At 40.9% G+C, this 230686-nt stretch carries 183 protein-coding genes, 3 tRNA genes and 1 pseudogene (1 of these 187 cut by a window edge); 140 read left to right on the top strand and 47 right to left on the bottom strand.

Annotation, left to right across the window (positions count from 1 at the left end; translation table 11 throughout):
• The 18 genes and pseudogenes from EHW67_RS00935 to EHW67_RS00850 form a co-directional block, all read left to right on the top strand.
• On the top strand, positions 1-1355 hold the end of the coding sequence (locus EHW67_RS00935; RefSeq protein WP_126160466.1) for a SusC/RagA family TonB-linked outer membrane protein. Its footprint begins 1843 nt before the window's first position; the window shows 1355 of its 3198 coding nt (coding positions 1844-3198); its start codon lies off the left edge, out of view; the stop codon is at positions 1353-1355.
• A gap of 11 nt (positions 1356-1366) precedes the next feature.
• Complete coding sequence (locus tag EHW67_RS00930) at positions 1367-2860, top strand: SusD/RagB family nutrient-binding outer membrane lipoprotein (protein WP_126160465.1); 1494 nt, start codon at positions 1367-1369, stop codon at positions 2858-2860.
• A gap of 21 nt (positions 2861-2881) precedes the next feature.
• Entirely contained in the window at positions 2882-4615 is a 1734-nt protein-coding gene (locus EHW67_RS00925) for a LamG domain-containing protein (RefSeq protein WP_126160464.1), read from the top strand.
• A 79-nt stretch (positions 4616-4694) separates the two neighbouring features.
• A complete protein-coding gene (locus tag EHW67_RS00920; RefSeq protein WP_126160463.1) occupies positions 4695-6362 on the top strand; it encodes an alkaline phosphatase family protein in 1668 nt (555 codons plus the stop codon).
• A 90-nt stretch (positions 6363-6452) separates the two neighbouring features.
• On the top strand, positions 6453-7670 hold the full coding sequence (gene phnA, locus EHW67_RS00915; protein WP_126160462.1) for a phosphonoacetate hydrolase: 1218 nt from the start codon (positions 6453-6455) through the stop codon (positions 7668-7670).
• Between the two features lie 20 nt (positions 7671-7690).
• Entirely contained in the window at positions 7691-9118 is a 1428-nt protein-coding gene (locus tag EHW67_RS00910; protein WP_126160461.1) for an aldehyde dehydrogenase family protein, read from the top strand.
• A 34-nt stretch (positions 9119-9152) separates the two neighbouring features.
• On the top strand, positions 9153-10265 hold the full coding sequence (locus tag EHW67_RS00905; protein ID WP_126160460.1) for a 2-aminoethylphosphonate aminotransferase: 1113 nt from the start codon (positions 9153-9155) through the stop codon (positions 10263-10265).
• 197 nt (positions 10266-10462) lie between these two features.
• A complete protein-coding gene (locus EHW67_RS00900) occupies positions 10463-11725 on the top strand; it encodes an MFS transporter (protein WP_126160459.1) in 1263 nt (420 codons plus the stop codon).
• Positions 11726-11985: 260 nt separating this feature from the next.
• The gene (locus tag EHW67_RS00895; RefSeq protein WP_126160458.1) at positions 11986-13230 is read left to right on the top strand and encodes an MFS transporter; all 1245 of its coding nucleotides are present in this window, start codon (positions 11986-11988) and stop codon (positions 13228-13230) included.
• A gap of 68 nt (positions 13231-13298) precedes the next feature.
• A complete protein-coding gene (locus EHW67_RS00890; protein ID WP_126160457.1) occupies positions 13299-14234 on the top strand; it encodes an alkaline phosphatase family protein in 936 nt (311 codons plus the stop codon).
• 85 nt (positions 14235-14319) lie between these two features.
• Positions 14320-15555: an NAD(P)/FAD-dependent oxidoreductase gene (locus tag EHW67_RS00885; protein ID WP_126160456.1), complete on the top strand. Its 1236-nt coding sequence runs from the start codon at positions 14320-14322 to the stop codon at positions 15553-15555.
• Between the two features lie 14 nt (positions 15556-15569).
• Positions 15570-16577, top strand: a complete 1008-nt coding sequence (locus EHW67_RS00880) for a metallophosphoesterase family protein (protein WP_126160455.1) — start codon at positions 15570-15572, stop codon at positions 16575-16577.
• Between the two features lie 29 nt (positions 16578-16606).
• Positions 16607-18301, top strand: coding sequence for an endonuclease/exonuclease/phosphatase family protein (locus EHW67_RS00875; protein ID WP_126160454.1), 1695 nt, complete (start codon positions 16607-16609; stop codon positions 18299-18301).
• 13 nt (positions 18302-18314) lie between these two features.
• On the top strand, positions 18315-19361 hold the full coding sequence (locus tag EHW67_RS00870; protein WP_126160453.1) for an alkaline phosphatase family protein: 1047 nt from the start codon (positions 18315-18317) through the stop codon (positions 19359-19361).
• 135 nt (positions 19362-19496) lie between these two features.
• Complete coding sequence (locus tag EHW67_RS00865) at positions 19497-20057, top strand: helix-turn-helix domain-containing protein (protein WP_126160452.1); 561 nt, start codon at positions 19497-19499, stop codon at positions 20055-20057.
• A 382-nt stretch (positions 20058-20439) separates the two neighbouring features.
• Positions 20440-21246: a pyrroline-5-carboxylate reductase gene (gene proC, locus EHW67_RS00860; protein WP_126160451.1), complete on the top strand. Its 807-nt coding sequence runs from the start codon at positions 20440-20442 to the stop codon at positions 21244-21246.
• Between the two features lie 3 nt (positions 21247-21249).
• Positions 21250-22020, top strand: a complete 771-nt coding sequence (gene proB / locus EHW67_RS00855) for a glutamate 5-kinase (protein ID WP_126160450.1) — start codon at positions 21250-21252, stop codon at positions 22018-22020.
• Positions 22021-22035: 15 nt separating this feature from the next.
• Positions 22036-23244: pseudogene (locus tag EHW67_RS00850) on the top strand (glutamate-5-semialdehyde dehydrogenase); the annotation flags it as partial.
• 209 nt (positions 23245-23453) lie between these two features.
• Here EHW67_RS00850 and EHW67_RS00845 read toward each other — a convergent pair.
• Positions 23454-25736 carry a GH92 family glycosyl hydrolase gene (locus tag EHW67_RS00845; protein ID WP_126160448.1) on the bottom strand — a complete coding sequence of 761 codons (2283 nt, stop codon included), beginning with the start codon at positions 25734-25736 and terminating at the stop codon, positions 23454-23456.
• A 291-nt stretch (positions 25737-26027) separates the two neighbouring features.
• Here EHW67_RS00845 and EHW67_RS00840 point away from each other — a divergent pair, with 291 nt between their 5' ends.
• The 4 genes from EHW67_RS00840 to EHW67_RS00825 all read left to right on the top strand — a co-directional run bounded on the left by EHW67_RS00840 (position 26028) and on the right by EHW67_RS00825 (position 30926).
• Positions 26028-26612 (top strand): precorrin-2 dehydrogenase/sirohydrochlorin ferrochelatase family protein, encoded by a 585-nt coding sequence (locus EHW67_RS00840; protein ID WP_126160447.1) that lies wholly within the window; start codon positions 26028-26030, stop codon positions 26610-26612.
• A 295-nt stretch (positions 26613-26907) separates the two neighbouring features.
• Positions 26908-28386, top strand: coding sequence for a xylulokinase (locus EHW67_RS00835; protein WP_126160446.1), 1479 nt, complete (start codon positions 26908-26910; stop codon positions 28384-28386).
• A gap of 13 nt (positions 28387-28399) precedes the next feature.
• Complete coding sequence (xylA, locus tag EHW67_RS00830; protein WP_126160445.1) at positions 28400-29725, top strand: xylose isomerase; 1326 nt, start codon at positions 28400-28402, stop codon at positions 29723-29725.
• 184 nt (positions 29726-29909) lie between these two features.
• The gene (locus tag EHW67_RS00825) at positions 29910-30926 is read left to right on the top strand and encodes a LacI family DNA-binding transcriptional regulator (protein ID WP_126160444.1); all 1017 of its coding nucleotides are present in this window, start codon (positions 29910-29912) and stop codon (positions 30924-30926) included.
• Positions 30927-30942: 16 nt separating this feature from the next.
• On the opposite strand, the gene EHW67_RS00820 is transcribed toward EHW67_RS00825, so the two are convergent.
• Positions 30943-32016: a phosphotransferase enzyme family protein gene (locus EHW67_RS00820; protein ID WP_126160443.1), complete on the bottom strand. Its 1074-nt coding sequence runs from the start codon at positions 32014-32016 to the stop codon at positions 30943-30945.
• Positions 32017-32028: 12 nt separating this feature from the next.
• Complete coding sequence (locus EHW67_RS00815) at positions 32029-32919, bottom strand: nucleotidyltransferase family protein (RefSeq protein ID WP_238389809.1); 891 nt, start codon at positions 32917-32919, stop codon at positions 32029-32031.
• 263 nt (positions 32920-33182) lie between these two features.
• Here EHW67_RS00815 and hemN point away from each other — a divergent pair, with 263 nt between their 5' ends.
• From hemN to EHW67_RS00800, 3 genes are all read left to right on the top strand, one after another.
• Positions 33183-34544: an oxygen-independent coproporphyrinogen III oxidase gene (gene hemN, locus EHW67_RS00810; RefSeq protein WP_126160442.1), complete on the top strand. Its 1362-nt coding sequence runs from the start codon at positions 33183-33185 to the stop codon at positions 34542-34544.
• Between the two features lie 99 nt (positions 34545-34643).
• A complete protein-coding gene (locus EHW67_RS00805) occupies positions 34644-35465 on the top strand; it encodes a universal stress protein (RefSeq protein ID WP_126160441.1) in 822 nt (273 codons plus the stop codon).
• A 102-nt stretch (positions 35466-35567) separates the two neighbouring features.
• A complete protein-coding gene (locus EHW67_RS00800) occupies positions 35568-36635 on the top strand; it encodes an amidohydrolase family protein (RefSeq protein WP_126160440.1) in 1068 nt (355 codons plus the stop codon).
• A gap of 28 nt (positions 36636-36663) precedes the next feature.
• Here EHW67_RS00800 and EHW67_RS00795 read toward each other — a convergent pair whose 3' ends face one another.
• The 8 genes from EHW67_RS00795 to ccoS all read right to left on the bottom strand — a co-directional run bounded on the left by EHW67_RS00795 (position 36664) and on the right by ccoS (position 43907).
• Positions 36664-37530 carry a PIG-L deacetylase family protein gene (locus tag EHW67_RS00795; protein ID WP_126160439.1) on the bottom strand — a complete coding sequence of 289 codons (867 nt, stop codon included), beginning with the start codon at positions 37528-37530 and terminating at the stop codon, positions 36664-36666.
• A 139-nt stretch (positions 37531-37669) separates the two neighbouring features.
• Positions 37670-38371, bottom strand: coding sequence for a sulfite exporter TauE/SafE family protein (locus EHW67_RS00790; protein ID WP_126160438.1), 702 nt, complete (start codon positions 38369-38371; stop codon positions 37670-37672).
• A 36-nt stretch (positions 38372-38407) separates the two neighbouring features.
• Positions 38408-38863: a FixH family protein gene (locus tag EHW67_RS00785; RefSeq protein WP_126160437.1), complete on the bottom strand. Its 456-nt coding sequence runs from the start codon at positions 38861-38863 to the stop codon at positions 38408-38410.
• Positions 38864-38947: 84 nt separating this feature from the next.
• Positions 38948-40366, bottom strand: a complete 1419-nt coding sequence (gene ccoG / locus EHW67_RS00780; protein WP_126160436.1) for a cytochrome c oxidase accessory protein CcoG — start codon at positions 40364-40366, stop codon at positions 38948-38950.
• Between the two features lie 47 nt (positions 40367-40413).
• A complete protein-coding gene (locus EHW67_RS00775) occupies positions 40414-41301 on the bottom strand; it encodes a cbb3-type cytochrome c oxidase N-terminal domain-containing protein (RefSeq protein ID WP_126160435.1) in 888 nt (295 codons plus the stop codon).
• Positions 41298-41492, bottom strand: a complete 195-nt coding sequence (locus EHW67_RS00770; RefSeq protein ID WP_126160434.1) for a CcoQ/FixQ family Cbb3-type cytochrome c oxidase assembly chaperone — start codon at positions 41490-41492, stop codon at positions 41298-41300. Before EHW67_RS00770 ends, EHW67_RS00775 begins: the two co-directional genes overlap by 4 nt.
• 3 nt (positions 41493-41495) lie before the next feature.
• Positions 41496-43697, bottom strand: a complete 2202-nt coding sequence (ccoN, locus tag EHW67_RS00765) for a cytochrome-c oxidase, cbb3-type subunit I (protein WP_126160433.1) — start codon at positions 43695-43697, stop codon at positions 41496-41498.
• 30 nt (positions 43698-43727) lie between these two features.
• Entirely contained in the window at positions 43728-43907 is a 180-nt protein-coding gene (gene ccoS / locus EHW67_RS00760) for a cbb3-type cytochrome oxidase assembly protein CcoS (RefSeq protein WP_126160432.1), read from the bottom strand.
• A 371-nt stretch (positions 43908-44278) separates the two neighbouring features.
• On the opposite strand from ccoS, the gene EHW67_RS00755 reads away from it, so the two are divergent.
• The gene (locus EHW67_RS00755; protein WP_202911886.1) at positions 44279-46927 is read left to right on the top strand and encodes a DUF7133 domain-containing protein; all 2649 of its coding nucleotides are present in this window, start codon (positions 44279-44281) and stop codon (positions 46925-46927) included.
• A gap of 125 nt (positions 46928-47052) precedes the next feature.
• Here EHW67_RS00755 and EHW67_RS00750 read toward each other — a convergent pair whose 3' ends face one another.
• The gene (locus tag EHW67_RS00750; RefSeq protein ID WP_126160431.1) at positions 47053-49434 is read right to left on the bottom strand and encodes a heavy metal translocating P-type ATPase; all 2382 of its coding nucleotides are present in this window, start codon (positions 49432-49434) and stop codon (positions 47053-47055) included.
• A 172-nt stretch (positions 49435-49606) separates the two neighbouring features.
• Here EHW67_RS00750 and EHW67_RS00745 point away from each other — a divergent pair, with 172 nt between their 5' ends.
• Together EHW67_RS00745 and EHW67_RS00740 are read left to right on the top strand one after the other, a co-directional pair.
• Complete coding sequence (locus tag EHW67_RS00745; protein ID WP_126160430.1) at positions 49607-50242, top strand: Crp/Fnr family transcriptional regulator; 636 nt, start codon at positions 49607-49609, stop codon at positions 50240-50242.
• 211 nt (positions 50243-50453) lie between these two features.
• The gene (locus tag EHW67_RS00740; RefSeq protein WP_126160429.1) at positions 50454-51356 is read left to right on the top strand and encodes a universal stress protein; all 903 of its coding nucleotides are present in this window, start codon (positions 50454-50456) and stop codon (positions 51354-51356) included.
• Here EHW67_RS00740 and EHW67_RS00735 read toward each other — a convergent pair.
• Complete coding sequence (locus tag EHW67_RS00735) at positions 51353-51580, bottom strand: hypothetical protein (protein ID WP_126160428.1); 228 nt, start codon at positions 51578-51580, stop codon at positions 51353-51355. The two genes, EHW67_RS00740 and EHW67_RS00735, sit on opposite strands and share 4 nt — an antisense overlap.
• A gap of 226 nt (positions 51581-51806) precedes the next feature.
• Between EHW67_RS00735 and EHW67_RS00730 the strand changes: the two genes are divergently transcribed.
• Positions 51807-52511 carry an NUDIX hydrolase gene (locus EHW67_RS00730; RefSeq protein ID WP_394343573.1) on the top strand — a complete coding sequence of 235 codons (705 nt, stop codon included), beginning with the start codon at positions 51807-51809 and terminating at the stop codon, positions 52509-52511.
• 371 nt (positions 52512-52882) lie between these two features.
• On the top strand, positions 52883-54043 hold the full coding sequence (locus EHW67_RS00725) for a homogentisate 1,2-dioxygenase (protein WP_126160426.1): 1161 nt from the start codon (positions 52883-52885) through the stop codon (positions 54041-54043).
• Between the two features lie 22 nt (positions 54044-54065).
• On the opposite strand, the gene hutG is transcribed toward EHW67_RS00725, so the two are convergent.
• The 7 genes from hutG to hutH form a co-directional block, all read right to left on the bottom strand.
• On the bottom strand, positions 54066-55037 hold the full coding sequence (gene hutG / locus EHW67_RS00720) for a formimidoylglutamase (RefSeq protein WP_126160425.1): 972 nt from the start codon (positions 55035-55037) through the stop codon (positions 54066-54068).
• Positions 55038-55128: 91 nt separating this feature from the next.
• Entirely contained in the window at positions 55129-56094 is a 966-nt protein-coding gene (locus EHW67_RS00715; protein ID WP_126160424.1) for a glycosyltransferase family 2 protein, read from the bottom strand.
• Between the two features lie 24 nt (positions 56095-56118).
• Entirely contained in the window at positions 56119-58524 is a 2406-nt protein-coding gene (locus EHW67_RS00710) for a tetratricopeptide repeat protein (RefSeq protein ID WP_126160423.1), read from the bottom strand.
• A 279-nt stretch (positions 58525-58803) separates the two neighbouring features.
• Complete coding sequence (locus EHW67_RS00705; protein WP_126160422.1) at positions 58804-59664, bottom strand: methyltransferase domain-containing protein; 861 nt, start codon at positions 59662-59664, stop codon at positions 58804-58806.
• A gap of 231 nt (positions 59665-59895) precedes the next feature.
• Complete coding sequence (locus tag EHW67_RS00700) at positions 59896-61914, bottom strand: urocanate hydratase (RefSeq protein WP_126160421.1); 2019 nt, start codon at positions 61912-61914, stop codon at positions 59896-59898.
• Positions 61915-61926: 12 nt separating this feature from the next.
• Positions 61927-63180 carry an imidazolonepropionase gene (gene hutI, locus EHW67_RS00695; protein WP_126160420.1) on the bottom strand — a complete coding sequence of 418 codons (1254 nt, stop codon included), beginning with the start codon at positions 63178-63180 and terminating at the stop codon, positions 61927-61929.
• 34 nt (positions 63181-63214) lie between these two features.
• Positions 63215-64795, bottom strand: a complete 1581-nt coding sequence (hutH, locus tag EHW67_RS00690) for a histidine ammonia-lyase (RefSeq protein ID WP_126160419.1) — start codon at positions 64793-64795, stop codon at positions 63215-63217.
• A gap of 78 nt (positions 64796-64873) precedes the next feature.
• On the opposite strand from hutH, the gene EHW67_RS00685 reads away from it, so the two are divergent.
• Both EHW67_RS00685 and EHW67_RS00680 read left to right on the top strand, forming a co-directional pair.
• Positions 64874-65776: a LysR family transcriptional regulator gene (locus tag EHW67_RS00685; protein ID WP_126160418.1), complete on the top strand. Its 903-nt coding sequence runs from the start codon at positions 64874-64876 to the stop codon at positions 65774-65776.
• Positions 65777-65812: 36 nt separating this feature from the next.
• Entirely contained in the window at positions 65813-66364 is a 552-nt protein-coding gene (locus EHW67_RS00680) for a nitroreductase family protein (RefSeq protein WP_126160417.1), read from the top strand.
• Positions 66365-66373: 9 nt separating this feature from the next.
• On the opposite strand, the gene EHW67_RS00675 is transcribed toward EHW67_RS00680, so the two are convergent.
• The gene (locus EHW67_RS00675) at positions 66374-66889 is read right to left on the bottom strand and encodes a DUF456 domain-containing protein (protein WP_126160416.1); all 516 of its coding nucleotides are present in this window, start codon (positions 66887-66889) and stop codon (positions 66374-66376) included.
• A 325-nt stretch (positions 66890-67214) separates the two neighbouring features.
• Here EHW67_RS00675 and EHW67_RS00670 point away from each other — a divergent pair, with 325 nt between their 5' ends.
• The 16 genes from EHW67_RS00670 to EHW67_RS00595 all read left to right on the top strand — a co-directional run bounded on the left by EHW67_RS00670 (position 67215) and on the right by EHW67_RS00595 (position 80209).
• Positions 67215-67577 carry a BlaI/MecI/CopY family transcriptional regulator gene (locus EHW67_RS00670; RefSeq protein WP_126160415.1) on the top strand — a complete coding sequence of 121 codons (363 nt, stop codon included), beginning with the start codon at positions 67215-67217 and terminating at the stop codon, positions 67575-67577.
• The gene (locus EHW67_RS00665; protein ID WP_126160414.1) at positions 67574-68965 is read left to right on the top strand and encodes a M56 family metallopeptidase; all 1392 of its coding nucleotides are present in this window, start codon (positions 67574-67576) and stop codon (positions 68963-68965) included. The genes EHW67_RS00670 and EHW67_RS00665 overlap by 4 nt, the downstream gene beginning before the upstream one ends.
• Positions 68966-69258: 293 nt before the next feature.
• A complete protein-coding gene (locus EHW67_RS00660) occupies positions 69259-69897 on the top strand; it encodes an energy transducer TonB (protein WP_238389808.1) in 639 nt (212 codons plus the stop codon).
• A gap of 12 nt (positions 69898-69909) precedes the next feature.
• Positions 69910-70596, top strand: a complete 687-nt coding sequence (locus EHW67_RS00655) for an energy transducer TonB (RefSeq protein WP_262707155.1) — start codon at positions 69910-69912, stop codon at positions 70594-70596.
• Positions 70597-70600: 4 nt separating this feature from the next.
• Positions 70601-71035: a tetratricopeptide repeat protein gene (locus EHW67_RS00650; RefSeq protein WP_126160413.1), complete on the top strand. Its 435-nt coding sequence runs from the start codon at positions 70601-70603 to the stop codon at positions 71033-71035.
• Positions 71036-71197: 162 nt separating this feature from the next.
• Positions 71198-71674, top strand: coding sequence for a hypothetical protein (locus EHW67_RS00645; RefSeq protein WP_126160412.1), 477 nt, complete (start codon positions 71198-71200; stop codon positions 71672-71674).
• 31 nt (positions 71675-71705) lie between these two features.
• Positions 71706-72260, top strand: a complete 555-nt coding sequence (gene ruvC, locus EHW67_RS00640; protein ID WP_126160411.1) for a crossover junction endodeoxyribonuclease RuvC — start codon at positions 71706-71708, stop codon at positions 72258-72260.
• Between the two features lie 138 nt (positions 72261-72398).
• Positions 72399-72764: a four helix bundle protein gene (locus EHW67_RS00635; RefSeq protein WP_126160410.1), complete on the top strand. Its 366-nt coding sequence runs from the start codon at positions 72399-72401 to the stop codon at positions 72762-72764.
• A 68-nt stretch (positions 72765-72832) separates the two neighbouring features.
• Positions 72833-73966, top strand: a complete 1134-nt coding sequence (gene hemW, locus EHW67_RS00630) for a radical SAM family heme chaperone HemW (RefSeq protein WP_126160409.1) — start codon at positions 72833-72835, stop codon at positions 73964-73966.
• A gap of 512 nt (positions 73967-74478) precedes the next feature.
• Positions 74479-75228, top strand: coding sequence for a cyclase family protein (locus EHW67_RS00625; protein ID WP_126160408.1), 750 nt, complete (start codon positions 74479-74481; stop codon positions 75226-75228).
• 13 nt (positions 75229-75241) lie between these two features.
• Positions 75242-75601, top strand: coding sequence for a DUF4260 domain-containing protein (locus EHW67_RS00620; protein WP_126160407.1), 360 nt, complete (start codon positions 75242-75244; stop codon positions 75599-75601).
• Positions 75594-76217, top strand: a complete 624-nt coding sequence (locus EHW67_RS00615) for a DUF4230 domain-containing protein (protein WP_126160406.1) — start codon at positions 75594-75596, stop codon at positions 76215-76217. The genes EHW67_RS00620 and EHW67_RS00615 overlap by 8 nt, the downstream gene beginning before the upstream one ends.
• A gap of 109 nt (positions 76218-76326) precedes the next feature.
• Entirely contained in the window at positions 76327-76722 is a 396-nt protein-coding gene (locus tag EHW67_RS00610) for a Dabb family protein (RefSeq protein WP_126160405.1), read from the top strand.
• Positions 76723-76956: 234 nt separating this feature from the next.
• Complete coding sequence (locus EHW67_RS00605; RefSeq protein WP_126160404.1) at positions 76957-77316, top strand: MmcQ/YjbR family DNA-binding protein; 360 nt, start codon at positions 76957-76959, stop codon at positions 77314-77316.
• A gap of 35 nt (positions 77317-77351) precedes the next feature.
• Positions 77352-79124: a MutS-related protein gene (locus EHW67_RS00600; RefSeq protein ID WP_126160403.1), complete on the top strand. Its 1773-nt coding sequence runs from the start codon at positions 77352-77354 to the stop codon at positions 79122-79124.
• Between the two features lie 83 nt (positions 79125-79207).
• Positions 79208-80209, top strand: coding sequence for a metal-dependent hydrolase (locus EHW67_RS00595; RefSeq protein WP_126160402.1), 1002 nt, complete (start codon positions 79208-79210; stop codon positions 80207-80209).
• A 945-nt stretch (positions 80210-81154) separates the two neighbouring features.
• Here EHW67_RS00595 and EHW67_RS00590 read toward each other — a convergent pair.
• Complete coding sequence (locus EHW67_RS00590; protein ID WP_126160401.1) at positions 81155-82543, bottom strand: dipeptidase; 1389 nt, start codon at positions 82541-82543, stop codon at positions 81155-81157.
• Between the two features lie 111 nt (positions 82544-82654).
• Here EHW67_RS00590 and EHW67_RS00585 point away from each other — a divergent pair.
• A tRNA-Leu gene (locus EHW67_RS00585) sits at positions 82655-82736 on the top strand.
• 106 nt (positions 82737-82842) lie between these two features.
• Here the strand turns inward: EHW67_RS00585 and EHW67_RS00580 are convergent.
• Positions 82843-83016, bottom strand: a complete 174-nt coding sequence (locus EHW67_RS00580) for a transposase (RefSeq protein WP_238389806.1) — start codon at positions 83014-83016, stop codon at positions 82843-82845.
• A gap of 945 nt (positions 83017-83961) precedes the next feature.
• Between EHW67_RS00580 and EHW67_RS00575 the strand changes: the two genes are divergently transcribed.
• The 28 genes from EHW67_RS00575 (at position 83962) to EHW67_RS00440 (ending at position 126764) form a co-directional block, all read left to right on the top strand.
• Entirely contained in the window at positions 83962-85065 is a 1104-nt protein-coding gene (locus EHW67_RS00575) for a DegT/DnrJ/EryC1/StrS family aminotransferase (RefSeq protein WP_126160400.1), read from the top strand.
• Entirely contained in the window at positions 85062-86510 is a 1449-nt protein-coding gene (locus EHW67_RS00570; RefSeq protein WP_126160399.1) for a lipopolysaccharide biosynthesis protein, read from the top strand. Before EHW67_RS00575 ends, EHW67_RS00570 begins: the two co-directional genes overlap by 4 nt.
• Before the next feature lie 2 nt (positions 86511-86512).
• Positions 86513-87244 (top strand): WbqC family protein, encoded by a 732-nt coding sequence (locus EHW67_RS00565; RefSeq protein ID WP_126160398.1) that lies wholly within the window; start codon positions 86513-86515, stop codon positions 87242-87244.
• Positions 87244-88458, top strand: coding sequence for a hypothetical protein (locus EHW67_RS00560; protein ID WP_126160397.1), 1215 nt, complete (start codon positions 87244-87246; stop codon positions 88456-88458). Before EHW67_RS00565 ends, EHW67_RS00560 begins: the two co-directional genes overlap by 1 nt.
• Before the next feature lie 5 nt (positions 88459-88463).
• On the top strand, positions 88464-89345 hold the full coding sequence (locus tag EHW67_RS00555; protein WP_126160396.1) for a phytanoyl-CoA dioxygenase family protein: 882 nt from the start codon (positions 88464-88466) through the stop codon (positions 89343-89345).
• Position 89346: 1 nt separating this feature from the next.
• Positions 89347-90351: a glycosyltransferase family A protein gene (locus EHW67_RS00550; RefSeq protein ID WP_126160395.1), complete on the top strand. Its 1005-nt coding sequence runs from the start codon at positions 89347-89349 to the stop codon at positions 90349-90351.
• A gap of 4 nt (positions 90352-90355) precedes the next feature.
• Positions 90356-91177, top strand: a complete 822-nt coding sequence (locus EHW67_RS00545; RefSeq protein ID WP_126160394.1) for a TauD/TfdA family dioxygenase — start codon at positions 90356-90358, stop codon at positions 91175-91177.
• 283 nt (positions 91178-91460) lie between these two features.
• Complete coding sequence (locus EHW67_RS00540) at positions 91461-92078, top strand: RNA polymerase sigma factor (RefSeq protein WP_158285046.1); 618 nt, start codon at positions 91461-91463, stop codon at positions 92076-92078.
• A 193-nt stretch (positions 92079-92271) separates the two neighbouring features.
• Positions 92272-93471, top strand: coding sequence for a FecR family protein (locus tag EHW67_RS00535; RefSeq protein ID WP_126160392.1), 1200 nt, complete (start codon positions 92272-92274; stop codon positions 93469-93471).
• Positions 93472-93634: 163 nt separating this feature from the next.
• Entirely contained in the window at positions 93635-97090 is a 3456-nt protein-coding gene (locus EHW67_RS00530) for a TonB-dependent receptor (protein ID WP_126160391.1), read from the top strand.
• A 60-nt stretch (positions 97091-97150) separates the two neighbouring features.
• The gene (locus EHW67_RS00525; RefSeq protein ID WP_126160390.1) at positions 97151-98842 is read left to right on the top strand and encodes a RagB/SusD family nutrient uptake outer membrane protein; all 1692 of its coding nucleotides are present in this window, start codon (positions 97151-97153) and stop codon (positions 98840-98842) included.
• 213 nt (positions 98843-99055) lie between these two features.
• Positions 99056-100582: a sulfatase-like hydrolase/transferase gene (locus EHW67_RS00520; protein WP_126160389.1), complete on the top strand. Its 1527-nt coding sequence runs from the start codon at positions 99056-99058 to the stop codon at positions 100580-100582.
• A gap of 4 nt (positions 100583-100586) precedes the next feature.
• Positions 100587-102215 carry an alpha-L-fucosidase gene (locus EHW67_RS00515; protein ID WP_126160388.1) on the top strand — a complete coding sequence of 543 codons (1629 nt, stop codon included), beginning with the start codon at positions 100587-100589 and terminating at the stop codon, positions 102213-102215.
• Between the two features lie 11 nt (positions 102216-102226).
• A complete protein-coding gene (locus EHW67_RS00510) occupies positions 102227-103816 on the top strand; it encodes a sulfatase family protein (RefSeq protein ID WP_126160387.1) in 1590 nt (529 codons plus the stop codon).
• Positions 103817-103830: 14 nt separating this feature from the next.
• Entirely contained in the window at positions 103831-105159 is a 1329-nt protein-coding gene (locus EHW67_RS00505; protein WP_126160386.1) for a sulfatase, read from the top strand.
• A gap of 17 nt (positions 105160-105176) precedes the next feature.
• A complete protein-coding gene (locus EHW67_RS00500) occupies positions 105177-107492 on the top strand; it encodes a glycoside hydrolase family 95 protein (protein ID WP_202911885.1) in 2316 nt (771 codons plus the stop codon).
• Positions 107493-107501: 9 nt separating this feature from the next.
• Positions 107502-108878 carry a sulfatase family protein gene (locus EHW67_RS00495; protein ID WP_126160385.1) on the top strand — a complete coding sequence of 459 codons (1377 nt, stop codon included), beginning with the start codon at positions 107502-107504 and terminating at the stop codon, positions 108876-108878.
• 146 nt (positions 108879-109024) lie between these two features.
• On the top strand, positions 109025-109807 hold the full coding sequence (locus EHW67_RS00490) for an SGNH/GDSL hydrolase family protein (RefSeq protein WP_126160384.1): 783 nt from the start codon (positions 109025-109027) through the stop codon (positions 109805-109807).
• A gap of 4 nt (positions 109808-109811) precedes the next feature.
• A complete protein-coding gene (locus EHW67_RS00485) occupies positions 109812-111668 on the top strand; it encodes a beta-N-acetylhexosaminidase (RefSeq protein ID WP_126160383.1) in 1857 nt (618 codons plus the stop codon).
• Positions 111669-111672: 4 nt separating this feature from the next.
• A complete protein-coding gene (locus tag EHW67_RS00480) occupies positions 111673-113139 on the top strand; it encodes a sulfatase family protein (protein WP_126160382.1) in 1467 nt (488 codons plus the stop codon).
• Positions 113140-113178: 39 nt separating this feature from the next.
• The gene (locus EHW67_RS00475) at positions 113179-115515 is read left to right on the top strand and encodes a GH92 family glycosyl hydrolase (RefSeq protein ID WP_126160381.1); all 2337 of its coding nucleotides are present in this window, start codon (positions 113179-113181) and stop codon (positions 115513-115515) included.
• Positions 115516-115549: 34 nt separating this feature from the next.
• Positions 115550-116866 carry an alpha-L-fucosidase gene (locus tag EHW67_RS00470; protein WP_202911884.1) on the top strand — a complete coding sequence of 439 codons (1317 nt, stop codon included), beginning with the start codon at positions 115550-115552 and terminating at the stop codon, positions 116864-116866.
• 69 nt (positions 116867-116935) lie between these two features.
• Positions 116936-119236: a family 20 glycosylhydrolase gene (locus EHW67_RS00465; protein ID WP_126160380.1), complete on the top strand. Its 2301-nt coding sequence runs from the start codon at positions 116936-116938 to the stop codon at positions 119234-119236.
• A gap of 403 nt (positions 119237-119639) precedes the next feature.
• Complete coding sequence (gene kduI, locus EHW67_RS00460; protein ID WP_126160379.1) at positions 119640-120479, top strand: 5-dehydro-4-deoxy-D-glucuronate isomerase; 840 nt, start codon at positions 119640-119642, stop codon at positions 120477-120479.
• Position 120480: 1 nt separating this feature from the next.
• Positions 120481-121275, top strand: a complete 795-nt coding sequence (locus EHW67_RS00455) for a gluconate 5-dehydrogenase (RefSeq protein WP_126160378.1) — start codon at positions 120481-120483, stop codon at positions 121273-121275.
• Positions 121276-121831: 556 nt separating this feature from the next.
• Entirely contained in the window at positions 121832-122116 is a 285-nt protein-coding gene (locus EHW67_RS00450; RefSeq protein ID WP_126160377.1) for a hypothetical protein, read from the top strand.
• 344 nt (positions 122117-122460) lie between these two features.
• Positions 122461-125304 (top strand): DUF1549 domain-containing protein, encoded by a 2844-nt coding sequence (locus tag EHW67_RS00445; protein WP_126160376.1) that lies wholly within the window; start codon positions 122461-122463, stop codon positions 125302-125304.
• A gap of 5 nt (positions 125305-125309) precedes the next feature.
• Positions 125310-126764 carry a DUF1501 domain-containing protein gene (locus tag EHW67_RS00440; RefSeq protein ID WP_126160375.1) on the top strand — a complete coding sequence of 485 codons (1455 nt, stop codon included), beginning with the start codon at positions 125310-125312 and terminating at the stop codon, positions 126762-126764.
• A 393-nt stretch (positions 126765-127157) separates the two neighbouring features.
• Here EHW67_RS00440 and EHW67_RS00435 read toward each other — a convergent pair whose 3' ends face one another.
• From EHW67_RS00435 to EHW67_RS00425, 3 genes are all read right to left on the bottom strand, one after another.
• Positions 127158-128492, bottom strand: coding sequence for a sugar porter family MFS transporter (locus EHW67_RS00435; protein ID WP_126160374.1), 1335 nt, complete (start codon positions 128490-128492; stop codon positions 127158-127160).
• Between the two features lie 136 nt (positions 128493-128628).
• On the bottom strand, positions 128629-128886 hold the full coding sequence (locus tag EHW67_RS00430) for a hypothetical protein (RefSeq protein ID WP_126160373.1): 258 nt from the start codon (positions 128884-128886) through the stop codon (positions 128629-128631).
• Positions 128887-128903: 17 nt separating this feature from the next.
• Positions 128904-130139, bottom strand: coding sequence for a 3-deoxy-D-manno-octulosonic acid transferase (locus EHW67_RS00425; RefSeq protein WP_126160372.1), 1236 nt, complete (start codon positions 130137-130139; stop codon positions 128904-128906).
• Positions 130140-130254: 115 nt separating this feature from the next.
• Between EHW67_RS00425 and EHW67_RS00420 the strand changes: the two genes are divergently transcribed.
• From EHW67_RS00420 to EHW67_RS00405, 4 genes are all read left to right on the top strand, one after another.
• Positions 130255-131421, top strand: coding sequence for a DegT/DnrJ/EryC1/StrS family aminotransferase (locus EHW67_RS00420; RefSeq protein ID WP_126160371.1), 1167 nt, complete (start codon positions 130255-130257; stop codon positions 131419-131421).
• Between the two features lie 67 nt (positions 131422-131488).
• Entirely contained in the window at positions 131489-132505 is a 1017-nt protein-coding gene (galE, locus tag EHW67_RS00415; RefSeq protein WP_126160370.1) for a UDP-glucose 4-epimerase GalE, read from the top strand.
• 180 nt (positions 132506-132685) lie between these two features.
• Positions 132686-133114 (top strand): hypothetical protein, encoded by a 429-nt coding sequence (locus EHW67_RS00410; protein ID WP_126160369.1) that lies wholly within the window; start codon positions 132686-132688, stop codon positions 133112-133114.
• Between the two features lie 145 nt (positions 133115-133259).
• Positions 133260-133616, top strand: a complete 357-nt coding sequence (locus EHW67_RS00405; RefSeq protein WP_126160368.1) for a hypothetical protein — start codon at positions 133260-133262, stop codon at positions 133614-133616.
• 1 nt (position 133617) lies between these two features.
• On the opposite strand, the gene EHW67_RS00400 is transcribed toward EHW67_RS00405, so the two are convergent.
• The gene (locus tag EHW67_RS00400) at positions 133618-134148 is read right to left on the bottom strand and encodes an alpha-ketoglutarate decarboxylase (protein ID WP_238389805.1); all 531 of its coding nucleotides are present in this window, start codon (positions 134146-134148) and stop codon (positions 133618-133620) included.
• Positions 134149-134252: 104 nt separating this feature from the next.
• On the opposite strand from EHW67_RS00400, the gene EHW67_RS00395 reads away from it, so the two are divergent.
• Both EHW67_RS00395 and odhB read left to right on the top strand, forming a co-directional pair.
• On the top strand, positions 134253-137087 hold the full coding sequence (locus EHW67_RS00395) for a 2-oxoglutarate dehydrogenase E1 component (protein ID WP_126160367.1): 2835 nt from the start codon (positions 134253-134255) through the stop codon (positions 137085-137087).
• 83 nt (positions 137088-137170) lie between these two features.
• Complete coding sequence (gene odhB, locus EHW67_RS00390) at positions 137171-138391, top strand: 2-oxoglutarate dehydrogenase complex dihydrolipoyllysine-residue succinyltransferase (protein ID WP_126160366.1); 1221 nt, start codon at positions 137171-137173, stop codon at positions 138389-138391.
• Between the two features lie 60 nt (positions 138392-138451).
• Here the strand turns inward: odhB and EHW67_RS00385 are convergent, their stop codons facing one another.
• A complete protein-coding gene (locus EHW67_RS00385; protein ID WP_126160365.1) occupies positions 138452-138892 on the bottom strand; it encodes a retropepsin-like aspartic protease family protein in 441 nt (146 codons plus the stop codon).
• Positions 138893-138931: 39 nt separating this feature from the next.
• Between EHW67_RS00385 and EHW67_RS00380 the strand changes: the two genes are divergently transcribed.
• From EHW67_RS00380 to EHW67_RS00345, 8 genes are all read left to right on the top strand, one after another.
• The gene (locus EHW67_RS00380) at positions 138932-139699 is read left to right on the top strand and encodes a TatD family hydrolase (protein WP_126160364.1); all 768 of its coding nucleotides are present in this window, start codon (positions 138932-138934) and stop codon (positions 139697-139699) included.
• A 66-nt stretch (positions 139700-139765) separates the two neighbouring features.
• A complete protein-coding gene (locus EHW67_RS00375; RefSeq protein WP_262707154.1) occupies positions 139766-140791 on the top strand; it encodes an asparaginase in 1026 nt (341 codons plus the stop codon).
• A gap of 67 nt (positions 140792-140858) precedes the next feature.
• A tRNA-Ser gene (locus EHW67_RS00370) sits at positions 140859-140946 on the top strand.
• Between the two features lie 72 nt (positions 140947-141018).
• Positions 141019-141768 (top strand): MotA/TolQ/ExbB proton channel family protein, encoded by a 750-nt coding sequence (locus EHW67_RS00365; protein ID WP_126160874.1) that lies wholly within the window; start codon positions 141019-141021, stop codon positions 141766-141768.
• A gap of 26 nt (positions 141769-141794) precedes the next feature.
• Positions 141795-142238, top strand: coding sequence for a hypothetical protein (locus EHW67_RS00360; RefSeq protein WP_126160363.1), 444 nt, complete (start codon positions 141795-141797; stop codon positions 142236-142238).
• 14 nt (positions 142239-142252) lie between these two features.
• A complete protein-coding gene (locus EHW67_RS00355; RefSeq protein ID WP_126160362.1) occupies positions 142253-142873 on the top strand; it encodes an ExbD/TolR family protein in 621 nt (206 codons plus the stop codon).
• A 24-nt stretch (positions 142874-142897) separates the two neighbouring features.
• Entirely contained in the window at positions 142898-143380 is a 483-nt protein-coding gene (locus EHW67_RS00350) for an ExbD/TolR family protein (protein WP_126160361.1), read from the top strand.
• An 89-nt stretch (positions 143381-143469) separates the two neighbouring features.
• Positions 143470-144162, top strand: a complete 693-nt coding sequence (locus EHW67_RS00345; RefSeq protein ID WP_126160360.1) for a porin family protein — start codon at positions 143470-143472, stop codon at positions 144160-144162.
• Here EHW67_RS00345 and EHW67_RS00340 read toward each other — a convergent pair.
• The 6 genes from EHW67_RS00340 to pyrH all read right to left on the bottom strand — a co-directional run bounded on the left by EHW67_RS00340 (position 144157) and on the right by pyrH (position 151733).
• The gene (locus tag EHW67_RS00340) at positions 144157-144762 is read right to left on the bottom strand and encodes a hypothetical protein (RefSeq protein ID WP_126160359.1); all 606 of its coding nucleotides are present in this window, start codon (positions 144760-144762) and stop codon (positions 144157-144159) included. The two genes, EHW67_RS00345 and EHW67_RS00340, sit on opposite strands and share 6 nt — an antisense overlap.
• Complete coding sequence (rpoN, locus tag EHW67_RS00335) at positions 144762-146219, bottom strand: RNA polymerase factor sigma-54 (RefSeq protein ID WP_126160358.1); 1458 nt, start codon at positions 146217-146219, stop codon at positions 144762-144764. The genes EHW67_RS00340 and rpoN overlap by 1 nt, the downstream gene beginning before the upstream one ends.
• Positions 146220-146259: 40 nt before the next feature.
• Positions 146260-147693 (bottom strand): asparagine--tRNA ligase, encoded by a 1434-nt coding sequence (gene asnS / locus EHW67_RS00330; protein WP_126160357.1) that lies wholly within the window; start codon positions 147691-147693, stop codon positions 146260-146262.
• Positions 147694-147794: 101 nt separating this feature from the next.
• Positions 147795-150197, bottom strand: coding sequence for an efflux RND transporter permease subunit (locus EHW67_RS00325; RefSeq protein ID WP_126160356.1), 2403 nt, complete (start codon positions 150195-150197; stop codon positions 147795-147797).
• Between the two features lie 232 nt (positions 150198-150429).
• Entirely contained in the window at positions 150430-150984 is a 555-nt protein-coding gene (gene frr, locus EHW67_RS00320; RefSeq protein WP_126160355.1) for a ribosome recycling factor, read from the bottom strand.
• Between the two features lie 41 nt (positions 150985-151025).
• A complete protein-coding gene (gene pyrH / locus EHW67_RS00315; RefSeq protein ID WP_126160354.1) occupies positions 151026-151733 on the bottom strand; it encodes a UMP kinase in 708 nt (235 codons plus the stop codon).
• Positions 151734-151977: 244 nt separating this feature from the next.
• On the opposite strand from pyrH, the gene EHW67_RS00310 reads away from it, so the two are divergent.
• Positions 151978-153870 (top strand): M61 family metallopeptidase, encoded by a 1893-nt coding sequence (locus tag EHW67_RS00310; RefSeq protein WP_126160353.1) that lies wholly within the window; start codon positions 151978-151980, stop codon positions 153868-153870.
• A gap of 246 nt (positions 153871-154116) precedes the next feature.
• Here EHW67_RS00310 and tsf read toward each other — a convergent pair whose 3' ends face one another.
• The 4 genes from tsf to rplM all read right to left on the bottom strand — a co-directional run bounded on the left by tsf (position 154117) and on the right by rplM (position 157205).
• Positions 154117-154941 carry a translation elongation factor Ts gene (gene tsf / locus EHW67_RS00305; RefSeq protein WP_126160352.1) on the bottom strand — a complete coding sequence of 275 codons (825 nt, stop codon included), beginning with the start codon at positions 154939-154941 and terminating at the stop codon, positions 154117-154119.
• A gap of 93 nt (positions 154942-155034) precedes the next feature.
• Positions 155035-156087 carry a 30S ribosomal protein S2 gene (gene rpsB / locus EHW67_RS00300; protein ID WP_126160351.1) on the bottom strand — a complete coding sequence of 351 codons (1053 nt, stop codon included), beginning with the start codon at positions 156085-156087 and terminating at the stop codon, positions 155035-155037.
• Between the two features lie 276 nt (positions 156088-156363).
• Positions 156364-156750, bottom strand: coding sequence for a 30S ribosomal protein S9 (rpsI, locus tag EHW67_RS00295; protein WP_126160350.1), 387 nt, complete (start codon positions 156748-156750; stop codon positions 156364-156366).
• Complete coding sequence (rplM, locus tag EHW67_RS00290) at positions 156750-157205, bottom strand: 50S ribosomal protein L13 (protein ID WP_126160349.1); 456 nt, start codon at positions 157203-157205, stop codon at positions 156750-156752. The genes rpsI and rplM overlap by 1 nt, the downstream gene beginning before the upstream one ends.
• 324 nt (positions 157206-157529) lie before the next feature.
• On the opposite strand from rplM, the gene EHW67_RS00285 reads away from it, so the two are divergent.
• On the top strand, positions 157530-158024 hold the full coding sequence (locus tag EHW67_RS00285) for a hypothetical protein (RefSeq protein WP_126160348.1): 495 nt from the start codon (positions 157530-157532) through the stop codon (positions 158022-158024).
• Between the two features lie 76 nt (positions 158025-158100).
• On the opposite strand, the gene polA is transcribed toward EHW67_RS00285, so the two are convergent.
• Together polA and EHW67_RS00275 are read right to left on the bottom strand one after the other, a co-directional pair.
• Positions 158101-160941: a DNA polymerase I gene (gene polA / locus EHW67_RS00280; RefSeq protein ID WP_126160347.1), complete on the bottom strand. Its 2841-nt coding sequence runs from the start codon at positions 160939-160941 to the stop codon at positions 158101-158103.
• Between the two features lie 42 nt (positions 160942-160983).
• Positions 160984-161979, bottom strand: coding sequence for an isoaspartyl peptidase/L-asparaginase family protein (locus tag EHW67_RS00275; RefSeq protein WP_126160346.1), 996 nt, complete (start codon positions 161977-161979; stop codon positions 160984-160986).
• Positions 161980-162021: 42 nt separating this feature from the next.
• Between EHW67_RS00275 and EHW67_RS00270 the strand changes: the two genes are divergently transcribed.
• The 3 genes from EHW67_RS00270 to EHW67_RS00260 all read left to right on the top strand — a co-directional run bounded on the left by EHW67_RS00270 (position 162022) and on the right by EHW67_RS00260 (position 164419).
• Positions 162022-162750 carry a copper homeostasis protein CutC gene (locus EHW67_RS00270; protein ID WP_126160345.1) on the top strand — a complete coding sequence of 243 codons (729 nt, stop codon included), beginning with the start codon at positions 162022-162024 and terminating at the stop codon, positions 162748-162750.
• A gap of 52 nt (positions 162751-162802) precedes the next feature.
• Positions 162803-164032, top strand: a complete 1230-nt coding sequence (locus tag EHW67_RS00265) for a metallophosphoesterase (RefSeq protein ID WP_126160344.1) — start codon at positions 162803-162805, stop codon at positions 164030-164032.
• Positions 164033-164122: 90 nt separating this feature from the next.
• The gene (locus EHW67_RS00260) at positions 164123-164419 is read left to right on the top strand and encodes a thioredoxin family protein (protein ID WP_031442381.1); all 297 of its coding nucleotides are present in this window, start codon (positions 164123-164125) and stop codon (positions 164417-164419) included.
• A gap of 54 nt (positions 164420-164473) precedes the next feature.
• Here the strand turns inward: EHW67_RS00260 and EHW67_RS00255 are convergent, their stop codons facing one another.
• Complete coding sequence (locus EHW67_RS00255) at positions 164474-167806, bottom strand: glycosyltransferase family 117 protein (protein WP_126160343.1); 3333 nt, start codon at positions 167804-167806, stop codon at positions 164474-164476.
• Positions 167807-168091: 285 nt separating this feature from the next.
• On the opposite strand from EHW67_RS00255, the gene EHW67_RS00250 reads away from it, so the two are divergent.
• From EHW67_RS00250 to infB, 5 genes are all read left to right on the top strand, one after another.
• A tRNA-Gln gene (locus EHW67_RS00250) sits at positions 168092-168166 on the top strand.
• A 522-nt stretch (positions 168167-168688) separates the two neighbouring features.
• Positions 168689-169951, top strand: a complete 1263-nt coding sequence (locus tag EHW67_RS00245; RefSeq protein ID WP_126160342.1) for a sialidase family protein — start codon at positions 168689-168691, stop codon at positions 169949-169951.
• A gap of 484 nt (positions 169952-170435) precedes the next feature.
• Positions 170436-170897, top strand: a complete 462-nt coding sequence (rimP, locus tag EHW67_RS00240; protein ID WP_126160341.1) for a ribosome assembly cofactor RimP — start codon at positions 170436-170438, stop codon at positions 170895-170897.
• Positions 170898-170910: 13 nt separating this feature from the next.
• Positions 170911-172143 (top strand): transcription termination factor NusA, encoded by a 1233-nt coding sequence (gene nusA / locus EHW67_RS00235; RefSeq protein WP_126160340.1) that lies wholly within the window; start codon positions 170911-170913, stop codon positions 172141-172143.
• Between the two features lie 44 nt (positions 172144-172187).
• Positions 172188-175016: a translation initiation factor IF-2 gene (gene infB / locus EHW67_RS00230; protein WP_126160339.1), complete on the top strand. Its 2829-nt coding sequence runs from the start codon at positions 172188-172190 to the stop codon at positions 175014-175016.
• A 43-nt stretch (positions 175017-175059) separates the two neighbouring features.
• Here the strand turns inward: infB and EHW67_RS00225 are convergent, their stop codons facing one another.
• A complete protein-coding gene (locus EHW67_RS00225) occupies positions 175060-175431 on the bottom strand; it encodes an SPOR domain-containing protein (protein ID WP_126160338.1) in 372 nt (123 codons plus the stop codon).
• A 229-nt stretch (positions 175432-175660) separates the two neighbouring features.
• Between EHW67_RS00225 and EHW67_RS00220 the strand changes: the two genes are divergently transcribed.
• The 9 genes from EHW67_RS00220 to EHW67_RS00180 all read left to right on the top strand — a co-directional run bounded on the left by EHW67_RS00220 (position 175661) and on the right by EHW67_RS00180 (position 188280).
• Positions 175661-176986, top strand: coding sequence for a c-type cytochrome (locus EHW67_RS00220; RefSeq protein WP_126160337.1), 1326 nt, complete (start codon positions 175661-175663; stop codon positions 176984-176986).
• Positions 176987-177021: 35 nt separating this feature from the next.
• Positions 177022-180132 carry a TAT-variant-translocated molybdopterin oxidoreductase gene (locus EHW67_RS00215; RefSeq protein WP_126160336.1) on the top strand — a complete coding sequence of 1037 codons (3111 nt, stop codon included), beginning with the start codon at positions 177022-177024 and terminating at the stop codon, positions 180130-180132.
• Positions 180133-180166: 34 nt separating this feature from the next.
• Entirely contained in the window at positions 180167-181915 is a 1749-nt protein-coding gene (nrfD, locus tag EHW67_RS00210) for an NrfD/PsrC family molybdoenzyme membrane anchor subunit (RefSeq protein WP_126160335.1), read from the top strand.
• A 2-nt stretch (positions 181916-181917) separates the two neighbouring features.
• Positions 181918-182439, top strand: coding sequence for a DUF3341 domain-containing protein (locus EHW67_RS00205; RefSeq protein ID WP_126160334.1), 522 nt, complete (start codon positions 181918-181920; stop codon positions 182437-182439).
• A gap of 11 nt (positions 182440-182450) precedes the next feature.
• Positions 182451-183011 (top strand): c-type cytochrome, encoded by a 561-nt coding sequence (locus EHW67_RS00200; protein WP_126160333.1) that lies wholly within the window; start codon positions 182451-182453, stop codon positions 183009-183011.
• An 18-nt stretch (positions 183012-183029) separates the two neighbouring features.
• Positions 183030-184343, top strand: coding sequence for a quinol:cytochrome C oxidoreductase (locus EHW67_RS00195; protein ID WP_126160332.1), 1314 nt, complete (start codon positions 183030-183032; stop codon positions 184341-184343).
• 34 nt (positions 184344-184377) lie between these two features.
• Positions 184378-185436, top strand: coding sequence for a cytochrome c oxidase subunit II (locus EHW67_RS00190; protein WP_126160331.1), 1059 nt, complete (start codon positions 184378-184380; stop codon positions 185434-185436).
• Between the two features lie 45 nt (positions 185437-185481).
• Positions 185482-187302, top strand: a complete 1821-nt coding sequence (locus EHW67_RS00185) for a cytochrome c oxidase subunit I (RefSeq protein WP_126160330.1) — start codon at positions 185482-185484, stop codon at positions 187300-187302.
• A gap of 153 nt (positions 187303-187455) precedes the next feature.
• Positions 187456-188280, top strand: a complete 825-nt coding sequence (locus tag EHW67_RS00180; protein WP_158285045.1) for a GIN domain-containing protein — start codon at positions 187456-187458, stop codon at positions 188278-188280.
• Here EHW67_RS00180 and EHW67_RS00175 read toward each other — a convergent pair.
• A complete protein-coding gene (locus tag EHW67_RS00175; protein ID WP_126160328.1) occupies positions 188277-190541 on the bottom strand; it encodes an acyl-CoA dehydrogenase family protein in 2265 nt (754 codons plus the stop codon). The two genes, EHW67_RS00180 and EHW67_RS00175, sit on opposite strands and share 4 nt — an antisense overlap.
• A 128-nt stretch (positions 190542-190669) precedes the next feature.
• Here EHW67_RS00175 and ruvB point away from each other — a divergent pair, with 128 nt between their 5' ends.
• The 24 genes from ruvB (at position 190670) to tsaB (ending at position 220392) form a co-directional block, all read left to right on the top strand.
• On the top strand, positions 190670-191692 hold the full coding sequence (gene ruvB, locus EHW67_RS00170; protein WP_126160327.1) for a Holliday junction branch migration DNA helicase RuvB: 1023 nt from the start codon (positions 190670-190672) through the stop codon (positions 191690-191692).
• A 55-nt stretch (positions 191693-191747) separates the two neighbouring features.
• Entirely contained in the window at positions 191748-193079 is a 1332-nt protein-coding gene (locus EHW67_RS00165) for a cytochrome P450 (RefSeq protein ID WP_126160326.1), read from the top strand.
• A gap of 6 nt (positions 193080-193085) precedes the next feature.
• Entirely contained in the window at positions 193086-194006 is a 921-nt protein-coding gene (gene queG / locus EHW67_RS00160; protein WP_394343572.1) for a tRNA epoxyqueuosine(34) reductase QueG, read from the top strand.
• Positions 194007-194223: 217 nt separating this feature from the next.
• Positions 194224-195942, top strand: coding sequence for a sodium:solute symporter (locus EHW67_RS00155; protein ID WP_126160324.1), 1719 nt, complete (start codon positions 194224-194226; stop codon positions 195940-195942).
• 130 nt (positions 195943-196072) lie between these two features.
• Complete coding sequence (locus EHW67_RS00150; protein WP_126160323.1) at positions 196073-198367, top strand: NADP-dependent malic enzyme; 2295 nt, start codon at positions 196073-196075, stop codon at positions 198365-198367.
• 65 nt (positions 198368-198432) lie between these two features.
• On the top strand, positions 198433-199014 hold the full coding sequence (ruvA, locus tag EHW67_RS00145; protein WP_126160322.1) for a Holliday junction branch migration protein RuvA: 582 nt from the start codon (positions 198433-198435) through the stop codon (positions 199012-199014).
• Between the two features lie 5 nt (positions 199015-199019).
• Positions 199020-206201, top strand: coding sequence for a T9SS outer membrane translocon Sov/SprA (sov, locus tag EHW67_RS00140; protein ID WP_126160321.1), 7182 nt, complete (start codon positions 199020-199022; stop codon positions 206199-206201).
• A gap of 125 nt (positions 206202-206326) precedes the next feature.
• On the top strand, positions 206327-206707 hold the full coding sequence (gcvH, locus tag EHW67_RS00135) for a glycine cleavage system protein GcvH (protein ID WP_126160320.1): 381 nt from the start codon (positions 206327-206329) through the stop codon (positions 206705-206707).
• Positions 206708-206744: 37 nt separating this feature from the next.
• A complete protein-coding gene (locus tag EHW67_RS00130) occupies positions 206745-207101 on the top strand; it encodes a VanZ family protein (protein WP_158285044.1) in 357 nt (118 codons plus the stop codon).
• A 245-nt stretch (positions 207102-207346) separates the two neighbouring features.
• Complete coding sequence (locus EHW67_RS00125) at positions 207347-208057, top strand: energy transducer TonB (protein WP_126160318.1); 711 nt, start codon at positions 207347-207349, stop codon at positions 208055-208057.
• Positions 208058-208310: 253 nt separating this feature from the next.
• Positions 208311-209210: a heme o synthase gene (cyoE, locus tag EHW67_RS00120; protein WP_126160317.1), complete on the top strand. Its 900-nt coding sequence runs from the start codon at positions 208311-208313 to the stop codon at positions 209208-209210.
• A 5-nt stretch (positions 209211-209215) separates the two neighbouring features.
• Positions 209216-209797 (top strand): cytochrome c oxidase subunit 3, encoded by a 582-nt coding sequence (locus EHW67_RS00115; RefSeq protein WP_126160316.1) that lies wholly within the window; start codon positions 209216-209218, stop codon positions 209795-209797.
• 147 nt (positions 209798-209944) lie between these two features.
• Positions 209945-210916, top strand: a complete 972-nt coding sequence (locus tag EHW67_RS00110; RefSeq protein WP_126160315.1) for a cytochrome c oxidase subunit 3 — start codon at positions 209945-209947, stop codon at positions 210914-210916.
• A gap of 58 nt (positions 210917-210974) precedes the next feature.
• Entirely contained in the window at positions 210975-211358 is a 384-nt protein-coding gene (locus tag EHW67_RS00105) for a cytochrome C oxidase subunit IV family protein (RefSeq protein WP_126160314.1), read from the top strand.
• Between the two features lie 134 nt (positions 211359-211492).
• The gene (locus EHW67_RS00100) at positions 211493-212125 is read left to right on the top strand and encodes a hypothetical protein (protein WP_126160313.1); all 633 of its coding nucleotides are present in this window, start codon (positions 211493-211495) and stop codon (positions 212123-212125) included.
• Positions 212125-212853, top strand: coding sequence for an SCO family protein (locus EHW67_RS00095; protein WP_126160312.1), 729 nt, complete (start codon positions 212125-212127; stop codon positions 212851-212853). The genes EHW67_RS00100 and EHW67_RS00095 overlap by 1 nt, the downstream gene beginning before the upstream one ends.
• Positions 212853-213386, top strand: a complete 534-nt coding sequence (locus EHW67_RS00090) for a DUF420 domain-containing protein (protein WP_126160311.1) — start codon at positions 212853-212855, stop codon at positions 213384-213386. Before EHW67_RS00095 ends, EHW67_RS00090 begins: the two co-directional genes overlap by 1 nt.
• Positions 213387-213438: 52 nt before the next feature.
• Complete coding sequence (locus EHW67_RS00085; RefSeq protein ID WP_126160873.1) at positions 213439-213636, top strand: hypothetical protein; 198 nt, start codon at positions 213439-213441, stop codon at positions 213634-213636.
• A 316-nt stretch (positions 213637-213952) separates the two neighbouring features.
• Positions 213953-214654 (top strand): ABC transporter ATP-binding protein, encoded by a 702-nt coding sequence (locus tag EHW67_RS00080; protein ID WP_126160310.1) that lies wholly within the window; start codon positions 213953-213955, stop codon positions 214652-214654.
• Positions 214647-215876: an ABC transporter permease gene (locus tag EHW67_RS00075; RefSeq protein ID WP_126160309.1), complete on the top strand. Its 1230-nt coding sequence runs from the start codon at positions 214647-214649 to the stop codon at positions 215874-215876. The genes EHW67_RS00080 and EHW67_RS00075 overlap by 8 nt, the downstream gene beginning before the upstream one ends.
• Position 215877: 1 nt before the next feature.
• A complete protein-coding gene (locus EHW67_RS00070) occupies positions 215878-217140 on the top strand; it encodes an ABC transporter permease (RefSeq protein ID WP_126160308.1) in 1263 nt (420 codons plus the stop codon).
• A gap of 40 nt (positions 217141-217180) precedes the next feature.
• The gene (locus EHW67_RS00065) at positions 217181-218329 is read left to right on the top strand and encodes an efflux RND transporter periplasmic adaptor subunit (protein ID WP_126160307.1); all 1149 of its coding nucleotides are present in this window, start codon (positions 217181-217183) and stop codon (positions 218327-218329) included.
• 31 nt (positions 218330-218360) lie between these two features.
• Complete coding sequence (locus EHW67_RS00060) at positions 218361-219701, top strand: TolC family protein (protein WP_126160306.1); 1341 nt, start codon at positions 218361-218363, stop codon at positions 219699-219701.
• Positions 219702-219720: 19 nt separating this feature from the next.
• Positions 219721-220392, top strand: coding sequence for a tRNA (adenosine(37)-N6)-threonylcarbamoyltransferase complex dimerization subunit type 1 TsaB (gene tsaB, locus EHW67_RS00055; protein ID WP_126160305.1), 672 nt, complete (start codon positions 219721-219723; stop codon positions 220390-220392).
• Here tsaB and EHW67_RS00050 read toward each other — a convergent pair.
• The 3 genes from EHW67_RS00050 to EHW67_RS00040 all read right to left on the bottom strand — a co-directional run bounded on the left by EHW67_RS00050 (position 220389) and on the right by EHW67_RS00040 (position 222576).
• Positions 220389-221225, bottom strand: a complete 837-nt coding sequence (locus EHW67_RS00050; protein ID WP_126160304.1) for a mechanosensitive ion channel family protein — start codon at positions 221223-221225, stop codon at positions 220389-220391. The genes tsaB and EHW67_RS00050 overlap by 4 nt on opposite strands.
• Positions 221226-221402: 177 nt before the next feature.
• On the bottom strand, positions 221403-221603 hold the full coding sequence (locus EHW67_RS00045) for a dodecin family protein (protein WP_126160303.1): 201 nt from the start codon (positions 221601-221603) through the stop codon (positions 221403-221405).
• Between the two features lie 70 nt (positions 221604-221673).
• Complete coding sequence (locus EHW67_RS00040; RefSeq protein WP_126160302.1) at positions 221674-222576, bottom strand: NifU family protein; 903 nt, start codon at positions 222574-222576, stop codon at positions 221674-221676.
• A 117-nt stretch (positions 222577-222693) separates the two neighbouring features.
• Between EHW67_RS00040 and EHW67_RS00035 the strand changes: the two genes are divergently transcribed.
• Complete coding sequence (locus tag EHW67_RS00035; protein ID WP_126160301.1) at positions 222694-223686, top strand: PorP/SprF family type IX secretion system membrane protein; 993 nt, start codon at positions 222694-222696, stop codon at positions 223684-223686.
• Positions 223687-224184: 498 nt separating this feature from the next.
• Here the strand turns inward: EHW67_RS00035 and EHW67_RS00030 are convergent, their stop codons facing one another.
• The gene (locus EHW67_RS00030; RefSeq protein ID WP_126160300.1) at positions 224185-225363 is read right to left on the bottom strand and encodes a vWA domain-containing protein; all 1179 of its coding nucleotides are present in this window, start codon (positions 225361-225363) and stop codon (positions 224185-224187) included.
• Positions 225364-225612: 249 nt separating this feature from the next.
• On the opposite strand from EHW67_RS00030, the gene EHW67_RS00025 reads away from it, so the two are divergent.
• From EHW67_RS00025 to EHW67_RS00005, 5 genes are all read left to right on the top strand, one after another.
• Entirely contained in the window at positions 225613-227529 is a 1917-nt protein-coding gene (locus EHW67_RS00025) for a tetratricopeptide repeat-containing sensor histidine kinase (protein ID WP_126160299.1), read from the top strand.
• Positions 227530-227558: 29 nt separating this feature from the next.
• Positions 227559-228290, top strand: coding sequence for a LytR/AlgR family response regulator transcription factor (locus EHW67_RS00020; protein WP_126160298.1), 732 nt, complete (start codon positions 227559-227561; stop codon positions 228288-228290).
• A gap of 111 nt (positions 228291-228401) precedes the next feature.
• Entirely contained in the window at positions 228402-228911 is a 510-nt protein-coding gene (locus tag EHW67_RS00015; RefSeq protein ID WP_126160297.1) for a gamma carbonic anhydrase family protein, read from the top strand.
• Positions 228912-229184: 273 nt separating this feature from the next.
• Complete coding sequence (gene fabD, locus EHW67_RS00010; protein WP_126160296.1) at positions 229185-230069, top strand: ACP S-malonyltransferase; 885 nt, start codon at positions 229185-229187, stop codon at positions 230067-230069.
• Positions 230070-230390: 321 nt separating this feature from the next.
• Positions 230391-230686 (top strand): hypothetical protein (locus EHW67_RS00005; protein WP_158285043.1); only part of this gene is annotated, 296 nt, incomplete at its 3' end.

Below are 230686 nucleotides of genomic sequence, written 5' to 3'. Positions count from 1 at the left end.
ATACCTCCTTGGATTTTTCCTATAACAACCAGTTGTTTTTTGGGATGACAGGCAGGGTTGACAAATCCTCTACGCTACCAGAGGCCAACGATACCTTTTTCTATCCCTCGGTTTATGTAAGTGCCGTATTAAGTGATATGATAGATTTTCCAGAACCCATTAGTTACCTTAAAATTAGGTCGGCCTATGCTCAGGTTGGGGGAGACTTAGGTATCTATGATGCCACTAATTCCTATAGTACTGGTAGGTATAGGGACTTACCAACTGCCAGTTTTCCAGGAACTTTAGAAAACCCAAATCTTAAGCCGTCCTTTACCAATTCCTTTGAATACGGCTTTGAAACAAAGTTGTTCGGAAGTCGCTTTGGGATAGATTTTTCCTATTATGAAAATGAGTTTGGACCACAAATTTTTACACAGCCTTTCTCCTCGGCTTCAGGTTATGATGGAATTAGGTTAAACGGGAGGACCACGGAGCGTAGGGGAATGGATTTCAGTATCAATGCCATTCCCTTTAGGACAGATAATTTTAATTGGTCCATGATTGTCAATTTTGATAAATCCAAAGAATACCTAACCTCTTTGCCTCCATTGCCAGACGGGACGCCACAGGAGAATGAGGGGAGAACTAAAGTAGGAGCCCTTATTGGGGATTATTGGTATTCTGAATGGGAAAGGGCACCGGATGGGCAATTAATAATTCAATCTAGCGGACTGCCAAAGGTAACCGACTTCCCGGTGAACCAAGGTAATACCCAACCCGATTTTACGGCAAGTGTGAACAATTCTCTTACCTATAAAAACTTATCCTTGAATTTTTTAATAGACGGACGTTTTGGTGGTGTCACCTATGACCGATATGAGAGGGACCTATGGAGGGCTGGTGGTCACCCAGATGCCATACACCCGGAAAGGGAGTTGTCCAATATAGCTTATGTAAACGGTACAGATGCGAGAACCATGCAGATTCCAGGTCTTGCCCTTGTATCAGGGGAAGCCACCTATGATCCAGATGGCAATATATTGACCGATACCAGGGTTTTTGAGCCCAGTACCTACAAGGTGGATTATCAAACTTGGGCAGGTGGTTATAAGGCAGCATGGCAAAACGTGTTAATTGAAAAGACCTTTGCAAAATTAAGGGAGGTGTCCTTGACCTATGTATTGCCGTCCAGCCTATTGGATAAAACATTTATGAATTCGGCATCCATATCCCTAATTGGTAGAAACCTATTGTATTGGACCAAAGATGACACTTTTGGAGATCTGGATACCTATACCGTGAGTACTGGTGATACTAATTTGCAATTGCCTTCTCAAAGATCCTATGGATTTAACATCAACTTTCAATTCTAAAACTACCAAAGATGAAAAATATATTCTTGAAAACTATACTGTTGCTGTGGGTGACTTCTATCGCAATAAGCTGTTTAAAGTATGATGATTTGCGGGAAAACCCCAATCAACCAAATTCGGTTCCTCCTAGCCTTATATTTACACAGTTGACACCAGGGGTTGAATCTTCCTTTAGGGATACCTATGTAAGAATGCAATATCACTTGTGGATTGCAACCGATAATGTTAACTCTCCAAATTTTAATAGTGGTTTTGGAGGTTCTTTTTCCTATGGGGATTTGAGGAACATTGATAAAATGATTGAGGAAGCTGTTGCTGTTGGGGCAGGGGAATATGCCATACTGGGGAAATTCTTAAGGGCCTTTACTTTTGTTGAAATGACTAGAAGAATGGGGGATATTCCTTTTAGTGAAGCAGTGCAAGGGGCGGAAAACCCGACACCAAAGTATGATTCCCAGAAATCTATTTATATACAATGCCTCAATTGGTTGGATGAAGCCAATGAGGAATTGGGAGATTTTATTGTAAGTAATCCGGGTGTGATTTTAGAGGGAGACCTCTTTTACAATGGCGATTTAAAGCAATGGCAGAAATTGATCAATGCGTATACCATTAGAATTTTGATTTCATTGAGCAAGAAGGAGAACGATACGGATGTTGACCTAAAAGGCCGTTTTGCCAACATTGTAAACAATCCGGACAAATATCCGTTGCTTACCGGTCTAGCTGATAATGCCCAAATGGAATACTCCAATGCCGACGGTTTTAGACAGACTTATAATCCAGACCAAGCTGTGTACAGGGATGCTGTTGTATATGCCAGTACCTATATAGATATACTAAAGGAATTTGAAGATCCAAGATTGATGCAGGTGGCGGACCCTACAAAGGATGCACTGGATGCCAATCCCGATGAGGCAGTAGTTAGGGCCGACTTTAATTCATATGCCGGCGCAGATATTTCTGCCAACGGTACTGAGAATTCATCCAAAAAATTGGATGGGGATTTCTCCTTTCCGCATTTCAATAAATATTGGAACTATGTTGGGCAACCAGGAATTTTTATAAGCTATTGGGAGCAGGAGCTGCACCTGGCGGAAGCAGCAAATAGAGGCTGGACCAATGCCAATGCAGAGGTACATTATGAAAATGGGGTTGCGGCATCCATGGAATTTTACGGGGTTGATCCTGCTGATATTTCTGAATATTTAACAACAAAGCAGCCCTACATCACCGGGGAAGCAGGGCTGACCAGAATCCTGGAGCAAAAATACTTGGCTTTTGCCGAAAACTCCAATCAGGAGTCATTTTTTACAACGAGAAGGACTGGAGTGCCCACCTATATTTTTTCGGAAGAAAATAGTATAACCAAGTACCCTGTACGATGGACCTATCCTTCTTCGGAAGATTCGGATAATAAGGAAAACTACAGGGCGGCCCTAAGGGCACAATTTGGTGCCGAAGTAGATGATAGGGATCAACTAATATGGTTGCTTAAGGACTAAAAACGGTAAAAATTTACAAGGATGAAAAAAATATATAGATCAAGCAGTTTAAGAATTATTGTCCTTTGTTTTCTAGGGACAGTCCTCACATTTTTGCAAGGATGTACGGTAGACCGAGGCGATGGTTGGGCGGATGAGAGATATTTGGAGGATTTTGAATTTTATGTATACCACCTAAATCCTTTAACAGGGGAAGAATACACCCAAGAGGAATTGGCAGAGCTAACGTACAACCCACTACTAAAGGAGTCCTATTCCGAGGGGCAGTCTATAGATTTGTCCGTAGTGACTTCCAAAATGCCTTCTGAAATAAAAGTGCTTTCCGGTAAAGACTTATCCGTATTGGGAACCCTTACAACATTTGAGCCCTACGGCGAAAAATTTAAGTCCACTAGTTTTGTGACTGGCCTACAAGAGCTGGGTCTAGTGGAAATAGGCGATAAGATGACCTTGAAGTTTGATATTTTATATGGGGACGGCGCCATAGGGGCCGTTAATTTTGAAGTGAAAAAAGTGAAGTTTTTCGACCCCAATGCGGTAGTGGATACCTTTGTTTATTTAAGGAAAAGTACTGGGGAGACTACTCCTTTGGTTATTGATGAAAAGGTTTCTTCACGTATTACTGATCCGGCATATGGTGCTGTAGTTGAGTTTGATGGTGTTGACGATCAAGTAGAGATATTGGATGTTCCCGAACTAGGGTTTAGACATAACAGTGATTATTCCATAGGTTTTTGGGTAAATACAACCTCTACCGATAGTGATCCAGTAATGATTGGAGATCAAGATTGGGGTAGTTCTTCCAATCCTGGACTGACCATTGCCTTTAGGGGTAACAATTGGAGGGTAGCCACCTCCGACGGAATCACCAAGGCAGATACAAATTATGATGGGGGCTTTAATGACGGAGAGTGGCATTATATAGTGACTACATTTGATCGGGATGGCAACATGACACTGTATCAGGATGGAGCCTCGGTGGCATCCGTGAGCATGGCCGGAATTGGCGAAACAGACAGTGGTAACCCACTTCGTATAGGTCAGGATGGAACTGGAGCTTATGGGCAGTTTTTTCAAGGAAAAATTGGAGAAATTTCTATCTATGACTATGTCTTGTCCCCGCAACAGGTATCAGCTGTTTCTGCCGTAAAAACAGGGGCGCAATTGTTAAAACAGGATGGAAATACACTTAACATTGCGGTTGCCGGTACTGGTGGTGTCAATGCCAGGAGTGAGGATGGGAGGTATGCTTTTGATTTTGATGGAGTTGATGATTACGCCACCCTTGAGGACAGTGAGCTTGCTTTTAGACATACCGGGGATTTTTCAATTGCTACTTGGGTAAAAACTTTGGCCAGCAATAGCGATCCCTCCATTATTGGAGATAAGGACTGGGGGAGCGGCGGTAACAAGGGGTTTATTTTTGCTTATTTAGGCGGTTCCTGGAAGTTAAATGCCGGAGATGGAAATGGCAATAGAATTGACGTTAACGGGGGATCCATTGGTGACGGCGAATGGCATTTGCTTACTGTGACCTTTGATCGGAATGGCCATGCCACAGTCTATCAGGATGGGGAAGAAGTAGGCAATGCCAATATGTCGGCCTTAGGGGATATGAATAGTAACCTGCCCATTAGACTTGCCCAAGACGGTACCGGCAATTACGGTAATTGGTTTCAGGGGATAGTGGCCAATTCTATGATCTTTGATTATGCCCTCACCGCGGAAGAGGTTGAAACACTTTATACGGAATAAAAGTTGAGTTTTTTTGAGTTAGTTTTTTTCAACGAAGCCCGGTTCTTGAGAGTTGGACCGGGCTTATTAATTTAATTTTATGTTTACAATTTATACATATTGTCGTCCCAAGATTATAGTATTTTTAGCTATAAGTTTTGCTATATCTTTAGTTGGGGCTTGTGCTTCAGAGGAAAAGGAAAAAGAAGCAGGAAAGGTAGGGAGTGGAAAAAAGCCCAAGTTGCTTATTATAGGCATTGACGGCTGTAGGCCAGATGGTATTACCACCGCCAATACCCCAAGTTTGGACGCCTTAATGGCCAATGGAACGTACTCTCTGGACGCAAGAAATACGGGGATAACCATAAGTGGTCCAAGCTGGTCCTCCATGCTTACCGGGGTATGGGAAGATAAACATGGGGTTGTTGATAATTCATTTTCTGGTTCTAACTATACCGAATATCCCCATTTTTTTAAGCGGATAGAAGCGTTTAGTACCAATTATAAAACGGTTTCTGTGAGCCAATGGCATCCAATAAACGATCAAATGGGTCAGCGCCTCTACAAGACAGTAAATACTGAGGATTCTAGTGAGAATACCAAGCTTAAGGCTATTGATGAGCTGAAGGAGGAAGGGTTAACAGCCTTGTTTGTCCACTTTGATGATGTTGATCATGCAGGGCATAGATCGGGTTTTGGTCCTGATAATCCTGCGTATTTACAAGCTATTGAGACTGTTGATAAGGCCATTGGAGAGGTAGTCCAGGCAATGAAGTCGCGATCCAATTATGAAAATGAGGATTGGGTTATTTTGGTAAGTACGGATCATGGGGGGATTGGGACCAGTCATGGAGGAGATACCGATGAGGAGCGAACCATATTTGTAATCGTAAGTGGGGATACCGTACCCAAAAAGGAAATAGCCAAAACTACGGTGGAGGTTGTTAGGCAACCGGTAAGCAATTGCCTTGGAAGTAGTGATGAACTGTTTTTTGATGCCAATGCCTCCATTGAGGTGCCTAACAATCCGGCGTTCAACTTTGGTGCCTCCAATGACTTTTCAATTGAGTGTAGAGTACGTTCTCTCCATCCGGGTGATGTGGCCATCCTGGCGAAAAAGAATTGGGACAACGGACTTATGCCTGGTTACGTTTTTTCTTTTAATCCCAGAAATAAGAAATTTAAGGTAAATGTGGGTGATGGAAGTAAAAGGGTGGATGTTGAGGCCAGTACTTTGGATGATAATGAATGGCATACCCTAAGTGCTACTTTTGATCGTGATGGCCTGCTAAAGGTATATATGGACGGAGAGTTGGAAAATAGTGCAGATATCTCTAAAATAGAAAATATAGACAACGACTTTCCATTTACTATTGGGGGCGATGGGAATTTGAAGTACAATTTACATGGGTATATAGCAGAGGTCCGAGTATTTAATACCTTGTTGGACGATGAGGAAATAGATTTATGGCAATGTAAGGTGCTGGATGCTTCACACCCTAAGTATGCTTTTGTAAAAGGACATTGGAAAATTACGGAAGGTCAAGGTCAGGATATAAAGGATTTGGGGCCGGTCAGGGCCAATGGAAGATTAAAAGACGGAATTTGGCAGGACGCAACCGTGGCTTCAATGGAAGTGGAACATAATTTTGACAACACACCCCGAACTGTAGACCTTGCGGTAACCGCCTTAAACCATTTATGTGTGCCTATAGATCCCAATTGGGGACTTGAAGGGAATTCACTACTGGAATTTAGCTGTGATTAGCGATAAATTTAACCACAACAATTTTCATATATGTAAAAGTTTTGTACTTTAGTGCAAAATTGATTAACAACCTTTTTTATATTCTAAAACATGAACATCAACAATAGAAATTATCCAAAACAAAAACAGACCATCATAGGAGTTTGTATGGATGGAACCTCTTATCCATATTATGAAGCGGCCAAGGACGTAATGCCCAATTTACAGCGGTTTATAAAGGAAGGATCTGTAGGAATGGTTAAAAGTGTAATCCCATCCTTTACTAATCCCAATAACATGGCCATTGTTACGGGGGTAACACCTAAGGTAAATGGAATTTGTGGGAATTTCTATTGGGATACCGAGTTGCAGGAAGAGGTAATGATGAATGATCCTAAATATCTGAAGGTGCCTACCATATTGTCCGAACTAAGTAAAAACAATAGAAAAGTAGCGGTTGTTACTGCCAAGGACAAATTGCGTAAAATGTTGGCCCATAATCTGGATGGTATTTGCTTTTCGGCAGAATTTGCCAACCAAGCTACCTTGGAGGAGAATGGGATAGCGGATGTGGAGCAAGGCTTAATGGGTAAGGAAAGACCTGGAATTTATGATCCCTATATTTCTGTTTATTGTATTGAAGCCGGTGCCAAATTATTAAAGCGCCAGCATTTTGATGTCATGTATTTAACCACAACAGACTTTGTGCAGCATAAATATGCTCCAGGAAGTCCGGATGCCAATGATTTCTTGTCGAAAATAGATTTTTGGTTGGGAGAGCTAGATAAATTGGGGGCCATTATTGGGGTAACGGCCGATCATGGCATGCAGGCCAAGACCAATCCGGACGGTAGTCCCAAAGTACAGTTTATAGAGCAGCTTTTGGATGCCCAGGATATTAAGACCAGGGTAATCTTGCCCATTACAGATCCCTACGTGGTGCATCATGGTGCATTGGGTGGATATGGTACCTTGTATTTGGAAGATAAATCACAATTGGGGGCGGCCAAGGATTATCTGTTAAGCTTGGACGGAATTGAAAAAGTGCTTACCAATGCCGAGGCTGTGGAAGAATACGAATTGCCAGCGGATAGGATAGGAGATTTGGTGGTATTGGCCGATTCTTCTACCACCATAGGCAGAACACCGGACTGGCACGAGTTGGATAAGGTTAAGGAAGGGCTGCGATCACATGGCGGGGAACACTGCCAAGAGGTACCCATGATATTCAACAAGAAATTAAACGCTGAATTCAGTGAGAAATTGGCTTCAGGGAACAGTAGGAACTTTGATTTGTTCCATTTTTTAAGTAACGGATTTTCTAACTAACCCCCCTTTAAATTAATACTATGATCGAATTTGGAAGTATAATTAATGGAAAACAGGTAAAGAGCGGGGAATGGATCAATATATACAATCCTTATACCAAGAAACAGGTAGGCAGGGTATCATCTATTGATACCAATAGTTTGGACAAGGTTTTGGTAGATACCAAGAAGACTAAAATTAACCTCACTAGGTACGAGCGCTATGAAATACTGAACAAAATAGCCAGTGCATTGGAGGAAAGGGTAGATGAGGTGAGTAATATGATCACCGATGAGACCGGACTTTGTTTAAAGGATAGTAGGTATGAAGCAAGTCGGGTTTCGGATGTGCTGCGATTCTCGGCCATGAAGGCCTTGGATGACGATTCCCAGGTGTTCCCGTGTGACGTGTCCAAAAATGGCAAACCAAGAAGAATCTATACTACAAGGGTGCCCTTGGGACTAATTAGTTGTATAACACCTTTTAATCACCCTATGAATCAAGTGGTTCACAAGATAGCACCGGCAATAGCAACCAACAATACGGTAGTTTTAAAGCCATCGGAAAAAACACCCTTGTCTGCCTACTATTTTGCACAGTTGGCCTTGGACTGTGGTCTGCCACCGAATATGTTGAACGTAGTCAATGGTGCCGATATAGAAGCCACGGCAGAAATGATGACCGTACATCCAGAAATTACTATGGTGTCCTTTACAGGGGGAAGTAAAATAGGAAAGATCATCGCCTCAAAGGCGGGCTATAAAAAACTTGTTCTGGAACTTGGGGGTAGCTCTGCCTTATTAATTTTGGATGATGCCGATATAGATGAGGCCGTAGAAGTAACCATGGCAGGTACTTTTAAAAATTCAGCCCAGCGCTGTACCGCCATACGGCGAATATTGGTTCATGAAAGCATTGCGGACACCTATGCCGCTAAACTTGCCGATAGGGTAAAAGCCTTGAAATGCGGTGATCCTTATAATCCAGATAATGATATGGGAACCGTTATTAGCGAAGATTCGGCCAAGGAAATGGAATCCAGGGTGCAGGACGCAATAGACAATGGTGCAGTGCTCTTGGCCGGTCATAAAAGAGATGGTGCGCTCTACGCCCCAACGGTTTTGGACCATGTGCAAAATGCCCACGAAGTGGTAGCAAAAGAGACTTTTGGTCCCGTAGCCCCTATTATTAGGTTTAAGAGCTTGGACGAGGCCATTGATATCGCCAATGACACGCCATATGGATTGTCAGGAGGGGTGGTGAGCAACCACTGGCCCTCCATACAAAGAGTCATTACCGAACTGGATACCGGTACGGTAAACGTAAATGAAGCGCCTAGCTACCGCTTGGAATGGACGCCCTTTGGTGGGGTAAAAGACTCCGGATTGGGCTATAAGGAAGGGGTAATAGAAACCATGAAGGGCTATACCTATGTAAAGACCTATTCCCTGCCTTGGGATATTGCCTAGTTGAAAAGAATTCAAGAATAGAAAAAAATAACAAATGCAAATAAAAAGAAATGTGTTGTTGAATCCAGGTCCGGCAACCACAACAGATTCCGTCAAATTGGCACAGGTAGTCACCGATATTTGTCCAAGGGAAAAAGAGTTTGGCGACCTAATGGAATTCTGCGCTACCGAAATAACCAAATTTGTTGGAGACCTAAAAGAATATACTACCGTAATGTTCGGGGGTTCGGGTACGGCAACAGTGGAGGCAATTCTAAGTTCGGTGGTGCCGGAGAACGGCCGTATCCTGATAATTGATAACGGCGCCTATGGAAAACGTATGTGCCAAATCACTGCAATCTATAAACTGGATACCGTGGTATTTGAATCTTCCTCCATAGCCCCAATAGACCTGAATGCCTTGGAAGAGGTAATAAAGGCCGAAAAGGGGCTTACCCATTTGGCCATGATACACCATGAAACAACTACTGGATTATTGAACGATATTACAGCCGTGGGCAAGTTGTGTGATACCTATGGAATTAGCTTTATAGTAGACTCCATGAGTGGTTTTGCCGCTATTCCCGTAAATATGAAAGATATGAATATCCACTATTTGGCGGCCAGTTCCAATAAGAATATTCAAGGAATGGCCGGAATAGGTTTTGCCATTTGTAACAAAAAAGCGTTGCTTTCAACAGCGTCCATTCCTATGCGCAATCTCTATTTAAACCTCTATGCGCAGTATGCCTATTTTGAAAAAACACATCAAACCAGATTTACCCCTCCCGTACAGACTTTCTATGCGCTTAAACAGGCTATCATTGAGACCAAGGAAGAAACCGTGGAAAAGCGCTATTCCCGCTATGGAAAATCATGGGAAACACTGCTTAAAGGTCTGGAAGAATTGGGATTGGAATATCTGATAGACAAGGAATACCACTCCAAAATCATTACCTCTATTATTGAACCCAAAACCGAAAAATACAATTTTGAGGAAATGCACGATTATTTCTTTGAAAGAGGATTTACCATCTATCCTGGCAAGGTTAATGACTACGATACCTTTAGGATCTCCAATATTGGACAGATAGACTATACCGATATGGAGAATTTCTTGAAAATTTTAAAAGAATACCTGGTTAAAATTGGTTACGCTAAAGCATAAATTAAAGGGGCTTGTCTATTCAGACAGCTCCTTTTTTAGTCTAGATGTTTATGCTTCCATTAAGGTATAATGATGATTTTTGACTTGTATGGTAAATTGCACTGGATTTGTTGTACTAGGCTATACCTATTGCTATTTTACTGTGGTTAGGGCCACTACTTCTTAAGATTTAATAGAATTATGTAATAATACCGCTCATGGGATTAACAGCAGAACAGAAATATTGGAGAAAAAGAATATTTGTGCTCACCTGGTTGGCGTATGCTGGTTTTTACTTCGGCAGAAAGAACCTCTCGGTTACCTGGAGTTCCATGGAGTCCGATTTGGGACTAAATAATACTGATTATGCTTCTATAATTTTTGTGTACAGTCTTGTATATACCATTGGGCAATTTGTTAATGGCTACCTCTCAGATACTTTTGGGCCTAGAAAAGTAGTTACTTTTGGTTTGTTACTGGCTGCCATAGGAAATTTATTTTTGGGCTTGACTTTCTCTACAGGGGTAATCGTGTTTTTAATAGCTGCCAATGGTTATGGTCAATCTACCGGCTGGAGTGGTCTCATTAAAAATATGACGCCTTGGTTTAGACGAACAGAACGTGGAGTGGTGATGTCCTGGTGGTCCAGTTGCTATGTTACTGGCGGTTTTTTGGCCACTATTTTTGCTACCTATGCGGCCTTTGACATGGAATTCCTTTCAGGATTGGGGTGGAAAAGGGGGTTTATTTTTCCTTCATTGATACTGTTTATAATCGCTATGCTCTATTTGTTGTTTACCAGGAATGACCCCCAAGAGGTTGGCCTGCCCAAACTAGTGGAGAGTAAGTATCAGTTTGCCGGTGGCGCAAAAGTAGAAAAGCTTAAGATATTGGGAGCCTTGCTTAGAAATAGTTCCCTATGGATCTATTCCAGTTGTTATATGATCCTAAAAATGACCCGCTATGCCTTCCTTTTTTGGCTACCTATCTATTTGGAGAAGGCGCTTCATTATGGTGTGAGCGATGCAGGATATATGTCCTCGGTTTATGAGCTTATAGGGTTTTTTGGAGTGATCATTGCGGGCTATAGTTCGGATAAAATTTTTGCATCCAATCGCTTTAGCACTGTATCCATTATGATGATAGGCCTTGGGCTGGCCTGTTTGGCCCACCCCTATATGGTTCCTTATGGAAAAATAGCGACGGTCATAAGTATTGCAATTATAGGGATAGCAACCTATGGCCCTGATTCCCTAATTTGTACAGCCGGATCAATGGATGTTGGGGGCACCAAGGGGGCTGCGATGGCAGCTGGGATTATAAACGGAATGGGGTCTATTGGACAAATGTTTTCGGGTTTTATTGTGGTTGCCATAAATGAATATTACGGTTGGAACAGTCTTTTTTACTTTTTCGTAATAATGTCCTTCGTAGGAGGGGGACTGGCGGCCTTAAAATGGAATCAGCAGAGTTCGGAATAGAATATAGCATATGGTGTTGGTTTATAATTTGGGAATCATAGACAACAGGTACTAATGCCGTTTGCAAAAGGTTGCTTGATTTGTTTTCAACTATTATGAGCTCAATTTGCGCTTCCAAAGTTTTTAATAACGCTTGGGTATTTAATAACCATATCCTTCGGTGTCAAATCTTTATATATAACGTTAAATGTTAAACATTTTAAGTTCGAATTTCAAGTTTTTCAGGGAAAGGTTATGCCTCTTTAAAACCGCTATTATAAATGATTATTAACAGTAATACTAATCAGGATTTCAGAAAGTATCAGTGGAGGACTCTCCTTGCGGTAATGTTCTGTTATCTATTTTTCTATACGGGACGACAGAATTTTGGTTGGGCTATTCAAGGAATTTCATTGGAGTTCAATGTAGCCAAACAGTACATCGGATGGGCTGGGGCGGCTATGCTTTGGGCTTATGGTATAGGTCAATTTTTTAATGGCAATTTAGCCGACAAATTTGGATCCCGTCGCATGATAGTCTTGGGGGCTATGTTGTCTGTTCTTATGAATTGGGCTACAAGTTATGCTACGACATATTGGATGGTAGTGGTTTTTTGGGCATTAAATGGTTTCGGTCAATCGTTGGGATGGGCTCCAGGTAGCCGTTTATTGGCTAATTGGTGGGGAGCTAGAGAAAGGGGCAAAGCCTTTGGGTTTTATGTTTTTGCAGCAGGATGTTCCTCCATTCTTATTTATCTGTTGTCTATCATTCTCTTGGATGTTTACGGACTGGATTGGAGATGGCTTTTTAGGCTGCCTGTACTATTATTATTTTTGGGCTGCACCATTTTCTATTTTGTGGTTCGTGACAAACCTGAAGATATGGGTTTCACGCCAATCAAAGAAGATTCAAAAATCATGGTCCCCAAAGATGGAGAAACTTCACTGGAACGATATAAAAATGTACTAAAAAATAAAAGATTCATTTTGGCATGTATCTCAATGGGATTCCAGAATATGGCACGGTATGGTCTCTTGGTATGGGTGCCGCTTTATTACTTGGGGACCGAGTTAAATGGAGCTGCCAATTTATATATTGCATTGGCACTTCCCGGAGGGATGGCTCTAGGAGCAATTTTCTTTGGACAACTATCCGATAGGGTATTCAATTCAAATCGATCCAAACCTATTGCCATATCCATGTTGATGGCTGGCTTTGTGGTTTTATTAATTTATCTGGTTCCCCAAAGAAATTTGATAGAGGGATCATTATTGATGTTTGCTGCCGGCTTTTTAGTTTATGGTCCACGATCCTGTTTTTGGCCATTGAGTCCGGATTTATTGGGGGTAGAGAGATCTGGGACAGGAGCTGGGGTGATGAACGCCTTTGCTTCTACTTTTGCTGGTGCGGGAGAGCCATTTATTGGTTATATGGTAGATGTGACCAAAGAGCAGAATATTGTTTTTGTGATTGCTGCGGTTATGTGTGTTTTCAGTGCAGTGACTATCTTATTTGTTAGACGTTAGTAAAATTGCTTGGCCAATAGATGCCAAAGAATTGTGAAATTAATATGAATTGATTAAAATCAACCAAAATGAAGAAGTATTATTTATTGTTTTCATCCATTTTTATTGGTCTCATCTTCGGCTGTAAAAATATCCAAGAAGTCCCTAAAGATGAAAAATTAACGAAAAGGGTTGTTGCCATTGGTTTGGATGGTATTAGTGTTGATGGTTATATGAAGGCAAAACATCCCAATCTGGACGCCTTAATGGCAGATGGGATATTGTCCTTGACCACTAGGAATGTTATGCCATCCGTGACTTTACCTAATTGGACTTCCCATCTTACCGGAAGTGGGCCAGAACAACATGGAGTATTAAGTAATGGCTGGGAATTGGATAAAATAGTGCTTCCTGCAATAGATACGGATAAGCAGGGGTACTATCCTTCAATCTTTAAAGTTTTAAAAGAGAGTCTGCCAAATGTAAAAACGGCCTTTTATTACAATTGGGCCCAACTCATTAATTCATTCAACAAAAACTATTTTGATGAAGTTGGTTTTGAAGGGAATGATCAATATCAAAAGAATTATTCAAAAGCCTTTGATTTTATACTAAAGAACAAGTTGGATCCAACCATGGTTTTTCTTTATTCTGTACATACCGATCATGCTGGCCATAATTTTGGCTGGATGTCCCCGGAATATATAACATCTATAGAGGAAGTTGATGAATACATTGGTAGGTTTATACAAAAATTAAAGGGTGAAGGTCTTTATAAGGATACTCATTTTATGTTCTTTACGGACCATGGAGGTCTGCCGGAAAAAGGGCATGGGGGTATAACACCTCAGGAATTGGAAGTGCCTTGGGCCATAACAGGACCAGGGATAAGAAGGGGGCAAATTTTAAAAGAACCTAATAATTCGGTCAATACAGCCATGACCATTGCTTACCTTTTTGGCTGTAAGAATGTTCCGCTTTCATGGACCGGGGAAGTGCCGATGTCCATATTTGATACCCAGTAACTATAAGATACCCTTAATGAACATAGAAATATTTTAATGGTACATTTGAGATAAGGCATAGATTAATTTGGAAAATAGAAGCTAAATGAAGATTAATTTGATAAAAAAGACTGATCTGGTCATAATCGGAGGGGGCATATTTGGTTGTGCCATAGCTTATTATTACAGCAAAAACAACCCAGATAAGCAAGTAGTACTTTTGGAGCGTAATGAGCTAAACAACGCAGCTACAAGTAGGGCGGCGGCCCTTATGACTATGGTAAGGTCCAAGCGCTCCTACATCCCGCTAACTATGGAAACTTTTAAGGTGGCCAAGGAAATGGAGAAGGAACTGGGGGAAACCTTGGATTTTAAGGTGGTGGGCATGATGCATGTAGCGGCAAGTGAAGCCAAGGTTAAGGACTTGGAAAAGCTAATGGAAATCGCCAAGGAATACCAACAGGAAGCCTATTATATCAGCAAGGAGGAGGCAAAAAAGAAAGCTCCATGGTTAGAATTGAAAGAGGCCATTAAAATTGGGTATGTTCCCAATGAAGCCTTTTGCGACCCCTATATGTTGGGGACGTTTTTTGCCAGATGCGCCAGGAAGCATGGAGCTGAAATAAATCAAGGTGTTGAGGTGCTTGGCTTATTGAATAAGGCCGGTACAGTGATAGGGGTGAAGACGAGCGAGGGAGAAATACATGCCAGCAAGGTAGTGGATGCAGCGGGTATATGGGCCCCTATACTGGCACGGGAAATAGGTGCGGGAGTCCCCATGGCCCCTGTGCGAAGTCAATATTGGATTACCGAACGCGACGAGAATTTTCCAACAGACTCGCCAATGGTGTTGTTGCCGGATGCCCAAGCATATGCCCGTCCAGAAGGCGGAAGTTTACTTTTCGGGATACGGGAAGGGAAATCATTGGTAGCCTCACCAAAGGATGTTCCAAAAGATATTTCGGATTTCGTTTTTAGTGCGGATGAGGGAATGAACGACCTATTGGAAAATGGGGAGCGTCTGGCGCGTTTTTTTCCGGGATTCTATGATATCGGCATCAAATATTATGTGGCCGGGTTTTCGGGCTACACGCCAGACTCCCAATTGGTGGTAGGAGAGGTGCCGGGAACCAAAGGCTTCCTTGTGGCATCAGGCTGCTGTGGGGCTGGAATTTCGGTGGCAGGTGGAGTAGGGCTTGGAATAGCAGAAATGGCTGCAGATAGGGTGAATCCCTTCGATTTTTCGGAATTCCATATCTCTAGATTTGGCAAAATTGACCCTTTTGAAGAGGAATGGCTCAACAAATGTGCTGCAGCCAGATCCAATAAAGTAAGTGGATAATCAACTATATCATAATGAAACAAGAAAAGAACAACGCTCGCCGTAAATTTATTGCCAACCTTGGCAAGGGGGCTATGGCGATGGGACTAGGAACCAGTAGTTCCTTTGCCTTTACGCCCAAGGACAAGCTATCTACAAAGAAAGAAGTTAAAATTGGATTTATTACCGATGTGCACCACGGATATTGCTCCGATGCCCTAGATCGTTTAGACGTCTTTATAAAAGAAGCTTCATCCCGTAAACTGGATTTTATTATTCAGGGTGGGGATTTCTGCTACGCCACCAAAGAAGCCCAAGAATGTATGGACCTTTGGAATTCTTACAAAGGGGAAAAATATCATGTGTTGGGAAACCATGATATGGATAAGGTGAGCAAAAAAGAAGCCATGGAGTTCTTCGGTATGGAAAAGAACTATTACTCTTTTGATAAGGGCGATTTTCATTTTGTGGTAATGGACGGGAATTATATTCTGAAAGATGGAGAGTATAAGGATTATGGACATGCCAATTTCTATATTGATCAACAAAACAGAAGCTTGGTCAACCCTGAACAAATAGAATGGTTAAAACAGGATTTGGAAAAAACCGACAAGCAGACTATTATTATTTCCCACCAGGCTTTTGATGAGATTTGGGATGGCTGGTCCTCACCAAGTAGGTTTGCGGTTAGAAAAGTAATCAATGATGCCAATAATAGAACCGATTATCAAAAGGTAATTGCTTGTTTCTGTGGTCATCATCATGTAGATGACCATAGTTATATAAATAATGTACATTACTTTCAAATGAACAGTGCTTCCTATTTCTATGTTGGGGACGGTTACGGCTCGGATGGTAGTAAGGCCATGTACAAAGATTCTGTTTTTGCCTTTCTGTCAATTGATCCCTCTGGCCAAATTTCCATAGAAGGGAGGCAAAGTCAGTTTGTAAAACCTACACCAATGGAAAAAGGCCACCCTGATGCCCCAAGGCTCTCGGCATCCATAAGTGACAGGAGTGTTGGTTTTAAGAGTAAAGTTTAAATCTAATAGTAAAAAATTAACCCTAAAAAATGAAACAATTTTTTTATAAGTTGGCCCATGGTACTAAAAGGGCATTGAATAAGTCTACATTAATGCCCTTGTTAAACGGTTCCTTTGAGGTGTTTGGTAAATCTTCAACGTTCATTCCCATTCTAATTGCTTTTTTGGTATCCCATTTGGCCATGTGCCAGCAAGTGGTCTTTCAGATGAATTTTGACGAGCATGATTTTGAGGAAAAAATAATTTCCAGGGATGATGCAATGTATATGGTAGACCTTCAACAATCCCAATTTGTTGAAGGTCTGTCTGGCAAGGCATTGGACCTATCGGCAAATGCTTCTTTAAGAAGACCTTTGAAGCTAGATAAAAGTGGTTTTCCCACCCTTTCGGAGAAAGCCTCCTTTGGGGTTCAGATATGGGTAAAAACCCTGCCCAATGCCAAAATGGGGACGGTGATAATGGGAAACAAAAAAGCTGGAGATCTATCTGCAAAAGGTTGGCAGATATATTCCCAGGAAAATGGAGCTTGGGCACTGAATGTGAGTGACGGGAAGAGTAGCTATGATTACAGGCCAACAGCGGAAAGACAGGGGATCAATGATGGCGACTGGCATCAGATAGCCTTTGGAATCGATCGGGAAAAAAAAGAACTTTGGATATATTTTGATGGTAAGAACGTAGCCATTTATAATATCCCGGGACTTAAGGAGCTGGAATCTGAAATGGCAACAGTCATAGGTGGTACCGATGAAAAATGGGAATACGGGTCCTATGGGCAATGGAATGCCTTCAATGGTTTTTTGGATGATATAAAAGTATGGGAGACAGAACTAGACCCACAAGAGGTAAAGGATCAATATGCCCAGTATTTTCCCAATAAGGTTCAGGAAGATATAAGCTTTAACCCTAAACACCTCAAGGTATTGACCTGGAACATATGGCATGGGGGACATCGATATGGAAAAGAGGTAGGGGTACAGCGTGTTGTGGAGACCATAAAATCTACCAATGCCGATATCATAGGACTCGTGGAAACCTATGGATCCGGTGAAATTATAGCAGATTCACTGGGTTACTATTTTTACCTGATAAGTTCTAACCTGTCCATCATGAGCCGATATCCCATTACCGAGACCATAACCGCCTTTAGACCTTTTAATTTTGGGGGGGCAAAACTTGGGATAGGACCCGGTAAAGAACTTGTTTTTTTTGATACCTGGTTGCATTATTTGCCCGATTATGGCAAGAACATCGTAGAAAATAAAATGAACCCCAAAGCATTGATAAGGGATGAAGCCGATACCCGTCACGGAGAAATAAAGGACATTTTAAGCGAGATATCGTCCTACCTAAGAAAATCGGACGATTCCCCCATAATAATGGTAGGGGATTTTAATATTGGTTCACATCTGGATTGGACCAAGGAAACCAAGGATATTCATTATGGAAAAGTGGTAGAATGGCCCGTGAGTAAGGAAATGGAAGAAGCTGGTTTTGCAGACAGCTATAGACAGCTGCACCTAAACCCACTATTGGACCCAGGCTTTACCTGGACCCCTAGGGCAGCGACCTCATCGGATAAATATGGGTTGCGAGACCGTATAGATTATATTTATTACAAAGGTCGGGATTTGAATCCCATAGAATCCAAGGTAATCAATTATCACCCTATTATGTTTCCTTCAGATCATGCTGGGGTGCTAACAGTCTTTCAGTTAAATTAAATACACTTAAAACATGACTAATTATAAAATTCTACTTCCCATTTTATTGTTTTCCATTAATATTTTTGCCCAAAGGGAAAAGGCACAGAACCTTATATTAATATCTGTAGATGGCTTGCGGTGGCAAGAGGTGTTTCAAGGGGCAGATTCCCTACTGATGAAAGACAAGAAGTATTGGGCATCCACAGAGCAGGAAAGACGTAAAAAATTAATGCCGTTTTTATGGAGTGCCATAGAACAAGAAGGACAGCTTTATGGAAACCGACAGTATGGAAATAAGGTAAGCCTTAGAAATGAATATTGGTTTTCCTATCCGGGTAGAAGCGAGACCTTATGTGGTTATTACGACCCTAAGATAAACTCCAATTCCTATCCCAACAATCCAAATATAAATGTATTGGAGTTTATTAATGCTCAGAAAGGATATGAAGGAAAGGTGGCAACCTTTGCTTCCTGGGATGCCTTGGGCAGAATTTTAAACCGGGATCGCAATGGGATGTTGGTAAATTTGCCGGGTGAGGATGTAAAAGGAAAAAAATTGACCAAAGCCCAAGTGCTGGCCAATGAAATTCAACACTATGTACCCGAATATTTTGGGGAATGTAGACCGGATGCCTTAACTTTTGCCATGACCAAGGCCTATATGCAGGCTAGTCGACCCAAGGTAGTACATATAGACTTTGCAGATCCGGATAACTACGGACATTCCGGGGATTATAATAAATACCTTGATGCGGCCCATTTTATAGATGCTATGATAAGTAGTCTATGGCAAATGATCCAAACAGATCCATTTTACAAAGATAAAACTGCCATATTGGTCTACCCGGACCATGGTAGGGGTATTGGTGATAAGTGGACTTCCCACGGTACTTCAGCTCCCCATTGTGATGAGACCTGGTTAACGGCCCTAGGACCGGGGATAGCCCCTCTAGGTGAGGTGAAGTCTCAGGGGCAAATCTATCAGGATCAAATAGCACAAACAGCAGCAAAATTATTGGGTCTTAATTTTAAGGCAGACCATCCCATAGGGAAACATATAGGTACTATAGCGAAGTAGTTGTACATGATTTGTATAATGTTTTGGCCACAACTTCCTTTTTGATATTGGTTTAACACAGGAATATTTGTTTATTTTTGCTTTTATAGCATCAACAAATGTATTTGTGGTGCGCAATGGACCAATTTCAACAACATGGACGACATACTTATTAATATTGGTAGACAATTAAAATTGGCGCGCCAAAAAAGGGACCTGACATTACAACAAGTGGCAAAAAGAACTGGGGTAAGTGCCGGATTGATTTCTAAAATTGAAAATCTTAGGACCACACCATCCCTGCCCGTGCTATTAAAAATAATGCAGACTTTAAGCATAGATCTGTCAGAGCTGGATTTGTCATCCAATGTTACTGGCGATTATATTGTTGTTAAAAATGGTACAGGAACCAAAGAAGAAAGGGAAGATTCCGTTAATCTGGAATATACCCACTTGTTGTCCAGTCCTTCTTCCGATAGCAGCAGTATTAGGGTGTATATAGTTAGTGTGGCCCCGGCTACCTATCGCAAACCAATTTCTACCAATGCCAATGAATTGATCTATGTTTTAAATGGTAAAGTGAATTACTTGTTGAAAAAGGATCAGGTGACATTGGAAAAGGGTGATTTGCTTTATTTTGATGGCTCTATCCCCCATGGGGTGTCCAATGAGTTTAACGAGGACGCAGTCATGTTAAAAATTTACTTTTTACATTAAGGAAAGATACCGCTTTGGAGCTATAATCCAGCATCTATTAGGTTTGTTCCTGTAGATAGGCGGAACACGACTAAAATTCTTTATGGTCTATGGGAACCCCTTCCCAATTATGGCAGTCTGTCTGCCAGAAAGGGATCTTAAAGGTTGATAATTAATTATTTGTCAGTGTGGTATTGGTCTGGGCTTCTCTAGGGCGTATTTCCTATTTATGTTTAACCTGTTGCATTTTTTCGTATCTTAGGTATACCGGTGCTTTTAGGGGCTGTATAGGTTTTGCCTATGTTAAAGCAATAGTAACAGTTAAACTCTATAGTTAAATCTTGCATTTTGCATCATTTTTGAGCATTATGGAGCGTAAATTAAGTTTAACTAAAAATTTTACATGAAAGTATTAGTAATTGGGGCGGGTAACATGGGATTAACCTATGCGGAGTCTATGTCAAAATCAAAACTTCTTAAAAAAAGAAATTTAATGATTCTGGATAGTTCCCATGAAAAAACAACGTCTTTAAAAAAGATTTCACATTTTGAGGTACATGAAAATTTAGAAGATTGCCTGCCAAAGGCAGATTTAGTTTTTATTGCTGTAAAGCCTTATCACAGCGAGGAACTATTTAAAAAGATGAGGAGCCTTGTCAACGATGGTCAAATTATTATTTCCATCATGGCGGGGGTAACTATAAAAACCATGCAAGATGGCCTAGGAATCCCAAAAGTGGTAAGGGCCATGCCAAACTTGCCAGCGCAAATAGGCAAGGGGGTTACTTCCTACACGGCCTCCGATGAGGTGTCTAGGATAGAATTATTGACTATAGAGAATTTATTGGATACAACAGGAAGGTCTATTTTGGTAAGCTCCGAAAAGTTTATCGATGCCTCTACAGGGATTTCGGGCAGTGGACCGGCCTATGTATTCTATTTTATGCAAAGTATGATGGAAGCAGCTCTAAAAATGGGCTTCTCTTCCAATGACAGTAAGGTTTTGGTAAGCAAAACCTTTGAAGGGGCGGTAGACCTATTTAACCAATCCGATCTTTCGCCAAATTCCTGGATGGACAGAGTGGCTTCCAAAGGAGGGACCACTAGGGCCGCTTTGGATTCCATGGAGGATAATAATGTAAAGGAGCTGATAAAAGAAGCAGCCTACTCCGCATTTAACAGAGCTGTTGAATTAGGTAAAGAAAAATAGGACATGTATAAACAAAGAGTAGTTATAAAAGTAGGTACTAATGTGATGACCAACAAGGACAACAGGATAGTAAAACCTGTACTTGATCATTTGGTACAACAAATAGCCGAATTGTACGAACGAAACATCATGTCAGTTCTTGTCTCCTCCGGATCGGTGATTGCCGGGATGGAAGTGATGGGAGAGTGTCATATTGAAGATAAGGCCACAAGAAGACAAGTGTTTTCAGCTATTGGTCAGCCCAGGATGATGCGCCACTACTATAATATATTTCAGGATTACGGAATGAAATGTGCACAGGTATTGGCCACTAAGCGCGACTTTAACCCGGGTAGTCATCGTGATAATATGGTAAACTGTTATGAAGGACTTTTGGCCGAGGGCGTAGTACCTATTGCCAACGAAGATGATGCCGTTTCCCTGACCCAGTCCATGTTCTCTGATAATGATGAGTTGGCCAGTCTGGTTGCAGAACTGACCCAGGCCGATAAATTGATTATCTTGACCGATACGGACGGACTCTATACCGGGCATCCAGAAGATAAGGATACCGAAGTGATAAAGAACGTAAGCGTAGACCAGAATGTGGAAAAGTATATTAAGACCATAGACAAAGGGGAAGCCGAAGGTAGAGGTGGAATGGGCTCTAAATTAAATATTGCCAAACAAACTGCTTCCAAAAATATCCCCACCTTTATTGCCAACGGAAAAAGAAAACGGGTTATATTGGACATTGTGGAAGGTAAGAGCGTAGGTACCATGATTACGGTGTAAAGCGCAGAACAAAAAAAGAAACGAATGAAGTTATTAAATACAGAAACAAAAAATAAAGTACTGCAATCCATGATGAGTATATTGGATAGCAGAAAAGCTGAGATTATAGCAGCCAATAAAAAAGATCTCGACCTTTTTGATAAGGAGGATCGTGCCATGTATGATCGACTCATAGTAGATGAGAAAAAGGTAGACGGGATGATAGCCTCTATTCAAGAGGTTATGGTGCAAGAAGACCCTGTGGGCAAGATAAAGTCTAACAAGGCTTTGGAAAACGGGCTTAAAATTGAAAATAAGACAGCCCCATTTGGTACCATAATGATCATTTATGAATCTAGACCGGATGTAACCATAGAAGCAGCCGTTTTGGCCTTCAAGGCCAATAACAAGATATTGTTAAAAGGAGGAAAGGAAGCCATACACAGTAACCTTGTCCTGGAATCTTGCTGGCATCAGGCCCTTGAGGAAAACAATCTGGATAACAGTTGGATAAGGCTTATGCATATGAATAGGCAGGAAACACAGGAGTTTTTGAGAAATCCAACAGAAAAATTAGACCTGATCGTTCCGCGAGGAGGGGAACGCCTCATCGCTTTTGTTAAGGAACATGCCAAATGTGCCGTTTTGGTCAGTGGTCGTGGGAATAATTTCCTATATGTTGCCAAAGATGCGGATTGGGCACAGAGCCTAGAAGTTATTCTTAATGCCAAGACCGATAAAATTTCGGCTTGTAACGCATTGGATAAAATTTTGGTTGATGTTAATATAGACGACTATCCGGCCAAGTTAAAGGAACTGCAAAGTATCCTTGAGGATAAGGGAGTCTCTGTTTTGGTAGACAACAAGGTTGCCAAAGTATTGACCAATTGCCCAGTCATTGAAGACGATGCCATTTGGTACGAAGAGTTTCTTGCCATGAAGTGCGTTGTAGGTGCTGCAGAGGACCTAAATGATGCCGTGCAAAAGATAAATACCTATTCCGGAGGGCATTCGGCCACCATCATGACGCGGAACAATGAGTTGGCATTGGAATTTATGGACCAGGTAGACAGTGCCGCTGTATACCATAATGCCTCCACCCGTTTTACAGACGGAGGACAAATGGGGGTTGGAGCCGAGCTGGCCATTAGTACAGACAAATTGCACCATAGAGGACCATTGGGCTTGGAACAATTGGTGACCAATAAATACTACGTTTTTGGCGAAGGACAGGTGAGGGTGTAAAAGTTCTTTTGCCTTCCTAGGCCAAGGCTTGGATTATAAAACGGCAGTACCATGCATCATATGATGTTGCGGTACTGCCGTTTTTGCATTGGAATAGATGCCATATATGGTAGATAGGGGTTAGTTTAAGGTAAATAATGTCTATTCTCACCAGCCGACAAGGCTAGGTAAAATAGACATTATTTAAAATTGATTAAATAAGGTGTTCCTTATTCCGTAGATAGCGAATAGGGGAAATCTGCCGTATTGGTACCCCTATTTTTATTGGGAGTTTGTGTCATCTCAAAATGTAAAACCGCACCTTTCATCAACTCCTGATGGCTTAACCAATTCTTGGAATACGGTTTGCCGTTTACCTTTAGCTCCTGTACATATTTATTGCTGTCACTGTTATTGGGAGCGCTAATGACAATTTCCTTGCCATTTTCCAGACTTAGGGTGGTTTTTTGAAATAGGGGCGTACCTAGTACATATTGGTCCGTTCCTGGGCAAACAGGATAGAACCCCAAGGCCGAGAATACATACCATGCAGAAGTCTGTCCGTTATCCTCATCCCCGCAATAGCCGTCCGGGGCAGGAGTATACATGCGATTCATGGTTTCCCTCACCCAATATTGTGTTTTCCAAGGTTGTCCGGCATAATTGTAGAGGTAGGGCATGTGTTGTATGGGTTGGTTGCCATGGGCGTATTGCCCCATATTGGCTACTTGCATTTCACGTATTTCGTGGATTATAAAGCCGTAATAACTCTCGTCAAAAATTGGGGGAAGGGAAAAGACCTCGTCCAATTTGGCGGCAAAGGCCTCATGGCCACCCATAAGATTGGCAAGTCCCTCTATATCGTGAAAAACAGACCATGTATAGTGCCAGCTATTTCCTTCTGTAAAGGCATCTCCCCATTTAAAGGGGTTAAAAGGTTCCATAAATTCCCCATTTTCATTTTTTCCGCGCATTAATTTGGTTTCCGGGTCAAATAGATTTTTGTAATTGAGACTTCTTTTTTTATATAATTTGATGTCCTTTTTTGGTTTGTTCAAGGCCTTAGCAAGTTGATAAATAGTAAAATCATCATAGGCATATTCCAAGGTTCTAGCGGCATTTTCATTGATGCCCACATCATAGGGCACATATCCCAATTTGTTGTAGTAATTGGCACCGGCCCTACCTACAGCGGTCAGGGGTCCTGCATTGTTGGCACCATGGATAAGTGCCTTATATAAGGTCTCTATGTCATATTCATGGCTTTTGCCACTTTTTAGATAGGCGTCTGCCACCACCGAGGCAGAATTGTTGCCCACCATAACATTTCGCAATCCCGGACTTCCCCATTCGGGCAGCCATCCACCTTCTTTATAAGCATTGGCCAGTCCTTCCTGAATTTGAGCATTGAGTTCAGGATACATTAGGTTAAGGAAGGGAAACAAGGCCCTAAAAGTATCCCAAAAACCCGTATCGGTAAACATATAACCTGGCAGTACCTCCCCATTATAGGGGCTATAGTGCAGTACATTTCCATTTAGATCGTACTCAAAGAACTTTCGGGGAAACAAAAGGGAGCGGTAAAGGCAAGAGTAAAAGGTCCTAAATTGATCTATGGTTCCTCCCTCAATTTTAATTCTACCCAGTTCACGGTTCCATGCATCGCGCCCCTTTTCTTTTACGGTGTCAAAACTATCAGTGCCCAGTTCTTTCAAATTTAGTTCCGCCTGTGCTATGCTGATAAAGGAAGAAGCTACTTTGGCCGTGACCACCTCACCTTTTTTTGTGCTAAAACTTACAATGGCCCCGGTATGATCAGATTTTATCTCCTGTTTATGGATAAGTTGTTTCCCGTCGAAGGCATTGGAAGCATCAAATTCTTTGTCGAAAATCACAACAAAATAATTTTTGAAATTATCGGGTACTCCACCACTGTTCTTGGTGGTGTAGCCTATGATCTTTCGCTCTTCCGGAATTATTTTTATGTAAGAACCCTTGTCCAAGGCATCTAGTACCACATGGGTGCTATCACTTTCAGGAAAAGTAAATCGGAACATAGCTGCTCGCTCGGTAGGGGTAATTTCGGTGGTAATGTCGTGATCTGCCAGGTAAACACTGTAATAATAGGGTTTTGCTACCTCGGATTTGTGGCTGAACCAACTGGCTCTCTCGTCTTCATTGAAGCGCAATTTGCCAGTGATGGGCATTATGGCAAATTGTCCATAATCGTTCATCCATGGTGAGGGTTGGTGGGTCTGCTTAAACCCCCTTAGTTTATCGGCTGCATAGGTATAGGCCCAACCATCTCCCATTTTTCCCGTTTGTGGAGTCCAGAAATTCATGCCCCAGGGCATGGCTATAGCTGGATAGGTATTGCCATTGCTCATACTGGGTTTGGAATCCGTTCCCATTAAGGGGCTTACATAGTCTACAGGTTCCTGACTGCTTATTACCCAAGTAATAAGAAGAAATAACGATAAAATTTGATTTCGTTTGCTGATAGTTTTAATCATGTTGAGTTAATTGTGATCAATTTGACGCAGAAATACGCCTCATTTTTCGTGTTCTATTAGTTTGAGTTTTGAGGAGCAAAATTAACGCATTTGACCTAAGTGCTAAAATTATGGATGGAAATTCATTTCAATGCGAAAAACAGGGGCCATGGTGACGAATTTGGTCCTAATTGAAGTATGGCTACAATTTTGTACCTTATCTTTGAAGGGTATTGGTGCAGTAACAGGCAAGCTATTGGCATGGATGGAGCACCTAAATTAAGGATGGAATAAAAAAAGAATAAGGCACATATGGAAAGGAATGAATTATATCCTGTTTTTTTAAAGGTTTCACAGCTAAATATTCTCATCGTGGGAGGGGGTAACGTTGGTTTGGAAAAGCTCACCTTTATGTTAAAATCCAGTCCCCATGCACAGGTAGAGATGGTTGCGCCACAATTTTTGGAGGAGACCTTGGCCTTGGCCAAAAAACACAATGTAAAAATTACCAAGGACAGCTATAATAAGTCCTACCTGCAAGGGCGTCATATGGTAATTGCCACCACGGACCAGGTCAGCGTTAATGAGCAGGTTTATCAGGACTGTCGTGAGCAACAAATTCTGGTCAACGTAGCCGACAATCCTCCCTTTTGTGATTTTTATATGGGCGGCATAGTTACCAAGGGTAATGTTAAAGTGGCCATTTCTACCAATGGAAAATCGCCCACCACCGCTAAACGTCTGAGGCAATTTTTTGAGGACGTAATTCCAGAGAATATAGATGATCTGGTACAGAACTTAAACGAATTCCGAAAGACCATAAAAGGTGACTTTGAGGAGAAAGTGGAAACGCTGAACGAGTTTACCAAGGGATTGGTAGGCAAGAAAAAGGAATAACTTATTGTTACAACAGCTGTTTCTAGACACTGATTTTCAACCATGGTGCAGACTAACCCCACAATATTTTACGAAAACCTTTTCGAACACCGCCTTACCATTATTTTTTAATACGTAAACAATTGGTTATTAGGTAATTGTGTGGTTTTTGCTGTTGCTTCTTATTAGGGGGGTATGCTATTCCTTTTATTGTTACGGAACTTATATTACGGTCTGTCATAGGTATTTTAATATATTTGATTGGATCTTCCAGGATTTTTATATTGGAAATATATCCTCTAAAAAATTGTGATATATGTATTATTTGGGATTGGATATTGGCAGCTCCTCAATAAAAGTTGCCTTGGTAGAAGTGGCTACCGGAAAAAGTGTAGGGGTTGTGCAAGAGCCGGAAACGGAAATGGAAATGCTGGCCGTAAAAAATGGTTGGGCAGAACAGGACCCCAAGGATTGGTGGAAACATGTCTGCAACGGAATAAAAAAGATTAAAGAAAAATTTGATATAGACCAAAACCAAATTGTGGGTATAGGCATTGCCTATCAGATGCATGGCCTGGTCTTATTGGATAAGGAAGGAGAACCCGTAAGGAAGTCCATTATCTGGTGCGATAGTAGGGCTGTGGAAATAGGAAACGAGGCTTATTACGCCATTGGTGAGGAGGAGTGCAAGTCACATTTACTAAATTCACCTGCCAATTTTACCGCCTCAAAATTAAAATGGGTCAAGGAGAACGAACCAGAGGTATATAACAAGGCAAAGACTATGATGTTACCGGGAGATTATGTGGCCTATCGTTTTTCACAGCTTATGAATACCACTATATCGGGTTTGTCAGAGGGTATACTTTGGGATTTTAAACAGGATTCGGTTGCAGATTTACTCTTGGATCATTACGGTATTTCCAAGTCTTTTATTCCTGAACTGGTGGAAACCTTTGGCTTACAGTCCAAGGTTGATGTCCAGGGAGCAGAAGAAAGTGGCTTGGCCGTTGGTACCCCTATATTTTATAGGGCTGGGGATCAGCCCAACAATGCACTGGCGCTTAATGTTTTTAATCCGGGGGAAGTGGCTGCTACTGGAGGTACCTCCGGTGTGGTCTATGCGGTAACCAAAACCTTATCGGGCAAGGAGAGTACAAGGGTGAATAATTTTGCACATGTCAACTACACCAAACAGACCCCAAGAATTGGAAAATTGTTGAATATAAATGGGGCGGGAATCCAGTATAGGTGGCTATTGAACAATTTGGACGTTGGCTCCTATGAGGAAATGAACAATTTGGCTTCGGAAATTTCCGTTGGCTCGGATGGGGTTTGCCTTATTCCTTTTGGTAATGGAGCGGAACGCATGTTGAACAATAAGGATATTGGGACTAGATTGGTAAATGTAAACCTTAACAACCATAACAAGACCCATATTTGTAGGGCTGCCTTGGAAGGGATCGCTTTTTCCTTTGTATATGGGATGGAAATATTAAAATCCGATGGTATTGGTATTGATGTTATGCGTGCTGGAAATGACAACCTGTTTAGGTCCGATATTTTTGCCAATACCATTGCAACACTTATGTCCCAGGACATTGAAATTTACAATACTACAGGGGCTATTGGTGCGGCTCGCGCCGCAGGGATATATGAGGGCGGTTTTGAAAAATTTGGAGCATATATAACGAACAATGATCATGTAAAGACCTTTAAACCCTTAGGGGATAAGGAAAGCTATCTAAGGGCATATGAAAATTGGAAAAAAGAATTGGAACTAACTATAAATTAAACATAATAAACAAATGGCTTTAATAGGAGACAAAGAATACTTCAAGGGTATTGGAGAAATTAAATTTGAGGGAAAGGAATCGGATAACCCGCTAGCCTTTAAATACTATAATCCAGATCAGGTGGTGGCAGGTAAAACAATGCGGGAGCATTTTAAGTTTGCCATTGCCTACTGGCATACTTTCTGTGGACAGGGATCAGATCCTTTTGGGCCCGGTACCCAAAATTTTGAGTGGGACCAAGCTTCGGACCCAATTCAGGCGGCCAAGGATAAGGCCGATGCGGCTTTTGAGTTCATCAGCAAAATGGGCTTTGATTATTTTTGTTTTCACGATTTTGATCTTGTACAGGAAGCAGGTTCTTTTGCCGAGTCGGAAAAGCGCCTTGCCACTATAACCGACTACATTAAGGAAAAGAAGGCCGAATCTGGTATTAAATTGCTTTGGGGAACGGCCAATTGCTTCTCCAATCCCCGATATATGAATGGTGCGGCTACCAATCCTGATTTTAATGTGTTGGCCCGTGCAGGCGGTCAAATTAAATTGGCTTTGGATGCCACTATGGCCCTAGATGGGGAGAATTACGTGTTCTGGGGAGGACGTGAAGGCTATATGTCCCTGTTGAATACCGATATGGGGAGAGAATTGGATCATATGGCTCAATTTTTGGCCACGGCCAGGGATTACGCCAGAGGACAAGGGTTTAAAGGGACATTCTTTATAGAGCCCAAGCCTATGGAGCCTACTAAACACCAGTATGATTTTGATACGGCAACAGCCATTGGGTTTTTGCGTGAATACGGTCTGGAAAAAGATTTTAAAATTAATATAGAAGTAAATCACGCTACCTTGGCACAGCACACTTTTCAACATGAATTGGCCGTAGCGGCCAAAGCCGGTATGCTAGGTAGTATTGATGCCAATAGGGGGGATTATCAAAATGGATGGGATACAGACCAGTTTCCAAATAACATCCAAGAGACCACTGAAGCCATGTTGGTATTCCTAAAAGCTGGCGGACTCCAAGGAGGAGGTGTGAATTTTGACGCCAAAATTAGAAGAAACTCTACCGATATGGACGATGTTTTCCATGCCCATATTGGAGGAGCCGATACCTTTGCCAGAGCCTTGCTAACGGCCGACAAGATTATATCGTCCTCTGCTTATGAAAAAATGGTACAGGAGAGATATAGTTCTTTTGACTCCGGTAGGGGGAAAGACTTTGAGAACGGAAAACTCAATTTGGAGGATCTGTATAAAATAGCACAGGAAAACGGGGAGTTGAAACTTCAGAGTGGGAAACAGGAGCTATTCGAGAATATCATCAACCAATATATTTAGTGCTTATAAAATGACCGTGATGGTATCATAGCACAAAAAATATTTTTAACTTACGGACTTCTATTGTTAGAGGGCCAAAGGATTTTGCCAGCAGGCCATATCCCTGTCCGAATAGGAACAGGAATGTGGCCTGCTTTGTTCTATCCGATACGATGTTGCCTCTAATTGGGTAAAATAGATACCTATGAAGAAAATAACTTTAAAAGAAATTGCCCAGCACTTTAGTGTTTCCGTATCCACCGTATCCAAGGCTATCAATGATAGCCATGAAATAAGTGAGGAGCTAAAGATCAAAATTCAGAAGTTCGCCAAAGACAATAAGTATAGGCCCAATAAAGTTGCCCTAAGCCTGTTGCAAAGGAAGACCAAAACCATTGGGGTAGTAGTTCCCAACATCTTAAATTATTTTTTTACCCAAGTATTTTCCGGGATAGAGAAAATAGCCAATGAAAACGGCTATAATTTACTTAGCTGTATCAGTGATGAATCCTATGATAAGGAGGTGGCAACGCTGGAATTTTTGGGCGGAGGAACTGTGGACGGACTCATAGTATCCATGGCAGAGGAAACCCAGTTTAAAGGGGAACTGGGGCATTTTCAAAATATATTGGATGAACAGGTACCCTTGGTTATGTTCGATAGGGTTGCGGATGATATTTTATGTGATAAGGTTATAGTGGACGATTTTGAGGCCGGATACAAAACTACCAAGTATTTGCTCAACATAGGGTGCAAGGCCGTGGCAGTGGTCACTGGTATAGATCATAGCAGTGTTGGGGGGTTAAGGGTAGCAGGATATAAAAAAGCCTTGGAAGAGGCCGGGATTCCCTATGACGATAAACTAATACTTAGAATAGGGAAAAATGACGATCTGGAGATCCTTATTACTTTTTTGTTGAACTATAATTCTATGGACGGTATTATGGCTTTGGATGAAATTACGGCCGTTGAAGTCCTTAAACTAATAAAAGCAAGGGGGTATAGGGTGCCCGAAGATATTTCTGTGGTTGGATTTACCAATGGCACCTTATCGCGCTATGTAACACCTGCTCTCACGGCGGTGAGTCAGCACGGTACCTATATTGGTGAAACGGCGGCGAAAATACTTATAGATAGAATTGAGGAAAGAGCCCCACAAGACTGTACTACAAAGGTTATTAAGACTAGCTTAATAGTGCGCGATTCCACCAAAAAGGTTTAGGAGGCCCTGCCACTGCTTAAGCAACAGGGGTGAGCCTCTGCTGTACTACTGTGGTCATATAATCTACTTTCTGCAGCGCTTTCTTGGTAAAATCAAATAAGCTAAGGCAACGGTCCAAGTTTTGATTTTCGTAAGATACCTTGTAATAGATATTGTTGTTCAGGTAGTCGGTTAAAGCCCTTAATCCATGTATAAAAGGCATAAATACCGCCCCCCAAGCCAAAAGATCTATTTCTTCTTTGGTCAAAAAGGCACCATTGCTTTCCAGACCATCAACAAAGGCCTCGAACAAAGGCTTTTCAAAAGTGATCTTTTCGTGGTCCTGCTCATCTTCAGCCGCAGTATTGGCCACGGTTCTAATGGCATCCCCAAAATCAAAATAGAAATACCCTTTCATTATAGTGTCCAAATCTATAAGGCAAAGTGCTTTGCTGTTTTCTTTGGAGAAAAGGATATTGTTTAATTTGGTATCGTTGTGACAAACCCTTACTGGCAATACTGCATTGTTGAGTATTTCTAGTTTCTCCAAGGTCTCCTTGGCAAAATTGATGGCTGTTTTGGAGGTTTCCAATTTTTCTTCTGAAGCCGATAAAAGGGATTCTTCAAATTGATTTTTCCGAAGGGACAAATCGTGAAATTGAGGTATGGTATCTACATAATTCTCCAAAGAGGCATGTGCCAAAAGTTGATGAAATTTTCCTACTACCTTCCCAGCTTGGAATGCCATCCTTGTATCTTGGGCATTGTCATAGGCTGTGGTATTGTTAATGTAGGTCATTAAGCGCCAATAGCCATTGCCATCCAGTTTGTAATAGGGCTTGTCCCCATTGGTTTTTAATAGCTCTATAGGAGTGTATTCCGGGTCTTGCAAATACTCAAAGGCATTCTCAATATTGCCCATTAAACCTTCCACATCCATAAATACGTTGTGGTTAATGCGCTGAAGAATATACAATGGTGTAGTATTGTCCAATACCAAGTAGGTATCGTTGATATAACCTTGATTTATTCCTTGAAATTGATATGACTTCTTGTCTATTTTAAAGTTTTGCAGTAGTGCATTGAGCTCAACGCTTTTATCATCGGTCATAAACTAGCAGTTCTAATCATTATCCCAAAGTGGGGAACGGTATTCACCATTGTCTGTCATGCGCTGTAGTTCGGAAACTGCAACATCTTTATCGCTGGCATAGGTTACCCCAAACCATTGGCTTTCGGAAGGTATAACATCCACATCTATTAAATTGGCCGCAACCATTTCCTTAATGGCAAAAGGAAGGTATATTTCACCTTTGGGGATGTTGTTTTCGTCACTGATAAATTCCTTCAGGTATTCTGTTATAAACGGGAAGATGGTAGGTTGGCAGACCCAGAAATTCATACTCACCAATTCCTCACCACTAAAGTTGGTGCCCGAATCCAAGTCGGTAATAGTGTTTGTTTGCTTTTCTATTTTGGTGTGCTCGTTAATAGAGGTCAATTTTCCATTTTCGGACTTACATACCCCCCTTGAAACAGAGCCGTGTTCGGACAAGGTATTTTTTAGGGTGTAGGCAATGAGCCCAAACGTAGGTTGATCTCTATTGTTCCTAATAAAATTAGCAGCGCTTTCAAAAGCACTTTTGCCGTAATAATCATCGGCATTAATAATGGCAAAGGCGTTTTTAATTACGTTTCTGGCAGTCCAAACAGCGTGTGCCGTACCCCATGGTTTTATTCTTTCCCCCTTGAAGCTTACACCCTCTGGAAGGTCGTTTATTTCTTGGGCCAAAACGTCTAGTTTGATGTTTTTGGGCAATCTGCTGGATAAGTGTTCCTTTAGGAATTCTACATTATCTTTTTTAGTAATGGCAACAATATGGTCAAAACCATTATTTAAGGCATCGTAAATACTGAACTCCATAAGAAATTCTTCTTTAGGACCCAAATCATCAAATTGTTTAAGCTTTCCATATCGGCTTCCGCTTCCGGCTGCCATTAAAAGTAATGTCATAATCGGTAGTTTTTAGGTTTACAAAAATATAGTTTTTATGATAAAAGCATTGGTATAAGGGGTTATTTAATTTTAAAGTTTATTTAGGTACTATTTTTTGCAGGATAGACAGCTTTACGTGAAAGTTCAATTGTAGATCTTACCTTGGAAATATATGATGTTATGGATACCTAATGAATAGGGGTGCTTTAAAACCTGACAAGTGTCATATTTTAGGAGGGTGCACCATGGTATTTTTGTAGCAATCTAAAATTTATTCTTTTATGACCAACTTGGTTCAGAAATATAACATTCCAGGCCCTAGATATACCAGTTATCCTACAGTTCCCTATTGGAACTTACAGACTTTTTCGGGTAAACAATGGAAAAGCACTCTTGTAGACAGCTTTAAAGCTAGTAACGATACAGAAGGAATTAGTCTGTATATTCATTTGCCCTTTTGTGAAAGTTTGTGCACGTTCTGCGGCTGTCACAAAAGAATAACCAAAAGACACGAGGTAGAGAATCCGTATATCACCAACCTTCTAAAGGAATGGAAACTGTATTGTGATTTGTTTGCTGCCAAACCTAGGGTAAAGGAGTTGCACCTAGGCGGGGGAACACCTACTTTTTTTTCTCCGGAAAATTTAACCCGACTCATCAATGGAATTTTTAAAACAGCAACTAGGGCAGAAGATTATGAGTTTAGCTTTGAAGGCCACCCCAACAATACCACCAAAGAACATCTACAAGTTCTTTATGAAGTTGGGTTTAGACGGGTTAGCTACGGGGTACAGGACTACAATAAAAAGGTTCAGTTGGCCATTCACAGACTACAGCCCTTTGAGAATGTAAAAAACGTGACCCAATGGGCACGCGAGATAGGGTATACCTCTGTAGGTCATGATATTATTTTTGGACTGCCTTTTCAGACTTTGGAAGATGTGTCCCAGACTATTTTAAAGACCAAGGAATTAATGCCAGACCGGCTCGCTTTTTATAGCTATGCCCATGTGCCCTGGTTAAAAGGCAATGGTCAAAGAGGGTATAAGGATTCTGATTTGCCTACGCCAACGGACAAACGAAGACAATATGAGATGGGTAAGGAATTATTGAAAGAAGTAGGTTATTCGGAAATAGGAATGGATCATTTTTCGCTTAAAACGGATTCACTTTATAAAGCCATGGAAAGTGGTAGTCTACATCGGAATTTTATGGGGTATACGGCTTCCAAGACCCAGGTAATGGTAGGTTTGGGAGTGTCCAGTATAAGCGATAGTTGGAATAGTTTTGCGCAGAACGTAAAAAGTTTGGAGGAGTATGCCCATTTAATTGAAAATAACATCATTCCTATCTATAGAGGACATATTCTTACGGAAGAAGATAAAATTATACGTCGACATATATTAAATTTAATGTGCCAGTTTAAGACGAGTTGGAAGGATGGGAGTGAAAGGTTTAAGGAGCTGGACGAGGTAAAGGCTAAATTATATGAATTGGAAATGGACGGTTTGCTCCTTATAGACTCAAATGGCATTGAGGTAACCAAGAAGGGTAGGCCCTTTGTACGTAATATTTGTATGGCATTTGATTTGTGTCTACATCGAAAAGCCCCTAATACCAGACTCTTTTCCATGACCATTTAGGGAGATCCTCTGCCTGTATTCTTGGATATGGCCATATTGGGAAAAGTTCTTATAGGCCTTCATTGCCTTGCATAAACATAAACCCTTAAAATTTATAAGATGAAAAAGATTATTGTACCTGTAGACTTCTCGGAACAATCAGAAATAGCATTAAAAACTGCGGCTTCCATTGCAAAAAAATATAAATCCGAAATTTATGTTTTGCATATGTTGGAATTGTCCGAAGCACTAATCTCGGTCAATGAACAGGTCCACTATGAACAGGCCGTTTTTATGGTAAAACTGGCCGAAAAGAGGTTTGCTGAATTTTTGGATAAGCCATATTTGAAAGCTATCAACGTTACCCCTATAGTAAAGCACCATAAGGTGTTTAGTGAGGTCAATGCCATTGTTGAAAAGCACAACGCCGATCTGATTGTAATGGGATCTCATGGGACAGATGGTATTAAAGAAATATTTGTAGGTTCCAATGCGGAAAAAATGGTGAGGAATGCCAATGTGCCCGTTTTGGTCATAAAGGATGAGATTCCAGGTTTTGAAGTACAACGATTTATTTTTGCCTGCGATTTTAGGGAAGAAAACCTGGAAGCCTTTCAAAGGGCCAAGGTTCTGGCAGATAAGCTGGATGCTGAAATGATATTGGTATATGTGAACACACCTGGTGATAATTTTTTAAGCACCACGGATGCCTTTAAGCGAATTAATAAGTTCTTACATTTGGCAAAGGTCAGTTTGGAAGTGGAGATTTTTAACGACTACAGTGTTGAACAGGGCATCATAAGTTTTGGAGAGGGTAGAAATGCCGATCTTATTGGTATGCCTACCCATGGTAGAAAGGGTCTAACTCATTTTTTAATGGGCAGTATAGGGGAAGATGTGGCAAACCATTCCAAAATACCAGTAATTACTTTTAAGATATAAGGTTCTTTATACATAGATGATTTTTGAATAGCTGGACTTAAATAGCTATATTTAAGGGTGGTGCAAGCTGTTAACTGTGCTATTGTCTAAAAAAAAATCAATATGAATTGGAACCTTGGCTTGGTTTTGTCCATAGTTTTTCTTTCCCATACCCTCATGGCACAAGAAGACATGTTGTTAAAGGATTACGATCCTGTATCCATATATAATACTCCAAAGACTAAGATTGAAAAAGCAAAATATCCGGTTGTGGATTTTCATTCACACCCTTACCCAAAGTCGGCCCCGGAGTTGGAGGAATGGGTACGGACCATGGATAAGTTTGGAATAAGCAAGACCGTAATTCTCACCTATAGTACGGGCAGGACTTTTGACAGTATCGTTGAGGTATATTCCCGCTATGGTGACCGTTTTGAGCTGTGGTGTGGTTTGGATTACACGGGATATGATGAACCGGATTGGGGCAAAAGAGCCGTAAAGGAATTGGTAAGATGTTTTAATAAGGGAGCCAAGGGGGTAGGTGAATTGGGCGATAAAGGATTGGGTTTTGCCTATTCCAAACCCATACCGGCACCGGGAATGCATGCCGATGATCCCAGGATGGCGCTAGTTTGGGAGAAATGTGGGGAATTGGGGATGCCAGTAAGTATTCATGTGGCCGATCCTATGTGGATGTACCTCCCTATGGATGTTCATAATGACGGATTGATGAACGCATTTAAATGGCGAATAGATATTGAAAAGGAGGGGTTGTTGAACCATGAACAACTAATTGCCAGCCTGGAAAATGCGGTTCGTGAACACCCTAATACTACTTTTATAGCCTGTCACTTTGCTAATTGTAGCCATGATCTGGAAATAGTGGGGAGGCTTCTTGCTACCTATAAAAATCTGTATGCGGATATATCTGCCCGATATGCGGAGACAGCTGCCGTTCCACGCTACAGCAAACGCTTTTACGAAAAATATCGAGATAAGCTGGTTTATGGTACAGATATGGGTACCTCTCCCGAAATGTATGAACTTACCTTTCGTGTATTGGAAACTGAAGATGAGCATTTTTATGAAAAGGGGATGTCCTCTTACCATTGGTCTTTTAATGGCTTGGGGCTAAGTGATGAAACATTGAAAAAGATCTATTATGAAAATGCAAAAAAGATACTGGACTAGTCCAACATCCATAAAAGTATGATCATTACTATTTTTTCAACATTGGAAATAGCCTCTTTATTTCTTCATCGGTAGGTTGTTTGCCGTACTCGCATATTTCAAACCCCTCTATATGTTTGGCGTTGTAGGCTTTAGTGCCATACCATTTTTTGGCACATTCCAATAAGGCTTCATTGGGAGATTTGGACCTCCAGTTGGCCAACATTTCCAACCTGTCCTTTTCGCCCTTGGGCACTTTTTCCAAATTGCCCGCGGTCCAGGGAAGCCATTCAAAGAACTGTGATTTATGAGCTGACATGGCGTATATTTTTTGATTAAAAACAGCATCGATAATTATGGCGATATCCGGTTGAAAAGAGCTGGGTTTTTGAAAGCCATCTTCAGAGTATAGGAAAACTGGATTTTTTTTGAGAGCTGGTACTTCAGGGGCCACATTGGGGACTATGACCATATAGGCCGCGTCTTGCACCAAAATTCCGGTATATCTGTGATCCGGATGGTAGTCATTGGGTCTTGGGGCAATGACTACATCGGCATTCCACTTTCTAATCTCACGTATCACCTTTAGACGATTTTCCAAGGTAGGCATCAATTCCCCATCATGGTTGTCCAATACCGTATATTCCACCCCAAATCTTTTGCCAGCTTCCTTGGCCTCTGCAATCCTTATCTTGGCGAGTTCACCTCCGCCCTTGGCATAATGCCCGGCGTCACCATTGGTCAGGGATACAAACTTTACATTATGCCCCATTTTTGACAGTAAAATGGCCGTACCACCGGTGTCAATATCACAATCATCCGGATGGGCCCCAAAGACTATTATGTTTTTTTCCCCTTGGGAAAATAAAAAGCTAGCATTGAAAATAAGAAAGCAGATAAGTAAATGGTGTCTCATGTGTAGCTGTTTTTAGGTATGGTTGTTCCTTTTCAATGGTAGTTTTAAACCCATAGGTGTAACTACAGTTGGCAGGGCACTAGAAAATTACACTATTTTTACAAGTACTACAAATCTGATTTACAGCCATTAGAGGGCGTTAGTGGCAATCTATTTGGCTAGATACCACATCCATGACGGGCTCTGGGGAAATATAGGGAATGCCCAATCCCAGACCTCTTAATATAAAGAGAAGGCCAATGATGACTACGATTATAGGAATTAATCGCTGCACCGTTTTCTTGGCGCCACCTTTTAATAAGCTGCTAAAATAAACCGCCGTGGTCATCAAGGGAATGGTTCCAACGCCAAACAAAGCCATGTACAAGGCTCCTGTCCAGGGATTGGCCGTGGCCATACTTCCAAAAATTGCCATATATACCAGTCCGCAGGGCAATAGCCCGTTAAGTAAGCCTATGGTTAAAAAGGTATCAGGGGTCTTCTTTTTTAATTCCTTTCCCAATCGGTTTTTTATGGCGGACAGTAAGGAATAAATGGGTTTGGAAAGGTTGTATTGGCTAAATGTCTTATGGGGTATAAGGATAAGGGTTATCATAAGCAGGCCAATGATAATGGAAAGTTTCTGCTGAAGTCCAAACACATAAAGACCTTTCCCCAAAAAACCAAAAATTAGGCCTATGATACCGTAGGAGGTAAGTCGACCTAGATGGTACAAAAAAACCTGTAATAGTTTTTTTGTGGGTTTGTGGTGGTCTACCGGCAACATAAAGGCAATGGGGCCGCACATCCCAATACAGTGGAAACTTCCCATTAGACCTATTATTACGGCAGATAACAACATAGTTTATATTTATTAAGCTTAAGGCCTTAGACTTTTTTAGTTTTTGTAATAGGTTGTTTTTTCCTTAAAAAGGTATGCTTCCCCTTTGTACTCCCAGGATACTTTAATGTCCCAGCGACCATCCAACAAGCGATTGTCAGGTATGAGCAAATAGTCTTGGGAAAGACTTATGGGTAAGTCAAAATCCAAGTGCTTATTAGATGGCCTGTAAAGGGACACTGAGCCTTTGATTTCTTTAAAATCCAAATTTTTTGGAAACTGCAGAATCAAGCCGTCGGGGGTTTTGTTTATAGAAAGTTCCGCCTCTTTCGCAAGGGCGTTGTTCTCTGCATCTATTTCTGTTTGGTATCCCAGTTCGGCCTTATAGTAATTCTCTGTGACGAGGTCATGATTGGCCTTGTGGTCCATGCTCATTCTCACTACAAAGAATAGTATAAAACTTATAAACCCTATAAATGCCAGTACTATTCCGGTTCCCCAATTAATTTTCATAACATATTTTATTTGTCATTCATCCCGTTGCTGTTGGGATGAATATGGTGATTGTTAATTTTATATTATTCCCTATCAGGTATATCACCTATAGCTTCGTGGTGCCAAAAATCTGGCAGTGGCCGTTTCAATTAATTTATCTCCGCTATAAACACCGATGCTCAATTTGTTCTTATCTCCCTGCAAAGCCGAATTATTGATTTCTATAAATAATGTGCCTTCTGCCATTTCTTGGGCGGGGACTAGAAATTTCTCATGCCGTACCAAGGAAATGGTCCCTTTGTGGGATAGCAACTTAAAGCTTACCTCCGGGATATCCTGGGTGGTTTTGTTAACCAGTTTATAGGTAAACACATTGCTGATAATATTACCTTCCTTATGTTCGTACAATTGTCCTGGCAATCGCAAAATATTGGCTTCTACCTCATTTCTCAAGAACAACATGCCAACCAGTATTCCAGTAAGAATAACCAATACCGCAGTGTACCCTTTAAGTCTAGGGGTAAATGTAAATTTGGATTTCTTCTCTATATTGTCCTCACTGGCATATCGGATAAGGCCTTTGGGTAGGTTTACCTTTTCCATAATGGTATCACATTCATCAATACAGGCTGTGCAGTTGATACATTCCAATTGGGTGCCATTTCTTATGTCTATACCTGTTGGGCAAACGTTTACACACTGAAAACAATCTATGCAGTCTCCATGCCCCAAGGCTTGTCTATCTTCCCCTTTTCTAAATTTCTTTCTGCCCTTTTCGGCCTCGCCCCTTTTATGGTCATAGGCTACCACAATGGATTTGTTGTCTAGTAAAACCCCTTGCATCCTTCCATAGGGGCAAGCAATGATACAAACCTGTTCCCTGAACCAAGCGAATACGAAATAGAATACGGCCGTAAAGATCAAGAGCGAAACTATGGTGCTTACATGTTGTAAGGGACCCTCGGTAATGTATTGTATTAATCGATCGCTTCCTATCAGATAGGCCAAAAAAACGTTGGCTATCAAAAATGAAACTACAAAGAAAATACTCCATTTTAAGGTCCTTTTTCTAATTTTATCGGCGTTCCAGGGTTGTTTGTCCAATCGTATTTGTGCCCCACGGTCACCGTCTATCCAAAATTCGATCCTTCTAAAGACCATTTCCATAAATATGGTCTGTGGACACATCCATCCACAGAAAATGCGGCCAAAGGCTACTGTAAACAGGGCAATGAAAATGACCCCTATAATCATGGATATCACAAATAAATGAAAGTCTTGTGGCCAAAATGGAAATCCAAATATATTGAAACGCCGTTCCAGTACATTGAACATTAAAAATTGGTTGCCGTTGACCTTTACAAAAGGAGCTAGAAATAGAAAGGCCAAAAGAAAATAGCTCACATATTTGCGGTACTCATAAAACTTTCCACTGGGTTTTTTTGGGAATACCCAAGCTCTTTTGCCTTCCTCGTTTATGGTTCCTATGGAATCCCTAAAATGTTCCTGGTCCTGTGCCATTCTTTAATTGGTTCGCTGGGGTTATGGTGTGTGTGTTTAAGCTAAGATCAAGGTGCTGCTTCCGCTGTCCAGATATCGCCTTCCGGGGCTTTTGGATTGGCAGGAGTAGTCCCGTTAATCTCAGTAAGGATATAGCTGGCTACTTGTGCTATTTGCGCAGGTTTAAGGGTTTGCTTCCAAGCTATCATTCCCTTACCATCCCTACCACCTTCAGAAATGGTGTGGAACACATTTTTAATACCTCCCCCAAGTATCCAGTATTCATCTGTAAGATTGGGGCCTATCCCACCACCGCCATCTGCCATATGACAGGCCACGCAGCTAGAGGTAAAGATAGCTTCACCCGCCTTGATGTCCGTGGCATCGGTAAGCAGTTCCACGGTATTGGCATCTACTAATCCCTTGGCTGTTTTTTTATACGCTTCAATTGCTATTTGGGCCTCGGCTACTTCTTGCTCATATTCCATATCCTGTGTATAGCCATCAAAAACATGAAAACGGGCAAGGTATATTATTCCAAAAACAATGGTGGCATAGAACATGTACACCCACCAAGGCGGAAGGTTGTTGTCTAACTCCCGTATACCGTCGTAATTATGGTCCAGGATAATCTCATTCTCCTCTTCAATGGGTTTGTTGCCAGTTAGTTTTTTCCAGGTCTCCTTGCCCCATTTCCATTCCCATTGTTTTGATTTGGACAATTCATAGCGCTCCTTGGCTTCGGGAGGAAGCGTTTGGAACATGACGTTTTCCACAGATTTAAGGATCAATTCTATTGCTATCAAAATAAATAGGACCAATACCAAAAAGAGTGCAACAATAGGATATTCTATAATGGCCGGTTGTTCCCCGGAGTCAATAAAGTACTCCATTAATCCGAAGATCAGGAAGAAGATAATGGGGACTCTTATCCACCAAGGTGTTATGTTTTTCATAATAAATTTTCTTTAGTTGGGTTATCTGATTCTAATGGGAGTTGGCTAACTTCTTGGATATGCTCTTTGGAGGCGGTAAATACCCACCAGAAAAGGACGGTAAAAAAAACAAAGAATATTAGCAATGATATCATGGGATAGGTGGCTACGCCCTCTATATTCTCCATATAACCTTTTACGAATTTTAGCATGATTTATTGGTTTTGTGAGATTATTTCGTCTGTTTCCTTAATTTTGATATCTGTTCCCAAACGCTGTAGATAAGCAATCATGGCAACAATTTCCCTATCCTTCATTTCAACAAATTCCTGTCCATTTTCTGCGGCATATTTCTTGTCTTCTTCGTAGGTCTTGGCAAAATCGGGGTCCGAATATAGATTTTTTTCAATCTGTGCGGCCTGCTGCTCCATAGACTGTTTGGCATTGGCAATGTCCTCATCGCTATAGGGTACTCCCAAAGTAACCATGGTTTCCATTTTAGTCTCTATGTTGCTTCTGTCGTGCTTATTGCGGACCAACCAGGAATAAGAAGGCATAATAGATCCGGAAGAGGTGCTCTGCGGGTCGTACATATGGTTCAGGTGCCAATTGTCCGAATATTTACCACCAACCCTTAATAGATCGGGACCTGTACGTTTACTGCCCCAAAGGAATGGATGGTCGTAAACATATTCCCCCGCTTTGGAGTACTCGCCATATCGCTCCACCTCACTTCTAAACGGCCTTACCATTTGGGAGTGACAGCCAACGCAGCCTTCTCGGATATATAGATCCCTTCCCTCCAATTCCAATGGGGTATAGGGTTTAACACTGGTTATGGTGGGGATGTTGGATTTAACCAAAATGGTAGGTATAATCTGTATGGCCCCTCCTATTAGAATGGCTATTGTAGCTAGTATTGTCAATTGTATGGGCTTGCGTTCCAACCAGGTATGGAAGGTCTCGCCAGCAGTCCTTTTCCTGGAAACACGTGCCAATGCCGGAGCTTCGGCCAATTCGTCCTGTACCTTTGTGCCCTGTTTAATGGTGACCACCACATTGTAGATCATAACGATGGCTCCAATGATATACATGGTTCCGCCAATGGCCCGCATCCAGTACATTGGGATAATTTCGTTAACTGTTTCCAAGAAGTTACCGTAGGCCAAGGTTCCATCGGGATTAAATTCTTTCCACATAAGGGCTTGGGTAAATCCGGCAACATACATGGGAAGGGCATATAATATTATACCTAGAGTTCCTATCCAGAAATGGAAATTGGCCATGGGGAGGGAATGTATTCTGGTTTTGAACATTTTTGGAACCAACCAATAGATCATCCCGAAGGTCAAAAATCCGTTCCAGGCCAAGGCACCAACGTGTACGTGTGCAATGATCCAGTCGCTAAAATGGGCAATGGCATTTACGTTTTTAAGCGAAAGCATCGGCCCTTCAAAAGTAGCCATGCCATAACCAGTTATGGCAACTACCATAAATTTTAAAACCGGATCTGTTCTAACCTTGTCCCAGGCACCACGAAGGGTCAATAGTCCATTGATCATACCACCCCAAGACGGGGCAATTAACATGATAGAAAAGGCTACGCCTAAATTCTGTGCCCATTCCGGTAAAGTAGAATACAGTAAGTGGTGTGGTCCGGCCCAGATATATATAAAGATCAGGGACCAAAAGTGTACTATGGACAATCTATAGGAATAAACAGGCCTGTTGGCGGCCTTGGGGACAAAGTAATACATTAACCCCAAGAATGGAGTGGTCAAGAAAAAGGCAACAGCATTGTGTCCGTACCACCACTGCACCAGAGCATCTTGGACCCCTGCGTAGACCGAGTAACTCTTTAGGGCACTAACGGGAAGGGAGAGACTGTTAAAGATATGCAGTACAGCTACCGTTACAAATGTGGCCAAATAAAACCATATGGCAACATATAAATGGCGCTGCCGTCTTTTAAACATGGTGCCTATAAGGTTCCAGCCAAAGGCAACCCATACAACGGCAATGGCCAAATCTATGGGCCATTCCAATTCTGCGTATTCCTTGGAGGAGGTATAGCCCAAAGGTAAGGTAATGGCTGCAGCAACAATAATGGCCTGCCAGCCCCAAAAGTTGAAATTACTAAGGGCATCACTGAACATTCTGGCCTTTAGTAACCGTTGGGTAGAATAATAAACACCTGCAAAGATGGCGTTCCCCACAAAGGCGAAAATTACCGCATTGGTATGCAAGGGCCTTAAACGCCCAAAACTTAACCAGGATATGCCATCGGTTAAGTTAGGGAATAGAAACATAAAGGCAAGCAGTAGGCCCACCGACATTCCCACAATTCCCCAAAACATAGTAGCATAAAGGAATTTTTTTACGATTTTGTTATCGTAATAAAACTGTTGTACTTCCATAATTACAATTTTTGACTTTCACTTATTTGGTTAGATATCTTTTTCTGTCTCTTCGTTGGTTTTTTTAACCAATTCATCCTCAAAGAGCATACGAACGGAGGGGGTGTATGAATCATCATACTGTCCATTTTTAATAGCCATAATAAAAGCCGCAAAAAAGACCACGGCTACAATAATACTTAATGTTAGCAATAAATAAATTACACTCATACCTACCTGAATTTCGGGGTAAAACTAAACATGGTGATTTAAGAAAAATATGACATTTGTCAGCTTTCAAATTTTATTGTGCCAATGAAATGTCCTGTACTAATATTTTTATACAGTTTTTTCTGGCTAGTATTTTTGATAAAGGTTTGATTTCTTGGATCTCCGTAAAACTTTGCCTGTTTGTGGTAGATAAAAAAGGGGTGTCTATAAGGAAGCAACTTTTTTCTATTTTTTTTACCTCTTAAAAATTGAATTTAAGTAAGATTATCTGGGAAAGATTTTTAGTTTTGCGACTGCTTTATTGCAAAACCCTTTAAAAGGTTGTGGGTTTTGTTCATGGCTAGTGTTGTTAATTGTTAATAAAATAGAAAATGTTTAGAAAATTAGGGTTTATTTTTATCTCAGGGTTAATGGCTATTGGATGTAAACAGGATAAAATTCCTTGCACGCCCAATACCGAGGCAATAAATTATCCGGCATCCGATTCGTTGAAGCAGGTACTTAATTGGCCCGAAGATTTAAATATTACAGGTTTTGCCGGTCCTGATCTTACACCTAGTCCGGCCTGTATGGCCGTATCTGCAACCGGTGAGGTCTTTGTTGGAGTAGATATGATGGGGTCGCTCGGAAAGGAAATGGGCAAAGGTTCTATACAGCGTTTGGTAGATTGTAACCACGATGGTATCATGGATTCCCATACCAAGTTTGCCGAAGTAAATAACCCAAGGGGGATTTTGGCTATTGGAAATCAAGTGTATGTATTGCATACCACCTTTTCCGAAGAGACAGGAAAGGCCCATAATATGGACTTGGTCGTTTTTGAGGATATGGACAATGATGGGGTGGCCGATGGCCCGGCCAAAGTCCTGATTCAGAATCTGAGTAATTCCAAATACCTTCAGGAAAGGGGTACGGACCACGCCACCAATGGGATACAAATGGGGATAGATGGTTGGATTTATATAGCAGTGGGAGATTTCGGATTTCACAATGCCACGGATCGTGAAGGGACCAAATTGACCATGCTTGGTGGAGGTGTGCTTCGAGTAAGGCCCAATGGTACCGAAATGGAAGTGTATACGCACGGGTTAAGGAATATATACGATGTTGCCATAGATCCTTATATGAACATTTTTACCCGTGGAAATACCAATGACGGTGGAGGTTGGAACATTAGGTTTGCACATCAGATACAATCCGGGGAATACGGGTATCCTGTATTGTTCAAACATTTTACCGAAGAAATCCTACCTGCACTCGTAGACGTAGGTGGGGGATCCGGTACCGGGGCGCTTTATATGAACGATAGCCGTTGGCCAGAAAAATACAATAATGTACCCTTGATGGCAGATTGGGGCCGCAGCTACCTATACTTTCATAGGTTAACCAAGAACAAAGCCAGTTTTACCCAGGATGAGGAAGAATTTATCCAATTGCCACAAATTACCGATGTAGATGTGGATGCTGCCGGCGCCATGTACCTTTCCGCTTGGGACGGTGCAGGCTATTCGGGAAGCCCGGACAAAGGATACGTGGTGCGGGTTACCCCAGAGAACTTTAACTACGAGCCGTTTCCAAATGTGGAGGACATTTATTGGACCAGTAGTGTGGTGGAGCTCTTAAAATCTGGAAATGCAAAATCGCGTTTAAGTGCCCAATACGAATTGATAAGAAGGGGCAAGGGCGCCGATAAGGTGTTGGATTTGGCGCAGGACGCTTCCTTGCCGTTAGAGGTTAGGGCAGCCGGTATTTTTACCTATGCCCAACTTACAGGGGAAGAGGGAATAGATCCATTAATAGCCTTGACCCAAGATACAGCGGTTCAGGAATTTGCCCTAAGGGCCTTGGCAGACCGTTTGGGTGCTGTGGACCAGGTGCCCACAGAGCCCTTTATTAAGGCCTTGGAATCCGATTCTGATAGGGTTAGGGCTGCAGCCATAGTAGGCCTGGGAAGATTGGGTAAAAAGGATGTGGCCAATGCCTTGCTGGATATTCCTGTTCCCAGCTCATTTAAAGCGCCGGCCATGGGAACAGAAGGTCCCCATGCCAAGCCAAATGCCGATATTGTTATTCCTCACCTGGCAGTCAAAGCGCTGGTAAGGCTAAATGCAGTAGAGGCCTGTCTGGAAGCGTTGAATTCAGGGAATAAAGATATGGCACTATGGGCCATGCGTTACATGCATAGTCCAAAAGTAGTGGACGGATTGGTGAACGCTTATAAGAACACAAAGGACAGCGGGTTTAAAGATAAGATTGTAAATACCTTGGCAAGGATTTATTACCAAGAGGCACCATATGATACCTCTTGGTGGTGGAGTACACGGCCGGATACCCATGGTCCCTATTATAAAACAGTTGAATGGGAGCATACTCCGGTAATCCGTTCCTTTTTTATGGAAGAATGGGAAAAGGCTGCTGCAGATGATAAGGATAGGTTTGCTGAATTAAATAGCAAATACCGTTTACAGATTGATGAGTTTGGAACTTTTGAGGTTGCAGCCCCCAAGGAAGATACCCCTGTAATGGATTTGGAAAAAATAAAAAATAAAAAAGGTCAGATCGGGGAGGCATCCATAGAGGATGTTATGATTGCCCTTAAGAACATTAAAGGAGACCCTAAAAAAGGGAAGGAATTGTTTAAGTCCCAGGCCTGTTTTACCTGCCACAGTGTAAGCACGTCCGAGGTTATGAAAGGGCCGTTCATGGGGCAAGTTGGCTCTATTATGAACCGGGAGCAGATTGCAGAATCTATATTGAAACCCAATGCTTCTATTTCCCAAGGGTTTTCAACCGTACAGATTCAGACAAAAGGCGGGGACAACTATGTAGGGTTTGTAACCCAGGAATCGGCCTCAGACCTAACCATAAGAAATATTGCGGGTATAGCAACCCAGCTAAAGAAGTCGGATATTGCAGAGAGAAAGGAATTGGAGACATCTATGATGCCTTCTGGTCTGGTAAACGCCTTGAGCTACGAGGAAATGGCTTCATTGGTGGCTTATTTGGAGCAACAGAAATAAGGGGAACCTTAAAATAAAAAAGATCAGGAATGCATAAAAAAGCAACTGTTCCTTAATTGGAGCAGTTGCTTTTTTCTGTTTGTAAGTGAATGTATCAACACTTTTTTCCAGTTTTATTGGATAACTTATTGTTTTGCCAGTTTCCTTCCCAAAATATTGGTAGCAATGGTGGTGAACAGCACAATGCTTATGGAGCTCAAGGGCATTAATATGGCAGCGATAACAGGCTCTAACTGTCCCGTTACGGCAAAATACAAGCCTATTACATTGTACAGTAAGGAGAGAATAAAGCTTAATTTTATAATCTTAATGGCTTTTCTGGAGGCTATAATATAATGATAAAGGGATGTGAAATTTTTTGCATCCAAAATAGCATCACAGGCAGGGGAAAAGACATTTACATTTTCGGAAATGGCAATGCCTACATTGCTTTGTGCCAAGGCTCCCGCATCATTTAGACCGTCGCCAACCATCATTACTTTTTTATTTTGCTCCTGTAAGGTTCTAATAAATTGGAGTTTGCCCTCTGGTTTTTGGTTAAAGTGTAAGGGCGTTCCCTTGGGAAGCAGTTTGTTCAGCGTTTTTTCTTCTCCGGCATTGTCCCCGGAGAGTATGGCCAATTCCAAGTCTTGGGCCATGTTGCTAAAAATTTCGGAAACCCCATCCCTGTAGTTGTTCTGAAAAATATAGCACCCCTTGTATTGGTCATTGGCGCTAAAGTGCACCGAGGTGTTATCGCCATTTTTTATTTGGGGTTTGCCAACGAAAGTAGCAGATCCTATCTTTATCTTGTCCGATTTGGTAGCGCCCATTATTCCTTCGCCCAAATGTTCTTCATAGCTGTCCAAGGGCACAATATTGTGTTCTGATAAAATATCGTACAGTTTTCGGCTCAATGGATGGTTAGAGGAACGTAAGGTGTTTTTTAGCAAGGACTCTTCCTCCTCGCTCAGTTTAAGGCCTTCATAATAAACATGGCCCTTTTCGGCGGTGGTAATAGTTCCGGTCTTATCAAAAATAGCAGTGTCTATTTGTGCCAGTTGCTCAATGGTCTGGGTATCCCGAAGGTAAAATTTGTGGCGTCCAAAAATCCGCAGCATATTGCCCAAGGTAAAAGGGGCAGCCAAGGCTATGGCACAGGGGCATGCAATAATAAGTACTGCCGTAAAAACATTAATGGTCTTGCTGGGGTCTATGATCAGCCAAATAAAGGCAGAGACAAAGGCAATGGTCAATACGCCAATGGTAAAACGTTTGCCAATACTATCGGTCAAGGTTTGAAAGCTGCCCGATTTGTCCTTTTGGAATACGGCATTGCTCCATAGCTGGGTAAGGTAACTCTGGGAGACCGATTTTAAAACTTCAATTTCTATAGCACTACTTATTTGCCTACCGCCGGCATAGACCTTGTCTCCGGATTTTTTGTCCACTGCTTCAGATTCCCCGGTAACAAAACTATAGTCTATTCTGGCATTTCCGTTTATTAAAATGGCATCTACCGGAATCAACTCCCCATTTCGGATAAGCAGTCTGTCCCCACTCTTTAGGTCGTACACCTGGATGCTTTCTTCTGTATTGTCCTTGGTAATTCGGGTAACGGCAATAGGGAAGTAGGATTTATAGTCGCGTTCAAAAGACAGATAGGAATAGGTTTTCTGCTGAAAGAACTTGCCCAGCAATAAAAAGAAGACCAAGCCGGTGAGGCTGTCAAAAAAACCGGTTCCCCAGTCAAATGTAATATCCAAGGTACTGCGTAGAAATAGCACCGCAATACCTAGGGCAATAGGGATATCAATATTCAGAAATTTGGATCGCAGCCCCTTGTAGGCCGAAACAAAATAATCCTGTGCGGCATAAAATACTACAGGCAAGGAAAAAGCAAACATCAGCCATCTAAAGACCCCTTTAAATTGTTCTAGCCAAAATTCTCCCACCTCAAAATACTCAGGGAAGGAAAGGAACATTACATTGCCAAAGGCAAAGCCGGCAACACCTAGTTTGTAGGTTAGACTTCTGTCTACTTTTTTTTCTTTTTTGTTATAGTCGTCCAAGGAGATATAGGGTTCATATCCAATCTTGCTCATTAAGAGTACCAAGTCCTTAAGTGATGTTTGTTCGGAATTGAATGTTATTCTCACCGTTTTTTTAGGGAAGTCTACCTGGGAAGTGGTAATTCCATGGTTTAGCTTGTTCAGGTTTTCCAATATCCATATACAGGAGCTACAATGAATGTGAGGAATATAGAGGTTAATGATCTGGATTCCATTATCGTTGAATTCAATAAGCTTTTCAACGATATCGGCAGATTCCAAAAAATTGTATTTTCCTTCAATTTCTTTGGGTGTGCTGCCCGCTGCAGACTGTAGGTCATAATAATAGGACAGATCATTGTTGGCAAATATCTCATAAACGGTTTTACATCCTACACAACAAAAGTTTTTCTCATTGTGGCTTATAGGGTTGTTTCCACAATCGTCACCACAATGATAGCAGCTTGTCTTATCCATAGAATATTTGCTTTATACCTGCTGCAAAGATGAGCAGTATTGCCATGTCAAAACATGACAATTGTCAGTTTTCCTGCCAGGGATTAGGGGTAACTTTGCTTTCTTAGGTAAATAATATGTTATGGGTAGATGTGAAAACTGTATAATTCGTCAATTTAACTCATTGCGGGCAATGAGCAAAGCAGAGTTGAAGAAAGTATCGGATACTAAAATTACCAAGTTTGTTAAAAAAGGGGAAGCCATTTTTAGTGAAGGGGAGAAGTTGAATGGTGTATATTGTGTGCGGGACGGAGTTTCTAAATTGTCCAAGCTAAGTCCCAATGGAAAGGACCAGATTGTAAAATTGGCTACCCAAGGAGCCGTCCTGGGACAACGTTCGGTGATTGCCCAGGAAACATCCAATCTAAGTGCGGTTGCGGTAAAGGATATGGAGGTATGTTTCATCCCCAAGGATATCATAGAGGAGACCTTGAGCAGTAATCCCGATTTTGCTGTGGAAGTACTTAGGCATATGGCACATGATTTGAAAGAGGCAGACGATGTAATTGTAAATATGTCCCAAAAGACCGTTAAGCAAAGGGTGGCCGAAGCGTTTATTTATTTAAGGGACAATTTTGGTGAGGATAAAGAAGGCTATTTGTCCCTTACCTTATCAAGGGAGGATATTGCCAATGTGGTAGGTACTGCAACGGAATCGGCCATTAGGATTATTTCCGATTTTAAGAAGCTTGGACTTATAAAGACATCGGGGAAAATGATCGGTATTTATGATGAGAAACGACTCATAGAGATGGCGAAAGGCCATTAATATTGTTGGAAATGCATTTCTATTATCTTTTACTTGGCCCTTTGATCCTGTGTTGGCCATAACGGTATATGTATATTTTAGCACTTTAATTTATTAGGTTCCAGCACTTTTTTAAAAGCTGATATATGTCATAGTACAGTCTTTGGACTTCCTATAATTTTACCCCATAATTTTAGCCTAATAGGGCATATCACATTTAAATTGGAATAGTTTGAAAAAGATATTGTTACCAACCGATTTTTCTCCCAATGCATATAATGCAGTTAAATATGCAATCTCACTTTATAAGGAGGAAGAATGTGAATTCTATTTACTTAACACCTATACTCCAACCATTGCCCATAGTAGGTTTATGGCAACTGCTGCGGTTGGGAAAGCTTGTGAGGATGTGGTGAAATCCAATTCCGAAAAAGGGTTGGGTATGTTGGTAGAGCGTTTGGAAAATGAATACCAAAACCCCAAACACAGGTTTATTACCATATCTTCTTTTAATTTATTGGTAGAAGAGATAAAGAATATAATAGAGTCGGTTCGGATAGATTTAGTGGTTACCGGTACAAAAGGGGCTTCTGGTCTCGATGAGGTTTTTATGGGTAGCAACACCGTAAGGATTATAAAATCTATAAGAAATTGCCCTGTATTGGCTGTACCACAGCATTTTGACTACCAGGCACCAGCAGAAATAGCTTTTGCAACCGATTTTAACCGGTTTTATACCAGTTCAGAATTACGGCCTTTGTTGGATATGGCCAGATCTTTTAGGGCCGCCATTAGGATTGTACATGTTCAATACCAGATCAAGGCGCTTACAGAGGTGCAGCAGTTTAACCTCAATATGTTACGGAAATACCTTAGTGGGGTAGAACATTATGTGCATACGGTTACAGAACTAAATTCGGTTTCCAAAACCTTGGAAGTATTTGCAGAGGAATTGGATATACACTTATTGGCCATGCTTAACTATCAGCATAGTTATGTGGAAAAAATGACCCGTGAGCCAGTGGTGAAACGCTTGGCCTTTCATACCCGGATACCTTTATTGGTAATACAGGAGTTGGGAATGGGGACTCCACCTAGCAGTAAAAGGGTAAAAGAGGTATCTACCTCAAATTAAACATTACTGCTGTCTATGGGGTGGTCTTCGTAGAAATCATCAAATGTCTTTTTTGTGTCATAATCATCGGTAAGTACCCTATATACCGTATAAATGAGCATTGCCTGCCCTATTACCGTTAGGTAAAATACCCAATTAAAAGGGAAATTTAAGCTGGCCATAACGCTCAGCAATACTAAAACTGCCGTGGTTGCTATGACCCATAACATAGCTATATTTTTCATTTTTTTTATTATAAGATATTTATAATTAAGGGTTATTGTTGTTAAATGAGTGCTAAAACTACTGTTAAAACCTGCTCCGGTAAGAAAGTTCATTGTTGGAAACATGTTTTTGGTTTTAGGTTACTTTTAGGTCAAATAAAATGCTCAGCCACCTTAAAAAGGGCACCTATGGGGTAATGAAGTATATTTTTTGATATTTTCGTAGATCATTAGAGAAAAACTGGCCTTGGAGAAAAAACGAACTTATACCGAACAACCAAAAATACTGGTGGCGACAGATTGTTGTGTGTTTGGTTTTGATAAAGGGATATTAAAGTTATTGGTTTTTAGGAGAAGAATAGATCCTTTTAAGGGAGAGTGGTCACTAATTGGAAGTTTTGTAGATGAAGAGGAGAGTGTTACCGATGCAGCGCGTAGGGTGTTGTTGGAATTTACCGGCTTGGAAAACATTTTTTTGGAAGAGTTAAAGGTTTATAGTGATGTAGACAGGGATACCGGTGCCAGATGTATCTCTGTAGCACAATACGCCTTGATCAGAATTAACGACTACGATAAGGAACAAGTGGAAAGGCACGGAGCAAAATGGTTTGCCATAGATGAAATTCCCAATTTGGTACTGGACCATAATGTTATGGTTACCGATGCCTTGGACCGCTTAAGGCAAAAAACGACCAGGGCCCCTATTGGTTTTGAATTGCTTCCCAAAAAATTTACCATTCCCCAGCTTCAATCCTTGTATGAGGCTATTTGCCAAAGAAAATTGGATGATCGTAATTTTAGAAAGAAGTTGTTGTCATTTGGGTTATTGATTAAATTGGATGAAAAGGACAAGACTACTTCCAAAAAAGGGGCTTTTTTATATAAGTTTGATCATGATAAGTATAAGAATTTAGAGGAATCCGGATTTAATTTTGTGCTTAAACCCTTGTAGAGCCAGTAAGAAACTTAATGATCAAATAAGGTCGGTCAAACCGCAATAATCTAAAAACCTTTATTATCTTTGTCCTGTTGTGTTGTGTCTCAATGCAAATTGAGGCAAGGTTGTAAATGTCGACTATTTCCAATGGAAATTGGGTCGGCATGAACCGATGAAAGGCTTTCCAATATGGGAGGCTTTTTTTGTTTTTACTCGATAATCGAGACATTTATGCTAAGGCACTCTAGTCTAATTCTAGAATAAGTTGCTTCAAAGCTTGCCCATAGCTAGTTTACTGCTGTTGTTTTGCACAATGCTTTTTTTAGATTTCTTTTAATCCCCATTTTATTGTACATTTAATAAGGAACTTCTAATATCTACATCCAATGCCTTTGTATCATAAATTAGGTGAAATTCCATCTAAAAGACATACTGTTTTTAGGAAAAAGGATGGAACCCTTCACTACGAGCAGCTTTTTGGTACCATTGGCTTTGAAGGGATGTCTTCCCTGATGTACCATTTGCATAGGCCTACCATGGTAAAAGAAGTGGGAAAGGCCTTTGATGCCAGCCCTAAGGCCATAGTGTCACATAATATTAAATCTAGGCTTCTAAAAGGCTTGGAAGTGCCGACCAGGAATGATTTTTTGGAAAGCAGAAATGTGCTGGTGTTCAATTCGGACGTCCATATATCGGTTGGGGCACCCAAGAGATCCATGACCGATTATTTTTACAAGAATGCGGATGCAGATGAACTGCTGTTTATTCATAAAGGCAGTGGGGTCTTAAAGACCATGTTGGGCGAAATTGATTTTCAATATGGGGATTACCTGTTAATTCCCCGCGGAATGATTTATCAGATTAAATTTAACGATAAGGACAATAGGCTGTTGGTAGTGGAATCCTATCATCCAATATATACCCCAAAGCGTTATAGGAATTGGTTTGGACAGCATTTGGAGCATTCCCCTTTTTGTGAGCGCGACTTTAAGTTGCCGCAGAATTTAAGGACTTACGATGAGAAGGGCGAATTCTTGATCAAAGTAAAAAAGCAAGGTCAGTTGCACCATTTGGTCTATGCTTCACACCCTTTTGATGTGGTGGGCTGGGATGGGTATAATTATCCATACGGATTTTCCATACATAATTTTGAACCTATTACAGGAAGGGTACATCAGCCGCCACCAGTTCACCAGACCTTTGAAACGAGGGCCTTTGTGGTGTGTTCCTTTGTGCCCAGATTGTACGACTATCACCCTGATGCCATTCCGGCACCATACAACCATTCCAATATAGACTCTGATGAGGTACTTTATTATGTGGATGGGGACTTTATGAGCAGAAAAAATATAGACAAGGGGTATATTTCCTTACATCCGGCAGGAATTCCCCATGGTCCGCACCCCGGAACCTACGAGGCTAGTATAGGAAAGTCTAAAACGGAAGAACTGGCCGTGATGATCGATACCTTTAGGCCACTGCAATTAACAAAGGCGGCTTTGGATATAGATGACGGAAAATATTACCGCTCCTGGTTAGAAGAATAGAACCTTCTTCCAACATAGTTGTTTATGTTTTGTTGTGCATTACATAATGAATTAGAGAGGCCGCTAATTTTGCAGTTTGATGATCCTGATCATAGGTGGGATTCATTTCGGCGATATCCATACTTATCAATTTTTTGGAATCTATAACAATTTCCAGACATTCTAGAACCATTTCGGGAGAGAACCCCATTGGGGATGCTGCACTGACCCCTGCTGCGTATGCCGAGGAAAATCCGTCCAAGTCAATTGTAGTGTATATCACATCGACTTCACCAATAAATCGCTCCAATTTATACCTGATATTATTAAGGTGAAGCAGGTTAAAATGTTTTTTTTCTATATAGGGGACACCTAGGTCCCTTGCCCTGTGAAAAAGGGTTTTGGAATTGGAATCCTTCCTAATTCCCAGGCACATATATTTAAACGGATTATTTTCCATTTTGCAGTCCCTTGCAATTTGATAAAAAGGGGTGCCGGACGTATTGGCATGTTCGGTAGACCGGAGGTCAAAATGGGCGTCAAAGTTGATGATGCCCAGAGTTTGGTTCTTGCCTTGGGCGTTCAAGTAACTTTTTATACCAAGGTAATGGCCATAGGCAATATCGTGTCCGCCTCCCAGTAGCATGGGAAACCATCCTTGATGTAATATTGAAGTCACTATTTTGCCCAGTACACCCTGGGCTTTTTCCATATTCCCGTCCTCACAGTGAATGTTCCCAATGTCCCATAACAAGGTTCCGTCATTTAAATGATGTGGCATTTTTGCCAGTTGTTGACGTATGGAATCCGGACCCTTGGAAGCTCCTTTTCTACCTTGGTTTCTTATGACCCCTTGGTCACTGGCATATCCCAGTAACGCAAAATTATCACCCCGAAGGGAGGAAAATTCCATTTTCCCAAAATCCAAACACTGTACCTTTTCATGAAGATAAAGTTGGGAGTCCGATTTTCTTCCGGTCCAAAGTCCGGGGTCTGTTTTACGATAGTTGGACATATTACAGTGTTTAGGAGGTTAAATGCCCAATGAATAATATCATATGGACGTTGATCAACATCTAGGTGAAATTAGCAAATATTCCAATACCTTACTTTTTGGGTTTCGGTGCATTGATAATATCGTATTGTATGGCTTGCAGAATAAGTTGGAAACCCAAAATAATGGATAGGGTAATGATCATAATGGTTCCTGTAGGGGCAAAGGTGTTTATTTTGGCATAATATATCCATTCCCAAATACCAAATATAAGCCCGAACATAAAAAGAGGAAAACCAAACAAGAGATACACCGATCCAATATTAAAATCGTATAAAAAATATTCCTTTATGATCCGTTTTACAAAAGTGTTGGTTAATCTGGCCCCAAAAACGAAAGGCATTTTCCATATTTTCATATTGGATTTCTCATCCCCGTAGATAGCTGGCATGGGAATATCATTTATGTTGGCTTTTTCAAAATAAAGTTGGGCCAGGAGCGATGTTTCAAAATAATAGCGGTTGGAGAGTTTTGAAAAATCCAGCTTTTTCAAAACCTCGGCTCTAAGGGCTAAGAAGCCATTGGTAGGATCAAAATTATGCCAATATCCTGTAGCGGCCTTAATAAGAAAGGATAATCCTAAATTGCCAATTCTACGAACGATGGGCATAGATCTCAGGGCTTTTAAGTCCTTAAATCTGTTGCCTTTGGTTACATCACATTTATTTAAAAGTAAGGGATTCAGTAAATCTGGAAGGTATTTTAGATCCATCTGGTCATCGGCATCGATCTTGATGATAAGATGCGACCCAATTTTAAGAGCCTCTTTAAACCCTCTTTTGGTTGCACTGCCTACTCCTAGGTTTACTTCGTTCTGTAAAAAGGAAACCTTCGTTTTTGGGTTTATTAGTTTCTCAATTTCCTCCTTGGGTAGGGGGGCGGGACTTTGGTCGTCTACAATGATAATACTGTGCAGGTAGTCCGGCAACTTGGAAATGACCCGTACTATTTCTTTGGACGCATTAAAATAGGGGATAACAACTGCTATTTTATGTGTAGTGAAGTTTTGTGTTTCCATGTTTGCCTTGAAATTTAGGTTGGGTTATTTGCCTTCTTGTTGTTCCCGGGCATAGTTTAAATTGCCTTTTGCCAATCGGGAAGTAGGGTCCAGTTTTAATGCTTCCTCACAGGCGTCCACGGCCCTTTGATATTTTTGAAGTTGGTTATAAGAAGAACAAATATTGTTGTAGGCACTGGCATTGGGAAGGATTGAGATAGACTTTTGTGCAGCGGCGATACACTCTTTGTACTTTTCTTCCTGATAATATTCAAAACTAATATTTACAAAATGATCGGATAGTTGGGTCTTGGATAAATTTATTGTTACGGTGGCCAATCTGTTTTTTCGTTTAATGGCATTATTTAAATTGTTTTTCGCAAGTTGGTAGGAGGGGTTTAACTCCAAGGCCTTATTGTATGCCTCAATGGCCAAATCGTAATTAAATAAATGGTAATGGGCAATACCAATATTGTTATAGGCATCAGGGTAGTCTGGTTTTAGGTCCTTGGCCTTTTCTGCCGCTCTTATGCAGCCTTCATAATCCCCTTCATTGTAATATTTAAAACTTAAATCAAGGTATTTTTCCGGGCTGGGGGCGTTGGCCACTTCTTCCTCAATGACCTGCAGAACAGATTTTTTATTTACGGCAATATCCAGGTATTTTGTGGCAGTGCTGTCCTTTGGCCATGATTTCAATATTTCCTCGCTAAAATTTCGAAGTTGTGCCCAATCTTCCATATGGTGGTAAGATTTTAATATATATTGATGAGTGTCAATGTAATTGGGTACCGTTTGGTTAACCTGTTTAAATTGATCTACCGCCTCCTTAAATCGGTCGTTCCTAAATAAATTTCGTCCGTAAAAGTATTTGGTTTTATGGTTGGAGTCATTAAGGGATAAGGATTTTTTAAAATACTTATCAGCGCTTTCCTTGTCGCCCGTGGCATTTTTAAGGATGCCCAGATTGGTGTATATGCTGGAATAGTAGGGGGTTAATTCCAAGGCTTTGTTAAAAGATAGCTCCGCATTGGTGTAATCTCCTTGAGCCATCAGGGCAAGGCCATAGTTCATATGCCCACGACCGTTTTTAGGGCTTTTTATGGTCACATCCTTCCATAGGCTAAGTTCGTCTTTCCATACCTTGTTGCGTTGGTATACGCCATATGCATTGCCAAGAAGGAATACAGATATTACAAGTATCATGGCCAACTGGCCATTTTGTTGAACCAATAGTTTTGGGGAATAGTTTTTTAGAAGGTAATGTACGCCAAAAACAAACGCTATGGTGAGTCCCATATAGGGGATAAAACTGCGGTGATCGTTTAAAATTTCGGCAAAGGGGAGTACCGAAGAGGATGGTAAAAGTGAAATAAAGAACCATAATACCCCAAAAGAAAACAATTTGGTTTCTTTTTTCTTGGAGGCTCTAAGGGCAATAAATATCAAAAGTGCTATCATTACAATGCCCGTTATGGCCCTGTAATCCAAAATAGATTCAAATGCTACCCAATCCGTATCGGCAGAAAGGTTATAAGGTATAAAATAAGTTAGTATGTAGTGGCACATTACCAAAGGCTGTGTTATAAGGTAATTGTAACGATCAACACCACCTGGAGCAAATGTGTCCGGTAACATGGAAAAGTAAAATATTAAAAAGGCCAAGGTCAATATAAAAGAAGGAAACACCTTTGCAAAGGAGCGGATACACTTTTTAAACTCCTCTTTCCTGTAGAATTGCAACAGATTTACCTCTTCCTCAAAAATTAAAAAGTATAGGAACAACAAGGGAGAAAAAACCAAGGCCATTTCCTTGGCAAAGAAGCCTATAAAGGGAAATATAAGATATAGGTGCCATTTTCGCCATATCCCGCCACTTAAAAATGCTACAAAACCCAATAGCACATAAAAGCCAGCTACAATTTCCGATCGTTGAATGATGTAATTCACGGTTTCTGCATTGGCACAGAGCAGTCCAAAGGAAGCCGCTACCAATAATCCCCAAAACTGATTGTTTTTGGAAAACTCCAATTGGTCTAGAAGTTTTTTAACAAAAAGACAGAGTACTGCACAGGTAAAAAGGAAAAATATAAAAATATGGATATGAAATGCCTCAGTATGCAGACCATCCGCCAGTTGATAGTCAATAGCATTTTCCAAGGTGGTATACGGCCTGTACGAGCGGTTGGAAGGAAGTGTGCTAAAGGTAGCCGGATCTTTAAAAAAGGCAGATATATCTATGTTCTGTATTGCCTTGTTGTTTTCAATAGTGTGATTGTCGTCAAATTGAAATCCGTTGGAAAAATGATTGGAATAGGCCAACAACATGGTCAGCACCAGAATAACACTCAGTAAGATGAAAATGGGATTGTTGAAAGCGTTCGTATTATCACCTTTATATCCGGTGAATCGGTAGATGGTAGTCGTAAATTTAGTAAATAATGTAATCATCGAGTTTGGTGAATTTATAGTTTTTGGACAATCGCTATCTGAATAATGTATTACGGAAAGCGACAACCCTGCTACAATTTAAACAAACTAAATTGAAGTGAATTCGGTAAATTTTTTAGTGTTAATGTATAGTCCACGAGAACAGAAACATTAAACTTAAATAATCCGTGTTAAGATTTTTCACTATGTTTTAAATCGAACTCACGTCAAATTTATTATGTAACGATATTTTAGCATAACTATTGCCCTTTTGAACCTTGCCAAAATGTGGTGTTTTTGTTATTCACGTTTTTTAAATACAAAACAATAGGTGTCCGGGAATAGACTTAAAAATGGAAATAATAAAAAAACGCCAATTTTTGCGGCCATGCCCATGATAGTTCCCTGTTGCTTGTCTTGATTGATTCGATCTGAAATTTCCGATATATTAATTGTTTTCATAGGAAAGGATTCTATCGGCTCAAAATTACTTTCCTCGGCAAATGACCGTAAGGTGCGCTTAGTGAAATAGCTCAAATGTGGACTGTGAAAATTAAATTGCCACATTCTATTCATAAGGGATTTTACTCCAAAATGGTAGGCCAGTTTAGAGATGAAGTAGATTACTCCACTTTGAATAGGTAAATTTACGATGAGCAGACCTTGATTTTTAAGAAGCCTGTAATTGGAACTCATGATACCCTTGAGGTCTGGCAAATGTTCCAGAACATCATTATAAGCAATAAAATCGTAATCAGAATTTTGTGGTAGGTCTTGAGGGAAAAAGCCATTGAATACCCTAAGACCTTTTTGTTTGTAAAGCTCATTAAAACGTGTTTCGGGTTCAATACCTTCGCAATCTATCTGGTGGTCCTTGCATACCTCTAAAAACCAGCCGTACCCTGGGCCTACCTCAAGACCTTGGGTGTTGGCGCTGTTCCTGTGCTGTTTAAGGGAATTAATGATCCGTTGAAAGTTTTCTTTTCTAAGGTTTAGCAAGGCCCTTTCCCTAGTGTCCTCATTTAAATCGGATTCAAGTGATTTGTTAAACTTGGCATCCGGACAAAATTGAAAGCCACAATGGGAGCAGTGGTGTACATTAAAAATTAGTTTGAATTGTAATTTGGTTTTGGGGCTACTACAAATTGGACAGGGGGTCATTTTTTAATATGGTTGGTTATTAAATAGTTGTTCCAAATAAAATGTAGGATCAATCCTTTAGTTGATATTCATGAAAAAATATTTTGGTTGATTTTGATACCTAAAAGTAGCACTTTTGGGGGGATTAATAAAATTTTGTCTGACATTTGTACTTATCAGTTTTTACTCTGTATTGGGTCGGACACACCTCCCATCCTGCGAAGTATTTTCTTTTGGGGCACACAAAGCGTTTTATTGCTGTGAAAATATGTTTTCCAATAGCTCGTCCTGCACTAAATGCGGAAGTGTGACTTTTAATCTAGGAGTTCGTTCCATTTCGCGTTTAATGGCAAACAAAGCCTGTTTGTTCCTGGCCCAGCTTCTGCGGGATATGCCGTTGTTTACATCATAGGGCAGCATGTTTTTTAGTCTATTTTCTGCCTCCAGACTACCGTCTAAAACCAAACCAAAACCACCGTTTATAACCTCGCCCCAACCTACACCACCACCGTTGTGGATAGAAACCCAAGTGGCACCTCTAAAGCTGTCCCCTATTACATTGTGTATGGCCATGTCAGCAGTAAATTGGCTTCCATCGTAAATGTTGCTGGTTTCTCTATAAGGGGAATCGGTTCCGCCAACATCATGGTGGTCCCTTCCAAGGACAATTGGAGCTTTTACTTCACCGCTTTCTACAGCTTTATTGAAAGCTTTGGCAATTTCTAGTCTTCCTTCGGCATCAGCATATAAAATACGGGCTTGTGAACCAACCACTAAATTGTTGGCCGCAGCACGTTTTATCCATTGGATATTGTCTAGCATTTGCTGTTTAATTTCAGTAGGGGAACGGTTAAGCATCTCTTCCATAAGCTGCAAGGCTATGGCGTCGGTTTTTTCCAGATCTTTAGGGTCTCCAGAGGTACAGACCCATCTAAAGGGACCAAATCCTAGGTCAAAGCACAGTGGCCCTAAAATATCCTGTACATAAGAGGGGTAGGTAAAGGAGCTGCCATCCGCAGATAGGATATCGGCACCTGCCCTGGCGGCTTCCAATAAAAAAGCATTGCCATAGTCAAAAAAGTAGGTCCCTTTGGCGGTATGTTTGTTAATGGCGGCAACCTGTCTCCTTAAAGATGCCTGTACCTTTTGTTTAAATGCCTCCGGATCTGTACTCATAAGTTGGTTAGATTCCTCAAAAGTGAGACCTACCGGATAATAGCCCCCAGACCAAGGATTGTGCAATGAGGTTTGGTCAGAACCTAGGTGAACAGTAATATTTTCTTGATCAAATTTTTCCCATACTTCAACAATGTTACCAATATAGGCAAGGGAAACTACTTCCTTTTGTTGTATGGCCTGTTTGGTGCGCAGAGCAAGTTTGTCCAAGTCGTTAATCAGTTCGTTAACCCAGCCTTGCTGGTGTCTTTTCTTGGCGGCTAGCTCATTTACTTCGGCACAGATGGTAATGCAGCCAACAATAGTACCGGCCTTGGGCTGGGCACCACTCATACCTCCCAATCCAGAGGTGAGGAATATTTTGCCGGCAGGGGATTCTTCTTTTTTCAACACTTTTCTAAACGCATTTAAGACGGTTATGGTGGTGCCATGAACTATTCCCTGGGGACCTATATACATATAGGAGCCGGCTGTCATTTGTCCGTATTGGGTAACCCCAAGGGCATTATACTTTTCCCAATGGTCCGGTTTGGAATAATTGGGGATCATCATTCCGTTGGTAACCACAACCCTAGGCGCATCTATGGAGGACGGAAAAAGTCCCATGGGATGGCCAGAATAGATGTGCAGGGTTTGCTCATGGGTCATAGTGGCCAAATACTTCATGGTAAGTAGGTACTGTGCCCAATTTTGAAAAACAGAACCATTACCGCCATAGGTAATAAGTTCTTCTGGGTGTTGGGCTACCTTAGGATCCAAATTGTTCTGTATCATCAACATAATACAGGCTGCCTCTGTGGTTTTTGCCGGATACTCGTTAATATGGCGGGCATAAATAGGATAGTCTGGTTTAAAACGGTGCATATATATCCTGCCATATGTATTGAGTTCTTCTGCAAACTCTTTGGCCAAGATAGGGTGCCATTTTTCGGGGAAATACCTCAGGGCATTTCGAATAGCCAGTTTTTTCTCCTCCAAACTAAGGATGTCCTTACGTTTGGGAGCCCTGTTGACATCCGAGGAAAGTTCTTTTTTTATGGGTAGTTCCTTGGGAATACCTTGTAATATTTGGGCTTTAAAGCTAGCTGTCTTCATGGTATTTTTTCTTTAAATAGCTTTATTGGTCACTAATTTTCCTCTTTTCCAGACCATACTGGGGGTAAGCATACCTTGATGGTAGAGTATTTCATTATAATCGCTTGTTGGGAATGCGATGAAGTCCGCCAGCAATCCGGCTTTAATTTTGCCTCGGTCTTTAAGGCCTAAGGCTGTTGCTGCTCTATAACTTATGCCGGCCAATACTTCTGTATTGGTGAGCTTTTCAAAGGTTCCCAGTATAGCCGCTTGGGTAAGTAGGTTTCCCATGGGTGCCGATCCCGGGTTCCAATCACTTGCAATGGCCAATGTAGCTCCCGCGTCCAATAATTTGCGTGCAGGGGCAAAGTTGCAGCCCAGCCCTATGGAGGCCCCGGGAAGGGCAGTGGCCACAGTGCTACTGTTTGCTAAAAGTTCAATTTCCTTTTCTGTACTTGCCTCTAGGTGATCTGCACTAATGGCTCCGTATTGCACTGCTGTGGCACTACCTGCAGTTGAAAATTGATCTGCATGCACGGTAATATGAAATCCCATTTCTTTGGCCTTATTAAAATAAGGCGCAATCATGGTTGGGGAAAAGGCGCCTTCTTCCAAAAAAGCATCGATCCTGGTGCTGAGGTTTTCTTTTTTTAAAATGGGAAATAATTCCGAGCTAATTTCCAATAGATAATCGTTTGCAGAACCATGGTAATCTTTTGGGATCGTATGGGCTGCCAGGCAGGTAGATATTAAATCTGCTTCACATTCCGTATTGGCATAAGCAATGGCCCTGAGCATTTTTAACTCCTCGGTTATAGACAGTCCATAGCCGCTTTTTACCTCAATGGTCGTTACACCTCTGGAAAGATGTGCGCTCGCTCTTTTTTTGATGCCTTCTATTAGTGAGGCTTTGGTGGCTTTTCTTGTCTGGGTGACCGTGTCCCATATACCGCCACCGGCCTTGGCAATCTCAAGGTAGGTCTTACCTGAATTCCGCAGGGCATAGTCCTTGGCCCGACTGCCACTAAAACAAATATGGGTATGGGAATCAATGAAGCCTGGAAGGCATACCATATTGGACGGGATAGATATGGTCTGTGCATTGAGGGCTCTTGCCGCTGTTTCCATTTCAGCATAAGGTCCCACGGCATAAATGTTTTCATCCTCTGTAATAATGCCTGCTTTTTCAAACAGACTGAGTTGTTCATCGGATATGGCCCCTTTTTGGGGCAATCCTGCCATTGTTACGATTTGTTTAAAAGGGCCAATTAGCCTATACTTTTTCATTTTTTTTGTCTATTTTTTGTAACCTAACTATGGGCTAATACGCTCCAAAATGGTCTTCGTACGGACTGTCAATTTTCAATTTATGGCGTTGTATAGCCTGCTGTACGGTTCGTATTATAGTCCGCTTTTTAATCATATCAATGCCCTTTTCAATATCATCGGAGAAAACCCTGTCCTTTTCTGCAAAGGCTACATTTTTACGGACCATTTTATGGACTTTGTCCAACAACAGGCCAGATTTCATGGGTTTTCTAAATTCAAATGCCTGTGCTGCGGTCAGGAGTTCTATGGCCAGTATTTTTTCTACGTTTTCCAAGACTTTCTGGGCTTTTCTGCCACTTATAGACCCCATACTTACATGGTCTTCCTGTCCTAAGGAAGTAGGGATGCTGTCTGCACTGGACGGGAAGCACAGTCCCTTGTTTTCACTGGCCAAGGCTGCAGTGGTATATTGCAGTATCATATAGCCCGAATTGATCCCGGTTTCTTCCATCAATAATTTGGGTACTCCCGGACTGTTTCCTTCCAAGGCCAAATAAATACGTCGGTCCGAAATATTTCCCAACTCCGAAGCAGCCAGACAAGCATAGTCCAAGGCCATGGCCAAAGGTTGACCGTGAAAATTCCCTCCGCTTATAGTTAATTCCTCATCAATAATGATAGGGTTGTCCGTGACCGAGTTTAATTCTACCTCCAATAATTCCTTTAGGTGTAACCAGGCATTTCTGGAAGCGCCGTGCACTTGGGGGATGCATCTTAGGGAATAGGGGTCCTGTACTTTTTCACAGTCAATATGGTCCTCCATAATTTCGGAACCTTCCAATAGAAAACGGATTCTAGTAGCTACATGAATACTGCCTTTAAAGGGTCTAAGTTGGTGTAATTCCTTAAAAAAGGGTTTCACACTGCCCTGTAATCCTTCTATCATCATGGCGCCAATAATATCGGCTTGGTCAAGACAGGCCTTCATCCTGTCCAATACTTTTACCGCATGAGCTGCTATGAACTGAGTACCATTAATTAGAGCCAGTCCCTCTTTGGGTCCCAGTTCCAAGGGTTTTAGGCCATAAATTTTATATAGTTGTGCTGTTGAAATGACTTTTTTAACATATCGGACTTTACCTAAACCAATTAAGGGTAAAAATAAGTGGGATAAGGGGGCGAGGTCCCCTGATGCCCCTACCGATCCTTGGGAAGGAACCACTGGTATGGCATCGTTGTTAATATGCCATACTATGCGGTCCAAGGTAGCTTCCGCTATGCCCGAATAGCCTTTGGCTAGGGAATGTACCTTTAGGATAAGCATTAGTTTGGCGATATCCGTTTCAACGGGAGGGCCAACACCAACACTGTGGCTTTTAAGGATGTTGGACTGTAATATTTTGGTTTCGGATTTGGAGATCTTGGTAGTGCATAAGGGACCAAATCCGGTATTGATTCCGTAAACAGGTTTGCCCTTCTCTACAATTTGTGCCACGGCCTTGTAACTTGCCCTAATTCTTTTCCTAGCTTTTGCAGAGATTTGTCCTTTTATCGTTCCCTTGGCAATTTCTATAGCTAGTCCGGCCTTTAAGTGGTCTTCCCCGAAAAAAAATGTTTTTTTTGAAGTTGCCATGTGCTAATTTTTTGCATTATAAAATTATTGATTAAGTTTGATAATCGCCAATACCATTTATATATATACCTAATAACTATGGGTTATCAATTAGAACTCCGACATTTTAATTATTTCTTAGCTGTGGCTGAGGAGTTACATTACCGGAAAGCTGCCGAAAAGTTGTGTATTTCACAGCCTGGCTTAAGTAGGCAAATAAAGCAAATGGAGGAAATATTGGATGTTAAACTGTTTGTTAGGAGCAAAAAGAAAGTGGCCTTGACGGCGGCTGGGGAATACCTAAAAGGTGAAATGGAATTTATTCTAAACCATTTGGACGTTACCAAAAAGCAGTTAAAACATATTAGTGATGGTAATTTTGGAGAGGTACGGATTGGATTTTTAGGTTCGGCCATGCAAGAAGTGATTCCGGACCTTTTGATTGGATTGAAGGAAAATTTCCCGGGGATAAAGTCCAGCTTGGAGGAGCTGTCCAATACGGCCCAAATGAATGCCATAATGAGGGATAAACTGGATATGGGTTTTGTGCGTATGGCAAGGGTGCCGGATGGGGTGAATATTCAGCCGGTATATACCGATACCTTTTCTGTTGTCTTGCCAGAATTATATCCCATGTTGACCAGGGAATTTAAGGACGTTGGGCAGTTGGCAGAAGAGAATTTTATTTTGTTCGCTCAAGACTATAGTCCCTTATATTATGATACGGTAATGAGTATATGTGAGGATGCTGGTTTTACGCCCAAGGTATCCCATAAATCTGTTCACGCCCAGACTATTTTTAAGCTGGTAGAGAATAATTTGGGTATAGCCATTGTGCCAACCTCATTACAATACGGCTTTCAGATGAAGGTAAAGTTTATAGAACTAAGGAATATTCCTCAAAGGGCCATCCTGTCGGTAGTTTGGAAAGAAGATAATAGGAATCCTGCCTTACGGCATTGTATTAATTTGCTGTTAAACCGTTCTAAGTTGGGTAAATAATTGGTTTAGTTTGTAATCACTAAATGAAGAAAAGATATGATTTTTGATATAATAAAAAAGAGACGCTCTGTTTTTCCGACACAATATAACAACAAGCCTGTTAGTAAGGAGGCTATAGAAAAGGTATTGGAGGCAGCGAATTACGCACCTACCCATAAGAAGACCGAACCATGGCGTTTTAAAGTGTTACAGGGTGAGTCCCAGGAAAAGCTTGGCTTGTTTCTTTCCTTAAAGTATATGGAGACAGAACCTAAGCCCAAACAATTTAAGGTAGAAAAGTTAATACAAAACCCTCAAAAGGCGGGGGCTGTAATAGCTATTTGCATGCAGAGAGATCCACAGTTAAGTGTACCGGAATGGGAAGAGGTAGCAGCAACAGCTATGGCTGTACAAAATATGTGGCTTTGTTGTACAGAAATGGGTATTGGCTGTTATTGGAGTTCACCCGGGCTTATAAAACACATGGATGATTTTTTTGAATTGAAAATGGGGGAGGTGTGTCTTGGGTTTTTCTATATGGGCCATTATGATGAGGATATCCCAGAAGTAGAAAAAGGGCCCTGGAAGGATAAAGTTACCTGGATGTAGTGGTATTGCTTAATTAAAAAAGGGAAATAAGTCCGACTTGTATTCCCATGCTTTGTATATAAATATCCCCAAATAGATAACCGTTACCAGAAATTTAAGGAAGGTTCCGGTTATAAAACCTAGAAAAGAACCAAAAGCGGCCTTTAGGGCCTTTTTTTGATCGGCCTTGTTGATCATTTCTCCAGCCAAAGCACCTAAAAAAGGCCATACGATGATACCTATAAAGCCAAGAATAGGAAAGAATAGGGCTATTAAAAGACCTATTGTGGTACCGACCATTCCCCATCTGCTTCCTCCAAATTTTTTGGTCCCCCAGACTGGGATGATGTAGTCCAGGGCAAAGACCAATAAGGCGACGGCCAAGGTAATGCCCAAAAAGGTCCAATCGTCCGGAATTGCTTTGGTAAGGTAGAGTAGGAGTAGGCCTACCCAGCTTATTGGAGTACCCGGAAGTACCGGAAGAAAACTACCCAATATTCCAATGAACATTAGGGCAAATCCTATAATCAGTAAAACAATATCCATAGGTTTTTTTAGGTTTCCTGTTAGACGAAGATAGGGATGATTTGTTACATGGATCGGAAAAGGACGGGAGTAGTCACCCCTGTCGCTAGCGGGAGCCTGCCACAGTCGGCAGACAGGCGTTGCGCTCGTGTCCGTCGCTGGCGTGAGCCTGCCTCGGTCGGCAGACAGGCGTCACGCTCGTGCCTATTTAGAATTCAGCTTGCAAAAATTCGAGTAAGAGCTGGACGCCATCAATAGCCTCAAATCTAATTTTTGAACTAAAACATTAGTTTAAACTAAATATTTAGTTATATTTGTTATAGTGTTCAACTAAAAATTTAGTTAAATGAAGCAGTTAACCAAAGCAGAGGAGGAGGTAATGCAGGTATTATGGCAGTTGCAGAAATGCAACGTGGCAGCCATTATTGACGTACTTCCAGAACCCAAACCGGCCTATAATACGGTCTCTACCATTGTCCGTATTTTGGAAAGCAAGGGGTTTGTGGGCCATGAGAAGGAGGGCAGGGGCTATTTATATTTTCCGTTGATCAAGAAATCGGATTATGGAAACCAGTCCATTAACAAATTGGTGGACGGCTATTTCCAGGGTTCTTTTAAAAGTATGGTATCCTTCTTTATGAAAAAGAATGATATGAGCCTATCGGAATTGGAATCTATCCTCAAGGACATTAAAAAAGAGAAGGAATGATACAGTATATATTAGAATGCATTGCATTCCAGCTAATGTTTTTGATCATTTACGATCTGTTTCTAAAACGGGAGACCTTTTTTCAGTGGAATAGGGTGTACCTGATCGGGACATTTGTACTTTCCTTAATACTGCCCTGGTTAAAGATAGAAGCTTTTAAGACCGCGGTATCTTCTGAGTATTTTGTGTATCCTGAATATTTATGGGGCATGGACATGTCGGAAGGGGTGGTTGTTGCTCCGGAAAACGCTTCTTCTTTTGATCTTTCGGCAACAGAGGTTGTGTTTTATGTGGGGGTGGTCATTGCTGCGCTATTGTTCACATATAAACTATACCAGATAAACCGACTAAAACGCCAAGGAGAAATCCGTTATTTTAAGGACTTCACCAGGGTAGTGGTTAGAAACAGTAATATGGCCTTTTCTTTTTTCAGGTCCATTTTCTTAGGGGACCAGGTGTTGGAAAAGGAACATAAAAGCATCATTCAGCACGAGCTGGTGCATATAGAACAACGACATTCTTGGGATCTGTTGTTCTTTGAGCTGATGCGCATTGTAGGCTGGTTCAATCCCCTGGTCTATGTATATCAAAATAGGGTTTCCGAATTGCACGAGTTCATCGCCGATGCAAAAGTGGCCAAGACCCATAAGGCGGAGCAGTATCAATTGCTGTTGTCACAGGTCTTCCAGACCCAACATATTTCATTCATCAATCAATTTTTTAAATCATCATTAATCAAAAAACGAATCGTCATGTTACAAAAATCAAAATCAAAGAGAGTTTGGCAGTTAAAGTATTTATTGTTAGTGCCAACATTAATCGGAATTATGGTTTATACATCTTGTGAAACTGAAGCCAATTCCGGAAATAAAATATTTGAATTAAAAGAAATGCCAGAGGAAGTAAATGTCAAAGGAAATCTATCAGAAAAAATAGAAATGTTAGAGGAGATGGTCATAGTAGGATATTCGGATGCCCCAAGTAGTATAAAGTTTATACCAGAAGAACTAGTTGTGGAAGTCCCTATGCCTCTAACTAAAGGCGAAGTCTTGTTTTCCTCAATTGAAAAAGCCCCGGTTTTTCCTGGATGTGCGGGTGTAGAGGATTCTAGGACATGTTTCAGTAATAAGATACGAAAACATATAGGGAAGAACTTTAGGTACCCTGAGAAAGCCCAAGAAAAGGGTATTCAAGGACGGGTAAATGTGATGTTCACCATTCAGGAAGACGGAAACGTAGGCAATGTTCGGATGCGCGGGCCTAATAAACTTTTGGAAGATGAGGTAGCCCGCATTATTTCTTTGTTGCCCCAGATGACAGCTGGGGAAAACAAAGGAGAAAAGGTGCGGGTGACATATACCCTGCCAATTACTTTTAAACTACAGTAACAGCAAAGAACTTTAGAGGGTGATACAGTATATCAGAGAATGAATTGAAATTCAGGCATTATTTTTGATCGTCTACGATCTGTTGCTAAAACGGGAGACCTTTTTTAATGGAACAGGGTGCATCATATAGGTGCCTATGCCTTTATGTATTATTGGCATTGTATTGGGTAAAGGTAGAGCCTTTAAAAAAATATAATGCCCCAAGATGTTGTTTTTTATCAGGAATTCTTGTGGAATAAGGAAATGCAAATTACTGCTGTGGTAACTAGGGACAGGTCAAAAAACGAATCGTCATGTTGCAAAAATCAAAATCAAAGAGAATTTGGCAGTTAAAGTATCTATTGTTGGTGCCGTTGGTAGTAGGAATGTTGGTGTATACTTCCTTAGAGGCCCAAGAAAATGGAATTTCTGAGGAAGAACAAGCTACTGGCGATGCACAGTTAATAAAAAAAACCAAAATGCCTCAACTTAGTAATCCTAATCAAGGCGATGTTGATGTTCCTTTTTCTCAGGTAGAAAAGGTTCCAATCATTCCCGGTTGCGAAGACGCGGATAATAAAAGGGCCTGTTTTCAACAACAAATGCAAAAGCATATAAGTAAGAATTTTAGATACCCCCAAGAAGCTCAGGAAAAAGGGATACAAGGGAGGGTGAATATTATGTTCGTTATTCTAAAAGACGGAAGTATTGGCAATGTTCGAATGCGTGGACCTGATAAAATTTTAGAAGGTGAGGCGGCACGTATTATTTCTTTGCTACCACAAATGGCCCCTGGGGAACATAAAGGAAAAAAAGTGCGAGTAGCGTATTCCACCTCAATCACATTTAAACTGCAGGGACGAGATGAATTTGGTACAAAGGAGAATGGTGATGGCACTGTGGATGTGGCCTTCGCTATTATAGATAAAGTTCCAGTCTTCCCTGGTTGCTAGGATGCAGGGGATATGAGAGCCTGTTTTAATCAAAAGTTACAGAAACACATTAGCAAAAATTTCAGGTATCCTAAAGAAGCCCATGAAAAGGGTATTGAAGGGCGGGTAAATTTGATGTTCACTATTCAGGAAGATGGAAACATAGGCAATGTTCGGATGCGTGGGCCCAATAAACTTTTGGAAGATGAGGCAGCCCGAATTATTTCTTTGTTGCCCAAAATGATTCCGGGGAAGCACAAAGGAAAAAAAGTTCAAGTGCCTTTTTCAATCCCAATAACATTTAAATTGACAGACGAAGATACTTCTGAGCTAAGGGAGGAGCTCGCGATGCCTGTCGAAAATAATGTTGGAGGTGTTCCTTTTGTAGAGGTAGAAAAGGTGCCCGTTTTTCCCGGTTGTGAGGATGCAGAAGATAAAAGGGCTTGTTTTAAAATCATGATGGTAAATCATGTTGGAAAGAATTTTAGATATCCTGAAGGACCACAGGAAAAGGGCGCTCAGGGGCGTGTATATGTGCATTTTACTATTCTGGAAGATGGAAACATAGGCAATGTTCAAATGCGTGGTAGACCTAATAAACTTTTGGAAGATGAGGCTGCCCGTATAATTTCTTTGTTGCCCCAGATGACCCCAGGGGAACACAAGGGGAAAAAAGCCCAGGTGCCTTTCATGATTCGGATTCCTTTTAAATCACGATAAATTAATGAAAACAATATTTCCAATTGTTTTTGTGCTAGTGTTAGCTAATGCCGAAGCACAATTATCGGACATTTCGGTAGCCGATAGCCTGTATGCTATAGGAAATTACACCACGGCTATAAATGAATATGCAAAGGTGGCAAGTCCAAAATCTAAATTGCAGATTGCCAGGGCCTACAATGCCATTGGAAATTACGAGAAGGCAATGTTACAGTATGAAAATATAGTCCAGAAAAATGAATCCCAAGAATTGGCAACATATGAACTTGGCCGGCTATATCTAAAACTTAAAAATTCCATTGCTGGCGCGAGCCTGCTTCGGTCGGCAGACAGGCGTCACGCTCGTGCCTACGTAGAAAGTCTGAACGTTTCGCTACAAAGGATTGCCTACTACTATACTTGTTGTTTCGGATCAACAGAAATACCATATTACCAATAAGTAAACACTGACATTTCTATCTAAAAGATTACCACTGTACTATTCCAAAGGAAATTTCATTAAAATAGTAGCCTATAAGATAAGTCTATACTGGAGGAAATTGAAGCATACATCCATTAAATTGATCAAAAAATTGTAATTTTCGCCCAGAATCTGGCATACATGAGGAAAGTTGCGGTTTTGGCTTGTTTTTGTCTTTTTACCTCTTGCGACTGGTTTACTTCCAAAGAGGAAAGAACCCAAGAATTGGTAAATGAGGAAATGCGCAATATAAATTTTAATGAGGTAGATCGTTATCCACTATTTGATAACTGCGATGAAATGTTGGACAAGGCAGGGCAATTGGATTGTTTTCAAAATACCCTATTAACACAATACGTGGCAACATTGGAGGACTTTGAGTTTCAGTTGGTGTCCAATATCAATACCACCATTTACGTAGATTTTTTGGTAGATCATATGGGTGAAATATCGGTCTTGGAAGTGCAGCGCAACGAGGAGATCGAAAATCAGATCCCTGGATTTCGCAGTATCATTACACAGAGCCTAAAAGGACTGCCTCCCTTGTCACCAGCGCTAAAGCGAGGGGTGCCCGTATCCTCAAAATTTAGGATTCCCATTATTGTGAATTCGAAATAAACAACGGTATAAACCTAAAATAATTCCTTCATTGGCAAACGAAAAGATAATATTGGGGATAGATCCCGGAACTACCATTATGGGCTTTGGACTCATTAAGGTGGTGAACAAGAAAATGGAGTTTGTTCAAATGAACGAGCTCCTACTTCAGAAATACAATGACCCCTATACCAAGCTAAAGCTCATTTTTGAGCGCACCATAGAACTAATCGACACCTACCACCCGGACGAAATAGCCATAGAAGCACCATTTTTCGGTAAGAATGTGCAGTCCATGCTCAAGTTGGGCAGGGCACAGGGCGTGGCCATGGCCGCGGGACTATCCCGTGAAATCCCAATTACCGAATACCTGCCCAAAAAAATTAAAATGGCCATTACCGGTAACGGGAATGCCAGTAAGGAGCAGGTAGCCAAAATGCTGCAAAGTGTCTTGGGATTAAAGTCGCTCCCCAAAAACCTGGACAGTACAGATGGCCTTGCCGCAGCCGTATGTCATTTTTATAACGAAGGCCGAATAGAAGTAGGCAAAAGTTATAGCGGCTGGGATGCTTTTGTAAAACAAAATGTTGGTAGGGTAAAAAAGTGAAGATTGACGGATTTAGTGAACAGTAATCAGTAATAAGTAAATAGTAAGGTAATAGCGAATCGTGAAAATTTTGGTCGGATCTTTTTGCTAATTATTTCGAAGATTTATTATTGATGTATTGAACAGTAATCAGTAGTTATGAGGTTTCAGGACTTATTGGCGTATAAAAAATCTTTTGCTTTGGCGATGAAGATTTTTGAAATTTCAAAAACATTTCCGAGAGAAGAAAGATATTCCTTGACCGATCAAATAAGAAGATCTTCCAGAAGTGTTTCGGCAAATATTGCCGAAGCTTATGCAAAGAGACTTTATCCAAAATATTTTATCAATAAACTAACAGATAGCGATGCTGAGAATTTAGAAACCCAAGTATGGATGGAATATGCAATGGAATGTCAATATATAAGCAAGGAAATATTTGATGAGATGGTAAGTGAAAGTCAAGAAATAGGGAGACTAATCTATTTTATGATTAATAACCCTGAGAAGTTTGGTTCCAAATAGTTTAATTTTACTGACCACTGACCACTGACCACTGACCACTGACCACTGACCACTGACCACCAAAAAAAATGAGCGGCATCTACATACATATTCCTTTTTGCAAGCAGGCTTGTCACTATTGCGATTTTCATTTTTCCACCAATATGGGGAAGAAGGAGGCTATGGTATTGGCACTGATTAAGGAGTTGGAGCTTCGGAAGGACGAGTTTAAGGAGGAGTTGGTGCAAACTATATACTTTGGCGGGGGAACGCCATCAGTATTGGATACGGCCGAAATAGACCAGATAATTGAGGCAATTAACCGTAACTATAATGTGGTAAGGGAGCCCGAAATAACCTTGGAGGCCAACCCCGATGATCTCTCCAAAGAGAAAATAGAAGAATTGGGCAGATCACCAATTAATAGGCTGAGTATTGGGATTCAATCTTTTTTTGAGGAGGATTTAAAAATGATGAACAGGGCGCACAATGCCCAAGAAGCGGAGGATTGTATTGTACTAGCGAAGAAATATTTTGATAATATTTCCATTGATCTAATTTATGGCATCCCCGGCATGACCAATGAGCGTTGGATATCCAATATAGAAAAGGCCTTGGCCTTTGGAGTGCCCCACATTTCCAGCTATGCCCTTACCGTAGAACCTAAAACGGCTTTAAAAGTATTTATAGATAAAGGATTGGTGCCCCCAGTGGATGATGAATTGGCGGAAGCTCATTTTTATATCCTTGTCCAGAAATTGGAGAAAGCGGAATTTGTGAACTATGAAATTTCAAATTTTGGAAAATCGGGCTATTTTTCCCGTAATAACACTGCCTATTGGCAAGGAAAGAAATATCTGGGTATAGGTCCGTCTGCCCATTCCTACGACGGTTTTAGGAGGGGGTGGAATGTTGGCAACAACAGTAAGTACTTAAGAGCAATAGGCCAGAACGAACTGCCATCGGAAACAGAGGTGTTGTCCAAAACCGACCGTTATAACGAATATGTGATGACCGGCTTGCGGACCATTTGGGGTGTATCCATAGAGCGAATAAAAACCGAGTTTGGACAGGAGTTTTATGCTTATTTGATGGAACAGGCCCAAAAAAAATTAGAAGACGGACTACTTTATATAGAGAAGGATCATATATTGGTGTCGAAAAAAGGCAAGTTTCTAAGCGATGGGATTGCAGCCGATTTATTTTTGGTTAACTTGTCCTGATCATGATCTCATGATCAAAGCTCTTTTTATGACAAAAGGATATTTCTATATCCTTGGTAATTCAACAAGAAATTTATTAGTGAAACTTAATTTTGATAAGTTGGTGAAACGCACAGAAAATTTTGAGTTGAATTAATCCCGCCTTTTTCGGCGGGATCTAAGTACATTACCTCGACCCTTGGTTTGATTACTCTTATTAGGTTCGGGGCTTGCCCTGAGGTTTATACCTTTTATGATATCGGGGCGACTAAAAATGCTGTTAAACCACTAAGGCTTTTTGGTCTAGGTCTGGCTTAAGTTTTTACAAAGAAATATCAACTTAAAATTTTTGTTTATTTTGAAGAATTTAAGATGATTGGAAATGCCTTTAAAAGCATAAAGCAGATAAAAAAATGGCATAATGACGGGAAATGGAATGTGATAAAGGAAATGATTCCGGAATTGATAGTTTTAAGGCAACGATTTGAATAACTAATAAAACAATAAGAGATACTGAAACAAGTTCAGCATATATGAAAACAATTATAAAGCACAATACTAAAAACTACAAAATAGATCTTACTAAGCCTTTGGATATTTCCATTCCTATAACAGGCAAGGACTCCAATGTAAATGCTTGGTATGTAGGGCCACCAAAAATTGAGCCCCATAGCGAGGGCGACTTTGTGGGTAAGGTTACCGAAGGGGCTTCCGTCAATTTTAACAACATTTATTTTAACCCCCATGCCCATGGTACCCACACCGAATGTGTAGGGCATATTAGCAAGGAATTCTATTCGGTCAACAAAAGTCTGACCAAGTATTTTTTTATGGCAGAGGTCATTACCATAGCCCCAGAGAAAATAAAGGACGATTTTGTGATTTCCAAAAAGCAATTACAGTATGCCTTGGGCAATAAAAAAAGGGAGGCGGTAATTATTAGGACCATTCCCAATCTAAAGGAGAAGATGACCCGGCAATACGCCAAAACCAATCCTCCTTATTTGTTGGAGGATGCTGCTCAATTGTTGGTGGATAAGGGAATAGAACATTTATTGGTAGACCTTCCTTCTGTGGATAAGGAAAAGGATGAAGGAGCCTTGATGGCCCATAAAACCTTTTGGAACTTCCATGGCAAACGTCGCCTGCATGCCACTATAACCGAGTTTGTTTATGTGGCTAATTCCATAAAAGACGGTAAGTATTTTCTAAACCTTCAATTGGCCTCCTTTGAGAACGATGCCACGCCTAGTAGACCGGTGCTGTATAAGATTGAAGAATAATATTATTTCTGCCATGCGCATACTTATAAAGTTGGAAGAATTTTTGATGCTGCTTTTGGGCGTATATCTTTTTAGTTTGTTGGATTATAGCTGGTGGTGGTTTGCCGGTTTAATCTTGGCACCAGATATTGGTATGCTGGGGTATCTTATGGGAGACAAGGCAGGTGCTATGGGGTATAATTTGTTCCATCATAAAGGGTTGGCAATAGCTATCTATTTTATTGGGGTCTATCTTTCCTTACCTTTGCTACAATTAATAGGGGTAATCCTGTTTTCCCATGCTTCCTTGGATAGGGTCTTGGGTTACGGACTTAAATATAACAAGGGGTTTAAATACACCCATTTAGGAGAAATAGGCAGAACAAATGAGTGATATATTGGAACTTTTTTCAGGCCTTATACTGGGGGCTATTGCCATGTATTGGGTATTTTCCTTTTTTAGAAAGAAAAAGAAACGGGAATTGACCGAACATCAATCCGATATATTATTGGACAAGATAAAAAGTGTTTGTAAGTTGATTACGGTTGAGGGCGATTTTGCCGAGATTTACCGCTATGAAAATACCAAAGAACGCTTTTTGAGCCTGGTCAGCAGTAAAAAGAAGGCCTTGATAGTGATCAATGCCAAGGCTCATATTGGGTTTGATCTGAAAAAAGTTCAGTTGCATGCCGATAATGACAAGAAAAAAATTATCCTCACCAATTTTCCACAACCGGAAATTTTGTCTATTTCTCCAGAATTACAATTTTATGATATTCAGAATGGGCTGTTCAATGCCTTTACCCCGGCGGATCTAACCAAATTAAATGCCGAGGCAAGGCAACATATACAGGAAAAGATTCCGGAAAGTGGTTTGATGGATACCGCCAATAAAGAGGCTTTGGAGGCTATTCTTTTAATAGAAAAAATTGTGGAGACCATTGGTTGGAAGTTAGATTATACCGCTTTGGAAATGAGCAATCGAAAGAAGCAATTTTTAGATGTGTAGTAACCTTTTATTCCTCAGGTCCATATTGTTTAAATGTTTGTTATTTTAGCAGGGAAAACACCAAGCTTATATCAAATAGCATAGGCTAAACATACAAACAGACACTTAAATGAAAACTATAGTTTATACAGTAATATTTTTAACAATGACCGTAGGCTGTTACGGTCAAAACAAAGAAAACATGAAGAACTTTGATTCCAATTTTGTGCACACCGTTTATTTTTGGCTAAAGAATCCGGATAGTGTGGAGGACAGGAAGGCTTTTGAGACATCGCTATTGAAATTTATGCGCGACTCCAAATATGCCAAAACAAATTTTGTGGGAGTGCCCCCCAAAGCTACTCGTGATGTGGTGGACGGGTCCTTTACCTATTCCTTGGTAGTATCCTTTGAATCGGCAGATGCTCAGGCAAAATACCAAACAGAAGAAGCCCATAACTTGTTTGTGGCAGAATCCAGCTCTTTATGGACCAAGGTAATCGTGTACGATTCCATTGGGATTTAATATAGTATTTTGTTGATCTAGGGAGAGCGGCTCCCTTATGGTAAAGTAGGGTTGCGGAATTACATCTAAGAAGTAGGCTAGGACAATACAGGGATAATATTAACCACTGTTTTTTTTGGGATAGGCCTATAGCGCTATTTGCAATAATATTGATGATTTAGAAGTGTTGCATTTTGGGTGGTATAACAACCTTGAACTACTTGTATATTATCAGGGACATATAATTTAGTAGCTATGAACATTGAGGAGTTTAGGGAGCATTGTATTGGCAAAAAGGGCGTTACCGAAGAATTTCCTTTTGATGCGGCTACCTTGGTCTTTAAGGTTATGGGTAAAATGTTTGCCTTGGTACCTCTGGAAAAGATTCCGTCCCAGGCCAATTTAAAATGTGATCCGGAAAGGGCTATAGAACTTCGGGAAACCTTTGATGGTAAGATTGTAGGTGGATACCATATGAGCAAAGTGCATTGGAATACCTTGTATTTGGAGGCCCTGCCCCCTGTTTTGGTACGGGAGTTGATAGACCATTCCTATGAATTAGTGGTTGCAGGCCTAACCAAAAAACTCCGGGCCGAGCTCAATTCCTTATCATAATACAACAGAATCTAAGAAACTTTTGAAATTCCTAAATGGATAGTCTTACATCTTTTTATCAAAATAGAATTGAAACCTATAAAGAGCAGCTGGGCAAGGTAAAACAAAGGCTTGTTGTATCCAGTAGTATAAGGTTGCTAGTTTTTTTTGCTGCGGCAGCCATGGTCTACTTTCTTTTTGGTGAGGCCAAATTGGTCTTTACAGTAATTATTGTGGCAATTGCCATATTTCTTTATCTGATTTCAAAGCATACAGATTTATTGTATCAGAGGGATAAATTATTGGCACTTATAAAATTAAACCAAACCGAGATTCAGGTTCTGGAGCGCAAATTCCATCAGCTTCCCGACGGATTGGAGTATAAGGATCCTTCGCACTTTTTTGCACAGGACATAGATCTTTTTGGGAAAGGTTCCTTTTATCAGTACAGCAACCGTACCGCCTTGCCCCAGGGCAGTGAACTGTTGGTAGAAATGCTCTTATCCAACAATATAGATAATATTGCTTCCAAACAGGAGGCTGTTGCGGAATTGGCCAAAATGCCCGACTGGAGACAGCAGTTTTCAGCAATAGCATTCTTGGTAAAAACGGATGTAGGTACAAAGACCATAGTGTCTTGGCTTAAAGGGTATACATCTTATGTTCCTAAGGCCATGCGGATAATATCTTATATATTTTCCCTTCTTTCCGTGATTCTTATTGGGGGATATTTACTGGGTTTACTACCTGGATTTCCCATTATAGTAATTCTTTTGGTGGGTTTGTTGCTAAGTGGTTATTACCTAAAAAACACTTCCAAATTGGCATCGGATGCCAATAGGGTACAAAGCACTTTTCGGCAATATCAAAAGTTGATATTAAAAATAGAGGAGGAGACATTTACTTCAGATCTTTTAAAGGAAAAAAGGAATAGTGTTGTGTCCACGACAGAAAAGGCATCACAGATCTTAAAGGAATTTTCGGAAATACTGAGCGCCTTGGATCAACGGAACAATATGTTTTTTGCTTTACTGGGAAACGGATTCTTTTTATGGGACCTGCGGCAAGCACATAGAATAGAACAGTGGATAGACAGGCATGGGGCCAAGGTTGAAAATTGGTTTAAGGCCATCGCCTTTTTTGATGTGTACAATAGTTTGGGGAATTTTGCCCATAACCATCCCAATTATGTCTTTCCAAAACTTGTAGAAGGCGATGTTGTTCTCAAGGCAAGTGAGGCATCACATCCTTTATTGGATCCCCAGAAAGCGGTTACCAATGATATCAATTTACTGCGAGAGGAGTTTTTTATTGTGACCGGAGCCAATATGGCCGGAAAAAGTACATTTTTAAGGACGGTGTCCCTTCAGATTGTTATGGCCAATATGGGCCTTCCAGTTTGTGCCTCGGCAGCGGAATATGGTCCTATAAAATTGATTACCAGTATGCGGACCACGGACTCCCTTACCGATGATGAATCCTATTTCTTTTCGGAATTAAAGCGACTTAAATATATTGTAGATCAGATTGGGAATGGTGGTTATTTTATTGTATTGGATGAGATTCTAAAAGGGACCAATAGTATGGATAAGGCCATAGGTTCGCGCAAGTTTGTAGAGCGACTGGTAGCTTCCAAATCGACCGGAATTATTGCTACGCACGATTTAAGTCTCTGCGAAGCTTCCAAAGAATTGCCACAGGTTAAAAATTACTATTTTGATGCCGAGATCATCAATAATGAACTTCATTTTGATTATACCTTTAAACCGGGAATCTGTAAAAATATGAATGCTTCTTTCTTGTTGAAAAAAATGGAAATAGTGGAATAGTGTTCCGTGAAGACTGTAGGGGGGTAAAGATATCTGCGAAACCTGAAGTGAATATTGGCTATGGCCTTTTAAGAATTAAAACAATGGATTCTCTAACACAAATAGTGCTTGGTGCTGCCGTAGGCGAGGCGGTTTTAGGTAAGAAAGTAGGAAATAAAGCTATGCTCTACGGGGCTATTGCAGGCACCATACCGGATTTGGATGTTTTGGCCAACTACCTTACGGATACAGTAACGGCCATAGAATGGCACCGTGGCCTTAGCCATTCTATTTTCTTTTCGGTACTATTTGCACCAATTTTAGGGTTGTTGATCTTTAAATTGGAACGGAATGGACCAGCCACGTGGAAGGACTGGTCTTGGTTAATGTTCTGGGGACTCTTTACCCATCCCATATTGGATGCCTTTACCACTTGGGGGACCCAGTTGTTTTGGCCTTTTGACCTAAGGCTGGCTTTTCAGAACATTTTTGTTATAGATCCCTTATACACCCTGCCGTTTTTGATGTTTCTTACAATGGCCGTAAGGCAAAAGCGCAACTCCCCAATGCGTAGGCGCTATAATACACTTGGGCTGATAGTTAGTAGTGCTTATTTGGGACTCACTTTGGTACTAAAGGGATTTGCTTTTAAAAAGATTACGGATAGTCTGGATGCACAAGGAATAGTTTATCACGAGATGGATGTTAGACCCTCTCCCTTTAATACTATTCTATGGTCTGCCAATGTTGATGCCGGGGACGCATACCTCATTGGAAACTACTCTTTTTTTGATGATGAACCGGTACAGTTTAGCAGGTACCCTAAAAACCATGGGTTGTTGGGGGATATGGCCGGGAATGAAAAGGTGTTGCGGCTCATAAATATTACCGAAGGCTGGTTTACCATAACGGAAAAAAAAGGGCAGTTGTTTTTTAACGACCTGCGATTTGGATTGATGAGTTTGGATGCCCGTGAAGAGCAGTTTGCTTTTAGCTATAATTTGCAATGGGATCAAGGGCAATTGAAGGTGGAAGAAACCCCTAGGCGCAGAAGTGATGGAAAGCGACTCCTACTGGCCTTATGGGGCCGGATGTGGGGGAATTAACCGCATGTCCGGTTTTTGGATAAGACGGACAGTTGCGGTTGGTTTTCCCCCTAATCCTGCAAGGTTTTTCTAACCTTGTAGGTATGGTCATCTGACTTTCTTTGTTGGGTTAATGAGTTGATTATGCATTGTTGAGTACATTGGTCGGTCATTTATGGCTTTGCTCTCTACCCGCCCCGTCTTCTTTCCCGCCTCTGGTCCTGCAAGGTTTTTTTTAAACCTTGTAGGTATGGTCATCTGTCTTTTTTGGTTGGGTTCAAGAGTTGATTTTGCAATGTTGAGCAAATTGGGCAATCAGTGTTGGCTAGGGCTTTCTGCCGGCCCCGTCTTTTTTCCCGCCCCTAATCCCGCAAGGTTTTTTTTAACCTTGTAGGTATGGTCATTTGTCTTTTTTTGTTGGGTTCATGAGTTGATTTTGCAATGTGGAGTAAATTGGTCAATCATTTATGGCTTGGGCTTTCTGCCTGCCCCGTCTTCTTTCCCGCCTCTGGTCCTGCAAGGTTTTTTTAACCTTGTAGGTTTCATCATCTGTCCAATAAGGTGGGTTCAAGAGTTGATTTTGCAATGTTGAGTACATTGGTCAATCAGTGTTGGCTTGGGCTTTCTGCCTGCCCCGTCTTCTTTCCTGCCCCTAATCCTGCAAGGTTTTTTTAACCTTGTAGGTTTCATCATCTGTCCAATAAGGTGGGTTTAAGAGTTGATTTTGCGTTAGCTATTGCAGCGGCATCCTTTTTTGGCTTGAATCCTTCAAGGTTTCCAAAACCTTGTAGGTATAGATAACTGTGGACCATGGTGTTAGCCAAAAAAGATACAGCGGAAAGAGCGACCCGCTAGGGGAACGCCCAAATTTGAAGTTGTAATAGGTTTATGACTAGAACAGGAACCGGGTGTTTTAAAGAAAAGAGAGGTGGAGTAGGGCAGATGGGTCCCCACTCCACTTTTAACTTATTTGGAGAGCTCCACAAAATTTTGGTAAAAGTAGGGGATGGTCTCTATTCCTTTAAGGTAGTTCCAGATGCCAAAATGTTCGTTGGGCGAATGTATGGCGTCGCTATCCAGACCAAATCCCATGAGGATGGTCTTGCTTTTTAATTCGTTCTCAAAAAGGGAAACGATGGGGATGCTGCCCCCGCTGCGTTGGGGTATGGGAGTTTTTCCAAAGGTTGTTTCGTAGGCTTTGGAGGCGGCCTTATAACCGTTATTGTCTATGGGGGTCACATAGCCTTGTCCGCCATGATGTGGGGTAACTTTGACGGTTACTCCCTCTGGGGCCAGTTTTTCAAAGTGGGTCTTGAAGAGCTCTGTTATTTCTTTCCAGTCCTGATGGGGCACAAGGCGCATGGAGATCTTGGCATAGGCTTTACTGGCAATGACGGTCTTTGCTCCTGCTCCCGTATATCCGCCCCATATTCCGTTGACATCCAAGGTGGGCCTTATGGAATTGCGTTCGTTGGTGGTATATCCTTTTTCGCCGTATACTGCATTGATATCCAGGGCTTTTTTGTATTCTTCAAGATTGAATGGCGCTTTTGCCATTTGGGCACGCTCTTCTTTGGAGAGTTCTTCCACCTTGTCATAGAAGCCTGGGATGGTAATATGATTGTTTTCATCGTGCAGGGAGGCTATCATTTTTGTGAGAATATTTATAGGATTGGCCACAGCACCACCATAAAGTCCGGAGTGTAGGTCCCTATTGGGGCCTGTAACCTCTACTTCCACATAGCTCAGGCCACGAAGCCCTGTTGTTATGGAAGGAACGTTTTTGGCAATCATTCCAGTATCTGAAATTAGGATAATATCGTTGGCCAGTTTTTCCCTGTTGTCGGCAACAAATTGACCTAAATTTTCACTGCCGACTTCTTCTTCCCCTTCTATCATGAATTTGACGTTGCAGGGCAATTGGTTGGTTTTTACCATAAATTCCATTGCCTTTACGTGCATGTACATTTGTCCCTTGTCATCGCAGGCACCCCTTGCAAAGATGGCCCCTTCGGGGTGGATATCTGTAGTTTTTATTTGGGGTTCAAAAGGAGGTGAGTCCCAAAGGTCTATAGGATCTGCCGGTTGTACGTCATAATGTCCGTAAACTAAAACTGTAGGTAGCTCGGGATCAATTATTTTTTCTGCAAATACAATGGGGTATCCTTTGGTCTCGCAAATTTCTGCCGTCTCGCAACCCGCTTCCAAAAGAGCGGTCTTAATAGCTTCGGATGCATTTATAACATCTTGGGAATAAGCGGGATCGGCACTAACTGAGGGTATTTTTAGGAGTTGGATCAGTTCATTGATAAAACGATCTTTGTTCTTGTCGAGGTATTCTGATATCTCTTGCATAAAGTGGTTTATATAGAGGTTAAATTTACCAAAAAAAACTTTTTATTGGTTAAGTATTTTAAAATTGAAAAATTACTTTATATTTGCATCCCGATAATAATCGGAGTCAATGCAGGCGTGGTGGAATTGGTAGACACGCTAGACTTAGGATCTAGTGCCGCAAGGTGTGAGAGTTCGAGTCTCTCCGCCTGTACAGAGTAAAAGCTCTTCAGCAATGAGGAGCTTTTTTTGTGGGTGAAAGTTTAGGTTTGGGGGAGAGACGAGAAGGGGTGAAGTCCAAAATCTGGGTTTTTGAATATTTATGCAAATAACTGAGTCAACCTAAACAGGAAGAATTCTGTGTTTCTAACGCCCCTGAACTGTGCTCTAAATGCCTTGATTTTGGCCTTGAATGATTCTGCCGATGCGTTGTTGCTCCTATTGATTAAATAGTTCAGGATTGACCTATTAATTGAGTGATATCGTATTTGCAATAGTATTGAAGGCCTACAGCCTGTCCAGGGATTACAAGCGCCAATTTAGAGGCGTCATAAGGCTGGTATATCTGTCTAGTTTTTCAACACAAAAAAAGCAAATTTTGCGATAATACCTTAAGTCCTTGTAAGTCAAAAAACATATTAAATAGGAGCTTAAGTTTAATTAATTCAGATATCTTTGTGTCCGATTTTTAGGGTGTAATAAAGGAATAAGAATTTTTATTACAATTATTATCTTGTACTATCAATACACAGGATTAAAATTTGGAGTAAAAACAGGCGTAAACTTTAGTGGGTTACATAATTTTGAAGGAAAAGGAAAAAATAAGGGTAATTTTTGGTGTTACATATACATATAAGGTAAACGGTACTATTTCTCTTCAGCCTGAATTTGTGTATTCTTCACAAGGGGTTAAATAATCATTTACGTCGGAAAGACTATAAATTTAAATTATCTTTTTTAAAAGGAGTGTTTTTTTTAGCAAGTCCTCAATAAGGTATTTTATTAAGCGGTAAAATTGGTGATACGGTTCTTGTAGATCCATATAATATAAATGTCGCTATAGGTTTGGGTTTAGTTTACCACATTAATGCTGTATAGAATGAAGGTTTTAGAATTTTTTTGGGTTTGAGATAATGATTTTATAGACAATTGTAACCTAAAAGCTTGTGTTAATACTGAAGTATAGCAACTTACAATTGTTTGTAAAATACCTTTTGAGAAAATTAGCTAATACGACATAAAAGTAGTAAAGGAAAAAGTTTGTTAAAATTGTCGGGAAAAAAGAGAGTGTTTGCAAGCGAAGAAGGTATTAAAATAATCCTCTAGTGTAAATTGAAATACTAGAACATGTGTTATTTTTCTGGTTTTAAGTAAATGTTATGACGGCAGGCTCCTTATATTCCTTAATTTATATAGTTTAAATAAATAATCATTAATTAATGATTCCAATAACAAAACCCTTTCTCCCTCCGAAGGAAGAATATGAAAAGATGATTTCCATTATTTGGGAATCACAATGGCTTACCAATTCTGGCCCTTTGGTAGAAAGATTGGAAAGAGAATTACTAAAAGAATTAGCAGTTTCTAATTTATTATTTGTTGTAAATGGCACTATGGCCTTGCAGTTGGCAATAAAAGCACTTTGCCTTGAAGGAGAAATCATTACTACTCCCTTCTCCTTTGTAGCAACAACGAGCAGTATTGTTTGGGAGAATAATAAACCAGTTTTTGTAGATATTGATTCTGAAACGTTAAATATCGATGCTTCAAAAATAGAAGCAGCCATTACAGCAAGGACAGTTGCTATTGTTGCCACACATGTTTTTGGAAATCCTTGTGATGTTGTTGAAATTGAAAAAATTGCCAAAAAACACAAGCTTAAAGTTATTTATGATGGAGCGCATGCTTTTGGAGTAAAAATTAAAGGTAAGTCAATTTTTGAATTTGGGGATATTTCTATTTGTAGTACACACGCCACAAAAATTTACCACACAACAGAAGGAGGGTTTATTGTTACCAAAGACAAAAAACTATTAAAGGAATTAAGACTGATGATTAACTTTGGTTTTAAGAGTGCCGTTTCTTTTGCTAATTTGGGAATTAACGGAAAAAATTCGGAGTTTCATGCGGCTATGGGGTTGGTTAACCTTAAATATGTAAAAGAAAATTGGGAAAACAGAAAAAAGATAAGTCTTCATTATGACAGTATTTTAGGAGACTCTATAAAAAAACAGTCGTGGGCATATAATGCAACTATTTCATACGCTTATTACCCGGTTATTTTTAATTCTGAAATAGAATTGGAAGATTGTGTTGAATCACTTTTAAAAGAAAATATAATTCCCAGAAGATATTTTTATCCGCTACTTTCAGAGTCTTTGCCTTATGTAGTGAATGTGAAGCTTCCTATTGCTGAAGACGTTTCTAGGAGAGTACTCTGTCTTCCCTTGTATAATGAGTTAGCTCTTGAAGTAGTGGAAAGAATAGGGCAAATAATATGCAACTCTATTAAAGCCACTGCCGTTATTAGCTATAAAGAGTGAGCGTACTACAAAACTTGTTAAAAAAGGGACTGGTATGGTCCTTTGTAGATAATGTACTCTTAAAGGGGATTACCTTTATTGTAACAATTGTGCTTGCACGTATTTTAACTCCAAATGACTTTGGGCTTTTGGGGATAATTACAATTTTTATAAGTTTAGGAAATGCTATTATTGAGGGAGGAATGGGAAATTCTATTGTTAGGGATAATAAATCCACTTCCTCAGATTACAATGCTGTTTTTTATGGGAACTTAATTCTTAGCCTTTTACTGTATCCTATTTTATTTTTTACAGCTCCGTATATATCTAAATATTTTAATAATGATATTATAGTTCCCTTAATTAGGGTTTATGGGCTTAGTTTTATTATTTCTGCTTTTTATTATATCCAGTATAGCATTTTTCTGAAGGAGATGTCTTTCAAGAAAATAACAGCGTTTAACATACCTGCCGTAATAACTGGTGCTGTTGTTGGTTTAGCAAGTGCATATTTAGGCAAAGGAGTATGGAGTTTGGTATACATGCAATTGTCAACCCTGGTTTTTAAAGTACTTTTTTATTGGATATTTTCTAGTTGGACACCAGAATTAGGATTTTCTTTTAAAGTACTGAAAAAGCATTTAAATTTTGGTTACAAACTAATGATTTCTTCCATAATGGATGCTGCAATGCGGGAAGTATATTCTTTTATTATCGGAAAACATTTTTCCATAAAATCTTTGGGTTATTTTAACCATTCAAAAAGTTTTAGAAATTACCCTGTTAATTTATTGAGTACTGTTGTCTCTAGTGTAACATTTCCATTACTTTCAAAAATTCAGGACGATAGAGAAAAAGTAGGTAGGCTTTATGCCAAAATATTAAGGAGTATTTTTTTTGTTTTTACTCCGTTTATGGTTGTGTTAATAGTTGTGGCTAAACCTATGTTTCTATTATTGTTTACCGCACAATGGCTACCGGCAGTTCCGTATTTTCAGTTATTGGCAATCTCAGGAACCCTAATTCCGATACATGTATGCAATTTAAATATTTTTAAGATTTTTAACCGAACAGATTTGTATTTAAAACTAGAGGTAATTAAAGTACTACTAGTTTGTGTTTCATTAGCTATTGGGTATTTTTGGGGAATTTTTGGATTGTTATATGCTATTATAGGCAGTTCTATTTTAGGTTTATTTGTGAATACATACTACGGAAAAAAATTGATACAATACGGTACGTTGGATCAGCTGTCGGATATGTTTCCAACTGTGCTATTTGCCAGTGTGTCTTATTTTTTAGGTACTTATGCACTTTCACAATCAGACAGTCTACACATAATGGTTCAATTAATTATTGGGATTGTTTTTACCTTGGTTTCCTATTTAATTTTAGCCTTTTTGTTTAAAAGTAAATCTTTAGTGGAGGTAAAAGGTTTATGTAAACTTATTTTAAAACCTAATTAAGCATGAAAATAGGAATAATGCAAGCTTATTTTTTTCCTTATATAGGATATTTTCAGTTGATAGATGCATCTGATGAATTTATTTTATATGAGCATGTAGCGTTTCGAAAAAAATCATGGATTACCAAAAATAGAATTTTAGATAAAGGACGAAAACTGCCTGTTGAGATTAGAATTCCAGTAATTAAAAAATGTTCTCATAAAAATATAAGCCAAATTGAAATAAATGGTTCCAGTTGGAAAAGACCGTTGTTAAAGATGATTTATTTTAACTATAAAAAGGCAGGGTATTTTAATGAGGTTTATCCGCTAATTGAGAATTGTATACAGATAGATACAAGCTCGCTACACGATTACAACAGTACTATTATCAACGAAATTTGTAAATATTTAGATCTTAAAACCAAAATAAAATATAAAAATGAAGAGTTTTTAAATCTTGAAGTTGGTTTGTTAAATGAAGAAAATAAAAACGAAGTTAAATCTTTAAGAATTGTTGAAATATGTAAGCAGCAAAAAGCACATACGTATATTAATGCTGTAGGTGGAATTGAACTTTACGATAAAGCCTATTTTAAGAAAAATAATCTCTCACTTTTTTTTATCCATACAAAAGAATATTCATACAATCAGTTTGATGTGGAGTTTGCACCACACCTCTCCATTATTGATGTGTTGATGCATAATGGGAAAGATGGTACAAAGAAGATGATTAAAAACTATAGCTTAATATAGTGATGACTTTAGAGAAATCAGTTGAAGAATTTATCAAAAGTAAAAAGGATTATTATCAGCAATGGATTTTTGAGGAACCTATTGTAATCAGTGCTGCTCATAATGCAGATTTTGTTAAACTTCAAAAAATCATGTACAAACTTATAAAGGAGTTTGTAATAGGTTATAAGAATTATAAAAATTTAATGCCAGTAAGTGTAGAAGTTGAAAAAGTATTGGATGTTTTTAATCAAAAAGAATACAAAATAGGGACGTATAGAACAGATTTTGTTTACGATACCAATAATCAAGTAAAACTAATAGAAATCACCTGTCGTTTTGCTTTAAATGGGGTGTTTTTATCTGGCTTAATGGATGCTGTGGCAAGAGAAACTATGCCCAAAAGTTTGCAGAATATAAAAATAAAAGATCAGTATTCACCTATTTATAAACATCTAAATGAATACTTAAAAGAAGCAACTTCGATTTGTATTTTAAAAGGAGAGGATGAGCGGAACGAGTCTAAATTATATACAGATATACTAAAAAGAACGGGTCTAGTAGTTAACGAAGTTTTGTATACGGAAATAGATCAGAATTTTGATAAATTAGAAAAGGCATGGGTTGTAAGTGAGCTTTCCTTTGATGAAATTTTATCCTTTTCCAAAGATACCTTATTGAAACTAATCTCGGCTAACCTTATAAATGATTTTAGAACGGTGTTTTTGATACACGATAAAAGATTTTTTTCTGTCTTAGGTAAAAAGGAATTACAAAATAAGGTTTTAACACATGAAGAAATATCGTTTTTTGAGAGGTTTTATGTTCCCACTTATACTGCAGATGAAGCCGCAGATATCTGGATAAAGGCCAAAGAAAATAAAAACGAATGGATTATAAAGCACAGGGCTTTAGGTAAAAGTCAGAAAATTTATGCAGGATTGGTAACTCCTATAAGGGAATGGGTTGCCATTTTTGAAAGTGCCGATTTGAAAGATTTTGTTTTGCAAAAATGGATTCCTCAAAAAACAATCAAAGGAGCAATAGGTGGCGAAGTTTTTAATGATTTTGTAACCGGGACAGCCTTGTTTTTTGATGATCATTATTTCGGATTTGGAGATTTTAGAACTTCATCTCATCCGGTTACTAATAAAGTTGATCATAGAAAGGCAACCGCTTTAATTCTAGATGAAGAGATTAGGGATATGGGTAAAATTGCGAATTTCATACAATAGGGAAAATGCACATAAGAAAAATATCGGCAAGAGAAATGGAAATGTTGCCAACGGAAGATCAGGTTTTGGAATATGAGAAAAAAGGTTGGTTTGTGGGTAATTTTTTACTGCCTGAAGAAATTATAGACAAGGCTATAAAGGGTGCAAAAGATTTTTACAATGGTTTAAGAGATTATGATTTTTCTGAATTCACTGGGATTGCAAATGATGATTTGGACGATACAGTGGTGATTAGAAATAATGAATTTGTAACGCTGCAAAAAAGGGAGTTGCAGGCCTTAGGTTTTCATCAGCTAATATCGGCAACTGCTGCAAAATTAGCTCGCACAGATGAAATTAGGTTGTTTGCAGATTCTTTGATAAACAAATGTCCTGCAAATGCAAAAAAAGAGGGAGCTGTTGGATGGCATTCAGATAAAGCTTATTGGCCAACTTGTACCTCACAAAACATGGTAACAGCTTGGATTCCTCTACAAGACGTTACTATGGATATGGGACCGCTTTTGTATATTGACCAAAGTAATCAATGGAAGGATGAAAAAGAATTAAAATCATTTTACTCATTTAACAATCAAGATCTTAGCTTATTTGAAAATTATTTATCAAAAAACAAATCCAATCATATTAAATCGCCAATGGTTTTAAGGAAAGGGCAGGTAAGTTTTCACAATTGTAATACCATTCACGCTAGTTATCCGAATGTAAGTAATACGAATCGTATGGCTTTGGCGATGCATTTTCAAGATAAATCAAATGAATACCAAAAAGCATTTAAGGATAATGGAGATCTTATAGTTATTGGCTACGATCAAATCTGTGAAAAAGATTCAGACGGAAACCCTAATTATTCCGATAAAAAATTATTTCCTAAAATTTTTAAATTTTAATATGGATTTTAAGACGTTCAAAACAGTTTATGAAAAAAATCCTGTTCTAGAATATGTAAATAAACGCGCAGGAAAAGAGCCTTTGGCTACTATTAAGGTAGTAACATACAATCATGCAAAGTATATATCAACCTGTCTGGATTCATTATTAAAACAGAAAACAAATTTTGATTTTGAAATATTAATTGCTGAGGATGAATCATCTGATGGCACTAGAGAAATTTGTAAGAAATACGCTGAAAAGAATCCACATAGAATTAGGCTTTTGTTAAATTCAAGAGCGAACAATATTCCAATTAACGGAAAGCCTTCTGGAACCTTTAATAGTGTTTATGCTAATTTTTCAGCCAAGGGCAAATACATAACAACTATTGAGGGAGATGACTATCTGATGGATGAAAAATCACTCCAAAAAAGAGTCGAATTTTTGGAGAACAATGAACAGTTTGTAGCCTGTTTTCATAATACAAAAGTTATAGACCAAGAAACATCAAAAGAACACCATGTTTTTAATTACAGGCGTGATAGAACAATTAAGGCAGAGGATTTGTTAAAAGTTTGGATACATACTGCATCACTTTTGTACAGGCATAACCTTGTCAACTTGTTTGATGAGGATATGAAAAATATTGTATGTGGTGATTTTATTTTAAGAGGAAAGTTGGCCGAATTTGGTGCTGCAAAGTATATATATGATGTTAAGCCGGCAGTGTATAGAAAGCATAACCAGGGTATTTTTAGTCCTATTTCTTTAGAAGCAAAAACCAAGCTGGCCATTGATGGGTTGCAATATTTATTGAACCATTATAAAACGAAAAAATCCAATTTAGAAATAAATAAAAGTGCTTCCAATTTATACTTGTCCTACTTTGTTTCTCACCTTATAAAAGATAGAAAGATAAAATTAAACTATCTGAAAAAAAGCTTTTTGTATGGTAAGGAAGCGAATTATTCACCTTGTCAAATAATTAAAGAATTTTTATATCTCAAATTATATCGACTTTAGTAATATGGCCAAAACTTTAAAACAAAATATCAATTATTTAGATTATAGAGATTCAAATTTAAATTATATTGATTTAGCAGTCCTAATAAAAAAAGAGCTTGATTCTGTAGGGTACATAGTTATTCAGAATTTTAATGTGGACCCAGAAAATGTTGAAGATGCTGGTCAAAAATTTCTTGAATTATCTGAATTAGTGGGAACGCCAATTTCTCATGATGGCAATAATAAAATTATTTGGGATATTAAATCAAATTTTAACTCTAAGAGTTTTGTAAAGACATATTCAGAACACAGTCATGAAGCAGAACTGCATACGGATAGTCAATATAGTTTTTATCCCGAAGATTATTTTGGTTTGTTGACCTTGAAAAAAGCGCAATGTGGAGGTGGGGTTTCGTCTCTTTTAAGTTTAAAAAATATATTAAAATCACTTGCAGAATTAGAGAATAATAAGGAAATATTAGAAATACTTTCTTCGACAGATTATCCATTTATAGTTCCCAATGCGTTTAAAAAACATAAAGAAAATAAGGTTGAATTCAACTATGGTCCAATATTAAGTGAAAATGAAATTCGTTTTAGAGTAGATACCTTTGAAAAAGCTTTAGAGCACAAAGAAGCCAAATGTTCTACTGCACAAATTGAAGCTTATAGAGTTTTGAAAGAAGTAATTCTTAACAATAGATATATACAAGAGTTTTATTTAGAACCTAAAGATTTAATCTTTATAAATAATAAAACAATGTTGCATGGAAGAAGTGAGTTTTCAGATGAAAAAAGACATCTAATTAGAATTAGGATGAATATAGATAGTAAACAAAACTAGGAGGGGAAATTTATAAATATTTCTTATTCGGAAGAAGGAAGTTGGTGTTGGAGTTTAATTTTGAATGTTAAAATATACGCACTGTATCAATTAATGTAATGGATTGTATACACTGGTAGTTAGAGGGTTATGTTATTTCTAGTTTTTGAAACCTTAGTTTTAGGTTATTTTATTGTAAATTTTTATTGTAATTTTAACCCAATCGACAAATGTCGAATCAGAAAATTACCCCTTGGATTCCAATTCTTTACATAGCCAGAAAACTCATACGGAAACTAAAAAAGTGAACCTGTACCCACCAAGGGAGGTAGCACTTGAAGTTTCGGATTTGCAGCTATGGGAACGGTTTAAGGCAGGTGACGAAGCAGCATTCGCGTCTATTTACAGTGGCCATGCAGATGTTCTCTACGGCTATGGTATGAAATTGGTCAAGGACAGTGAGTTGGTCAAGGATTGTATTCAGGATTTATTTATAGAACTATGGGACTCAAAGAACAAGCTGAGTTCTGTTAGATCTATTAAGGCCTATCTTTTTAAAAGCCTTAGACGTAAATTAATTGCGAGGGCTTCCAAGCAAAGACATCGGTTTGTTTCCGTAATGAAGGCCGAAATGGTCAAGGAGGCTACTCCTTCGGCAGAGATCAACCTGATAGAAAAACAACGCTTTGACGAAGATAGAAAAGTGTTGATGAAGACCTTGAAAAAGCTCAATAGCAAACAGCGGGAAATTATTCATCTTAAATATTACGGGAATCTTGGGTATGATGAGATCTCCGAAATAATGGATATGGATAAAAAAGGTGTTTACAATTTAATGGCCCATACCATAAAACTTCTAAGACAACAGCTGGGAGGGGTTTTTTTAATCTTTCTAATTCTCTTTCTTATTTTTAACAGCTAGCTGAAGCGTTTTTTTATACTTCTTAATATCTTGTAAAACATTGTAAAACAGAGTAATATATGCTGTTTTGGAGATGCGGGTCTTAATTTTATACGGATTCGTGAAAAAAAATTAAGTTTTTTTTAAGTAAAATCAATATTCACTCTCTCTATATAGTAAAGTAGCCTATTCTGCTTTGTTTTTTTAGAAGAGAATGAAATACATCAACTACGACATAGAAGATTTAATAAAGGATGAATATTTCCTAAAATGGGTAAAGGATCCAGATGCCATGACCAATTTATTTTGGGAAAATTGGTTGGCAGATTACCCTGAAAGAAAAGAAGACTTGGACAAGGCCAAAAGATTGGTGATGTTGATGGATTTTGAGGAGGATAAACTGTCTCGGGAAGATTTTGATGCCATGTGGAGAAATATCATAGAGAAGAGGGCAGATGTGGTCAAGGAAATTAAAATAAAGAGAAGGACGGCAAAGCGTTGGTATTATGGTGTAGCGGCCGTATTCCTAGGGCTGTTGTTCAGTGGTATTGGTCTTTATTTATTAGGGGCGTACAATGTGTCAGGAACTAACCCAATTGGCGATACCCCACAAATAACCCTGCAGTTAGAGGATGGTACCGTTAAAGTTTTGGACGAAACTTCTTCCAAGGTGGTAGCCAATTCTGATGGTAATGTAGTGGTAAAGCAAGAGCAGAACGTATTACATTATGAGGAAAAGAATACTAATTCTGAGGTATTGGAATACAACGAACTCTCTGTTCCCTATGGTAAAAAGTTTGAAATTAAACTTTCTGATGGGACCTATGTGTTTTTAAATTCGGGTTCCAAACTGCGTTATCCGGTTAATTTTTTAAAGGATACTCCCAGGGATGTGTATTTGGATGGGGAGGCTTATTTTTCTGTTCAAAAGGATAAATCCCGTCCCTTTACGGTTATGACCCAAGATATGAATACCCGGGTGCACGGAACGGAGTTTAATGTCTCTAGTTATAAGAACGAAAACAATACCTCAACGGTATTGGTTGAAGGTAGTGTAGATGTTTTTATGGCTAAAGGTGACAAGACCGATGTTCATATGTTTATAGAGCCCGGTCAGCGCGCTGTTTATGAGAATGATGTAATAGAGGTGGCCGAGGTGAATGTGGAAAAGTATGTTTCCTGGAAGGATGGCAAGTTGTTGTTCGTTGATGATCCATTCTATATAATGGTCAAAGAATTGGAGCGACATTTTAATGTGGAAATCGATAACCGCTTTGCTGACTTGAACCATAAAAAGTTTACAGGTACTTTCGGAAAAGAATCCTTGGACCAAATTTTAAAGATCTGTCAGGAGCACACGCCTTTTAATTATGTGGTGGAAGGGGATAAGATAACAATTACGGAAGCTAATTAAAAGTGGGTGTTAAAATATATCAACCAAATATTAATTATTAAAATCAGAAGAAACTTGCCTATGATATAATATTTAAGGAATAAAAAAAATCGGAAAGTGTTGCAGCACCTCCCGATTTCTAAAATGATCAAAGTCGCTAAATAACTAAAATCAATTCAAAATTATGAAAAAACCAAGGAACACTCCTGAAGGTTGGAAGTATTTATTTCCACAACTCAATTTAAAGATGAAACTATCCCTCTTATTTTTATTTACAACAATTCTCCAATTACAGGCGGGATTGGGCTATGCCCAAAAGACGAAAATTACCTTGAATATGAGCAAAGCTTCGGTTTTGGAGGTGATCAACGAAATAGAGTCCATTTCGGAATTTAAGTTCTTTTACAGTAAGGGAGAGCTAAATTTAAATAGGGAAGTTGATATTCAAGTTAAGCAACAGCCTTTAGGAAAAGTTTTAAAATCGTTGTTTTTCAATAGTAAGGTCGATTATAAAATTATAGACAGACAGGTTGTGCTTAAGGCGTCTAAAGCCATTCAACCCACTACACAGTCGGTGGTAACCCCCAAGGTTGTCCAGTTTCAGGTTTCGGGAACCATAATAGATACCGAGGGAATGCCCTTGCCAGGTGCCAGTATTGTGGAAAAAGGGACAAGTAATGGGACGCAAACAGATTTTGACGGTAATTTTGACCTTGCAGTAAAAGACCAGAATGCTGTTTTGGTGGTTTCCTATTTGGGTTTTTCTACCAAGGAGGTTTCCCTAGCGGGTCAATCCCAATTAAATATAACATTGGAAGAAAGCGCTGCTGGTTTGGATGAAGTGGTAGTTGTAGGGTTTGGCACCCAAAAATCCAGTAAGGTAATCAGTGCCGTTGCACAGGTGACCAATGAACAGTTAAATATTGAGGAGCGACCGGTTACGTCGGTTCAAGGTGCATTGCTCGGCGCTGTCCCTGGTCTGAAGGGGTCGTTTGGGAGCGGTAGTCCAGGTGCTACACCAAATTTGTCCATACGAGGTACAAGTACACTTAACAATGCTAGCCTTTTGGTTATTATTGATGGCTTTGAAGGGTCGCTTACGGATATTAACCCACAGTCCATTGAAAGTGTGAGTGTGTTGAAGGATGCAGCAGCTGTTGCTGTCTATGGGGCTAGAGGTGCCAATGGGGTGTTATTGGTTACTACCAAAAATACTTCCAGAAATGAAAAGGTCTCGGTTGCATATAATATGAGTAATTCCATTCAGACCCCCTCTAGATTACCAGGTCTACTAAATTCTATGGAATTGATGGAATTCTCTAATGTTGCAGCAGGTGAAGGCAATGAAATATTTGGGGAAGACGTGCTTCAATTGGCACGTGAAAATTTTTATCCAGATACCAATTGGGCCGATGCCCTATATAAGGATTTGGCCGTTCAGCAGTCACATAACTTGTCAATTGTGGGAGGTTCGGAAAAAACAGGTTATTTAATTGGAGCAGGCTACCTTGATCAAGAGGGGCTCTCCTTGGGATCTGATGAGTTTAAGAGACTTAACCTTAGGATTAAGGTTGATACCGATGTTACGGATTGGTTAACAACGGGGATCAATGCCCTTATCAGTAATAGAAAAACTACTTCGGTGCCAATTGCCGGTAGTGCTAATGTTAGGGGCTTACCATTCTATCCAGTTACTTCGGTAGACGGTTTATGGGTAGATAAAGGTAATCCGGGCGAGGTGAACCCCGTGGCTCAAGCAGCTTCAGGTAGTTTTAATGAGGTTGATAAAGATGCGATAAATCTACAGCTATATGCAAAAATTAAGCCGTTCAAGAATTTGGTGTTCGAAGAGCGTGTTTCAATTATAAAGGAAAATCAAAATACAAGGAATTGGACCAATGTGTACGATTATGTAACGTTTGATTTTACAGACCCTGATTCATATACTAACCCGGATTCGGCCAACAGAACTTATGTATATGGCAGTCCTGAAGCTAGATCATTAACCCTTACCTCTGAGGGTAACTACAACTTTAGAACTTTGTCTACTTTAAATTATAATCTGGACAGTGATGTTCATTCTTTAGGAGTCTTATTGGGTTTTCAGAGTGAGACGGGAGAGTATGAGATGTTTAGGGCCGGTAGGACCGGATTTCTTTTAGACAATGTTATTGATTTGTCCTTGGGTGAAATAGCGGATCCAACTATAGGCGGTGGTTTGGGAACAACTTCTTCAAGAGGGGGTAACGAAACAACTTTATCTTACTTTGGTCGTGTAACATATGATTATAAAAGCCGCTATCTAATGGAGGCCTCTTTCAGGGTAGATGGTAGTTCTTTCTTTTTGGACAACAATAGATACGGATTCTTTCCTGCGGTAAGTGTTGGATGGAACGTGGCCAAAGAGCCATTCTTTAGTAATGTGGAATTTGTAGATCAATTTAAACTAAGAGCTTCATACGGTGTTTCTGGTGATGACTCTGGGGTAGGGGCAAGCTCAATACAGTTAGTCAATTTAAATGTTTCCGGCTATCCAATAGGGGGAGAAATAGCACCCAGCTTGGTATTGGGATCTACTTCAAGTCAAGATCTAAAATGGGAAACGGCAACAACTCTAAACTTAGGGCTTGATGCTTCCATATGGAAAGGAAAGTTGCAGTTCTCTGCAGAATATTTTAATAGTAATAGGGAAGATATATTGGATTTCGTTGTGACTCCAACCGAATTTGGATTTGGTAGTGTACCTGCCAACCTATATTCTGCAAGAAGTTGGGGATGGGAATTTAGTGCTACCCACAAAAACAAAATAGGAGATGTAAATTATTGGGTGTCGGCAAATATTTCTGATTATGATAATGAAATCACGGATGTGGCAGGTAATGAAACCATTGACTTTGCGGTAGGTCAAAGCATAAGTGATAGATTGGGGTACGTAACAGATGGCTTTTTTGATAGCCAAGATGAAATAGACGGTTATGTAGGGGCCGATGGTACTACCGTAATTGATCAAAGCAATGTTGGTGGTGCTTATGTTGGAGGTTTTAAATATATAGACCAACCAACAATTGATACAGATGGCGATGGAGTAATGGACACTGGAGATGGGGCCATTACTGCCGATGACCGTGTGATTATTGATAAAAATAGCGCAGTAAATTTAAACTTCGGATTAAATCTAGGGCTGCAGTACAAAGGTTTGACCCTTTCGGCTAGATTTTATGGTGCCTTGGATAATAACCAATGGTGGTCGGGAGCAGATGCCCACGAACCATTTTTGGGATCCGGAAATGCCTATAGTTTTCAGTTGGACTACTGGAGTCCAGATAACCCCAATGCACTTTTCCCAACACCTCAAGGTACAGGTATACAAGGTTATACCTCCGGAGTAACCCATTTTATTCAAGATAATGAGTACATAAAGTTGCAGAATGTTACTTTATCGTATGATTTTGGTAAAAAACTACTTGATAGGATATCGTTTGTAGACAAGTTAAACCTTGTTCTTTCTCTAGAGAACGTAGGCACCATTTGGACCAACAGCCCAGCATATGATTATGGTTGGGATCCTGAACTAGGTGTGGGGCTATTGGATTACCCATTGCCTATGACTACCTCGTTAGGGCTAAATGTTAGATTTTAAATAATGGCATTTAGCACAATCCTCACCGAAGGTAATATGTAACTACAAAAAATATAAAAAATGAAAAACACCAAAATAATAACAGCAATACTATCCTGTATGACCTTTTTTTCATGCAGTGATTTTTTAGAAGTGGAAGATTTGGACCAGCTGACCTCTACAACAGTTTTTGTTTCAGAGACCGATTTAAGTTATGCTTTAAACCAATTGTACACCTATTTACCAATTCCTAATATTGATAATAATGGTAATAATACACTGGGTATAGTACCTTATTTCTGGACAGATGATGCTATTCATAGAGGTATCAACAACGGTGCAGCTAGACAAGGTTCTGATTATAATTGGACAACAACAAATAATGTTTTGGATGCATTTTATAGGTATGATGCCCTTGCTGATATAAATTATTTCTTGGAGGCTCTACCTAATGCTTCATTTGTCAATGAAGATAATAGGGAACGATTTGGGGCAGAAGCCCGTTTCTTTAGAGCCTTTTTGTATGAAGGCATGGTATTGGCCTATGGGGATGTTCCTCTGGTAACAGAAGTAATTGATGCAGATGTATACCTTAGTAGAACACCCAGGTTGGAAGTGTTTAATTTTGTGATCCAGGAATTGGATGAAATTGCAAATATACTACCGGAGACCTACTCTGCTCAAAATGCCGGCCGTATTACTAAGGGGGCCGCATTGGCACTAAAGGCAAGGGCTTATTTAAACGCTTTGGGATGGCATTCGGATCCAACTTCTTTATATACAGGGGCTGCAGATGCATGTAAGGAGATTATTGATAGTGGGGTGTATTCCTTGGCACCGGGTATTGAAGGTTTTTCGGAGCAGTTTACTTCAGCTAGTGACTTGGTTTCAACAGAAACCATTTTGGCAAATATTTATGTACCTGGAACAAGAACCCATGAATTGGCCAGAAACCTGGCTCAGAAAGGTTCTTGGAGGGGGTCGGCTGCATCATACGGCAATAACCAAAGTAGAGCAGGTTATACAGCAGATTTTATAGAAGAGGTACAAACCATTAACGGCCTGTTTCCTAAGGATGATGTTTCCTATAATCCTGCCAGTCCATGGGAGAACAGAGATCCAAGATTGGCCGTGAGTGCAGTACTTCCAGGAGATGAATTGCCGGCGAAGAGTAGTGATTCAGATATTTATGTCTATCAGCCACACCCGAATATTTCGCCAAACACTGATAATATTACTGGTACCTCCAATCCAACAGGGTATAGCTTTAAAAAGTATATAGACTATACCTTGGATGCCATGGACCAAGGTGATGCTGATTACAAAATCATCCGTTATTCAGAAGTACTGCTAATGTATGCAGAGGCATTGGCCGGTATAGGGGATAATGCTGGTGCTTTAACTTATTTGGATAAGGTACGCGAAAGGGTAGGAATGCCTAAATATGCGGATATAGGTTTGCCTAATGTTTCCAGAGGTACAACTGGAAATCAAATGATAGATGCTATTTTATTGGAAAGAAGATATGAATTTGCCGGAGAGGGGCCACAGCGTTGGTTCGATATTTGGCGTTACAAATTGGGAGACCAAGTAATAGGACAGGTGTACGGTATTCCAGAAAGCACCATATTACCTGGAGATTTGGTAGGACCCAAATATAAGGCAGATGGTGATTCCTATAGTAGGGCCTGGAATGATAAATTCTACCTATTGCCTATTCATCAGAATATTCTGGACGCAAATCCAAACATAGAACAAAATCCAGGCTGGTAATTTCTACGGTTACCACTAAGAAGCCTAAAAAAAATAGGGGATGTTCCTCTAGGTTAGTTTAGTTAGATTGAAAAGGGAGGTGGTTCCTCCCTTTTTTTTAATCTTTTAATTAAGAATATTTATAAGGTATTTATTGATGAAAACACTGGCGGTAGATAGAAATGGGTAAAAGTCTTACTATCTAAGGAGTTGGATTTTAAAAATCTATGAAAGATGTTAAAAAGAACCGAAGGCAAACAAATTAGGATTCTAGTTATAGCAAAATACTTTCTTGTGGTAATGGCTATATTGGCTATTGGATGTAAAAATGCTTCCCATAGTAAGAAAGACAGGCCCAATATATTATTTCTTTTTACAGATGACCAAAGGTATAGTACCCTTGGGGCCTTGGGTATGGATGAGGTGCTTACCCCGGGAATGGATGGTTTAATGGCAGCGGGGACCACCTTTACCAATGCTTATATTTTAGGGGCACCCCATGGGGCAGTGTGTTCGCCCAGTAGGGCCATGCTAATGACCGGGCGCCACTATTTTAATCTAGAACCCAATGTATATGCACAATTTTCTGTTCCAGATAGCCTTAGAGGGAAGTCCAATAAACTAACCTTTCCAGAATATTTTAGGGCTAATGGATATACCACTTTCGCCACAGGCAAACAGCACAATGGCAAAGATTGGGTAGAACGCGGATTTGAGGTAGGGAAGGCTGTATATATGGGCGGCATGACCAAACATTTTGGTACCAAAGTAAAGGATTTTAGTACAAATACCGGATGGTCCAAGCCCTATGCTGACAAAGAAAAATTTTCTAGTGAATTGTTTGCTGACGCAGCCATAGATTATATAGAAAAGTATCAGGCAGACCAACCATTTCTAATGTATGTGTCCTTTACCGCTCCACATGACCCCAGAACGGCTCCACAAGAGTTCCATGAACTATACCCGCAAGAAAATATAACCTTGCCGGAAAATTTTATGGATGGCCATCCCTTCCCAATAGCGGATATGAAGATCAGGGATGAGAAATTGGCGGCCTTTCCAAGAACGGAAAAAGAAATAAGACAACACATCTCCGACTATTATGCCATGATCTCGGCTACGGATGCACAAATTGTACGGATATTGGAAGCCTTGGAAAAATCAGGTGAGGCAGAGAATACCATAATCGTTTTTTCTGGGGATAATGGCCTTGCAGTTGGGCAACACGGCCTATTGGGCAAGCAAAGTGTATATGAACATAGTATAAAAGTACCATTGATCTTTGGCGGACCGGGGATTCCCAAGAACAAAAAGAAAGATGCTTTTGCATACTTACACGATGTCTTCCCCACCTTATGTGGGCTTACAGATCTGGAAATACCCTCCTCGGTACAGACCAAGGACCTGACCCCAGTACTCATGGGAGAACAAGAAAAAGTTAGGGAGGTAATGCATTTTGCATATAATGCATGGCCCGGAGATAACAAGCCAAAAGAACGCGGTGCACATAGGGCAGTACGCAAAGGCGACTATAAATTAATTGTTAGCAGCAAGGACGGAAGACTAACGGAGCAACTGTTTAACCTTAAAAATGACCCTTGGGAACTTAACAATTTAATTGACACGGAAGAGAACAACGGGATTTATAATGACCTAAAAACGTCCCTAAGATCCCTCATCAAAGAAACTGGAGATCCGGCTAATCTAAATAAGGATATGTTTGGCTTGTACGGGGAGGTGGATGTAAATAAAAAGGAGTAGGAAAATGATGAAATTGTATATCAATAAATTAGTTGCACCTTTAATACTATTGGTAACACTTTGCTGTGTATGCACTACAGGGTATGCTCAGGACAATAGCAAGGAATTAAGCTGGGACCAATTGGCAGAACAATACAGTTGTCCAGAATGGTTTAGGGATGCCAAGTTCGGAATATGGTTCCATTGGGGACCACAAAGTGTGCCGGAACAAGGTGGTGGCTGGTATGCCCGTCATATGTATATGAAGGATGTAGGGCGACAGAAGTTTGGGAAAATGGCCAATCCATATCATTTGCAAACCTACGGACACCCATCAGAATTCGGTTTTAAAGACGTCATTAATCAATGGAAGGCCGAAAATTTTGATGCTGAAGCACTTATTAATTTTTCAAAGGAAAACGGGGCCAAATATATAGTGGCTTTGGCGAACCATCATGATCATTTTGATTTATTCGAATCTTCACATCATCCTTGGAATTCAGTAAATGTTGGTCCTAAAAAAGACATCATTGGCGAGTTTGAAGCGGCAACACGTAAAGCCGATTTAAAATTTGGGGTTACCAGCCATGACGATCGTTTTTTAAACTGGTGGAAACCCGCTTTTGGCTCGGATAATGAAGGGGAAAAAGCCGGTGTGCCTTATGACGGACGTTTAACCAAGGCAGACGGTAAGGGCAAATGGTGGGAAGGATTGGATCCTAAAGATTTATATGGTCCCGCACCGGAAGATCGCACACCAGAAATTATTGAGGACATAAAGAAAAGCTGGCTAAAACGTCATCTGGAACTGGTGACAAAGTATAAACCAGATTTGTTGTATAACGATGGTTTTAACTTTACTTATGGGGATTATGGTAAGGAAGTGACCCGCAAACTTTACAACAATAGCCTGAAAGAAAACGGAAGTATTGATGCCGTAATGCTTTTAAAAAGAAAGGCAAAAGGTACGGTCAATGAGGTAGAATCCGGGGGGAGCAATACTTTAAGGGAATACCCATGGCAATCTGAAATAACGTTTACCGATTGGTTTTATAAAACAGATCGTCATTTAACCCATAATGCACGTACAATTTTGGAAATGCTAATAGAGGCCGTTAGTAAAAATGGAAACTTACTTTTAAGCATGGAATTAAACCCTGATGGGACCATTCCCTACGAAATTAAAAAGAGCGTAATAATTGTAGGCGATTGGTTGAAAATTAATGGTGAAGCTATTTATGGGACCCGACCATGGAAGGTTTTTGGAGATGGAAAAAGTGTTCGGGGCGAGCATGTAGAAACCGTTGAGGGAGAACTTAGAAATGCTGTTGCTGCTCAAAAGAAGGGAGAACATTTTAATCAACGTACAACGGCAACACCGCTTTTTGCCAATGATGAGGTGCGCTACACCACTAAAGGCGATGATTTTTACATTGTGGTCATGAATCCTTCAAAAGGCGAATTGGTTATTCCTTCTTTAGGGAAATCGAGTGATGTTAACCCGGGAAAGCTTAAAAGCCTAACGCAGTTATATGATGGTAGAAAAATAATTTTTAAGCAAGCCAACGATAATTTAAGGATTACTATTCCGGTAGTAAATGGAAGAAGTTATCCCTTGGTTTTAAAGGCAAATTTTAAGAATATTGAGTTCTAAAATATATCAAGATGAAAATTAAAAGCTCTTTTGTACTGCTCACAGCAGTGCTGCTTATGGCCAATACCGGCTGTAAGGACAAAACCACGGTAAAAACGGAGGGTAAAAACGAAAGACCCAACATTCTCTTTATTATGTCTGATGACCATACGGCACAGGCTTGGGGGATTTATGGGGGGGTCTTAAAGGATTATGTGCACAATCCCAATATAAAACGGTTGGCGGCCGAGGGATGTGTTTTAGAGAATTGCTTGGTTTCCAATTCCATTTGTACTCCCAGTAGGGCAACCATCCTTACCGGGCAATACAGTCACGTTAATGGGGTTACCACCTTGGGAGCAGGCTTGTCCCCAAACCACAACAATATTGCCAAAGAGCTGCAAAAGGGAGGCTATGCCACTTCCGTAATTGGTAAATGGCATTTAAAACAAGAACCCGCAGGATTTGATTATTATGCCGTACTACCTGGGCAGGGGGATTATTGGAACCCAAGATTGAAAACCGCGGACAATTGGGAAGACTACTACGGTGGTGGCAAGGTGGTGCAAGGTTTCAGTACCGATATCATTGCCGATAAAACCATGGAATGGATTGAAAACAGGGACAAATCCAAACCCTTTATGGCCATGTGCCATTTTAAGGCCACCCATGAACCCTATGACTACCCGGAACGCTTTAGTCATCTATATCGCGATGAGGAAATTCCTGTGCCCGATTCCTTCTACGACCGAGGAGCTGAAACTACCGGGCGTGTTTTCAAAGGTCAATCTATAGACAATCTGCAAAAACGTTATCTAAAGGCTACTGCCAATCCGGAACTACGTAAAGACTATATGGCCTATCCAGAATTGCCTTTCTCGGTAGATGGCTTAAGCGAAGATGAGGCCCGAATGAAAACCTATCAGAAGTTTGTTAAGGATTTTATGCGCTGTGGAGCTGCCGTTGATGATAATATTGGCAGACTGTTGGATTATTTGGACGAATCTGGTTTAGCGGAAAACACCATTGTTATTTATACGGCAGACCAAGGGTATTTTCTGGGAGAACACGGTTGGTTCGACAAGCGTTTAATTTATGAGGAATCTATTCACATGCCCTTCGTAATACGGTATCCAAAAGAGATTCCCGCAGGTACCAGAAATGCCGATATCATTGAAAATGCCGATTTTTCGGCCCTCTTTGCCGATTATGCGGGCATAGATTATCCTGAAACCATGCAAGGCCATAGTTTTCGTGAGAACCTAAAGGGAAATACTCCCGCAGATTGGCGCAAGCATGGTTACTATAGGTACTGGGACCACAGCAAAGATCGTCCAGGCCATTTTGGGATTAGGGGAGAGCGCTACAAGCTTGCCTTCTATTATGGAAACGGACTTAAGGTGAATGAATACAGTGAAGAGGAGCAACCCGATAAATACTGGGAATTTTTCGACTTGGAAAAGGATCCCAATGAACTCCATAATGCATATGCCGATTCGGAGTATCAGGATATTATTTCTGAAATGAAGGATGAAATTCTTAAACAGCGTAAAATGCTTGGCGATACCGATGCCGATAATCCAGAAGTACTTGAAATTATTCAAAAGCACTGGAACGATTGATTTAATTAAAAATTATGATAATAAATTTTAATAGACTTCTTAGCACTTTCCTTTTGGCAGTAATATCATTAAGTTGTTCCGCCCAAACAGGAAAGCCAAATATCATCATTATCATGGCCGATGATATGGGGTATGGTGATTTAACTTCCTATGGCAGCACGATGATCAATACTCCTAACTTGGATAAAATGGCTGCAGAGGGAATTAGATTTACTGATTTTCATGCCAATGGACCTGTTTGTAGCCCTACAAGAGCAGCCCTTTTAACGGGTAAATATCAACAACGCGTTGGTATAGATGGTGTAGTAACGGCCAAGCACCATCGCGATAAAGGTTTGGCTACTGGCGAAATAACATTTGCTGAGGCTATTAAACAAGCTGGGTATGTCACCGGGATGTTTGGTAAATGGCACGTTGGTTACAAAACTGAATTTAACCCCATCAATCAAGGTTTTGATGAGTACATTGGTTACGTTTCCGGTAATGTGGATTACCATTCCCATATAGATCAAGAAGGTTATGAAGATTGGTGGGTAGGCGATAAGATTAAAAACGAAAAAGGATATTCTACAGACTTAATTACACAACACTCGGTAGATTTTATAAAACGCCATAAAGACGAACCTTTCTTACTATACATTCCACATGAAGCGCCTCACGGCCCATTTCAAGGACGTAAATCTCCAGTAGAACGTTATGTAGATGGGGGAAATAGATCCAATCCCATGAAAAAAAAGTCCAAAGAAGAGCTTAACATCCTTTATAAGGAAATGGTTGAGGTGATGGATGAAGGCATTGGAGAAGTGATGAAAACCCTAAAAGAACTAAATATTGATAAGAACACTTTGGTGTTCTTCTGTTCGGATAACGGAGCATCTAGTAGAGTGGGGAGCAATGGACCTTTAAGAGGATATAAATCCACCTTGTGGGAAGGGGGACACCGTGTGGCCGCTATGGCCCGGTACCCAGGAACCATTGGACCAAATCAAATTAATAATGAGACTATTCTAACTATGGATTTATTTCCAACGATTATGGATGTTGTTGGAGCAGAAATCCCAGAAGATTTGGATGGCATCAGCGTAAAGGATAATCTTTTTCAATCTAAACCTATGCCGGAAAGAGATTTGTTTTGGGGATATGCGGGAAGAAAAGCTATACGACAAGGAAATTGGAAACTTATTCTGCCTAAAAAGGATGTAGAACCATTGTTGTTTAATCTAAATACAGACATAGGTGAAAGCAATAATGTAGGGAGCGAGCATCCAAAACTGGTTAAATCCATGCTAAAAAAATTAGAAGATTGGTCTGAAGATGTTTATTCATCTTCAGAAGATATGTAGGTATAAAATATTATAAAATGAGGATACAACATGCGTCTATAATCTTACTTTGTCTAATGCTTTACTGTTGTGGAAACCCGGGCGAAGCAATAGAACAAAAAGAGGTGATTAAACTTCAGTACAACGAACCTGCTAAAAAGTGGACAGAAGCTTTGCCCGTTGGAAATGGAAGTCTTGGAGCCATGATATACGGAGGGGTGTCCCAAGAACATATTCAATTTAATGAGGAAACCCTTTGGCGTGGGCAACCCCATGATTACTCCAATAAAGATGCTGGGGGGTATTTAGATAAAATACGGCAATTGCTAACAGAAGGTAAACAAATGCAGGCCCAAAAATTGGCACAGCAAGAGTTTATGAGCGAGCCTATAAAACAGGTGCATTATCAGCCCTTTGGCGATATGTATATCGATTTTAAAAACCATGATAACTACTCTGATTACAAGCGCGAACTTGATTTGAACAATGCCATTGGTACGGTATCCTATACCGTTGATGGTGTGGAATACAAACGAGAAGTATTGTCCAGTTTTCCAGATCAGATTATTGCGGTTAACTTAACTTCCAGTAAGGCCAAAGCCCTTAATTTTGATTTGTGGTTAGATGCAATCCATGAAGATAAAGCGGTTACTTCTTCAAATGATTCGCAAACCTTGGTGGTCAAGGTAAAAGGCGGTGCTTTAAGAGGTGTTTCAACCTTAAAAATCAAAACCAACGGAACTATTTCCCATGTTGATGGTAAACTTCATATTACCCAAGCATCCAATGCCAGCATCTATTTAACGGCGGCTACGAATTACGTTGATTTTGAAGACGTTTCCGGTGAACCTGAAAAAATAGTGCCCAAAACCTTGGCAACGGTTTCAAACACTGGTTATGAAGCGGTAAAAGAAAAGCATATTTCGGATTACCAATCCTTGTACAACCGTTTCCAAATTAGTTTTGGGGATAATGGAAAATCCAAAAATCCGACCGATCAACGTATTTCCGATTTTAGCAGCGATCCAAATGACCCACAACTGTTGGCCTTGTACGTAGAATATGCGCGTTATTTAACCATTTCCAGCAGTCGCCCAGGAACAATGCCGGCAACACTTCAAGGTATTTGGAATGATAAATTAACACCGCCATGGTTCAGTAGTTACACCACTAACATTAATTTGGAAATGAACTACTGGCCGGTAGAAATGTACAATTTAAGCGAATGCCATGAACCCTTGTTCGATTTAATTGAGGACCTTTCTGTTACGGGGGCCAAAGTGGCCAAAGCACACTATAATGCCGAGGGTTGGATTGCACACCATAATATTGATATCTGGCGTGGCGCAGCACCGGTAAATGCATCGCACCACGGTATTTGGTTGGGTGGGGCTGCTTGGTTAAGTACCCACATTTGGGAGCATTATCTGTACAGCCTAGATAAAGACTTTTTGCAAGAGAAGTACCCGTTAATACGCAGTGCAGCCTTGTTTTATAGTCAGTTTTTGTACGAAGATCCCAATACGGGTTATTTAATTAGTTCACCCTCAAACTCACCGGAAATAGGTGGTTTGGTTGCAGGTCCAACCATGGACCATCAGCTAATCAGGGCATTGTTCAAAAGTACTATTGCAGCTTCAGGAATTTTAAATACAGATCAGGAATTTGCTTCCTCCTTAAAACCAATGATTGCTATAATTGCCCCAAACCAAATAGGGAAACATGGACAATTACAGGAGTGGTTGGAAGATAAGGATGATCCGGAAAATCACCACCGCCATGTTTCACACTTGTGGGCGGTTCACCCCGGGAATGAAATTAATTGGGAAGTCACGCCAGATTTAATGAAGGCGGCAAAGCAATCTTTGGAATACCGAGGTGATAATGGCACAGGCTGGAGTTTGGCCTGGAAAATAAATTTTTGGTCTAGATTTAGGGATGGCGACCATGCATACAAGTTATTGCATAAACTTCTGAGTCCGGCCGAAAGGCCAGATGGTAAGGTAGGAGGGGGCTCTTACCCCAACCTGTTTGATGCACACCCGCCATTTCAAATTGATGGAAATTTTGGAGGCGCTTCCGGTATTATGGAAATGATCTTACAAAGCCATTTAGATAAAATTGAACTTTTGCCGGCCTTACCGGACGCCCTGCCAGAAGGAGATGTTTCCGGTATTGTGGCCAGGGGTGGCTTTGAATTGTCCTTTTCTTGGGAAGAAGGCCAATTAAAAAGCGTTTCGGTACTTTCAAAAAGTGGCATGCCATGTGTATTAAAATACAACGATAAAACTATTCAATTTGAAACTGAGGTTGGTGAAACCTATCATTTTGACGGTTTGTTAAACCAAAAATAGAACCATATCATGCAAAGAATAAAACTAGTAGCGTTTATTATTACGGCATTTTTAAGTTGTAAAACAGCATTGATTGCTCAGAATAAAAATTCCAAACCAAACATTGTCATTGTCTTTACCGACGATCAAGGGTATCAGGATGTTGGCGTTTTTGGTTCGCCATTAATTAAGACCCCCAACCTTGATAAGATGGCGGAAAAGGGTATAAAGTTTACCGATTTCTATTCGGCTTCACCAGTATGTTCCCCCTCACGGGCAGCACTTTTAACCGGCTCTTATCCAACTAGAGTCGGGGTGCCCGTGGTATTATGGCCAAACCTTCCAGGAGGATTGCCAACTGAGGAATTGACGATAGCCGATATGCTGAAAACCCAAAACTATGCCACGGCTTGTATAGGAAAATGGCATTTAGGGGATAAGGAGGAATATATGCCAACTGCACAGGGTTTTGATATGTATTATGGGATTCCATATAGTAACGATATGTCTGTATATCCGAAAGCAAAAGTTTCAGAAAAGGTTTTGTTTAGGGAAGGTATGACCATTGATAGTTTGAGACAAAAAAAATGGAGAGGAGGCCTAGTGCCATTAACAGAACAAAATGAAATTATTGAATACCCTGTAGATCAATCCACCTTGACACAGCGCTATACAAAAAAGGCTTTGGAGTTTATCAATGAGAATAAAGAAGACCCCTTCTTCTTATATCTGGCGCATTCCATGCCTCATGTTCCATTATATGCCTCAGCGGAATTTAAAGGAAAAAGTAAACGTGGTCTTTATGGTGATGTGATCCAAGAAATTGATTGGAGTATGGGTAAGATTTTAGAGACCTTGGAAGCCTTGAAATTGGATGAAAATACACTGGTGATCTTTACATCGGATAATGGTCCATGGAATCTTAAAAATGGACATGGCGGATCTGCCTTGCCTCTTCGAGGGTATAAATTCCAGACCTACGAAGGCGGAATGCGGGTTCCTATGATAGCCCAATGGAAGGGAGCCATTCCTGCAGGGACCGTTTGTTCCGAGGTAGCCTCTACCATAGATTTATTGCCTACCATCGCTCATTTGACCAATAGTGATATGCCCGAGGAAATAGTGGACGGAAAAAATATTTGGCCCTTGTTGGCGGGAAAGAAAAAGGCTTCCCCACATAAAAAAGACGGGTTCTTCTATTTCAAGGAATCTACTCTTGAAGCAGTTAGGAAAGGCGATTGGAAATTGAGGTGGACAGAAGAGGGGATAGAACTTTACAACCTGGCCGAAGATGTTTCCGAAAGCCAAAACCTGGCCGAGGCCCACCCCAAAATAGTGCAAAAGCTGATCAAGATGATGGATGAATTTGATGCCGAATTAAAAACGGACAATATGAGGTACCAATAGGGGGTTAATTGAGAGAGCGTGGCCAATAGATAATTTAATGTGATCTTAATTTCTCTACGAGCTACATAAAGGATCACCCGGTCTTTAAAACAATAAGCTAATCTAATAAATGAAGATAGCACTTCATCGTAAATTAAAATCGTAACATGAAACGTCTGGATTTCTTAAAAAAAGCCTGTGCAGGCGGTGTTGGTATAGCCTTGCTGCCGCAGGTATATTCTTGCGGAACCAATAAAAATATAACCGAAACGGCCTGGTCAGGGTTACGGGCACATGACGGTCCAATATTCTCCTATGTGCACCCAAAGAAGGGAGTGCCCAATGTGTTGTTATACGGCGACTCGATCTCCATAGGATATACAACCACGGTCAGGGAAGAACTGGCGGGGAAAGCCTCGGTTTTTAGGATTTTCAGCAATGGTATTTCTAGTCACGACTTGATCCCTAAAATGGAAAAAATGGAGCATACCATGTTTAAGCCTCATTTAAAAGGAGGTTGGGATTTTGAATGGGATGTAATTCATTTTAATGTAGGGCTACATGATATAAAGTACCTGAGCGAAAAAGGAATGGATAAAGAAAATGGAAAGATCGTTTCCACGGTGCCCACTTATCAAGAAAACATAGGGGATATTTGTGAATACTTGCAAGAAAAGTTTCCCAAAACAAAATTGATTTTCGCCACCACCACCCCAGTTCCCGACAAGGCAAAGGGGCGTTATGCGGGAGATGCCAAAAAATACAACCAAGCCGCTTTGGAAGTTTTAAAGGACTATCCTTCTATAATCATAAATGACCTATATGGCCACACCCTTCCCAATCATGAAGAATGGATGGTAAAACCCGGTAACGTGCACTATAATAAATTGGGGACAACAGCACAGGGAAAGAAAGTGGCTAAAGTAATCCTAGAACAACTAAATCAATAGTTACATGTCTAAATATTTCACTTATATACTGTTTTTTTTAATACTTGGGTTTAACCATCAAGTGGTGGCCCAAGCGTATCATTTTGTTCCTCAACCGGAGTCGGTTTCCTTTTCAGAGGAAGTATTTATTTTGGATAAGAATACAAAAGTAGTGGTCCCCAAAAAGTTTCGGGGAGTTCTTATACCATATTTAGCCGAAAAATTCCATGACGACCTGGGGCTGAACCTTACTTACTCTTACCGAAACCCAGAAAAAGGAGAAAAGCATATACAATTTAAATTGGATAAAAGGGTATCTGTAAAGGATGAGGGCTATTTGCTAGAGGTACAACCAGCATCCATTGTGGTGACCGCCAAGGATTATGGTGGACTCTTTAATGGTTTTCAGACCTTGCGTCAAACCTTTCCCTTGGAAAACCCAGGAACGGTAAAGCTGCCTGCCATGACGGTTAAGGATAATCCTAGATTTGCTTGGCGTGGTATAATGTTGGATGTTTCCAGACATTTTCAACCCAAAGAATTTATCTTAAAACACATAGATGTACTTTCCTCCTATAAGGTGAATAAATTCCACTGGCATTTAACCGACGACCAGGGGTGGCGGATCGAGATTAAAAAGTATCCAAACCTTACTGAAAAAGGAGCTTGGCGGGCCGATAGAACTGGGGTGAGCTGGTGGCAGCGCGAGAAAGCAACTGCTGAGGAACCCAAAACGGTAGGTGGATTTTATACCCAGGAAGACATTAAGGAAGTTATTGCCTATGCCAAAGTGCGCAATGTAGAGGTTATCCCAGAGATAGATGTACCTGGACATAGCAAGGCTTTGGTAGCTTCGTATCCACATTTATTTTGTTATGATGAACCAGATGCAAATTTTGAAGTCGCCGTAGGCGGCAAAGCGCCGGATAATGCGGTCTGCGCCGGTAAGGACTCTACCTACGAATTTTTAGAAGGGGTAATAGAGGAGGTTGCCGCTCTGTTTCCTTCAAAATACCTACATATAGGGGGTGATGAGTGCAATAAATCCAACTGGAAAAAATGTCCGTATTGTCAAGGGGTAAAATCAGAAAACAACTTAAAGGACGAAGAGGAACTGCAGAGTTATTTTATACAAAAGGTGCATAAAATAGTAAAGGCCCAAAATAAGACCATGATTGGTTGGGATGAGATTTTAAGTGGTCAAGGAGCCCCTGGAGCAACCATTATGGCGTGGAGAAGAGGAGACCACAACCCACAGATAACTGCCCCCCAAGATGGCTATCCTACCATAATGACATCCTATAAGTACATGTACCTCAGTCAGGTTCAAGGGCCCACTTTTATGGAGCCCGAAGGCCCTAAAGTGGTATTGCCCCTGTCCAAAGTATACGGGCATGAGCCCATTCCGGAGCAATTGACTCCCGAAGAAGTGAATAGGGTGCTAGGTAATGAGGCCTGTTTGTGGGGCGAGTTTACCCCCACTCAAGAACATTGCGAATATATGTTGTATCCGCGTGCCCTTGCCAGTGCAGAGGTGTCATGGAGCCAACCCAATGTTAAGGACTGGAAGCGGTTTCAGACCGCCTTGGAAGAATGGCACTTTAAAAGACTGGATCAAGAGGAGGTAAATTATGCCAATAGTATGTTTACGGTGTATGCCTCATACGCTCTGGATCAGTTGAAAGGTGAAGCTCATGTGTATTTAAATACAGAAACAGTAGGGTATGATATATTTTATACCACCGGAGGGGAAGACCCCACCGTATCTTCCATAAAGTATGAGGGTAATTTTATAGCAGCCCCCAAAACCCCCATAAAAGCCGGACTTTTTAATAAGGAAGGAAAGCTATTGGGGAAGATAACAGTAATTAGATTAAAATAATACTATGAAATTTTCAAAATTCTACATCTTCTTTATGCTCATCCTGGCTTCTGTTAAGGCTCAGGATCGTCCCAATATTGTATATATTATTTGCGATGACCTTGGGTATGGAGACGTTCAGGTTCTAAATCGTGAAAACGGTAAGATCCCCACTCCCCAAATAGACAAAATAGCTAAGGCAGGAATGGTGTTTACCGATGCCCACTCTGGCTCCTCGGTATGTACCCCTTCACGATACGGTGTGCTTACCGGCCGTTATGCATGGCGATCAAGATTGCAAAAAGGGGTTTTAAGTGGAGGCGATGAATTGGATCCATTGATATCCGAAAATCAACTAACAGTTCCTGAAATGCTTAAGAAATATGGGTATAATACTGCTGCAATTGGGAAATGGCACCTTGGATTTAAATTTGTGAATGAAAAAGGAGAGCCTTATGAAATATACGAGGATAAGAAAGTAATAGGCCCGCCAATTGGAGCTATAGTTCCTGATGGTCCAATTACACGTGGCTTTAATTCCTATGTTGGATTTCATCACTCAAGAGTCATGAAAACGGTCATTAAGGATGATAAGGTTGTTGATAAAATGCCTCCTATAAAAATGTTGCAATTTTTAAGTAATCATGCTACCGATTATATAGCTGCCGAAGCCACTAAAAAAGAACCGTTCTTTTTGTATCTGGCCCTTAATTCTCCACATAGCCCTGTGGTTCCTTCTGAAAAATGGCAGGGAAAAAGTGGTATGGGAGCCTATGCCGATTTTGTTATGGAAACCGATGATGTGGTAGGTCAGGTTATGGAGGCTCTTGAGCAAAATGGAATTGCAGAAAATACCCTGGTGTTCTTTACCAGTGATAACGGTTCTTCGGCTCCTGTGGCAAAAGCAGGAAAACTGGAGAAGGAGTTTGGTCATTATCCAAGTGCACATTTACGGGGATATAAGTCCGATATATGGGAAGGAGGCCATAGAATCCCCTTTATCGTGAAATGGCCGGGAAAAATAGAAGCCAATACAAACAATGACGAGCTCATTTGTCTTACCAGTTTAATGGCCACTTGCGCAGATATCACGGGAATAACTATCCCGGAAGAGGCTGCTGAGGACTCTTATAGTATACTTCCCTTGCTTACCAATAAAAAGGCTAAAAGCGATTATGAATATGTGGTGCACCATTCCATAAACGGTAAGTTTTCTATACGTAATAGAAAATGGAAATTGGAATTCACCCCGGGATCAGGAGGGTGGACAGCCCCCAATGACAAAAAGGCCAGGGAAATAGGGCTTCCCCAAATACAGCTTTACAATATGATAAAGGATGAAGGGGAAACCAATAATGTCTATGCCCAACATCCTAGGGTAGTAAAGAAACTGACCAATAGATTAAAGGAAATAGTGGACAACGGAAGGACTACCGAAGGCAAATTGCAGGATAATGATGTTCCAGTCGATATATTTAAAGTTGGCAAATAGTATTTATCCCAAGTCCCATAATAAAAAGATGTAGATTATATGAAAACGGAAAAGATAAAATTGGTACTTAGAAATATTGGCTTTGCCCTGCTAGCTATCTGGGTGTTTTCTTGTTCCTCTTCCAAGGAAAGTAGGCCTTCGGAACCGGAACCTGTAGATTATATTAATCCCATTATCGGGGCCATCACCTATGGGAAAAAAACCAAGGATGCCCATGGGTTTGGTAAGACCTTCCCTGGGGCCGCTACCCCTTTTGGGTTGGTGCAGCTTAGTCCGGATACTTTTACGGGAGGTGATAACGGTTCTGGCTACTCTTATGAACACAAGACGTTGGAGGGCTTTAGTTTTACCCATATGAGTGGGGTAGGCTGGTTTGGTGATCTTGGGAATTTTTTGGTAACGCCAACTACCGGTGAATTAAGGACAAACCGTGGGGTACCAGAGAATCCTGAGGATGGATACCGTTCCCGTTTTTCCCATGAAACCGAAGAGACCAAAGCCGGCTATTATGCCGTGACCTTGGACGACTATAAGGTTAAGGCAGAACTTACGGCAGCTCCAAGGGCCGGTATTATAAGGTTTACCTTTCCTGAAAACGATAGTTCCAGGATCCAAATAGATCTTTCGCGCAGGGTAGGGGGTACCTCTACCGAACAGTATATAAAAGTAGTGAATGAAAATACCATTGAAGGCTGGATGAAATGTCCGCCCGAAGGTGGGGGCTGGGGTGCCGGTGCGGGGAATGCAGATTATGTAGTGTACTTTTATTGTCAATTTAGTAAGCCGTTAAAGGATTATGGTATTTGGAGTGCCGATATCCCGGACGTACCCAGGAAAATGCGATTTATTAGACAGGATGACTACCAATTGGCGGTGAAGAATGCTAAATTATTTCCATCCAAAAATGAAATGCAGGGCAAGCATTTAGGATTCTATTCCAATTTTAGTACAAGGGAAGGAGAGCAAGTTTTGGTAAAGAGTGGTATTTCTTTTGTTAGCGTAGCCGGTGCCAAGGAAAACTTGGAACACGATATAGCCCATTGGGATTTTGATAGGACTCGTGAGCAGGCTGGGGATAGTTGGAACAAGGCTATTAAGAATGTAATGGTTTCTGGAGGGACAGAGGATGAAAAAACTATTTTTTATACCGCCCTCTACCATACTATGATAGACCCCAGAACCTTTTCGGATGTCAACGGAAACTATATTGGTGCCGATAAGAAAATTCACAAAACCTCCAATTTTACCTATAGGACAATATTTAGTGGTTGGGATGTATTCCGCTCACAATTTCCACTACAGACCATTATTAACCCTGTGCTGGTAAACGATGAAATTAATTCATTGCTGCAGATGGCAGAGCTAAGTGGCAGGGAATACTTGCCCCGTTGGGAAATGCTCAATTCCTATTCAGGATGTATGTTGGGAAATCCGGCAGTATCGGTCATTGTGGATGCCTATAGTAAGGGGATTCGCAATTATGATATTGAAAAGGCCTTTAATTATTCTAAAAATACGGTAGATAATACCGGAAATGGGGAGTTGGGATATTCCCATAACCATATTTCCAAAACCTTGGAATACGCGTATTCAGACTGGGCTTTGGGTACTATGGCCAATGCTTTGGGGAAAGTTGAAATAGCACAAGAGTACTTGGAAAAAAGTAAGGCCTACAAGAATATTTGGAATGATGAGGTAAATTGGTTCCGAGCCAAGGACAGCCTTGGGAATTGGTTGGAATGGAAGGGGAAGACCGTCCATGGCCAAGGGTGTATTGAGAGCAATCCTTACCAACAAGGTTGGTTTGTTCCCCACGATATTGACGGACTCAAGAAATTGATGGGAGGGGAAGAGGCCTATAGGAAAGAGCTGATAGCCTTTTTTGAAAATACCCCGGAAGATTTTCTGTGGAACAACTATTACAATCATCCCAATGAGCCGGTGCACCATGTGCCATTTATGCTAAACACTGCGGGGGCACCACACCTTACCCAAAAATATACCAGGAAGATATGTAGGGATGCCTATGGTACAGATGCATACGGGCTATGTGGCAATGAGGATGTAGGGCAAATGTCGGCCTGGTACGTACTGGCCTCAATTGGAATTCACCCTATTAGTCCCGGGGATAACAAATACCAAATTACCAGCCCAGTTTTCAATGAAGTGGAAATACTATTAGATCCCGATTATTACTCCGGCGGGCAATTTAAAATTGTGGCCAACAACAATTCCAAAGAAAATATCTACATACAATCTATGACCTTAAATGGAAAGCCTTTGGATAGGTTTTGGATTACACATCAGGAAATAACGGCAGGCGGGGTGTTGGAAATGGAAATGGGACCTGATCCGGTCATAGGTTCAATCAATTAAAAATAAAATAAAAGAATTTAATACGTAAAGGGTTATGATGAAAAGGGTGATAATAATATGTTTGTTCAGTTTGATGGCCATGACGGGGAAGGCACAACAGTATTCCTATCCAATGCCGGAATATATACCAACACAGGGAAATTTGGAACAGCGTGCAGCATTCCAGGATATGAGGTTTGGGATGTTCATTCATTGGGGTATTTATAGTGTATTAGGAGACGGGGAGTGGGTCATGTATCAACAAAAAATACCCTACAAGACATATAAAAAGCTAACGAAGTTCTTTAATCCTCAGGATTTTGATGCCAAGGAATGGGTGCAGATTGCCAAGTCGGCAGGTATGAAATATATTACCATCACCACTAGGCACCATGATAGTTTTAGTATGTTTAATACGGAAGCATCCCCCTACAATATTGTAGATGGCACCCCTTATGGAAAAGATCCCCTAAAGGAACTTGCAGCGGAATGTAAAAAGGAGGGCATAACGTTAAACTTTTACTATTCACTATTGGATTGGGCCAGGGAAGATTACGGTTTTGGAAAGAAAATAGTAGACGGCTATCCTGTTGATACGGACTGGGACAGCTATATAACGTTTATGAAGACGCAGTTGACCGAATTGCTTACCAATTATGGGGAAATTGGAGTCATATGGTTTGACGGACATTGGGATAGGAAAAAAGCCAATTGGCATTATAACGAAATCTATTCCTTGATCCACGAATTGAGTCCAACTACCTTGATTGCCAATAACCATCATCTTCAGCCCATTCCAGGGGAAGACATCCAAACCTTTGAACGCGACTTGCCAGGAGAGAACAAAGGAGGCTACAGTGCTGGGGTCAAGGTAAGTCAGTTGCCCCTTGAATCCTGTGCTACCATGGCAAAATCCTGGGGGTTCAACCTTAATGATAAAAAGTTTAAAACTACCAAACAGCTGATTCATTTTTTGGTGAACGCCGCCGGAAGAAATGGAAATTTATTATTAAATGTGGGGCCCATGCCCAACGGGGAGATTCAGTCAGAATTTGTGGAGACCTTGAAAGAAGTAGGGCAATGGACCGCAAAATACGGGGAAAGCATATATGGCTCTAGGGGCAATGTTATAAAACCGCAACCATGGGGCACCATAACCCAAAAGGATAAGGTACTCTATGTGCATGTATTGAAGCCTACCCAGGAGCCGTATATTTTTATTCCGGAATTAAATGAGAAAATTATTTCCGCCGCGGCCTTTGACGGTACATCCAAAATAAAGTTCAAGCAAGTAAGGGAAGGTGTCTTTTTGTACCCAGGAGAGGATTTTGATACAGAAATAGATGGGATTATAAAACTCAATATCAGATAGGTAATATCAGTGCGCTGGGCAATTGGAGTATTAGGTGAACCAGTTTGCCTGCCGAAAAAATTAAAAGAAATGAAAAAGTATATAACGTTATTGTGGGTTGCTATGGTTATAGCGTCCTGCTCAAGTAAGAGACCATCATTTAGTGCCGACGATATCTCTCTGTTACCAAAGCCGTCCAGTTTTCAGTTAAAGGATAGCTCTTTTGAGTTCAATGCCAATACTGTGATCAGTTTGGACGATCAAAGTCAACAAAAAGCCGCCAACTATTTGCTGGGCCTATTTAATAAAGCGGCGGATTATGACCTGGAAATATCCAGGGAGAAATTAGAGGAAGGCGTGGTATTTGAGTCTGTAGAGGGATTAAAAAAGGGAGCCTATAACCTTAGCGTGAATCCCAATAAAATCCTTGTTACGGCGTCTGGGGAAAGCGGTTTTTTTAATGCCGTTCAAACCCTTAGGCAATTATTGCCAGCGGCTATAGAAAGTCAAGAGGTTGTTGACACTGAATGGTTTGTTCCTTGTGCTGAGGTAGAAGATGAACCCCGTTTTCAATGGAGAGGAATGCATATGGATTTTAGTAGGCATTTTTTTAAGATGGATGAGGTAAAGGCCTTCTTGGATTATATGGCCCTATACAAGCTGAATACCTATCATATGCATTTAACAGATGATCAGGGATGGCGATTGGAGATTAAGAAATATCCCCTATTGACAGCAAAAGGAGCCTGGAGAATTCCGAATAACCAAGATACTATATGCAATACACGGGCAGTAGAAAATGAATTGTATAAGATTGATGAATCCAACTTTAGGGAAATTGATGGTGAACGTAAGTATGGAGGCTTTTATACCCAAGAGCAAATAAAGGAAATTGTGGCCTATGCAGAGGACAGATGTATAACCGTGATCCCGGAAATTGATATGCCCGGGCATTTTAAATCTGCTATAGACAATTACCCATTTCTATCTTGTAACGAAGAATCTGGTTGGGATACTGTTTTTACCTATCCAGCCTGTTTGGGAAAGGAAACCACTTACGAATTTATGAAAAACATATTGTCCGAAGTGGTAGACCTTTTTCCTTCCAAATATGTGCACATTGGTGGGGATGAGGTAAATATTAAATCGTGGGAGCAATGTCCCCATTGTCAGAAGGTAATTCAGGAAAACGGACTCAAGGATGAGCACGAGCTGCAATCCCATTTTAACAGGGATATTGAGCATTACCTGCAATCCCAAGGAAAGCAGCTCATGGGATGGGACGAGATTGTACGTGGGGGCTTAACAAAAGGCGCTTCTATGATGTGGTGGAGAAACTGGGCGCCTAAGGCACCACAAATAGCGGCCCAGAATGGAAACGATATTGTGGTAACTACTACAGCAGCCTATTATTTTGATTATTTGAACGAGGGGAATAAATTGGAAAGGGTTTATAACTATGAACCCGTACCTGAAAGCTTTAGCCCGGAACAGGAAGAACATATCCTAGGGTTACAGGCCAACCTTTGGTCCGAGTGGATTCCCAATTTTAAGAGATTGCAATATCAGGCTTTCCCCAGAATGTTTGCCGTAGCGGAAACGGGATGGGTTGCCAAGGAGGCTAAGGATTTTGAATCCTTCAACGGGAGTGTGCAAAAGCAATATGATCGTTTGGATGTATTGGATGTCCATTACTACATACCGGCGGTAGAGGGGTTGCAAAGGGAAATTGCCATGGTAGACAGTACATCGGTTAAACTAAATTTGGCCTATCCCATGGAGGGCGTGGAAATTTTTTATACCCTGGATGGTAGTGTTCCCAATAAAAATTCTTTGAGGTATAAGAGCCCAATTGTGGTAAAGGATACGGGTACAATTAAAGCCCGTGCCTATCGCGATGACATATTTAACGATCTAAAATCGACCAAAATTGTTAAAAAGGATTTTGTTGAGGCCTTGGATGTTTCTCCAGAAAACAGTGGATTAAAAAGATGGGTGCCCAAAGGAAAATATAAAAAGGTAGAGGAGATCAAGACGCCCACAACCGCAAATTGGACATCAGTGGATGGGATAGAATTAGGGGAATTAAAAGAGGAAACAAATTTTTCCGTGATATACGAGGGCTTCTTTAAGGCCGAAAAAGATGCCATTTACGTTTTTGAATCCCAAGCAGACGGTGGCAGTATGGTCTATTTGGACGGAGCCTTAACGGTAGACAATGGTGGTTACCACGGACCAAGAAAACGATATGGTACCGTGGCTCTTAAAAAAGGGTGGCATGCTATTTCGGTACACTATAAACCCAGTAGTAACCCAAGAATGATAAAAGTGTGGCAGGGAGTGCAAGGGGAAGATTTGAAGCCCATAAATAAAGAGGTAACCGGGTATTGATAAAAAAGGGAAAGCCCTGCTGTTCCCTTTTAATATAACGGTGCCCTATGAATATATTGGAGCTCATAACAATAAGAATCCGTCTCAGAACCTGAGGCGGATTCTTTTGATAAACCATACTCTTATAGGTTTTGTTATGAGTCAATTATTCGGTTTGTAATCTTGATTATATGCTCAGAATACATCGCTGTGATGTCAATATATCTTTTAATGTAATCGATTGTATAATTTTTGTTACTTTTATGGAATATTTTGCGGTAGTCGTCTAAAATGTTTTTGGAACACTTTGGGAATTGCCTTTAAGACTAATTTCATGACCTGTCCATATTGGAAGTGTACCAATTGATACCGGAAAATTAATATCTTATACAGTAATCTAGAAATTTAAACTAAAATAGTAGCTATGGCAACTTCGTATGAAACCAGATATGCTTCCAGCCCGGAAGCCGTAAAAAAGTATGACACCACCGCTTTGCGGGATGAATTCTTGATATCCAATTTAATGGAGAAAGGGAAAATTAACCTTACCTATACCCATTATGATCGTTACATTGCCGGTTCGGCAGTTCCGGGGAAACCGTTGAAACTAGAAACAATAGATCCGTTAAAGGCCGAATACTTTCTGGAAAGAAGGGAAATGGGAATCATAAATGTAGGTCAGAACGGATCCGTTGAGGTGGATGGTACTACCTATTCCATGGGGCACAAGGATGCGCTCTATATTGGGATGGGGGCAAAGGAAGTAATCTTTAAAAGCGAAGATGAAGCCCAACCTGCTCAATATTATATAAATTCGGCTCCGGCCCACAAGAACTTTCCTACTAAAAAAGTGAGCTTACAGGATGCCAATAAATTGGAATTAGGGTCCTTGGAAACCGCCAATCACAGAACCGTAAACCAAATGATCATTGGGGGAATTGTAGATACCTGTCAGTTGCAAATGGGGATGACAGAATTGAAGGCAGGAAGTGTTTGGAATACTATGCCTGCACATGTCCACGATCGCCGAATGGAAGTTTATTTTTATTTAGATGTACCAGAAGGACAATCTGTTTGCCATTTTATGGGGCAACCGCAAGAAACCAGACATATATGGATGCAGAATCACGAAGCCGTTATATCCCCACCATGGTCCATACATTGTGGGTCAGGTACATCCAACTATACTTTTATATGGGGAATGGCCGGGGAAAACCTGGACTATGGGGATATGGACGTAGCAAAAATCACAGAACTTAGATAAAATGAGTACAGCATTATTTAACTTACAGGGAAAAGTAGCTTTGGTAACCGGGAGCACACATGGCTTGGGTATGGCCATGGCCAAAGGACTGGGGAAAGCCGGTGCAACCATTGTTGTAAATGGGAATTCATCCAAGAAAAAAGTAGACGATGCCGTTAAGATTTACGAGGCAGAGGGTATCAAAGCTGTTGGTTTTCAGTTTGATGTAACTAGCGAATTGGAAGTGCGTCAGGCGGTGAACGATATATATACCAAGGTGGGGCCTATAGATATTTTGGTAAACAATGCCGGCATAATAAAACGTACGCCTCTTGAAGAAATGGAGGTAGCGGATTTTAAGGAGGTTTTGGATGTGGATCTTGTGAGTCCCTTTATTGTTTCCAAGCAGGTGGTTAAAAGCATGATAGAAAGAAAACAGGGGAAAATTATAAATATTTGCTCCATGATGAGCGAGTTGGGTAGAAATACCGTTGGAGCTTATGCGGCTGCCAAGGGAGGGCTTAAAATGTTGACCCAAAATATGGCCACGGAATGGGCTAAACACAATATCCAGATCAACGGAATTGGGCCTGGTTATTTTGCAACTTCCCAAACCGCTCCCATACGCGTTGATGGCCATCCGTTTAACGACTTCATTATTAATAGAACACCAGCGGCCAAATGGGGAGACCCGGACGACTTGGCAGGGGCGGCCATATTCCTAGCTTCCAAAGCCAGTGATTTTGTCAATGGACATATTCTATACGTAGATGGAGGTATTTTGGCCACTATAGGTAAACCCAGTAACGAGGATTAAACACCTTTAAGGGGTATGGTCCAGATAGCCAACAAAGGACAATTAATTTGTATTCGGTCTTAAGGCCATACCGCAATCTACATAACTTATTTTTAACGGACGGGCCCTTATACCCGTCCGTTTTTGTTTCCAATACTACATTTTATCCAAGGTTTGATAAAGTTGAACGGTGATATTTTGAATGTTGCGCCAACTAAAGTAATTTTAATTAAATCTGTTGCTTGCCAAGGATAGCGCAATTTTAGGAAATATTGTCCCAAGACCTAAGATTATAAGTTTAGGTAAGCAGCTGTTTGGTATCCGTTATAATGGAAAAGCGGTAAATTGTAAAAAGATGAAACGGAAATTTAATTTTATAGACCTTATGTTGACGTTTAGTGGTGCTTTTGCACTCATTGTTTTTGTACTTATTTTGTCGAAATTTGTTTAAATACGTCAAGGGTCCATTTAATTGCGGCAATAATAGTTCTTAACAATGGGGTCCAAGAGTACTGTTCCTATCGTAAATATAGTATCCTGTAATGGATGGTATATTATTTAATTTAAAATTGTAAGAATGTCTAAAACAACGGCTCGTTGGTTAGTGGTATTGGGGATCGTAGTGGTTGGTTTTGTAGTAGGAATTTATCTGCAGGACCTGAAGCACAAGGAGAGTACCGCAGCGGCCTGGAAAGCCAATCGGTTCAATGTGTCAAGATTTAACAAAATAATGAGATATGCCGGAGAAATGAATTCGGACAATTGGTCCATCATGCGAGATAGCATAGGCGGGCAGTTGGATAGTTTAATGATATTGCGCTTCAGAAAGGAAGTGGATAGTATGAAAGCTGCCCAAAAATAACATATAGCCCATTACAAAATGGTCTTTTACTGTCACTGTTCCCAGAGAGACTCTCAGTATAGTCCTACATTACTTCTATTAGAACACTTTTCTACTCAATAGTCCTGCCTTTAGGTTGTACTACACCTTATCCACAAGTAAAATTCACTGCTGGTTTTTGCCATAGTTTTGGAATTAACTTAATTTCCATTAAACATTTATGAATTGTTCCTACAGGTCCTAGACCTTTTTTTTCATCACCTTGCTGAAGCCAGTTGAGTACTTTTTATTTGCCATGTTACGGATTGCCATTACATAGGTGTCACAGTTTGATGGGGTTAATAAAAAAATATTAAATTGCAGCTATGGATATAAATTCGTGGGACTGGATATTTCAGTTTTTAGGCCGATTGCACCCAATGGTGGTGCACTTCCCAATAGGTCTATTAGTGGTTGCCTACTTTTTGGAGTTATTGACCATAGGGGGAAAGCGCCAAGGTTTAAGGGAGGGCATTAATTGGATGGTAGCCCTGGGGAGTATCTTTGCTATCCTATCTGCTATATTGGGCTGGTTGCTTCGTTCCCATGACGACTATCAGGGAGAACTTGTTCTACTGCATCAGAATGTGGGTATTGCCACTGCGCTCCTGGCCACAATTTCCTGGATATTACTATATAACACCCTAAATGGTAAGCTTTTTAATTATGCTTATTACAGACTAGGGATTACCCTAACTGTAATCTTTTTAGCGGTTACCGGGCATTTTGGTGCCAGCCTTACCCATGGGGAGGATTATTTAACCAGTGTTTTGCCCCATAACGAGGATGCTTATGACAATGCCGAGCTGGTTTTGTTGTTGTCGGAACTGCAACAGCATGATTCATTATCGGAAAAACAGCAAGAAGACCTTAATCTGGGGGTACGGGCCATCTTAGCGCATAACTGTTATCAGTGTCACAGTGAGAACAAACAAAAAGGGGAGTTGATATTGGACAATAAGGAAGGGGTCTTCAAAGGTGGTAAATCAGGCCCTGTAATTGTTGCCGGGAATCTAAGTGAAAGTGAACTCTTTAGAAGGATCAGCCTTCCTTCCAATCATGATGAGGTAATGCCAAAAAAGGGCAAGGTCCTGAAAAAAAGTGAAATAGAGCTTATTGGCCTATGGATCAAAAATGGGGCACACTGGTCCGATAGGGCTTTGAAAATTTTTCCTGAGGCCCCGCTGGCACTTTCCAAACCTATATTGCCAAGCCATAGTGACGAGATTCATCCTGTTGACAAAATAATGGATGCCTATTTTGAGGAAAATAAGGCAGAATGGCCAGATCTAATTGACGATAGGATTTTTATAAGACGGGCCTATTTGGATATCATAGGCTTACTGCCACAACCAGAAGATATAGAAGAATTTATAGCTAGTACCGATAGAGATAAAAGAGCCAAGTTGGTAGATCACCTGTTGGAGGATACCCATAACTATACTCAGCACTGGATGAGTTTTTGGAATGATTTATTGCGGAATGATTACAGCGGAACAGGATTCATTACGGGGGGGCGGAAGCAAATTACAGATTGGCTGTACAAGTCATTGGAGGCCAATAAATCCTATGATTCAATGGTAAAGGAATTGGTAAACCCCACTCCCGAATCCGAAGGCTTTATAAAAGGTATAAAATGGCGTGGCTTGGTCAATGCCAGTCAGCGAACAGAAATGCAGGCTGCACAGAATATAGGTCAGTCCCTATTGGGGGTCAATGTTAAATGTGCTTCCTGTCATAATAGTTTTGTAAGTAATCTTACTTTAGAGCAGTCCTATGGTTTTGCTTCTGTTTTTGCCGATTCTATTTTGGAGCTCAATCGTTGCGATATGCCCATAGGGAAGATGGCCAAGGTAAACTTTCTGTACCCCGAATTGGGCTCGGTAGATGCCGATAATCTTGAAGAAAGGTTATCCCTCTTATCCCAGGTAATGGTGAAGCCAGAAAATGGGAGGTTGTACAGAACCCTTACCAATAGGTTTTGGAAGCGATTCATGGGCAGGGGGATCATAGAGCCGGTAGATGAAATGGACAATGAGCCTTGGAATGCAGATTTGCTGGATTGGTTGGCGGCAGATTTCGTGGACTCAGGTTATGATATCAAACATTTGATAAAAATGATAGTAACGTCCAAGACCTATCAGTTAAGATCTACCAGGTTGGCTACGGCCGAAGGGATAAAGAACGGTTATGTCTTTAATGGCCCCTTATTGAGACGTCTCAGCGCTGAGCAATTCTCTGATGCCGTAAGCCAGGTTATAGCCCCAATGTATTATGGTGTAGCCTATGATCCAAAAAACGAAGACTTGCCAACATCCAGAATATGGCACAGGGAAATGAAATATGACCGTGATGTACTGCCCGAGCCAGGGAAACGGTTTTTTCGCCATGTATTTACCTTGGCAAAAAAAGAGGTAGAAGAGGCTACAGCTCTTATTTCGGTTGATCATTCCTATACCTTATATGTAAATGGAAAAGAAGTTTCCAAAGGAACAGACTGGAGAAAAGTGGATAGGGTTGCTGTTACCCAGATGCTTGTTGCGGGTAAAAATGTAATCGCCATAGAAGGTATTAATGAAGGGGCTATCGCCAATCCGGCAGGGATCCTTTTCGCTATGAAAGTTCGTTATAAGGATGGGGAGGAAACTATGATAAATTCCAATACATCTTGGTTGAGTACCCATAATTTGCCTGAGGAGGGATGGATGGCATTGGATTATGATCCTGATGGCTGGAAGAAAGTGAGAAATTATGGATCCAACAACTGGGATAAATTGGTGAACTTTACTTTCGGAAGCCATAAAGAGAAATTTGCCAGGGCCAGCCTCGTAAAACAACATCCTTTTATGAAGGCCATGGGAAGGCCAAGTAGGGAGAACGTGGCTACCTCCAGGGACGAACAAGCCACTTTATTGCAGGCGCTAGAGTTGACCAATGGAGAGTATTTTAATGGGGTACTCAAAGAGGGGGCAGCAGATTGGCTTGCTAAATATGGTAGTCAGAATAAGGAAATAGTAGTGGATCTATATCAAAAAACCTTGGGCCGTAGTCCAACGCCCAAGGAAAGGGAAATATTGCTCAGTACATTGCAGACCAGTAAAAAGGAAGAGGCATTGCAAGACCTATTTTGGTCAGTGATGGTCTTGCCGGAATTTCAATTTATATATTGATGAATATGAACAAGGATAGTATTAATGGGGCCTCCCGTAGGGATTTTGTCAAAAAAATGGCAGCGGCAAGTGTGGCTGCTGCAACTACCAGTATTCCCATGGCCAGTTTTTTAAGTTCTTGTAGTAACGATCATTCTTTGGCTTCCAAAGCTGATACGGTTATACTTTTATGGATGGCAGGGGGTATGGCCCATACGGAAACTTTTGACCCAAAAGCCTATGTGCCTTACTCCAAGGGGGTGGAAAGCAAAAGGGTATTGAGTACTTTTCCCAAGGTGCCAACCGCAGTAGACGGTCTTCACTTCTCCAAGGGATTGGAATCCATTGGCAGTGTTATGGACAAAGGTGCCATCATCCGCTCCTATAAGTCGGCAGATCTTGGGCATATCCTTCATACACGTCATCAGTATCATTGGCATACCTGTTATGAGCCTCCTCAGTCTGTACAGGCGCCACACATTGGGGCGTGGATCGCCAAGGAGCTGGGTCCCAACAATCCCGTCATACCTCCATTTATAGCCATGGGGCAGCGATTCACAGTAGGAGAGGCTGAAGAGTTAAAGGCCTTTCATTCCGCAGGCTTCCTAGGTACCGAATACGGTCCGTTTTTAATTCCCGATCCTTCCAGCGGCCTGGACAGTGTTAGGCCCCCGCAGGGAATGTCGCTAAAAAGGTTTGAGGCCCGCTATAAACTGTATAAGGAGTTGGCCAATAAGAGCGCGTTGATGGAAGGGGGCAGTGACTATCAAAGAGAATCCCTGATGCGTTCCATGGAACAGTCCTACCGTCTTTTAAATTCTCCCGAAGCCAAAGTGTTCGACCTCTCCCAAGAACCCAAGGAGGTATATGATACCTATAATACGGGTAGATTTGGATTGGGGTGCCTGCTCGCCAAAAGATTGGCTATGAACGGCGGTAGGTTTATTAGTGTTTCCACGGAGTATGAACCCTTCTTGGGTTGGGATACCCATGAAAATGGTCACACCCGTGCCGCAAAAATGAAGGAATTGATAGATAGGCCCATTGCACAGTTGATTAAAGATCTGGATGAGTCTGGCCATTTGGATAGGACACTGATAATCTTGGCCAGCGAATTTAGTAGGGATGCCATTATGGAAGGGCGGCCTGGAGAGCCGGTAAAAGATCAGGTAGATCAACCGGATATTATAGAAGATGAAAAGTTCTATGGCATGCATAGACATTTTACCGATGGGAGCTCTATTCTTATGTGGGGCGGTGGCGTAAAAAAGGGATTGGTCTACGGGAAAACAGCCGATGAAAGACCGTGTTCCTCTATAGAAAACCCAGTAGTGATTGATGAAGTGCACCAGTCTGTTTACCATGCTTTGGGCATCCATCCGGAAACAAACTATACTATTGAAGGTAGGCCGTTTTATACCACCCCGGATGGGAAAGGAAAACCAATATTGGACCTATTTGGAGAGAAATTAATCACCTAATAGCGTCTGTAGTATTTTCTATAAGGACCTATTATTTTCTCCTTTTGGAGGTTTGGATTTCAAAATAAGAAACTCCGGCTATATTGGTATCATATAACGGGAATGGGAAAGGCCCATCAAAGAAGGTTGTAAATTAAAAGAAGCCGAACGCGGCCAAAATTAGGCATACTACCACGGCCAATAAAATGGCGACCAATACAACCACCATTAAGCTGAGGAATCCATTAAGGACCCTTGTACCAAAAGTAACATTTTCCATAATACTAAGATTTTTATACAATTTAATGAATAATCCGCATATTATCACCAGTTTATACGGCAAATCTTAATCAAGTGCCTATTATCGTATACTTATCCGTTGTACTGTTAAAATTTTCGATAAAATGCTGATAATCAATTGGAGGGGGTCCCTTGTTTACTTAACTTTTTACTGAGTGCCTCAAGTGAGATCCCCTTTGTTTCTGGCATTAGGAACATAACAAAGAGAAGTTGTAAGACCATCATAAAGGCGAAAAAGCCAAATACCGGTCCAGGGCCTATCCAGGCAAAAAGTGATGGAATAGAAGAAGGTATGATCCAAGCCAAGACCCAATGTACAGAGCTGCCAAAAGCTTGCCCTGAACCTCTTAGGTGATTGGGGAATATCTCAGAAATAAAAACCCAGATAACCGCTCCTTGCCCTATGGCATGGGAGGCTATAAAGAGGAATAGAAAAATAGGGACTGCCATGCCTTCCCAATTTAAAATAAAGGCGGCTGCTACCAAAGATAGCGATATGATATAGCCAAAAGATCCAAAATACATAAGTTGCTTGCGCCCTAAGCGGTCTATTAAAAATATACCCAAAAAGGTAAAAATAAGATTGGTGATACCTATCCCAATGCTGCTGAGCAGTGCAGTGCTTTCACCTAGACCCGCAGCTTCAAAGATACGGGGTGCATAATATAAAAAGGCGTTGATGCCCGAGAACTGATTGAAGAATGCAATTAAAAATGCCAAGGTTAACGGAAAGCGATATTTTTTCATAAAGATGCTCTCTGATGCTGTACCTTTTTCCTCACCATAGGCCAACTCTGCTTTTAATTCTTCGTTGGATATATTGGGGTTTATGGTGAACAGTATTTTTTTGGCTTCTTCTGTTCGGTTTTTGGTCATAAGCCATCTTGGACTTTTTGGTACCGTAACCACAAACAAAGTATAGAGTATAGCTGGAATTGCCTCTACACCTACCATCCATCGCCAATCATTTTCACCAATGCCACTAAGGGCAAAGTTGGACATAAAGGCCACCATGATACCAAAAACGAGCATAAACTGATAGAGCCCAACCAACCTTCCTCTGTCCTTGGCCGGCGCAATTTCGGAAATATAGGCTGGGGCGGCTACCGTAGAGGCACCAACACCCAACCCTCCTACAAACCTAAAAATTCCAAAAGAAACCGGATCATTGCAGAGAGCAGAGCCAATGGCCGATATAGAATACAATATTCCTATCCAGATCAAAGTGTTTTTCCTGCCAATTTTGTTGGTAGGGATACCTCCCAACAAGGCTCCTATGACTGTTCCAAATAAAGCCATTCCAATTACCACGGTTCCGTGAAAGGCCTCGGTAGTGTTCCACAATATCTGAAGTTTTTTTTCCGCACCGGAAATAACTACGGTATCAAAACCAAATAGAAAACCTGCCAGTGCAGCAATTAATGAAATTCGTAGAATTTTGGTATTCATGATAAAGTGTGTTGTTTTTTGTAAATCTAACAAAAAAAGCAACTTTATGCGGTAAGATTGTAAATTTCTAATATAGAATAGCTGAATTTGGGTCGGTTTTCTTTAATGGTGGTGTCCGTATACCTCAAAGTCTTGGTTACAAAACCGCTATTTTTACCCTTAAGCTGTCCATGGTGCGGGATTTGTTCCGGTACTTGTTCTTGTTGCGGCTGTTGTTGGAATCTGGAACATTCTTTTGTGGTGCCAAGCTCTTGTTCTTGTCCTGGGATTCTAAAGAAGGAGTAGATTCAGGGGTAGTATTCTGGGGCTGTTTGTCTAAGGGCTCCCTACAGCAAAAACACAAAAAGAGCAAAACACCTAAACTAATTAGGTGTGTAATTCTGGGATATAGCATAATCGTAACATTGGGGTCTACAGTAATGTACGAATGTATTCAATGATTTGGATGCTAGCTCCTTTATTTTTAGAGACATAGCTGCTGTTGATATTACCGGTTTTTTGTAGAAAGGAAACATCATTTTCCAGTTGATGGCACACGGTCTTAAATTCAGATTTGGACCCTACTACTAAAATTCCCCCTAGGGCTACCAAGTCTTCCGCTTCCTTAAAACCTTGGTATTTTGGGCCTATAATAACGGGAATCCCATGTACCGAAGGCTCCAAGGTGTTGTGTAATCCGGTGGCAAACCCGCCTCCTACATAGGAGATGTCCGCATAGCTATAGATTTTGGTCAATATGCCAATGGTATCCACTATCAATACCTTATAATCAGCCAAATCGTTGTCTCTTATTTCGGAATATAGGATTGTTTTTTTGTTGATGGTCGACTTGAGTTTGGCAATATGCTCAGATTTTATATTGTGGGGGGCAAGGACAAACTTTAAGGAGGTGTCATCGGAATTTATGTAGGGAACTATGACCTCCTCATCTTCTGGCCAGGTGCTTCCGGCTACCATGATGCGCGATTGGTTTTTAAATCTTTGCATGAAGTCTAGGCTATTATCCCTTTCCAGGATTTCCATAACCCGGTCAAATCGGGTGTCTCCACTAATTGTTGTATTCTCTATATCTATATTTTTCAACAGTTGAACAGACTGGGAATCCTGAACAAAGATATGGGTGAAAGATTCTAAGGCCTTCCGCATAAAACCGCCATAAGATTTAAAGTATATCTGGTTTTTTTTAAAAATGGAGGAGATTAATAAGGTAGGGGTCTTTTTAGCTGACAACAGCCTTAAATAATTGGGCCATATTTCATATTTAACGAAAACAACGAGTTTAGGGTCCACTAATTTCAGAAACCGTTTTGCATTTTTAGTGCTATCCAAGGGCAGATAACATATGAGATCTGCTGAAGCTGTATTTTTTTTGATTTCGTAGCCCGATGGGGAAAAAAAGCTGACCAGTATACGATAATTGGGATAGTGACGCCTTAGTTTTTCTATAATGGGCAGGCCTTGTTCAAATTCTCCCAAGGAAGCGGTATGGACCCAAATAATTTGATCACCGTCTGCAATATTCTCCTGTAAATAAGGGAATACTTCTTTTCTGCCCTCGGTGAAAAGCTTGATCTTTGGAAGGAACAAACTAAGTATTCTTAGGAAAAATGAGGTTAGCCGTACTGCAAAATTGTATATCGTAAACACTTCACTATGGTTTGGGGCTAAATTACACTTCTTTCTATTAATTACATTGGCTGCCAATCCATATTTTTGTAATATTGTTTGCGCCAAACTTGGTTTGGAATCTAAGATATAATCAATGAAAAAAATTCAAATGGTTGACCTTAATGGTCAATACGAGGAAATAAAGGATGAGGTAAACGCGTCTATAGCCAATGTATTGGAAACCGCTGCTTTTGTAAACGGTCCGGAAGTACATGCATTTCAAAAGGAGTTGGAGGATTATTTGGGGGTTAAACACGTGATTCCCTGTGCAAATGGTACGGATGCACTTCAGATTGCCATGATGGGACTTGGCCTTAAACCAGGGGATGAGGTAATTACGGCCAATTTTACCTTTGCGGCAACAGTAGAGGTAATTGCGCTATTGCAATTGACGCCGGTACTGGTAGATGTAGATCCCAATAGTTTTAATATAGACCCCCTTGCCTTGGAGAAGGCCATTACACCTAAGACCAAGGCTATTGTTCCGGTCCACCTTTTTGGTCAATGTGCCAATATGGAGGCAGTGCTGGATATCGCAAAGAGACATAACTTATATGTCATTGAAGACAATGCCCAGGCTATTGGTGCCGATTATACATTTCAAAACGGAAAAAAACAGAAGGCTGGTACCATGGGGCATGTGGCCGCTACCTCCTTCTTTCCATCAAAGAATTTAGGATGTTATGGAGATGGCGGGGCTATTTTTACCAATGATGACGATTTGGCCCATACCCTTAGGGGGATCGTAAACCACGGTATGTACGAACGCTATCATCATGATGTGGTTGGGGTAAACTCCAGATTGGATTCTATTCAGGCAGCGGTACTGCGATCAAAATTATCCCGATTGGATGATTACAATGCCAGAAGAAGGGAGGCGGCAAGGAGTTACACCGAGGCCTTTGAAGGGAACAAAAATATTATGGTGCCCAAAATGGCCAATGGCTGTTTGGAGATATGCGAAAACTGTGATTGTCATGTGTTTCATCAGTATACCTTGCGCATCCTTAATGGTCAGCGAGACGCATTGGTAAAGCATCTAGGAGAAAAACAAATTCCGTGTGGGGTGTACTATCCCATACCACTGCATAAACAAAAGGCCTATCAGGATGAGCGTTATCAGGAAAAGGACTTTCCTATAACCAATCAATTGGTCAAGGAGGTAATTTCGTTGCCCATGCATACCGAATTGGACGATGAGCAAATTACCTTTATCACAGAAACCGTTAATCAGTTTGTAAACAAACCCTTATCAAGCTAAGGAACTTTCGGTTTTCAAATCAATAACAAGATAATATTTGACCAACATAAAAAGTAAAGATCAATTCATGAAAATATTGGTAACAGGAGGTTTGGGATTTATAGGTTCCCATACCACGGTAGAATTACAAAACAAAGGCTTTGAAGTCGTAATTATAGATGATTTGTCCAATTCTTCCGAAAAGGTTTTGGATGGCATTGTGGCCATAACTGGGAAACGGCCGGTTTTTGAAAAACTGGACCTTAAGGAAAGGTCCAAGGTGGAGGACTTCTTTAAAAGACATCAGGATATTGCTGGGGTTATACATTTTGCGGCCTCCAAGGCAGTGGGTGAGAGTGTAGAAAAACCCTTGTTGTACTACGAGAATAATATAGGAACTTTGGTGTACCTTCTTAAGGAACTCTCCCAAAAAAGTAGGGCCAGTTTTATTTTTAGTTCCTCCTGTACTGTATATGGGCAAGCCGATAAAATGCCCATTACGGAAACAGCGCCCGTAAAAGTGGCAGAATCGCCCTATGGCAATACCAAGCAAATGGGGGAAGAGATAATAAGGGACACCTGTAATGTTACACCGGGAATAAATGCCATAGCGCTGCGATACTTTAATCCCATGGGGGCGCATCCAAGTGCCGAAATTGGGGAATTGCCCATAGGTGTGCCACAAAATCTAGTTCCTTTTATTACCCAAACGGGAATTGGGATAAGGGAGCAACTTTCTGTTTTTGGTGGCGATTACCCAACACAAGATGGTACTTGTATTAGAGATTATATTCATGTAGTGGACCTTGCCAAGGCACATGTGGTTGCCTTAGAACGTCTGCTGGGGAGTAAGAACCAGGAAAATTATGAGGTGTTTAACGTTGGGACCGGTAAAGGAAGTTCGGTTCTTGAAGTCATCAAGAGTTTTGAAAAGGTATCTGGAGAGAAATTGAATTATAAAATAGTAGATCGTAGGCCAGGAGATATTACATCGGCCTTTGCAGATACCACCAAGGCTAACGAAGTGCTGGGATGGAAGGCGGAATCTACCTTGGATGAGGCTATGAAATCGGCTTGGCTTTGGGAGCAAAAAATACGGAAGTAAATTAAAATTCTACTCAGGGCAATATTAATAGGGGACTTGCTCCTTCATTACTGTAGCATAAAGGAAAGCCTTTTCCAAGGTCTTCCGCAAAGTACCTTCTTTTGGTTGTTTTTTGGGCAATTGGTTTATGGTCCAAGCAACCACTCCGGTGTTTTTGTATCCTAAAAAAAAAGGAGAAAAATGAAATATTTGATTGGCCTATTAATTGTTTTGCTTGTATCTAATTGCAATGATAGTGACGTAGAAGATCAACCCGATTGTGCTGATATAGCTTGTACCCAAGAATATAGAACTATTACGGTAAACGTGAAGGATAGGGAGGGTAATGCCGTTGCCTTGGATATGTTTTCCGTGGTGATATTGCCAAATGAAACAGATATCACCGCAGACTGGTCCGATAATGAGATTGAATTGATGGCTAAAAATGGGGTCTATCCTTTATTCAGTGATAAGTATTCCAATACCTATAGGAATAGGCAAATTGAGATTAACTTTAAGGGATATTTAGACGATAAGCAGGTGTTGGATGCCAATTATACGGTGGGGGCTGATTGTTGCCATGTATTTTTAGTGGATGGGGAGACCAATTTGATAGTAGGAGACCTTTAATGTTCAAGGTAGCGAAGAGAGGGAATTAGTAGTTATTTAATACTGTGGTTCAAAATAAAACAGGCCCTAGTTGCTACCATTTAAAAAAAAATAGGTTTTTTGATGAGTTAAAAAACCATTTTAAATTTAATCCCGTAAATAGGATATGGTAAAAAACTTCTCCAATAGCTCGGCCTTGCTCAAATATGCCGAGGATAAAGACCTTTATCAGAATCTAGTGAGCCAACTACAGAAAGATTTTGTGTTTGCCAATGTGTATGTTGATTTTACACCTGGCATAACCCCTGTGGAATTAAAAACAAGGGTATTGGAGAAGGTGTACTATTTAATTATGGAAAAATTCTCTGATTACCTTAATCTGCTGTATATTGTTGATGTTCCGGAGAAGGTGGTAAAATCAATTGAAGCTACGGATGTAGTGGAGATTTCGGAGCAGGTTACATTTGAAATTTTAAAAAGGGAGTGGCAAAAAGTGTGGTTTAGGCAGGAGTATGGTTCCTAGATTAGAAATAAACCCTTACAAATGGCATTAGGGCGTCTGCATAGATGCTTTTTTCATCGTTGTACAAAACATCATAGCGTATGCCCACGGTAACATTTTTATTGCCATATCCAATTCCGAGGAACAGGGCAGGTGACCAATAGTTTTCTTCTACATTCCCGCCGTCCAGCTCTAGTATACGTTCTACCCTTAGCTGTTCTAACTCGGCTGAAAGTTGTAAGGCGCGAATTGGGTTGATCAGGGATATAAGACTGCCTCCATAAGCTGCAAATTTTGCATTGCGGAATTTGGCATAATTAAAATTGAGTCCGGCTCCAAGCCCTACATATTCATTTGCCTGGTAAATGGCGTTGGGAGAGACCGATGCATTAAAGGAGTCATTGCCAAATCCGAGGCCTATATTACCACCAAAACGCACATTCTTCCAAAAGTTTTGATTGGAAAGAGTTGTTTGCGCAAAACCGAAGCAGCACAAAGCTGTCATAAAAACACTCAAAACCAACTTTTTTTTTAAGGAATGGGCAATTATCATAATTATTGTAATATTTTTCCATTATTCGTGACTAAGATAAGCCTAGATATGCTAAATGTTGTATTTTTGAATAAATTTTGTTCAAAAGACAGAGATATTTTTTCATGGATAAATATTCCTTTTTAAACGCTGCGCATACTTCTTATTTCGCAGAATTATACGATAAGTATTTAATTAATCCCGATAGTGTTGAGCCAAGTTGGAGGGCTTTTTTTCAAGGATTTGATTTTGGCATGGAAAATTCCATGGAAGAATTTTTGGAAGGGACCCAGATGGCAAGTTTGCCCGTAGCTGGTGGACAGGAAGTAGAGGTGCCCCAGACCCTACAGAAAGAATTTCAGGTGGTTCGTTTAATAGATGGTTATAGGACTAGAGGTCACCTGTTTACCAAAACCAATCCGGTACGTGAAAGAAGACAGTATTTTCCAACCTTGGCTTTGGAAAATTTTGGTTTGGGGGAAGAGGATATGGATACGGTATTCACTGCAGGGGAGATTTTGGGTATAGGTCCCAGCTCGTTGAGGCAGATCATAAGCCACCTTACCAGTATATATTGTGATGCCATTGGTGTGGAATATATGTATATCAGAAACCCGGAACGGGTAGGGTGGATCCAGAATTGGTTGAATGTTAATGACAACCATCCAAAATTTAATGCTGATAGAAAGAAGCATATCTTAAAAAAATTAAACGAAGCTGTTTCGTTTGAAGGGTTTTTGCATACCAAATATGTGGGGCAAAAGCGTTTTTCCTTGGAAGGGAATGAGTCGTTGATACCGGCCTTGGATGCCGTTGTGGAACAGGCTGCTGAAATGGGCGTGGAGCAATTTGTTATGGGTATGGCCCATAGGGGAAGGCTAAACGTGCTGACCAATATTTTTGGCAAGAAGGCCAAGGATATTTTTAGCGAGTTTGACGGCAAGGATTATGAACAAGAGATTTTTGATGGAGATGTTAAATACCATTTGGGGTGGACCTCAGGAAGGAAAACGGATAATGGTAAGAAGATTATAATGAACATAGCGCCCAATCCGTCTCATTTGGAGACTGTTGGAGCAGTTGTGGAAGGTATAGCCAGAGCCAAGCAGGATACGCATTATGGAGAGGATTTCTCCAAGGTGCTACCTATTGTGGTACACGGTGATGCAGCTATTGCTGGGCAAGGTTTGGTATATGAAGTGGTGCAAATGGCCAATTTGGATGGGTATAAGACCAATGGTACCATCCATATCGTGGTAAACAACCAAATAGGTTTTACAACCAATTATTTGGATGCCCGTAGTTCTACCTACTGTACAGATGTGGCAAAAGTGACCTTGAGCCCGGTGCTCCACATCAATGCGGACGATCCGGAAGCTGTGGTCCATGCCGCACTTTTTGCCTTGGAGTTCCGCATGCGTTTTAAGCGTGATGTGTTTTTGGACTTGTTGGGATACAGGAAATATGGTCATAACGAAGGGGATGAACCTCGCTTTACGCAACCAAAATTGTACAAGGCCATAGCTAAACATAAAAATCCAAGGGATATCTATGCACAGAAGCTTATTGAAGAGGGGGTGATAGATGAAGATTATGTAAAAGGGCTGGAGCGGGAATACAAGGCTACCTTGGAGGAGGAATTGGAAGATTCCAGAAAAGAGGACAAGACCATTATTACGCCTTTTATGGCCGACGAGTGGAGTGGGTTTACCCATGTTCGGGAGTGGGAGATGATGGATCCCGTGGATACCAAATATGATAAAAAGAAGCTTGATAAAATAGCCAAAGTACTTACAGAACTGCCTAAGAACAAGAAATTCTTGCGTAAGGTAGAGAAGTTGGTCAAGGATCGCAAGGCCATGTATTTTGAAAACAATTCGTTGGATTGGGCCATGGGTGAGTTACTGGCGTACGGTACTTTATTGGAAGAAGGTTATGGCGTGCGCATGTCTGGTCAAGACGTGGAAAGAGGAACATTTTCACACCGCCATGCAGTTATGAAAGTGGAGGAAAGTGAAGAGGAAGTAATGTTGTTGAACCACCTGTCCGAAGATCAGGGTAGGTTTCAGATTTACAATTCTCTCTTGTCTGAATACGGGGTGGTAGGGTTCGACTATGGTTACGCCATGGCAAGTCCCAATACCCTAACTATTTGGGAAGCACAATTTGGGGATTTTAGTAATGGTGCCCAGATCATGATAGATCAATATATTTCTGCAGCGGAAGATAAATGGAAATTGCAGAACGGATTGGTAATGTTGTTGCCCCATGGTTACGAAGGGCAGGGCGCGGAGCATTCCTCTGCCAGAATGGAGCGCTATCTACAACTGTGTGCTAGGGACAATATGTATATTGCCGATGTAACCACACCGGCCAATATGTTCCATTTATTGAGAAGGCAAATGAAGGTAAACTTTAGAAAGCCTTTAATAGTATTTACACCCAAAAGTTTGCTGAGGCATCCAAGGGCCGTATCCACGGTAGAGGAATTTGCAGAAGGAGGCTTCCAAGAGGTGATAGATGATGCAACTGCCAAGGTAGCCAAAATCAAGAGTTTGGTGTTCTGTACCGGTAAGTTTTATTACGATTTGTTGGCCTTTAAAGAGGAAAATAATAGAGAGGATGTTGCCTTGGTGCGTGTAGAGCAGCTCTTCCCTATGCCTACAAGACAAATGAAGGCCATAATGGAGAAGTATAAAAATGCAGAGGACATGGTGTGGGCCCAAGAGGAGCCTAGGAACATGGGCGCTTGGGGGCACTTAACAATGCACTTTAGTGAAGCGCATAAACTAAGGGTGGCCTCAAGAAGATTTTATGCCTCTCCCTCAGCAGGTAGCGCGGTTAGGTCCAAACGCCGCCATCAGCAGGTAATCGACTATGTTTTTGATATAAGCAAAAATAATATGGGTAGGAACCCTGATGCCCTATTGGAGGAACAAAAGGATAGCTCCAAGAATTGAAATAGACAGTGCGGGGTGGCATCTTTAAAAGGATAGATAAAAAAAATAGAGTTTAGACAAAACACAAATTAAAATTATAAAACATGATTTTAGAAATGAAAGTCCCTTCTCCAGGGGAATCCATTACAGAAGTAGAGATTGCAGAATGGTTGGTGAGTGATGGGGATTATGTGGAGAAAGATCAGGCAATAGCAGAAGTGGATTCGGACAAGGCTACCTTGGAACTGCCTGCTGAGGAGAGTGGAATTATAACCTTAAAGGCCGAAGTAGGGGATGCCGTTGCCGTGGGTGCAGTGGTGTGTTTAATAGATACGAGTGCATCCAAGCCTGAAGGAGCAGCCAAGTCTGAAGAAAAATCGGAAGAGAAAAAACCTGAAACCAAGGCGGCGGAAAAACCAGCCGAGACAAAATCCGAAAAAACCTCCTATGCCACCGGTACTGCGTCACCTGCAGCAAAAAAGATTATTGCTGAAAGGGAATTGGATCCTTCCGCAATAAAAGGCACCGGCAAGGATGGCAGGATAACCAAGGAAGATGCCGTTAAGGCTGTTCCTTCCATGGGTACCCCTACTGGTGGATCCAGAGGCGAGAGCAGGACCAAGTTGTCCATGCTGCGCCGTAAGGTTGCCGAAAGATTGGTGGCGGCCAAAAATGAGACGGCCATGCTTACTACCTTTAACGAAGTGGACATGTCGGCTATTTTTGCCTTGAGAAGTGAGTACAAAGAAGATTTTAAAAACAAGCACGGTGTAGGTTTAGGATTTATGTCCTTCTTTACCAAAGCGGTTATAAGGGCCTTGCAGTTATTTCCTTCCGTTAATTCCATGATAGACGGGAAAGAAATGATCACCTATGATTTTTGTGATATCAGTATAGCGGTATCCGGACCCAAAGGACTTATGGTTCCCGTGATCAGAAATGCGGAAAACTTAAGTTTTAGAGGAGTGGAATCTGAAGTAAAAAGGTTGGCAATAAGAGCGCGTGAAGGAGAGATAACGGTAGATGAAATGACGGGTGGAACCTTTACCATTACCAATGGAGGGGTGTTTGGTTCTATGTTGTCTACACCAATTATCAACCCTCCCCAAAGTGCTATATTGGGGATGCACAATATAGTAGAAAGGCCAATTGCCAGGGATGGGGCCATTGCTATAGCACCTATTATGTACGTGGCATTGTCCTATGACCATAGAATAATAGATGGAAAGGAATCTGTTGGGTTCCTTGTTGCTATTAAGGAAGCCTTGGAAAATCCGGAAGAACTATTGATGGATAACAATGTGAAGAAGGCTTTGGAGATGTAAGTAGCCTAAGTTAATGAGTATACGGTTCAAGACCTGCTGGATGTTTTATTCTGGCAGGTCTTATTGTTTTATGTAAAGCCGTGCTTTTTTGTAATCAATAATAGCCTTGCCCTTTTTTAGAACGTCGGCGCCAATTATACCGTCTACGGGCAGCGCGTTGTGGGAGGTAAGGGCCTGATTGACGTGTACCAGGTCAAAAAGAACAATTTTTTGCTTTTTTGTATGCCATGCTCCCAGTTCTATCCTGTTTTTGGTAGATAATTTGGTGAGCATTTCGGTAGCGCCCGCTCCAGCCGCTTTTATCTTGGAGTCCTTGGAATTAAGCTTGAAAAATTCAATTTTATCAAGTCCTATGCAGGTGTTTGATGCCCCGGTGTCCAGGATAAACCTTCCTTTTATTCCATTGATGGTTGCGGTAATTTCAAAGTGATTGGTCGCCGTAAGGACCAGTGGAATGGCAATGTAGTTTTTTTTGCTTAGAAATTTTTTAAGACTGGTCATTTGTGCTTTTTTTGTCAAAGATAATCCTATTTTTGTTCTATGTTGATAACTGATACACATACCCATTTATATAGTGAAGCTTTTGATGGGGACCGCACTGCGGTTGTTGAAAGGGCCATGGAATTAGGGGTGAAACGCTTTTTTGTTCCTGCCATTGATTCTACTTATACCAATGCTATGTTGGAATTGGAGAATTTTTATCCGGATAATGTTTTTTTGATGATGGGGCTGCACCCTACCCATGTAAAGGAAAATTATGAGGAGGAACTGCAGCATGTGGAGCAGATGCTGGCATCCAGAAAATTTTATGCGGTTGGTGAAATTGGAATCGACCTGTATTGGGACAAGACATTTCTAAAGGAGCAACAGCTGGCTTTTAAACGTCAAATACAATTGGCCAAGAAGTATTCCTATCCAATAGTTATCCATTGTAGGGATGGCTTTAATGAAATATTTGAAATTCTGGAGGAGGAAAAAGGAGAGGGGCTCTACGGTATTTTTCACTGTTTTACCGGTACCTTGGAACAGGCCCGAAGGGCAATTTCCTATAATATGAAACTGGGAATTGGGGGTGTTCTTACCTTTAAAAATGGTAAAATTGATACTTTTTTAAGTGAATTGGATATAAAACATATGGTTTTGGAAACCGATTCGCCCTATTTGGCCCCAACACCTTATAGAGGTAAACGGAACGAAAGCTCTTATGTGGTTGAGGTGCTCAATAAAATGTCTGCCCTATATGGGCTGGAAAAGGAGGAGGTGGCGGCCATTACTACCGCAAACTCCAAGGAAATATTTGGTGTTTAGCCGTTGTCTGCTATTTGGGTCGTTCGGGTTGGGCAGCCCTATTTATATGTAATAAATGCACGTACAGTGAAGAAAAGCAAAATTCTTCTTATTTATACAGGGGGGACCATAGGTATGGTCAAGGATTACGAATCCGGGGCCTTAAAGGCGTTCGATTTTGGGAAGCTTCAAAAGAACATTCCTGAGCTTTATCAATTGGATTGTGATATAGATAGTGTATCGTTTGATACCCCTATAGATTCGTCCGATATGAATGTTGACAATTGGGTGAACATTGCCAGCATAATTGAGGATCATTATGACAGCCATGACGGTTTTGTGGTACTTCACGGGAGTGATACCTTGAGCTATACCTCCTCGGCCTTGAGTTTTATGCTGGAAAATTTACAGAAACCGGTAGTTTTTACCGGCTCACAATTGCCTATAGGTGATCTTAGGACAGATGCCAAGGAGAATTTAATTACTTCGGTTCAAATAGCAGCTTTGCAAAAGAATAATAAGCCGGTGGTGAGGGAGGTTTGTCTGTATTTTGAATATAAATTGTACAGGGCCAATAGAACTACAAAAATCAATGCAGAGCATTTTCAGGCTTTTGCGTCCCTTAATTATCCGCCCTTGATTGAATCAGGGGTGCATCTAAAGGTGTTTGGGGAGTATCTTTTTAGGCCCAATGAGGCCAAGAAACTTAAAGTTCATAAGGAAATGGATCAAAATGTGGTTATTTTGAAACTATTTCCTGGTTTTACCCAATCTGTGTTGCACAGTGTTTTAAATTCACCTAACTTAAAGGCAGTGGTTTTGGAGACCTATGGTTCTGGAAACGCACCAACGGATGATTGGTTTGTATCCGAGCTAAAAAAAGCAATGGATAAAAATATTTTTATCGTAAACGTTACACAATGTTCTGGAGGGAGTGTCTTAATGGGGCGTTATGAGACCAGTAAACACCTTCAAAACTTACAAGTGATTAATGGAAAGGATATTACAACTGAGGCTGCAATAACCAAGTTGATGTATTTGCTTGGAAATAATGTTTCTCCTAAGTTGTTCAAAACCATATATGAAACATCTTTAAGAGGTGAAATGCAATAAAAATAACAGTTGAAATTTCTTTAACTAATATTTTTTTTGTTATTTGGCTGCCCGTTAAGAAACAACTAGAGAGGTGGCCGAGTGGTCGAAGGCGCACGCCTGGAAAGTGTGTATACCCCAAAAGGGTATCGAGGGTTCGAATCCCTTCCTCTCTGCTGTTAATTTTTATATTGTGAAATTTTTTTATCTTTAACCCTATTAACTAACTAAATTTAAGTTTGAAAGAAATGAAAAGATTATTCTCTATCCTAGCAACAGCTGGGTTATTTGTGGCAGGTACAAATACAGTAAGTGCAAAAGTTGTTGCAGCTGCAGCCATTTTGCAAGACGCAGCTCCAGCAGCGGAAAAAGGTTTTACCCAAGTTCTTAAGGAGCAATTTATACAAGGGGGTGCCGGATTTATGGGTATTGTTCTTTTGTGTTTGATCTTAGGATTGGCGGTAGCTATTGAAAGGATTATTTATTTAAACCTTGCTACGACCAATACAACAAAATTGCAACAGCAAGTAGAGGATGCCTTGGCTTCCGGAGGTGTTGAGGCTGCCAAGGAAGTTTGTAGAAATACAAAAGGACCTGTTGCGTCTATTTACTACCAAGGATTGGAAAGAGCTGGAGATAGCATCGAGTCCGCTGAAAAAGCAGTAGTTGCTTACGGTGGTGTTCAAATGGGTCAATTGGAGAAAAACGTATCTTGGTTGTCCTTGTTTATTGCCATTGCGCCTATGCTTGGTTTCATGGGTACGGTAATTGGTATGATCCAGGCCTTCCAGAAAATTGCAGCGGTTGGTAACTTGAGTGCTTCACTTATTGCAGGTGATATCCAGGTTGCACTTTTAACAACGGTATTTGGTCTTATTACTGCGATTATCCTTCAGATTTTCTACAATTATATCATTGCAAAAATTGACAGTATTGTTAATGATATGGAAGATTCGTCAATCTCTTTGATTGATATGTTGGCAGATCACAAAAAATAAGTCGTACACTAAATACTTAAAGTATCATGCATAAAATAGTTAAAATTATATTAATAGTACTGGGGGTAATTGGGGCCATACTGTGGTTTCAGCTTCCTAGTGCGGATGTTCCTGCAACGGAAGCCATCAACAATGGGTCCATGAACTTTATGTTTATTATCACCTATGTGTTGTTGGGGATAGCTGTAGCGGCGACTGTTCTTTTTGGTTTAATGAATTTAATTACTTCCAAAGGAGGGCTTAAAAAGGCTATATTTGCCATAGGTGGTCTTCTGGTAGTTGTTGTTATCTCTTATGCCATGGCGACCGGTACGGACGTTGATTTGGATGAGATGGCCAGAAAAGGTATTCCTACCACAGAGGATACGGTCAAAACCATTGGGATGGGATTAAATGTCTTCTTTATCCTTACCATAGTAGCAGTAGCTGCAATGTTGTGGTCTGGTCTTAAGAAAATGATTAGTAAATAAAAAATTAAAGAGTTATGCCAAAAAGAGGAGCACCACCAGAGGTAAATGCGGGTTCTATGGCAGACATAGCCTTCTTATTGCTTATCTTTTTCCTAGTGACTACCACTATTGAAACAGATGCAGGATTAGATCGTATGTTGCCACCAATTGAGCCGCCCGATACCGATGTAATTATCAAGCAAAAGAATATTTTTCAGGTCAGTATTAACCGGGATGGGCAACTATTGGCAGATGAGGAATTGACAAATATTCAGGATTTAAGGGAAAAGGCAAAAGCCTTTTTGGATAACGGAGGAGCTCCTTCTGGTAGCCCAGATTACTGTAGCTACTGTAAAGGGAAAAGAGATCCGTCTTCATCAGATAGTCCTGCAAAGGCTATTATATCCCTTAAGAACGATAGGGAGACTAAGTACGGGACCTATATAACTGTGCAGAACGAATTGGTTGGGGCGTATAACGACCTGCGTAACAGGGAGGCACAGCGTTTGTACAAGAAAGATTTCACCGAAATGGAAGCTGAATACCTTAATCCAGAAACTCCGGATCATGTTCGCGAAGATCTTAAGGAAAAGGTGAAAAGGATACAGGAGTTGTTTCCTCAGAAGCTTTCAGAGGCCGAAACTACTTCAAACTAATTTAGAAGTTAAAAACAAAATACTATGTCAAAATTTAATAAGAAAAAAGATGCGGCAGTACCAGCGGTGAACACTGCATCCTTGCCTGATATCGTTTTTATGCTTTTATTCTTCTTTATGACGGTTACGGTAATGAAGGATAGTTCGTTGAAGGTTGAAAATGTATTGCCCAACGCTTCTGAAATCAAGAAGTTGGAGAAGAAAGATAGGGTAATCTATATCTACGTTGGAAAACCTACCAAAGAATATGAAAAAGTCTTCGGTACGGAATCTAAAATTCAATTGAACGATAAATTTGCAGATGCATCCGAAGTTGGTGACTATATTTTGATGGAAAGGGCTAAAAAACCCCAAGAATTGCAAAATGTATTGACTACCGCTTTAAAGGTAGACAAAGATGCCAATATGGGTATTATCTCCGATATTAAACAAGAACTTAGAAAGGTAAATGCCTTGAAAGTCAATTATACCACCTATGAAGGTGATGCTTTCAGAAATTTACAATAGTTAGTAACAAAGGTTTAGAGAATTAAAACGCTTCAAATGCATATATTTGAAGCGTTTTTTTTGTGTTTAATTTTTTACCTTTAATGGTTATGAGGTATCCTTTAATTTTGATTGTAATCGGATTCAATTGTATTTGTGCAACGGGTCAAGTGCTCACTGGCAGGGCAGATGGGGATTCTAGATATTTTGAAGATCAATTTTATACAGGGGTTACCTATAACTTTATCATGGACCTCCCCAGTGAAGTCTCACAACGCAACCTTTCCTACGGACTTCAGGCTGGGTTTATAAAGGATATTCCCCTGGATGTGTTCAGAACCATTGCGCTGGGTATTGGGTTGGGTTATGGTGTCAATTCTTACTATACCAATTTGAAGGCTGTTGAGCAAACTAATCAAATAACCTATGCTGTTCTGGATGAAAGTGCCGATTTTAAGAGGAGTAAGGTAACTACCCATGTATTGGAGGTACCTGTACAGTTAAGGTGGCGTAATTCTACCCCGGAGGAATACAAGTTTTGGCGTATTTATTCCGGTCTAAAAATGGGGTATGTGTTTGATGGTCGCTCCAAATTTGTCTCTAGTTCAACTAAATATTCCTTTGTCAATAGCGATGTGCGGAGCTTTCAGTACGGTCTTACCTTGGATGTGGGCTACAATACCTTCAATATCCACTTTTACTACGCTTTAAGCACCTTGTTTAACGATGGTGTGGTGGATGAGTTGGGAGATCCTTTGCGGTTAAAGCCGCTAAGGGTTGGACTAATTTTTTATATCCTATAACCAAAACTTTAAGGTGAAGAGTTGGGTAAGAAGCCCAATTAAAAAGCCGATAATAACCTCGGCTTTACTATGCGCATTTAGGTAGAGTCTGGAGGTAGCCGCAAGACCACTTAGAAGAGTTGCAATACTTATTGCAATGGTAATGTTTACCTCAAAGTGGATACTAAGGCTTATAAGGTACATTAAAAGGCTTCCCATGCCCAAGAGGTGCATACTACATTTAAAGTTAAAGAAAAGCAGCACAAGGGCGCTAAACGTAGCTGCAAGTAGTCCCAGAAAATAGTAGTGGAGCTCAATAGTGAAATTGTTGGGAATTACCTTTAGTAAAACCATTAATAGTAGGCCCATACTTATGTAAAGGGTGTACTTTCTTTCCTTTATGTTGGGAACGAAAATAGACCGCATTATACCCAAGTTCCTCAATATTAAAAAACAGATTATAGGAATAATAATAGTAAGGATAAAAATGGGCAATATATTGCCACTTTGTACAGCTAATGGAGTGTATTTAGGGGTAATTAGGAAATAAGTGATGGTTCCTGCAAAGGGAATAAAAAGCGGGTGTAAGAGGTAAGAAATAAGCCTTAGGAATAGTCGCATTAAATTTGTTTTCTCAGCCTGGCCACGGGAATATCTAACTGTTCCCTGTATTTTGCGACGGTACGCCTGGCAATTGGGTATCCCTTTTCTTTCAGTATTGCGGCCAATTTATCATCGGTAAGGGGTTTTTTCTTTTCTTCTTGCCCGATTACCGTTTCCAAAATCTTTTTTATTTCCTTGGTAGATACGTCTTCTCCTTGATCGTTTTTCATGGATTCGGAGAAGTAGTCCTTTATTAATTTAGTGCCATATGGGGTGTCTACGTATTTACTGTTGGCTACCCTGGAAACGGTAGAGACATCCATATTGATCCTATCGGCAATATCTTTTAGGATCATGGGGCGTAATTTGCGTTCATCACCTGTTAAAAAGTACTCTTTTTGGTACTGCATTATCTCGTTCATGGTAATATAAAGGGTCTGCTGTCTTTGCCTAATGGCATCTATAAACCACTTGGCAGCATCTAGCTTTTGCTTTATAAACATTACGGTGTCCTTCTGGGACTTGGATTTGTCCTTGGAGTTTTTGTAGCCTTCCAGCATGTTATTGTATTCTCTGGATACATGTAGTTCGGGGGCATTTCTACCGTTAAGCGTTAGCTCCAATTCCCCATCCGTAATCCGGATCGAGAAGTCGGGCACCACATGCTCAACAATTCTATTGTTTCCAGAATAGGATCCTCCCGGTTTTGGGTTTAAACGTTCAATCTCTGTTATGGCATCCTTTAATTGCTCCTCGGTAATATTGTGTTTCTGAAGCAGTTTTTTATAATGCTTCTTGGTAAATTGCTCAAAGGATTTTTCCAATAGGCCAATGGCCAATTCAATACTGGGAGTCAGCTCTTTTCTTCTAAGTTGGATAAGCAAACATTCTTCCAAGGATCTTGCGCCAACACCTGCCGGGTCCAATTCTTGTACAACCTTTAGTACTTTTTCAATGGTTTCCTCATCGGTATATATGTTTTGGGTAAAGGCCAGGTCGTCCATAATGTCTGTAAGCGGCCTTCTTATGTAGCCGCTCTCGTCCACGCTGCCTACCAAAAATTCGGCAATTGCCCATTCATCGGCATTGAGATATACCGTGTTGAGTTGATTTATAAGATATTGGTTAAAGGAAATACCAGCGGCATATGGTACACTTTTCTCGTCGTCATCGGCGCTATAGTTGTTGGCCTGGGTGCGATAATCCGGAATTTCATCGTCACTTAGGTAGTCGTCTATATTGATGTCTTCGGCGTTGATACTCTCGCTATCCGTTTCATTGTCATATAGATCCTCAAACTCGTCCTGCTGGGGCTCCAATTCATCTTTTCCAGTTTCCAAGGCAGGGTTTTCCTCAAGTTCCTGTTTAAGACGTTGCTCAAATGCCTGCGTAGGCAACTGAATCAACTTCATCAACTGTATCTGTTGTGGAGATAATTTCTGCGATAATTTAAACTGTAGATGTTGTTTCAGCATATAGGTTCGTAATCGGTTCTATAAAGTTACCAAATAATGATTAGAATTCTGCATTCTGAGGGGTTCTTGGAAAGGGTATTACATCCCTTATATTGCCCATACCGGTGGCAAATAATACCAATCTTTCAAAGCCAAGGCCAAATCCGCTATGAACGGCCGTTCCAAACTTTCTAAGATCCAGGTACCACCACAATTCTTTTTCGTCTATATCCAACGCCTTGATCTTCTCCATTAGTACGTCTAAGCGCTCTTCACGTTGTGAGCCCCCTACTATTTCACCAATCCCCGGGAAGAGAATGTCCATGGCCCTAACCGTTTTCCCGTCTTCATTTAATCGCATGTAAAAGGCCTTTATCTTGGCAGGGTAGTCAAACAATATGACAGGACATTTAAAGTGTTTTTCAACCAGATATCGCTCGTGCTCGCTCTGTAGATCGGCACCCCATTCGTCTATAATATACTTAAATTGTTTCTTTTTGTTGGGTTTGGATTTTCTTAGGATATCTATTGCTTCGGTATAGCTTACCCTTTTAAAGGTGTTCTCCGAGACAAACTTAAGTTTCTCAATTAAAGGCATCGCACTTCGTTCTGCCTGTGGTTTTGTCTTTTCTTCAGCTATAAGTCGCTGCTCTAGGAATTCAAGGTCTTCCTTGCAATTCTCAAGAGTGTAGTTTATTACGTACTTGATAAAGTCTTCTGCCAAGTCCATATTGGCATCCAGATCGTTAAAGGCTACCTCGGGTTCTATCATCCAAAATTCTGCCAAATGTCTGGAGGTGTTGGAGTTTTCTGCCCTAAATGTAGGTCCAAAAGTATACACTTTTCCCAATCCCATGGCATAGGTTTCCGCTTCCAGCTGCCCGGAAACCGTTAAATTGGTTTCCTTGCCAAAGAAGTCTTCCTTGTAATCTATTTCGCCCTCTTGTGTCAATGGTGGATTCTTGGCATCCAAAGTGGATACCCTGAACATTTCTCCTGCCCCTTCGGCATCCGATCCCGTAACAATGGGGGTGTGCACGTAGAAGAAGCCGTTCTTTTGAAAATATTGGTGTACGGCAAAAGAGAGTGTAGAGCGTACCCTCATTATTGCCGAAAAAGTATTGGTGCGCACACGTAAATGTGCCTTTTCCCTAAGAAATTCCAACGAGTGCTTTTTAGGTTGGATTGGGTAGACCTCTGGGTCTGCCCCACCGTGAACCGCTATTTCCTTAACTTGAATTTCTACCTTTTGTCCCCTGCCTTGACTTTCAACCAAGGTTCCGCTGACCTTTAATGCCGCTCCGGTGTTTATTTGTTTGAGTAGATTTTCATCAAAATCCTCAAAATTTACCACGCATTGGATGTTATTTATGGTAGAACCATCGTTTAAAGCAATAAATCTATTGCTTCGGTAGGTTTTCACCCAGCCATTTACAACAACCTCTTGATGTAAATGATTGGTAGATAGTAGCTCTTTTACGCTAAATGTGTTCATTTGAATTTCTTCTAAATTAAGTGGCAAAGATAGCCATTTTGCAAAAATATGAATTGGCTGTAATACAGTAAATACAGTGATATTTTTATTTTGGGCTTATATTATTTGTCCTTGTCTATATTGTTGAGCACTTCTTTTGGAAGTATGTCTATTTGTGGTTCTTTTAATACCTGTTTATTGGCAATGCTTCTTTCTAATGAGAGGAGCAATGAAGGCAATAAAATAAGGTTGGCCAGCATGGCGAACAACAAGGTGGCGGAAACCAGGGCCCCTAAGGCCACAGTGCCCCCAAAATTGGATATTACAAATACCGAAAAGCCAAAGAATAAAACGATGGAGGTGTAGAACATACTCACCCCAGTTTCCCGCAGTGCAGCATAGACCGATTTTTTAATCTTCCACTGGTTTACGGTAAGTTCTTGCCTGTATTTGGCCAAGAAGTGTATGGTGTCATCTACCGATATGCCAAAGGCAATACTAAAAACAAGGATGGTCGAAGGTTTTATGGGGACCCCAACAAAGCCCATGACACCCGCTGTAATCACTAGGGGCAATAGATTGGGAATCAAAGAGATAATTATCATTCTAAAAGAACGGAATAGATAGGCCATAAACAAGGCAATAAGGCCTATGGCCAAGGCAAGTGATAAAATTAGGTTTTTAACCAAGTACTTGGTGCCCTTTAAAAATAGTAGGGCACTGCCTGTCATGGAAACCTCATAACGGTCTGCTGGAAAAATTTTGGCTATATGCTCTTCTAATTTCAGTTCTATATTTTCCATTCTGGATGTTTTTACATCCTTCATATAGGTAGTTACACGGGCTACCTGTCCGGTACTGTCCACAAAACTGCTCAACATATTGCCGTTGTCCGCAGATTTACGGGCAACGTCCATAATGAAAGTGTTTTCTTGGGAGGTTGGTAATTGGTAATATTTGGGGATGCCACTGTAAAAGGCCTGCTTGGAATATTTAACCAAGTCTACTACAGATACTGGTCTTGAGAGTTCCGGAATATCATTGATGACCGTTCCCAATTCGTCCATTTTCTTTAGGGTAGAAGGCTTTAATACCCCCTTGGGCCTTTTGGTGTCTACCACAATTTCTACGGGCATGATGCCATCAAACTCTTCTTCAAAAAAACGTATATCTTTAAAGAATTCGGCCTTTTTTGGCATGTCTTCTATAGGGCTCCCTGAAATATCTATCTGATAAATGCCAATGATACTGGCTACCAATAGCATTATGGATACAATGTAAACCGATATTCTTCTTTCCCTTACTATTCTTTCCATCCAACTAACAAAGGTCTCAATCCACTTGGTGTTCAAGTGTTTTAGATGTTTGTCCTTGGGGAGCGACATAAAGCTGTAAATAATGGGAATGATCAATAGGGAAAGCACAAAAATCCCGATGATATTGATAGAGGCTACAATACCAAATTCCTTTAGTAGCTTACTGTCCGTTATAATGAAAGTAGCAAATCCCGATGCTGTTGTAACGTTGGTCATAAGAGTGGCGTTACCTATTTTGGAAATTACCCTTTGCAGGGATAGCGCTTGGTTACCGTGTTTTTTTACCTCCTGTTGATATTTATTGATCAGGAAGATGCAATTGGGAATCCCGATCACGATGATTAAAGGAGGGATCAAGGCAGTTAATACGGTAATTTCATATTGTAGCAAGCCTAGTATGCCAAACGCCCACATCACTCCAATAATTACCACGAACATAGATATAATAGTGGCTCTAAAACTTCTAAAGAAGAAAAAGAAAATTAGGGAGGTGACCCCAAGGGCCGCAAGAATAAATTTTCCAATTTCATCAATAATATTCTGGGAATTCATGGTCCTGATGTAGGGCATTCCTGAAATTCTAACATCAAGTCCAGTTTCCTTTTCAAAGTTTGCTACCAAGGTGGTTAAATCTCCCAATATAAAGTCTTTCCTAACCGAGGTGTTTACAATATCCTTATCCAGGTATATAACACTGCGTATGATATTTGACTTTCTGTTGTAGATAAGATTGTCGTAAAAAGGTAGATCGTTAAAGAGGTGGTGGGTTACACTGTCCACTTCCTTCTTGGTTTCAGGGGCCTTTTTCAGAAAAGGCTGCATTACAAATTCCTGCTTTATGGTATCTTTTACAAGTTCTTGTAGGTTGTCTGTAGATAAAACAAAATCTACTTCAGGGAAGGCGCCTAATTGTTTGCTGAGTTTGTTCCAGCGATTAAACTTTTCAGGGGTGTAGAGGCTACTGTCCTTAACGGCCATGACAATTACATTTCCCTCTTCCCCAAATTGCTCCAAAAAGGCTTGGTATTCCATGTTTACCGGATGATGGTCCGGTAATAGGTTGGCCTGGGAATTGGAAAACCTCATATTGTCCCATTGCATGGACATAAAGAAGGTTGTGATTGCTAAAATTAATAGAATTAGAATTCTGTTCCTAAGTATTATCCGGGCTACTTTTGCCCAAAAACCTTGCGTAAGTTTTGCAACCATTTAGTGAAACCTCTTATTTAAATTGCCATTTTCGGCACACGATCTGTTCGTTCCAATAACCTATTCTTGTGATATTGGGTCTGTTGGATCTAAAATTAATTCGAGCGCAAAGGTATAGAATGATTGTTATTGTTCCTAGGAAGCTAGCTTTAAATAATAGCTTGTAGTAGTTTGGTCCTAAATAGAAAGAGCGACCAATGAGGTCGCTCTTTCTATTTTTTAGGTTCTGCTGTTAGACTTTCATGATTTCGGCCTCTTTAACCTCAAAAATGGCGTCTATTTTTTTTATGTATTTGTCTGTCAATGCCTGCACATCTGCCTCTGCATTCTTTTGGAGGTCCTCGGATACATCCAGGCCGCGGATTTCTTTATTGGCTTCCTGCCTGGCGTTACGCACGCCTATCTTGGCATCTTCTGCTTCAGCTTTGGCTTGTTTTGCCAGGTCCCTTCTGCGCTCCTCCGTTAATGGCGGTACGTTAATAATTACAAAATCACCATTGTTCATGGGGTTAAAACCCAAGTTGGCGTTCATAATGGCTTTTTCTATTTCTTGTAGCATATTCTTTTCCCAAGGTTGCACGGATATGGTCCTGGCATCCGGGGTGTTTACATTTGCTACCTGAGCAAGAGGTGTTGGCGAACCATAATATTCTACCATAACACTGGAGAGCATAACAGGGCTTGCTTTTCCGGCCCTAATTTTAACCAACATTTTTTCCAAATGGGCTATGGCGCTATCCATTCCTTCTTTGGTAGTGTCCAGTATAAATTTAATTTCATCGTCCATATGCTAATTATTTAGTTTGATCAATCACAAATAGTGCCAAATTATAAATTTACTACCGTTCCTATATTTTCTCCAGAAAGCAATTTCATGAGGTTTCCTTTTTTGTTCATATCGAAAACAACAATGGGCAATTCGTTTTCTTGACTTAAGGTAAAGGCGGTAGTGTCCATTACTTTTAATCCCTTGTTGAGGACATCTGTAAAAGAGATGGTGTCGAATTTGGTGGCCGTTTTATCCTTTTCGGGGTCGGAAGTGTATATACCATCTACCCTAGTACCTTTTAGGATTACATCGGCTTCAATCTCAATAGCGCGCAATACGGCCGCCGAGTCTGTGGTGAAATAAGGGTTTCCTGTTCCCCCCCCAAAGATGACCACTCTACCTTTTTCTAAATGTCGCATTGCCCTACGTCTAATAAAAGGCTCTGCCACTTCGTTTATTTTAATGGCCGATTGCAATCGGGTCTGTACCCCTTGCAATTCCAATGCACTCTGTAGGGCCAGTCCGTTAATCACCGTTGCCAACATACCCATATGGTCTCCCTGAACTCTGTCCATTCCGTTGCTGGCACCTGCCAAGCCCCGGAAAATATTACCACCTCCAATTACAATAGCAACTTCTATACCCTTGTCTACTACTTCCTTGATTTCCTCTGCATATTCGGAAAGTCGTTTGGGATCTATTCCGTACTGTTTTTCACCCATCAAGGCTTCGCCACTGAGTTTTAAAAGTATTCTTTTGTATTGCATGTTGACATTGATTAATTCCCAGCAAAAATAATCAAAAATATTTATGAAGCACTTTGGTTTGGCCTATTCATGTAACCTTAATTATTTCATAATAGCTATGGAGGCTTAAATTTATTTTATGATCTTGTACTGGTTTAAGGGCATATGGCTTATTTTCAAATGGCTAATGCAATCTAGAAGTATATATTATACCGGCTTTGGGCCTGGTATCCAATTATGTTTTAAAAACAAAAATGAATTAACAATGACAAACAGTTTTAGTGTATTTAAAAAGATTTTGCTTTTTGGGGCAGCCATTTTGGTCTTACACGGTTGCGGATCCTCCAAATCAGTTGTACAGGCAGAACAGGCTAATATAGTGGCCAAATTGGATCTGGTGCAGGTGGTGGACGATAAGGTGAAGGTTGTGGTGGATCCTGGCGCTTTTGCCAATTCGGATATTTTATTCTTTATTCCCAAGACGGTACCAGGTACCTATAGTTCAGATAACTATGGTAAGTACATTGAAGGCTTCAAAGCTATTGATTATAAGGGAGGGGAATTGCCCTTTGAAAAATTGGACGATAATACCTGGAAGATAGGGAACGCTAAGGAATTGGATAAGGTGAGTTATTGGGTCAATGATACCTATGATACGGAAAATGAGGTTGCTGACAAGGTGTTTTCTCCATCCGGTACCAATATTCTAAAAGGGAACAATTTTATGCTAAACCTTCACGGTTTTGTTGGTTATTTTGAAGGGTTGAAGGAACGACCCTATACATTGGAAATTACCGCTCCGGATAGTTTGGAACCCTCTACTTCCTTGCAAAGGGGTATACAGGATATTAAATCGCCGCAGACCGATGTTTTTGTGGCAAGTAGATATTTTGAAGTTATAGATAATCCAATTTTGTATGCTAGGCCCAGTACCGAGAACTTTCAGGTTAACGATATTAGCGTTACCCTAAGTGTGTATTCCCCAAACGGACACTATACGGCTACCAGTTTAAAGGGGAGCATGGAGAAAATGATGCGTGCGCAGAAGGAGTTTTTGGGCCCTATCAATAGTACCAAACATTACACCATACTGTTGTATCTCTCTACCTTGGAGGATACAGATGCATCCGGATTTGGTGCCTTGGAACACCATACCTCTACGGTAGTGGTAATGCCAGAGCAGATGCCCAAGGAAAGGTTGGAACAGGCTATGGTAGATATTGTATCGCATGAATTTTTTCACATTGTAACCCCTTTGACCGTGCACTCTGAAGAGATTCAATATTTTGATTTTAACAATCCTAAAATGTCCAAGCATTTGTGGATGTATGAAGGGACTACCGAGTATTTTGCGAACCTTTTTCAGATACAACAAGGACTCATTGATGAGGAGGAATTTTATAAGCGACTAATGGAGAAGGTTTCTAATTCAAAAGCATATGATGATGAGATGTCCTTTACGCTGATGAGCAAGAATATTTTGGAAGAGCCCTTTAAGGAGAACTATGCCAATGTGTACGAGAAAGGGGCGCTTATAAATATGGCCTTGGATATAACCCTCAGGGATTGGAGTAATGGCGAAAAGGGTGTTTTGTGGTTAATGAAGGAACTTTCCGGGAAATATGGGGAGTCCAAACCTTTTGAGGACGATAACCTGATTGATGAGATTGTGGAAATGACCTTTCCTGGGCTAAGGGATTTCTTTGATACACATGTCATTGGGGATAGGCCAATAGACTATGAGGCATATTGGGAAAAGGTAGGGTTAAAGCCAACGGAAGTGGAGGAGTCTACCGGTTATTTCTTTAATGGGGAAATACCATTTATTGATGTAGACCCCGCTAATGACAATACTATATTTATTAGAAAGGGGATTGCCTTAAATTCTTTTTTTAATGACTTGGGGGCCAAAGGTGGAGATGTTATAAAACGTATAGATGGTACAGCTATCAGCTTGGAAAGCATAAGACCTATTATTGGACTTAGTTTAGGATGGCCGGCCGATAGGGAAATTAAGATGTTGGTAGAAAGAGAAGGGGAGGAAATACAACTAGAGGGAAAAGTAGGTAATCCTACGATGAAGGTAACAAAACTTGTGCCCATTCCAGGGGCTTCTGAGAAGCAATTACAACTTCGTGAGGCTTGGTTAAAAAACTAAGTTGTTGGGGTAGCTTCTGTAATGTGTAAGATTATGAATTTAAAGCACTGTCCTTTTGGTGGTGCTTTTTTATTTTCTCCAAGAGGCGATGAGTTATGGTTGTATGCTGTTTCAGCAGCTATAATAGCAAAATGTGTAATTAGTGTTTAGGGCACGGTATTTTATTCAAGGAATTTTTTGTTTAAATAAAAAACCCGCCATTACTTATGTAGTGGCGGGTTTTGTTGTATGCTTATTGCGGTGGTCTTATCCCAAAGCAACTCTTTTAAATCCGGTAACCTCCAAACTGGAATCTATAGATTTAACGTATTGTGCTACACTTTGTTTGCTGTCTTTGATAAAATCTTGGTTTACCAAGGTGTTGTCTTTGTAGAAACGTTTTATTTTTCCTTTGGTAATGTTGTCCAACATTGCTTCAGGTTTTCCTTCCTGACGCAATTGATCTTTGGCAATTTCAATTTCCTTGTCTATAATGGATTGGTCAACACCTTCCTCGTTCAAGGCAACTGGGTTCATTGCGGCAGCCTGCATGGCAACATCCTTAGCAGCAGTTTCGGCGCCCTCAACAGCAGCAGAAAGTCCTACCAAAGTAGCAATTTTATTTCCTGCGTGGATGTATGATCCAACGAAAGGAGCTGAAAGTTTGCTAAATCCACCAATTTCAATTTTCTCGCCAATTACTCCAGTTTGCTCAGTAAGTTTGTCTTGAACTGAAATTCCGTTAAAATCAGCTTGCAAGAAATCTTCCTTAGCATCATATTGAAGGGCAAGATCGGCCAAATCGTTGGCCAAAGAAACAAAAGAATCGTTTTTGGCAACGAAATCAGTTTCACAGTTCAAAGAGATAATAACTCCTGTAGTGTTATCTGCACTCACTTTTGCGATGGCAGCTCCTTCAGAAGATTCTCTGTCGGCTCTTTTGGCAGCAACCTTTTGTCCTTTTTTACGTAGGATTTCAATTGCTTTTTCAAGATTTCCTTCAGCTTCAACCAATGCATTCTTGCAATCCATCATGCCAGCACCAGTTGTTTTTCTTAATTTGTTTACCTCAGCGGCGGTAATTTTAGCCATTTTATGTTGTTTTAATTTTAACCAAAATTAGAATTAATGAATAATTCCAATTTTGGTTAATGTTAAATTTATATTATGTGTTCTGCAAAGGGATTATTCTACTCCTCCCTTAACGCTATCTTGCCATTCTTGTAGTTCTTCCCATTTTCCATCCGCAGCCATTTTGGCTTGCTTTGGCCATGATGCAGGATTTTTGGAAGCGTAGCTAGGTCCAGATTCAGAAAGAATTCCTTTAAGGTCGTCCTCTGATTTTTCGGCTAATCCAGCATAGGTGTTAATTCCTGCCTCTTGAAATATTTCGGCAATTTTAGGACCAATACCTTCTATTTTAGTAAGGTCATCGGAAGCTGTGGCTTCTTTTTTAGGAGCTTTTTCCTTGGCTTCAGTAGCTGGAGCTGCCTTCTTTTCTTTAGGCTTAGCTTCTTCTTTACCTTCCTTGTCGCTTTGTTTTTCAGATTTACGTTCTGCCAAACCTTCAGCAATAGCTTCTGTTACAGAGCTCATGATGATCTCTATGGATTTAGAGGCATCATCGTTGGAAGGAACAATATAGTCAATTGGTCTAGGGTCAGAGTTGGTATCTACCATAGCAAAAATTGGAATGTTCAATTTTTGGGCTTCCTTAACCGCAATGTGCTCACGCATGGTGTCCACTATGAACAAAGCAGCAGGTAGGCGAGTCATGTCAGAAATGGAACCTAAGTTCTTTTCTAGTTTGGAGCGCAAACGATCTACTTGTAAACGTTCTTTTTTGGATAGGGTGTTAAAGGTACCGTCTTTCTTCATTCGGTCTATCGAAGCCATTTTCTTAACGGCTTTACGGATAGTAACAAAGTTGGTCAACATACCACCTGGCCATCTTTCTGTGATGTAGGGCATATTAACATTTCCTGCTTTTTCAGCAACGATGTCCTTAGCTTGTTTTTTAGTGGCTACGAAAAGTATTTTTCTGCCGGATGCTGCTATTTTTTTAAGAGCCTCATTGGTCTCGTTTAATTTTGCAACAGTTTTGTAAAGATTGATAACGTGGATTCCGTTACGCTCCATGTAGATGTAGGGAGCCATATTGGGATTCCATTTTCTGGTAAGGTGTCCAAAATGTACACCTGCCTCTAAAAGGTCTTTTACTTCAGTTTTGTTTGCCATTTTATTTTTTAGTTTACGTTCCTTTGAATTAGCAATAATAAAGTGGTAGCCTGTTGGCAGCCTTTACTATTTAGATGCTAAACTAATTGATTCCGATTGTGTACAGCTTGGGTTTTCGAAAAGGGAAAAGCCCAGTGTGCAAAATCAAAAAAATATTACTTACCCTATGACAAGGGTTTTCAATGAACAGTTTAAAAATTTACCGAACTGCTATAATTATTCTGATACCTGATCAGAATAATGCTGCAACCCGATATTGGTTTTGTTAATGTGATATTAACGTTTAGAGAACTGGAATTTCTTACGAGCTTTCTTCTGACCGAATTTCTTACGCTCAACCATTCTTGGGTCTCTTGTTAGCAACCCTTCTGGCTTAAGAACCAATCTGTTCTCGGCATCCATTTCACATAATGCCCTGGATAAAGCCAAACGTACTGCTTCAGCCTGTCCTGTAATACCTCCGCCATATACATTGACCTTTACATCAAAGTTGTCTTCGTTGCTGGTCAAAGCAAATGGTTGCTTTACTTTGTACTGTAACGTTGCTGTAGGAAAATAGTTGCTCAAGTCCCTTTTGTTAATGGTAATGTTACCACTTCCTTCGGTAACATAAACTCTTGCAACTGCAGTTTTTCTTCTACCAATTTTATGAATCATCTCCATTACCTAAAATCGTTTAAGTTAATTGCTGTTGGTTTTTGTGCTTCTTGATTGTGGGCTGCGCCAGCATATACCTTAAGATTGCGAAAAAGATCTGCTCCAAGTTTGTTCTTGGGCAACATGCCTTTTATCGATTTCTCAACAATACGCGCTGGATTCTTAGCCAACATTTCTTTAGCAGTTGTAAACCGCTGGCCTCCTGGATAACCGGTATGGCGAATGTAGGTTTTGGAATCCCATTTCTTACCGGTCAGGTTGATTTTTTCTGCATTGATAATAACAACATTATCCCCACAATCAACATGTGGTGTAAAACTAGGCTTGTACTTCCCTCTAAGTAACTTCGCTACTTTAGAAGCAAGACGGCCCAATGTTTCTCCTTCAGCATCAACTAGTAACCATTGTTTGTCAACGGTCGCCTTATTGGCCGAAATCGTCTTGTAGCTTAATGTATCCACACTAATATATTTATTTATTAAACACTTCAATCCCGTTTAACGGGCTGCAAATGTACAATTATTAAGTTGAATTCCAAATGGTTGTTTCTTATTATTTTATAGTTTTTTCAAATATAAGCCTTGTAGCGACTTCTTTGTGAGTGCATTCCGTGCAAGAAAGTCGGATTCCAGTGTGTTTTTAAGGGAGCTATTCCTTATTTTTATATTGTGGGGATAAGTCTACTATTTTTAGTCTGGAGATTATTTTTTAATTCTTTGGAATTGTCTGATACTTTTTTGTTTTATAGAACGTTAGGGCTTTTAATAACCAATTTGACTTATACCATGAAATATAAATTAGTATTACTTTTTTTGTCCGCTTCTTTGTTTTTTTCTTGTTCAAATGACAGTGGGGATGCGGAGCCCAAAGCGGAAAACATCATTGGGGTATGGCAGGCTTATGAGCTTAGGATTAATTATGACACGGCCAGTGATGACGAGAAAAATGCCAAGGACCTGTTAGATTATTTAACAGCCAAGGATTGCTATGTACTTACCTTTAATTTTAAGGAGGATTTAAATGTTGTCATAGATAATTCCTTGGCCTATTTAGAATTGACTTTTAGTTCTGATGGATTGGGATTCCCTTGTCCTGCAGAAAAAGATACCGAGACTACAGTGTATTCCTATGAGGAGGGGGTGCTTTCTTATGTGGATGATGATGGGCAGACCCTAACTATGGAGGTGAGCATTGATGGTGATGTGATGATGGTGGATGCTGCAGATCTGGATGTACTGGAAGTAGAGGCGGGCGGCCAACTTGTTTTTAAAAGAATGTAAAAAATCAATGTTATGCAAAAACGGGCTTCATGGCATATATGAGGCCCGTTTTTTTAATGTATGTTGCCGTATTGTATTAATGGGCTTCCAGCCAGTTTTGGCCTATCCCTATTTCCACGTCCAAAGGAACTTCCAGTTTGTAGGCATTTTCCATTTCAGATTTGATCATGGTTTGTAAAGACTCCAATTCCGGTTTGTATACGTCAAAAACCAATTCATCATGTACCTGTAATAACATCTTACTTTTGTAGTTGCCTTCTTTTAATTTTTGATGGATGTTGATCATGGCAATTTTTATAATGTCGGCTGCACTTCCTTGAATAGGGGCATTTACCGCATTTCTTTCCGCGGCTCCCCGTACAATGGCATTACTTCCGTTGATGTCCTTTAGATATCTTCGTCTTCCCAAGACCGTTTGTACATAGCCGTTTTCACGGGCAAATTCTATTTGTTCGCTTATATAATTGCGGAGTTTGGGGTAGGTTTTGTAATAGGTGTCAATTAGTTCTTTGGCTTCGGCTCGCGACAGGTCGGTCTGATTACTGAGGCCGAAGGCCGAAACACCATATATGATGCCGAAATTGACCGTCTTGGCATTACTGCGTTGTTCCCTGCTGACCTCTTCCAATGGAATGTTGAAAACTTTGGATGCTGTTGAGGCATGAATGTCCTCTCCGTTCTTAAAAGCTTCTATCATGGTGGTCTCTTGGCTCAAGGCGGCAATGACCCGTAACTCAATCTGTGAGTAATCCGCGGCCAATAAAATATAATCCTCATTTCTTGGGATAAAAGCCTTACGTACCTGTCTTCCCCTTTCTGTACGTATAGGTATGTTTTGAAGGTTTGGATTATTGCTACTTAACCTTCCTGTGGCGGCGACGGTCTGCATATAATCTGTGTGTACCCTTCCGGTTGAGGCTTCAATTTGTTCGGGCAGGGCATCTATATAAGTGCTCTTTAGTTTGCTTAATCCTCTAAAATCCAGTACGTTTTGAATAATTTCATGGTCCTTGGCAAGGTAGGAAAGGACATCTTCGGCAGTGGAGTACTGACCGGTTTTGGTCTTTTTGGGTTTGTCTACCAGCTTCATTTTGTTGAATAGTATTTCACCCAATTGTTTTGGGGAGGCTATATTGAATTCTTCCCCGGCCTCCTCAAATATTTTGGCTTCAAGCGCTTTAATATCGTTGTCCAAATCCTGGGAAAGCGAATTTAAAAAAGCCTTGTCCAAGTTTATTCCTTCCTGCTCCATGTCTGCCAAAACATGTAATAAGGGGATCTCTATTTCGTTGAACAACTGCTCGGTCTTTGCTTCTTTTAGTTCCGGTCCAAAATGCTGTGCCAGTTGAAAGGTGATGTCCGCATCTTCTACTGCATATTCGGTTTGTTTTTCCAGGGGGACCTCCCTCATGGATAGCTGGTTCTTCCCTTTTTTGCCGATGAGTTCCGTAATGGAAATGGGGGTGTAGTTTAAATAGGTCTCCGCCAGGACATCCATATTATGCCTCATATCGGGGTTAATAAGGTAATGGGCCAGCATGGTGTCAAAGCATTTGCCTTTTATGGCAACTTTGTATTTGTGCAATACCTTGATGTCATATTTTAAATTCTGACCAATTTTTTCAATCTCCTCGGCTTCAAAAAAAGGTCTTAGCTGTTCTATGATTTCCTGTGCTTTGTCCCTATCTTCGGGAAAGGGAATATAGAAGCCTTTTCCGGCTTCCCAGCTAAAGGCTATCCCAACCAATTCTGCCGTAAGCGGATTTAGTCCGGTTGTTTCCGTATCGAAACAAACAGAGCTTTGTTTCATTAGATTGTTAATGAACAACTTCATGGCCATACCAGGCTGTACACTTTGGTAGACATGGGGCACCTCGGATATGTTTTTTCTGCTGGAAACTTCTTTTATGTTGCCTCCAGTAGACGTTCCATCTCCCCCAAACAGGGAAAATTGACCGCTACCTGCCTCAGAGCTACTCTTTTTTTGGTCTTTGGACGTTTTTTTGCCTTCCTCTCCTTGGGTGTCAGAATCAGATGAGAATAGTTTAATGAACTGGTCCTTTAGTCTTCTAAATTCCAACTCTTCAAAAATCTCCTGTACTTTTTCACCGTCTGGCATGGACATCTCATAATCCGTGGCGTTGAAGGTTACATCACAGTTTGTGTCTATGGTTGCCAGTTTTTTGGATAGCAGTCCCAACTCGGCATTGTTCTCTACCTTTTCCTTCATCTTGCCTTTTAGCTGATCTGTATTGGCAAGTAAATTCTCAAGGGATCCAAATTGTTCAATAAACTTTTTGGCAGTTTTATCCCCTACTCCCGGTAGGCCTGGAATATTGTCGCTGGCATCGCCCATCATTCCAAGGTAGTCTATGACCTGCTCAGGGTGTTCTACCCCAAAACGCTTTTGCACCTCCGGAATGCCCCATATTTCAATGCCATTGCCCATTCTGGCAGGGCGGTACATGAAAATATTTTCTGATACCAGCTGCCCAAAATCCTTGTCAGGGGTTACCATGTATACTTTGTAGTCTTCCTTTTCTGCCTGCTTGGCCAAAGTTCCTATTATATCATCGGCTTCCCAGCCTTCCAATTCAACCACGGGAATATGCATGGCCTTTAATATATTCTGTATATAAGGTACCGCTATTTTTATGGCATCCGGGGTGGCATCCCTATTTGCCTTGTATTCTGCGAATATTTCGGTGCGTTCCACACTTCCGCCTTTGTCAAAACAAACGGCCAGGTGATCCGGTTTTTCCCTTCTTATCACATCCAAAAGCGAATTGGTAAACCCTAGAATGGCAGAAGTATCCATTCCCTTTGAATTTATTCTGGGGTTTTTAATCAGTGCATAGTAGCCCCGGAATATCAGAGCGTAGGCATCAAGTAGAAAAAGTCTTTTTTGTTCTGCCATGGGTTATGGTTCTTGTGTGATATGGATGCGGTTAATTTTAATTTAGGATTTTAAAAAGGTTTCGGTGGTATTGTTGTGCTGCCCTGCTTCGGAATAGCTGCTGTAGCTAAAGCCAGGGTGAATACAGTATCCGCCAGTTTCTCCTTTTTTGTTGATGGCAATAAACCCTATCTGGAAATCCCGCCTGTCCTTGTTTTTTTTCATGATTCTTCTTACTCCTTCCTCACATGCCTCCTGAGGTGATTTGCCTTGTCGCATAAGCTCTACTATTAAAAAGCTTCCAACGGTCCTAACTACTTCCTCACCCACACCTGTGGCCGTTGCTGCGCCAATCTCATTGTCAACAAATAATCCGGCCCCTATAATTGGGGAGTCCCCAACCCTACCGGCCATCTTGTAAGCCATGCCGCTGGTGGTACAAGCTCCTGCTATGTCCCCATCCTTATCTATGGCAAGCATGCCAATAGTATCGTGGTTCTCTATATTGATGATGGTCTCGTACTTGGATTTCTTTTTCCATTCCAGCCAATCTTTTTTAGCCTTTTCTGTAAGTAAATTTGTTTTAGGGAACCCTTTTTCATAAGCAAATTGTTCCGCTCCCTTTCCGGCCAACATTACATGGGGGGTATCTTCCATGACTTTTCTGGCTACAGATATGGGGTGGGCTATATTTTCCATGCATAGTACCGCGCCACAATTACCATCCTTGTCCATGATGCAGGCGTCCAAGGTAACATTGCCATCCCTGTCCGGTCTACCTCCATTACCCACAGTTTCATTGCCCAGGTCTGCCTCTTCTACCATAACGCCCTGTTCAACGGCATCTAGTGAGGAGCCTCCTTTTTTTAATACTTCCCAGGCCTTTGCCGTTGCATTTTTAAAATTCCAGGTGCATATGACAATGGGCTTAATGCTTTCCGAAGTAGGTGCAATAGGGGTAACGTCCTTTTTGGTTTCCTGGCATGAGGCAATAAGAGGGGCAGATATAATTCCCGCGGTGCTAAGGGTAGAATTTTTAAGGAAGTTTCTTCTTTTCATAGGGTGTTGTTGTTTATTTTTAAGGCTCTAAATATAAGAAATATGATTGTAGAAGTGTGTGCCAATTCTTTAGAATCTGCGGTAAATGCCCAAAAGGCTGGAGCTGACCGAATTGAGCTTTGTGCAGAGCTGGCTGTGGGAGGGGTAACCCCCTCTTTTGGGATGTTAAAAATGATAAAGGAGTACATTTCTATTCCCGTTAATGTGCTGATAAGGCCCAGAAGTGGCGATTTCACCTATACCGACTTGGAATTTGAGGTCATGAAGAATGATGTGGCTATTTGTGCCGAACTGGGGTTTAATGGGGTTGTCTCCGGACTACTTCATAAAGATTTTAGCTTGGATGTTGAAAGGACCAAGGAGTTGATAGCACTGGCCAGTCCCATGGATTTTACCTTCCATAGGGCTTTTGATTGGGTTAAAGAGCCTTTGGCTGTCTTAAGTCAGTTGGAAGAGTTGGGTGTAGATACCATACTAAGTTCTGGGCAAGAACAGTCCTCTCCCCTTGGTTTGTCCCTGTTGTACCAATTGTTGCAGAAATCTGACCGCTGTACTATAATGCCGGGAGGGGGAATACGGGATACCTATGTGTTTCAGTTTAAGGAGAAGGGTTTTGGTGCGGTGCATTTATCCGGGATTCAATTTCATAAGACTTTGGACCATACCCCAAAAGTACCCATGAATACGGCCCACTTTTTGCGGGAAGATGAAGTTGGGGTAAGCAGCATTGATACCATTCGGGAAGTGGTGCGTATCGTTAAAGAAAATTAAAATGTGAGCAATTGCTTTGGAAACCAATATCTTTACCTCAAAATTTTAAGGAATGTTACGTTGGATTATTTTTGTGGTGATTTATTTTGTCCTAGGGATATATACCTTGCAGGCACTTCGCACCTTGACCCGTTATCCGTGGGTGTATTACTTTTTTATGTTGATGTCGCTCTTGGTGCTGGGGAATTTTATTTATCAATTTACAATGGGTGAAACCCCTGGTAGGGTGCTTAGCGTTTCAAAGAGTTATGCGTTTGGTCTATTATTGGCCATGCTTGCTTTTAAATCCATCACTATAATTTTTCTATTTTCCGAGGACATCTTTAGGTTCCTTGCCGGTGGGTACCAAAAGCTGTTTGGGGAGACAAAGGAGTTTAGTCTTCCAGAGAGACGTAGGTTTTTAAGTGCTATTGCCATGGGCATTGCGGCGTTGCCATTTTCGGCATTGTTGTACGGGATGATAAAAGGAAAATATAACTTTAAGGTCCTAAAGTACGAATTGGAGTTTGATGATCTTCCGGATAGCTTTAATGGGTATCGTATAACCCAAATTTCCGATGTGCACAGTGGCAGCTTTGACAATAGGGAGAAGATTGAATACGCTATAAACCTAATTAACGAGCAGAAGAGTGACATATTGCTGTTTACCGGGGATATGGTAAACAACAAGGCAGAGGAAATGTATCCTTGGAAAGACCTTTTTTCAACTCTGGAGGCCAAGGATGGCAAGTATTCGGTTTTGGGCAATCATGATTACGGGGATTATGTAGACTGGGAGACCGCGGAAGCAAAAAGTAAGAACCTAAAGGATCTAAAAGAGCTACAAAGGGAAATGGGCTTTGACCTATTGCTTAACGAAAGCAGGTATTTGCAAAAAGGTAGTGATAAAATTGCCTTGATTGGAGTGGAAAATTGGGGTAGGGGAGGCTTTAAAAAGGCCGGGGACCTTAAAAAGGCTGTTGCAGATATAAATAAGGGCGATTTTAAAATTTTGATGAGCCATGATCCTTCACATTGGGAAGATGAAGTCTTAAAGGACGATTACCACTACCATCTAACCTTGAGCGGACATACCCATGGCATGCAATTTGGCATAGAGATACCTGGCTGGGTAAAATGGAGTCCGGTCAAATGGAGGTACAAGTATTGGGCGGGTGTATATGAGGAGCTTGGGCAGATGATCAATGTTAACCGTGGATTTGGCTATTTGGGCTACCCGGGTCGGGTAGGTATATGGCCCGAAATTACGGTCATAACCCTGAAAAAGCGCACTTTAGTCTGATTTTGATGGCTGTGGGGGCTAAAAAGTGATGGCGCTGGTTGTTTTTTAACATTTTTTCTTATTTTTGGTTTATAACCCAAAGTATACTATATGTCTAAATTTGGTGAATTAATTGATATAAACGTTCCTGTGCTGTTGGATTTTTATGCAGAGTGGAATGAGCAATCCACGGCTATGCACCCCGTACTTAGGGATGTGGCTGCTGCCTTGGGGGATAAGGGCAAGGTTATTAAGATTGATGTGGATAAGAATAAGGAGCTTTCACAGGCACTTAGGGTGAAGGGCTTGCCTACCCTGATGATATACAAAAAAGGTGAAATGGTGTGGAGGCAGAGCGGAGAGCAGGATGCCAATACACTGATAGGTATTCTTAACGAGTATATTTAAGCCATTATAAAATTAAAAAAACCGAGGTCTAGACCTCGGTTTTTTTTGTGTTGTTTACTCCGGGACAGCAATACTGTCCTTTACTTCCTCTGGGATAGCATCCATGGAGGTAGAGTCTATTAAGTCCGGATCGGAATTTGGTGGCATAAGGCCTTCCATGGGATCGTTGCGGTAGAATCGCTCAAACTTGTCAATATATTCATTGAATATTAAGGTCTCTTTTTCGGCATTTTCCTTGTCCTGATTGGTAATCAATATATCTATATTTCTGCTGTAGGCCTCTAGGTCCGGAATAATTTCGTCTAAAAAGAGTCGTTGCTCATCAAAGGGCAGGTTGGCAAAATAATCCAATCGTTCCTGATATATCTTTTTTAGTTTTTGAAATAGATTTCTGGCCTTTTCGGTTTCCCCAACTTTATAATAGCCGTCCACAAAAGGTTCAACAAAGGCGTAATAACCAAAATGCTCTACCGGCATGTTTTTCATGGCAATATTGATGATGTCCTTTGCCTTTTCTATCTTGTTTTCACTGATCAGTGTCTCAGTAAGTCGGGCCAAATTGCCCCTGAAAGATAATGCCTGGGTACGGGTTTGGGGATCGTGGTAGATGTCTGGGCTCCCGGAGTTGCCCCAGTTCCATTTTTTAACAATGTCATACATAAGATCGGAATCTATCCTGCCCATTTCGTATGCACTTTGGTTTGTTGTTTTAATAGGTACCAATTTGTATACAAGGCCGTCTAATTGTAGGTAGTCCTTCATCCATATGTATTCCCCAGGGTCAAAGCTTCCTCCGGAAAAATAAATGGGACGTTTCCAGTCGTTGTTGGCCAGGATGTCCAACATCATGATGCGGTTCTTAGGAAGGGCGCTCTTGGGGAGGTCAATATCTATATAATCTACGATCAAGGCCGAATCCTTGGCCTTTACCAAACCGCTCTCCAAAACATTTTTCTTGTTTACGGGTACCCTTATTTTATTGGTAGGGTAGTACACTACATCCAAGTTGCTCTCTGAATACTGACTCAGGTCGGCTCCCTGTTTTTGTAAAATGTTGCGGAATTTGGTCTGCTCTTTGTCGCTACCAACCCAGTTCATAAAATCCTTAATGTTCCATCTGCTGTCTGTTAATTGATTAAAGTAGATGGCATCCCTGGACCCCCACTTGTATTCGTTATGGGTCAGCTGTGAGGGGATAGGCTCGCTTTCATAGGCTTTCTTTTTCATTTGGTCTATGTACCAATCGGTAGCAAAGAGACTGGTGTTTACCACCCTTACATCGGTTCTGTAGCCTTCAATCTCCTGGGCGTACCACAATGGGAAGGTGTCATTGTCACCTATGGTAAAAAGAATGGCGCCAGCGTCTTTCTGGGTAGATTCCAAATATGCTTTGGCGGTTGAGTTGGCGGTATACCTATTGGAGCGGTCATGGTCGTCCCAATTCTGCAATGCCATAACGCCAGGAACGGCCAATAGGCATAAAATAGTTAAGGCCGGAGCCAATACCTTAGGGTTTATAAGTTTTTGGAACTCGTCAAAAAGTGCATATACGCCCAAACCTATCCAAATACCAAAAACATAAAAGGAGCCTACCAGGGAATAGTCGCGTTCCCTTGGTTGGAATATGGCCGGATTGGTGTAAAATTGTATGGCGATCCCGGTAAACAGAAAAAAGACGAATAGGGCCCAAAACTGTTTTGGATTTTTGCTGATCTGAAAAATAAGACCAATAATACCCAATAGTAAGGGCAGGAAGAAATAGGTGTTTCTGCCCTTGTTGTTCTTGATGTCGCTTGGGAGGTTTTCCTGGCTTCCCAATCGTGCACTGTCTATGAAGTTAAGGCCGCTCAACCAATTTCCGTGATTGTCATATCGTCCTTGTATGTCATCCTGCTTTCCTGTAAAGTTCCACATAAAATAGCGCCAATACATATATCCAAATTGAAATTCGAACATGTATTTAATATTTTGTAAAACTGTAGGGGGTTCTACCTCAATGTATTCCGAAAACTCCCTTAGGAACCTCATGTATTGGGCAGTGTCTATTTCCCCTTTGGCATAACCGTCCTTGAATTGATTTACCGCTTGTCGCAATTCATTGTTGCCCAGGTAATCCGATTTGATCCTAAAGGTTAGTGGATCAAAATACTTCATATAGTTTTCGGCATTTTGTTCGCTCCACATTCTGGGAAGTATACCAACGTGTTTTGGGTTGGGTCCCTGTAAGGCATCCTTGTAATGGTTAACTATAACGTACTTTCCAGTTTTAAGGTCTTTTTCATATTTAGGCTTCTCGTCCATTTCTTCCCCGGCCGGGGCAAAGGCGTTGGAGTAATACGCTCCGTATACCGGACTGTCCACACCAGGGTATTGTTCCCTGTTGTAGTAGGCCAAAAGGGATCTGGCGTCTGCAGGGTCATTTTCGTTGATTACTACATCGGCATTGGCCCTAATGGGGAGCATTAGCCAGGAAGAAAAGCCTAAGAACAAAAACATTAAACACAAAACTATGGTGTTTGCCGTTGTGTAGTTGTTTTTGCGGGTGTAGCGCAAGCCCCAATAAAAGGCGCCTACAAAAATAAGTCCCATTATGATTGTCCCTGAATTAAAGGGAAGCCCAATGGTGTTGATAAAAAATACCTCGCTCCATCCAAAAAGCTTAAGGACGTAGGTCAATGAAAATTTATAGACCAACATCAATATGGCCACAACGGCTATATTGGCCAATAGGAAATTCTTTATGGTGGTGGTTTTGTAGGTTTTAAAATAATAGAGTAGGCCTATGGTGGGAATGGCCAAAAACCCCATGAATTGGATCCCAAAGGTTAGTCCCACTACAAAGGAAATAAGTACAATCCATTTGTTGCCTCGGGGCGACTCCAGGTCGTCTACCCACTTAAGTCCAAGCCACAGTAAGAGCGACATGATAAGACTGGCCATGGCGTAAACTTCTGTTTCGGTGGCGTTGAACCAAAAACTGTCCGAAAAAGTAAAGGCTAAGGAGCCTACCAGTCCACTGCCCAATACGGCCATAGCCTTGCTGTTGGTAAAAGCGGTGTCCTTGGTTATTAATTTTTTAGTAAGGTTGGTGATGGTCCAGAACATAAAAAGAATGGTGAAGGCACTGGAAACACCGGAAAGAAGGTTTACCATTCTTGCCACTTGCTCCGGTTCCAATGCAAACATGGCGAAAAAAGCACCGATCATTTGTAGTAAAGGTGCCCCTGGAGGGTGTCCTACCTGTAGTTTGGCAGAGGTGGCAATATATTCTCCAGCATCCCAAAAACTACTGGTGGGTTCAACCGTTATTCCGTAGACAATAAGGGCTATAAAAAAAACAAACCATCCTGTGATGGTGTCCCATTTTTTAAAATTTTTTAAAAACATGCGGTCAGTTGTTTATCCGAAGGGACGAATTTACTAATTATAATAGATATGGGGATATTTATTTGATAAACCTTTAACAACTTGGGGGCTTTAGGTCTTGTTTGGTGGGTTAGGCTAAAAAAAAATAACTGTATCCAAGTTTATTTAAACTCCATTGGTAAATAGGTAGTTAGGGGAGTTGTAAAAGGTCTTGTCAAAATTATTTTTTCTTTTTTTTAGAATATGATCAAAAAATATTTGTGCATATAAAACTTTGTTTTAAATTTGCACGCTCAATTAAGGCACTGGCCTATGGTGTAATTGGCAACACAGCTGGTTTTGGTCCAGTCGTTCTAGGTTCGAGTCCTAGTAGGCCAACCAAAGGGTTGATTTTAAATCCCGATACGAAAGTGTCGGGATTTTTCTTTTTTGGATACTTTGTATTGTGTGTAAAATTCTATTCTATATTTTTTAAGTTGCAACCAACTTTTGTGCTGGATCCATAATTATACACGTATCCATCGCGTGCACATAATTTCAATAAAAAACCAGTGAAAGTTGCTATATGCAGCGTTTCATGTTATATTTCCGTTTTAAACCAAATTATTTGAGGAAATCCTTTTTTTATTAGCTTAATCGTTTAAATTAAAGAATTTGCTTAGTTAAGTGTTTAGGATTTAGTTTTCTGAATGGCTTTAAGTGGTTTTGATGGTGCCAGGCTTAACAAAAGAAAAGTTGATTATGTGTAGGTTGGCATGGAACTATTTTTTCGTTTTCACGATGGATAGTGTGCTAAGAGTTATGGTAATTGAACCAGTGTCTAAATTCTAGCAAAAGACTTTGGTATTAAGTATTTTATTACATAAAAAAAATAACTAACAAATATAAATAATCAGTGACCTTATGAATTTACACAACTTTTCAAGGCTTGGTACTTTCCTGATTTTGGCCGTAATTTATTTGTCTGCTACAATGGCTATGGCTCAGAAACATCAAAAAGAACAGCCTGGCGCTCTAATTAAATCGCCTTCTAATTTTAATGCTGATTTTGAGAAGGTCAAGTCAAGGGTGAGTTATGTTCCAGGGATTAAGGTGATAAGAGGGGAAACCCATGTGATTGTTCCGGAACAAGAATTTTTCTGCCCTGCTGGCAGTGTTTTTAAATTTAATAATGGGGATATTCAGGTTTTTGACAGGCGCTCCAGTGACGGAGGAAGGACGTGGCGGCAGGTTCCCTATATTCTGGAAAATTCTACCTACCAGTTTCCTGGGCCCGAAGGGGAGGTGGTTATGTTTCAATCGGATAATAAGTCGGGAGGTTCAACTAGCGCTGGAAGACCGGAAATTTCTTTACAAAAGACGGATGAAGAAGGGGTTTTGGAAGCTAATTTTTTTCGTTCAAAGGATAATGGATTAACTAGGGTAAGTGATCCTGCTAGGATCTATTTACCTAAAAGGTTTACGGATTGGTCGGGGGTTTTATGCCGTAATATTGTTGGACTTAATGATGGGAGCCTTCTTATGAGTATGTATCTCAGAAGTGGCGTCAGGAATACCATTGAACATAAATTTCGCAACATTGTTCTAAAATCCTCGGATAAAGGTAAGACTTGGTATTACCTATCAACGGTGGCCTTTGATATGTCCGAAGATAATAGGGGAGAAGGTTTTAATGAGGCATCCCTGCTGGTTCTTCCCGATGGAAAAATCAGCTGCTTTATGAGGTCGGGTGCAAGCTACCAAGCTTCGTTGGGTAGCTTTAATAACAACAATTGGGATAATAAAATGCCTTTCAGCTTTGGGCAACAAACGCCTATTTATAAATCCGTTTCCGTTGATGGTGGTAAAAACTGGAGTGTCCCGGATCCTATAACTTCCCATGGTGTTTGGCCAGATACAACTCTGATGGAAAATGGAATTACGGCCTTGGCCTATGGGCGGCCCGGCAATTGGATTATGTTCAATAAAGATGGGAGTGATACCTGGGGGCCTATTATACCATTCTACAACGATCTTTATCCCCCGGATTGTGGTAATTATGTTTCCATTGCGGAAGTAGCTCCAGATATTTTGCTGGTAGTTTATTCTCGTACCAACCCAAACGATCATTGGAAAAGCGAAATAGTGGGCACGTATTTTAATGTTAAGTCTTGGATTGAGAAGTAGTTAGTTTGTCTTGATGGTTATTTGAATGTTTGATTGTTAAAAATGAAAGAAAGGTGGTGAATTTAAAGGTTTGCTACGAATTTCTGATACTAGCAATCTTGTATAATTGTGTTTTAGGTAAAGGGGATTAAGCCTAAGGATCTTACCACGTATGAAAAAAAATGATTTAAGCGCAAATTCTGGGATGTTTTATTGAATTGTTCACTATTGTAAACCTAACTTTACAGGGCTGTTGGAGGGTATCTTTTTTAGAATAAATAACTTAGATTATTGTTTGATGTAAAAAATATGTATATTTGCGGTGCTGAAAGAATATAAAGTATTCATGAGGGGACAATTTGTCCCCTCTTTTATTACTATACTTTAATTGAGGCAGGGTAAAAAACGGCTTTACATTTTTTTCAAAGCCAATATCCCACACGGTTTTGCTAAGGTGGAGTATGTTGGTGTCTGGAAAGGGCCGCTGTAAATAAAACCGAAGTGTATGTTGAAGGAAAAAGTTACTGCTCTTCTTGAAGAGGCTTTAAAGGAGGATCAATCCCTATTTTTATTGGACTTCTCTGTGTCTGCGGACAATAAGATAAAGGTTATTCTGGACGGTGATAATGGTGTTACCTTGCAGGACTGTATGAATATTAGTCGGGCAATAGAGCACAACTTGGATAGGGAAGAAGAGGATTTTGCTTTGGAAGTTGCTTCTGCAGGTGCTGCCTCTCCCTTAAAATTGCCTAGGCAGTATAGTAAAAACATAGGTAGGAAGCTGGAAGTTAAAACTCAGGAAGATGAGTTTGAGGGTAAGTTGACCGAGGCCTCTGAAAGCGATATTACCTTGGAATGGAAAGTTAGGGAACCCAAACCCGTGGGAAAAGGGAAAATTACGGTTCAGAAAAAGCAAACTATCGCAATTTCTGATATAAAAGAAGCTAAAGTTGTATTAAAATTTTAATTGTAGTTCAAAAATGGAAAATATTGCGCTAATCGAATCCTTCTCGGAATTTAAGGATGATAAATTCATAGATAGGGTAACGCTAATGGCGATCTTGGAGGATGTTTTTAGAAACGCGTTAAAGAAGAAGTTTGGGTCCGATGATAATTTCGATATTATTATCAACCCGGATAAGGGGGATTTGGAGATATGGAGAAATAGGGTTGTAGTGGAAGATGGAGAAGTGGAAGATCCCAATGAGGAGATTTCTCTTTCCGAGGCCAGGAAGATAGAGCCAGATTTTGAGGTAGGCGAGGATGTGTCAGAAGAGGTTAAGCTTATTGATCTTGGAAGAAGGGCTATTTTGGCCTTAAGGCAAAATTTGATCTCTAAGATCCACGAGCACGATAATACTACGATATACAAGCAATTTAAGGATCTTGAAGGGGAGATATATACGGCAGAGGTGCACCATATTAGGCATAAGGCCATTATACTTTTGGATGATGAGGGGAATGAGATAATTTTACCTAAGGACAAGCAGATTCCGTCGGACTTCTTTAGAAAGGGTGATAATGTTCGCGGTATAATTGAAAGTGTGGAACTCAAAGGTAATAAGCCTACTATTATTATGTCCAGAAGTTCTCCATTGTTTTTGGAGCAATTGTTCTTTCAGGAGATACCGGAAGTTTTTGATGGTTTAATTACCATTAAGAAAGCTGTTAGGATTCCAGGGGAAAAGGCTAAGGTGGCCGTTGATTCCTATGATGACAGAATTGATCCGGTAGGGGCCTGTGTAGGAATGAAAGGTTCCAGGATTCATGGTATAGTTCGTGAATTGGGGAATGAAAATATTGATGTGATCAATTGGACCGGTAACCCACAGTTGTTGGTGACCAGGGCATTGAGTCCGGCAAGGGTTTCTTCAGTGAAACTAAATGATGAAAAAATGACCGCCCAAGTGTACTTGAGGCCAGAGGAGGTTTCAAAGGCTATTGGTCGTGGAGGTCACAACATTAGATTGGCGGGTCAACTTACAGGGTATGAGATAGATGTGTTCCGTGAAGGTGTGGAGGAAGATGTGGAACTTACTGAGTTCTCCGATGAAATTGAAGCTTGGATCATTGAGGAATTCAAGAAGATAGGTATGGATACCGCTAGAAGTGTTTTGGAGCAGGATGTGGATGATTTGGTAAAAAGAACCGATCTTGAAGAGGAAACAATTTTGGAGGTTGTGCGAATTCTTAAAGAAGAATTAGAAGATTAAACTATATATTAGCAGTAAATTACAAGAATAGGAATTATTTTTTTATGGCAGATAATGCAACGATAAGGCTTAATAAAGTCCTAAGGGAACTTAATATTTCATTGGACCGGGCGGTAGATTTCCTCGGGTCCAAGGGACATGAGATAGAGGCAAGGCCTACCACTAAAATATCCAATGAGGTATATCAAGTTCTATTGGACGAGTTCCAAACGGACATGAGCAAGAAAGTTGCGTCCAAAGAGGTGGGTGAGGAGAAACGAAAAGAGAAAGAGGCTATTCGTTTACAATTGGAGCAGGAGCAGGAAGAGAAAAAACTTGCAAGGGAGAGACGTGCCGAAAAGGAGAATGTAATAAAGGCCAGGGTAGAGCTTTCTGGACCTAAGACGGTTGGGAAGATAGATTTGGACGGCGGTAAAAAAGCTGCGCCAAAAGCTCCTGAGAAAAAGGAGGAAGAGGTCCCTGCCAAAGAGGTTGAAAAGGCTGTAGAGCCTGTTCAGGAGAAAGAGGCTGTTGAGAAACCTATTGAGAAGGAAGCTGTAAAAGCTCCTGAGCAAAAGGAAAGTCCAAAAGCTAAAGAGGAAGAGGCTCCCAAAGAGGATAGTGTTAAGAAGGAGGAAGTTAAGGTTCAGGCCAAGGAAGAGGTCAAAAAAGATGAACCTGCTAAGGAAGAAGCTCCCAAGGAAGAAGGTCAGACCGGAGAAGGTGAGGTTATAACAACCAAATACCAGAAACTCTCAGGGCCAAAAATCATGGGGGATAAGATTGATCTTACCAAATTTGAAAAGCCCAAGAAAAAGAAAGAAGCTCCCAAAACTGGGGATTCTTCCGATAAAAAGAAGAGAAGAAAAAGAATTGTTAGCAAGCCTGGATCGGATAGTTCCGGTAGGTCGGCTGGCCCAAGGGGCAGGGGACCTGGACAAAGAAGAGGTCCTGGACAACGTTTTACACCCACTGCCAAGGTTGAGCCAACCGAGGAAGATGTGCAAAAGCAGGTAAGGGAGACCTTGGAGAAATTACAGGGTAAATCCAAAAAAGGAAAAGGGGCCAAGTATAGACGTGATAAACGTGATCAACATCGCCAACAGACCGAGAAGGATCTTGAACAACAAGAACTGGATAGTAAAATATTAAAGGTGACCGAATTTGTTACCGCCAGTGAGGTGGCAACAATGATGGATGTTCCTACTACCAAAATTATATCGGCCTGTATGTCGCTTGGTATCATGGTAACCATGAACCAACGATTGGATGCGGAAACCTTGTCCATAGTGGCAGATGAATTTGGTTATGAAGTGGAGTTTGTTACGGCCGACCTTGAAGAAAGTATTGTGGAGGAAGTGGACGCTCCGGAAGATTTGGAGCCAAGAGCGCCAATTGTTACCGTGATGGGTCACGTAGACCACGGTAAGACTTCTTTGCTGGATTATATTAGGAAAGAGAATGTAATTGCCGGAGAGAGCGGTGGTATTACACAGCACATTGGGGCATATGGGGTTACCTTGGAAAACGGACAAATGATATCCTTCTTGGATACTCCGGGTCACGAGGCCTTTACCGCAATGCGTGCTCGTGGGGCGCAGGTAACAGATATTGCTATTATTGTAGTTGCTGCGGACGACGATATAATGCCACAGACCAAGGAAGCTATTAGTCACGCCCAGGCAGCTGGTGTGCCAATAGTATTTGCAATAAACAAAATAGATAAGCCAACGGCCAATCCCGATAAAATTAAAGAAGGGCTTGCCCAAATGAATTTATTGGTTGAGGATTGGGGAGGAAAAATTCAGTCCCATGATATTTCGGCCAAGACAGGACTTGGTGTTAAAGAGTTGTTGGAAAAAGTACTCTTGGAGGCAGAGCTTCTAGAATTGAAGGCCAATCCTGATAAACTGGCGAATGGTACGGTGGTTGAAGCCTTTTTGGACAAGGGAAGAGGATATGTCTCTACCATACTTGTTCAGGCCGGGACCTTGAAAATTGGGGACTATGTATTGGCCGGTACCTGTAGTGGTAAAATTAAGGCTATGCACGATGAGCGCGGTAACAGCGTTAAAGAGGTAGGGCCTTCCAGACCAATTTCTATTTTAGGATTGGACGGTGCGCCACAAGCAGGGGATAAGTTCAATGTACTTGAGGATGAGCGGGAAGCTAAGCAAATTGCTACCAAGCGATCTCAATTGCTGCGTGAGCAATCGGTTAGGACGCAACGTCATATTACTCTTGATGAGATTGGAAGGCGAATTGCACTGGGCGACTTTAAAGAGCTTAATATTATCCTTAAGGGTGATGTGGATGGTTCTGTTGAGGCGTTGACCGATTCGTTCCAGAAGCTATCTACTGATGAAATTCAAGTAAATATTATACATAAGGCCGTTGGTCCTATTACAGAATCTGACGTGTTGTTGGCTTCTGCTTCCGATGCAGTTATCATAGGATTTAATGTGAGGCCTATGGGCAACGCAAGACAAGTGGCTGAAAAAGAAGAAATAGATATTAGAATGTACTCTATTATCTATGATGCCATAAACGATCTTAAGGATGCTATGGAGGGTATGCTTTCGCCAGAGATGAAGGAAGAGATTACCGGTACAGCTGAGATAAGGGAGACCTTTAAGATCTCTAAAGTGGGAACCATTGCAGGTTGTATGGTGACCAGTGGTAAGATCTATAGGAACTCTAGTATTAGGCTAATTAGGGATGGTGTGGTTATCTATACCGGAGAACTTGCTTCGCTTAAGAGGTTTAAGGATGATGTTAAAGAGGTGTCCAAAGGGTATGACTGTGGATTGCAGGTTAAGAACTACAATGACATACAAGAGTTGGATATTGTAGAGGCATTCCAGGAAGTGGCTGTTAAGAAGAAATTGAAATAGTCCAGAATACCTATTTACTATTATATAGAAAAGAAAAAACGACCTAATTGGTCGTTTTTTCTGGTTTTAGGAGCATTGCACTCGGGTATTTTTTTCGAACCTCTATCAGGTTCCGCTCTCCTTCCAGTTGGGTCTTGAATTGCCCTACCCTAACACGGTAACTGGGGGATTCAAAATCTATTTTGGATGGCCAATTGGGAAAATCCTGGTCCACGTCCGCTTTTAATTTTTCTGCTTCCTGAAAACTTCCAAATCCCACTTGGATGCGGTAATGGTTGCTGTTTGCATTTACCTTCTTATAGATGGATAGCAATTCGCCAATTTTTTCGTCCTGTTGAATGTTGATATTTCCTTGTTGGGCATGGCAAAAGGAGGCTGAACAGGCCAAAAGAACAATAAATGATATGGTTTTCATAGGTGTTTTTTGTTATGAAATTAAGACTTTGCAAATGTAAATTATTCAGAATCAATCAAGAGATTTTATTATTATTTAGAATTAGTATAAATTAGAAATTATAAATAACTTAACATTTCGCAAATAAAGTGTAATGTGTATTTTTGCCATCAATTTGAGCATGGCCAAACAATTAGTTATTTTGTATATATAAATATCATGCCAAACTTTCGATAGAAATATTTTTAATATGAAAAAGGTTCCATACCGCAATCTAATTTCTAAAGTTTTAGGTGTCAGTCTGGTAGTAGCATTACTGCTTTCAAATTCGCTTTTAGCGCAGGAAACTGCTGCTCCATCGGGTGGGGGCGATGCTGCAAAAGGTAAACAGCTGTTTAATCAGAACTGTGCCGCGTGTCACTCGTTGAACAAGAAAATGACCGGTCCCGCATTGGCAGGGGTTACGGAAAAATACGACAAGGAGTGGTTGTATCAGTGGATCAAGAACAGTCCAGCTTTGATCAAATCCGGGGATGCAGATGCCCTTAAGATTTACAATGAGTACAATCAGGCGGCAATGACACCGTTTCCTTTGCTTTCCAATGAGGATATAGATAATATATTGGCTTATACGGATGCTCCTCCTGTAGTTCCTAAAGCTGCTCCGGCTGCTGCGGATGCTGTTGCTGGTGGGGGTGATTCTTCCGGTATATCCAATGAGGTGATCTTGGGAGCTTTGGCTTTGGTTTTTGCTTTGTTGGTGGTTATGTTGATCTTGGTGAACAAGACCTTGAGACGTATTGCCGAGGCCAATGGGGTAATTCTGGAAAAGGAATTGGCCGAGAAAAGAACGCCGATTTGGAAGGCTTTTGCCCAGAATCAGTTCTTGGTGTTGGTCTTTGCTATCTTTCTTTTGTTGGGCAGTGCTTATTTTGCTTATGGATGGATGATGCAGGTAGGTGTTGATCAGGGGTATGCTCCTATTCAGCCAATACATTACTCGCACAAGATTCACGCCGGTGATAATGGGATAGAATGTAAGTATTGTCATTCTTCGGCAAGGGTGTCCAAGACTTCGGGTATTCCTTCCTTGAATGTTTGTATGAACTGTCACAAGTCTATTTATGAATATAAGGGTAATCCTGAAGGGCCTAGCAAAGAAGATTTGGCCAATGGTTATACCAATGAATTCTATACTAACGAGATCAAGAAGCTGTATGATGCCGTAGGTTGGGATGAGGAAAATCAGAGGTATACGGGCGAGTCTAGTCCTGTGGAATGGGTGAGAATCCATAACCTGCCCGACTTTGCTTATTTTAACCACTCCCAGCACGTTTCTGTTGCAGGTGTTGAGTGTCAGACTTGTCATGGTCCTGTTGAGGAGATGGAAATCATGTATCAGTATTCTCCTTTAACTATGGGGTGGTGTATTAATTGTCACCGCGAGACCAATGTTAAGGTGGAGGGCAATGAGTATTACGAAAAGATTCATGCCGAACTTTCCCAGAAATATGGGGTAGAAAAACTTACGGCTGCTCAAATGGGCGGATTGGAATGTGGTAAGTGTCACTATTAATCATACTAATTAGAAGATAATTTCAGATATATCATATGTCATCAAACAAAAAATACTGGAAAAGCGAGGCGGAGTTAAATCCCAACGATTCCATTGTTGAGACGCTAAGACAAAATGAATTTGTTCAAGAGATTCCTGTGGATGATTTCTTGGGTGATAAGGAAACATTGGCGGCATCTTCGACCAACAGAAGGGATTTTCTTAAATATGTCGGATTTAGTACAGCGGCCGCTTCATTGGCAGCCTGTCAAGGTCCGGTTGTAAAGTCTATACCTTACGTGGTGAAACCGGATAATATTATTCCTGGGGTAGCTAATTTTTATGCCACCACTATAGCCAACGGTTTTGATTTTGCCAGTATTTTGGTAAAAACTCGCGAAGGGAGACCAATTAAAATAGAAAATAATACCGATGCAAAAATTGGTGGTAGTGCCAATGCTAGGGTGCAGGCTTCGGTTTTGTCCCTGTATGACAGTACCCGTTTGCAGGGGCCTACTTTTAATGGTGAGCCAATTGCTTGGAGCGACTTGGATGTTGCGGTAAAAGCAAAGTTGGCTGCTCTTAAAAATTCGGGGAAAAAAATTGCGTTGCTTACGCAGACCTATGCCAGTCCATCTGCTACTAGATTGATATCCGAATTTAAGGAGGTTTATGGAAATGTAGATCATATTACCTATGATGCTATTTCTGAAGACGCTGCCTTATCGGCATTCGAAGCTAAGTATGGTGAGAGGGCATTGGCAGATTATAACTTTGGCAATGCGGAAATAATTGTTTCTTTCGGTGCTGATTTCTTGGGAGATTGGCAAGGAGGTGGATATGATTCCGATTATGCCAAGGGTAGGATTCCGAAAAACGGAAAAATGTCCAAGCATGTGCAGTTTGAGGCCAATATGTCCTTGACTGGTGCCAATGCAGATAAAAGGGTTCCGTTGACCCCGTCGCAACAAAAAGTTGCTTTGGCATATTTCTACGGTAAACTCAATGGTACTTCAGTAGGGGGTGATCTTCCTGAGGCAGCTAAGGCTTCCTTGGATAGTTTGGCTTCTCAAGTGTTGAAAAATAAATCCAAGTCGGTAGTTGTTACCGGAATAGATGATATAAATGCCCAGACCTTGGTCTTGGCTATTAATGAGATGTTGGCCAGTGAGGCTTTTGAGCCTACTGCTCCAAAATATGTGAGACAAGGAAATGTAGCTGCGGTTAACGGCTTGTTGGCAGAAATGAAAGCCGGTAAGGTGGGTGCCTTGTTGATGGATGGGGTAAATCCAGTCTATTCGTTGCCTAATGCCTCCGATTTTGTGGAAGGGGTGAAGAGTGTTGATTTAACCCTTGCCTTCTCTGCCAATAGAAATGAGACTACCGAGGTGGTTCAATATGTTGGTGCTGCAAATCACTATTTGGAGTCTTGGGGCGATGCACAATTGAAAAAAGGTCACTATAGTCTAATGCAGCCTACTATTAAGGAGTTGTTTGATACAAGACAGCTTCAAGGAGCCTTGTTGCAATGGATGGGTAGTGATAAGTCTTATTATGACTATATAAAAGAAACTTGGTCTGCTGGTATTTTGGCGGGTGGGGATTGGAATCAGGCTTTGCATGACGGTGTTTATGTGAAGAGCGATTCTAGCGAAGAGGATGTTGCGGAAGCAGCTGTTTCTGATGAGGAGGTAGTGTCAACTGTGGTTCCTTTGGCTTCTGCGGTTAAGGCTTTGTCCGGTGCTACTGCCAGTGGAATGGAATTGACCCTATATTCCAAAGTGGGAATGGGTGATGGTCAGCAGGCTAGCAACCCTTGGTTGCAAGAATTCCCTGATCCTATCACTAGGGTTTCTTGGGATAACTATGTAACAGTTTCCAAAGCCGATGCCGAGAAATTGGGATTGATCAATGAGAACGTTGCTGATGGCGGTTTGGACGGTAGCTATGTAAAGCTAACTGTAGATGGTGTGGCTCTGGATGGTGTGCCTGTTATTATTCAGCCAGGTCAGGCTCCAGGCTCAATAGGATTGTCCTTTGGCTATGGTAAGGCCGTAGGTATGAAAAGTGAAATGCAGACAGGGGTCAATGCTTATACCCTTTATAAGGATTTCTCCAATGTTCAGTCAGTGAGTATTGAGAAGACTGGAGGAATGCATGAGTTTGCCTGTGTGCAGTTGCATAAGACCTTAATGGGTAGGGGTGATATTATTAAAGAAACTACCCTAGAGATATTTAATACAAAGGATGCCAAGGAGTGGAATGTGGTTCCTGTGGTTTCTTTGGATCATCAAGAGGTTCCTGCTACTTCTGTAGATTTGTGGGACAGTTTTGATCGTAGTATAGGGCATCATTTTAATCTGTCTATAGATTTAAATGCCTGTACTGGTTGTGGGGCATGTGTTATTGCATGTCATGCAGAAAATAATGTACCTGTTGTAGGTAAGGCCGAAGTGAGGAAATCTAGGGATATGCACTGGTTGCGTATAGATAGATATTATTCTTCCGAAGAAACCTTTGAGCAGGACGATACCAAGAAAGAAGAGTTTGATGGCCTGTTTGGCGATAAAGGTTCTTTAGGTGGATTTGGTGAGATGGAAGATCCTTCTGCTAATCCTCAAGTAGCCTTCCAGCCTGTGATGTGCCAGCACTGTAACCATGCTCCATGTGAGACGGTTTGTCCTGTTGCTGCTACTTCGCACGGACGTCAAGGGCAGAACCATATGGCATACAACAGATGTGTGGGTACTAGATACTGTGCCAACAACTGTCCGTATAAAGTGAGAAGGTTTAACTGGTTCTTGTATAATGAAAACGATGAGTTTGATTATCACATGAACAATGACCTGGGTAAAATGGTTATCAATCCAGATGTTACGGTTAGATCTAGAGGGGTAATGGAGAAATGTTCTATGTGTATCCAGAAAACACAGAAGACCATTTTGGATGCCAAACGCGATGGTAGACTAGTGAAGGATGGAGAATTCCAGACGGCATGTTCTGCGGCTTGTAGCAGTGGTGCCATGGTGTTTGGAGATGTTAATGATGCCGAAAGTGAAGTGGCAGAATTAAAGGAGAGTAACCGTATGTATCATTTGTTGGAGCATATTGGGACCAAACCAAATGTATTCTACCACGTAAAAGTTAGAAATACAAACGAAGCTTAATCAAAATTAAAGGAACGTAACTATACATTAAATTATGGCGTCGCATTACGAAGCACCTATACGAAAACCCTTAGTTCTTGGAGATAAAGGATATCACGATGTAACCGTAGATATCGCTGCTCCGGTTGAAGGGAAGGCCAATAAGCATTGGTGGATTGTATTTTCCATTGCATTAGCGGCATTCCTCTGGGGTGTTGGTTGTATAATCTATACGGTATCTACGGGTATCGGTACTTGGGGATTGAATAAAACAGTAGGCTGGGCCTGGGATATTACCAACTTCGTTTGGTGGGTAGGTATCGGTCATGCCGGAACCTTGATCTCGGCGGTACTTTTATTGTTCAGACAGAAATGGAGAATGGCAATTAACCGTTCTGCAGAGGCGATGACAATTTTCTCTGTTGTTCAGGCTGGATTGTTTCCAATTATTCACATGGGTCGTCCTTGGTTGGCTTATTGGGTATTGCCTATTCCAAACCAATTTGGGTCCTTATGGGTTAACTTTAACTCGCCCTTGTTGTGGGATGTATTTGCGATCTCTACTTATCTTTCTGTGTCCTTGGTATTCTGGTGGACAGGGTTGTTGCCCGATTTTGCCATGATCCGCGATAGGGCCGTAAGACCTTTTCAGAAGAAAATTTACAGCTTAATAAGTTTTGGTTGGACAGGACGTGCCAAGGATTGGCAACGTTTTGAGGAGGTGTCCTTGGTATTGGCCGGTTTGGCTACGCCATTGGTACTTTCAGTGCATACTATTGTATCATTTGACTTTGCTACCTCGGTAATACCAGGTTGGCATACCACCATATTCCCTCCCTACTTTGTTGCTGGGGCTATATTCTCAGGATTCGCCATGGTGAATACCCTGTTGATCATAATGAGGAAGGTGTGTCATTTGGAGGCTTATATTACTATTCAGCATATAGAATTGATGAACATCGTAATCATGTTAACAGGTTCTATAGTAGGTTGTGCCTATATTACGGAATTGTTCATGGCATGGTACTCTGGTGTGGAATACGAACAGTATGCCTTCTTAAACAGGGCTACCGGACCTTACTGGTGGGCTTACTGGGCAATGATGACCTGTAACGTTTTCTCTCCTCAGTTCATGTGGTTCAAGAAGCTTAGAACTAGTATTATGTTCTCCTTCTTTATATCCATAGTGGTGAACATAGGGATGTGGTTTGAGCGTTTCGTAATTATCGTTACCTCTTTGCACCGTGATTACTTGCCATCTTCTTGGACAATGTTTTCACCAACATTTGTAGATATTGGGATCTTTATTGGAACAATAGGTTTCTTCTTTGTACTGTTCTTATTGTATGCTAGAACCTTCCCGGTAATAGCACAGGCCGAAGTAAAATCTATTCTAAAATCCTCTGGTGAAAAGTATAAGAAATTACGTGATGCCGGAAAGCCTTTGTATGAGATTTCCAAATCCAAGGTTGTAGTGCAGGAGAAAGAACCAATAACCGATGACGTGCTTATGGGTGAAGTGGTACCTACAACTGGGGATAAAGTTGGGGTTGACGAGCTGTTAAGTGCTATAGGTACTTTTGATCCTACCAAACAGGAGGCAGATGACCTAAAGAAAATAAAAGGTATTGGGCCTCAAATGGAGGCAACCCTTAATCAGATCGGGATTTATACATTTGAACAGGTAGGTCGTATGACCCAAAAGGAATATGATTTGTTGGATTCTATCACTGAATCATTCCCTGGAAGGGCACAAAGAGACGATTGGGCAGGACAAGCAACTATTTTAAACAATAAGAAATAATTATGGCGTCGAAAGTTATACATGCGTTTTATAATGATGACGATGTGCTAATGCATGCTGTTAAAAAAGTTAAGGCAGCCAAACATCATATAGAGGAAGTTTATTGTCCTTTCCCCGTTCACGGTTTGGATAAGGCTATGGGATTGGCTCCAACAAGAATAGCAATTACATCCTTCCTTTATGGTTGTGTTGGTTTATCGGTAGCTATCCTAATGATGAATTTTATTATGATAGAAGATTGGCCTCAGGACATAGGTGGTAAGCCAAGTTTTAGTTACCTTGAGAATATGCCGGCCTTTGTACCGATTATGTTTGAGCTAACCGTGTTTTTTGCAGCGCATTTAATGGTTATTACTTTTTATTTAAGAAGTAGGTTGTGGCCGTTTAAAGAGGCTGAGAATCCAGATGTTAGAACGACTGATGATCATTTTCTTATGGAAATAGCAATTCATGGTAACGAAGAGGAATTAAAGGATTTGTTATCGGATACAGGAGCAGTCGAAATTAATATTACAGAAAAGTAGTCATAGATATTATGAACAGTTTTAGCAAAATAGGAGTCTTATTCGGTTTGGTATTATTAGTTGCTTCTTGTGCAAACAAAAATAGCAGAAACTATCAGTACATGCCCAATATGTACAAATCCGTAGGTTACGAAGCCTATCAGAAAGTGGAATTCCTTCCTAATGGAATGGAAGCTGGTTTACCGGCAGAAAATACCATTGCAAGGGGATGGATACCCTATAATATAGAAAATACCATTGAAGGTAAGGAAGAGGCTAGGCTTAACCCAAGCCCGTTGGATTCCTTGCAGCGAGAAGCCAATTTGGCCGAAGGTAAGGAGTTGTATGATATATACTGTGCAATATGTCACGGATCAAAGGGTGATGGCCAAGGAAATTTGGTAAAGAGGGAAAAAATATTGGGTGTTCCCAGTTATGCCGATGTGGCAAGGAATATTACAGTAGGGACTACCTATCACGCCATTTATTATGGCCTAAACTCCATGGGATCCTATGCGGGGCAGTTGGATACCGAAGAAAGATGGAAAGTTGCAGAGTACGTGATGAAATTAAAACAAGATTTAACAAAATAAGACCTAGATTTTAGCAATATGTACACTTTTTCAAATAGATTAAAAATTGCTTCCTTCATTTTAATGGCTGTAGGCGTTTTGGGAATTGGTATTGGTTTTATGGCTGCGCCAAGTACTGTAGAAGAGGCAAAAGCCATAGTTGCGTCCCATGATGACGGACATGGTGATGCCCATGCGGTTGCAAAGGGTCATGGTGAAGAACAGGCTCATGGGGATGCACATGATGCATCTCATGATGAGCATTTATTGCACCAATTGCAGAACAAGCCCTGGGCAGCATTATATGTTGCAGCTTTTTTCTTTATGATGATAGCATTGGGTGTGTTGGCATTTTACGCCATTCAAAGAGCGGCCCAAGCCGGTTGGTCGCCATTGCTTTTTAGGGTAATGGAGGGTATTACGGCTTATTTGGTGCCCGGTGGTATAATCGTATTTGTGATCTTGGCATTATCCGTGGCACACATGAACCATTTATTTGTGTGGATGGATCCCGAGGTGGTTGCCCATGATCACCTATTACAAGGTAAATCTGGTTATCTAAACCCTGTTTTCTTTTTGATCAGAGCGGCTATTTTCCTTGGAGGTTGGATTTTATATAGGGAGTATTCCAGAAAATTATCCATTGCTCAGGATGAATCAAATGACGATTCAAACTTTAAATTAAATTTCAGGATATCTGCAGCCTTTTTGGTATTCTATCTTATCTCTGAATCCATTATGTCCTGGGATTGGATTATGAGTGTAGATCCACACTGGTTTAGTACCTTGTTTGGATGGTATATCTTCGCTAGTATGTTTGTATCGGGTATTACCGTAATTGCCATGGTAACTATTTACCTTAAATCTAGAGGATACCTTAAGGATGTTAATGATAGCCATATCCACGATTTAGCTAAGTTTATGTTTGGTATCAGTATCTTTTGGACTTATTTATGGTTCTCCCAATTTATGCTGATCTGGTATTCCAATATCCCTGAGGAAGTAACTTATTACGTTACTAGGATCGCGGATTTTAACTTGCCATTTTTTGGTATGATAGCCATGAACTTTGTATTTCCTTTGTTGTTGCTTATGAACAGTGATTTTAAAAGGGTAAATTGGTTTGTGGTAATGGCAGGTGTAGTAATTTTAGCTGGCCATTATCTGGATATTTTTAACGCTATTATGCCTGCTACGGTTGGTGATCAATGGTATATTGGTATTCCGGAAATCGGATCTATTTTGTTCTTTGCCGGCTTGTTTATATTTGTGGTGTTTACAGCCCTTACAAAAGCGCCGTTACAACCTAAACGCAATCCGTTTATAGAAGAGAGCAAGCATTTTCATTATTAGTAATTAGTATATAAGTATAATTTCAAATCATACGATGACTCCATTTTTGACCATAGTTGTTTTAGTATTAGTGGCAATTGCTATCTGGCAAATGACCAAGATATTCGAATTGTCACAGATCAAGGCCAACAACACAGAAGTAGCAAGTGAAACGGATAATAAGTACAATGGGTATTTAATGTTCGCCTTTCTGATTTTCCTTTATGGAATCACCATTTTTAGTTTCTGGAAATATTCAAAGGTATTATTGCCCGAGGCTGCTTCAGAACATGGTGGGGGTTACGATTCCTTGATGGCACTGTCTTTTGTGATCATCTTTATCGTTCAGACCTTGACCCAGTTTTTATTGCACTACTTTGCTTTTAAATACCGTGGAGAAAAGGGCAAGAAAGCCTTGTTCTATGCAGATAATGATCGCTTGGAGTTTATTTGGACCATTATACCTGTAATCGTATTGGCAGGTCTAATACTATGGGGGCTATATGCTTGGACCAATATAATGGATATCAATGAGGAAGATGACCCGTTGACCATAGAGCTTTATGCCCAACAATTTAACTGGACAGCAAGATATGCTGGTGACGATAATGTTTTGGGTGATGCCAATGTAAGAATGATCGATATAGAAAATGCCAATATCTTAGGGTTGGATCAGGCAGATCCAAATGCGGCAGATGATATTATTGTTAAAGAGCTTCATTTGCCAGTAGGACGTAAGGTGAACTTTAAAATGCGTTCACAGGATGTATTGCATTCTGCTTACATGCCCCACTTTAGGGCGCAAATGAACTGTGTTCCTGGTATGATTACACAGTTTTCCTTTACCCCAACCATTACCACAGCGGAAATGAGACAAAATCCAGATGTTGTTGATAAGGTAAAACGAATCAATAGGATAAGGGCAGAACAAGCTGCCAATGGTGTGGAGAACAAGGATCCTTGGGAGTTTGACTATGTGTTGTTGTGTAACAAGATATGTGGGAAATCCCATTATAACATGCAAATGAAAATTATTGTAGAAACTGAGGAGGAATATAACAAGTGGATCGCTAGTCAAAAGACCTTTGGTAGTTCCATGGCTTCTGCACAATAATTTATTCTTTAAAATAATAATTAAAAAATTTATAAAAATACAACTATGTCTGTAACAGCTCACGCACACGTAGAAGACCATTCAGATGACCACGGACATCATCACAAGGAGACCTTTGTGACCAAGTATATTTTTAGTCAGGATCATAAGATGATCTCCAAGCAGTATCTCATTACTGGTTTAATAATGGGGGCCATTGGTATTATGATGTCAATATTGTTTAGGATGCAATTGGCGTGGCCAGGAGAGTCCTTTCCAGTTTTTGAGGCTATCTTGGGTAAATGGGCCCCAGGAGGGGTGATGGACGCTGATGTGTACTTAGCTTTGGTTACCATTCATGGTACCATAATGGTATTCTTTGTACTTACGGCTGGGTTAAGTGGTACCTTTAGTAACTTATTGATTCCACTTCAGATCGGGGCCAGGGACATGGCTTCCGGATTCTTAAATATGGTATCCTACTGGATATTCTTCCTTTCCTGTGTTATTATGCTTATTTCCCTTTTTGTGGAATCAGGACCGGCAGCTGCAGGTTGGACGGTATACCCACCGCTTAGTGCCCTTCCTATGGCACAACCGGGATCGGGTATGGGTATGACCCTTTGGTTGGTTTCTATGGCCTTGTTTATAGCGCAGTCATTGTTGGGATCCCTGAATTATATTGTTACCGTATTGAACCTTCGTACAAAAGGGATGTCCATGACTAGATTGCCTTTGACTATATGGGCACTTTTTGTAACGGCTGTTATTGGTGTTATCTCTTTCCCAGTGCTTTTATCAGCAGCATTGTTGTTGATAATGGATAGAAGTTTTGGTACTTCATTCTTCCTGTCGGATATTTTTATCCAAGGAGAAGTACTGCACTTTCAAGGTGGATCTCCGGTATTGTACGAACACTTATTTTGGTTTTTAGGTCACCCGGAAGTATATATTGTAATCCTACCTGCAATGGGTATGGTATCCGAGATTATGGCAGTAAATGCACGTAAGCCTATTTTTGGGTATAGGGCGATGATCGCTTCTATATTGGCTATTGCCTTTTTATCTACCATTGTTTGGGGACACCATATGTTTATTTCTGGAATGAACCCATTCCTTGGATCTGTATTTACCTTTACTACCTTATTGATTGCAATACCTTCAGCGGTAAAGGCATTTAACTGGATTACCACTCTTTGGAAAGGTAACCTACAGCTTAACCCTGGAATGTTATTTTCCATAGGTATGGTTTCTACCTTCATATCTGGTGGTTTAACCGGAATTATTTTGGGGGATAGTACCTTGGATATTAATGTGCACGATACCTATTTTGTTGTAGCACACTTCCATTTGGTAATGGGTATATCTGCTCTTTACGGAATGTTTGCAGGTATCTACCATTGGTTCCCTAAGATGTTCGGTAGAATGATGAATAAGAATCTGGGTTACGTTCATTTTTGGATTACTGCAGTATGTTCCTACGGTGTTTTCTTCCCTATGCATTTTGTGGGAATGGCCGGGGTACCACGTAGATATTACGAGAATACCGCTTTCCCAATGTTTGATGACCTAACGGATATACAAGTATTAATGACAATGTTCGCTATTGTTGCGGCCTTTACTCAATTGATATTTGCCTTTAACTTTATAAGAAGTATGTTCTATGGTAAGAAAGCAGAGCAGAATCCTTGGAATGCAACAAGTTTGGAGTGGACTACTCCTGTAGAGCACATCCATGGTAACTGGCCTGGTGCTATCCCTGAAGTACACCGTTGGGCTTATGATTATAGTAAAACGGATGAGAATGGTGAATATATTATTCCTGGGCAGGACTTTGTAGCCCAAACAGTTCCCTTGAAGGATGGGGAAGAGGAATTACAGCATTAGACATTAGAATTTAACAATATTAAAAAGTCCATCGCTAAGATGGACTTTTTTTGTACCTTCCATTTACATAAAGCATGCTTTTTACAAGGTGTTGGAATATGGGGGTAGTGTGTTACATGCTTAATAATTCTTTTTTCATTTAAAGCGATACAGGTGAAACATAGTCTATTATTTTTTCTACTGGCGGTTTGTTGTATAGGTTATTCCCAACGTAAACCTAAAATCAAAGGAAACAGGAATGTGGTGGAGGTAAAGGAGACCCTCCCTCCATTTAATGCTATACAATTGAATGATGATCTTGAGATTACACTTCAGTCTTCCTCTGTAGAGGGTTATACCATAGAGGCTGATGATAATTTAATAGATATACTAAATTTTAAAGTAGAGGATGAAATCTTGATCATTGGTTCATACTATAAGGTTACTGGTAAAAAGAAATTGGATATAACTGTCAACTTTAATCGGTTGAATGAAGTGAGTGTTTATGAAGGCAAATTGGTTGCTAAGGATGGCTTTGTAACCGATATGTTGCAAGTTAGTACCTTTGGTTCGGCAGAAGTTGATATGGACGTTAATACAGAGGTGATGTACATTGCTATGGAAGGTAATAGTAGGGGTGATTTTAAGATAGACAGTGATTCCTTAAATATAAGTTTAATGGGTAAGGCCAAATTGGGATTGTACGGGGTAATCAAAACCGCAGAAGTGGTAATGACGCAGAATTCGGATGCCGATTTGGAAGGGATTACAGAAAACTTGGGCATTAATTTATTTGATAATGCAGACCTAAAGGCAAAACGATTGGAAGCCAATTTAGTGGAGGCATCGCTAGAGGGTAATGCCTCGGTGGAAGTTTGGTGTACCAATGAACTACAGCTTAATTCCGAAGGTTCGGCCAAGACCTATATGTATGGGGATGGCAAAATTAGCCTTCTCCAATTTTTGGATACTTCGGAACTTTATAAAAGAAAAAATTAATCACTTATAGGGGCCGTTAAGCAATGTTCCGGAATCCCATATCCCTCTACCAGACTTTTAAGGTGGGGCCTTAATTCCGTACAAAGGCGTTCTACTCGCTGCCGTATGGCTTTGAATTTTGTTCCGCCTATATATCCTTGTTCCAAATACCAAGAAGCGTCCTGTTTTATTTCATCTAGGGCAAATAGACAGCCCAGTTTTTGAAAAAGCTCCCTGTACTTTACATCTTCTATACCAAGGGTGTACTCGTAAAAGGTTTTATATGCCAATTCACAACTATAGGCTTTTCCCAAGACCAGTAGATGGGTCTGTACCTTTAGAAAGGCTTGGTAGGTAGGGATACCTTTTTTTATGTAACTCCTGATTCGCATGGCCACCGAATAGGTAAGTCTTCTGGTCCTATAATCAAAGGCGTGTTGGTGAAATTTTGGGTTGTACAGGTGCTCCTTATCTACTTTGTTGGCGTATATGGGGTTAATGGTAACCAGTTTGTCCCGTATCTGGGAGCTCAGGTGTTTTAGTACCGCAGAAAAACCAGAGCTGTTGAATTCTGAATTGAAATCTGATAGTATACCCTTGGCTGCCAATTGCAGGAGTACGGTATTGTCGCCTTCAAAAGTGGTAAAGATATCCACATCCGCCTTTAGGTCGGCAATCCTATTTTCTTGTAGGTAGCCTTTGCCTCCACAAGCTTCCCTACATTCTTGTATGGTGTCATTGGCGAACCATGTTATGATGGCTTTTAAGGCTGCTGCCTGGGTTTCAATCTTTCTCTTGTCTGTTATGCCAGAATCGCTGTAAGCCTTCATTAAATTGTCTAAAGTGGCCTTATAAACATAGGATTTGGCTATGGGAGGGGTTAGTCTAAGTTGATGGGAAGGATAGTCCATTATCAAATCTTCCTGGGATTTTAGATTGTCATTGAACTGCCTTCTTTGCAGCGCGTATTTTACAGCAATGCTAAGGGCCATATTGGCTCCGCTCAATGCTCCTTTGGCGACACAGATTCTACCGCCCACCAAAGTGCCCAACATGGTAAAAAAACGCTTATTGGGGTTTTTAATATCAGAATTATAGGTGCCATCGGCTAGTATATCACCGTATTTGTTCAATAGATTTTCCCTAGGTACTACCACTTGGTTGAACCATATTTTACCATTATCCACACCGTTAAGACCTAATTTGTAACCGTTATCCTCTATGCGGACACCGGGCATCAGTTTATTTTCATGGTCCCGGATGGGGACCAAAATGGCATGTACCCCATGGTTTTTGCCTTTTACTATAAGCTGGGCGAATACGGTGGCCATGGTACCGTGAAGGGCATTGCCTATATATTCCTTGTTGTCATCTTTTCCTGGGGTGTGTATGGTTATACTGTCCTCTTCCAAATTGTAAGTTGCCGTGGTGTTAATGCCTCTTACGTTGGAACCGTGCCCTGTTTCGGTCATGGCAAAGCAACCCAAAAGGTGGCCCTCGCCAATGTCTTTTAAATAGCGATCATGGTGTTTCTGGCTGCCCAGTTTTTGTATACTGCCGCCAAAAAGCCCAAATTGCACCCCAAACTTTACGGTAAGGCTTCCGTCTGCGTAGAGAAGGTTCTCAAAAATATGGGCATACAGTGGCATGGCGTTTTTACCTCCATAGGCTTCGGGATAGGCAATGGCGCCATACCCATGTTGGGACAAATGCTTTAGTTGTGAAAGCACCTTTTGTCTAAATTTTTCCTTGTCGTGAATGATGCTCCACTCATAAATAGGGTCGTCCAAAAAATTTCTAAAGCCATCTATTTCCTTGGAATACCTGCCTTTTAGTATGCTGTCTATTTCCTGTGCCTGGTAATAATCAGATGTCTTTTTGCTAACCACTTCCACCTCAAACAGATGGTGGTAATGATTGGGTTGTATTCCCAAATTGGTTTCTATGGCGGTCAAGCCGTCATTGAAGCTTGCGTTGGCATCATAAGCTGAAATCAATTTTCTACTAAACGAGGTCAAGGGATGTGCGTCACTTTCAATCAATTTTATGCCTGAGTTGGAAATGCTGCGTTGCCAGGATTTGATTACGTTGGCCTTTGGGGGCTTTTCCCTGTTGAGCCAGCTATGCAGTGTTTCTCGTTCCATTTCCTTTAGGTTTTGGTCTTCTTCTATGGTTCTTTTTACCACAGCAATTTCGGAGGTAGACAGCAGGTCGTCTGACCAAATCACGAAAAAGAAGGGTAGGTACTGTAATATGCTGGGAGGGTAATTGGTCTGTATCATGAAATGAATTTACATTTTTTAACTATAAGTTTTGGTATATCAAGGTATTTAATTGGTGAGGACCCATGGGTTTCTAATCTGTGTTTTCATGGAAAAACTACGCTAATTTGCATTATCTTTGTTGGTGTATGAACGAGAACCTAGATCCCACGGCGAGTAATTTTTCCAATGAAGAATTTGAAATAGAAAGGGCTTTACGGCCCATTTCTTTTGATGATTTTACAGGGCAGGAACAAGTGCTGGAAAACCTAAAGATATTTGTACAGGCGGCCAATTTAAGGGGTGAGGCCTTGGACCATACGCTTTTCCACGGGCCTCCCGGACTAGGGAAGACTACCTTGGCGCATATATTGGCCAATGAATTGGGGGTGGGTATTAAAATGACTTCAGGTCCCGTATTGGATAAACCCGGTGATTTAGCGGGGCTCCTGACCAATTTGGATGAGCGGGACGTACTATTTATTGATGAGATCCATAGGCTTAGCCCTATAGTGGAGGAGTACCTCTACTCCGCAATGGAAGACTATAAAATAGATATTATGATAGAATCGGGTCCCAATGCCCGATCTGTACAAATAAACCTTAATCCCTTTACTTTAATTGGGGCTACCACCCGTTCCGGTCTGCTAACGGCCCCAATGCGGGCGCGATTTGGGATACAGAGCAGGTTGCAATATTATTCTACCGAGTTGCTATCTACCATTGTGGAACGAAGTGCAGAAATCCTGAAGACGCCCATCTCCCAGGAAGCGGCCATTGAAATAGCCGGTAGGAGTAGGGGAACCCCTAGGATCTGTAACGCCCTGTTAAGACGTGTTCGGGATTTTGCCCAGATAAAGGGGAATGGGAATATTGATTTGGAAATTTCTAGGTTTGGCCTAAAGGCATTGAATGTGGATGCCCATGGACTGGACGAAATGGATAATAAGATTTTGACGACCATTATAGATAAGTTTAAAGGTGGTCCCGTAGGGATTACTACTTTGGCTACCGCCGTATCCGAAAGCGCCGAGACCATAGAGGAAGTGTATGAGCCCTTTTTAATACAACAAGGGTTTATAATGAGAACCCCTAGGGGCCGGGAGGTTACGGAATTGGCCTATAAACACCTGGGAAGAATAAAAGGGAACATACAAGGGGGGCTTTTTTAACTGCCCATCCCTCTAGCAGCTAGAGTGTTTCCCGAACAGTATTGACTTCATAAGCATGAACAATTTAAAATTGGTGTCTAGGTTTCAGGTGCTCAGGAATGCCAGGAGAATTCTTAAAAACCCGCTGCCCTTTCACCATGAAAATTTTGAGTTGCATGGCGATTTCTTTAAGGTAGAACTGTCTACCAAGGAGACAATACTTTTTACCCGGAATCCAAGCTTAATTAAGCACATTTTACAAAAGCAACATAGAATATATCAGAAGTCACCCTTGCAGACGGTAGACTTGGCAAAATATATAGGTCATGGGCTATTGACCTCCAATGGGGAGCACTGGCGTAAGCACAGGAGAATGGTGCAGCCGGCTTTTCACAAGAAGGAACTCCAAACTTTAATGGAGGTGGTGCGCAGGACTATTTTAACCGAATTGGCACGTATTGAACCCAATAAGGAAAAAGATTTTTTTTCGCTTTTGGGGGATCTTGCTTTTCAAGTGGTAGCAAAGTCTCTCTTTAGTAGCTCCAATATAGGAGCGGGAATGGAAGAATTACAACAGATCACGGAAGCTAACCAGCAGATGTTGATCAAAGAGATGAGGCAGCCATATTTAAGGTGGTGGTACCAACTCAATGGGAGTATTGATAGGCATTTGAACATGGCGGCTAAGGCTAGGGGATTGCTATTGCAGATAATAGAGGAAAGAAGGGGCTCTGGTGGTAAAGGGGGTGATCTTTTGAATATGCTTCTGGAAGCGCGCTATGAAGATGGGTCCTCAATGCCCGACAGGCAACTTATAGATGAATTGTTGATTCTGTTTACTGCTGGCCATGAAACAACCGCCAATGCCCTTAGTTTTACCTTGCTCTTACTTGCGCAACATCCGGAAATTCAGGAGCAGTTATATGAAGAGGTTGTTGGGGTGGATCTGGAGCAGTCAGGAGCTGATCTAATGCAAAAACTTATGAAGCTGCATTTGGTTAGGCAATGCTTGGAAGAATCAATGAGGTTGTACCCGCCGGTTTATGTAATAGATAGGATTGCTACCCAAGATGATACCTTTCATGAGCTGTCGCTTCCCAAGGGAACCATGGTATTGATGTCTATGTATGAATTGCACAGGCACCCTAATTTTTGGGAAAGACCGGCAGAATTTCTTCCCGACCGTTTTAGTACTTTGGACAGAAAGGATTACGCCGAGTACTATTATCCTTTTGGCGCTGGCCCCCGTATGTGCGTTGGCAATAATTTTGCTATGTATGAAATGATTATCGCGCTGGCAGAAATTGTTAGGAAATACAAAATATACACCTCGTTAAAAACAATAGAGGTAAATCCGCTAATTTCCCTTAAGCCAAAGTGTGTACCTTTACAATTTAAAGAACGATAATATATTTTGAAGCGAGTAGCGGAACATACCCAACTTATTAAGGCAGAAGCAAAACGCCTAGGTTTTTTGTCATGTGGCATCTCCCAAGCTAATTTTTTGGAGGAAGAGGCGCCCCGTTTGGAAAAATGGCTCAATAAGAACATGAATGGGGAAATGGGATATATGGCAAACTATTTTGACAAGCGTTTGGATCCCAGATTGTTGGTAGATGATGCAAAATCCGTTATTTCCGTCCTACTCAATTATTATCCCGAACAACAACAAGAGACAGAAAGTTACAAACTCTCTAAATACGCCTATGGGCATGATTATCATCATGTCATAAAATCAAAGTTAAAGTTACTTCAGCAGTTTATAACCCAAGAAATTGGAGAGGTCAACGGACGGGCCTTTGTAGATTCGGCTCCGGTGTTGGACAAGGCTTGGGCAGCCAAAAGCGGACTAGGGTGGATAGGGAAGCACAGTAATTTATTGACCCAAAAACAGGGGTCATTTTATTTTATAGCCGAATTGATCGTGGATTTGGAACTGGAGTATGACCATCCGGTAACGGACCATTGCGGAACCTGTACGGCCTGTTTGGATGCCTGCCCCACCCAGGCCATAGTAGAACCCTACGTTGTGGATGGCAGTAAATGTATCTCCTACCTTACCATCGAATTAAAAAATGAAATTCCCTCGGAATTCCAAGGCAAAATGGACGACTGGATGTTTGGTTGTGACGTTTGCCAAGATGTGTGCCCATGGAATCGTTTTTCCAAGCCACATAATGAACCCCTTTTTAATCCCCATCCAGAACTTTTGTCCATGACCAAGAAGGACTGGGAAGAAATTACCGAGGATGTTTTTAAAAAAGTCTTCCAGAAGTCCGCAGTAAAACGAACCAAGTTTTCCGGTCTAAAAAGAAATATTGAATTCCTAAAATAGAGGTCCCAAGCATTGTAGCGAAATACGTTTTAATTATTTGCTCCTATTGGCCGGTGTTAAGTTGGTGTTGTTTTTTACTCCAATAGGGCATTTTTTCTTTTTAAGTTTAATGACCAACGATTAAAAATCTTACATTAGTTGTTGTATTGGAATTAATTTTTTAACCCTGATAGTTTCCCCCGATCGTAGTGTAACATATACTGTTTAATATTTTTTTATGAACACCTTGGGCACCTTGGATATTCTGGTAATCCTGGTCTATCTCTTCGGAATTATATGGTATGGCATATCAAAGTCTAAAAGAGATTCATCAGAGGATTACTTTTTGGGCGGGAGGACCATGACATGGCCAATAGTTGGCATAGCTCTTTTTTCGGCAAACATCTCTAGCTCCACTTTGGTTGGTTTGGCTTCGGATGCCTTTCAGACCAATATCAATGTATATAACTATGAATGGTTCGCAGTAGTGGTGTTAATTTTCTTTGCCATTTTTTTCTTGCCATTTTATCTGCGTTCCGGGGTGTACACCATGCCGGAATTTATAGAAAGGCGCTATGACAGGCGTTCCCGCTATTATTTTTCCTTTATCACTATCATAGGCAACGTAATGGTAGATACGGCCGCTGCGCTGTACGTTGGGAGTATAGTACTTAAATTATTGTTCCCTGATATTAGCTCAACAATGATTATCATTATGCTGGCAGTGGCCGCTGCGGCCTATACTATTCCGGGAGGGTTAAATTCGGTTATTCAGACCGAGGTGATCCAGGCAATTTTACTCGTTATAGGTTCCTGTCTGCTAACCTATTTTGCCTTTACCGAATTAGGGGGCGGATGGAATGCCATGATGAAAGGTTTGGATTCCATGTTGGCCTCTGGGGAGGTGAGTTTTGGAGATAGGGCACTGGAGGGGAAGTATATTCCCGGCAATTCCCAAGAGGTATTTAGTCTTTTGCGGCCCAATAATGACGAATTTATGCCCTGGTGGGGCCTGCTAACGGGGGTTCCGTTATTGGGGTTTTATTTTTGGGCCAACAATCAATTTATGGTACAAAGGGTTTTGGGTGCCAAGAATCTGGACCATGGTAGGTGGGGAGCGCTTTTTGCCGGACTATTAAAACTTCCGGTAATCTTTATTATGATCGTACCAGGGGTATTGGCCATGTTGCTGTACAATACCTTGGATATCTCAACACTTAACTACCTGCTCCCAAATGGAAGTATATGTGCCCGTTTGGCAGATTGTCCCAACCTTACTTACCCGGTATTACTGTTCAATTTATTGCCAACTGGTATTTTGGGATTGGTAGTGGCTGGTCTTATGGCGGCCATGATGTCCTCGGTGTCCGCAACTTTTAATTCGGCCTCCACGCTGATTACCATGGATTTTATAAAACAGATAAGACCCCAAATGACAAGTCGGCAATTGGTACGGGCAGGGCAGATTTCCACTTTGGTCCTAGTAGTACTGGCGTCGGCATGGGTGCCGTTTATAGAAAGGGTAAGCGATTCGCTCTGGGGTTATCTACAATTGGTCATAGCCTTTACCAGTCCACCTGTTGTATCGGTCTTTTTGTTGGGGCTGTTCTGGAAAAGGGCCAACGGTACCGGGGCTTTTGTAAGCCTATTGGCAGGTGGCGCCTTTGCCATATTTATGATATTGTCCATGACCTATGATATTGTTCCCTACTTAAATGGGATTCACTTCCTGGCCAAGGCCAACCTGTTATTTGTAATAAGTATCCTTGTTCATGTTCTGGTAAGTTTGGGCAGTAGCCCTCCGGATCAACAAAAGGTAGCGGAGTATACCTACAGGAAAAAATTGTTTGCACAGGAAACCGAAGAACTTAGAGAGAGTCCTTGGTACAGGAATTATAGGATCTTGGCCATTATCCTTTTGGTAATCACCGCTTTGTTGGTAGGGGTATTTTTGTAATTCCCTAAACTACCAGGAAAGGGTAGGGGTAAACTGGTTTTTTTATCTGGTTTAAATCTGTGGAGTTTCCTTTTTTTAATCCTATTATTTTAAAGAATACTGTTAACTTTGTTTTTTTAAACTATAGAAGATGAGCAAGCAAAAGACCAGACGTGAGGCCTTGGTGTACCATGCCAAGCCCCAACCGGGAAAAATAAAAATAGTTCCAACCAAGCCTTATGCTACTCAAAGGGATTTGGGACTGGCATATTCGCCAGGAGTTGCCGAGCCCTGTTTGGAAATTGCGAAAGATAAGGACAATGTATATAAATATACTTCCAAGGGAAATATAGTAGCGGTTATCTCTAACGGGACCGCAGTATTGGGCTTGGGAGATATTGGTCCGGAAGCTTCCAAGCCAGTGATGGAAGGGAAGTGTCTATTGTTCAAGATATTTGCTGATATTGACGGTTTGGATATAGAGCTGGATACCAACGATGTTGATAAATTTATAGAAACTGTAAAGACTATTGCCCCCACATTTGGAGGGATAAACCTTGAGGATATAAAAGCTCCGGAAGCCTTTGAAATAGAAAGGCGCTTAAAAGAGGAGTTGGATATACCGGTTATGCACGATGATCAGCATGGAACGGCCATTATTTCTGCGGCCGCCCTGTTAAATGCCTTGATCATCACCGAGAAAAAAATTGAGGATGTCCGTATTGTTGTCAGTGGAGCCGGTGCGGCCGCTGTATCCTGTACGCGACTCTACAAGGCGTTCGGGGCCAGTGATAAGAATATAGTAATGCTGGATAGCAAAGGGGTAATCCGTAGCGATCGCGATAATTTGTCTGCTGAGAAGCTGGAGTTTGCTACCGATAGAAAAATAAACACCTTGGAAGAAGCTATGAAAGATGCCGATGTGTTTATTGGTCTTTCTATAGCCGATATTGTTTCTCCGGAAATGTTGCTGTCCATGGCCAAGGACCCTATTGTTTTTGCCATGGCCAACCCCAATCCGGAAATAGATTATAATTTGGCCATTAAAACCAGAAAGGATATCATCATGGCCACCGGAAGGTCCGATCATCCTAACCAGGTGAACAATGTTCTTGGATTTCCCTTTATTTTCAGGGGTGCTCTTGATGTAAGGGCAACCAAAATAAATGAGGCCATGAAAATGGCCGCTGTTGTAGCCTTGGCAGAACTTACCAAGGAGCCGGTACCGGAACAGGTAAATATTGCATACGGGCAGACTAGGTTGGCCTTTGGCAAGGATTATATAATTCCGAAACCATTTGATCCTAGACTTATTGCCGAAATTCCACCTGCTGTAGCCAAGGCGGCCATGGAAAGTGGCGTGGCCAAAATGCCCATAGAAGACTGGGATAAATACCGTGAAGAACTGCTTCAGCGCTCTGGAAACGACAACAAGATTGTTCGTCTACTCCATGATAGGGCAAGAATGAACCCCAAGAAGATTGTGTATGCCGAGGCCGATCATTTAGATGTGCTCAAAGCGGCCCAGATTGCCTATGAGGAAGGGATAGCAATTCCTATTCTTTTGGGGAATAAGGCGGTAATTTCCGAATTGATGGAGGAGTTGGAATTTGATGCCGATATTATGGTGATAGATTCCCATGCCGATGAAACCAACGAAAAAAGAAATCACTACGCCAATAGATATTTTGAAAATAGACAGCGTAGCGGAGTTACTTTGTTTGGTGCCAGGGCCAAAATGAAGGAGCGCAATTATTTTGCGGCTATGATGGTACTGGAAGGGGATGCCGATGGTATGATCTCTGGCTATTCCAGAGCCTATCCTACAGTGGTGAAGCCTGTTTTTGAGGTAATAGGAAGAGCGTCAAACGTTAAAAAAGTATCCACGGTAAATATTATGATTACAGATAGAGGTCCCCTGTTTTTGGCAGATACCTCCATAAATATAGATCCTAACGCAGAGGAAATTGCCGAGATCGCCAAAATGACGGCCAACGTGGCAGCTACTTTTGGCTTTAGTCCCGTTATGGCCCTATTGTCTTATGCCAACTTTGGTTCTTCCTCACATGGGCATGCTACCAAAGTGAGGGAAGCGGTGAAAATTCTGCACGCTACTAAACCGGATTTGGTAGTGGATGGGGAATTGCAAATTGATTTTGCCCTCAACAAAGACTTACATCAAGGGAAATTTCCCTTTTCTAAATTGGCAGGTAAAAAGGTAAATACCCTAATTTTTCCTAATCTTGAAGCGGCCAATATCACCTATAAGTTGCTTAAAGAGTTGAATCAGGCCGATTCCATCGGACCAATTATGGTGGGGCTTAGGCGATCTGTGCATATATTACAACTTGGGGCAAGCGTAGATGAAATGGTGAATATGACCGCAGTTGCAGTCATTGATGCCCAGGAAAGGGAAAAACGAAAATTGGCGAAGTCTAAAAAATAGGTCCATAGGTAGACTTGTAGAACAACAAATAGCCAAAACCATTAACCAGAAATCTGTAATATAGAATGATTACCCATCTAAGAGGAAAACTCGTTGAAAAAAATCCAACCCATATTATTATAGAATGCGCGGGAGTGGGGTATTTTGTCAATATTTCCTTAAATACATTTGCTAAGATTGGTGATTCGGAAAATATACAATTATTTACACATCTGCAGGTAAAGGAAGATTCCCATACCCTTTTTGGATTTGCCGAAAAATCGGAACGGGAAATATTCAGACTGCTATTGTCTGTTTCCGGAATAGGTTCCAGTACGGCAAGGACAATGTTGTCTTCCCTTTCCCCTGCCCAGGTTAGGGACGCCATTGCCAGCGGTGATGTGCCCACCATTCAAGGAATCAAAGGTATAGGAGCCAAAACGGCACAGCGTGTTATTCTAGATTTAAAAGATAAAGTTTTGAAAGTTTACGATATTGATGAACTTTCCGTCCAATCGAACAATACAAATAAAGATGAAGCGTTATCTGCATTAGAGGTTCTTGGATTTGTCCGCAAACAAGCTGAAAAAGTTGTGGACAAAATTGTTGGCCAAGACCCTGGACTAAGCGTAGAGGACATTATTAAATTTGCGCTTAAAAATTTATAGCAAGTTTGAAAAAAGGGGCAAAATTTTATCTTAAATCATTATTTAAGCTTACCGTTCTATTCTTTGTTTTTTTGGGTGCAACCAATACTTCCTTGGCCCAGGATACAGAAGGACAGCAGACTAATGAGCAGGAATTGGATTCCGTGAAAACCGGGGTTGCATTGGGGAAATTGGTGATGGAAAACCCTGATAGTATTGTTTCCAAATATACCTATGACCCTAATATGGACAGGTATGTATATACGGTTAGTGTTGGTGATTTTGATATTGATTACCCTATCATTCTAACACCGGAACAATATTATGAACTGGTGCGCAAAGAGGGGATGAAAAGCTATTTTAAGGAGAAAATAGATGCATTTATCGGTAAAAAGCAAGGAAGTGAGGAAGCCCGAAAAAATCTGCTCCCCAATTTTTATGTAGACAACAGCTTCTTTGAAAGCGTATTTGGAGGCAATACCATTGAGGTCATTCCACAAGGTTCCGTGGCTATGGATTTAGGGGTAATCTGGCAAAAAAATGACAATCCTTCCCTGTCCCCAAGAAACCGTACCAACCTTTCCTTTGATTTTGACCAGAGAATTAGCCTCAGTATGTTGGGTAAAATAGGTGAACGCCTACAGGTTACTGCCAACTACGATACAGAGGCGACCTTCGATTTTCAGAATTTGGTGAAATTGGATTATACCCCTTCTGAGGATGATATTCTTCAGAAAATTGAAGTGGGAAATGTGAGTATGCCACTAAACAGTTCTTTGATTACCGGTGCCCAAAGTCTCTTTGGGATAAAAACACAACTGCAGTTTGGGAAAACTACGGTGACCGCCGTGTTCTCCGAGCAACGGTCTCAGAATAATACCGTGGTGGCTCAAGGCGGAGGAACGGTGAACGATTTTGAGCTCAGGGCACAAGACTACGATGAGGATAAACACTTTTTCCTGGCCCATTATTTTAGGGACAATTATGATGCCGCCTTGGAAAGCTACCCCTACATTAGGAGTCAGGTGCAAATTACCAGATTGGAAGTGTGGGTTACCAATAGAAGCCAGCAAACACTGAATGTTAGAAACGTAGTAGCCATCCAGGATTTGGGTGAGGTAAGACAGGATAGAACCCGTATAGGTGAAAACAATGGAGATCCTGCCGGCTTTTTTAATCCTTCATCGGCGGGTAATTTGCCTAGAAACAGTGCCAATGACTACGACCCCTTGTTAATTGGGGCCGGAGGGGTGCTCAATGACAATGTACGGGATATTGCTACGGTACAAAGCGGTTTTAATATTCCGGGTTATACTGTGAACCAAGGCTTTGATTACGCCATTTTGGAAAACGCCAGAAAGCTGGAGGAAGGTCGGGATTATAGCTATAATACCCAATTGGGGTATATCTCCCTGAATCAAAGGCTAAGTAATGATGAGGTACTTGGGGTGGCTTTTCAATATACTTTTAACGGAGAGGTATATCAGGTTGGGGAATTTGCCAATGGAGGCTTGGATGCCACTACCGTATCGGCCGGGGCCGAAATTCCCGTGAACAACAACACCCTTATACTTAAACTGTTAAAAAGTAATATCACCAATGTTGTAGATCCTATATGGGATTTGATGATGAAAAATATTTATGCTACCGGTGCTTATCAATTAAGTCAGGAAGATTTCAAACTAAATATTTTATATGCCGAGACCACTCCCAGAAACTATATTACTCCGGTAGAATCCGGAGCAGGGTCTGGCTGGCCCACCACCCCGGAGCCCTTGGAAGATAGGATTCTGCTAGATGTGTTTAATTTGGATAGGCTAAATGCATATAACGACCTTCAGAGTGGCGGAGATGGATTTTTCGATTTTGTGGAAGGTATAACTATCGACTCCCAAACGGGAAGCATAATTTTCACCAAGGTAGAGCCTTTTGGTGAATATCTATTTGATCTCTTAGGTGGTGGTACCTATGATGTGGATGACGATCAAGGTTATAACGCCAATCAACAGAAGTATGTTTTTAGAAATATGTACGCCTTGCCTACGGCAGCGGCCCAACAGGATGCGGACAAAAATAAATTTATTTTAAAGGGATCGTACAAATCCCAGGGAACCAATGGGATCCCTATTGGGGCCTTTAATGTACCCCAAGGATCGGTAAGGGTTACCGCTGGAGGTCGCCAATTGCAGGAAGGAATAGACTACACGGTGAACTATCAGGCTGGTACGGTGCAAATTTTGGACCCCAGTTTGGAAGCTTCCAATACCCCTATCAATATATCTGTAGAAAACAATGCGGTCTTTGGGCAGCAAACAAGACGGTTTACAGGGGTAAATGTAGAACATCAGTTCAATGAGAATTTTGTGCTGGGAGGTACTTTGTTGAATCTCAACGAAAAACCCTTGACCCAGAAATCCAATTACGGAATAGAACCTGTAAACAATACCATCTTTGGTTTAAATAGTAATTTCTCTACCGAAGTACCCTTTCTTACGCGCTTAGTGAACAAGCTGCCCAATATAGATACCGATGTTCCATCCAATTTATCGGTAAGGGGAGAAGTAGCCTATTTAATACCGGGTTCACCAAGTAATGCCGATTTTGAGGGAGAGACAACTACTTATTTGGACGATTTTGAGGGGGCTCAGTCACTCATTGATATACGGTCGTTCCTAGGTTGGTCCATGGCCAGTCCGCCAGTGGAATTTGTTACCGATATCAATAATGTGGAATCTGGATTTGGAAGGGCAAAAATGGCCTGGTATACGGTAGATCCCATATTTTATTCCAATCAACGGCCAACATCCTTGAGCGATGATGATATTTCTACCAATGAAACCAGAAGGATATATATACAGGATGTTTTTAACCAAGATGTGGCACAAGGGCAGACATTGGCACAAAACACCTTGGATATAGCCTATTATCCGGATATGAAAGGACCTTACAATGCCAATCCCGATTTTGTGAGCGAGCAGCCACAGGATAAATGGGCTGGGATTATGCGATCTTTGAGCAGTACCGATTTTGAACAGTCCAATGTAGAATACGTTCAATTCTGGGTGTTGGATCCCTATGTGGATGGAGTGTCTACCAGTCCAGGGGATCTGGTAATCAACCTAGGGAATATCTCTGAAGATATATTGCCCGACGGTAGGAAGCAATATGAAAACGGCTTGCCGGTAGATCCTATTTCCAGTGATCTTACCTATAAAACTGGCTGGGGTAAAGTGCCCGCTACCCAATCCTTGGTTTATGCCTTTGATGCTGACCAAAACAACAGGGGAGTGCAGGATATAGGTTTTGACGGCCTTACCGATGCAGATGAAGCTACTTATACTTTTGAGGGAGGAATTACCTATAACGGTCCGGCCGAGGATCCTGCATTGGACAATTATGAATATTTCCTGAATAAGGAGGGGAGTATTCTGGAACGTTATTTAAATTACAATAACCCGGATGGTAACTCCCCCGTAGAAGTGAGCGACAGCAACAGGGGGTCTACCACCCTGCCAGATGTGGAGGATATAGACAGGGACGGAACCATGAATACGGTAAATAGCTACTATGAATACCGTATACGGATAAAGCCTGGGACTACCATTAACGATAAATACGTTACGGATATCAAGGAAGGGGTAACAAGATCCCTGCCTAACGGAAACACCTTGAACGAACGTTGGATTCAGTACAAGATACCCCTAAGTGATTTTACCGATGCCATAGGAGGTATAAGCGATTTTAGGTCCATTAGTTTTATGAGGATGTACCTTACAGGGTTCTCTAGTAATGTGGTGCTACGTTTTGCAACCTTGGACCTGGTGCGTGGTGATTGGCGTACTTATACCAATTCTTTGGAACCCGATGTGGATTCTGATCCATCGGATGATGGTACCTTGGTGGATGTGAATGCAGTAAATATAGAAGAAAATGCTGCCAGAACCCCAATTCCTTATGTGCTGCCTCCAGGGGTAGAACGCGAAAGGTTGAATAATAACAATACCATTATTCGTCAAAATGAACAATCCTTGTCCTTTGTTGTGGAAAATTTGGAACCCAGGGATGCTAGAGGGGTGTTCAAGAATTTGAACATTGATGTACGGCAGTATAAAAGCCTAAAAATGTTTATGCATGCCGAGGAGATTGTGGAATCGGATTATGCTGACGGAGAAACCCCATTGGTGGGCTTTATAAGGATAGGTTCAGATTTCTCACAAAACTATTATCAAATAGAGTTGCCCCTACAGTTTACTCCTTATGGGACAAGTTCGGAAAGCGAAATTTGGCCAGATGTAAACGAGTTGGATATTTCCTTGGATGATTTGTCCAAGGTTAAATCGGCAGGAATTTCAGCCCAAACCCTGAGCACGGTTAATTATTATGAAATAGACAATGGGGAAGTGGTGCAGGTAAATGAGTTTGACCCACGGACCTTAGGTAAAATACGTATCGGAATTCGCGGTAATCCATCCCTTGGTAGTATACGCAGTATGATGGTAGGGGTTAAAAATGATGATAACCTTCCTGCGAGGGGCGAGGTATGGTTTAATGAATTACGACTTTCAGGATTGGATAACAATGGAGGATGGGCAGCCATCGCGGCCATGGATATGAATATGGCAGATTTTGCCAATGTTTCGGCTACCGGTAGTAAAAGTACTTCTGGCTTTGGGGCCATAGATCAGATGCCCAATGAACGGGCCAGGGAAGATGCCGTTTCCTATGATGTGGTAACCAATGTGAATATTGGACAGTTGTTTCCGGAAAAATGGGGCTTGCAGTTGCCGTTCAACTATGGTATTTCCGAACAGATGATTACTCCGGAATTTGATCCCGTATATGAAGACCTAAAATTGGAAGATCGTATTGCGGCAGCGGAAACAGCAGAGGATGCCGAGGCCATTAAGCAACAGGCAGAAGACTATACCAAAAGGACCAGTGTAAACTTTATTGGGGTAAGAAAGGATAGGAGCGAGGAGGCCGACGCCAATTTCTATGACATAGAGAACTTTACCTTTAACTATTCTTATAACGAAGTTGACCATAGGGATTTTGAAATAGACGAACTAAAGGAGCAGAATGTGGTGACCGGCTTTGTGTACAACCACAACTTTAAACCGGCCACCCTGGAACCCTTTGCCAAAAAAGATTCCCTTTTTACCGGCAAGTATTTAAAGTGGTTAAAGGATTTGAATTTAAATGTATTGCCGGCCAGTATTTCCCTGCAATCCAATATTAACCGTTCTTTTAACCAACAAAAGTTTAGGGATGTTTTTGAGCCGGGTGTGGAGAAATTGGATCTGCCATTTTTGCAACAAAGAAATTACCTGTTTAATTGGCAATATGCAATTAATTACAGTTTAACCAAGTCATTGCGCTTAAGCCTAACGGCCTCCAACAACAATATAGTCAGGAACTATTTTGAAGAAGAAGGGAATTCGGATTCGGATATAAACCAAGCCCTAGGTCTTTGGGACGGATTTTTTGATCTGGGTGAGCCCAATAGGCATTCCCAAGAAATGCAGTTAAATTATGAGTTGCCGTTTAATAAGATACCGGCCTTGGATTTTATCAATGCCCAGTACACCTATACCAGTAATTTTGACTGGCAAAGAGGTGGGGATGCCTTAAACGAGGTGGCCGGAGAGGATATCAATACGGTTCAGAATGCCAATACCCACAATTTAACAACTTCCTTGACCATGCAGAGGTTCTATGACTTTCTTGGTTTGGGCAGAAAGGATGCCAAAACAACCAACAGGAGACCTGCTCGTTTGGATAAGGGCGGTAATCCTTCTTCCCGGGAAGCGGGCAATGCGGCAAGCAAAGGAGCTTCGGCTGGGATCAATGCATTTATAGATGTGCTTACAATGGTAAAGCGAATTAATGTTACCTATAGCCAGAATAGTGGTAAGGTGTTGCCGGGCTATACCAGATCTGTTGGGTTTATTGGTACGGCAAAGCCAACCATAGGCTTTGTATTTGGTAGTCAGGCCGATGTACGCTTTGAGGCGGCAAGGAACGGTTGGTTGACCACCTTCCCGGAATTTAATCAGCAGTACATAGAGAATACCAATAAGCAGTTGAATATTACGGCCACGGCCCAGCCTACCCGAGACCTTACTATAGATTTAGTGGCGGATAGACAATATTCCGAGAGCTATCAAGAGAATTTTAATGTGTCCGATATGGGGAACGACGTATTTGATTATGTGAATCTCCTAGGCAACAATTATGGCAACTTTAGTATTTCTACTTTAATGATAGGCACGGCCTTTGGTAGAAGTGACGAATTTGATTCTTCCAGTTTTGAAACCTTCAAACAAAATAGGATTACTATTGCCAATAGGATCGTAGCCGAAAGAAACCACGATACAGGTGAGGTGGATGACGATGGATTCCCGGAACGCTATGGAAAAACCAGTCAGGATGTGCTGCTTCCCGCATTTTTTGCTGCGTATACGGGACAAGACCCCAATAAAGTAAGCTTGGACGCCTTTAGGGATGTTCCTATTCCCAATTGGAACATTAAGTATACCGGTTTAATGAGGAACCCTTGGTTTAAGAAAAAATTTAAACGTTTCTCCGTTAGCCATGGTTATAGATCAGCCTATAGTATCAACTCTTTTCAGACAAACTTAACACGGACCCAATTGGAAAACGAGGGTAGAGAGCCAATAAATACCGAAAATGATGATTTTCTGCCAGTAAACATTATGAACAATGTGGTGCTTACAGACCAATTTAATCCGCTGGTCAAAGTAGATTTTGAAATGAAAAACTCCTTGAGTGTATTGGCGGAGATACGAACAGATAGGGCGTTGTCCTTGAGTTTTGACAATAGTTTGTTAACAGAGATCAACGGCAAGGAATATACGGTAGGTCTGGGGTATAGATTTAAGGACGTAAAGTTTGTCACCAATATTGGAGGGCAGAAGCAACGTTTAAAAGGCGATTTGAATCTAAAAGCGGATGTAACCCTAAGGGACAATATAACTATTATTCGTAATCTGGACATTGATAACAATCAAATAACCTCTGGACAAAATTTGATCTCCATGAAATTTGTGGCCGATTACGCTCTGAGCAAGAGTCTTAATGCCCTGTTCTTTTACGACCATTCCTTTTCCAAATTTGCCGTTTCCACAGCATTTCCGCAGACTTCTATCAATACAGGTTTTACCTTGCGGTACAACTTTGGAAATTAAGGCGGGGGGTATACAGGTCATGTCATAGCCGAAAAAAAAGTTAGCTGGTTAGTAAAAAGTTTAAATGAGATTTTTGATTTACAAGAGATAATCTTATACATTTGCTTGCTTAATAAAGAAAAATAATGAATATACCTGCAGATTTAAAATACACCAAAGACCACGAGTGGGTTAAAGTTGAAGGGGATACCGCCATAGTGGGCATCACTGATTTTGCACAGGGCGAATTGGGTGATATTGTCTATGTGGAAGTTGAAACCTTGGATGAAACCTTGGACAAGGATGAGGTTTTTGGAACCGTGGAGGCTGTTAAGACCGTTTCCGATCTGTTTCTTCCTTTAAGCGGTGAAATAGTTGCCTTTAATGAATCTCTTGAGGATGAACCGGAAAAAGTAAACACAGACCCTTATGGTGAAGGGTGGATTATAAAAATTAAGATTGGCGATTCCTCGGAATTGGATAGCTTGCTCAACGATGCTGACTACAAAGAGCTGGTTGGTGCTTAAAAATTACCTTTTTACAATATTGTTTATAAGCTGGACGGTGTTCATTACACTGCTCAGCTTATTTTCGTTTAAAGGAGATAGTCTGCCGTCTGTAGATATTCCACATGTGGATAAGGCGGTGCACTTTACCTTTTATTTTGTATTTACCTTTTTGGGCTGCTTGGGGTATAGGGAGTTAAAATCTAAAAAAACAACCCTTAAAAGGGCGGTTTTTGTTTCGATACTGACCGCTGTGATTTATGGTATGGTTATTGAGGTATTACAAGGTGTTGCCACGGCCCACAGGGAACCTGATATATTGGATTTTTTGGCCAATAGTGCTGGCGCTTTTGTTGGGGCCTATGCGGTGAAGTATATTTTCTCGGGAAATACTTCCTTGAAGTGGGACAAGTAACATTTTTTTTAAGTATTTTGGGGTCCGTTTTTATAAGGAAGTTGGTAATCCCTTGTTACTTAAGTGTTTTGCGGAGAGGTTGTAGTAAAACAGCCGTGATAAGGTATTTGGATGCCCGCATTTAGGAGTGTAATTGATATTTTGGATCCTTTGAACTGTTGAAATTTATTTGTATATTTTTTAACAAAAAATTTTAAACAGATAAAATAAATATATAAATTAGCGAACATTAAAAAAGAAGAACTATGGAACTTAAAAAGAATCCTAAGGCGGATTTATCAAGAAATAGCGGGCTTTATTTCGTTATTGGTCTTGCATTGGTGATGCTGTTGACGTATGTGGCTTTCGAATGGAAAACATATGACGACGATAACAATTTTGATTATACCATGAATGTGGAGGACACCTTGGATGAGGAAGTTCCTATGACAGAGCAGATAAAAACTCCACCACCACCACCGCCACCAGCCGCACCTGAAATTATTGAGGTTGTTGAGGATGAGGAAGAAGTAGAGGAGACGGTTATCGAGTCTACTGAAACCAGTCAGGAAGAAGAGATAATTGAAGTGGAGGAAATTGAAGTGGAAGAAGTTGAAGAGGACGTTGATGTACCATTTGCCGTTATTGAAGATGTTCCAATTTTCCCAGGTTGTGAAAACGAGCCTAAAAATAAACTTAGGGAGTGTTTTAACCGTATGATGCAGAAGCATATAGGTAAAAACTTTAGATACCCAGAAATTGCCCAGGAAATGGGAGTTCAGGGAAGGGTTAATATCATGTTCGTTATTCAGAAAGATGGTAGTATTGGTAATGTAAGGATGAGAGGTCCGGATAAGAACTTGGAGAAAGAGGCTGCTAGGATTATTAGTAAATTGCCTAAAATGACTCCAGGAAAGCAGAGAGGTAGACCGGTACGTGTTCCCTTTAGTATTCCAATTACCTTTAAGTTGCAATAGTATAAAGCTTATTATATTGAGATCCCGAGCCAAGGCTCGGGATTTTTTTTGCCCAAAAGTGAAGGGTAAGGGTGGTATTTTTCCTGGTTTTGGTAAGTGGTGTAAGTGTTTGTAAGCTCTTGCGGCAAGGAGGTTTGCTCAAGTATGGCCTGGTTTTCAAAGTGTAAAGAAGCAGCAATAAGCATAAACATGATTATTTGGTTGCAAAAAATTCTAATGCGGTGTATCTTTGCGGTCCCTTTAAAAAAAGTAAATGAAAATGGCGGTTAGTTCGGTGAAAAACACAGCATTATCTTTGTATTTCGCTGATTTTAAAGAGATTACTAAGGCAAGGCTTGCTGTAAGTGTGGTTTTTTCGTCCATAGCCGGATATTTTCTGGGTGCCGTTGAAATCAATTTGGTGTCGGTTCTATTGTTGGCTTTTGGTGGTTACTGTATGGTGGGGGCCTCCAATGCCTATAACCAGGTTATAGAAAAGGACTTGGACGCTTTAATGAACCGTACTAGGAATAGACCTATACCTTCTGGAAGAATGTCGGTTGCCATGGCCATGACCATAGCGGTTTTGTTGACCCTTCTCGGCATTGTGGCCCTTTATTTTCTTAACCCCAAAACAGCAATGTTCGGGGCTATATCCATCTTTTTGTATACCAGTGTATATACGCCTTTAAAGACGGTTACTCCCTTGGCGGTTTTTGTAGGGGCATTTCCGGGTGCTATTCCCTTTATGTTGGGGTGGGTGGCTGCTACCGATAATTTTGGGATTGAGCCTGGAACCTTGTTTATGATACAGTTTTTTTGGCAATTTCCCCATTTTTGGGCCTTAGGTTGGATGTTGGATGACGATTACAAAAAAGGAGGCTTTAAAATGCTTCCTACCGGAAAGAAAGACAAAGGCACCGCTTTGCAGATTATTATGTACACCATTTGGATGATGTTGATTTCCATAATTCCTGTTTTTGGTTTTACGGGCAGGCTGCAGTTATCCGTGGTAGCGGCAGGGGTCATATTTTTAATGGGTTTGGTGATGTTGTTATTTGCATTTCGTCTTTATGAAAAAAGGGATAATGCATCGGCAAGAAAACTAATGTTGGCAAGTGTAAGTTATATCACCTTGATGCAGGTGGTTTACGTAGTAGATAAATTTATATAATTAGGATGGACTTAACACAAGGTACAGGGAAAGAGAAGAATGATAGGGCTAAGAAAATGATGCTCTGGTTTGGGATTATTAGCTTATTGATGGGCTTTGCTGGGTGGACCAGTGCCTATATTGTTAGTAGCTCCAGGGAAGATTGGGTAAAGGACCTTTCACTTCCTTCTTCGTTTGTGTTCAGTACTATTGTTATTATCATTAGTAGTATTTCCTATATCATGGCCAAAAAGGCCATAAAAAAGGATGATAGGACCAAGTGTACCTATTGGTTGTTGTTGACTCTGGCTTTGGGGGTGGTGTTTGTGCTCTTGCAGTTTAATGGGTTTTCACAGATGGTGGCCAGAGGTTATTACTTTACAGGTCCTACCAGTAATATTAAAATGTCTTATGTTTTTCTTATAGCCGCTGTTCATATTGTTCATGTTGCAGCCGGACTTATATCTTTGTTGGTGGTGCTAAGGAATCATTTGGCTAAGAAATACAGCTCTCAAGAGATGTTGGGATTGGAATTGGGGGCTACTTTTTGGCATTTTTTGGATATTCTATGGGTTTATCTAATTCTATTTATGTATTTCGTAAACTAATTATTGGCTATTGTGTTGGTAATTAGGGGCTATGCGAAGGGCGCTTATTTAGAATGTGTTTTTTTTGCCATTTTTAAAAGGCAAAAATTTTGTTTAGCCGAAAAAAATGTAAATTTGTGAAAATTTTATTAACGCTATAATTTTTATATGGATTCTACGGTTACTACGGGTACAGAAGAAAACGTTTGGGGTGGTGGAAACCAGCCATTGGGTGCCAGTTACGGGAAGATGATGATGTGGTTTTTTATTGTCTCCGATGCTTTAACATTTTCGGGCTTTCTGGCTGCTTACGGTTTTTCAAGATTTAAATTTATCGAAACATGGCCAATAGCCGATGAGGTTTTTACCCACGTACCTTTCTTTCATGGGAATTTCCCTATGTATTACGTGGCATTCATGACCTTTGTGCTTATTATGTCTTCGGTGACAATGGTATTGGCTGTTGATGCCGGTCATAAATTACAGAAGACAAAGGTGATCTGGTATATGTTCCTTACCATTATTGGGGGAGCTATATTCGTAGGTTCACAGGCTTGGGAATGGGCTACCTTTATCAAAGGGGATTATGGTGCTATTGAAACCAAAGGTGGACGTATACTACAATTTGTAGACGCCAATTCCGGGGAGCGTATGGCTTTGAGGGATTTTGCTGCTACCATTCCAAGTGAGAGAGTGGACCATGAAAAGAAAAATGGTGTATGGTACTATGAGGGAGAAGCCTTGCCAAGCTATTCTTTGAACGAGGTTTTGGCGGGTGTTAAGTCCAACTCCAACGTGCTTATTCGAACAGAGAAGGTGGTAGAAGGTCATAAGACGGTATTGTCAAGAGAAGAGACCTTGGCCAAGTTAAAAGATGCTAGGTTGGTCGTTGAAGGGGCAAATCTGGTGCGCAATGAATACGGAAGTAGGTTGTTCGCCGATTTCTTTTTCTTTATTACAGGATTCCACGGATTCCACGTTTTTTCAGGGGTGGTGATCAACTGTATTATTTTCTTTAATGTTATCCTTGGTACCTATGAGAGAAGAGGACATTATGAAATGGTAGAAAAGGTTGGTTTGTACTGGCACTTTGTAGATTTGGTTTGGGTATTTGTATTTACCTTCTTCTACCTGGTGTAATAAGCGTTTGCAACTTAATTTATCCTAAAAATAAAACTTACAAAAAATACTTTATAAAATGGCACACGATCATAAACTCGAAATATTTAGAGGGCTGTTGAAGTTTAAGTCCAACACCCAAAAAATATGGGGTGTATTAATTTTCCTTACTTTGGTTACCATAGTAGAGGTGGTCTTGGGTATATTGAAGCCTGTTTCTTTGACCCATTCCTACTTCTTGGGTATGAAAATATTGAATTGGATCTTTATTATTCTAACCTTGGTAAAGGCCTATTATATTGCTTGGGATTTTATGCACCTGAGGGATGAAAAAAGTTCACTTCGTAGGTCCATTGTATGGACGCCCATTTTCTTGGTTGCCTATCTGATATTTATATTGCTTTTTGAAGCAGATTATATCTACCAAGTGTATAGGGACGGTTTTATTAAATGGAACTTCTAACGAATAATTAACAACTTAAAAAGACGGTTTAACAACCGTCTTTTTTATTTTTGCAGCAGCCGAAATTGTTCCTGTTTTGCTTGGGTCCAAGTTGTTTGGATTGCACCGGGACCAATAGGGTTAATTAATAGAGGATGAAGAAGACAATTGTACTCGTTACCTTATTTATAATGCCTATAGTGGTGTACCTATTCTTTGCTTCGGGTATCACCAATTTTGGGAAGTTGGCCATGTTGACCCATGATGTTTCTGAAATCGATTTTGCTGACAGTAATGTAGCCCTGGCCGATAAGATAACCGTACTAGGGTTTTTGGGTAGTGATGTTTCCAATAAAAAGGGCAATGCCTTTAATTTAAATCAAAAAATCTACAAGCGGTTTGGTCAGTTCAAGGATTTCCAATTTGTAATGGTAATGCCAAAGGGAACAGAGCAAAGTGTTGACGATCTAAAGGCCCAATTGGGGCAATTGTCCGATGTGTCCAAATGGAATTTTGTTTTTGGGGAAGAGGATCAGATCAAGGGGCTTTTTAATAGTTTGGGAACCAACTTGTCCTTGGACGCCAATTTAGGGACCCCTTATGTTTTTATAATTGACAAGGAACGCATTTTAAGGGGAAGGGACGACGATGAGGATGAAGGTGTAAAATACGGCTTTGACACCTCCTCTGTGGCCGATTTAAACAATAAGATGGAGGACGATATAAAAATTATATTGGCCGAGTACAGAATGGCGCTGAAAAAAAATACCGCACAAAGGGAAAAATAATGCAAAAGAACAAATATAGCTACGTCTGGGTTTCTCTCGTAATCTTGGTTTTCGGTATTATTTTTATTCCTAAAATTATAGACCGTGTACAGAGCGGTACCATAGTCCAATCAGATAGAATGAACGTAAAGGATTCCAATGCTAAATTGGCCTTTGTTGAGATTAATGGAGAAAAACGTAAGGTGCCTCCTTTCGCATTTATAAACCAGGATAGCTTGTTGATCAGTAATGAGGACTATTTGGGAAAAGTATACGTGGTAGAATTCTTTTTTACTACCTGTCCTACCATTTGTCCCATTATGAACAAGAATTTGGTACAGCTACAGGACGAACTAAAGGAGTTTGAGGACTTTGGGGTGGCTTCTTTTACCATAAACCCTGAACATGATACCCCGGCAGTATTAAAGGCCTATGCTGAAAAATATGGCATAACCAATATGGATTGGCATTTAATGACGGGCGAATTAACAGATCTCTATGCCCTTGCCAATTCCGGATTTAATATTTTTGCAGCACAAGTACCAGAAGCCGCTGGAGGTTTTGAACATGCCGGGCTGTTTGCATTGATAGATAAGGATGGGTATATAAGATCAAGGGTAGATAAGTTTGGAAACCCTATAGTATATTACCGTGGCACCATAACCCAAGAAGAGGGAGAAAACGACCATGGGGAGCAAGAGCAGATATCGATCCTCAAGGAGGATATTAAAAAATTGTTGGAAGAATAATGGATTCAATTGCACTAAAAGAGAAGAAGTTTAATAAGATTATTAATGCGGTGTCTATAGTAATACCTGTAGTAGTAGCCCTACTATTTGGGGTAAAACTGCCCAATGTTGAGCCGTTGTCATTCTTGCCTCCCATCTATGCATCCATAAACGGTCTTACTGCTATTTTGTTGGTAGGGGCCGTATTGGCCGCAAAAAAGGGTAAACTGGTATGGCATCAGAATATTATGACCGCTTGCATAGCCTTATCTCTGGCTTTTCTGGTAATGTATGTGGCTTATCATATGACCTCCGAATCTACCTCTTATGGCGGTGAGGGAATAGTAAGATATGTATACTTCTTTATTTTGATATCGCATATTCTACTGTCTATAGTAATAATCCCATTGGTATTGCGTACCTATGCCAAGGCATATCTTAAGAATTTTGAGGCCCATAGAAAATTGGCAAAGATTACCTTTCCCCTATGGTTATATGTTGCCATTACCGGGGTAGTGGTTTATTTAATGATTTCTCCATATTATGCGCACTGATAACTACTATTTTTTAAGAGGATTTACAGGGGGCAGAACCAAATTGCCTATAATGGTTTTGATCCTGTTAATGTTGTTGTTGCCAGAGGTTGTAGCGGCACAATGTGCTATGTGCCGAGCGGTATTGGAAAGCGAAGGAAGTGAAGCCGCCGCCGAAGGTATCAACAATGGCATTATGTATCTAATGGCCGTACCCTACCTGTTGGTAGCTGGTCTTTTTTTCTTCATTTATAAAAAGATGAAAGCCTAGTAGCTTTTATTTTCACGCTTTCTTTTGTAGGGAAACATTTCTCTTGAAGCTCGTTTCCTGTCTGCTGCAAACAGCACTTGGTAAGTCATTACAAAATAAGTTTTGACTAAATCTCTGCTTTTTCCAGACCAAGGATATTTACACTGCTCCACGGTTTTACTGTACTCTATAATGGAACAAGAGAGGTAGGTGACAAGGATCCTTTGTGTTGATTGTATATTTTTAACATAGTTTTTACATTTTTGATGTAACAACTATAGCGGTTATTAGTCTTATACTCGTAATTTGCAGCTAAACATCTCTAATTCAACTAAAAATGATTGAAATTAAGAATCTTCACAAGTCATATAAAATGGGGAGTAATTCCCTTCATGTATTAAAAGGTATTAATTTTTCTGTTGGAGATGGAGAGCTTGTGGCCATAATGGGATCTTCGGGTTCCGGTAAGTCTACCCTCTTAAATATTCTTGGTATGCTGGACGTTTTGGATGAAGGCTCATATACCTTGGATGGGGTGCCCATTAAAAATCTTAATGAGACCAAGGCTGCGCAATACAGGAACAAGTTTTTGGGATTCGTATTTCAGTCCTTTAACCTTATCAATTACAAAAGTGCCATGGAGAATGTGGCACTTCCGTTGTATTATCAGAAAGTAGGAAGGAAGGAGCGACAAGAAAAGGCTTTAAAGTATTTGGAGCAGGTGGGCTTGCGGGAATGGGCAGACCATTTGCCCAGTGAGCTGTCTGGTGGGCAAAAGCAGCGGGTGGCCATTGCAAGGGCCATGGCGGCAGAGCCCAAGGTCTTATTGGCAGATGAGCCCACAGGGGCCTTGGACAGTAAAACTTCTTACGAAGTCATGGATCTTATCCAAAAAATAAACGATGCCGGCAATACCATTCTTATAGTTACCCATGAACCGGATATAGCCGATATGTGTAAAAGAATAGTGCACCTAAAGGATGGAGTAATTGTGGAGGATAAAAAAGTAACCCAGGTTAGAGCTTCCCAGTATGTTTAGTAGGGATAATTGGAAAGAGATTTTTAAAACTATTCAGAAGAATAAGCTTCGTACCTTTCTTTCGGGTTTTACGGTGTCTTTGGGTATTTTGATCTTTGTGGTCCTATTTGGGATGGGAAACGGTCTGGTGAATACCTTTAACGAGTTCTTTGGAGACGATGCCACCAATGTGCTTTATATCTTTCCCGGTAGAACTACCATTCCCTATAAAGGCTATAAATCCAACAGGGTCATAGAGTTTGAAAACAGTGACCTGGAGGATATTGAAAAGAACCTGGCCATGTTCGTGGAATATACTACCCCTAGGATTACAAGAAGTGGACTAGTTAAGTATAAAAACGAATCCAATAATTATACCAGTAGGGCTGTAGGACCTGCCCATCAATATGCTGAAAAAACCATAATGATGAAAGGGAGGTATTTAAATGAGGAGGACATGCGCAATAAGACCAAATACGTGGTCATTGGTAGACTGGTAGAGAAAGACCTTTTTCAGGGAGAGGACGCTATTGGCAAGTACATAGACATTTCGGGCAGTGCATTTATGGTTGTAGGGGTTTTTCAGGATGATGGCGGGGACAATGAGGAGCGATTGATATACATGCCGTATACTACCAGACAGCTTATTGAAAAAAATACCGATAAAATTAATCAGATCATCGTTGGGTTTAAGCCAGAGATTGGCTATGCGGGCGCCATGGCTTTGGACAGGAGCTTGGAGCGTTTTTTTAAAGAGAAAAAGTATATCAGTCCAGAGGATCAGAACGGAATCTTTATACGTAACGTAGCGGACCAATTAAAACAGAATCAACAATTTGCAAGGGTCTTACAGCTTATAGTGGGACTGGTGGCCTTTGGGACCATCATAGCCGGGATTATTGGAATAAGCAATATCATGGTATTTGTGGTCAAGGAGCGTACCAAGGAATTGGGTGTTAGAAAAGCCTTGGGTGCTACCCCTAAATCAGTTATAAGCTCCATTCTTTTGGAATCGGTATTTATTACCACTATCTCAGGTTTTGTGGGAATGATGATAGGGGTCGCCGTACTGGGGTCCTTAGGGGAGAAACTTAAAGATTACTTTATTACCAACCCTTATATTGATATGGTGATGGCCGTTAGTGCAACTTTGGTTTTAATTCTTTTTGGGGCCATAGCAGGCTATATACCGGCGAAACGGGCAGCTGATATAAAACCAATTGAAGCCTTAAGAGACGAATAATATGCGATTTTTATTTGATAGCAATACTTGGCAGGAAATCTTTGGTTCTATTGGTAAGAATAGGACCAGGACCATTATTACCGTGATTGGAGTGTTATGGGGCATCTTTATCTATATTGTATTGTCCGGAGCAGCCAAAGGGCTGGACAATGGGTTTGAAAAGCAATTTGAAAACGTAGCTATGAACAGTATGTTTGCCTGGGCACAGAGTACCAGCATGCCCTATAAAGGTTTTAAGACAGGTAGACAGCTGCAACTTAAATTAAAGGATGCATCCATTTTAAAAAATAGGATTCCGGAGATAGAGTTTATTGCCCCAAGGAATGTAAAAGGTGTTTTTGGAGGTAGTCCGGCACAGACGATTAGGGGAGGTAAGTCCGGCAGCTATGCCGTTTACGGCGATTATCCCATTTCTACAAAAATAGCTACCAAAAAAATATACGATGGTGGAAGGTTTATAAATGATGAGGATATAGACCTGGCCCGAAAGATCTGTGTAATAGGGGAGCGCACCCAGAAGGAGTTATTTGAGAGCGATGAAAACCCTATTGGAAGCTATGTTAGGATAGACAATGTATTCTTTCAGGTGGTGGGCGTCCATAAATTTACACCCGGAGGTGGATTTGAAAGCGATTCGGATATCTATATACCCTTTAGCACATTTAAGAAATTGTACAATACCGGAGAGAACGTGGGCTGGTTTGCCATAGCGGCCTATGATGACGCAGATGTTATAAAGGTAGAGGAAAATGTAAAGGCGGTTTTAAAGAATATACACAATGTAAACCCCAAGGACGAACGGGCCATAGGCTCTTTTAATTTGGGGGAGATCTTTAATAGGATTGTGGGCTTCGCAAAGGGACTTACCTTTATGTCGCTCATTGTTGGAGTGGCCACTATTTTGGCCGGAGTAATCGGGATAGGAAATATCCTTCTTATATCGGTAAAGGAAAGAACCAAGGAATTGGGGGTTAGACGGGCCCTGGGAGCTACCCCTAGGGAGGTGCGTTCCCTTATTATTTTGGAATCGGTTTTCCTGACCATGATAGCCGGGGTCATGGGCATTATATTGGGAGCGGGGGTTCTAAGTATCATTAATAAAATGACTGCGGAGTTGGATTTCCCCTATGCCAATCCAACAGTCCCAATTCCTTATGTATTGGGGGCCTTGGCCATAATGGTGGTTCTGGGAACCTTGATAGGATTAATCCCGGCACAGCGTGCTGTAAGTATAAAACCTATAGATGCCCTTAGGGAAGAATAAAATAAACCAAACTATATCAGGCAATTAAATACAATCAAAAATGAATAAAGTTCTAAAATACATCTTAATTGGAATATTGGTGCTGGGCGCATTATGGGCCGCCGCATTTTTTATAAAATCCAACAGTAAATCGGCCATTACCTATGAGACAAATAATCCGTTTAAGGCCAATGTGGAAAAGAAGACCGTAGCCACCGGAAAAGTAGTACCCGAGGATGAAGTGGAGATAAAGCCGCAGATCTCCGGGATTATAGATGAGATTTTTCTTAAGGAGGGCGATATGGTAAAAGCTGGCGACCTTATAGCAAAAATAAAGGTGGTTCCCAATGAACAGTCACTAAACCAGGCCAAAGGGAGGGTGCGCAATGCCGAAATAGCCCTGAACAATACCAAAACGGAATATGATAGGAACAAGGTGTTGTTTGATAAAGGGGTTATATCTAGCCAAGATTTCAATACCCAACAACTGCGTTACGATCAGGCCAAATTGGAACTGCAGAATGCACGATCGGATTATCAGATTATTAGGGTAGGTTCTGCTGGAGGCTCTGCTACCGCCAATACCAATATCAGGGCAACCGTATCAGGGACCATTTTGGAGATACCGGTAAAGGAAGGGGATCAGGTTATTCAAAGTAACAATTTTAATGATGGAACCACTATTGCCACCATAGCCGACCTAAGTATTATGATTTTTGAAGGCAAGGTAGATGAGGGGGAAGTTGGGAAATTAAAGCTGGGTATGCCTCTAGAAATAAGCTTAGGAGCCATAAACGACAAGAAATTTGATGCAACCCTGCGCTTTATCGCTCCAAAGGGTATTGAGGAATCCGGGGCCGTACAGTTTAAGATAGAGGGAGATGTAACCGTGGAGGACGATTTTTTGATCCGGGCAGGCTATAGCGCCAATGCTTCACTTGTGCTGGAAAGGAAAGACAGCGTGCTGGTAATACCCGAAGCCTTATTGCAATTTGATAGAAAAACCGATAAGCCTTATGTGGAGGTAGCCGTTGGTCCCGTTGAAGAACAGAAATTTGAGCGCAAGGATGTGGAAGTCGGAATATCTGATGGGGTTAACGTGGAAATCGTTTCCGGAATTACCCAAGAGGATAAGGTGAAGGTCTGGAATAAGACCGAACCCATAAAGAAAGGGGACGAAGACGAAGAGGATACGGCAGAAGATAATTAAGAAGGGAATAGCAATCAGAAAAGATCAATACATGAAATTAAAGGGGATAATAGGATTTTTTATTTTCTGCCTGGGGTCTATGACCGCACAGGAAAAAAAATGGACCTTGGAAGAATGCGTATACTATGCAGTTGAAAACAACCTCACCATAGCGCAATACGAGCTCGATTTGGAAAATGCCCAAATTGATAAATCCGATGCCATTGGTGATATGCTGCCCAATTTTAATATGAATGCCAGGATATCCGGTAACTCGGGCCTGGTCTTGGATCAGTCCCGTAACCAACAGGTCAGCGGAACGGTCACTACGGCTTCTGGTGGATTTGGGTCGTCCGTGAATCTTTTTGATGGGCTAAGAAACATCCATAGATTAAATAGGGCCAAGTTAAATGCCCTGGCCAACCAATACCGTTTGGACAACCTAAAGGACGATATAATGCTTGCCGTTGCCAATGCCTACCTACAAGTGGCCTCCAATAAGGAATCCCTTAAAGTGTTTAGGGCACAATATGCCGTGACCGAACAGGACTTGACACGGACCGAGGAACTGGTGGCAGCCGGAGTGGTTCCCAAGGGTGATCTGTTAGAGATTCAGGCCACGGCTGCCAATCAGGAACAACAGATTGTAAACGGGGAAAACCAGGTGCTGCTTGCTAGAATAAATTTGGCACAACTACTGCAGATAACAGATTATGAAAATTTTGATATTGCGGAAGAGGATTTTAATATTTCACCATCCAATATTTTGGAACAGTCCCCCAAGACCATATTTAACAAGGCCCTTAGCTTTAGGAACGATATTAAGTTTTCCATGTCCAACGTAGAACTTGCCATGAAAGACCTACAGATTGCCAAAGGAGCCGCGTATCCTACATTAGGGGCATTTTTTAATTATGGCACCCAATATTCCAGTGAATTTAGGAACCCGGCAACCTTGGAAAGGATTCCTTTTACAGACCAGTTGTATTTAACAGACGGTATTGCCTATGGTTTACAGTTGAATATTCCGGTTTTTAACGGCTTTAGTGTTAAAAACAATATAAAACGGGCTAAAATTGGGGTAGACAGGTCCAGGTTGCAGTTGGAACAGGATAAATTGGACTTGGAAAACAATATTAATCAGGCCTATGTGGATGTCAAGAGCTTTTCCAAGGCCTATGAAGCCGCTCAAAAAACTTTGGATGCCAGAAGGTTGGCCTATAATTACTCAAAGGAACGATTTGAAGTGGGCCTAATGAATGCCTTCGATTTTAGTCAGGCACAGTCCAGGGTAGACAATGCGGAAGCAGAATTGATCAGGACCAAATATGACTATATATTTAGGGTAAAGGTTTTGGAGTTCTATTTTGGTTTACCCATAACGTTGGATTAGGTTATATTTGCAGCCTATTATGGCTATGATATTAAATTTAGAAACGGCAACTACCAATTGTTCGGTAAGTATTGCCAAGGATGGGGAGTTAGTGGTCTTAAAGGAAGACAACAGTCCCAACTATTCGCATTCAGAACAATTACACATTTTTATAGAGCAGGCTTTGAAGGAGGCATCCCTGACTTTTAAGGATATTTCCGCTATTGCCGTGAGTAAGGGCCCTGGGTCCTATACCGGTTTACGTATAGGGGTGTCTGCGGCCAAGGGGCTTTGCTTTTCATTGGATCTGCCGTTGATAGCGGTGCCTACCTTGGAGAGTTTGGCCGTACAAGGCTATGGGCAGGGTTATGATTTTGTTATCCCTGTTTTGGATGCCCGTAGGATGGAAGTCTATGCTACCATTTTCTCTTCCGATGGGAAATGTTTAAGGGAGACCAGGGCAGAAATCATTACGCCCGATAGTTTTAAGGAATATACAGCTAAGGGAAAGGTATTGTTGATAGGGGACGGTGCAGAGAAATGTAAGGGAACCTTGGAGCACCCCAATTTTAGTTTTATAGCTGCAGTACCAACAGCCAGGGAATTGGGTACCATATCCCATAAAAAGTACAAAGCAGGCACATTTGAAAATGTAGCCTACTTTGAACCGTATTATCTAAAGGATTTTATAATGCCTGGGAAAAAATCCTAGGAATCCCCTTGGTGAATGACCCGTTGTGGAAATGGTATTTCCAATCCGGCTGCATCAAATCTATGTTTTAATTCTTCCATAACGTGGAAATGTGCTGCCCAGAATACATCGTTCTTGGCCCAGAACCTAAGAGATAGGTTTACCGAGCTGTCTGCCAATTCTGCTACATACACTTCTGGAGCTGGATCTTTTAGGATGTGTTCGTTTTCGGCACATATCTTTAACAGTATATCCTTGGCCAGTTTTATATCGGAATCATATCCTATGCCCACGGTAATTTTGTCCCTTCTGGTGTCTTGGGCATTGTAATTAATGATGTTGTTGTTGGAGAGTTGTCCATTGGGCACAATGGCAATTTGATTCCCAAAAGTGCTTAACTTGGTGGTAAAGATGGTAATCTCCTTAACGGTACCGTCTACGCCCTGGGCAGAAATAAAATCGCCTACCTTAAAAGGTTTAAAGACCAAGATAAGGACGCCCCCGGCAAAATTGGCCAAAGACCCCTGTAGTGCCAGACCAATGGCAAGACCAGCGGCACCAATGATGGCTACCAAGGAAGAGGATTGTACCCCTAATTGGGTAATGACCAAAACAAATAGCATAATCTTTAGCGCTATGCTGATAAAACTCTGTAGAAAAGATTCCAAGGATTCGTCATAGTCCGCTTTTTGGAAAAACCTTTTAACCATCTTGTTGATGAATTTGATAATCCAAAGTCCAACGATCAGCGTTAGTACCGCGGTTACAATGGAGGTGACCAAACTGGGTAGTATTTCCCAGGCCCAAGCTTGGGCTTTTTCAAGGTTATCTTCGTAATCTGTAAGTATATTCATGTAGTTTCAATTTTTTGCAAATCAATAAAAAAACCAATCCTTTGTCAAGTTATAAACACTAAACAAATGTTAATCTGGCCAGGGCCATGCCGATACTGGGCCAGATGTAATTTATAAATTGGACAATACAAAAAAAGCGCCTTTTTTTGGCGCTTATTGATGGAAATGCTAAAAAAATTAATTCACTTCAAAAGTGATTTTGACGTTTACGCGATAATCATCCAATTTGCCATCCTTCACCGTTGCACTTTGCTCGTTAACATATACAGATCGTATGTTCTTTACAGATTTTGAGGCATGTTCAACTGCTTTTTTGGCGGCATCTTCCCAACTTTTTTCGGAATTGGCCATTACTTCGATAACTTTTAAGACTGACATAGTGTATAATTTTTAGATTCTCTTAAAGTTAACGAATAAAACACAAAATAAAGAGTGGAAGCAGTGTAAATCAACCGTTTAAGGCAACAACCTGCTGAACCCTTTCCCCCATCATGTTTTTAAGCATGGTCTCAATGCCATTTTTTAAGGTAAAGGTAGAGGACGGACAGCCACTACAGGCGCCCTGCAGAATAACATTTACGGTTTTAGTGTCTTCTTCGTAGGATTTAAAAAGAATATTGCCGCCATCACTGGCAACGGCCGGTTTAACGTATTCTTCCAAAATATCAATAATTTCCTTGGAAGTGTCGTCCAAGTTGCTGTCTTCCAATTGGGCTTTTGGGGCTGCCTCTTTTTGTTGTTGAAGGCTGCCAGATGAAACCACTTCCTTGCCATCTGCAATAAAATCCCTGATCTTTTCACGTACCTCCATGGTAATGGCATCCCATTCCGCAACGTCGTACTTATTAATGGAAACATAGTTTTCGTCTATAAAAACTTCCTTTACAAAGGGCAGCATAAACAGCTCCTTGGCCAATTGCGACTCCTTGGCTTCGTCTATATTCTTGAATTCGAAAGTAGACGGAACAATTTTTTTATTGACAACGAATTTCATTACCGACGGATTGGGGGTTACTTCCGCGTAAACCGTAACAGGGACTTTTTTCTGGTTTTCATCCTCTACTACTACTGGCTCCCCGGCATTTAGGTAATCTACCAGTTGCTGGGCCACACTGTCCTTTACATCGTCCCATTCCACAATATTAAAGCGTTCCAGCCCAATAAAATTACCTGAGATGTACACAGTCTTTATAAAGGGAAGGTAGAATAGTTGCTGGGCCAAAGGTGAATTTTTGGCCTCGTCTATGTTCTTAAACTCGTAATTGTTGTTCTTTGTTATGAAATGATTGGTTTCAAACTTTAATATCGCCGGATTGTTCGTGGGTACCACGGTAATTATAAACTCCTTCATTTGAATATTTTTTACAAAAGTACGAAGGATTTCTAAGTTACGGTAAATATAATAATGTAGTATTTCGGCCGTTATAACTTATATTTGGACGATGTTATTAATTCACCCCTCATCTTAATGAAACAAAACTTATTGATCTTACTTTCGTTCGTTGCGATGGGATTTCAATCCATGGCACAGGAAGGCGTCCCGGTATATTTTGATTATTTGGCGGATAACTACTATTTGGTATACCCATCAATGGCCGGTATAGGTGAAGGAGGGAAGATTAGGGCCACAATAAGACAACAATGGTTTAGCGCAGATGATGCCCCTAACTTACAAACCTTGAATGCTCATTTTAGGGCAGGGGAAAACAATGGCTTTGGTGCCATTTTTTTTAATGATGCCAATGGGTATCACTCCCAAACGGGCCTTAAACTTACATATGCCCATCACCTGAGATTGGGTGGGGATTATAGAAGTCTAAACCAACTTTCTTTTGGATTAAGCGCAGGAATACAGCAGAGTAATTTGGACGAGTCCGAATTTGTGTCCATAATACCAGATCCCTTGGTTACGGGATCCCGGAACAGTGTTAGCTATTTTAATATGGATTTGGGGATGTCCTATAATTTTAGGGAGTTCTATGCACATGCCGCAATCCATAACCTACTGGGTAGGGGCAGGGATTTGTATTCGGCCGTTGAATCTACCAATTTGCGCAAATACCTGGTATCCTCAGGTTATGTTTTTGGTAGGGGAGAATGGCAAGTGGAACCTTCTGTGCTGTTTCAATATACCGAATTTACCAGGGAAAAAGCAGTCGATATTAATGCCAAGGTCTATAAAAGCGTAGATTTTGGAACGGTGTGGGGAGGTATTTCCTATAGAAGAAGTTTTGATGGAGCCCAATATCAGACATCCAGTAATTTTGGCGAACAACGCTTGCAGCTTATTACACCAATTGTAGGGGTTAACTATAAAAACTTTCTGGTCTCTTATAACTATTCCTACCAGATGGGGGATATAAGATTTGATAATGGGGGATTCCACCAAATTACACTGGGGTACGACTTCGGGCAGCCCGAAAAGCGGTACGACTGTAAATGTCCCGCTGTAAATTATTAATGACCATAGGCTATTTCTAGGCTGGCGTTCGCCAGCTAAGCGGAATAAAGAACACAATCTTCAGTTCTTTGTAGGCCAAAGACTGTGCTCTGTTTTAATTATACGGATAATGGCTAATTGTTGGGTTTTCCTATTGTTGCCCATATTATTTGCGACTGATCGGGTTGCCTTATGTAGAAATTATTCTTTTACTTTATTCAAGTGGTTCTCAAAATCCAGTGATTTCACGGACCTATCCCATTGCCTACCTTATTTCCAGGGCTTCAATAATACTTAACGACCATTATAGCTACAGCAAGGAAGAAGATAGACCGGACAATGATTTTTCTGAGTTATTAGGTTGAAGAAACAAGAACCGGCCTATTTTCAATTTCTATAAATCCACACACACACACACACACAACCTTTGGGAATGATTCAATTATCATCCCGGCCTTATATAATTTGTTGCTCTAATCATTTTTCTGATTTTAGCATTATGGCAATACCGATCCGATATTAATCCCAACGATAGTTTTTGCGCTCCGCCTGTTTCATGATAGCCCCTATCATGGCGTTTTCCAATTCACCTTTCCCACTGTCTTTACGCTTTGCAGTGATATAGGCTTCCCGTTTTTTGTTTAGGGCTTGAATTTCCTTTTGAATGGCAATTCGCTCTGCATTTTTTTCTGCGATATAAGACTTTATTTCAACCTTGGATTTTCCTCGTAAGATTGGAGGGAGCTGCTCTTTTCCAATGTTGCCCAGTTCAAAATCGTCTTCCTTGGAGGCATCTACCAGGTCCCAGGAGGAATTGGAGTACATTCTGGACGATTTGCTGACCGCTCTCTTTACCGCTACTACTTCTTCCATCTCCATGGCATTGCTGTCTTGGACAGCTTGTTGTTGCAGTTTAGAGGCGCCCTGTGCCCCGTATGAAACATAGGTCTTGTTAAGTTTGTTGTTTAGCTGTATAATTATATTGTCATAGGGCGTTTTTATATGCACCACTTCCCGGTTGTGGTCTATGGCCATATAATCTCCGCCCGATAGTTGGGCGCCATCTTTCCAATGGCTGTTGATACCTTGTTCATAGTTACCGCAAAAAATGGTGTTAATGATCACATCCTTTTCCTTGGCATTGGCCACGGCATCCTTATAATGGATCTTGCCTTGGGTAAATGGTTCGTTTCCGGCAATAAATATCATTTTTAAATGGTCTGGATTGTTGCCCCAATCCAATTGCCTTAAGGAGGTTTGTATCACCTGTCCGCAGTATTCTTCCCCTCCATTGGTGGAAAGGGAGAATAGTTTTTCCGAAATCTCGTCCAGATCACTGCTAAATCCCAATACCTGTTGAATATACCCCTCTTTTGCCGCCAGATGGTCGTTTCCATATTGATACAGCGCTATTTGTAATCGCGGTCCCAAATCGTTACCACATTTGGCATGGGTAAATTTGTTTACTATGTCCCAGAGCTGGGATTTTGCCTGGTTTATTAGGCCATCCATACTATTACTGGTGTCTAACAAAAGAGCTATTTTAACGGTGTTGCCGTTGGGGTTGGGCTTGTGATTGCTGTTTAACTGTTCAATGGAGGTGACTAAGTTGTTTTTTACAGGATGTAGGGAGCCGTAGCTGCTTCCTATAATTAGTGATACTGCTACTGTGGTAAATACTTTGCTTAAATTTTTCATAGTGATATGTTTAGATTTTACTTCAACTTTAGTGGCTTGTTTTGGCTATGTTGCCGTGTTGAGGTTTAAATGTAGGAGCAAACTTTTTTTCAAAAAACCGGTATTGAGTAAACGGGTTGTTTGGGTGAGGCAAACGGCTGTATCAATTCGTATAGGTGTAGAGCAGTAGCTTGGGATGGCAGATGTTTAAAAGTGTCTATTTTTTAGTATGGTTTAAATCATTTAAGTTTATCCCAATTATAAAAGTTAATGTACAGAGGTTTTTACATATTCTTATTATTTGCTTTTGCCATGGTAGAGGGCCTTGCACAGGACAGTGTTGCCCTACACCGGAGTTATATAGATTCGGCAAATTATTATAAGAAGAGGAATATTGGCAAGAGTATAGATTTTATTGCCCAATCCATTTCCAGCTTAGGGTCGTTAAAAAAGCAGGAAGAACTGTCCCAATCCTATGCTGCCTTGGGAGAGGTTTACCTTTATCACAAACAATATGACTTGGCGATATCCAGTTTTAAGGATGCGGTACAGGCCAAGTCCAGCCCAAAGATAAGGCTGTTGTTGGGGAAGGCCTTGGTGCAGAACAAGGAATTTAAGGAGGCGGAGAAAATACTTTCTCCCCTATTGGAGATGCCTAGATTGCTTCCCTATCATAGGGTAGAGCTTAATGAGACCTTAGGTGATGTATATGTGGGGCTTGCTGAGGTAGATAAGGCCGTGGCTTATTACAACGAAGGGCTTAAAGTGGCCGAAAAGAACCAGATTTCTACAAAGACGGTAGACCTTAACTCCAAGATAGCGGAGGCCTACGCCAAAGAGGATAGGTTGCACGAGGCTGATGTATATTTTGGCAATTCGCTTAAATTGGCAACCCAGCAAGCCCCGCAACGAGCGGCCCAAGAAAAGGAAAAAGTGGCCGACTTTTACAATCGTAAAAATCAATATGGACAGGAAATAGCCCTGAGGAAAAAGAGCTTGGAGGATTTAAAAAAAGTACAAAAGGATATGGAGCCCCCAACAGCATATGCCTTGGTCAAGGATTCTATTTCCGCCCAGCGTATAAATTATAAAATAGCCAATGCCTATATAGCCCAAGATAAATATGATGAGGCCATACCATACCTGGAAGAGAGTATTAAGGATGCAGATGTGGATGATGATCTGTTGGTACAGAAGGATGCCACAAGAAAATTGTCCGAGGTGTATAAGTATAAGGGCGATTTTAACAAGGCATTGGAGACCTATCAGGAATATGTGTCCCTAGTAGATACCTTGTATGTGAGAAAAGAACAGGAGATTTCCACTGCCGCCCGTTTAAACAGGGAAATAGCAGCCGCGCAAAGCAGAATATTGGGGCTGGAGCAGGAACGGGAACTTTCCCAAAGCAAATACAATCTGGCCTTGACCCAACAACAGTTGGTGTCCGAAAGTGTAAAACGCCAAAATTGGATTATCTATTCTTTAATTTTTGGCTTGTTGTTAATGGGGGTGGCCACCTATTTCTTTTACAGAAGCAATAAACAACAAAAGTTGGCAAATAATCTATTGGCCCTTAAATCCTTAAGGTCGCAAATGAATCCGCATTTTATTTTCAATGCCCTGAATTCCGTAAACAGCTTTATTGCCAAGAATGATGAACGAAGCGCCAACAGATATTTAAGTGATTTTTCTGCCCTTATGCGGTCGGTATTGGAAAATTCCGAGGAAGATTTTATTCCCATGACCAAGGAGTTGGAGTTGTTGGAACTGTATACAAAATTGGAGCATTCCCGTTTTTCCGATAAGTTCAGCTATCAAATCCTTGTTGATAAGGAGATTCCCATAGCGGATTTTAAAATTCCGCCAATGTTGCTGCAGCCCTATATAGAAAATGCAATTTGGCATGGTTTGCGATACAGGGAAGAAAAGGGCTTTTTAAGGATAGCCCTAAAAAAAATAGCAGCCGATGCCCTGCAGATTACCATAGAAGACAATGGTATTGGCCGTAAAAAATCCCGGGAATTAAAAACCCAAAACCAGAAGAGGCAAAATTCCAAGGGTATGGGGAATATTAAAAAAAGAATAGCCATACTAAACCAAATGCACGGCAATAAGCTGGATGTTGCCATATCGGATCTAGAATTGAACGGAACGGGTACCAAGGTGGTTGTTACCTTAAAAAAGTGACTCATAATATTAAAGCATAAACCGTAGGAATGACGTTAAGCGCTATACTGGTAGAAGATGAGGTGAACAGCAGGGAGATTCTCCGCAATTATTTGGACAAATATTGTCCTGCAGTGCATTTGGTGGGCGAGGCAGGGAGCATCAAGGAAGCAGATGCCTTGATCCGGTCCAAAAAGCCCGATTTGGTGTTTTTGGACGTAGAAATGCCGTTTGGAAATGCCTTTGATCTGCTAGATCAAATGCCGGAGCGGACATTTGAGACTGTTTTTGTAACGGCCTACAATGAATATGCCATGGATGCCCTCAATAATCACGCCGCCTACTATCTTATGAAACCCATAAATATAGATGAGCTTATAAAAGCGGTAGAATACGTCATTCAAATAAGACAAAAGGAAGTGGAGTTGCAAGACCGTATTCTAAAGCCAAAATTGAATAAGGTAGATGGCAAGATTACCCTGCCACAGCAAGATGGTTTCCAGGTTTTGAATGTGGCCGATATTCTTTATTGTAAGGCCGATGATAACTACACCGAAATATTTTTGCAGAACCAAAAAATACTGGTCAGTAAAACCTTAAAGTATTTTGAGGAAGCTTTGACGGACTATACCTTTGCACGCATACATAAGTCCTATTTGGTAAATGTCAACGAAGTACAGCAATACAAACGGGGTAAAGGAGGCAGCGTGGTGCTATCCAATGGACAGGAAATAATGGTATCGGCCTCTAAAAAGAAGGATTTGTTGTCGTATTTTGAATAGATTTGCAAAAAAATAGGGGAAGGGTATAGGGGTTTTTAAAGCTACCTCCCCTCCTGTAGGCTAAGGTATATAATATAGATGATGAAAAGCACAAGTGATAAATAATACAATATGATAAAAGCGGTGAAGGGGAAATCCCCTCAGATAGGGGAAGATTGTTATATTGCGGAGAATGCCACGATTGTTGGTGACGTAACCATGGGAGATCAGTGCAGTATATGGTTCAATGCGGTGCTCCGTGGCGACGTGCACTACATTAAAATGGGCAATAAGGTCAACGTTCAAGATGGGGCAGTGGTACATTGTACCTATAAAAAATCACCTACTACCATAGGTAATAAGGTGTCCATTGGGCATAATGCTCTGGTACACGGATGCACCATTCATGACAATGTATTGGTAGGAATGGGAAGTATTATAATGGATGACTGTGTGGTGGAAAGCAATAGTATTATTGCGGCCGGGGCCGTGCTAACAAAGGGGACCCACGTACCCTCCGGAACCATTTTTGCGGGAATGCCGGCAAAAAAATTAAAGGATATCAGTGAGGAATTGAGTAAGGGGGAAATAGATCGAATAGCCGAAAACTATATTACCTATTCCAGTTGGTTTAAGGAGTAAATGTCTGAGGAATAGGATGTATGCGCAATAGGGTTGCGGAACTGCAAGGCTGAGGTATTGGATGCGGAAGAGTAGAGGTACTTCTGGTACGTAGGGGGCATATTTTTCGAAAAAAATTATCCTATTTTTGTCTAGTAGTAAAAAAAGAAAATAAACGAATGAATTGAGCCGGGATATAGCCAAGCTCCTTGTTTAAATATAGGGCGGGCTTCCATGGCAATTTTCAACTACCTGGATGTTGGTAGCTAACAGATAAATTAAATAATAGAACGGATGAAAGCATATGTTTTTCCTGGTCAAGGTGCGCAATTTGTAGGAATGGGGTTGGATCTTTATGAAAAGTATCCCGAGGCCCAAGAATTGTTTGAAAAGGCCAATGATATTTTAGGGTTCGCCATAACCGATTTAATGTTTGAGGGGACGGCTGAGGACCTAAAAGAAACCAAAGTAACCCAACCCGCTATATTCTTGCATTCGGTAATTATGAGCAAGGTCATGGGTGAAGATTTTAAGCCCGATATGGTAGCAGGGCATTCCTTGGGCGAATTTTCGGCTTTGGTGGCCAACGGAGTCTTGAATTTTGAAGACGGATTAAAATTGGTATCGCAGAGGGCCAAAGCCATGCAAAAAGCCTGTGAGCTGCAGCCCAGTACCATGGCGGCTGTTTTGGGTCTGGAAGATAGCGTGGTAGAAAAAGTTTGTAGTGAAATTGAAGGCATTGTGGTACCGGCAAACTATAACTGTCCAGGGCAATTGGTAATTTCCGGAGAGGTAGAGGCCATAAATACCGCCTGTGAAAAGTTAAAGGAAGCAGGTGCGCGTAGGGCATTGGTACTGCCTGTAGGTGGGGCATTCCACTCTCCCTTGATGGAGCCTGCAAGGGAAGAATTGGCAGCGGCCATAGAAGCTACGGACTTTAGTCCCCCTAGCTGTGCCATATACCAAAACGTGCCTACTACGGCCGTAACCGATCCTGAGGCCATAAAGGCAAATTTAATAGCACAATTAACGGCTCCGGTAAAATGGACCCAAAGTGTACAGCAGATGGTAGCGGATGGTGCCACTTTGTTTACAGAAGTAGGGCCTGGAAAAGTTTTACAGGGCTTGGTGAAGAAAATTCATAAAGAAGCGGAGACCAGCTCGGCCATTCTTTCTTAAGAGTAGTGTGTATAGTCCTGTTTATAAGGGTTTATATGTCTAAAATATAAAAAAGTCCCGCCATATGGTGGGACTTTTTTTATGTCTTGGTTTGGGAAAGTGGATCAAGGGCTTGTACAAGGGGAATTATTGTGGTGTTTTTAGCGGATAAAGTTCATTGGGATTAATTCCTTTTTTGATTGTTGCAGTTTATCTGATATATAGATATTTAACCCCTATTGTTAGGCTTCTGGGCTATTTTTTCTTAATATTGGTATCCCATTTTTTACGGATGAGGTAGTCTTTTTTGGACAAATTTTAAGTTTTAGAGATAGACCGGCTATGAAAATAATTACACTATATAGAATTCTTTCCAATTGTCTAATTGAAAAAGCAATCAAACGCCTTGTGCCCCTGATGGTCCTGATGCTAGTTGGGGCAAGTGGATATGGGCAGGCTACGGTTACCTTTTCTTCTGCGACGGGTTCCGGTGCTGAGGATGCCGGATCTGGTATCCCGACCCTTTTGGTCGACGGGTTGATAGTGGCTCCGAGCTCGGTGACCCTTACCCCCAGTGGTACGGCCACTGGCGGTGGTGATGACTATACCTTGGCGAGCACGACGATAAACATCCCTGC

It is taken from the genome of Arenibacter aquaticus (genome assembly GCF_003957295.1).
Classification (GTDB): Bacteria; Bacteroidota; Bacteroidia; order Flavobacteriales; family Flavobacteriaceae; genus Arenibacter; species Arenibacter aquaticus.
This window is presented reverse-complemented; position numbering and strand designations above follow the sequence as displayed.

What these genes read in the sequence shown, in the direction of transcription:
- EHW67_RS00680 (WP_126160417.1), top strand. Translation starts at nt 65,813, where the DNA reads ATGATTTTTGATATAATAAAAAAGAGACGCTCTGTTTTTCCGACACAA.
- EHW67_RS00520 (WP_126160389.1), top strand. Translation starts at nt 99,056, where the DNA reads ATGTTAAAAAGAACCGAAGGCAAACAAATTAGGATTCTAGTTATAGCA.
- asnS (WP_126160357.1), bottom strand. Translation starts at nt 147,693, where the DNA reads ATGAACACATTTAGCGTAAAAGAGCTACTATCTACCAATCATTTACAT.
- EHW67_RS00845 (WP_126160448.1), bottom strand. Translation starts at nt 25,736, where the DNA reads ATGATTAAAACTATCAGCAAACGAAATCAAATTTTATCGTTATTTCTT.
- infB (WP_126160339.1), top strand. Translation starts at nt 172,188, where the DNA reads ATGGCAGATAATGCAACGATAAGGCTTAATAAAGTCCTAAGGGAACTT.
- EHW67_RS00910 (WP_126160461.1), top strand. Translation starts at nt 7,691, where the DNA reads ATGATCGAATTTGGAAGTATAATTAATGGAAAACAGGTAAAGAGCGGG.
- pyrH (WP_126160354.1), bottom strand. Translation starts at nt 151,733, where the DNA reads ATGCAATACAAAAGAATACTTTTAAAACTCAGTGGCGAAGCCTTGATG.
- ruvB (WP_126160327.1), top strand. Translation starts at nt 190,670, where the DNA reads ATGAACGAGAACCTAGATCCCACGGCGAGTAATTTTTCCAATGAAGAA.
- hutI (WP_126160420.1), bottom strand. Translation starts at nt 63,180, where the DNA reads ATGAAAAAGTATAGGCTAATTGGCCCTTTTAAACAAATCGTAACAATG.
- gcvH (WP_126160320.1), top strand. Translation starts at nt 206,327, where the DNA reads ATGAATATACCTGCAGATTTAAAATACACCAAAGACCACGAGTGGGTT.
- EHW67_RS00495 (WP_126160385.1), top strand. Translation starts at nt 107,502, where the DNA reads ATGCAAAGAATAAAACTAGTAGCGTTTATTATTACGGCATTTTTAAGT.
- odhB (WP_126160366.1), top strand. Translation starts at nt 137,171, where the DNA reads ATGATTTTAGAAATGAAAGTCCCTTCTCCAGGGGAATCCATTACAGAA.
- EHW67_RS00245 (WP_126160342.1), top strand. Translation starts at nt 168,689, where the DNA reads ATGAATTTACACAACTTTTCAAGGCTTGGTACTTTCCTGATTTTGGCC.
- EHW67_RS00815 (WP_238389809.1), bottom strand. Translation starts at nt 32,919, where the DNA reads ATGACATTACTTTTAATGGCAGCCGGAAGCGGAAGCCGATATGGAAAG.
- EHW67_RS00220 (WP_126160337.1), top strand. Translation starts at nt 175,661, where the DNA reads ATGAAAAAGGTTCCATACCGCAATCTAATTTCTAAAGTTTTAGGTGTC.
- EHW67_RS00590 (WP_126160401.1), bottom strand. Translation starts at nt 82,543, where the DNA reads ATGCAAGAGATATCAGAATACCTCGACAAGAACAAAGATCGTTTTATC.
- EHW67_RS00035 (WP_126160301.1), top strand. Translation starts at nt 222,694, where the DNA reads ATGAAACAAAACTTATTGATCTTACTTTCGTTCGTTGCGATGGGATTT.
- EHW67_RS00025 (WP_126160299.1), top strand. Translation starts at nt 225,613, where the DNA reads ATGTACAGAGGTTTTTACATATTCTTATTATTTGCTTTTGCCATGGTA.
- EHW67_RS00175 (WP_126160328.1), bottom strand. Translation starts at nt 190,541, where the DNA reads ATGATACAGACCAATTACCCTCCCAGCATATTACAGTACCTACCCTTC.
- EHW67_RS00675 (WP_126160416.1), bottom strand. Translation starts at nt 66,889, where the DNA reads ATGGATATTGTTTTACTGATTATAGGATTTGCCCTAATGTTCATTGGA.
- EHW67_RS00255 (WP_126160343.1), bottom strand. Translation starts at nt 167,806, where the DNA reads ATGTTTTTAAAAAATTTTAAAAAATGGGACACCATCACAGGATGGTTT.
- EHW67_RS00400 (WP_238389805.1), bottom strand. Translation starts at nt 134,148, where the DNA reads ATGATAATTGCCCATTCCTTAAAAAAAAAGTTGGTTTTGAGTGTTTTT.
- EHW67_RS00650 (WP_126160413.1), top strand. Translation starts at nt 70,601, where the DNA reads ATGAAAACAATATTTCCAATTGTTTTTGTGCTAGTGTTAGCTAATGCC.
- xylA (WP_126160445.1), top strand. Translation starts at nt 28,400, where the DNA reads ATGGCTTTAATAGGAGACAAAGAATACTTCAAGGGTATTGGAGAAATT.
- EHW67_RS00225 (WP_126160338.1), bottom strand. Translation starts at nt 175,431, where the DNA reads ATGAAAACCATATCATTTATTGTTCTTTTGGCCTGTTCAGCCTCCTTT.
- EHW67_RS00100 (WP_126160313.1), top strand. Translation starts at nt 211,493, where the DNA reads ATGAAGAAGACAATTGTACTCGTTACCTTATTTATAATGCCTATAGTG.
- EHW67_RS00725 (WP_126160426.1), top strand. Translation starts at nt 52,883, where the DNA reads ATGCCTTTGTATCATAAATTAGGTGAAATTCCATCTAAAAGACATACT.
- EHW67_RS00385 (WP_126160365.1), bottom strand. Translation starts at nt 138,892, where the DNA reads ATGACCAGTCTTAAAAAATTTCTAAGCAAAAAAAACTACATTGCCATT.
- fabD (WP_126160296.1), top strand. Translation starts at nt 229,185, where the DNA reads ATGAAAGCATATGTTTTTCCTGGTCAAGGTGCGCAATTTGTAGGAATG.
- EHW67_RS00670 (WP_126160415.1), top strand. Translation starts at nt 67,215, where the DNA reads ATGAAGCAGTTAACCAAAGCAGAGGAGGAGGTAATGCAGGTATTATGG.
- EHW67_RS00880 (WP_126160455.1), top strand. Translation starts at nt 15,570, where the DNA reads ATGAAACAAGAAAAGAACAACGCTCGCCGTAAATTTATTGCCAACCTT.
- EHW67_RS00020 (WP_126160298.1), top strand. Translation starts at nt 227,559, where the DNA reads ATGACGTTAAGCGCTATACTGGTAGAAGATGAGGTGAACAGCAGGGAG.
- EHW67_RS00475 (WP_126160381.1), top strand. Translation starts at nt 113,179, where the DNA reads ATGAAAACGGAAAAGATAAAATTGGTACTTAGAAATATTGGCTTTGCC.
- EHW67_RS00450 (WP_126160377.1), top strand. Translation starts at nt 121,832, where the DNA reads ATGTCTAAAACAACGGCTCGTTGGTTAGTGGTATTGGGGATCGTAGTG.
- ccoS (WP_126160432.1), bottom strand. Translation starts at nt 43,907, where the DNA reads ATGAGTGTAATTTATTTATTGCTAACATTAAGTATTATTGTAGCCGTG.
- EHW67_RS00715 (WP_126160424.1), bottom strand. Translation starts at nt 56,094, where the DNA reads ATGGAAACACAAAACTTCACTACACATAAAATAGCAGTTGTTATCCCC.
- EHW67_RS00380 (WP_126160364.1), top strand. Translation starts at nt 138,932, where the DNA reads ATGTTGATAACTGATACACATACCCATTTATATAGTGAAGCTTTTGAT.
- EHW67_RS00545 (WP_126160394.1), top strand. Translation starts at nt 90,356, where the DNA reads ATGGCCAAAACTTTAAAACAAAATATCAATTATTTAGATTATAGAGAT.
- EHW67_RS00465 (WP_126160380.1), top strand. Translation starts at nt 116,936, where the DNA reads ATGAAAAAGTATATAACGTTATTGTGGGTTGCTATGGTTATAGCGTCC.
- EHW67_RS00205 (WP_126160334.1), top strand. Translation starts at nt 181,918, where the DNA reads ATGGCGTCGAAAGTTATACATGCGTTTTATAATGATGACGATGTGCTA.
- EHW67_RS00490 (WP_126160384.1), top strand. Translation starts at nt 109,025, where the DNA reads ATGAAACGTCTGGATTTCTTAAAAAAAGCCTGTGCAGGCGGTGTTGGT.
- EHW67_RS00185 (WP_126160330.1), top strand. Translation starts at nt 185,482, where the DNA reads ATGTCTGTAACAGCTCACGCACACGTAGAAGACCATTCAGATGACCAC.
- EHW67_RS00575 (WP_126160400.1), top strand. Translation starts at nt 83,962, where the DNA reads ATGATTCCAATAACAAAACCCTTTCTCCCTCCGAAGGAAGAATATGAA.
- EHW67_RS00030 (WP_126160300.1), bottom strand. Translation starts at nt 225,363, where the DNA reads ATGAAAAATTTAAGCAAAGTATTTACCACAGTAGCAGTATCACTAATT.
- EHW67_RS00875 (WP_126160454.1), top strand. Translation starts at nt 16,607, where the DNA reads ATGAAACAATTTTTTTATAAGTTGGCCCATGGTACTAAAAGGGCATTG.
- EHW67_RS00825 (WP_126160444.1), top strand. Translation starts at nt 29,910, where the DNA reads ATGAAGAAAATAACTTTAAAAGAAATTGCCCAGCACTTTAGTGTTTCC.
- EHW67_RS00215 (WP_126160336.1), top strand. Translation starts at nt 177,022, where the DNA reads ATGTCATCAAACAAAAAATACTGGAAAAGCGAGGCGGAGTTAAATCCC.
- EHW67_RS00595 (WP_126160402.1), top strand. Translation starts at nt 79,208, where the DNA reads ATGGATTCTCTAACACAAATAGTGCTTGGTGCTGCCGTAGGCGAGGCG.
- galE (WP_126160370.1), top strand. Translation starts at nt 131,489, where the DNA reads ATGAAAATATTGGTAACAGGAGGTTTGGGATTTATAGGTTCCCATACC.
- EHW67_RS00190 (WP_126160331.1), top strand. Translation starts at nt 184,378, where the DNA reads ATGACTCCATTTTTGACCATAGTTGTTTTAGTATTAGTGGCAATTGCT.
- EHW67_RS00485 (WP_126160383.1), top strand. Translation starts at nt 109,812, where the DNA reads ATGTCTAAATATTTCACTTATATACTGTTTTTTTTAATACTTGGGTTT.
- EHW67_RS00445 (WP_126160376.1), top strand. Translation starts at nt 122,461, where the DNA reads ATGGATATAAATTCGTGGGACTGGATATTTCAGTTTTTAGGCCGATTG.
- EHW67_RS00620 (WP_126160407.1), top strand. Translation starts at nt 75,242, where the DNA reads ATGCGCATACTTATAAAGTTGGAAGAATTTTTGATGCTGCTTTTGGGC.
- EHW67_RS00555 (WP_126160396.1), top strand. Translation starts at nt 88,464, where the DNA reads ATGCACATAAGAAAAATATCGGCAAGAGAAATGGAAATGTTGCCAACG.
- EHW67_RS00410 (WP_126160369.1), top strand. Translation starts at nt 132,686, where the DNA reads ATGAAATATTTGATTGGCCTATTAATTGTTTTGCTTGTATCTAATTGC.
- proC (WP_126160451.1), top strand. Translation starts at nt 20,440, where the DNA reads ATGAAAGTATTAGTAATTGGGGCGGGTAACATGGGATTAACCTATGCG.
- kduI (WP_126160379.1), top strand. Translation starts at nt 119,640, where the DNA reads ATGGCAACTTCGTATGAAACCAGATATGCTTCCAGCCCGGAAGCCGTA.
- EHW67_RS00105 (WP_126160314.1), top strand. Translation starts at nt 210,975, where the DNA reads ATGGCACACGATCATAAACTCGAAATATTTAGAGGGCTGTTGAAGTTT.
- EHW67_RS00615 (WP_126160406.1), top strand. Translation starts at nt 75,594, where the DNA reads ATGAGTGATATATTGGAACTTTTTTCAGGCCTTATACTGGGGGCTATT.
- EHW67_RS00430 (WP_126160373.1), bottom strand. Translation starts at nt 128,886, where the DNA reads ATGCTATATCCCAGAATTACACACCTAATTAGTTTAGGTGTTTTGCTC.
- EHW67_RS00325 (WP_126160356.1), bottom strand. Translation starts at nt 150,197, where the DNA reads ATGGTTGCAAAACTTACGCAAGGTTTTTGGGCAAAAGTAGCCCGGATA.
- tsaB (WP_126160305.1), top strand. Translation starts at nt 219,721, where the DNA reads ATGGCTATGATATTAAATTTAGAAACGGCAACTACCAATTGTTCGGTA.
- EHW67_RS00840 (WP_126160447.1), top strand. Translation starts at nt 26,028, where the DNA reads ATGGAAAGGAATGAATTATATCCTGTTTTTTTAAAGGTTTCACAGCTA.
- EHW67_RS00075 (WP_126160309.1), top strand. Translation starts at nt 214,647, where the DNA reads ATGTTTAGTAGGGATAATTGGAAAGAGATTTTTAAAACTATTCAGAAG.
- EHW67_RS00755 (WP_202911886.1), top strand. Translation starts at nt 44,279, where the DNA reads ATGTTTAGAAAATTAGGGTTTATTTTTATCTCAGGGTTAATGGCTATT.
- EHW67_RS00060 (WP_126160306.1), top strand. Translation starts at nt 218,361, where the DNA reads ATGAAATTAAAGGGGATAATAGGATTTTTTATTTTCTGCCTGGGGTCT.
- EHW67_RS00660 (WP_238389808.1), top strand. Translation starts at nt 69,259, where the DNA reads ATGTTGCAAAAATCAAAATCAAAGAGAATTTGGCAGTTAAAGTATCTA.
- EHW67_RS00440 (WP_126160375.1), top strand. Translation starts at nt 125,310, where the DNA reads ATGAACAAGGATAGTATTAATGGGGCCTCCCGTAGGGATTTTGTCAAA.
- EHW67_RS00795 (WP_126160439.1), bottom strand. Translation starts at nt 37,530, where the DNA reads ATGAGACACCATTTACTTATCTGCTTTCTTATTTTCAATGCTAGCTTT.
- frr (WP_126160355.1), bottom strand. Translation starts at nt 150,984, where the DNA reads ATGGACGATGAAATTAAATTTATACTGGACACTACCAAAGAAGGAATG.
- EHW67_RS00080 (WP_126160310.1), top strand. Translation starts at nt 213,953, where the DNA reads ATGATTGAAATTAAGAATCTTCACAAGTCATATAAAATGGGGAGTAAT.
- EHW67_RS00015 (WP_126160297.1), top strand. Translation starts at nt 228,402, where the DNA reads ATGATAAAAGCGGTGAAGGGGAAATCCCCTCAGATAGGGGAAGATTGT.
- hutH (WP_126160419.1), bottom strand. Translation starts at nt 64,795, where the DNA reads ATGGCAACTTCAAAAAAAACATTTTTTTTCGGGGAAGACCACTTAAAG.
- EHW67_RS00395 (WP_126160367.1), top strand. Translation starts at nt 134,253, where the DNA reads ATGGATAAATATTCCTTTTTAAACGCTGCGCATACTTCTTATTTCGCA.
- rimP (WP_126160341.1), top strand. Translation starts at nt 170,436, where the DNA reads ATGTTGAAGGAAAAAGTTACTGCTCTTCTTGAAGAGGCTTTAAAGGAG.
- EHW67_RS00515 (WP_126160388.1), top strand. Translation starts at nt 100,587, where the DNA reads ATGATGAAATTGTATATCAATAAATTAGTTGCACCTTTAATACTATTG.
- EHW67_RS00500 (WP_202911885.1), top strand. Translation starts at nt 105,177, where the DNA reads ATGAGGATACAACATGCGTCTATAATCTTACTTTGTCTAATGCTTTAC.
- nusA (WP_126160340.1), top strand. Translation starts at nt 170,911, where the DNA reads ATGGAAAATATTGCGCTAATCGAATCCTTCTCGGAATTTAAGGATGAT.
- hemW (WP_126160409.1), top strand. Translation starts at nt 72,833, where the DNA reads ATGAGCGGCATCTACATACATATTCCTTTTTGCAAGCAGGCTTGTCAC.
- phnA (WP_126160462.1), top strand. Translation starts at nt 6,453, where the DNA reads ATGAACATCAACAATAGAAATTATCCAAAACAAAAACAGACCATCATA.
- EHW67_RS00510 (WP_126160387.1), top strand. Translation starts at nt 102,227, where the DNA reads ATGAAAATTAAAAGCTCTTTTGTACTGCTCACAGCAGTGCTGCTTATG.
- ruvA (WP_126160322.1), top strand. Translation starts at nt 198,433, where the DNA reads ATGATTACCCATCTAAGAGGAAAACTCGTTGAAAAAAATCCAACCCAT.
- EHW67_RS00865 (WP_126160452.1), top strand. Translation starts at nt 19,497, where the DNA reads ATGGACGACATACTTATTAATATTGGTAGACAATTAAAATTGGCGCGC.
- EHW67_RS00470 (WP_202911884.1), top strand. Translation starts at nt 115,550, where the DNA reads ATGATGAAAAGGGTGATAATAATATGTTTGTTCAGTTTGATGGCCATG.
- EHW67_RS00550 (WP_126160395.1), top strand. Translation starts at nt 89,347, where the DNA reads ATGGATTTTAAGACGTTCAAAACAGTTTATGAAAAAAATCCTGTTCTA.
- EHW67_RS00835 (WP_126160446.1), top strand. Translation starts at nt 26,908, where the DNA reads ATGTATTATTTGGGATTGGATATTGGCAGCTCCTCAATAAAAGTTGCC.
- EHW67_RS00085 (WP_126160873.1), top strand. Translation starts at nt 213,439, where the DNA reads ATGGTTTTGATCCTGTTAATGTTGTTGTTGCCAGAGGTTGTAGCGGCA.
- EHW67_RS00925 (WP_126160464.1), top strand. Translation starts at nt 2,882, where the DNA reads ATGAAAAAAATATATAGATCAAGCAGTTTAAGAATTATTGTCCTTTGT.
- EHW67_RS00115 (WP_126160316.1), top strand. Translation starts at nt 209,216, where the DNA reads ATGGACTTAACACAAGGTACAGGGAAAGAGAAGAATGATAGGGCTAAG.
- EHW67_RS00200 (WP_126160333.1), top strand. Translation starts at nt 182,451, where the DNA reads ATGAACAGTTTTAGCAAAATAGGAGTCTTATTCGGTTTGGTATTATTA.
- EHW67_RS00405 (WP_126160368.1), top strand. Translation starts at nt 133,260, where the DNA reads ATGGTAAAAAACTTCTCCAATAGCTCGGCCTTGCTCAAATATGCCGAG.
- EHW67_RS00920 (WP_126160463.1), top strand. Translation starts at nt 4,695, where the DNA reads ATGTTTACAATTTATACATATTGTCGTCCCAAGATTATAGTATTTTTA.
- EHW67_RS00265 (WP_126160344.1), top strand. Translation starts at nt 162,803, where the DNA reads ATGTTACGTTGGATTATTTTTGTGGTGATTTATTTTGTCCTAGGGATA.
- EHW67_RS00800 (WP_126160440.1), top strand. Translation starts at nt 35,568, where the DNA reads ATGAATTGGAACCTTGGCTTGGTTTTGTCCATAGTTTTTCTTTCCCAT.
- cyoE (WP_126160317.1), top strand. Translation starts at nt 208,311, where the DNA reads ATGAAAATGGCGGTTAGTTCGGTGAAAAACACAGCATTATCTTTGTAT.
- EHW67_RS00275 (WP_126160346.1), bottom strand. Translation starts at nt 161,979, where the DNA reads ATGAAAAGAAGAAACTTCCTTAAAAATTCTACCCTTAGCACCGCGGGA.
- EHW67_RS00285 (WP_126160348.1), top strand. Translation starts at nt 157,530, where the DNA reads ATGAAATATAAATTAGTATTACTTTTTTTGTCCGCTTCTTTGTTTTTT.
- EHW67_RS00155 (WP_126160324.1), top strand. Translation starts at nt 194,224, where the DNA reads ATGAACACCTTGGGCACCTTGGATATTCTGGTAATCCTGGTCTATCTC.
- EHW67_RS00110 (WP_126160315.1), top strand. Translation starts at nt 209,945, where the DNA reads ATGGATTCTACGGTTACTACGGGTACAGAAGAAAACGTTTGGGGTGGT.
- EHW67_RS00345 (WP_126160360.1), top strand. Translation starts at nt 143,470, where the DNA reads ATGAGGTATCCTTTAATTTTGATTGTAATCGGATTCAATTGTATTTGT.
- EHW67_RS00775 (WP_126160435.1), bottom strand. Translation starts at nt 41,301, where the DNA reads ATGAAAAACATAACACCTTGGTGGATAAGAGTCCCCATTATCTTCTTC.
- EHW67_RS00600 (WP_126160403.1), top strand. Translation starts at nt 77,352, where the DNA reads ATGGATAGTCTTACATCTTTTTATCAAAATAGAATTGAAACCTATAAA.
- ccoN (WP_126160433.1), bottom strand. Translation starts at nt 43,697, where the DNA reads ATGGAAGTACAACAGTTTTATTACGATAACAAAATCGTAAAAAAATTC.
- EHW67_RS00365 (WP_126160874.1), top strand. Translation starts at nt 141,019, where the DNA reads ATGAAAAGATTATTCTCTATCCTAGCAACAGCTGGGTTATTTGTGGCA.
- EHW67_RS00710 (WP_126160423.1), bottom strand. Translation starts at nt 58,524, where the DNA reads ATGATTACATTATTTACTAAATTTACGACTACCATCTACCGATTCACC.
- EHW67_RS00625 (WP_126160408.1), top strand. Translation starts at nt 74,479, where the DNA reads ATGAAAACAATTATAAAGCACAATACTAAAAACTACAAAATAGATCTT.
- EHW67_RS00530 (WP_126160391.1), top strand. Translation starts at nt 93,635, where the DNA reads ATGAAAAAACCAAGGAACACTCCTGAAGGTTGGAAGTATTTATTTCCA.
- proB (WP_126160450.1), top strand. Translation starts at nt 21,250, where the DNA reads ATGTATAAACAAAGAGTAGTTATAAAAGTAGGTACTAATGTGATGACC.
- tsf (WP_126160352.1), bottom strand. Translation starts at nt 154,941, where the DNA reads ATGGCTAAAATTACCGCCGCTGAGGTAAACAAATTAAGAAAAACAACT.
- EHW67_RS00645 (WP_126160412.1), top strand. Translation starts at nt 71,198, where the DNA reads ATGAGGAAAGTTGCGGTTTTGGCTTGTTTTTGTCTTTTTACCTCTTGC.
- EHW67_RS00095 (WP_126160312.1), top strand. Translation starts at nt 212,125, where the DNA reads ATGCAAAAGAACAAATATAGCTACGTCTGGGTTTCTCTCGTAATCTTG.
- EHW67_RS00340 (WP_126160359.1), bottom strand. Translation starts at nt 144,762, where the DNA reads ATGCGACTATTCCTAAGGCTTATTTCTTACCTCTTACACCCGCTTTTT.
- EHW67_RS00635 (WP_126160410.1), top strand. Translation starts at nt 72,399, where the DNA reads ATGAGGTTTCAGGACTTATTGGCGTATAAAAAATCTTTTGCTTTGGCG.
- EHW67_RS00745 (WP_126160430.1), top strand. Translation starts at nt 49,607, where the DNA reads ATGAGCAAAGCAGAGTTGAAGAAAGTATCGGATACTAAAATTACCAAG.
- EHW67_RS00870 (WP_126160453.1), top strand. Translation starts at nt 18,315, where the DNA reads ATGACTAATTATAAAATTCTACTTCCCATTTTATTGTTTTCCATTAAT.
- nrfD (WP_126160335.1), top strand. Translation starts at nt 180,167, where the DNA reads ATGGCGTCGCATTACGAAGCACCTATACGAAAACCCTTAGTTCTTGGA.
- EHW67_RS00750 (WP_126160431.1), bottom strand. Translation starts at nt 49,434, where the DNA reads ATGGATAAGACAAGCTGCTATCATTGTGGTGACGATTGTGGAAACAAC.
- rpsB (WP_126160351.1), bottom strand. Translation starts at nt 156,087, where the DNA reads ATGGCAAACAAAACTGAAGTAAAAGACCTTTTAGAGGCAGGTGTACAT.
- EHW67_RS00655 (WP_262707155.1), top strand. Translation starts at nt 69,910, where the DNA reads ATGAGAGCCTGTTTTAATCAAAAGTTACAGAAACACATTAGCAAAAAT.
- rpsI (WP_126160350.1), bottom strand. Translation starts at nt 156,750, where the DNA reads ATGGAGATGATTCATAAAATTGGTAGAAGAAAAACTGCAGTTGCAAGA.
- EHW67_RS00350 (WP_126160361.1), top strand. Translation starts at nt 142,898, where the DNA reads ATGTCAAAATTTAATAAGAAAAAAGATGCGGCAGTACCAGCGGTGAAC.
- EHW67_RS00900 (WP_126160459.1), top strand. Translation starts at nt 10,463, where the DNA reads ATGGGATTAACAGCAGAACAGAAATATTGGAGAAAAAGAATATTTGTG.
- EHW67_RS00150 (WP_126160323.1), top strand. Translation starts at nt 196,073, where the DNA reads ATGAGCAAGCAAAAGACCAGACGTGAGGCCTTGGTGTACCATGCCAAG.
- EHW67_RS00420 (WP_126160371.1), top strand. Translation starts at nt 130,255, where the DNA reads ATGAAAAAAATTCAAATGGTTGACCTTAATGGTCAATACGAGGAAATA.
- EHW67_RS00535 (WP_126160392.1), top strand. Translation starts at nt 92,272, where the DNA reads ATGAAATACATCAACTACGACATAGAAGATTTAATAAAGGATGAATAT.
- EHW67_RS00195 (WP_126160332.1), top strand. Translation starts at nt 183,030, where the DNA reads ATGTACACTTTTTCAAATAGATTAAAAATTGCTTCCTTCATTTTAATG.
- EHW67_RS00045 (WP_126160303.1), bottom strand. Translation starts at nt 221,603, where the DNA reads ATGTCAGTCTTAAAAGTTATCGAAGTAATGGCCAATTCCGAAAAAAGT.
- EHW67_RS00125 (WP_126160318.1), top strand. Translation starts at nt 207,347, where the DNA reads ATGGAACTTAAAAAGAATCCTAAGGCGGATTTATCAAGAAATAGCGGG.
- EHW67_RS00435 (WP_126160374.1), bottom strand. Translation starts at nt 128,492, where the DNA reads ATGAATACCAAAATTCTACGAATTTCATTAATTGCTGCACTGGCAGGT.
- EHW67_RS00260 (WP_031442381.1), top strand. Translation starts at nt 164,123, where the DNA reads ATGTCTAAATTTGGTGAATTAATTGATATAAACGTTCCTGTGCTGTTG.
- EHW67_RS00565 (WP_126160398.1), top strand. Translation starts at nt 86,513, where the DNA reads ATGAAAATAGGAATAATGCAAGCTTATTTTTTTCCTTATATAGGATAT.
- EHW67_RS00050 (WP_126160304.1), bottom strand. Translation starts at nt 221,225, where the DNA reads ATGAATATACTTACAGATTACGAAGATAACCTTGAAAAAGCCCAAGCT.
- EHW67_RS00455 (WP_126160378.1), top strand. Translation starts at nt 120,481, where the DNA reads ATGAGTACAGCATTATTTAACTTACAGGGAAAAGTAGCTTTGGTAACC.
- EHW67_RS00700 (WP_126160421.1), bottom strand. Translation starts at nt 61,914, where the DNA reads ATGAAGACAGCTAGCTTTAAAGCCCAAATATTACAAGGTATTCCCAAG.
- EHW67_RS00065 (WP_126160307.1), top strand. Translation starts at nt 217,181, where the DNA reads ATGAATAAAGTTCTAAAATACATCTTAATTGGAATATTGGTGCTGGGC.
- EHW67_RS00070 (WP_126160308.1), top strand. Translation starts at nt 215,878, where the DNA reads ATGCGATTTTTATTTGATAGCAATACTTGGCAGGAAATCTTTGGTTCT.
- EHW67_RS00090 (WP_126160311.1), top strand. Translation starts at nt 212,853, where the DNA reads ATGGATTCAATTGCACTAAAAGAGAAGAAGTTTAATAAGATTATTAAT.
- EHW67_RS00705 (WP_126160422.1), bottom strand. Translation starts at nt 59,664, where the DNA reads ATGACCCCCTGTCCAATTTGTAGTAGCCCCAAAACCAAATTACAATTC.
- EHW67_RS00165 (WP_126160326.1), top strand. Translation starts at nt 191,748, where the DNA reads ATGAACAATTTAAAATTGGTGTCTAGGTTTCAGGTGCTCAGGAATGCC.
- ccoG (WP_126160436.1), bottom strand. Translation starts at nt 40,366, where the DNA reads ATGGCACAGGACCAGGAACATTTTAGGGATTCCATAGGAACCATAAAC.
- EHW67_RS00905 (WP_126160460.1), top strand. Translation starts at nt 9,153, where the DNA reads ATGCAAATAAAAAGAAATGTGTTGTTGAATCCAGGTCCGGCAACCACA.
- EHW67_RS00930 (WP_126160465.1), top strand. Translation starts at nt 1,367, where the DNA reads ATGAAAAATATATTCTTGAAAACTATACTGTTGCTGTGGGTGACTTCT.
- EHW67_RS00665 (WP_126160414.1), top strand. Translation starts at nt 67,574, where the DNA reads ATGATACAGTATATATTAGAATGCATTGCATTCCAGCTAATGTTTTTG.
- EHW67_RS00885 (WP_126160456.1), top strand. Translation starts at nt 14,320, where the DNA reads ATGAAGATTAATTTGATAAAAAAGACTGATCTGGTCATAATCGGAGGG.
- EHW67_RS00310 (WP_126160353.1), top strand. Translation starts at nt 151,978, where the DNA reads ATGACAAACAGTTTTAGTGTATTTAAAAAGATTTTGCTTTTTGGGGCA.
- hemN (WP_126160442.1), top strand. Translation starts at nt 33,183, where the DNA reads ATGACCAACTTGGTTCAGAAATATAACATTCCAGGCCCTAGATATACC.
- EHW67_RS00890 (WP_126160457.1), top strand. Translation starts at nt 13,299, where the DNA reads ATGAAGAAGTATTATTTATTGTTTTCATCCATTTTTATTGGTCTCATC.
- EHW67_RS00525 (WP_126160390.1), top strand. Translation starts at nt 97,151, where the DNA reads ATGAAAAACACCAAAATAATAACAGCAATACTATCCTGTATGACCTTT.
- EHW67_RS00685 (WP_126160418.1), top strand. Translation starts at nt 64,874, where the DNA reads ATGGGTTATCAATTAGAACTCCGACATTTTAATTATTTCTTAGCTGTG.
- EHW67_RS00360 (WP_126160363.1), top strand. Translation starts at nt 141,795, where the DNA reads ATGCATAAAATAGTTAAAATTATATTAATAGTACTGGGGGTAATTGGG.
- EHW67_RS00895 (WP_126160458.1), top strand. Translation starts at nt 11,986, where the DNA reads ATGATTATTAACAGTAATACTAATCAGGATTTCAGAAAGTATCAGTGG.
- EHW67_RS00820 (WP_126160443.1), bottom strand. Translation starts at nt 32,016, where the DNA reads ATGACCGATGATAAAAGCGTTGAGCTCAATGCACTACTGCAAAACTTT.
- EHW67_RS00355 (WP_126160362.1), top strand. Translation starts at nt 142,253, where the DNA reads ATGCCAAAAAGAGGAGCACCACCAGAGGTAAATGCGGGTTCTATGGCA.
- EHW67_RS00805 (WP_126160441.1), top strand. Translation starts at nt 34,644, where the DNA reads ATGAAAAAGATTATTGTACCTGTAGACTTCTCGGAACAATCAGAAATA.
- EHW67_RS00270 (WP_126160345.1), top strand. Translation starts at nt 162,022, where the DNA reads ATGATTGTAGAAGTGTGTGCCAATTCTTTAGAATCTGCGGTAAATGCC.
- rpoN (WP_126160358.1), bottom strand. Translation starts at nt 146,219, where the DNA reads ATGCTGAAACAACATCTACAGTTTAAATTATCGCAGAAATTATCTCCA.
- EHW67_RS00605 (WP_126160404.1), top strand. Translation starts at nt 76,957, where the DNA reads ATGAACATTGAGGAGTTTAGGGAGCATTGTATTGGCAAAAAGGGCGTT.
- EHW67_RS00480 (WP_126160382.1), top strand. Translation starts at nt 111,673, where the DNA reads ATGAAATTTTCAAAATTCTACATCTTCTTTATGCTCATCCTGGCTTCT.
- hutG (WP_126160425.1), bottom strand. Translation starts at nt 55,037, where the DNA reads ATGTCCAACTATCGTAAAACAGACCCCGGACTTTGGACCGGAAGAAAA.
- polA (WP_126160347.1), bottom strand. Translation starts at nt 160,941, where the DNA reads ATGGCAGAACAAAAAAGACTTTTTCTACTTGATGCCTACGCTCTGATA.
- EHW67_RS00770 (WP_126160434.1), bottom strand. Translation starts at nt 41,492, where the DNA reads ATGCTAAAATTCGTAAAAGGTTATATGGAGAATATAGAGGGCGTAGCC.
- EHW67_RS00040 (WP_126160302.1), bottom strand. Translation starts at nt 222,576, where the DNA reads ATGAAGGAGTTTATAATTACCGTGGTACCCACGAACAATCCGGCGATA.
- EHW67_RS00610 (WP_126160405.1), top strand. Translation starts at nt 76,327, where the DNA reads ATGAAAACTATAGTTTATACAGTAATATTTTTAACAATGACCGTAGGC.
- EHW67_RS00505 (WP_126160386.1), top strand. Translation starts at nt 103,831, where the DNA reads ATGATAATAAATTTTAATAGACTTCTTAGCACTTTCCTTTTGGCAGTA.
- EHW67_RS00785 (WP_126160437.1), bottom strand. Translation starts at nt 38,863, where the DNA reads ATGAAAATTAATTGGGGAACCGGAATAGTACTGGCATTTATAGGGTTT.
- EHW67_RS00735 (WP_126160428.1), bottom strand. Translation starts at nt 51,580, where the DNA reads ATGAAAAATATAGCTATGTTATGGGTCATAGCAACCACGGCAGTTTTA.
- EHW67_RS00790 (WP_126160438.1), bottom strand. Translation starts at nt 38,371, where the DNA reads ATGTTGTTATCTGCCGTAATAATAGGTCTAATGGGAAGTTTCCACTGT.